The sequence below is a fragment of the Methanothermobacter wolfeii genome (assembly GCF_025397995.1).
GTDB lineage: Archaea > Methanobacteriota > Methanobacteria > Methanobacteriales > Methanothermobacteraceae > Methanothermobacter > Methanothermobacter wolfei.
Genome location: NZ_CP104550.1, coordinates 57672 through 280000, shown reverse-complemented (window position 1 = coordinate 280000; position 222329 = coordinate 57672). Strand labels below are relative to the sequence as shown.

At 48.8% G+C, this 222329-nt stretch carries 231 protein-coding genes, 5 tRNA genes and 5 pseudogenes (2 of these 241 cut by a window edge); 111 read left to right on the top strand and 130 right to left on the bottom strand.

From position 1 onward, the window contains the following. Both N5910_RS01520 and N5910_RS01515 read left to right on the top strand, forming a co-directional pair. Positions 1-1037: the 3' portion of an archaeosine biosynthesis radical SAM protein RaSEA gene (locus N5910_RS01520; RefSeq protein ID WP_074358436.1), read on the top strand. The gene continues 31 nt to the left of window position 1, outside the view; the window shows 1037 of its 1068 coding nt (coding positions 32-1068); its start codon lies beyond the left edge, outside the window; its stop codon occupies positions 1035-1037. Positions 1038-1064: 27 nt separating this feature from the next. After that, on the top strand, positions 1065-2348 hold the full coding sequence (locus tag N5910_RS01515; protein ID WP_191216352.1) for an adenylyltransferase/cytidyltransferase family protein: 1284 nt from the start codon (positions 1065-1067) through the stop codon (positions 2346-2348). A gap of 52 nt (positions 2349-2400) precedes the next feature. Here N5910_RS01515 and N5910_RS01510 read toward each other — a convergent pair whose 3' ends face one another. The 8 genes from N5910_RS01510 to N5910_RS01475 all read right to left on the bottom strand — a co-directional run bounded on the left by N5910_RS01510 (position 2401) and on the right by N5910_RS01475 (position 8388). Continuing rightward, a complete protein-coding gene (locus N5910_RS01510) occupies positions 2401-2592 on the bottom strand; it encodes a hypothetical protein (RefSeq protein WP_074358434.1) in 192 nt (63 codons plus the stop codon). 145 nt (positions 2593-2737) lie between these two features. Further along, a complete protein-coding gene (locus N5910_RS01505; protein WP_074358433.1) occupies positions 2738-3547 on the bottom strand; it encodes an NAD(P)-dependent oxidoreductase in 810 nt (269 codons plus the stop codon). A gap of 50 nt (positions 3548-3597) precedes the next feature. Next, the gene (locus N5910_RS01500; protein ID WP_191216351.1) at positions 3598-4191 is read right to left on the bottom strand and encodes a cytochrome c biogenesis CcdA family protein; all 594 of its coding nucleotides are present in this window, start codon (positions 4189-4191) and stop codon (positions 3598-3600) included. 9 nt (positions 4192-4200) lie between these two features. Then, on the bottom strand, positions 4201-4635 hold the full coding sequence (locus tag N5910_RS01495; RefSeq protein WP_074358431.1) for a thioredoxin family protein: 435 nt from the start codon (positions 4633-4635) through the stop codon (positions 4201-4203). Positions 4636-4644: 9 nt separating this feature from the next. Beyond that, a complete protein-coding gene (locus N5910_RS01490) occupies positions 4645-5505 on the bottom strand; it encodes a damage-control phosphatase ARMT1 family protein (RefSeq protein WP_074359695.1) in 861 nt (286 codons plus the stop codon). Positions 5506-5521: 16 nt separating this feature from the next. Further along, entirely contained in the window at positions 5522-5722 is a 201-nt protein-coding gene (locus N5910_RS01485) for a MoaD/ThiS family protein (RefSeq protein ID WP_074358430.1), read from the bottom strand. 35 nt (positions 5723-5757) lie between these two features. Continuing rightward, positions 5758-6678, bottom strand: a complete 921-nt coding sequence (locus N5910_RS01480; RefSeq protein ID WP_074358429.1) for a TIGR00269 family protein — start codon at positions 6676-6678, stop codon at positions 5758-5760. 138 nt (positions 6679-6816) lie between these two features. Next, positions 6817-8388 (bottom strand): dihydropteroate synthase-like protein, encoded by a 1572-nt coding sequence (locus N5910_RS01475; RefSeq protein ID WP_261599680.1) that lies wholly within the window; start codon positions 8386-8388, stop codon positions 6817-6819. Between the two features lie 86 nt (positions 8389-8474). Here N5910_RS01475 and porC point away from each other — a divergent pair, with 86 nt between their 5' ends. Genes porC through N5910_RS01440 form a run of 7 tightly spaced genes read left to right on the top strand, consistent with a single transcriptional unit; the run spans position 8475 to position 13101 of the window. Beyond that, on the top strand, positions 8475-9008 hold the full coding sequence (porC, locus tag N5910_RS01470; RefSeq protein WP_074358427.1) for a pyruvate synthase subunit PorC: 534 nt from the start codon (positions 8475-8477) through the stop codon (positions 9006-9008). 5 nt (positions 9009-9013) lie between these two features. Further along, positions 9014-9259, top strand: a complete 246-nt coding sequence (gene porD / locus N5910_RS01465; protein WP_074359694.1) for a pyruvate synthase subunit PorD — start codon at positions 9014-9016, stop codon at positions 9257-9259. Between the two features lie 12 nt (positions 9260-9271). After that, positions 9272-10423, top strand: coding sequence for a pyruvate synthase subunit PorA (gene porA, locus N5910_RS01460; protein ID WP_261599679.1), 1152 nt, complete (start codon positions 9272-9274; stop codon positions 10421-10423). Next, on the top strand, positions 10420-11286 hold the full coding sequence (gene porB, locus N5910_RS01455; protein ID WP_074358425.1) for a pyruvate synthase subunit PorB: 867 nt from the start codon (positions 10420-10422) through the stop codon (positions 11284-11286). The genes porA and porB overlap by 4 nt, the downstream gene beginning before the upstream one ends. 12 nt (positions 11287-11298) lie before the next feature. Then, the gene (locus N5910_RS01450) at positions 11299-11787 is read left to right on the top strand and encodes a 4Fe-4S dicluster domain-containing protein (RefSeq protein WP_074358424.1); all 489 of its coding nucleotides are present in this window, start codon (positions 11299-11301) and stop codon (positions 11785-11787) included. An 11-nt stretch (positions 11788-11798) separates the two neighbouring features. Next, on the top strand, positions 11799-12230 hold the full coding sequence (locus N5910_RS01445) for a 4Fe-4S dicluster domain-containing protein (RefSeq protein WP_074358423.1): 432 nt from the start codon (positions 11799-11801) through the stop codon (positions 12228-12230). Positions 12231-12258: 28 nt separating this feature from the next. Then, positions 12259-13101 carry a fumarate hydratase gene (locus tag N5910_RS01440; protein ID WP_074358422.1) on the top strand — a complete coding sequence of 281 codons (843 nt, stop codon included), beginning with the start codon at positions 12259-12261 and terminating at the stop codon, positions 13099-13101. A gap of 250 nt (positions 13102-13351) precedes the next feature. Here N5910_RS01440 and phoU read toward each other — a convergent pair whose 3' ends face one another. From phoU to N5910_RS01400, 8 genes are all read right to left on the bottom strand, one after another. Beyond that, entirely contained in the window at positions 13352-14011 is a 660-nt protein-coding gene (gene phoU / locus N5910_RS01435; protein ID WP_261599678.1) for a phosphate signaling complex protein PhoU, read from the bottom strand. Between the two features lie 11 nt (positions 14012-14022). Then, positions 14023-14457 carry a DUF2226 domain-containing protein gene (locus N5910_RS01430; protein WP_261599677.1) on the bottom strand — a complete coding sequence of 145 codons (435 nt, stop codon included), beginning with the start codon at positions 14455-14457 and terminating at the stop codon, positions 14023-14025. Positions 14458-14495: 38 nt separating this feature from the next. Then, the gene (locus tag N5910_RS01425) at positions 14496-15143 is read right to left on the bottom strand and encodes a phosphate signaling complex PhoU family protein (RefSeq protein ID WP_261599870.1); all 648 of its coding nucleotides are present in this window, start codon (positions 15141-15143) and stop codon (positions 14496-14498) included. Between the two features lie 23 nt (positions 15144-15166). After that, entirely contained in the window at positions 15167-15919 is a 753-nt protein-coding gene (pstB, locus tag N5910_RS01420) for a phosphate ABC transporter ATP-binding protein PstB (RefSeq protein WP_261599676.1), read from the bottom strand. A gap of 10 nt (positions 15920-15929) precedes the next feature. Further along, positions 15930-16781 carry a phosphate ABC transporter permease PstA gene (gene pstA / locus N5910_RS01415; protein ID WP_074358417.1) on the bottom strand — a complete coding sequence of 284 codons (852 nt, stop codon included), beginning with the start codon at positions 16779-16781 and terminating at the stop codon, positions 15930-15932. Between the two features lie 10 nt (positions 16782-16791). Further along, the gene (gene pstC, locus N5910_RS01410; protein WP_261599675.1) at positions 16792-17667 is read right to left on the bottom strand and encodes a phosphate ABC transporter permease subunit PstC; all 876 of its coding nucleotides are present in this window, start codon (positions 17665-17667) and stop codon (positions 16792-16794) included. An 11-nt stretch (positions 17668-17678) separates the two neighbouring features. After that, positions 17679-18506, bottom strand: a complete 828-nt coding sequence (locus N5910_RS01405; RefSeq protein WP_261599674.1) for a phosphate ABC transporter substrate-binding protein — start codon at positions 18504-18506, stop codon at positions 17679-17681. A gap of 112 nt (positions 18507-18618) precedes the next feature. Then, a complete protein-coding gene (locus tag N5910_RS01400; protein WP_191216349.1) occupies positions 18619-19434 on the bottom strand; it encodes a phosphate ABC transporter substrate-binding protein in 816 nt (271 codons plus the stop codon). A gap of 177 nt (positions 19435-19611) precedes the next feature. Here N5910_RS01400 and N5910_RS01395 point away from each other — a divergent pair, with 177 nt between their 5' ends. After that, entirely contained in the window at positions 19612-20487 is an 876-nt protein-coding gene (locus tag N5910_RS01395; protein WP_261599673.1) for a citryl-CoA lyase, read from the top strand. Next, positions 20451-20720 (top strand): 2TM domain-containing protein, encoded by a 270-nt coding sequence (locus N5910_RS01390; protein WP_261599672.1) that lies wholly within the window; start codon positions 20451-20453, stop codon positions 20718-20720. The genes N5910_RS01395 and N5910_RS01390 overlap by 37 nt, the downstream gene beginning before the upstream one ends. Positions 20721-20751: 31 nt before the next feature. Here the strand turns inward: N5910_RS01390 and N5910_RS01385 are convergent, their stop codons facing one another. The 5 genes from N5910_RS01385 to N5910_RS01365 form a co-directional block, all read right to left on the bottom strand. Then, entirely contained in the window at positions 20752-21669 is a 918-nt protein-coding gene (locus N5910_RS01385) for a phosphate signaling complex PhoU family protein (protein ID WP_261599671.1), read from the bottom strand. Then, a complete protein-coding gene (locus N5910_RS01380; RefSeq protein WP_261599670.1) occupies positions 21659-22282 on the bottom strand; it encodes a hypothetical protein in 624 nt (207 codons plus the stop codon). Before N5910_RS01380 ends, N5910_RS01385 begins: the two co-directional genes overlap by 11 nt. A gap of 149 nt (positions 22283-22431) precedes the next feature. Continuing rightward, positions 22432-23220, bottom strand: coding sequence for a metallophosphoesterase family protein (locus tag N5910_RS01375; protein ID WP_261599669.1), 789 nt, complete (start codon positions 23218-23220; stop codon positions 22432-22434). Between the two features lie 24 nt (positions 23221-23244). After that, positions 23245-23317 (bottom strand) — tRNA-Thr (locus N5910_RS01370). 35 nt (positions 23318-23352) lie between these two features. Next, positions 23353-23435, bottom strand: a tRNA-Leu gene (locus N5910_RS01365). Positions 23436-23536: 101 nt separating this feature from the next. On the opposite strand from N5910_RS01365, the gene N5910_RS01360 reads away from it, so the two are divergent. The 4 genes from N5910_RS01360 to N5910_RS01345 all read left to right on the top strand — a co-directional run bounded on the left by N5910_RS01360 (position 23537) and on the right by N5910_RS01345 (position 28758). After that, positions 23537-23689, top strand: a complete 153-nt coding sequence (locus N5910_RS01360) for a 4Fe-4S binding protein (RefSeq protein ID WP_202879477.1) — start codon at positions 23537-23539, stop codon at positions 23687-23689. Positions 23690-23691: 2 nt separating this feature from the next. Further along, complete coding sequence (locus N5910_RS01355; protein WP_074359692.1) at positions 23692-24849, top strand: geranylgeranyl reductase family protein; 1158 nt, start codon at positions 23692-23694, stop codon at positions 24847-24849. 168 nt (positions 24850-25017) lie between these two features. Next, the gene (locus N5910_RS01350) at positions 25018-27390 is read left to right on the top strand and encodes a prenyltransferase/squalene oxidase repeat-containing protein (protein ID WP_261599668.1); all 2373 of its coding nucleotides are present in this window, start codon (positions 25018-25020) and stop codon (positions 27388-27390) included. Between the two features lie 51 nt (positions 27391-27441). Next, positions 27442-28758, top strand: coding sequence for a HEAT repeat domain-containing protein (locus N5910_RS01345; RefSeq protein WP_238337942.1), 1317 nt, complete (start codon positions 27442-27444; stop codon positions 28756-28758). Between the two features lie 53 nt (positions 28759-28811). Here N5910_RS01345 and N5910_RS01340 read toward each other — a convergent pair whose 3' ends face one another. The 7 genes from N5910_RS01340 to cdhA are packed head-to-tail and all read right to left on the bottom strand — an operon-like array spanning position 28812 to position 36876. Continuing rightward, positions 28812-29270: a 4Fe-4S dicluster domain-containing protein gene (locus N5910_RS01340; RefSeq protein ID WP_202879483.1), complete on the bottom strand. Its 459-nt coding sequence runs from the start codon at positions 29268-29270 to the stop codon at positions 28812-28814. A 17-nt stretch (positions 29271-29287) separates the two neighbouring features. Then, complete coding sequence (gene acsC / locus N5910_RS01335; RefSeq protein WP_074358405.1) at positions 29288-30667, bottom strand: acetyl-CoA decarbonylase/synthase complex subunit gamma; 1380 nt, start codon at positions 30665-30667, stop codon at positions 29288-29290. A gap of 12 nt (positions 30668-30679) precedes the next feature. Further along, positions 30680-31834 carry a CO dehydrogenase/acetyl-CoA synthase subunit delta gene (gene cdhD, locus N5910_RS01330; protein ID WP_074358404.1) on the bottom strand — a complete coding sequence of 385 codons (1155 nt, stop codon included), beginning with the start codon at positions 31832-31834 and terminating at the stop codon, positions 30680-30682. A 10-nt stretch (positions 31835-31844) separates the two neighbouring features. Continuing rightward, entirely contained in the window at positions 31845-32600 is a 756-nt protein-coding gene (locus tag N5910_RS01325) for an ATP-binding protein (RefSeq protein WP_074358403.1), read from the bottom strand. Positions 32601-32615: 15 nt separating this feature from the next. Next, positions 32616-33998, bottom strand: a complete 1383-nt coding sequence (gene cdhC, locus N5910_RS01320; RefSeq protein ID WP_261599667.1) for a CO dehydrogenase/CO-methylating acetyl-CoA synthase complex subunit beta — start codon at positions 33996-33998, stop codon at positions 32616-32618. Between the two features lie 12 nt (positions 33999-34010). Beyond that, positions 34011-34523, bottom strand: a complete 513-nt coding sequence (gene cdhB / locus N5910_RS01315) for a CO dehydrogenase/acetyl-CoA synthase complex subunit epsilon (protein WP_074358401.1) — start codon at positions 34521-34523, stop codon at positions 34011-34013. Positions 34524-34527: 4 nt separating this feature from the next. Beyond that, positions 34528-36876, bottom strand: a complete 2349-nt coding sequence (gene cdhA, locus N5910_RS01310; RefSeq protein ID WP_390893147.1) for a CO dehydrogenase/acetyl-CoA synthase complex subunit alpha — start codon at positions 36874-36876, stop codon at positions 34528-34530. A 335-nt stretch (positions 36877-37211) separates the two neighbouring features. On the opposite strand from cdhA, the gene cbiM reads away from it, so the two are divergent. The 4 genes and pseudogenes from cbiM (at position 37212) to N5910_RS09475 (ending at position 39994) form a co-directional block, all read left to right on the top strand. Beyond that, the gene (gene cbiM / locus N5910_RS01305) at positions 37212-37862 is read left to right on the top strand and encodes a cobalt transporter CbiM (protein ID WP_074358399.1); all 651 of its coding nucleotides are present in this window, start codon (positions 37212-37214) and stop codon (positions 37860-37862) included. Further along, positions 37859-38179 (top strand): PDGLE domain-containing protein, encoded by a 321-nt coding sequence (locus tag N5910_RS01300; RefSeq protein ID WP_074358398.1) that lies wholly within the window; start codon positions 37859-37861, stop codon positions 38177-38179. The genes cbiM and N5910_RS01300 overlap by 4 nt, the downstream gene beginning before the upstream one ends. Positions 38180-38212: 33 nt before the next feature. Then, positions 38213-38998 (top strand): cobalt ECF transporter T component CbiQ, encoded by a 786-nt coding sequence (gene cbiQ / locus N5910_RS01295; RefSeq protein WP_074358397.1) that lies wholly within the window; start codon positions 38213-38215, stop codon positions 38996-38998. Between the two features lie 62 nt (positions 38999-39060). Continuing rightward, positions 39061-39994: pseudogene (locus N5910_RS09475) on the top strand (energy-coupling factor ABC transporter ATP-binding protein). Positions 39995-40026: 32 nt separating this feature from the next. Here N5910_RS09475 and N5910_RS01280 read toward each other — a convergent pair. After that, entirely contained in the window at positions 40027-41133 is a 1107-nt protein-coding gene (locus N5910_RS01280) for a type II secretion system F family protein (RefSeq protein ID WP_191216347.1), read from the bottom strand. A gap of 12 nt (positions 41134-41145) precedes the next feature. Continuing rightward, entirely contained in the window at positions 41146-42717 is a 1572-nt protein-coding gene (locus N5910_RS01275; RefSeq protein ID WP_084531111.1) for an ATPase, T2SS/T4P/T4SS family, read from the bottom strand. A gap of 41 nt (positions 42718-42758) precedes the next feature. On the opposite strand from N5910_RS01275, the gene N5910_RS01270 reads away from it, so the two are divergent. Beyond that, positions 42759-43706, top strand: coding sequence for a hypothetical protein (locus tag N5910_RS01270; protein WP_238337939.1), 948 nt, complete (start codon positions 42759-42761; stop codon positions 43704-43706). A gap of 68 nt (positions 43707-43774) precedes the next feature. Here N5910_RS01270 and N5910_RS01265 read toward each other — a convergent pair. The 5 genes and pseudogenes from N5910_RS01265 to pth2 form a co-directional block, all read right to left on the bottom strand. Further along, a pseudogene (locus N5910_RS01265) lies at positions 43775-45012 on the bottom strand (tripartite tricarboxylate transporter permease). Between the two features lie 18 nt (positions 45013-45030). Next, positions 45031-45300, bottom strand: a complete 270-nt coding sequence (locus tag N5910_RS01260; protein ID WP_074358395.1) for an elongation factor 1-beta — start codon at positions 45298-45300, stop codon at positions 45031-45033. Positions 45301-45348: 48 nt separating this feature from the next. After that, a complete protein-coding gene (locus N5910_RS01255) occupies positions 45349-45510 on the bottom strand; it encodes a zinc finger domain-containing protein (protein WP_074358394.1) in 162 nt (53 codons plus the stop codon). Then, on the bottom strand, positions 45511-46161 hold the full coding sequence (locus tag N5910_RS01250) for an amino acid kinase family protein (RefSeq protein WP_074358393.1): 651 nt from the start codon (positions 46159-46161) through the stop codon (positions 45511-45513). Positions 46162-46173: 12 nt separating this feature from the next. After that, positions 46174-46512, bottom strand: a complete 339-nt coding sequence (gene pth2 / locus N5910_RS01245) for an aminoacyl-tRNA hydrolase (RefSeq protein WP_074358392.1) — start codon at positions 46510-46512, stop codon at positions 46174-46176. A 30-nt stretch (positions 46513-46542) separates the two neighbouring features. Here pth2 and N5910_RS01240 point away from each other — a divergent pair, with 30 nt between their 5' ends. The 3 genes from N5910_RS01240 to N5910_RS01230 all read left to right on the top strand — a co-directional run bounded on the left by N5910_RS01240 (position 46543) and on the right by N5910_RS01230 (position 48872). After that, positions 46543-46764: a hypothetical protein gene (locus N5910_RS01240; protein WP_145924504.1), complete on the top strand. Its 222-nt coding sequence runs from the start codon at positions 46543-46545 to the stop codon at positions 46762-46764. Positions 46765-46768: 4 nt separating this feature from the next. Beyond that, positions 46769-46975, top strand: coding sequence for a histone family protein (locus tag N5910_RS01235; RefSeq protein WP_074358390.1), 207 nt, complete (start codon positions 46769-46771; stop codon positions 46973-46975). 121 nt (positions 46976-47096) lie between these two features. After that, on the top strand, positions 47097-48872 hold the full coding sequence (locus N5910_RS01230; protein WP_074358389.1) for a ribosome biogenesis/translation initiation ATPase RLI: 1776 nt from the start codon (positions 47097-47099) through the stop codon (positions 48870-48872). 95 nt (positions 48873-48967) lie between these two features. Here the strand turns inward: N5910_RS01230 and N5910_RS01225 are convergent, their stop codons facing one another. The 3 genes from N5910_RS01225 to N5910_RS01215 form a co-directional block, all read right to left on the bottom strand. Further along, positions 48968-50128, bottom strand: a complete 1161-nt coding sequence (locus N5910_RS01225) for a pyridoxal phosphate-dependent aminotransferase (protein WP_074358388.1) — start codon at positions 50126-50128, stop codon at positions 48968-48970. Positions 50129-50313: 185 nt separating this feature from the next. Beyond that, entirely contained in the window at positions 50314-51018 is a 705-nt protein-coding gene (radB, locus tag N5910_RS01220) for a DNA repair and recombination protein RadB (RefSeq protein ID WP_074359690.1), read from the bottom strand. An 81-nt stretch (positions 51019-51099) separates the two neighbouring features. Further along, on the bottom strand, positions 51100-51717 hold the full coding sequence (locus N5910_RS01215; RefSeq protein ID WP_074358387.1) for an L-threonylcarbamoyladenylate synthase: 618 nt from the start codon (positions 51715-51717) through the stop codon (positions 51100-51102). 142 nt (positions 51718-51859) lie between these two features. On the opposite strand from N5910_RS01215, the gene pgsA reads away from it, so the two are divergent. From pgsA to N5910_RS01195, 4 genes are read left to right on the top strand one after another with little or no spacing between them, the layout of a single operon-like run. Next, complete coding sequence (gene pgsA, locus N5910_RS01210; protein WP_074358386.1) at positions 51860-52429, top strand: archaetidylinositol phosphate synthase; 570 nt, start codon at positions 51860-51862, stop codon at positions 52427-52429. Positions 52430-52456: 27 nt separating this feature from the next. Then, positions 52457-52690: a DUF357 domain-containing protein gene (locus tag N5910_RS01205; protein WP_074358385.1), complete on the top strand. Its 234-nt coding sequence runs from the start codon at positions 52457-52459 to the stop codon at positions 52688-52690. A 9-nt stretch (positions 52691-52699) separates the two neighbouring features. Continuing rightward, positions 52700-53353: a TIGR00153 family protein gene (locus tag N5910_RS01200; protein ID WP_084531108.1), complete on the top strand. Its 654-nt coding sequence runs from the start codon at positions 52700-52702 to the stop codon at positions 53351-53353. Continuing rightward, complete coding sequence (locus N5910_RS01195; RefSeq protein ID WP_074358383.1) at positions 53354-53983, top strand: DUF434 domain-containing protein; 630 nt, start codon at positions 53354-53356, stop codon at positions 53981-53983. Positions 53984-54023: 40 nt separating this feature from the next. Here N5910_RS01195 and fbp read toward each other — a convergent pair whose 3' ends face one another. The 12 genes from fbp to N5910_RS01135 all read right to left on the bottom strand — a co-directional run bounded on the left by fbp (position 54024) and on the right by N5910_RS01135 (position 65886). Then, entirely contained in the window at positions 54024-55121 is a 1098-nt protein-coding gene (gene fbp, locus N5910_RS01190; RefSeq protein ID WP_074358382.1) for a fructose-1,6-bisphosphate aldolase/phosphatase, read from the bottom strand. Positions 55122-55228: 107 nt separating this feature from the next. Beyond that, positions 55229-56329 (bottom strand): tRNA uracil 4-sulfurtransferase ThiI, encoded by a 1101-nt coding sequence (gene thiI, locus N5910_RS01185; protein WP_238337935.1) that lies wholly within the window; start codon positions 56327-56329, stop codon positions 55229-55231. Positions 56330-56486: 157 nt separating this feature from the next. After that, positions 56487-57728, bottom strand: a complete 1242-nt coding sequence (locus N5910_RS01180) for a methanogenesis marker 16 metalloprotein (protein WP_191216340.1) — start codon at positions 57726-57728, stop codon at positions 56487-56489. A gap of 1 nt (position 57729) precedes the next feature. Then, positions 57730-60429 carry an alanine--tRNA ligase gene (gene alaS, locus N5910_RS01175; protein WP_074358379.1) on the bottom strand — a complete coding sequence of 900 codons (2700 nt, stop codon included), beginning with the start codon at positions 60427-60429 and terminating at the stop codon, positions 57730-57732. A 90-nt stretch (positions 60430-60519) separates the two neighbouring features. Further along, positions 60520-60828 carry a 50S ribosomal protein P1 gene (gene rpl12p / locus N5910_RS01170; protein ID WP_074358378.1) on the bottom strand — a complete coding sequence of 103 codons (309 nt, stop codon included), beginning with the start codon at positions 60826-60828 and terminating at the stop codon, positions 60520-60522. A 49-nt stretch (positions 60829-60877) separates the two neighbouring features. After that, positions 60878-61885: a 50S ribosomal protein L10 gene (locus N5910_RS01165; RefSeq protein ID WP_074358377.1), complete on the bottom strand. Its 1008-nt coding sequence runs from the start codon at positions 61883-61885 to the stop codon at positions 60878-60880. Next, entirely contained in the window at positions 61886-62524 is a 639-nt protein-coding gene (locus tag N5910_RS01160) for a 50S ribosomal protein L1 (RefSeq protein ID WP_074358376.1), read from the bottom strand. A 78-nt stretch (positions 62525-62602) separates the two neighbouring features. Beyond that, positions 62603-63085 (bottom strand): 50S ribosomal protein L11, encoded by a 483-nt coding sequence (locus tag N5910_RS01155; RefSeq protein ID WP_074358375.1) that lies wholly within the window; start codon positions 63083-63085, stop codon positions 62603-62605. Further along, positions 63085-63564 (bottom strand): transcription elongation factor Spt5, encoded by a 480-nt coding sequence (locus tag N5910_RS01150; protein ID WP_074358374.1) that lies wholly within the window; start codon positions 63562-63564, stop codon positions 63085-63087. Before N5910_RS01150 ends, N5910_RS01155 begins: the two co-directional genes overlap by 1 nt. A gap of 48 nt (positions 63565-63612) precedes the next feature. Next, positions 63613-63792 carry a protein translocase SEC61 complex subunit gamma gene (locus N5910_RS01145; RefSeq protein ID WP_074358373.1) on the bottom strand — a complete coding sequence of 60 codons (180 nt, stop codon included), beginning with the start codon at positions 63790-63792 and terminating at the stop codon, positions 63613-63615. A gap of 120 nt (positions 63793-63912) precedes the next feature. Next, complete coding sequence (ftsZ, locus tag N5910_RS01140; RefSeq protein ID WP_191216337.1) at positions 63913-65058, bottom strand: cell division protein FtsZ; 1146 nt, start codon at positions 65056-65058, stop codon at positions 63913-63915. A gap of 267 nt (positions 65059-65325) precedes the next feature. Then, positions 65326-65886: a pyruvate kinase alpha/beta domain-containing protein gene (locus N5910_RS01135; RefSeq protein ID WP_191216336.1), complete on the bottom strand. Its 561-nt coding sequence runs from the start codon at positions 65884-65886 to the stop codon at positions 65326-65328. Between the two features lie 222 nt (positions 65887-66108). On the opposite strand from N5910_RS01135, the gene comA reads away from it, so the two are divergent. From comA to N5910_RS01075, 12 genes are all read left to right on the top strand, one after another. Continuing rightward, entirely contained in the window at positions 66109-66885 is a 777-nt protein-coding gene (gene comA / locus N5910_RS01130) for a phosphosulfolactate synthase (RefSeq protein ID WP_074358371.1), read from the top strand. Beyond that, a complete protein-coding gene (locus N5910_RS01125; protein ID WP_074358370.1) occupies positions 66885-67664 on the top strand; it encodes an ATP-binding cassette domain-containing protein in 780 nt (259 codons plus the stop codon). The genes comA and N5910_RS01125 overlap by 1 nt, the downstream gene beginning before the upstream one ends. Positions 67665-67708: 44 nt before the next feature. Next, entirely contained in the window at positions 67709-68410 is a 702-nt protein-coding gene (locus N5910_RS01120) for a GTP-binding protein (protein WP_074358369.1), read from the top strand. Positions 68411-68426: 16 nt separating this feature from the next. After that, positions 68427-69104: a (Fe-S)-binding protein gene (locus N5910_RS01115; protein WP_191216335.1), complete on the top strand. Its 678-nt coding sequence runs from the start codon at positions 68427-68429 to the stop codon at positions 69102-69104. Between the two features lies 1 nt (position 69105). Then, complete coding sequence (locus N5910_RS01110) at positions 69106-69945, top strand: coenzyme F420-0:L-glutamate ligase (RefSeq protein WP_084531105.1); 840 nt, start codon at positions 69106-69108, stop codon at positions 69943-69945. 109 nt (positions 69946-70054) lie between these two features. Beyond that, positions 70055-70573 (top strand): transcription factor E, encoded by a 519-nt coding sequence (gene tfe, locus N5910_RS01105; RefSeq protein WP_315901950.1) that lies wholly within the window; start codon positions 70055-70057, stop codon positions 70571-70573. 23 nt (positions 70574-70596) lie between these two features. Continuing rightward, positions 70597-71073 (top strand): TIGR00295 family protein, encoded by a 477-nt coding sequence (locus N5910_RS01100; RefSeq protein WP_074358366.1) that lies wholly within the window; start codon positions 70597-70599, stop codon positions 71071-71073. A gap of 218 nt (positions 71074-71291) precedes the next feature. After that, positions 71292-72737 carry a glutamate synthase-related protein gene (locus N5910_RS01095; RefSeq protein ID WP_074358365.1) on the top strand — a complete coding sequence of 482 codons (1446 nt, stop codon included), beginning with the start codon at positions 71292-71294 and terminating at the stop codon, positions 72735-72737. 14 nt (positions 72738-72751) lie between these two features. Continuing rightward, a complete protein-coding gene (locus tag N5910_RS01090) occupies positions 72752-73666 on the top strand; it encodes a DUF5591 domain-containing protein (RefSeq protein ID WP_074358364.1) in 915 nt (304 codons plus the stop codon). Positions 73667-73777: 111 nt separating this feature from the next. Beyond that, positions 73778-74071 carry a metal-sulfur cluster assembly factor gene (locus N5910_RS01085; RefSeq protein ID WP_261599663.1) on the top strand — a complete coding sequence of 98 codons (294 nt, stop codon included), beginning with the start codon at positions 73778-73780 and terminating at the stop codon, positions 74069-74071. Positions 74072-74076: 5 nt separating this feature from the next. Next, positions 74077-74634, top strand: a complete 558-nt coding sequence (locus tag N5910_RS01080) for an adenylate kinase (protein ID WP_074358362.1) — start codon at positions 74077-74079, stop codon at positions 74632-74634. 86 nt (positions 74635-74720) lie between these two features. Further along, positions 74721-74794 (top strand) — tRNA-Ile (locus N5910_RS01075). 63 nt (positions 74795-74857) lie between these two features. Here N5910_RS01075 and trpD read toward each other — a convergent pair. The 7 genes from trpD to trpE form a co-directional block, all read right to left on the bottom strand. Next, positions 74858-75943, bottom strand: a complete 1086-nt coding sequence (gene trpD / locus N5910_RS01070) for an anthranilate phosphoribosyltransferase (protein WP_261599662.1) — start codon at positions 75941-75943, stop codon at positions 74858-74860. 14 nt (positions 75944-75957) lie between these two features. Continuing rightward, the gene (gene trpA / locus N5910_RS01065; RefSeq protein ID WP_074358361.1) at positions 75958-76749 is read right to left on the bottom strand and encodes a tryptophan synthase subunit alpha; all 792 of its coding nucleotides are present in this window, start codon (positions 76747-76749) and stop codon (positions 75958-75960) included. Between the two features lie 37 nt (positions 76750-76786). After that, entirely contained in the window at positions 76787-77965 is a 1179-nt protein-coding gene (gene trpB / locus N5910_RS01060; RefSeq protein WP_261599661.1) for a tryptophan synthase subunit beta, read from the bottom strand. A gap of 71 nt (positions 77966-78036) precedes the next feature. Beyond that, positions 78037-78714, bottom strand: a complete 678-nt coding sequence (locus N5910_RS01055) for a phosphoribosylanthranilate isomerase (RefSeq protein ID WP_084531319.1) — start codon at positions 78712-78714, stop codon at positions 78037-78039. A gap of 76 nt (positions 78715-78790) precedes the next feature. Continuing rightward, a complete protein-coding gene (locus N5910_RS01050; RefSeq protein ID WP_238337933.1) occupies positions 78791-79621 on the bottom strand; it encodes an indole-3-glycerol phosphate synthase TrpC in 831 nt (276 codons plus the stop codon). A gap of 4 nt (positions 79622-79625) precedes the next feature. Continuing rightward, complete coding sequence (locus N5910_RS01045; protein WP_074358358.1) at positions 79626-80204, bottom strand: anthranilate synthase component II; 579 nt, start codon at positions 80202-80204, stop codon at positions 79626-79628. Beyond that, positions 80201-81565 carry an anthranilate synthase component I gene (trpE, locus tag N5910_RS01040; RefSeq protein ID WP_074358357.1) on the bottom strand — a complete coding sequence of 455 codons (1365 nt, stop codon included), beginning with the start codon at positions 81563-81565 and terminating at the stop codon, positions 80201-80203. Before trpE ends, N5910_RS01045 begins: the two co-directional genes overlap by 4 nt. 105 nt (positions 81566-81670) lie before the next feature. Here trpE and N5910_RS01035 point away from each other — a divergent pair, with 105 nt between their 5' ends. After that, on the top strand, positions 81671-82174 hold the full coding sequence (locus N5910_RS01035; RefSeq protein WP_261599660.1) for an amino acid-binding protein: 504 nt from the start codon (positions 81671-81673) through the stop codon (positions 82172-82174). A gap of 104 nt (positions 82175-82278) precedes the next feature. Here the strand turns inward: N5910_RS01035 and N5910_RS01030 are convergent, their stop codons facing one another. Beyond that, positions 82279-82527: a HypC/HybG/HupF family hydrogenase formation chaperone gene (locus tag N5910_RS01030; protein ID WP_074358355.1), complete on the bottom strand. Its 249-nt coding sequence runs from the start codon at positions 82525-82527 to the stop codon at positions 82279-82281. 123 nt (positions 82528-82650) lie between these two features. Here N5910_RS01030 and N5910_RS01025 point away from each other — a divergent pair, with 123 nt between their 5' ends. Further along, positions 82651-83934: an FAD-dependent oxidoreductase gene (locus tag N5910_RS01025; protein ID WP_074358354.1), complete on the top strand. Its 1284-nt coding sequence runs from the start codon at positions 82651-82653 to the stop codon at positions 83932-83934. A 54-nt stretch (positions 83935-83988) separates the two neighbouring features. On the opposite strand, the gene N5910_RS01020 is transcribed toward N5910_RS01025, so the two are convergent. After that, positions 83989-85044 (bottom strand): glycosyltransferase, encoded by a 1056-nt coding sequence (locus N5910_RS01020; RefSeq protein WP_261599659.1) that lies wholly within the window; start codon positions 85042-85044, stop codon positions 83989-83991. A 113-nt stretch (positions 85045-85157) separates the two neighbouring features. On the opposite strand from N5910_RS01020, the gene N5910_RS01015 reads away from it, so the two are divergent. Further along, positions 85158-86834 (top strand): ABC1 kinase family protein, encoded by a 1677-nt coding sequence (locus tag N5910_RS01015; protein ID WP_074358352.1) that lies wholly within the window; start codon positions 85158-85160, stop codon positions 86832-86834. Positions 86835-86847: 13 nt separating this feature from the next. On the opposite strand, the gene N5910_RS01010 is transcribed toward N5910_RS01015, so the two are convergent. From N5910_RS01010 to N5910_RS01000, 3 genes are all read right to left on the bottom strand, one after another. After that, complete coding sequence (locus N5910_RS01010) at positions 86848-87702, bottom strand: hypothetical protein (protein WP_191216562.1); 855 nt, start codon at positions 87700-87702, stop codon at positions 86848-86850. A 160-nt stretch (positions 87703-87862) separates the two neighbouring features. Beyond that, a complete protein-coding gene (locus tag N5910_RS01005) occupies positions 87863-89020 on the bottom strand; it encodes a radical SAM protein (RefSeq protein WP_074358350.1) in 1158 nt (385 codons plus the stop codon). A 17-nt stretch (positions 89021-89037) separates the two neighbouring features. Further along, positions 89038-90099 (bottom strand): mRNA surveillance protein pelota, encoded by a 1062-nt coding sequence (locus N5910_RS01000; protein ID WP_074358349.1) that lies wholly within the window; start codon positions 90097-90099, stop codon positions 89038-89040. A gap of 90 nt (positions 90100-90189) precedes the next feature. On the opposite strand from N5910_RS01000, the gene N5910_RS00995 reads away from it, so the two are divergent. From N5910_RS00995 to N5910_RS00970, 6 genes are all read left to right on the top strand, one after another. Continuing rightward, entirely contained in the window at positions 90190-90546 is a 357-nt protein-coding gene (locus N5910_RS00995; RefSeq protein ID WP_074358348.1) for a hypothetical protein, read from the top strand. A 30-nt stretch (positions 90547-90576) separates the two neighbouring features. Further along, positions 90577-91881, top strand: coding sequence for a prephenate dehydrogenase (locus N5910_RS00990; protein ID WP_084531317.1), 1305 nt, complete (start codon positions 90577-90579; stop codon positions 91879-91881). Positions 91882-92175: 294 nt separating this feature from the next. After that, on the top strand, positions 92176-94365 hold the full coding sequence (locus tag N5910_RS00985) for a CDC48 family AAA ATPase (protein WP_191216331.1): 2190 nt from the start codon (positions 92176-92178) through the stop codon (positions 94363-94365). 277 nt (positions 94366-94642) lie between these two features. After that, complete coding sequence (ahcY, locus tag N5910_RS00980; RefSeq protein ID WP_191216330.1) at positions 94643-95896, top strand: adenosylhomocysteinase; 1254 nt, start codon at positions 94643-94645, stop codon at positions 95894-95896. Positions 95897-95906: 10 nt separating this feature from the next. Then, on the top strand, positions 95907-96527 hold the full coding sequence (locus tag N5910_RS00975) for a DUF2119 domain-containing protein (protein WP_191216329.1): 621 nt from the start codon (positions 95907-95909) through the stop codon (positions 96525-96527). A gap of 74 nt (positions 96528-96601) precedes the next feature. Continuing rightward, a complete protein-coding gene (locus N5910_RS00970; protein ID WP_261599658.1) occupies positions 96602-98593 on the top strand; it encodes an IGHMBP2 family helicase in 1992 nt (663 codons plus the stop codon). A 90-nt stretch (positions 98594-98683) separates the two neighbouring features. Here N5910_RS00970 and fen read toward each other — a convergent pair whose 3' ends face one another. The 6 genes from fen to N5910_RS00940 all read right to left on the bottom strand — a co-directional run bounded on the left by fen (position 98684) and on the right by N5910_RS00940 (position 103724). Further along, positions 98684-99670 (bottom strand): flap endonuclease-1, encoded by a 987-nt coding sequence (fen, locus tag N5910_RS00965; protein ID WP_074358343.1) that lies wholly within the window; start codon positions 99668-99670, stop codon positions 98684-98686. A 49-nt stretch (positions 99671-99719) separates the two neighbouring features. After that, positions 99720-100259 (bottom strand): chorismate--pyruvate lyase family protein, encoded by a 540-nt coding sequence (locus N5910_RS00960; RefSeq protein WP_261599657.1) that lies wholly within the window; start codon positions 100257-100259, stop codon positions 99720-99722. A gap of 10 nt (positions 100260-100269) precedes the next feature. After that, positions 100270-101526 (bottom strand): homoaconitase large subunit, encoded by a 1257-nt coding sequence (hacA, locus tag N5910_RS00955; protein ID WP_191216327.1) that lies wholly within the window; start codon positions 101524-101526, stop codon positions 100270-100272. Positions 101527-101534: 8 nt separating this feature from the next. Continuing rightward, entirely contained in the window at positions 101535-102710 is a 1176-nt protein-coding gene (locus N5910_RS00950; protein WP_074358340.1) for a homocitrate synthase family protein, read from the bottom strand. Between the two features lie 106 nt (positions 102711-102816). Further along, complete coding sequence (gene cyaB / locus N5910_RS00945) at positions 102817-103347, bottom strand: class IV adenylate cyclase (RefSeq protein ID WP_191216326.1); 531 nt, start codon at positions 103345-103347, stop codon at positions 102817-102819. Between the two features lie 62 nt (positions 103348-103409). Further along, the gene (locus tag N5910_RS00940; RefSeq protein ID WP_191216325.1) at positions 103410-103724 is read right to left on the bottom strand and encodes a hypothetical protein; all 315 of its coding nucleotides are present in this window, start codon (positions 103722-103724) and stop codon (positions 103410-103412) included. Positions 103725-103981: 257 nt separating this feature from the next. Here N5910_RS00940 and N5910_RS00935 point away from each other — a divergent pair, with 257 nt between their 5' ends. The 5 genes from N5910_RS00935 (at position 103982) to N5910_RS00915 (ending at position 110988) form a co-directional block, all read left to right on the top strand. Next, positions 103982-104527 carry a TATA-box-binding protein gene (locus tag N5910_RS00935; RefSeq protein WP_074358337.1) on the top strand — a complete coding sequence of 182 codons (546 nt, stop codon included), beginning with the start codon at positions 103982-103984 and terminating at the stop codon, positions 104525-104527. An 11-nt stretch (positions 104528-104538) separates the two neighbouring features. After that, the gene (gene serB, locus N5910_RS00930; protein ID WP_074358336.1) at positions 104539-106014 is read left to right on the top strand and encodes a phosphoserine phosphatase SerB; all 1476 of its coding nucleotides are present in this window, start codon (positions 104539-104541) and stop codon (positions 106012-106014) included. Between the two features lie 9 nt (positions 106015-106023). Next, a complete protein-coding gene (locus N5910_RS00925) occupies positions 106024-106209 on the top strand; it encodes a hypothetical protein (protein ID WP_074358335.1) in 186 nt (61 codons plus the stop codon). A gap of 18 nt (positions 106210-106227) precedes the next feature. Further along, positions 106228-108366, top strand: a complete 2139-nt coding sequence (gene topA, locus N5910_RS00920; protein ID WP_074358334.1) for a DNA topoisomerase I — start codon at positions 106228-106230, stop codon at positions 108364-108366. An 84-nt stretch (positions 108367-108450) separates the two neighbouring features. Further along, positions 108451-110988, top strand: a complete 2538-nt coding sequence (locus tag N5910_RS00915; RefSeq protein WP_074358333.1) for a dolichyl-diphosphooligosaccharide--protein glycosyltransferase subunit STT3 — start codon at positions 108451-108453, stop codon at positions 110986-110988. Positions 110989-111181: 193 nt separating this feature from the next. On the opposite strand, the gene N5910_RS00910 is transcribed toward N5910_RS00915, so the two are convergent. Further along, positions 111182-111559 carry a CBS domain-containing protein gene (locus tag N5910_RS00910; RefSeq protein ID WP_074358332.1) on the bottom strand — a complete coding sequence of 126 codons (378 nt, stop codon included), beginning with the start codon at positions 111557-111559 and terminating at the stop codon, positions 111182-111184. 131 nt (positions 111560-111690) lie between these two features. On the opposite strand from N5910_RS00910, the gene N5910_RS00905 reads away from it, so the two are divergent. The 15 genes from N5910_RS00905 to N5910_RS00835 all read left to right on the top strand — a co-directional run bounded on the left by N5910_RS00905 (position 111691) and on the right by N5910_RS00835 (position 120569). Next, positions 111691-112785, top strand: coding sequence for an OBG GTPase family GTP-binding protein (locus N5910_RS00905; protein WP_261599656.1), 1095 nt, complete (start codon positions 111691-111693; stop codon positions 112783-112785). A 128-nt stretch (positions 112786-112913) separates the two neighbouring features. Continuing rightward, positions 112914-113690 (top strand): sulfide-dependent adenosine diphosphate thiazole synthase, encoded by a 777-nt coding sequence (locus tag N5910_RS00900; protein ID WP_074359684.1) that lies wholly within the window; start codon positions 112914-112916, stop codon positions 113688-113690. Then, entirely contained in the window at positions 113690-114214 is a 525-nt protein-coding gene (locus N5910_RS00895) for an adenylate kinase family protein (protein ID WP_074358330.1), read from the top strand. Before N5910_RS00900 ends, N5910_RS00895 begins: the two co-directional genes overlap by 1 nt. Positions 114215-114335: 121 nt before the next feature. Further along, positions 114336-114767 (top strand): ribonuclease P protein component 4, encoded by a 432-nt coding sequence (rnp4, locus tag N5910_RS00890; protein ID WP_261599655.1) that lies wholly within the window; start codon positions 114336-114338, stop codon positions 114765-114767. Then, entirely contained in the window at positions 114700-114933 is a 234-nt protein-coding gene (locus N5910_RS00885; protein WP_074358329.1) for a YhbY family RNA-binding protein, read from the top strand. The genes rnp4 and N5910_RS00885 overlap by 68 nt, the downstream gene beginning before the upstream one ends. Positions 114934-114943: 10 nt before the next feature. Beyond that, a complete protein-coding gene (locus N5910_RS00880) occupies positions 114944-115381 on the top strand; it encodes a 30S ribosomal protein S19e (RefSeq protein ID WP_191216324.1) in 438 nt (145 codons plus the stop codon). Positions 115382-115410: 29 nt separating this feature from the next. After that, on the top strand, positions 115411-115746 hold the full coding sequence (locus N5910_RS00875; RefSeq protein WP_074358327.1) for a DNA-binding protein: 336 nt from the start codon (positions 115411-115413) through the stop codon (positions 115744-115746). Between the two features lie 9 nt (positions 115747-115755). Further along, positions 115756-116358 (top strand): DUF7411 family protein, encoded by a 603-nt coding sequence (locus N5910_RS00870; RefSeq protein WP_074358326.1) that lies wholly within the window; start codon positions 115756-115758, stop codon positions 116356-116358. Beyond that, positions 116359-116514: a 50S ribosomal protein L39e gene (locus tag N5910_RS00865; RefSeq protein ID WP_074358325.1), complete on the top strand. Its 156-nt coding sequence runs from the start codon at positions 116359-116361 to the stop codon at positions 116512-116514. A gap of 11 nt (positions 116515-116525) precedes the next feature. Continuing rightward, the gene (locus N5910_RS00860; protein ID WP_191216323.1) at positions 116526-116771 is read left to right on the top strand and encodes a 50S ribosomal protein L31e; all 246 of its coding nucleotides are present in this window, start codon (positions 116526-116528) and stop codon (positions 116769-116771) included. A gap of 15 nt (positions 116772-116786) precedes the next feature. Next, positions 116787-117455 (top strand): translation initiation factor IF-6, encoded by a 669-nt coding sequence (locus N5910_RS00855; RefSeq protein WP_074358323.1) that lies wholly within the window; start codon positions 116787-116789, stop codon positions 117453-117455. Positions 117456-117457: 2 nt separating this feature from the next. Continuing rightward, complete coding sequence (gene rpl18a / locus N5910_RS00850; protein WP_074358322.1) at positions 117458-117688, top strand: 50S ribosomal protein L18Ae; 231 nt, start codon at positions 117458-117460, stop codon at positions 117686-117688. Positions 117689-117692: 4 nt separating this feature from the next. Then, positions 117693-118118: a prefoldin subunit alpha gene (pfdA, locus tag N5910_RS00845; protein ID WP_074358321.1), complete on the top strand. Its 426-nt coding sequence runs from the start codon at positions 117693-117695 to the stop codon at positions 118116-118118. Beyond that, positions 118119-119219, top strand: a complete 1101-nt coding sequence (gene ftsY / locus N5910_RS00840; RefSeq protein ID WP_191216322.1) for a signal recognition particle-docking protein FtsY — start codon at positions 118119-118121, stop codon at positions 119217-119219. 87 nt (positions 119220-119306) lie between these two features. After that, positions 119307-120569, top strand: coding sequence for a GAF domain-containing protein (locus N5910_RS00835; RefSeq protein ID WP_074358319.1), 1263 nt, complete (start codon positions 119307-119309; stop codon positions 120567-120569). A 97-nt stretch (positions 120570-120666) separates the two neighbouring features. Here the strand turns inward: N5910_RS00835 and dmpI are convergent, their stop codons facing one another. Then, a complete protein-coding gene (gene dmpI, locus N5910_RS00830; protein ID WP_074358318.1) occupies positions 120667-120855 on the bottom strand; it encodes a 4-oxalocrotonate tautomerase DmpI in 189 nt (62 codons plus the stop codon). 94 nt (positions 120856-120949) lie between these two features. On the opposite strand from dmpI, the gene N5910_RS00825 reads away from it, so the two are divergent. Continuing rightward, entirely contained in the window at positions 120950-121402 is a 453-nt protein-coding gene (locus N5910_RS00825) for a dCTP deaminase domain-containing protein (protein WP_074359682.1), read from the top strand. A gap of 235 nt (positions 121403-121637) precedes the next feature. Here the strand turns inward: N5910_RS00825 and N5910_RS09520 are convergent, their stop codons facing one another. Together N5910_RS09520 and N5910_RS00820 are read right to left on the bottom strand one after the other, a co-directional pair. Next, positions 121638-122162 carry an AMP-binding enzyme gene (locus N5910_RS09520; protein WP_238337929.1) on the bottom strand — a complete coding sequence of 175 codons (525 nt, stop codon included), beginning with the start codon at positions 122160-122162 and terminating at the stop codon, positions 121638-121640. Beyond that, positions 122078-123499, bottom strand: a complete 1422-nt coding sequence (locus N5910_RS00820; protein WP_315901940.1) for an acetate--CoA ligase — start codon at positions 123497-123499, stop codon at positions 122078-122080. Before N5910_RS00820 ends, N5910_RS09520 begins: the two co-directional genes overlap by 85 nt. Before the next feature lie 183 nt (positions 123500-123682). Between N5910_RS00820 and N5910_RS00815 the strand changes: the two genes are divergently transcribed. Next, positions 123683-125260 (top strand): thiamine pyrophosphate-binding protein, encoded by a 1578-nt coding sequence (locus N5910_RS00815; protein ID WP_074358317.1) that lies wholly within the window; start codon positions 123683-123685, stop codon positions 125258-125260. A gap of 199 nt (positions 125261-125459) precedes the next feature. On the opposite strand, the gene N5910_RS00810 is transcribed toward N5910_RS00815, so the two are convergent. Beyond that, positions 125460-126617: a pyridoxal-phosphate-dependent aminotransferase family protein gene (locus N5910_RS00810; protein WP_074358316.1), complete on the bottom strand. Its 1158-nt coding sequence runs from the start codon at positions 126615-126617 to the stop codon at positions 125460-125462. 140 nt (positions 126618-126757) lie between these two features. Between N5910_RS00810 and N5910_RS00805 the strand changes: the two genes are divergently transcribed. Together N5910_RS00805 and N5910_RS00800 are read left to right on the top strand one after the other, a co-directional pair. Beyond that, positions 126758-127456, top strand: coding sequence for a 6-hydroxymethylpterin diphosphokinase MptE-like protein (locus N5910_RS00805; RefSeq protein ID WP_074358315.1), 699 nt, complete (start codon positions 126758-126760; stop codon positions 127454-127456). Between the two features lie 32 nt (positions 127457-127488). Beyond that, on the top strand, positions 127489-128637 hold the full coding sequence (locus N5910_RS00800) for an ORC1-type DNA replication protein (RefSeq protein ID WP_074358314.1): 1149 nt from the start codon (positions 127489-127491) through the stop codon (positions 128635-128637). On the opposite strand, the gene N5910_RS00795 is transcribed toward N5910_RS00800, so the two are convergent. Further along, positions 128632-128799 (bottom strand): hypothetical protein, encoded by a 168-nt coding sequence (locus N5910_RS00795; RefSeq protein ID WP_191216320.1) that lies wholly within the window; start codon positions 128797-128799, stop codon positions 128632-128634. The two genes, N5910_RS00800 and N5910_RS00795, sit on opposite strands and share 6 nt — an antisense overlap. A 102-nt stretch (positions 128800-128901) precedes the next feature. Between N5910_RS00795 and N5910_RS00790 the strand changes: the two genes are divergently transcribed. From N5910_RS00790 to N5910_RS00725, 14 genes are all read left to right on the top strand, one after another. After that, on the top strand, positions 128902-129324 hold the full coding sequence (locus N5910_RS00790; RefSeq protein WP_074358313.1) for an archease: 423 nt from the start codon (positions 128902-128904) through the stop codon (positions 129322-129324). 32 nt (positions 129325-129356) lie between these two features. Beyond that, complete coding sequence (locus tag N5910_RS00785; protein WP_074358312.1) at positions 129357-130805, top strand: RtcB family protein; 1449 nt, start codon at positions 129357-129359, stop codon at positions 130803-130805. Between the two features lie 23 nt (positions 130806-130828). Beyond that, a complete protein-coding gene (gene mtnP / locus N5910_RS00780) occupies positions 130829-131599 on the top strand; it encodes an S-methyl-5'-thioadenosine phosphorylase (RefSeq protein ID WP_074358311.1) in 771 nt (256 codons plus the stop codon). Between the two features lie 12 nt (positions 131600-131611). After that, positions 131612-132178 (top strand): flavodoxin family protein, encoded by a 567-nt coding sequence (locus tag N5910_RS00775; RefSeq protein WP_074358310.1) that lies wholly within the window; start codon positions 131612-131614, stop codon positions 132176-132178. Between the two features lie 10 nt (positions 132179-132188). Next, positions 132189-132515, top strand: coding sequence for a NifB/NifX family molybdenum-iron cluster-binding protein (locus N5910_RS00770; RefSeq protein ID WP_191216319.1), 327 nt, complete (start codon positions 132189-132191; stop codon positions 132513-132515). Positions 132516-132800: 285 nt separating this feature from the next. Continuing rightward, positions 132801-133388, top strand: a complete 588-nt coding sequence (locus N5910_RS00765) for a 30S ribosomal protein S3ae (protein WP_074358309.1) — start codon at positions 132801-132803, stop codon at positions 133386-133388. 20 nt (positions 133389-133408) lie between these two features. Further along, positions 133409-134092, top strand: coding sequence for a TIGR00297 family protein (locus N5910_RS00760; RefSeq protein WP_074358308.1), 684 nt, complete (start codon positions 133409-133411; stop codon positions 134090-134092). A gap of 28 nt (positions 134093-134120) precedes the next feature. Next, complete coding sequence (locus N5910_RS00755) at positions 134121-135353, top strand: 2,3-bisphosphoglycerate-independent phosphoglycerate mutase (protein WP_074358307.1); 1233 nt, start codon at positions 134121-134123, stop codon at positions 135351-135353. A 1-nt stretch (position 135354) separates the two neighbouring features. Continuing rightward, positions 135355-136704: a phosphoglucosamine mutase gene (gene glmM, locus N5910_RS00750; RefSeq protein WP_261599654.1), complete on the top strand. Its 1350-nt coding sequence runs from the start codon at positions 135355-135357 to the stop codon at positions 136702-136704. Positions 136705-136708: 4 nt separating this feature from the next. Further along, positions 136709-137974 (top strand): bifunctional sugar-1-phosphate nucleotidylyltransferase/acetyltransferase, encoded by a 1266-nt coding sequence (glmU, locus tag N5910_RS00745; protein WP_074358305.1) that lies wholly within the window; start codon positions 136709-136711, stop codon positions 137972-137974. Positions 137975-137990: 16 nt separating this feature from the next. Beyond that, positions 137991-138446, top strand: a complete 456-nt coding sequence (locus N5910_RS00740) for a gamma carbonic anhydrase family protein (protein WP_074358304.1) — start codon at positions 137991-137993, stop codon at positions 138444-138446. Between the two features lie 84 nt (positions 138447-138530). Then, positions 138531-139631, top strand: coding sequence for a histidinol-phosphate transaminase (gene hisC, locus N5910_RS00735; protein ID WP_074358303.1), 1101 nt, complete (start codon positions 138531-138533; stop codon positions 139629-139631). A gap of 5 nt (positions 139632-139636) precedes the next feature. Further along, complete coding sequence (locus N5910_RS00730; protein ID WP_074358302.1) at positions 139637-140329, top strand: anaerobic ribonucleoside-triphosphate reductase activating protein; 693 nt, start codon at positions 139637-139639, stop codon at positions 140327-140329. A 33-nt stretch (positions 140330-140362) separates the two neighbouring features. After that, positions 140363-141496 carry a tetratricopeptide repeat protein gene (locus tag N5910_RS00725; protein WP_261599653.1) on the top strand — a complete coding sequence of 378 codons (1134 nt, stop codon included), beginning with the start codon at positions 140363-140365 and terminating at the stop codon, positions 141494-141496. Positions 141497-141517: 21 nt separating this feature from the next. Here the strand turns inward: N5910_RS00725 and glmM (N5910_RS00720) are convergent, their stop codons facing one another. From glmM (N5910_RS00720) to thiC (N5910_RS00685), 8 genes are all read right to left on the bottom strand, one after another. Beyond that, entirely contained in the window at positions 141518-142909 is a 1392-nt protein-coding gene (gene glmM / locus N5910_RS00720) for a phosphoglucosamine mutase (protein WP_370518352.1), read from the bottom strand. Positions 142910-142937: 28 nt separating this feature from the next. After that, complete coding sequence (locus N5910_RS00715) at positions 142938-144119, bottom strand: glycosyltransferase family protein (protein WP_261599652.1); 1182 nt, start codon at positions 144117-144119, stop codon at positions 142938-142940. A 662-nt stretch (positions 144120-144781) separates the two neighbouring features. Further along, positions 144782-145183, bottom strand: a complete 402-nt coding sequence (locus tag N5910_RS00710; RefSeq protein WP_074358301.1) for an exodeoxyribonuclease VII large subunit — start codon at positions 145181-145183, stop codon at positions 144782-144784. 169 nt (positions 145184-145352) lie between these two features. Next, positions 145353-147014, bottom strand: a complete 1662-nt coding sequence (locus tag N5910_RS00705; protein WP_074358300.1) for an ATP-dependent DNA ligase — start codon at positions 147012-147014, stop codon at positions 145353-145355. After that, positions 147015-147767: a helix-turn-helix transcriptional regulator gene (locus N5910_RS00700; RefSeq protein WP_074358299.1), complete on the bottom strand. Its 753-nt coding sequence runs from the start codon at positions 147765-147767 to the stop codon at positions 147015-147017. A gap of 16 nt (positions 147768-147783) precedes the next feature. Continuing rightward, positions 147784-148239, bottom strand: a complete 456-nt coding sequence (locus tag N5910_RS00695; protein WP_074358298.1) for a ferredoxin-thioredoxin reductase catalytic domain-containing protein — start codon at positions 148237-148239, stop codon at positions 147784-147786. A gap of 9 nt (positions 148240-148248) precedes the next feature. Next, positions 148249-148527 (bottom strand): glutaredoxin family protein, encoded by a 279-nt coding sequence (locus N5910_RS00690; RefSeq protein WP_074358297.1) that lies wholly within the window; start codon positions 148525-148527, stop codon positions 148249-148251. Between the two features lie 205 nt (positions 148528-148732). Beyond that, the gene (gene thiC / locus N5910_RS00685; protein ID WP_261599651.1) at positions 148733-150010 is read right to left on the bottom strand and encodes a phosphomethylpyrimidine synthase; all 1278 of its coding nucleotides are present in this window, start codon (positions 150008-150010) and stop codon (positions 148733-148735) included. Between the two features lie 45 nt (positions 150011-150055). Between thiC (N5910_RS00685) and N5910_RS00680 the strand changes: the two genes are divergently transcribed. Beyond that, complete coding sequence (locus N5910_RS00680; RefSeq protein ID WP_074359678.1) at positions 150056-150433, top strand: CBS domain-containing protein; 378 nt, start codon at positions 150056-150058, stop codon at positions 150431-150433. Here the strand turns inward: N5910_RS00680 and N5910_RS00675 are convergent. Next, positions 150430-151254 (bottom strand): methanogenesis marker 8 protein, encoded by an 825-nt coding sequence (locus tag N5910_RS00675; protein ID WP_074358295.1) that lies wholly within the window; start codon positions 151252-151254, stop codon positions 150430-150432. The genes N5910_RS00680 and N5910_RS00675 overlap by 4 nt on opposite strands. 17 nt (positions 151255-151271) lie before the next feature. Continuing rightward, a complete protein-coding gene (locus N5910_RS00670; RefSeq protein WP_074358294.1) occupies positions 151272-152264 on the bottom strand; it encodes a hypothetical protein in 993 nt (330 codons plus the stop codon). 115 nt (positions 152265-152379) lie between these two features. Here N5910_RS00670 and N5910_RS00665 point away from each other — a divergent pair. The 5 genes from N5910_RS00665 to N5910_RS00645 all read left to right on the top strand — a co-directional run bounded on the left by N5910_RS00665 (position 152380) and on the right by N5910_RS00645 (position 157057). Then, positions 152380-152488, top strand: a tRNA-Met gene (locus N5910_RS00665). Positions 152489-152622: 134 nt separating this feature from the next. Then, positions 152623-153393 (top strand): HesA/MoeB/ThiF family protein, encoded by a 771-nt coding sequence (locus tag N5910_RS00660; RefSeq protein ID WP_074358293.1) that lies wholly within the window; start codon positions 152623-152625, stop codon positions 153391-153393. Positions 153394-153455: 62 nt separating this feature from the next. Continuing rightward, entirely contained in the window at positions 153456-154784 is a 1329-nt protein-coding gene (gene glnA / locus N5910_RS00655; protein WP_261599650.1) for a type I glutamate--ammonia ligase, read from the top strand. 64 nt (positions 154785-154848) lie between these two features. Next, complete coding sequence (locus N5910_RS00650) at positions 154849-156531, top strand: DUF128 domain-containing protein (protein WP_261599649.1); 1683 nt, start codon at positions 154849-154851, stop codon at positions 156529-156531. A 241-nt stretch (positions 156532-156772) separates the two neighbouring features. Next, complete coding sequence (locus tag N5910_RS00645; RefSeq protein ID WP_238337927.1) at positions 156773-157057, top strand: DUF2097 domain-containing protein; 285 nt, start codon at positions 156773-156775, stop codon at positions 157055-157057. Between the two features lie 134 nt (positions 157058-157191). On the opposite strand, the gene N5910_RS00640 is transcribed toward N5910_RS00645, so the two are convergent. The 20 genes and pseudogenes from N5910_RS00640 to N5910_RS09470 all read right to left on the bottom strand — a co-directional run bounded on the left by N5910_RS00640 (position 157192) and on the right by N5910_RS09470 (position 175610). After that, positions 157192-158913, bottom strand: coding sequence for a molybdopterin-dependent oxidoreductase (locus N5910_RS00640; protein ID WP_261599869.1), 1722 nt, complete (start codon positions 158911-158913; stop codon positions 157192-157194). 70 nt (positions 158914-158983) lie between these two features. Beyond that, entirely contained in the window at positions 158984-159133 is a 150-nt protein-coding gene (locus N5910_RS00635) for a hypothetical protein (RefSeq protein ID WP_261599648.1), read from the bottom strand. After that, positions 159133-159261 (bottom strand): hypothetical protein, encoded by a 129-nt coding sequence (locus N5910_RS00630; protein WP_255477820.1) that lies wholly within the window; start codon positions 159259-159261, stop codon positions 159133-159135. The genes N5910_RS00635 and N5910_RS00630 overlap by 1 nt, the downstream gene beginning before the upstream one ends. Before the next feature lie 61 nt (positions 159262-159322). Further along, positions 159323-159457 (bottom strand): NifB/NifX family molybdenum-iron cluster-binding protein, encoded by a 135-nt coding sequence (locus tag N5910_RS00625; RefSeq protein WP_191216315.1) that lies wholly within the window; start codon positions 159455-159457, stop codon positions 159323-159325. Between the two features lie 75 nt (positions 159458-159532). Then, the gene (locus N5910_RS00620) at positions 159533-160849 is read right to left on the bottom strand and encodes a nitrogenase component 1 (RefSeq protein WP_261599647.1); all 1317 of its coding nucleotides are present in this window, start codon (positions 160847-160849) and stop codon (positions 159533-159535) included. A gap of 4 nt (positions 160850-160853) precedes the next feature. Then, positions 160854-162215, bottom strand: coding sequence for a nitrogenase iron-molybdenum cofactor biosynthesis protein NifE (gene nifE, locus N5910_RS00615; protein ID WP_261599646.1), 1362 nt, complete (start codon positions 162213-162215; stop codon positions 160854-160856). A gap of 21 nt (positions 162216-162236) precedes the next feature. After that, positions 162237-163616 (bottom strand): nitrogenase component 1, encoded by a 1380-nt coding sequence (locus N5910_RS00610; protein WP_074358289.1) that lies wholly within the window; start codon positions 163614-163616, stop codon positions 162237-162239. Beyond that, on the bottom strand, positions 163616-165025 hold the full coding sequence (locus N5910_RS00605) for a nitrogenase subunit alpha (RefSeq protein WP_261599645.1): 1410 nt from the start codon (positions 165023-165025) through the stop codon (positions 163616-163618). The genes N5910_RS00610 and N5910_RS00605 overlap by 1 nt, the downstream gene beginning before the upstream one ends. Before the next feature lie 38 nt (positions 165026-165063). Continuing rightward, positions 165064-165429 (bottom strand): P-II family nitrogen regulator, encoded by a 366-nt coding sequence (locus tag N5910_RS00600; RefSeq protein ID WP_074358288.1) that lies wholly within the window; start codon positions 165427-165429, stop codon positions 165064-165066. A gap of 8 nt (positions 165430-165437) precedes the next feature. Next, positions 165438-165755 carry a P-II family nitrogen regulator gene (locus tag N5910_RS00595; protein ID WP_074359677.1) on the bottom strand — a complete coding sequence of 106 codons (318 nt, stop codon included), beginning with the start codon at positions 165753-165755 and terminating at the stop codon, positions 165438-165440. A gap of 11 nt (positions 165756-165766) precedes the next feature. Further along, positions 165767-166593: pseudogene (nifH, locus tag N5910_RS00590) on the bottom strand (nitrogenase iron protein). A gap of 164 nt (positions 166594-166757) precedes the next feature. Next, positions 166758-168059 carry a formylmethanofuran dehydrogenase subunit B gene (locus N5910_RS00585; protein ID WP_261599868.1) on the bottom strand — a complete coding sequence of 434 codons (1302 nt, stop codon included), beginning with the start codon at positions 168057-168059 and terminating at the stop codon, positions 166758-166760. Positions 168060-168077: 18 nt separating this feature from the next. Next, positions 168078-168890 carry a tungsten-dependent formylmethanofuran dehydrogenase subunit FwdC gene (fwdC, locus tag N5910_RS00580; protein WP_261599644.1) on the bottom strand — a complete coding sequence of 271 codons (813 nt, stop codon included), beginning with the start codon at positions 168888-168890 and terminating at the stop codon, positions 168078-168080. Continuing rightward, complete coding sequence (gene fwdA / locus N5910_RS00575) at positions 168887-170596, bottom strand: tungsten-dependent formylmethanofuran dehydrogenase subunit FwdA (protein WP_191216311.1); 1710 nt, start codon at positions 170594-170596, stop codon at positions 168887-168889. The genes fwdC and fwdA overlap by 4 nt, the downstream gene beginning before the upstream one ends. Before the next feature lie 25 nt (positions 170597-170621). After that, complete coding sequence (gene fwdD / locus N5910_RS00570) at positions 170622-171014, bottom strand: tungsten-dependent formylmethanofuran dehydrogenase subunit FwdD (RefSeq protein ID WP_261599643.1); 393 nt, start codon at positions 171012-171014, stop codon at positions 170622-170624. Beyond that, positions 171011-171259 (bottom strand): 4Fe-4S binding protein, encoded by a 249-nt coding sequence (locus N5910_RS00565; RefSeq protein WP_010877164.1) that lies wholly within the window; start codon positions 171257-171259, stop codon positions 171011-171013. The genes fwdD and N5910_RS00565 overlap by 4 nt, the downstream gene beginning before the upstream one ends. A 14-nt stretch (positions 171260-171273) precedes the next feature. Next, entirely contained in the window at positions 171274-172323 is a 1050-nt protein-coding gene (fwdF, locus tag N5910_RS00560; RefSeq protein WP_261599642.1) for a tungsten-dependent formylmethanofuran dehydrogenase subunit FwdF, read from the bottom strand. Beyond that, on the bottom strand, positions 172301-172777 hold the full coding sequence (locus tag N5910_RS00555) for a helix-turn-helix domain-containing protein (RefSeq protein ID WP_074358281.1): 477 nt from the start codon (positions 172775-172777) through the stop codon (positions 172301-172303). The genes fwdF and N5910_RS00555 overlap by 23 nt, the downstream gene beginning before the upstream one ends. A 170-nt stretch (positions 172778-172947) precedes the next feature. Next, entirely contained in the window at positions 172948-175137 is a 2190-nt protein-coding gene (gene fdhF / locus N5910_RS00550) for a formate dehydrogenase subunit alpha (protein WP_261599641.1), read from the bottom strand. A gap of 41 nt (positions 175138-175178) precedes the next feature. Continuing rightward, complete coding sequence (locus N5910_RS09470) at positions 175179-175610, bottom strand: 2Fe-2S iron-sulfur cluster-binding protein (protein WP_261599640.1); 432 nt, start codon at positions 175608-175610, stop codon at positions 175179-175181. 98 nt (positions 175611-175708) lie between these two features. Between N5910_RS09470 and mobB the strand changes: the two genes are divergently transcribed. Together mobB and moaA are read left to right on the top strand one after the other, a co-directional pair. Next, positions 175709-176398, top strand: coding sequence for a molybdopterin-guanine dinucleotide biosynthesis protein B (mobB, locus tag N5910_RS00540; protein WP_074358280.1), 690 nt, complete (start codon positions 175709-175711; stop codon positions 176396-176398). 5 nt (positions 176399-176403) lie between these two features. Further along, on the top strand, positions 176404-177324 hold the full coding sequence (gene moaA, locus N5910_RS00535) for a GTP 3',8-cyclase MoaA (RefSeq protein WP_074358279.1): 921 nt from the start codon (positions 176404-176406) through the stop codon (positions 177322-177324). Between the two features lie 23 nt (positions 177325-177347). Here the strand turns inward: moaA and N5910_RS00530 are convergent, their stop codons facing one another. The 4 genes and pseudogenes from N5910_RS00530 to nuoE all read right to left on the bottom strand — a co-directional run bounded on the left by N5910_RS00530 (position 177348) and on the right by nuoE (position 179727). Continuing rightward, on the bottom strand, positions 177348-177842 hold the full coding sequence (locus N5910_RS00530; RefSeq protein ID WP_261599639.1) for an NADH-ubiquinone oxidoreductase-F iron-sulfur binding region domain-containing protein: 495 nt from the start codon (positions 177840-177842) through the stop codon (positions 177348-177350). Between the two features lie 51 nt (positions 177843-177893). Then, a complete protein-coding gene (locus N5910_RS00525) occupies positions 177894-178223 on the bottom strand; it encodes an SLBB domain-containing protein (RefSeq protein WP_261599867.1) in 330 nt (109 codons plus the stop codon). A 66-nt stretch (positions 178224-178289) separates the two neighbouring features. Next, a pseudogene (locus N5910_RS00520) lies at positions 178290-178771 on the bottom strand (NADH-quinone oxidoreductase subunit F); the annotation flags it as partial. Positions 178772-179280: 509 nt separating this feature from the next. Continuing rightward, entirely contained in the window at positions 179281-179727 is a 447-nt protein-coding gene (gene nuoE, locus N5910_RS00515; RefSeq protein ID WP_074358278.1) for an NADH-quinone oxidoreductase subunit NuoE, read from the bottom strand. 142 nt (positions 179728-179869) lie between these two features. Between nuoE and fdhD the strand changes: the two genes are divergently transcribed. Continuing rightward, positions 179870-180619 (top strand): formate dehydrogenase accessory sulfurtransferase FdhD, encoded by a 750-nt coding sequence (gene fdhD / locus N5910_RS00510; RefSeq protein WP_074359675.1) that lies wholly within the window; start codon positions 179870-179872, stop codon positions 180617-180619. A 199-nt stretch (positions 180620-180818) separates the two neighbouring features. On the opposite strand, the gene hxlB is transcribed toward fdhD, so the two are convergent. After that, complete coding sequence (gene hxlB / locus N5910_RS00505; RefSeq protein WP_074358277.1) at positions 180819-181403, bottom strand: 6-phospho-3-hexuloisomerase; 585 nt, start codon at positions 181401-181403, stop codon at positions 180819-180821. Between the two features lie 128 nt (positions 181404-181531). On the opposite strand from hxlB, the gene N5910_RS00500 reads away from it, so the two are divergent. The 6 genes from N5910_RS00500 to N5910_RS00475 all read left to right on the top strand — a co-directional run bounded on the left by N5910_RS00500 (position 181532) and on the right by N5910_RS00475 (position 188433). Further along, positions 181532-182380 carry a LysR family transcriptional regulator gene (locus N5910_RS00500; RefSeq protein WP_074358276.1) on the top strand — a complete coding sequence of 283 codons (849 nt, stop codon included), beginning with the start codon at positions 181532-181534 and terminating at the stop codon, positions 182378-182380. Between the two features lie 183 nt (positions 182381-182563). Continuing rightward, a complete protein-coding gene (locus N5910_RS00495; protein ID WP_074358275.1) occupies positions 182564-183493 on the top strand; it encodes a carbohydrate kinase family protein in 930 nt (309 codons plus the stop codon). Between the two features lie 271 nt (positions 183494-183764). After that, on the top strand, positions 183765-185066 hold the full coding sequence (gene thiC, locus N5910_RS00490; protein WP_074359674.1) for a phosphomethylpyrimidine synthase: 1302 nt from the start codon (positions 183765-183767) through the stop codon (positions 185064-185066). A gap of 93 nt (positions 185067-185159) precedes the next feature. Beyond that, the gene (gene lysS / locus N5910_RS00485; RefSeq protein WP_074358274.1) at positions 185160-186734 is read left to right on the top strand and encodes a lysine--tRNA ligase; all 1575 of its coding nucleotides are present in this window, start codon (positions 185160-185162) and stop codon (positions 186732-186734) included. A gap of 80 nt (positions 186735-186814) precedes the next feature. After that, the gene (locus N5910_RS00480) at positions 186815-187324 is read left to right on the top strand and encodes a UGSC family (seleno)protein (protein WP_074358273.1); all 510 of its coding nucleotides are present in this window, start codon (positions 186815-186817) and stop codon (positions 187322-187324) included. 5 nt (positions 187325-187329) lie between these two features. Continuing rightward, on the top strand, positions 187330-188433 hold the full coding sequence (locus N5910_RS00475) for a hypothetical protein (RefSeq protein ID WP_191216305.1): 1104 nt from the start codon (positions 187330-187332) through the stop codon (positions 188431-188433). Between the two features lie 162 nt (positions 188434-188595). On the opposite strand, the gene nrdD is transcribed toward N5910_RS00475, so the two are convergent. From nrdD to N5910_RS00455, 4 genes are all read right to left on the bottom strand, one after another. After that, on the bottom strand, positions 188596-190911 hold the full coding sequence (gene nrdD / locus N5910_RS00470) for an anaerobic ribonucleoside-triphosphate reductase (RefSeq protein WP_370518324.1): 2316 nt from the start codon (positions 190909-190911) through the stop codon (positions 188596-188598). 230 nt (positions 190912-191141) lie between these two features. After that, a complete protein-coding gene (locus N5910_RS00465; RefSeq protein WP_191216304.1) occupies positions 191142-192044 on the bottom strand; it encodes a hypothetical protein in 903 nt (300 codons plus the stop codon). Positions 192045-192140: 96 nt separating this feature from the next. Continuing rightward, positions 192141-193511 (bottom strand): adenylosuccinate lyase, encoded by a 1371-nt coding sequence (purB, locus tag N5910_RS00460; protein WP_074358271.1) that lies wholly within the window; start codon positions 193509-193511, stop codon positions 192141-192143. Between the two features lie 14 nt (positions 193512-193525). Next, on the bottom strand, positions 193526-193684 hold the full coding sequence (locus N5910_RS00455; RefSeq protein WP_013294958.1) for a preprotein translocase subunit Sec61beta: 159 nt from the start codon (positions 193682-193684) through the stop codon (positions 193526-193528). A gap of 178 nt (positions 193685-193862) precedes the next feature. Here N5910_RS00455 and polC point away from each other — a divergent pair, with 178 nt between their 5' ends. After that, the gene (polC, locus tag N5910_RS00450; RefSeq protein ID WP_261599866.1) at positions 193863-197138 is read left to right on the top strand and encodes a DNA polymerase II large subunit; all 3276 of its coding nucleotides are present in this window, start codon (positions 193863-193865) and stop codon (positions 197136-197138) included. On the opposite strand, the gene N5910_RS00445 is transcribed toward polC, so the two are convergent. Next, positions 197118-199529 (bottom strand): heavy metal translocating P-type ATPase, encoded by a 2412-nt coding sequence (locus tag N5910_RS00445; protein WP_315901939.1) that lies wholly within the window; start codon positions 199527-199529, stop codon positions 197118-197120. The two genes, polC and N5910_RS00445, sit on opposite strands and share 21 nt — an antisense overlap. Further along, the gene (locus tag N5910_RS00440) at positions 199519-200739 is read right to left on the bottom strand and encodes a metal-dependent hydrolase family protein (RefSeq protein WP_261599638.1); all 1221 of its coding nucleotides are present in this window, start codon (positions 200737-200739) and stop codon (positions 199519-199521) included. The genes N5910_RS00445 and N5910_RS00440 overlap by 11 nt, the downstream gene beginning before the upstream one ends. 68 nt (positions 200740-200807) lie before the next feature. On the opposite strand from N5910_RS00440, the gene N5910_RS00435 reads away from it, so the two are divergent. Continuing rightward, a complete protein-coding gene (locus tag N5910_RS00435; protein WP_315901938.1) occupies positions 200808-201041 on the top strand; it encodes a class III signal peptide-containing protein in 234 nt (77 codons plus the stop codon). A gap of 42 nt (positions 201042-201083) precedes the next feature. Here N5910_RS00435 and N5910_RS00430 read toward each other — a convergent pair whose 3' ends face one another. Beyond that, a complete protein-coding gene (locus N5910_RS00430) occupies positions 201084-201647 on the bottom strand; it encodes a hypothetical protein (protein ID WP_074358270.1) in 564 nt (187 codons plus the stop codon). A gap of 140 nt (positions 201648-201787) precedes the next feature. On the opposite strand from N5910_RS00430, the gene N5910_RS00425 reads away from it, so the two are divergent. Further along, positions 201788-202168 (top strand): DUF5518 domain-containing protein, encoded by a 381-nt coding sequence (locus tag N5910_RS00425; protein ID WP_261599637.1) that lies wholly within the window; start codon positions 201788-201790, stop codon positions 202166-202168. On the opposite strand, the gene N5910_RS00420 is transcribed toward N5910_RS00425, so the two are convergent. From N5910_RS00420 to cfbD, 9 genes are all read right to left on the bottom strand, one after another. Then, the gene (locus N5910_RS00420) at positions 202163-202579 is read right to left on the bottom strand and encodes a DUF126 domain-containing protein (protein ID WP_074359666.1); all 417 of its coding nucleotides are present in this window, start codon (positions 202577-202579) and stop codon (positions 202163-202165) included. The two genes, N5910_RS00425 and N5910_RS00420, sit on opposite strands and share 6 nt — an antisense overlap. Positions 202580-202589: 10 nt before the next feature. Beyond that, a complete protein-coding gene (truD, locus tag N5910_RS00415) occupies positions 202590-203837 on the bottom strand; it encodes a tRNA pseudouridine(13) synthase TruD (protein ID WP_074358269.1) in 1248 nt (415 codons plus the stop codon). Between the two features lie 74 nt (positions 203838-203911). Then, entirely contained in the window at positions 203912-205261 is a 1350-nt protein-coding gene (ftsA, locus tag N5910_RS00410) for a coenzyme F390 synthetase (RefSeq protein WP_074358268.1), read from the bottom strand. A gap of 167 nt (positions 205262-205428) precedes the next feature. Further along, positions 205429-205500: transfer RNA gene (locus tag N5910_RS00405), tRNA-Arg, on the bottom strand. An 86-nt stretch (positions 205501-205586) separates the two neighbouring features. After that, complete coding sequence (locus tag N5910_RS00400) at positions 205587-205970, bottom strand: hypothetical protein (protein WP_074358267.1); 384 nt, start codon at positions 205968-205970, stop codon at positions 205587-205589. A 35-nt stretch (positions 205971-206005) separates the two neighbouring features. Next, on the bottom strand, positions 206006-207364 hold the full coding sequence (locus N5910_RS00395; RefSeq protein WP_074358266.1) for an AIR synthase-related protein: 1359 nt from the start codon (positions 207362-207364) through the stop codon (positions 206006-206008). Positions 207365-207375: 11 nt separating this feature from the next. Further along, a complete protein-coding gene (gene hisH / locus N5910_RS00390; RefSeq protein WP_074358265.1) occupies positions 207376-207972 on the bottom strand; it encodes an imidazole glycerol phosphate synthase subunit HisH in 597 nt (198 codons plus the stop codon). A gap of 58 nt (positions 207973-208030) precedes the next feature. Then, positions 208031-209035: a sugar phosphate nucleotidyltransferase gene (locus tag N5910_RS00385; RefSeq protein WP_074358264.1), complete on the bottom strand. Its 1005-nt coding sequence runs from the start codon at positions 209033-209035 to the stop codon at positions 208031-208033. 5 nt (positions 209036-209040) lie between these two features. Further along, a complete protein-coding gene (cfbD, locus tag N5910_RS00380) occupies positions 209041-210114 on the bottom strand; it encodes a Ni-sirohydrochlorin a,c-diamide reductive cyclase catalytic subunit (protein ID WP_074358263.1) in 1074 nt (357 codons plus the stop codon). Positions 210115-210292: 178 nt separating this feature from the next. Here cfbD and sfsA point away from each other — a divergent pair, with 178 nt between their 5' ends. Further along, positions 210293-210997: a DNA/RNA nuclease SfsA gene (sfsA, locus tag N5910_RS00375; protein ID WP_074358262.1), complete on the top strand. Its 705-nt coding sequence runs from the start codon at positions 210293-210295 to the stop codon at positions 210995-210997. Positions 210998-211052: 55 nt separating this feature from the next. Here the strand turns inward: sfsA and N5910_RS00370 are convergent, their stop codons facing one another. From N5910_RS00370 to N5910_RS00360, 3 genes are all read right to left on the bottom strand, one after another. Beyond that, positions 211053-212063, bottom strand: a complete 1011-nt coding sequence (locus N5910_RS00370) for a potassium channel family protein (RefSeq protein ID WP_261599636.1) — start codon at positions 212061-212063, stop codon at positions 211053-211055. A 426-nt stretch (positions 212064-212489) separates the two neighbouring features. Next, a complete protein-coding gene (locus N5910_RS00365; RefSeq protein WP_315901949.1) occupies positions 212490-215222 on the bottom strand; it encodes a cation-translocating P-type ATPase in 2733 nt (910 codons plus the stop codon). Between the two features lie 224 nt (positions 215223-215446). After that, on the bottom strand, positions 215447-216637 hold the full coding sequence (locus N5910_RS00360; RefSeq protein WP_074359663.1) for a redox-regulated ATPase YchF: 1191 nt from the start codon (positions 216635-216637) through the stop codon (positions 215447-215449). Positions 216638-216768: 131 nt separating this feature from the next. Here N5910_RS00360 and N5910_RS00355 point away from each other — a divergent pair, with 131 nt between their 5' ends. The 6 genes and pseudogenes from N5910_RS00355 to N5910_RS00330 all read left to right on the top strand — a co-directional run bounded on the left by N5910_RS00355 (position 216769) and on the right by N5910_RS00330 (position 220722). Beyond that, a complete protein-coding gene (locus N5910_RS00355; RefSeq protein WP_261599635.1) occupies positions 216769-217392 on the top strand; it encodes a cobalt-precorrin-7 (C(5))-methyltransferase in 624 nt (207 codons plus the stop codon). A 354-nt stretch (positions 217393-217746) separates the two neighbouring features. Continuing rightward, positions 217747-217950 (top strand): SBBP repeat-containing protein, encoded by a 204-nt coding sequence (locus N5910_RS00350; protein ID WP_238337921.1) that lies wholly within the window; start codon positions 217747-217749, stop codon positions 217948-217950. A gap of 21 nt (positions 217951-217971) precedes the next feature. Next, positions 217972-218718 (top strand): annotated as a pseudogene (locus N5910_RS00345) (SBBP repeat-containing protein); the annotation flags it as partial. A 173-nt stretch (positions 218719-218891) separates the two neighbouring features. Continuing rightward, positions 218892-219008: a hypothetical protein gene (locus N5910_RS00340; protein WP_261599634.1), complete on the top strand. Its 117-nt coding sequence runs from the start codon at positions 218892-218894 to the stop codon at positions 219006-219008. After that, on the top strand, positions 218965-219738 hold the full coding sequence (locus N5910_RS00335) for a CARDB domain-containing protein (RefSeq protein ID WP_261599633.1): 774 nt from the start codon (positions 218965-218967) through the stop codon (positions 219736-219738). Before N5910_RS00340 ends, N5910_RS00335 begins: the two co-directional genes overlap by 44 nt. Before the next feature lie 24 nt (positions 219739-219762). Next, positions 219763-220722, top strand: a complete 960-nt coding sequence (locus N5910_RS00330) for a hypothetical protein (RefSeq protein WP_261599632.1) — start codon at positions 219763-219765, stop codon at positions 220720-220722. 118 nt (positions 220723-220840) lie between these two features. Here the strand turns inward: N5910_RS00330 and N5910_RS00325 are convergent, their stop codons facing one another. Both N5910_RS00325 and N5910_RS00320 read right to left on the bottom strand, forming a co-directional pair. Then, positions 220841-221866, bottom strand: a complete 1026-nt coding sequence (locus N5910_RS00325; RefSeq protein WP_261599631.1) for a H(2)-dependent methylenetetrahydromethanopterin dehydrogenase-related protein — start codon at positions 221864-221866, stop codon at positions 220841-220843. Positions 221867-222119: 253 nt separating this feature from the next. Then, positions 222120-222329 carry the 3' end of a TRC40/GET3/ArsA family transport-energizing ATPase gene (locus N5910_RS00320; protein ID WP_074358256.1) on the bottom strand. The gene runs 765 nt beyond the window's last position, so only the last 210 of its 975 coding nucleotides appear in the window; its start codon lies off the right edge, out of view — the gene reads right to left on this strand; its stop codon occupies positions 222120-222122.

Sequence of the window (222329 nt, the reverse complement as noted above, 5' to 3'; positions counted from 1 at the left end):
AAAGGGCCATTAAAAGGATGAAGAAGAGGAGCCCTGAAGAACTGGCAACAGCCTGGATGCAGAATGACCTGCTCTATTCTGGGCCTGGAAAGGCAATATTCATGATACTCCCAACCATCGGGTGCTCATGGGCCCTCTCCGAGAGTGGCGGCTGCACAATGTGCAGTTACATATCAGATTCACACCTTGAACCTGTAGGATCAGATAAAATCATTGAAATCTTCGAGAAACTCATCTCAAGGTACGATATACAGGAAAAGACCGCTGTGAAGATATTCACATCAGGAAGCTTCCTGAACCCCGCCGAATTCCCTGAAGATGCAAGAAACCACATACTGGACCACCTTAACACAGTTGATGGTGTTGAGGAGATAATATTCGAATCAAGGCCAGAGTATGTTAAAGAAGAGATACTCAGGGAATGCTGTGCCAGGGCCCCTGATAAAATCCTTGAGGTCAGTATGGGTCTTGAAACACTGGATGAGCGGACAAGACTCATTAAGATAAACAAGGGCTTCAGTAACAGGGACTTTGAAGATGCTGTTAAGATTATAAACAGATTAAAGGATGGATTCATGGTAAAATCAAAGGTTTACATCCTTGTAAAACCCATACTCACCTCAGAGAAGAATGCTATAAAAGAGGCCGTTGATACGGCAGTCTACGCTGAAAAGATTGGTGTTGACAGGGTTTCATTCTGTCCTGTGACCATACACCGGGGAACTTTGCTTGAGGATCTCTGGCGGAGGGGTGCCTACAGACCGCCATGGATATGGAGCCTTGTTGAAATAATAAACAGGACACGTGAATCAGTTTCAATACCATCAATAATGGATACATCGGGTTTTGGAACTTCAAGGGGGCCTTTCAACTGTAAAAAATGTAACAGAGACCTTAAAAAGCTTATAATACGGTCCAACCTTGAACAGGTCCCTGTTCCTGAATATGAATGTGAATGCAGGGCCAGGTGGAGTGCTGAAAGGGAATTTTCAGAGCTCACGGGTTCAGTTGAAATAAGGTACAGTGAAGACACCTGAAACCCTATAGATCATTCGAGGATTCATATGATAGGTATAAGTGCTGATTTTGACCCGGTCCATCTTGGACATGTCCGGCTGATAGAGAAGGGACGGGAAATAGCTGATGAAACAGGAGACGAAGTGGTTATATACCTTAACAAGGATTTCAGTGCAAACCACGCCCCATTCTTTGTCCCCTACCATGCCCGTAAGGAAATGGCCCTTGCTGCAGGCGCTGACAGGGTTGTGCCCATAGAAGGCCTTCATTACAGGCTCACACTGGCCTACACCGTCCCCATACGGATAGCCATGATGATAGAGGATGGAGTGGTTGACTATGTTGATGCTGCCAACGTATCCCCTGACCTGATAATCCGGAAGGCCAGGGATTTCGCATCAAGGGGCATATTCAGCGGCATACCCCGTGAACTGCCAAACAGGAACGTTATAAGATGGTTTGCGGTTAATGAATTCCTTTACGGTAAATACGGCAGAAAGATGAGATTCCATATAATCCCCGAGCTCACGGTTAATGGTTCAAAGATTTCAGGGAGAGAGATAAGGCAGCGCATAATTGAAAATGATATGGAAATACCTGAAGATGTGCAGAAACTCCTACCAGAGACCACGGTGAAGATCCTTGAAAGGGAAATAGATAGGGGAACCGTACCAGGCAGGAGGGACCTTGAAGCCATAACCGGCAGGATGAACAACCTCTCCCAGGCGGATCTCATGAAAATCGCCTACCTGAATGCTGATGCCGTTAACTCCATCATAAAAAACAGGAGATACTACCGGGAGAATCAGATATGGGCTGCCTTCAGGAGGGCAGGTTACGGTCCGGTCCTGACCAGACTTGCCATGAGTTCCCTTGAGATGAACGTTGAAAGGTCTGAGGTGAAGGACCTCATTGACCATTATACAGTAAAGGGGTGGATCCCTCCCGAGCAGAGCACTGAAAGTGTGATGAAAAGGGCATGGTTTGTTTCAGAGAAGGTAAGGGAAGGTATGGATTCCCGTGAAGCCAACAGGATATTTATGGAGAAGCGCCCTGATGTTACCCCCATCAGGTCCTTTGAGGCTGGCTTAAATCTCAGAAAACATGAGGTTAAAGTCCTGAGGGATGGTATGGATGCGGGGATCTACGTGGACCGGCAGGGTGTTCTATCATGTCAGATAAGGGATGGTGTTAAGATAAGGAGCCCCCTTCACCTCAGGGCTCAGCTTGCAACCTACCTGAGATTCATAATCGACTCACATATAATACCATTCCATGGGAAGGTTTTAAGGAAGAAGGAAGGTTTCAGGATTCTTATAGATATCGGTTAAATTCAAGTATTCCCTTTTTTCAGCAGCTCCCGGCCTGATTTGTCAATTATCATCATTTATTCCTTTTTTCAACAACAGGACATTTCCAGTCCCTGCAGAAAGTCATAACCATCTTACCGGAATCTGTGATGATATAAATCCGCCAGCACTCATCGTCATACACCTTAAACCTGACATCAACCACCTTTCTGCCAACGAGCTCCATAAGATTTTCAGCACATTCCCTCTCAAAGCTGGATGTCATCTAGTCACCATAGGGTTATATGTGTCTCCTAATTTATATCAGTGTCTATAATTACATGACCAGCCCATGGCGGCCCCCAAGGAACTGATAAATGGATAATCACCCGCCTACTCCTTCATCTCAGCAGATGCCATTAGATTCCTAATCACCTTACTGCTTCAAGTATGTCCCTGTAATCTTCACTTTCATGGGGTAATTCCATACTTGAGATTCTCTTAAAGACCTTCATGATACAGCCGGTCATGACAGGGTCCATCACGGTTGATAGCATTTTTTCAATTTCATGAATTTCCTCGTAACGTCTTTCTGCGTGTCCTGCTGAACTCTTAATCCTTGAAATGGATGATTTCCTGAAATCATCCCCTTCAGTATATTCAAGGACCTCCAGAACGTCCTCTTCCAGACCCATCCGGTATGCTGCAAGGAGTGTCTCCCATAGGAGTGCTGAAACACCCTTGGTGTAGCTGCTACGGAGCATTTTAAGGGCCGATGCATCCCCCACCCTGGAACCCCTCAACTCAATATTGAGGCCGTAGTCGTTGAGTGCCATGAAATCCCCTGCATGTTCACCGGAGGCTATTATCCTCACATCCGCCCCTTTTCTCCTTACACTGCCCATTATGGCTGCATCCACAACCCTCCCATTTTCTATGTATGAAAGGGCCCTTTTAACTGTCAGGGGTGCGATATTATTTACATCAACATATGTTCCCCTCACATGGGCTCCTGCCATCCTTGCAGCATCAACTGCAGAGGCCGGTGTTACAGCGGATATTATTATATCTGCAGAATAGACCTCCTCTGGTTCTGAGTCAGTTACACCAAGTTCCCGTGCTCTCCTCATGGTCCCCGGGCTTCTGCCCTCCAGGGATGTGAATACCTCGGCCCCCTCCTGGATCAGACGAGCAGCCAGTGTGTGGGCGACCTCACCGAAGCCTATGAATCCAACCCTCAAAGATATCACCTCTTCCTATGATCCTATTGAATCATCATTAATTAAATACATCACCGGATGATGAGCTGGTAGAGCATGTAGACCCCTGCAGTTATTATCAGGGCACCTGAGAACTTCCTGATGTATTCAGTCCCTGCCATGACCCTTCTTATGGTGATATCTGCTGCCAGGTAGACCATGAATAGGGCTGACCAGAATCCTGCTGTGTAAAGGCCCATGTTAACTGCGCTGAAGATTACAGCTTCTCCTGCAGCAGAGTATGCCATGAGACCAAGGAGGTAGGGACTGTAACATGGCGTCCATGCAAGGGAAGTTAACAGTCCCTTCAGGAATGGATTTTCTGTTAAAGGGACTCTGAAGGACACTCCTGGAGTCCATTCAGTTAAAAGTAAGTAACCCATCAGAATCAGAAGAGAGGAGCTTACAATCCTTGCATAGAGGAGATAGTGGGTGACTGCTGCTGTGAATATGGCTGTGAGTGTGATTATGAAGATAAATATGGTCATGAAACCAGCGAAGAAGATTATCGTGTCCTTCCCCCCGCCCCTTACCGCCTCTGAAATAAGGACCGGTACGAGGGGTATTATGCATGGTGACAGGACCGAAAGGACGCCTGCCATGAATGAAAGGATGTATGTCTGCATTTGGACTCCTCAGAGGAAGGACATGAGCTCCTGGGGGCTCATATAGCCCTCAGATCTCCTTATCTGGTTTCCAGATGAGTCGAGTATTATTATGGTTGGAACACCGTATATCCTGTACTCTGATGATAATTCAGGGTTTGAGTCTACATCGATTCTGACACCGATATAGTTCTCTGAAATCCTTTTCATTACCTCATCATTCTGAAGGGTGTCCTCCTCCATCTGCCGGCACGCAGGACACCACGAAGCGGAGAATATAACCAGAACATCCTTACCGGTCACTGATGCCTTCTCAAGGGCCTTATCAAGGCTTGTGTGCCATTCAAATCCATCTTCCTTCACTGCAGGGTCAGGGCTGCTGTGGGGCTGTGAAAAGTAAATTATAAGCACAGCAAGGACTCCCATCAGAAGACCTGCCATGACCCATTTTTTTAACTCATCCATAAATGACTCCTAAATTTTTACTGCGACATTATCTCCCCTTTCAACTCCCATGTCCCTTGCAATTGCATGGCACTTGGCATTGAGGAGGCAGAATGTTTTCCTTGAGACCTCAGGCATCTCAGTGAGGCCCTCGTAGTTGCCCATGCCCTTTGCAATTACAAGTTCTGCTTCCTCAAGGGTTTTCCTGAATTCATCTGAGATTTCACTGTAGACAACACCGACCGAGTCCGTGCCTGTTGTAATGATGTCAGCCAACTCATCTATACCCGCCTCAAGGGCATCCTCCATGCATGCATCATTGAGTATGGGTCTGCCCTTAACAGCAACCTTCACGCTGACATCATAGTCGAGTAGTTTTTCGATGAGAACCCTGTCAAAGAGTATCTCACCGGTATTGTCCACCAGGTAGAGGACCTCACCGGCATCATCCAGCATCTCCTCAAGGAGGGGGACATGGTTTATCCTGAGGGGTGATCTGAAGGATTCCTCTATACCTGTATGGTGGTCGAAGTCCATGCCGAGGGCTCCGAAGTCTATTATGTTTCCTGTTATAGCAACCCTGACGTGGCTTTCAAGGTCCCGGTGTTTCCTGAGGTACTTCTCTGCCACGGGAATGAATTTCCCTGCAATATCAGTGGATCTCCTCTTGAGGGGGAGGTAAGGATCCTTTATACCCGTCATTTCCTTTATTAATCTGTGGACTGCGGTTCCAATTTCATTTGAGACCATCCCATCAGTGAACCTTTCATTTAAGAGTTCAAGGATCTTCTCCATGACCCTGAGTTTGAGTTCTTCATCATCGGTTGCAAGGTCCAGGGCCTCCCTTGCCTGCCTCATGAAGCATGGTGCGCATTCATAGTAGACCTTCATCCTGATAACCCCCGGTTCATCCACCGTATATTACCCTTATAACCTCAATGATGTCTCCATCACTGATTTCATCTTCCTCGATTATCAGTTCACCGTTCTTCCTGATAACAACAGTTTCGATGGGAATTTCAAGTTCATCCAGAACATCCTTAACTGTTTTGTTCTCTTCTGATTCCATTATCCTCTTTTCATCATCGATTATGACCGTGAATTTCATGCTTACACCACCTTTTTGCTCATATCAGGGTGCCTTCAGTCCTCACCCTTCAGTTCTGAGAGGAAAGTGCATGCCTTGCACAGGTCTCCTGCTGAGGGTTCACCGCATTCCATACAGGTCCCTGATTTCTGTGTGGATGAGAACTCTGCCCTGATGACGTCCCTTATCCTATCAAATCCCCTGAGGGTGGAGTACATTATTGTTGGTCTCTTGACGGATATCTGTTTCAGGAAGTCCCCAATCTCCCTTCTGAAGGATCCTGATGCATAGGGACATCCTGCCAGGTGAGCTTCAAGTCCCCTGGCAAGGACATAGAGGCCCACCTCCCTTTCCGGGATCTCCCTGAGGGGTTTTATCTTCGGTATAAATTTTCCGCCGGCGGATGACGTTATGGGACCTATCCTTGTGAGGTTCTCGATGTTTCCTTCAAGGTAGTTCATGACTATGGCCTGGGTTTCATCGTCCAGGTTATGGCCTGTGGCTATCTTTGTTGCCCCTATCTTTTTAGCCTCCCTGTTGAGTATCCACCTCCTGAAGACACCGCAGTAGGTGCAGGCCCCCCTTGAGGGGTTCTGCATGATCTCATCAAGGGTTATGCCGAGGTATTCCCTGAAGCTCACAGTCCTGTGGGGTATCTCCCTCTCAGTGCAGAACCTTTCAGCTATCCTCACACCGTCCTCACGGTAGCCTCCTATGCCCTCGTCTATGGTTACCGCTTCCAGTTCTATCATGTTTCTCTGCCGGAGCTCGTCAAGTATATCCGTGACCATGATACTGTCCTTTCCTCCGGACAATCCCACAAGTACCCTGTCACCGCGTTCTATGAGTCCCTGTCTCCTTATATCCCTCATAACCTTCTTTCTGGTGGTCTCTATGAAGCACTGGCTGCAGAGTACCTGTCCTGAATATTTCCTATTTATTATAACCTTTTCAGAGCCACATCTCGTGCACTGCATCAGTTAAACTCTCCCTGTAAAACCTTTATCCAAACCACATCCCGTAAATGCAACGGTTGAACTCTCCCTGTGAAAGCCTTATCCAAACCACATCCCGTACAATACATCAGTGAACTCTCCCTGTGAAAATGAGTGCATTTACATGGGAAAGAGTTTTCTGAAGAGTTCAAAGTCCTGTACGTAACCTTTACCTGTCTTCAGGGCGATTTCAGCCTTCTGTAGTTCTGCCCCAAGGTATGCTGCATGTTCCATTCTGCTTACAAGATTTCTATTGATGATTTCCTCATATATTTTTTTAGCACTGTCTGATGTGATGGTCACCACAGGCTCCATTTTATCGTATAGAACCGCCCTTATCATCCCATCCTCCACCGTAATCTTGAAGCTGCCCTTCCTGTCCCTTACGAATTTCATACCCCCCTCGGCCATGATTACAGGTACATTGATGTCCTCCTTTATCCCCCGAATCGGTCTTTTGTCCTTGAAGAGTACAAGGTTTATTCCAAGGTCCTTGGGCACGGATCCCCTGTTCTCTGCAAGGAACATCATCTTGGATGCCACAGAGAGTTCATAGACGCTTCCCCTTGTCTTGCCGCTCTCTTCGGGTGTGAAAAGTACGCTGACACCAAGTTCCATTCCAATACTTGCAAGGAGTGCGTTGACACCTGTTGAGTCTGTATCAAGGAGTTCTGTGACGTTCCCGATTCCAAAGAATACAGGTTCAGGGTTTCTTTCAGCATAATTCCTGCAGGCGATGATGGATTCCACTATGCTTCTGCTGTTAACCGGGTCAAGGACAGGGTCTGCAATAACATCCAGTCCATGGCATTTTCTCCGGAGCTCCTCAAGGGATCCAACCCTCTCCTCAGGTGTCTCAGGGACCCACCCCTCACTGTAATCTGTTGGGAGGATCACCGCCGGCACACTGTTCTTTTTAAGGACACCCATGACCTCCCTGTAGTTTCCATGGTCAAGGCTGAGGATCATGTCAGCACCGCATTCTGCCGCGACTTCAATTTCAGAGGGGTTGAGGCTGTCAATGCTGACCGGTGTGTTGCCTGCAGCCGAACGTGCAGTTTCAATTATCTCCGGGATCATGTCTGAATTGTCCTCTCCTGCTATCATTCCAAGGTCGATCATGTCTGCGCCGCTTCTTATGAAATACTCTATCCTTGCCTTCAGTTTTTCCTCAGACAGGAAGGGTGCGTTTGCAACCTCTGCAAGGACCCTCATTGGAAAGTCCCTTCCAACAGGCAGTCCGCCGACAAGTATGTTTTCATCCCTTTCAAGGAGCCTCTTCCTCCTTTCAACATCCTTTTCAAAGTCTTCTATGAACTTCAGGGCTCTTTTTCTCTGCTCCTCCTCTATTAATTTATCTGCAGGTTTCTTTGTTGATAGTTTAAGTTTTTCAAGGAGGTCCAGGACTATGGGGAGGTCAGCTGCATCTGTAGGGCCCTTATAGGCAGGTATCCCTGTTTCGTCCTTTATTATTCCGGCATCCTTCGGTATGAGTCCTGGTATGATTATGATGTCTGGTTCATCTGATGCCGAAAAGTTCATCTTACTGATCTCAGATATTATCCTTCGTGGTGTTAAAAAGGCCGCGATCGGGATTTCAACGACGTGAACATGAACCTCATGGTCTGAAACAGATGATGCCTGCCTCACGGTGCTTTCTGCGAGTTTTCCTGTGATTATAAGGACCTTCATTTCATTACCCCTATTAATTTTAATGGACCAACATGTATATATATTAAAAATTTATAATGATTAACAATGAGAAATGGAGGTAAACTATGATCGAAATTCGCTTTCATGGACGCGGTGGGCAGGGCGCTGTTACAGCGGCAGAGATTCTAGCCAAAGCTGCCTTCGAAGATGGTAAATATTCACAGGCATTCCCCTTCTTCGGTGTTGAACGTAGAGGCGCTCCCGTTATGGCATTCACAAGAATTGATGATAAGCCAATAAGAAGGCGTTATCAAGTTTATAATCCTGATTATGTACTTGTACTTGACGAAGGACTTCTTAATGTTGTTGATGTATTCTCAGGTATAAAGGATGGGGGTGTGGTCTTACTGAACACCGCAGGGACTTTCAGTTCAGAGAAGGCCGAGGTGTACACAATCGATGCCACAGGAATAGCCCTTGAGAAACTTGGAAGACCCATCGTAAACACGGTGATGCTTGGTGCCTTTGCAGGGGCAACAGGTATCGTTGGTATTGACTCCCTTATAAAGATCATAAAGGAAACCTTCCCCGGCGCCATAGGGGAAAAGAACTCAGAGGCTGCTGAGGTCGCCTATGAAAAAATGAAGGGTTCAAGGTGAAGATGATGGAATCACTTGGAGCAACTGTCAGGGAACCAGGAAGCACACGTAAAAATAAGACGGGCAGCTGGAGGACATTTAAACCTGTTCTCGATAAGGATAAATGTATAGACTGTGATAACTGCATCCTTTTCTGCCCCGAAGGCTGCATAAATAAGGAACATGACATTGACTATGATTACTGTAAGGGCTGCGGGATATGTGCAGAGGAATGCCCCGTTAAAGCAATCAAAATGGAGAGAGAAAAGTAGGAGAGACTTTAAATGGTTCTTAAAGTTATATCCGCAAATCAGGCCGTTGCAGAGGCTGTTAAACTTGCAAAGCCAGAAGTCATCCCGGTCTACCCCATAACCCCCCAGACATCCATATCAGAGTACCTTGCAAAGTTTGTAGCCGACGGCGAACTCAGAGCAGAATACATAAGGGTTGAATCAGAGCACAGCGCCATGAGCGCATGTGTGGGTGCTTCAGGCGCCGGTGCCCGTGTATTTACAGCCACATCATCCCAGGGGCTGGCACTCATGCATGAGATAATCTATGTGGCAGCAGGGCTCAGGAACCCTATTGTAATGGCAAATGCAAACCGTGCCCTCTCAGCCCCGCTTAGCATATGGAACGACCAGCAGGACTCAATAGCTGAAAGGGACTCTGGATGGATGCAGATATACGTGGAGAACGGGCAGGAAGCCCTTGACTCAGTACTCCTATCCTACAGGGTCTCGGAGGACAGCGACGTGCTCCTGCCAAGCATGGTCTGCTTGGATGGATTCATACTGACCCATACAGTTGAACCCGTAGATATACCCTCCGAGGATGATGTCGCGTCATTCCTGCCCGAATTCCAGCCACAGGCTGTCCTTGACCCTGAAACACCCATGTCACTGGGGACCTTCACGGACCCTGAATATTACATGGAGGCACGATACGAGATTGAAATGGCCATGGAGAATTCCAGAAAGGTCATTGAAAGGGCTAACAGGGAGTTCATGGAAATATTTGGCAGGGAATACGGTTTTGTTGAGGAATACAGGTGTGAAGATGCAAGCATAGTGCTTGTGGCCATGGGATCAGTCTGCAGCACCATAAGGGAGGTTGTTGATGACCTCAGGGACAGGGGAGTTAATGCCGGACTCCTCAAGGTGAGGATACATAGACCATTCCCTGTCAAGGAGATTGAGAAGGCTGTTAGGAATGCTGATAAAATCGCGGTGCTTGATAAAAACATAACCTTCAGTGTTGGAGGAGCCCTCTACACAGAGATCAGGGCAGCCCTTCCTGATAAAGAAGTTTATGGCTTCATAGTGGGTCTCGGTGGACGGGACATCACACCGGCACATATTGAGGAGATTGTTGAAAAAACAGAGAATCCTGAAAGGAATGTTACATGGATTGGCCTCAAGGAGGAATCACGATGAAAATACCTGAAGAAGAATTTCTGGCCCCCGGACACCGCGGATGCGCTGGTTGCGGTGCAACAGTTGGAGTCAGACTTGCGCTAAAGGTTCTGGGTAAGAACACGGTCGCGGTTTCAGCCACAGGATGCCTGGAGGTTATAACAACCCCCTATCCTGAAACTGCATGGGAAATACCCTGGATACATGTGGCATTTGAAAACGCTGCTGCGGTGGCATCAGGGGTTGAGAGAGCCCTAAGGGCAAAGGGAAAGGACGATGTTAATGTTGTGGCCTTTGCAGGTGATGGTGGAACAGCAGACATCGGACTGCAGGCACTCTCAGGTGCAATGGAGAGGGGCCATAACATAATCTACATCTGCTATGATAACGAGGCCTATATGAACACGGGTATACAGAGGAGCGGTTCAACACCCTACGGTGCCTCAACAACAACATCACCCCATGGAAAGGAAAGCTTCGGTGAGGACAAGCCAAAGAAAAACATGCCCCTTATAATGGCGGCCCACGGGGTGCCCTACGTTGCAACAGCATCCATATCCTACCCTGAGGACTTCATGGAGAAGGTTAAAAAGGCAGCTGAAACAGATGGCCCCGCATACATACACCTCCATCAGCCATGCACAACAGGGTGGGGCTTTGATCCGTCAAAGACCATCGAGCTTGGAAGGCTTGCAGTTGAGACAGGATCCTGGATACTGTATGAGATAGATGATGGGGAGTTCAGGGTCACCTACAGGCCCGTCCAGAGAAAACCAGTTGAGGAATACCTGGACGCCCAGAAGAGGTTCAGGCACCTTACAGAGGAAGAGAAGGCGAAGATCCAGGAGTATGTTGACAGGGTCTGCGCGGATCTCAGGATATGAGGGGGATGTGGTTTGCAGAAAATCGTTATTCAGCCAGAACTCTGTGATGGCTGCAGGGACTGTGAGGAGGCCTGTGAAAAACTTTATGGCGCCTCAAGGATAATGATCCGGGAGGTTGAAGGAGTATACTATCCAATAATATGCCAGCAGTGCGAAGACGCCCCCTGCAGAACAATATGTCCCACCGAGGCCATTGATGATGACGTTAACCCTGAAAGGTGCATCGGATGCGGGCTCTGCATGCTGGTATGCCCCTTCGGTGCCGTGGTTATGGAGGGCCGCAAGGCCCAGAAATGCAACCAGTGCCCTGACCTTGATACACCTGCATGTGTAAAGGCATGTTCAAAGAGGGCCCTCAGCAAGATAGACACTGAGAAACTCAAACTTGAAAAACAGAACAGGTTCATATCAAAAATGTCAGGTGTAAGTAAGGGTCAGAGGAGATCCGACGTCCTGGACATCCTCACAGCCAAGAGGAAGGCCCGGCAGAAACTTGAATAGGAGGATAAACAATGAAAGAACTGGTTTCAAGCCCGGAACTCTGTGACGAGTGCATGCGCTGTGAAAGGATCTGCCCCAGAAACGCCATAAGGGTCATAGATGGTGTTCCTGTTTTCTGCATGCACTGTGCCCCTGAGAGAGCCCCCTGCCTTAACATATGCCCTGAGGATGCCATAACTGAAATCGATGGGGCCATAGTCATCCTCCAGGAGAAGTGTATTGGTTGCGGACTCTGCCGGGACGCATGCCCCATAGGCGCAATAACCATCAACGAGAGGGGCTGTGCAGTGAAATGCGACCTCTGCGTGGACAGGGAGAAACCCCTCTGCGTTGCTGTATGCCCGAAGAACGCCCTCAGTGAAAGTTCGGAGGACATGATGGCAGCGAAGAGGGAGAAGATAGCGGAGGAGCTCAGCCGCCTCAAAAAGATAATGAAATACTAGACTTTTTTTAGATTTATATGGTGATTCCATGATAGGTCAGGAAAGAATCCAGGAGACAGTGTGCCGTTTATTTAAGGAGGCCGTTACCAGTATACCAGAAGACGTTACCCTTGCACTTAAAAAGGCCTATCTCAGGGAGGAAGATGAGCTGGCCCTCCTTAACCTGAAGGCAATCCTTGATAACATCGAAATGGCCCGAAAGGAGGAGGTTCCTGTGTGTCAGGACACGGGACTCCCCATAGTATTTGTAAGGCTCGGTGACGTGAAGGTTGAAAACCTCTATGAAGCCGTGGCTGAGGGTGTTAGAATGGCCACCATGGAGGTGCCCCTCCGACCGAACGTTGTGGATCCCCTTAGCAGGGAGAATACAGGGACAAACACCGGCCACCTCATACCCCAGATTGATGTGGAACTCGCTGACACCGACAGCCTCGAGATAACGGTGCTGCCCAAGGGCTTTGGTTCTGAAAACAACAACGCCCTCATGATGGGTCTTCCTGGAGATGGAATTGATGGTGTTAAGGACTTTGTGGTCAGGACCGTGCTTGCTGCCGGTGGAAAGCCCTGCCCCCCCGTGATTGTTGGCGTTGGTATCGGGGGATCATCAGACCTTGCAATGAAACTCGCCAAGAAGGCCCTTCTTGGACGCGTGGGTGAAAGAAACCCTGATGAAACCCTCGCAGCCCTTGAAGAGGATATACTGAGATCAATAAATGACTCAGGGATAGGACCCATGGGTATGGGTGGGAGGACAACCGCCCTGGATGTTAAAATAAAAACAGCCCATACGCACACTGCGGGTCTCCCTGTGGGTGTCTGCATACAGTGCTGGGCGGCAAGAAGGTCAACCACAATCCTCAAGGATGAATAATCAGTATGCGAGTGCTGATTCAGTTCTTAATTTTTCCAATCCACCAAGTTAAATCATTATTTTTTAAGTGAATAACAGAATCTGATGTGTGGGTTTAGAAATATATTATTTTAAGTGAATAACAGGATTTATCTGATTTAGAAGGCTAAATCATTATCTGGTACTGAAAAAAAGCCATCAGTGAAGAGCAGAAAGCACCTTAACTGAATAAAAAACATATGAGGAAAAATAAAAGGTGTGAGTGTCAGGTTTATGGTTTTTCACAGGTTATCATGAAGATTGTCCTGTCGGCTATGCTGACTGCCCTGTCCCCGACCCTCTCAAGGAATCTTGCTATGAATAGGAGGTTAACCAGGTAGGATATTGCCTCCTTATCCCTGAACATGCTTGCTGTTACATGTTCAAGGGTCTGGTCGAAGAGATCATCAACCTTGTCATCGTCGTGTCTGAGTTCCCTTGCCATGTCCATGTTCTGGTCAAGGAAGGCGTAGATACCCTTTGAGAGCATCATCTGGACAAAGTCAGACATGTGCTTCAGGTCCTCAAGGGGTTTTTTCGGTATCTCCTCATCCTTCAGCTTCTCAGCGGCCTCTGCTATGTTGGCTGCCAGATAACCTATCCTTTTAAGATGGCTTCCAACCTTGATACATGCCTCTATGAATCTCAGGTCACCTGCAACTGGCTGTTCAGCTGCAATAAGGCTTATTGATTTTCTTTCAAGGTCGAATACCATTTCATCGATGAGCTTGCTGTTTCTGATGACCTTTTCCTTCTTTTCATCATCATACTCCATGAGGAGGTCAACAGCGAGTTTATGAGTCTTCAGAGTTTTCTGTGAAACCTCCTCCATGTCCTTTCTGAGATCCTTAAGTCTTTTGCGGAACAATATCCGCGGGTATTTCTTTTCCATTAAAAACCCTCCTATGATTTATAATCGTTGATAAGTCTTTCAATGGCCTCGTCACCTGGGACCTGTATCCTGTACTTTTTAAGGAGTTCCTCCCTGGAGGATACATCAGGAAACATCTCATTGAGTATAATTTCTGCCTCAATGGGTATTGAAAGTTTTGATTCATCGTTCAGTTCAATGAGTGTCCTGAAAAGATCCTCATCGGCTTCATACACCTCAATGAGTGAATCCTGGTTTATTTCAATTTTTTCCATGGCAGTATGGCCATTGTTCTCCTCAAGGGTGTTGAGGTCAAGGTGCCATGCCCCCACTATCCTTTCATTCTCAAGGAATACTATGGACTCGGTGTCACCGTTAAGTACCCTTATATATGCAAATTCAGGGAGTGATGACCTTTTAAGGACGCTGTAATCCATCTTCTTTGGGTTGTCAAAGGGTAACCACATTTAATCCCCCCAATACTTGCAGTAGAACACCATTAGACCTACTTCATGAGCACACTGTAGAAGACCTTATGATGTATCACCCCTTTACCCACTATCATGTATGCTATCCTGTCATCCATACCCAGTACATGGTGGCCCATACTGAGAAGGTTCCTTGCAACAAGAAGGAGGTTGCCTGATGATTCGATGAAATCCTTCTGGGATTCATAGAGCTGATTATAGAACTCCTGAAGCTGAAGATAATTCTTTGTGGAACGTTTAAGGAGCTGGATGTCCCTGTTCATAAGGGCACCCAGACCATCCTTTATCATCTCCTGTACCGTCTGGGACATGAACTCGATGTGGGGGGGTATTACAGAATCCTGGCTGTCAATGGCATACCTTGCAATATACGCTGACAGTATGTTTATCCTTTCAAGTTCTATGGCTGTTCTAAGTATGCTTGACGCCATCCTGAGGTCCTTTGCAACCGGCTGGTGCAGTCCGAGTATTTTAAGGCATTCATCCTCTATCCTGTAGCTCCTCTCATTAACACCGGATGTTGTCTCTATTAGTTTCCTTGCAGCCTTCACATCCTTTTTAATATAAACTGATACGGATCTCCCCACCCTGTCTGAGGTTTCCGCACCATACACCACAGCCTCATTAGCCACCTTTAAAAGCTTGTTCTCAAGGATAACACCCATCAATTAGTTCACCATTAAAATTTTTAGCCGAATCTGCCGGTTATATAATCCTCAGTCCTTTTATCCTTGGGCTCTATGAATATCTTCTCTGTAAGGCCGCTTTCAACGATTTCACCGTGCAGGAAGAAGGCCGTGTACTTTGAAACCCTCGTTGCCTGCTGCATGTTGTGGGTTACGATGATTATGGTGTAGTCCCTTTTCAGTTTATGTATAAGGTCCTCTATCTTGGTGGTTGATATCGGATCAAGGGCTGAGCATGGTTCGTCCATCAGTATAACCTCAGGTTCAATGGCTATGGTCCTTGCAATGCAGAGCCTCTGCTGCTGACCCCCTGAGAGTCCGAGGGCTGATTTATCAAGTTTGTCCTTGACCTCATCCCAGAGGGCGGCTGCCCTGAGGCTCTCCTCCACCCTTTCCTCTATGAAGTCCCGGTCGGTGTGACCGTGGACCCTGAGACCGTATGCAACGTTCTCAAATATGGACTTGGGGAAGGGGTTGGGTTTCTGGAATACCATCCCCACCTTCTTACGTAGCTCAACAACGTCCATGTCAGGGTCGTAGATGTCCTTTCCATCAAGGTAAACCTTTCCCTCATGTCTGAAACCGGGGATTACATCATTCATCCTGTTAAGGGTCCTTACGAAGGTGGATTTGCCGCACCCTGATGGTCCTATAAGGGCTGTGACCGTGTTAGTTGGAATCTTCAGATTTATGTCCTTCAGTATATGGGCCTCGTCAAAGTAAACATTGAGGTCTTCAACTTCGATTCTGTACATTTTATCACCTCTATCTTCCCATCATCTTCTGCCTGTACCTGTCAACGAGGGTATTGGTCAGTACCGTGATTGCAAGGACGATTATCACCAGGACCGCCGCGGTTCCATAGGCATTCTGAAGTGAAAGTCCCTCCGTGGCAAGGATGTACAGGTGAAGCGGCAGGGGCCTTCCAGGGTCGAATATCGAGACAGGCATTGCAAGGGCTGATCCCACAACGAACATCACCGCCGCTGCCTCTGATATTGCCCTCGCCATCCCCAGGATGACACCCGTTGTTATACCTGGCAGGGCTGCCGGTACAACGACACGGTAAATTGTCTCCCATTTTGTTGCCCCCAGTGCAAGGCTCCCCTCCCTGTATGACTGGGGAACTGTCTCAACCGATACCTGTGCAACCTGGAATATTGTGGGGAGGGCCATGAGGGCCAGTACAAGGCCCCCTGAGAGGATGGTCCATCCAAGACCCAGGAAAACCACGAAGAATGATAGGCCGAAGAGCCCGAAGACTATGGATGGGATGGATGCCAGTGTCTCCGCGCCGAACTTTATGAGTTTCACTATCCGTTCTTCTGTGGCGTATTCTGTCATGTATATTGCCGCACCCACTCCCATTGGTGTTGCGATTATACCTGCAATGAGGGTTACGTAGATGCTCGATACTATCATGGGGGCGATTCCGCCGGCCCTTCCAGAGTCAACCGGTTCTGATAGGATGAACTCTGGGGTCAGTGCCGGGAACCCCTTTAAAATTATGTAACCGATTATAACGAGGAGTATGAGTACCGTTACAAGCCCTGAAGCCCAGAATACTGCGTTCATGATTTTCTGGCTCGTCTTTGGTGATATTATCCTGAATGACATGGTTATCCTCCTAGAGGTATCCTCCACCCACCACTATCTTCTTCTTGTAGTGGAAGTAGTTTGCAATGACAAGAAGGACCATTATCATCACAAAGAGGATTATGGCTGTCCCGAAGAGGGCGCTGTAGTGCAGTCCTGTTGCGTATCCCATTTCAAGGGCTATGTTTGATGTCAGGGCCCTTACAGGGTCTAGTATGGATGATGGGATCTGGGTAACGTTTCCTGCGACCATTATAACGGCGAGGGTCTCCCCGATTGCCCGGCCCATCCCGAGGATTATGGATGTGATTATGCCTGGTATGGCTGCCGGGAATATGACTCGCCTTATGGTCTGCCACTGGGTTGCTCCCAGGGCTAGGGATGCCTCCTTGTATTCAAGGGGCACCGATCTTATGGCGTCCTCGGATACGCTTATTATCGTTGGCATTATCATGACTGTGAGTATCAGTGATGCTGTGAGCATCCCGAAGCCTGTGCCGCCAATGTTTTCCCTCACAAAGGGGACCAGTATTATCAGGCCAAAGAAGCCGTAGACAACTGAGGGTATTGCGGCAAGGGTCTCTATAACAGGTTTCAGGATTTTGCGCATCAGTTGAGGCGCCACCTCAGCCATGAATATTGCGCATAGAATTGATAATGGAACTGCTATTGCAAGGGAGAGGAGGGTGATGCAGAGGGATCCTACAATCATGGTGAAAACACCATATTTACCATCAGATGGCGCCCAGTCCAGTCCAAATATGAACTGAAGGACCCCATATTCCTGCAATACCGGGAATCCTTCCCTGAAGATGAAGATTATGATGAGAAGGATCGTGATGATGGAAAAGATTGCGACTATAAAAAGACCCCTCTCAATCAACATTTCCCTTGTTCTGCTAATCATTCCTATACCTCCTATGTGTCATCTGAAACATTTGCTATTGCAGGAACAACCTTCTGGCTCCTGACGATTGCCTGACCCTCAGGTGAAAATACCCAGTCTATGAAGTCCTTAACAGCACCTTCCGGTTCTCCCTTTGTAAGGAACTCGAAGGGTACAACAAGGGGGTAAGAACCATCTGCCACCGTGGTCTCTGAGGGTGTGACATCATTCACCTCAAGGGCCTTTACATCAGGGCTCATGTGGGCCATTGAAACAAATCCTATGGCATACGGATCACTCTTTACTGCCTGCTTTACAGACTCGGTGGATCCCTGTACGATTGCATCGGATCTTATCTTCGTATTCTTCATCACAAGACTCACGAATGAACTCCGTGTTCCTGATCCTTCCTCACGGACTATGACATGTATCTCGGCATCAGGACCGCCAACTTCCTTCCAGTTCCTGATCTTGCCGCTGAATATGTCCCTGAGCTGTTCATCTGTAAGATCATCAACGGGGTTTCTGTGGTTTACCGCTATTATTATGCCATCCTTTCCTATTACGTACTCCCTGAGATCATCCTTTTCTTCAGGTTTAAGGGCCTTTGAACTTGTTCCTATATCAACCACTCCCTGCTGAGCCGTCCTTATACCCATACCTGAACCGCCGCCCTGAACATTTATCCTTACGTTTGGGTGTTTCTTCATGTATTCAGCGGCAAGTTTCTCTGCCACCGGCTGAACAGAGGTTGAGCCTGCAATTTCGATTCTCTCATAGTTGGCTCCTGGCTTTATCATGAAGTAAGCAAGGGCTATGATAATGATGATTATGATAAGGTTCCTGATCTTTACATCCATCTCCATCACCTTCACTTTATGATTTCACCTATTGCCTAATAAAGTTCACCGGAGTGGAGGTGACGGGATGAAAAATAAATAATGTACCGGGCCCCTGAGGGCCGCTTTAAGATCATGCCTTTGCAGGTACAACCTTTTCTGATTTGACTATTTCCTGACCTTCGGGGCTGAGTACCCAGTCAATGAAGTCCTTGACTGCTCCCTGGGCACTTCCCTTAACCAGGAAGAGGAATGGCCTCTGTATCTTGTAGGATCCATCTGCCACTGTCTGCTCAGATGGTGCTACTCCACCAATCTTCAGGGCCTTTACTGTTTCATCGAGGTTTGCAAGGGATATGAAGCCTATGGCATTAGGGTCCTGTTTCACTGCCTGTTTAACAGCCTCTGTTGAGCTTTCGACGATTGCGTCCTTCTTGATCTTGGTTTCCTTGCCCATGACTATTTCTTCAAAGGCCTTCCTGGTTCCTGAACCATCCTCACGGGTGACAACTGTTATCTTTGCATCTGCTCCGCCGACTTCTTTCCAGTTGGTTATCTTACCACTGAATATGTCCTTCACCTGGTCGGCTGTAAGGTCTTCCACGCTGTTCTTGCTGTTTACGATGATTGCTATTCCGTCCTTTCCTATGAGGTACTCTGTAAGACCCTTTTTCTCATCATCCTTGAGTTCCTTTGAACTTGTTCCAATGTCTGCTGTGCCATCCTGGGCACTCTTTATACCTACACTGGAACCCCCACCCTGAACGTTTATTTTAACGTTCGGGTGTTTCTTCATGTATTCAGCGGCAAGTTTCTCTGCCACCGGCTGAACAGAAGTTGAACCAACGATATCTATCTTTTCCTGCTGTCCGCCACCTCCAAGTGCCAGTACAGCTCCTGCAATTATTACAATTGCAACGACTACTCCTATGATCAATCTGGTGTCCATTTTATCACCTCACACTTTACCTTGTCACGACCCTATTTAAAATTTACTATTTTAGTGTACTTGATTACCTATTTTGTGAACTAAATTTCTGACAGGGATAATTTGGTTCACAATAAGTGAAAACTGATACACCAAATGTACCAAAATATAAATACGGGTAGATATTATAGGAGATCCATGATAACTGAAGGAATGATAAACGATATACTGAGAACCCGAAACCCAAAGTGGAGGACTTCTATTACTCGTGTTGAGCCTAATCGTATTGTTACCAAGGGTTATTCTCAGGAGGAGCTTATTGGTGGTGTTTCTTTTTCTGAGATGGTGTATCTTCTGATCAGGGGTGAGCTTCCCTCTGAGAATGTGGCCAGGATGCTGGAGGCTGTTCTGGTTTCCTTCTGTGATCATGGTGTTACTCCTCCCAGTATTCAGGCTGCGCGTATGATTGCTTCTGCCGGTTCTCCGGTGCATGCCTGTATCGCCGGGGGGCTCCTGGCCTTTGGTAAGAACCATGCAGGGGCCATTGAGCGTTCCATGAAGCTCTTCCAGGACACCATCTCAAAATGCAGCTGTGAGGATGATATACCCTCTGCTGCCAGGGAACTGGTTGACGACCACCTCAGGAGGAACCGGAGGATTCCTGGTTTCGGTCACAGGTACCATAACGCCGATCCCCGCGCCATCAGGCTCCTTGACCTGGCCGAGGAGTACAGCTGCATAGGACCCCACACCCGCCTGGCTATGGAGGTCCAGGAGATACTTGTTGAGGAGAAGGGCGTCCGGATGAACGTTGACGGCGCCAACGCAGGAATACTCTCGGACATGGGATTCGACTGGAGGACAGGAGCAGGATTATTCATGATAGGACGCCTGCCAGGACTCATATCCCACGTATACGAGGAGAAGGTCAGGGAACCCGCCTTCAGGAAATTCTTCGACATCGAAGAAATACACTACGACGGAGAAGAAGAAAGAATAATAGGAAGTTCAGAGAAAACACTTTATGGTGTTGAAAAATGCAGGACCCATACGAGAGAGCCCGGAAAAGAGTGAAGGAACTTAAGGAATTCTACATGCACCTATCTGTTTTTGCAGCCGTCAACCTCACCCTTTTCCTCATAAATCTTGTTTCAACCCCCGGACGCTGGTGGTTCTACTGGGTGACGGTATTCTGGGGTATAGGACTGATATGGCACGCCTTCGGCGTATTCATAGAGGATAGATTATTCGGGAAGGAATGGGAGGAGAAAAAGATAAGGGAGTACATGGAGAAGAACAAAAAATAATTTTTTTCTAAACCCCCAGATTTCTAAAGGCTTATTCAAAATCAAACTCTTTCTCCCGTCTTCTGAAGCGTTCAGGTGTTGTGGTCCTTGGAATGTTTCTGTAGTACTCGCCTGCCGTGTCAAATATCTCTATGGATATATCCGCAATCCTCTCAAGGGTTTTAACGATCCTTGAAAGGGAAATATAATAGGTTGAACGCTCCTTATCCTCAAAGGGTGTCTCCGCCATCTGAGTCGCCACACAGTTAAGGGCGCTCTTCTGGACCCTGTGTATCTCATCTTCAAGGGACATGAGGCGGCCCTTGAGTTCAAGCTTCTCATTCAGAAATGCTTCCATTGCGGTTTCCAGCATTTCAATGGCGATGGAAAACATTTTCCTGAGGTAATCCATCATTGCAGGGTCAACCTCATAGGCCTCCTTTATAACAAAGTTCGGCATTATTGCAGAGTGGTCACCTATCCTTTCAAGGTCATAGGCTATCTCGGTGAAGTTCATGGTCTTGCTGAACTCTGAGTATGGGTTCATTGATATGGCGGTATCAACAGACGCCCTGACCTTCTCATGCATCGTGTTTGTTATGTAATCCATCTTAAGGGCATCATTTGCAAGTTCCTCATCGTATTCCTCAAGGGATTTAAAGGAAGCCCTGAGCTGTTTGCAGACATGACTGGCCATGTCCCTCAGCATCTCCTTTATGAAGAAGCTTCCAGCATATTCCCTTGAGGTTATCTCCTCATCAAAAAGATCAGGGAACTCCTCTAATCTCTTGATGTCCACTATATACGCCCTTCTCACCAGGCCCTCCTTTATGAGTGGCTGGAGGAGCTTGGTAACGTACCTTCTTGTTATCCCAAGGCGTTCCGCGATTTCATCCTGGGTTGATGGATTCTCATAGAGTATAACATCTATTATGGATTTGAGTGTTGCATTCTTTGTCTTATTTTTCATTCTCTTCAGACACCTCTTCTTCCCTTACGATAACAACTGAATCCTTCAGTATTGATATGACCATGTAACTCAGGACCAGGATCACTGCTAAAGCAATCAGGATATCAAATTCATAGAAAACCGTCCTGTAAATTGTCACAATGGGTGACTGCACATCCACAAGGCCCCTCAGGAGAATGATAAATCCCATGATGATGAGGATGTGTCCATAGGACTTCTTTATGGTCTCAGGCTGCAGAAGCGGATATATCCCCATCACCATAAGCCCGACCCCCACCGACCTGAAGAGGTTCCATGCTGTTGCCTCCTCAAGCAGGTAGAATATCTGCTGGGGCTTCCAGTAGAAATTGCCGAGGAGGTATATGGCTTCAATTACTACTATTATCATGAGGGGAATTGCAAATACAACTCTGCTCTCAACCCTTTCAGTTTTAACATTCTTGAGGGGCTCCCTGAAGTAGTATGAAAGGAGCTGATATAGCATTGACCCTATAACGGCACCTATAACTGTTCCTCCGACTCCTATCTTTGAGGTTGTGAATGCGACTATTCCTGATATGATCCCCGCCATGATTATGTCAAAGGCCCTGGTCAATGCAACCACCCTCTTCATATTTTGAGTATTTAGTTTCTCTATTAGAGAACATTAGGTCATGGTTATATTAATCCTTTGCCATGATATGCCCAGATATTGGTGATGAAAAAACATGAGCCAATTTCTTCAGCTGCATGTGCATGCTGAACACATCTAGGAGAACATCATCATACTGAATGTCTGTAGGAGCATATCCGGTACTCATCATTCTCCACACTGACAGAATAATTTGCGATCTCCCTCTTTGAACCATTCTCAGTATTTATAAGGTCCACTGCAATCATTTCATCGTTTATTCTGAGCTGGTTATGGGATGGGAATGTTTCACCCCTCAGTTTCCTTGTTGTCGCTGTTCCCGAGTTGAATGTCACCATACCCTCAATCATCCAGACATTTGGGACATGTTTGTGGCCGTTAAGGACAAAGTCAACGCCGTATTCATTAAGAAGCCTTAGAAGATCCCCTGAATCAAGGAGTATGTTCCTTTCACGACCGGTGTTGGGTATGGGAAGGAGGTGGTGGTGGAAGGTGACTATCTTACAGAGATGATCAGGGACTCTATCCAGCTCCCTTCGAAGCCACTCGAGCTGATCCATACCTATCTGGCCATCATTTATATCGGGTTCCGATGAATCCAGGCCTATAACTGCAAAGTCTGAGTCATGGTGGACAAACTTCCTGTTGCCTATGAGCTTCTCGAAGTGTACAAGTCCAACATTCCTAGCATCATGGTTGCCCGGGATTATGTAGGTTGATGTTATCTCCCTCAGCGCATCTGCAAAGGCAGCTGCAAGTTCATATTCATGGGCATAGCCCTCTGTTGTCAGGTCACCTGAAACAACTATGAGGTCCGGGTTTTCATCCTCAAGCTGCCTGATAAGGTTATCCTTGAGGGTGTCTGAGAAATTCTTTTCACCGAAGTGTATATCAGAAATCTGTGAAATCTTTTTATCCATTAAAACACCTTAAAATCAATGAAAAGCCTTAGGCGGGATTCGAACCCGCGACCTATGCCTTACCAAGGCATCGCTCTACCACCTGAGCCACTAAGGCACTGTATTTTAAATAATAAGGGTTGAAATTCATAGTGCAGGGGAAGGGATTCGAACCCTCGAAGGCCTGCGCCAGAGGATCTTAAGTCCTCCCCCTTTGGCCGCTCGGGCACCCCTGCATAGTAATTGATAGTAGTAAAAAGTGATATATTAATTTAACGGTCATAATAAACTGACCGTATAATAAATATGATCATCATATCTACTCATGGTGATCTCCTTGAAGCATGAAAGGTCAAGGTGTATGCTCTGCGGTGCGTGCGAAAACGTCTGTCCATATGACATAATCGAAGCCGGAGCGAAGCCTAAAGATGAATGCAGAGGCTGCGGACGCTGCGCAGCAGTCTGTCCCGTGGATGCTATTGGGTGTTGATGATGAACTACGATGTGGTTGTTGCCGGTGGACGGGTGGCTGGATCCATATTCGCATATCATGCTGCAAAGAAAGGGCTGAGGGTGATTGTGGCTGAAAAGAACCCTGAAATAGGAGTCCCTGTCCAGTGTGCAGGAGGAGTCAGCGACAGTTTCTTCAGGTCCATGGACATCAAACCCCTCCCTGAATTCACCTACACAAGGATAAGGGCCGCGGCCATCAACTCCCCATCCGGTGCAAGGATAATAACAGAAAACCCCATCATAAGGGGATATACAATTGAAAGGAAGGTCTTCGACAGGTACCTTGCATTGAGGGCTGCTGAAGCCGGGGCCGACATAACCGTAAATACAAGGGTGGAGGGCCTACTCCTCGATGAAGGCTCCGTCACCGGTGTGAATCTCAGGGGGCCAGATGGCAGCAGGGATGTGAGATGCAGGATGGTCATTGCAGCGGATGGCATCAGCTCCAGGGTTGCCAGGATGGCCGGACTGGACACTCGATTCAGGCCAGAGGACATCTGCTCCTGTGCCCAGTACGAGATGGTGGGTGTTGATGTTGAGGATGATATGATGGAATTCTACTTCGGTAGCCAGGTGGCGCCCTCAGGTTACCTCTGGGTGTTTCCCCGGGGCGATGGGAAGGCCAATATAGGACTGGGTATGCGGAGAAGGAGCTGCTCAGAAAGGGGGCCCCTCCATTACCTGAAAAGATTCACGGAAGGAATGGGATATCAGAGGACAGAGTTTGTTGCTGGTGCAGTTCCTGTTGGAGGTCCTGTGGAGAAAACATACACAGATGGCATCCTTGTTGTGGGTGATGCTGCAGGACAGGTAGACCCCCTTACAGGTGGAGGCATACACATCGCAGCAGAATGTGCAAAAATAGCGGCAGATGTGTCTGCAGATGCAATAGAAAGTGACAGGACAGATAGCGAGTTCCTTTCAGAGTATCAGAGAAGATGGTATGATAAAATCGGGCGCAACCTTAAAAGATCACTTAAATATAGGAGGGTCCTTGATGATCTTGGTGACGATGAACTTGATCAACTCATAGGATCCTTAGAAGGAAAAGACTTAAGTTCAATCTCAAAGATATCTCTTCTGAAAGCCCTCAGGGAATATCCTTCAATAATTAAAATACTGAAGGAGATGCTCTGAAACTAATAATTCTAAAACATATATCATTACAGGTGATTCTGTGTTCAAAGCTGGAAGGGAAAGGCTGTACCTTGCAATTATACTGTTAGCTTCATTCATAGTGCGACTTATACAAGCAGAAACCTCTCATTTGCAGGTAATGATGCCTATGTACACCATGATATCGTGATGAGAATCGTTACAGAGGGTCCCGGAATAGTTTCACATGACATCCCGTCACTTATGGGCCTCAAAGCATATGCATACCCCCCATTATTCCATCTGATAGCCTCCGCACTATACACGGTATCAAGATCAGACGCCGTATTCTTTCTCCTTCCTGCATTTTTCGGAACGGCAGCCGTCCTTGTAATCTACATGATCTCCCTTGAGATCTCGAGTAACCATGAGCAATCACTCCTATCAGCCCTTCTTTTCTCCATGACCCCATCCTTTGTTACAAGGACCTCCACATTCATGCCTGAATCCCTCGGTATTCTGCTATTCACCGGGATCCTGTGGATGATTGTAAGATACATTAAAACCGTGCCGGGGTACCCGGATATCAATAACTTTGAGCTTGGAGGGTTTCTGAACCTCTTCAAGGGTAATGCGAGGTACCTCCTTGGAGCTTCAGTTATATTCATAATGTACCCCTTCACCCACAGGGGGTGGATTTTCCTTGCAATCGCGGTCCTGATCCTTATTGCCACATTCCTGACACCCTCATTCAGGAAAAGGCCCCTTGAATTTGGCTTGATATTTGCAGCCATGGTAGTCTTCCTCGTTGAGTTCATAGCATTCGCTGCAAGATTTCAGGCCGTGCCTGTTACAATACTTGGATTCCCAAAGTGGATGGGAGTACTGCAGCTTGTAGTTGGACTCTACGGCGCCCTTATTCTTTTAAAATCCCGGAATCCTGTTCATCGATTCCTGATAATCTGGGCGGCGGTCTTCATGATAATAGGAACCTACTCATTCAGGTTCCGAGACCCCTACGCGGCAATACCCCTCACACTGATTGCCGGTTACGGACTCATGTCAGTAATCATGAAAATAAGGGATTCTGAAGTCCTAAAAAGGTATCCTCTCCTTAAATGGGACATCGGGCCTTCGCTGAAGAGTGGGGCGATTCTGCTCCTGATACTGGTACCCGTAAGTCAGGGCGCCGCCATGGCATACTCAAACGTAATCACACCGAGCCCTGAACAGATCTCTGCATTCAGCTGGATAGAGAAAAACACGCCTCAGGATGCTGTTTTCATGGCAAGAATCAATGAATCTTATCTTTTAATTGGGAACACCCATCGAAGAGACGTTCTTCTCTGGAATACGGTCTACAGGGGTTTCATGGGGGATGCTCCATCCGTAAAGGAGAACCGGATGATCCAGAAGGAGGTCTCAACAATCTTTGATTCCTCGATACCCCCAGAGGCCTATTACCTCATTGAAAAAAACAATATAAGCTACCTGTACCTTACAAGGAATGATCATAAAAGCGGTATAGGTCTCTACGCCCCCTACGACCCCCACTTTAAAACTGTCTTCGTGTCGGGGGATGTCTCGGTTTACCGCTACATCAGAAATCCGGAGCTTGAATCAAATACATCAGAAATAAGGCCCCAGAATAACAGATACGGTGAAATTATAGGCTTTATCGAAAAATTCTGGAATGGCTACTCATATTCAGAGGCTGGTGGTAATGGATACAACGACCCTGCAAGGGACCTCGAGTTCGGCAGCCTCTTTAAGGGTTCATATGAAAGTAACGCCATGATAGCAGCTCTCTATCTCCAAATGGGGGATGAAACAGGGGATGCAAGCCTCACAGAGAGGGGGAACTATCTCATTAAATGGCTGTCTTACAGGCAGATGGATAACGGTTCATTCCCCGCTGGCATGCCCCCTGCAGAATATACACTCACGACAATGCAAACCATTCACCCATTAATGGCTTTGAAATCAACTGAAAGCAATGAGATTGTCAGCAAAGGTCTAAGGTTCGTTGAATCCCAGACTGAAAAGGATGAAATCAGTATAGCGCCCGGCAAAACCTCTTCCACAATCCTTGGACCGGATTATCTCAAACTCAAAACAGAATCCCAGGTATCCGGCATGAACCCCGAAGGTAAAGGGGAAGTTGTGAACTCCATTATCCGGGAACAGGGCTTTGATGGTGCCTGGAGTTCCAGGGAATACGAGAACATCGGAATACTGAAGGGACTGGCACTTTACTACATCTCCACAAAGGATGAACAGGTACTTGAATCAGTTCAGAAGGGTGCGGAATGGCTCAGGAACCACCAGAACACTGACGGATCATTCCAGGGTGATGGGGAGGAGGATGTATACTGTTTAAGCCATTACTCCGATGCAGCCCTGATCTACAGCGTTGCCGGGGACAGCGCATCCCTTGAGAGAACACTCAACCATATCACTAAAAGGGGCGTTAAAAACGACCCGACACCCCTCAGATCCTTCATGACCCTCATATGGGATATGAAGCTGATATATGGTGATGACAGGGCCCTTGAGATTGCAGGTAAAACTCTCCACGACTGAAACACAAAATTTATTTTTCATATCCTCCAATTTATTATGGGGGATAATTCATTGGGATCTTCTATAAACACTGAGGTGCTCCTCAGGAGGGGGGATGTTTACGGCCTCATGGAGGCCCTGGAAGATGATGACTTTACCGTCAGGAGGGATGCTGCCGAGGCCCTGGAAACTCTGGCAGATGAAAGGGCCCTTGAAGCCCTTATCAGATCCCTGAGATATGAGGAATGGCAGGAAGAATATCCTGTGCTTACAGGGGTGAGGGCGGCTTCAGCGAGGGCCCTTGGAAGGATAGGAAACCCTAAAGCCGTTGATCACCTCATAATGGCCCTTGATGACACCGACATCGACGTTAAAATAGCGGCCATCAGGTCCCTTTCAGGGTTCCCTGAGGAAAGGGTCTTCGAAGCCATAAGGAGATTTATAGACCATCCCGACGAGAACGTCAGGAAAAATGCTGTTTGGGCCCTCATAAAACTGAACCCTGAAAGGGGGCTCAGGTATGCCTCCATGGCCCTTTACGATGAATCATGGGTTGTTAGGAAGACTGCTGCCAGGTCAATGATAGGAGTGGCAGACGAGGGCTACCTGGACATCCTCATTGATAAACTTGGCGACCCTGATTCCGATGTCAGGAGACAGGCTCTTCTTGCAGTTGTGAATATAGGGGAGGCAGCTGTTAAGCCACTCATCCAGAAGCTTGAAGATCCCTCCTGGCAGACAAGGGCCATGGTTGCGGAGGCTCTTGGTGAGATAGGATCAAAGAAAGATGTTAAACCGCTTAAAGGGATGCTTTCCGGGCGTAAAAGGGATGAAAACCGTTATGTCCGCGGTAAGGTAGCCGAGGCCCTTGGACTCATAGGCGACCCTGAAGCCGTCGAGGCCCTCCAGAGGGCCGCGAAAGACCCCTACCCCTTTGTAAGGAGGAAGGCCCGTGCAGCCCTTGATATTATTGATGCCAAACCTGACCTTGAGGTATTTGATAACGGGGAGCTGAGGTTCAGGTACCCCCGCTTCTGGGATCTCAGTGAGGCCAGTGAGGATGAAAGGCTGGTTGAAGGATCATGGGACGACAACCTTGAATTCGTTATAAAGCGAAAGGAAGTTCCTGAAATCACTGCAGAAGAGTTTTCAGAAGTCCTATTTGATGTACTGGTTAGGAAAGGATTTTTTAATCTTTCAAGGGATATAATAAGAATTGATAATGAACACGGGTATATAATGACGGGTGAAACAAAGGAAAAAAGGGTTATTGTATTTGTTTTTAAAAAGAAAATGAACATATACTACATCTACTTCAGGGGGCCCCTTGAGAGAATCAGGGACTCATACCGGTATATCAGGGTGTTTATCAACACCCTCCATGCTTAACCATGGCTTCTCCTCCAGAGACTCCTCATCCACTATTGTCCCTGACCCATCCACTAACTTTTCCTGTAAAACTTCATGGCCTCCTCAAGGATGTCGCTGAACTCCAACCGGTCATTCAGTTCCGCAAGGTCGTCCACTGAAATAAGCTTGAGGACGTTCTCCTTGCAGGCGTCAACGCACGCCGGGATGATGCAGTCGGCGTCCATGCAGAGGGTGCATTTCTCTGCAGATCTCTTTTCAGGGTCCATGACTATCATGCCAACGGGACATGCCACCATGCAGAGCTTGCAGAGTATGCATGCGTCTTCATCGATTACAAGGGCCCCGTCAACCTCCCTTATGGCGCCAACAGGGCATATGCGTGCGCATGGTGCCTTTTCAGGGTGGCACTGGAGACAGAACACCGGCATCTTATTTCCCTTCTTTGCCCTTGCAGTTCCATGGGTGTTCCTGCATGCATTGATACAGTCATCGCAGCCACTGCACCTTGCCGGATCAAGAACCATCAGCATCTTCACAGGTACACCACCTACTCTGATGCGAGTTTCTCAAGGAAATCAGGTATCCCTGATGAGTCCCTTGGTCCTACAAGCACCCGCCATCCGGTATCATCCTCTATCTCACCACTTGCCGGTGCTACAAGGCCCGGTATGATGAGGACCTTGTTTTTAACCCTTTCCTCTATCCCGGTATCCTTTATGAGGTCAGCCACTGCAGGACCGTTGAGCTGGCCCCCTGCCAGGGAAACATCCACAGCCCTTCCCTCTGTGTCAAGGACAAGGAGGTAGGCTGTAACATCCCCTGACTTGAGGTCCCCCTCCACTGTATAGTATGTGAGGGAGAAGTTAGTTGTCAGTATAACAGGTGAATCCTCATCCACCTCTCCGAACTCATATACGCCAGGGTCGACGGTCTGCGGCTTCCTTGGATCAGTGTAGAGTCCCTGTCTGAGTGTTAAAAGGGGCATTAACTCCCATATCTCCGTGCCCCCCAGGATGAGGATGTCCGCGTACCTGTTCATGAGGGTTGCTGCCACCGTAGCCTCCCTTATGTTTTCCTCCACAGCATCCCCTTCTCCTGAGAGCCTTGAAAGTGCAGGTACCCCCAGGATCGGGAACCTGAAGTCTGCATCACGCTCCTCAACTGCAAGCCGCCTTATCATTACGAAGTTGTCAATTGTATCCCCTATTCCCTCACCCGTAAATGTGCCAGGGTCAAGGATAATGTCAGCAACGCCCATTGAACGAAGCTTCCAGGAGAGTCTCTTCATCCCTTCAAGGTCGCCCGGCGCAAAGAGGACGACGGGGCATTCATATTTAAGTGCGAGTTCTGCCATTTCATCCAGGTTCTCCTCTGTTGCAGCATAAATGATGGGTCTCTGGTCACCCACCACCCTGAGGGCTGCCTCCATTGCCTCAGGGTTGAAGCTGCACAGTAGGAGGGGATATCCCATTCCTCCAAGTCTTTCTGCCGCTTCAGCAAATTTTTCAGGGCTTCCTGACTTATTTCTCAGGGCTATTCCGTCAAGTGTCAGTGTTTCCCCTGTTCGTTCGAAGCTCAGTGTCTGGATATCCTCGGCCCTCCCCATGAATTCATCCTCTGGGAGATCATCCGGTAAGTCTATCACGAGGGCTGTGGGGTTGTAGTATGTGAGTTCATACCTATAGAGGACCTGATCCCCTCCTATAGTAACCTTCCTGTTTTCAGGGCCGAAGCTGATCTCTTTAACGGCCGGTGCAAGCAGCTCTTCAAGTTCCTGTCTTTCATCCCCGCTCAGCTGGGGGCAGTCATCGAGGGTTAGCTCCTTTTCAATGAGTTTTGTGGCAAATGCCATGCATGAAGCCTCATTACATTTACCACAGTTGCTCTTTGGCAGTAAACGATACACATCCATAGCAGTGACCTGCAATTTTAAAACCTCCTAATAATCCAGTTCTGTTATCCATTCCCTCAGGTCAGGTGTCTCTGCAGTCATGTATTCCCTTGTGAAGGTCTCCCCTATTTCCCTTAGAAGCTTCACGGATGTTGGGTGAAGCATCATGAATATGTCCACACCTGACAGCATCATAGTAAGTCCGGTTACAATCTCCCACAGCGGACCCCTGTAGTCGGTGGGTCCCCATTCATCCTTCTTCATCCATGCCTCCCTTGAACCCCAGGCATTGGTTGTCCCTGAGGACATTGGCATCTGCAGATCGGCGTCTCCCTTGAGGGCTGCAAGCCTCGTCCTTGTTATTACGTCTATGGAGAACTCTATACCGTAACCAAGTGCACATGTGGTGGGGTCCATGACAATGTCCTCCCTTGTAAGGCCCTCCTTCATGAGGTACCTGTTGAGGGTCTTCTGCATGTTAACGTCGGTGATGGCCCATGACAGGACGGCATGGTTGTAATCAATGGCCGCCCTTGCAACCTTCCTGTAATCAAGGTCAAGGTTCGCTGATGCCAGGAGGCACCTCTCACCCTCGGCGGCCTCCGCGGCCTTTTCAAGTACAAGGGGGTCCTTTTCAGGGTCTCCTGATCCTCCAATTACAAGGGGGACATCCACGGCCTGGAGGACCTCCTCAATGTCCCTTGCAGCGTCCCTTGGTGATTTGTCCATGACCTTTGGCCCTGTACCTATCAGGTGTATTGTGACCATGTTGGCACCGTACTCCTTCACAGCCTTCCTTGCCCAGTCACCCGGGTCCTCCATCACGTCACTGAAGTGTTCCCTTATCGGCCTTGGAAGTCCCGGCATTGGTATGTCAAATACATCGAAGGTTACGACTGGAGGGTTTGGCTGGGGCTCCTCAAACCTGTAAAGGGCCTTCTGACCTCCAAGGTAGACAGACTTTCTTGTTCCATCCCCCAGCTTTACCTGGGCAACTTCGCCTGGATAGGATCTTACTGGCGGGTTGAATTCTTCTTCAGGGAGTGCTTCAACCTTCTCCCTTACTTCAACCGTCTTCTGGATGGCCTGCTGGACTGCAGGCATCATGTAGAGTTCAAGTTCATCAACGTCCATCCTGAACTCCTTTATTTCAATGGATTTTGTGTTCTGAAGCAGCTTCAGAAGCTCCGTTAATTTATCCATAAACACACCTCTATAGATTTAGTATCCTTTCAGCCACCTTCTTTATGGCCCTGAATGATGCGGAATCTTCAGGTAATTCATAGAGTGGTTTTCCCTCCATATCATACTCTGATACCAGAGGGTCCTCGGGTATGACGCCTATAACCTCAATACCCTCCCTCTCCACGCCCTCTTTCAGTCTTTCAAGGTCCTCATCCCTTACCCTGTTGAGGACAAGGAATATCTCCCTGAAGCGTATTTCAAGCTGTTCTGAGAGTTCAAGTATTCTCCTTGCAGTCAGCACCCCCCTCTTTGAGGGGTCGGTTACAACTATCATGACGTCAACGTTCTGTGTTGTCCTCCTGCTGAGGTGTTCCAGACCTGCTTCCGTGTCAATTACGATGTAGTCGTAGTTACTGGCTATGTTCTCAATTATCTTTCTCAGCATTGTGTTAACAGCGCAGTAGCAGCCGCTTCCCTCGGGTCTGCCCATTACAAGGACGTCAAAGTCCTCTGTTTCAACTATTGATTCCATCACACGATAGTCAAGCATGTCCCATTTATTTGCTGATGGGGGTATCCTGCCCTCTGCGGTGTCCCTCTTAAGCTGTTCCCTGACATCACCCACCGTCCGGTCAACGGACACACCCAGGGCCTCTGGAAGATTTGAATCGGGGTCAGCATCTATTGCAAGGACATCTGCCCCTGTTGATGCAAGTATCCTTATAAGGGAAGCTGAAAACATTGTTTTTCCGGTTCCGCCCTTTCCACTGACTGCTATTATCACAGGATCACTCTTGACCTATTCACGTTTTATTATCACGCTTTCAGCGTAGATCTTGGCATTTTTGAGGATTATTCTGAATCCACCGGCAACTGGGACGCTCATTTCAGGGGATGAAACTACGGGTACTGTTGAGGGGGCCTCTTCCATGGTTATCTCTTCTGCCTCCTCCTCCTCTTCAGCCTCGGGTTCAGGTTCTGCAGCCGCCCTTTCAAGGACAGGGTGGCCCTTCTCCCTTAGGAACCTCCTGATCTCCTTTATGGATGTTGCATCCTCCTCGGTTGCTATCTTATCCCTGAGGTCCTCTGGAATGAATTCTATTAATGAATCCTTGAGTTCCTTTGGCATCCACACTATCCTTGAGTATCCTCCATCTGCCTGGAGGAATTTCGGTGACCTCATATATTCCAGGCTGAGGCCTGAGAATCCTTCAACCTGTTTTCCGCCGGAGCACTGGCCTGCCATCGCCGAGAATGGTATTCCCAGAGGTGTTTCTCCCCTGAAGTCCCTGTTCACTATACCTATACCGTCCAGTTCGGGTATGTAGAATGCCACTGCCTCGAAACATCCGCAGGATGTGTGGGGGTATCCGAATATGCTGTGAAGGTAGACCCTCTCTGTTGTTCCCTGTGAATGTTCTGCAACTGCAGCGTTAATGCCTTCATATTCTCCCTTCTCTGCGTCAAGCACTTCTCCCTTTTCAATCTCAAATATTGGTCCCTCAGGATCCATCTTGTATGCTGCCCTGCAGTCGAACCAGTTTATTGCTCCGCACAGGGCTGTTCTGTCTGGTGTCACTGCACATACATGGGTGGGTGCAAAGGACTGGCACATCAGACAGCCGTAAAAGACATCAACATCCTCGTCTGAGAGTTCCCTTGCCCTGGAGTCCCTTAAATCATATTTTTCCCTTGCGGTTTCAAGGAAGGATTCAACCTCCTTTTCATCTGTGATTATGGTCACGGATATTGACTCTATTATGGGGAATTCCTCCCTGAAGAGAACCGAGAGTGCCCTTGCAAGGTGTTCAAGTCTGAATCCTGCATCCCTGGCCTCTGTGCTTACACGGCACCATATCTGGTCCCTCTGGTTGAGGTGCATGAATCCCTTGACATAGTTGCAGAGCTCGTGGACCCTTCTTTCAATAACACCCTCAAGTTCCTCCTCAAGTTCCCCCCCACCTATCTCTATGCTTATGGCAAAGGGGTAGATCTGGCCCTGTTCCATTTCAGGGATGTCCGGCCCTATAACCTCTATCTTTCCATCCTCGACACTGTCCTTTACCTGAACCAGCTCGGCTCCTATTGATTTGGGGCCTGCCAGTTCAACGAACATGTTTGCTGATCTTATCCTTTCCCCCTCATGCATTGGACTTACATCAACGGGTATGTCTTCAAACATTGAATTCCTCCATCAATCTTCATGCATCTTTTCAAGGTATCTGAACCATTCCTCATCATCCATGTTAGGGAATGATGCATCTGCGTTTGAATGGAATGTTTTGCATATTGTGAGTGTCTTTATATGTGGTGCGAAGTGTTTCAGGGTTGACAGGCCCTGGGATGCGATGTAGTATATGCATCCTATGAATATCACGAGGTCATGCTGACCCTCACCCCTGACACCCCTCCATTCAGGGTCCTTCAGGAGGTTGGTTATCTCAACTATGCCGTAGGGCTCTGTTTCAACACCCCTCTCATTGAACACCCTGAAGGTGTCTGCAGTTGTTACAACAGGCAGATCCCACCTTTCCATTATCTTCAGTGTGTGGTCAAGTACTGGCTGGCGTTTTGCAAGGGGACCCACCACCATGAGGGGCCTCTTGGCCTTTTTGATCATCATTACGGCTGTTTCAGGGGTTACGAGCATTGCCTGCTTTGGCCCTGCTATAACCGTTGGCTGCCATGGTATTATACGGTCATTCATGGGATCACCCCTTCTCCATTTCCATAAGGGATGGTTCCTTTGGAACCTTCCTTGGCTTCCAGTTTTTCTCTTCAAGTATCTTCATCACGTCCTTCTTGTAGACTATCGGGATGTCCTTCTCTGTCCTTATGAACTTGTCGATGTCGTCAGGTATCGTGCCGAAGTACTTCCTGTGGAGGTCTATGTAGTTACTGAGTTTCATCTGGCGTCCCTTTGGGGTGTCCGTTGGCCTTATGCAGAGCTTTGCTATCATGACCGTGACCTCCTCCCTGTTTTCTGCGGCGTAGAGGAGGTGTTCGGGGGCGGGTTCGCCGTCGATAACCTCTCCGGTTCTTAGATCGTTGAGTTTCCATTTTTCTTCATCATCGGCCCTTCCAAGGAATAATCTGCGGTATTTTGATCCGTGGGGTCCGAGTACTACAGGTATCCCCCACCTGTTGACACCTGTTGCTATTGCAGCCGCCTTCTGGGAGTATGCGCCCCATGCAACTCCACATGCACCGACACGGTTGAGTATGTAGTCTGCTATCTCCTCAAAGTTTCCCTCAAGGGGTTTCTGTGCGAATATGTTTGCTATCTTTATTGCGGCACCTGAAATGTGGGCATTTGAAACGCAGGACCCCATATTCACGAGTCCCTTTGCATCAAATTCTCCACCATATTTCTCATAGAGGGTCTGTCCGTCTTCATCCCGGTATTCGCCTATGGACATTGCACCGCAACCGGTTGTTACCACTATGTAGTTTCTCTCAAGGAACTCCTTTGCCATGAGGGCAACATCCTTTCCGCCCGCAGGGTAATTTGAGCACCCTACGAAGGCCACCACGCCAGGGATGTCGCCCAGTACTATGGGTGCCCCTACACGTCTTATTTCAACGTCCTGGGCAGGGCCCCTTCCTGCCCTTATTTTGTATTTCTCGTCCTTGACCCTTCTCTCACCGGCCTTTGTGACCATGGAGACTATGGGTATTCCCCTTTCGCATTCCTGTTCGCATCTTCCGCAGGTGTAGCAGAGCTCCTCAACCGCCATTTCCTCGAGCTGGCTGAGGTCTCCCTCTGCAGCCTTCTTCACAGCATCCATAACAGGCAGGCTGTTGGGGCATGCACGCTGGCACCAGCCGCAGTCGGTGCACTCTGATGCCAGTTCAATTATTTCCTCCACATCTGGAAGCTTCTTAAGGGGTTTTCTTTCCGGGGCGAGTTTAATTGCTGTTTTAACAGCCACTTCACCCACCTTTTCAGGGTCAAGGATGAGTGCACCCTTTATGTTTCCCTCGATGAGGTCCCTGACGATCCTATCAGGGTCCTCGTCTGTCATGTCCGGGAGGCCAAGGCACATCTTATCGGTTGTTGCAATCACCGCGGACCTGTTCTTGAGGGCCTCTTCAAGTACGTCCGTCCTTACGCACTGTTCGTCAACAACCACCACGTCTGCAACGCCGCTTCTTATGAACCGCAGCTGCTTTGACAGAGGTCCCACAACCTTGGCTGCATCGTTGTACCTTGTTATGTCGATGGCTGCGCAGCATATCCCGCAGACCTCCACATCCTCTTCAAGTCCCTTTTCATCAAGGTAGTCCACTATATCCGCACCAGGGAGTACATTGTGTCCTATGCAGAGGACAACCGGTTTTTCTGTGTCTATTGTCCCGAATCCGAGTTCAATGAGGGGTGCGTCCTCATCACCCTTTGGAAGGTCCAGGGCAACTATCTGGGCTAGATCCGCAGCCTCCCTTGCAAGGTCATCCATGAGGCCTGCATGGAATGCCTTTGATTCGAAGTCCTTGCTGTCACCCTCCTGTCCTGTGTGGCATGCTGATAGGAGGTGTGACATCTGCTCTTCAACGTAATCCATGACCTCCCTGAGGTCCCCCAGGGTCCGGGGTCTTTTACCCATGACTGTCCTTGTTATAGGGGCCTCTATATCCACATTCATGCCCAGGTCTATCTCATGGTCTTCCCCGAGTTTTTCTATGAGGTGTTCTAGGAGGTGCCTTGCGTGTCCTGCATGTGCTGCTGTCCCTATCAGGCATGCCAGGAGCACCGTTCTTGCCTGCTGGGTGGCTGCGTCTATACCGCAGGCTCCCTTCTTCCCCAGCAGTTCGCACTTACCATAGGTACACAGACAGCACATATCACAGAAGGGTGCATAGAAGGGTTCGTATCTTTCAAGGAGTTTCATGTCCCATGATCTAAGGTCAGTCACATGGGGCATGGGTTTAGGCCCCCTGACTTCCTCAGGGGGCTCCTCCTCTGTTATTACTTTTCCTATGGATATCTGGATGTTCTTAGCATCCCAGAAATCCCCTTTCAGGTCTTTGGCTTTTTTTGATTCAGGTGCCACATCTATCACCAGTATTACTAAATCCCGATTGGCAATTATTAATGATTTATAATGATGTTTTTCATTTTATGGAAAAGGTATATAAATTTTGTGTATTATGAGCAATAACATAAAATCCTCCTGATTTTTAATAATCCATCCCATCATCTCCTTAAGGTCTGTTTCCCCCTATAGATTTCAGAATACCTGCAGGGAGGGTCCCTTCACCTTCCTGCCCTCAGACTGATTATTACTGTAATATAAATTAAAAGAAAAAATAGTAATACTCATAATAAGCTTTATATTATATAAATCATGATATAGGTCATGGAAATCATAATAATAATTTAAAGGAGGCGAATATTTTGCATATCCCCGATGGTTTCATACCATTCCCCCAGTATCTCGTATACTGGATAATAGCCATTGTAGCCCTCTACTTCAGTCTGCAGTGGGCTAATAGAGATCTTAAAGAAAGACAGATTCCGCTATTTGCAGTTCTTGCAGCGGGAATCTTTGCAATACAGGCCATGAACATACCGATACCATGGGGTACCAGTGGCCATATGGTCGGAGCTGCCCTTGTTGCAATAGTCTTTGCAAGCCCATGGGCTGCCGTGCTCCTTCTATCGATAGTACTCATACTTCAGGGACTCATATTCGGTGACGGTGGAGTCACAGCCCTGGGTGCCAACATCTTTAACATGGGCATCATCGGTGGTTTCACAGGTTACTACCTATTCAGGGCAACTAAATCCATTGGAGAAGTTCCTGCAGTTTTGATAGCATCATGGGCATCCATATTCCTTGCTGCAATCGCCTGTGCAGTGGAAATGTGGATTGCAGGGACATTCCCGCTGAATGAAGGCCTTGCATTCATGGGACTGTACCATGCAGTCATAGGCCTCATTGAAGCCGCGATAACGGTCATCGTTGTCCTTGCAATAGAAAACGCCCGCCCGGATCTCTTCTCATTCAAGAGCTGGGGAAAACCAAAAGAGGTGGCTGCAGAATGAAAGCCAGAGACAAAAAGTTCCTGATTGGCGGCCTCATAATCGCCCTGGTGATAGCTGTCCTTGCACCATTCCTTGCCTCTTCAAACCCTGACGGACTTGAGAGCACTGCTGAAAAGCTTATGCCAAACCCTGAAACCGAGCCCGTTCTTGAGTCACCCCTCCCTGATTACACATTACCTGCGCTGGGTGACAGTCCCCTTGGAGGGGTTATATCACTCGTCCTGGGCACAGTCCTCGTCCTTGGAGTTGCATATGGAATAGGTGCCATATTCAAGGGTGATGCAGGCGAAGAGGGAAATGAGAGTTCGGAGGATTAAAATCCTCCATTTTTTTTCTACAGGGGAAGTTGAATGGAAGACCTTGTAAACATTGAAAGGGAAACACTCAAGGAAAGCCCCGTCCATGGACTTGATGGACGGGTGAAGCTCATCATAACATTCATGATAATAGTCTATGCTGTTGGAACCAGCAATATCCTTATTCTTGCCATCATGGAAGTTTACCTTCTCACATTGATATTCATCTCAAATGTATCCCTTTCCTATGCTATTAAACGTCTTATCCTCATACTGCCCTTCGGGGGCTTCATAGCCCTATTCCAGCCCTTCATAAGGCCCGGTGATGTTATATGGGCAGGTCCCCTAGGACTCCAAATCACCATGCAGGGACTCAATTTTGGATTGCTTCTACTCTCCAAGATCACCGTGAGTGTAACAGCGGTGATACTCCTATCCTCAACAACATCCATGCAGGAACTTGTTGGTTCGGCCAGGAGGATAGGGGTACCCGCGGATCTCGCCATGCTCCTCAACCTCACCGTAAGGTACCTGTTCTTCTTCTACGATGAACTGGAACGTATAAGGAACGCCCAGAAAACAAGATGCTTCGACATATGGAATGAAAGAACACCCTACAGGTGGAGGCTGCGGAAGGTCGGTGAAACCATCGCCATGATGTTCCTTAGGGCATATGAACAGGGCGAAAAGGTTTACCTCGGCATGCTGAGCCGGGGTTACAGCCCTGAAAGCAGGATGTACACCATACACTCCAGGATCAGCAGGGGTGATGTGATATTCATAGCAGTGAACATTTTCCTCCTTGCAGCCCTCTACCTGATCCAGCCGGCCGCCGGATAACAGAGAGTGAACATTCCCCGGCACCGATCCAGGCAAAAAATGAAACTTCCAGTGATGCCAGTATGATAGAAATAAAGGACCTCAGCTACAGTTACCCTGACGGCATCCCTGCCTTAAAGACATAAACCTCAGGATAAAGAAGGGGGAGCGAGTTGCTGTGATAGGACCCAACGGTGCCGGTAAATCAACGCTCCTTCTGCACCTCAACGGTATACTGAAACCCAAAGAGGGCAGCATCCTTATTGATGGGGCTGAAATTGACTACAGCAAGGATGGACTGATGAAACTCCGTCAGAGGGTGGGTATAGTATTCCAGAACCCTGATGACCAGCTATTTTCACCCACCGTGTTTGAAGACATGGCATTCGGACCGGTGAACCTTGGACTTGACGATGATGAAGTTGAGAGACGGGTCAGGGGATCCCTTGAAGGGTTGGTATGGGTGGATATGGGGACCGGCCCCCACACCACCTCAGTGGCGGTGAGAAGAAGAAGATTGCAATTGCAGGTATCCTTGCAATGAAGCCTGAAATAATGGTTCTTGATGAGCCAACCGCCGGACTTGACCCCCAAGCAGCCGATGACATCATCGACACACTCCTTGAGCTTGGCAGGGATGGGATAACCGTTATCATCTCCTCCCATGATGTTGAAATAATAAGCCAGTTTGCAGAACGAATAATCGTACTGAACGATGGTCGGCTAATTGCCGATGGGGGGTCTGAAGAGATATTCAGCCGCCCTGAAATCATCAGAAGAGCGAATCTCAAGCTTCCAAAGACTGCCGACCTCATGAACCGCCTCAGGAATGCTGGATTCAGGGTTGATGTTAAATTAACAGTTGAGGATGCATACCACGAACTCCTCCATACCCTTGGAGAAAAGAAGTACCATGAACTCCTCCATGTCCTAGGGGAGGAGAGGCAGCATGAACTCATCCACCTGCTTGGAGAAGAGAAATACCATGAACTTCTACATGCACTGAAAAAAGATTAAATTTTGAACTTCAGTCACATCATCTAAAAAGACTAAAGCTTCGGCTCCAGTCTCTTTATCATGAATGCCATGAAGCCCACCAGGAGCGGGAAGAGGAAGAGGTATATGAGTATGATGGCCATGGGTGGTAGAACCGGTCCCATAACCGTTGATGCTGCAAGGAGCATGACAAGGAATATAACAGGGCCCAGGATGGCCAGGAACATGTAGATCATTGTAAAGGAGTTCAGTTTCTGGGAGTAATCCTTGAGCTTCATCCTCATTTCATATGCTATATCATCTGCAATTACATTGAGGGTCTTTGAAAGGTCACCACCACTGTTAAGTGTCCTTGTAATCTGGTAAACAGCCCTCTTAAGACCATCCGATTCTATCCGGTTACTCATCTCAATAAGGGCGTTCTCGGTTGTCTCACCGTATTTGATTTCCTCCAGTGTCCTTGCAAACTCCTCAGAAAGAGCCCCGTAACCTGACATTGCAACCGACCTCATGCTGTCATGCAGCCCCAGCCCTGACTTGAGTTCAGTTGCCATCTGACGGAGGGCGAAGGGGAGCTCCCTTGATGCTTCAGTGGAACGTTTTCCCTTCCGAAGGTTGGGGAGAAATATCATGATCATGGCCATGAAAAGGACCGCCATCATCACCGCAAGTCCTATTTCTATTCCAAAACCAAGGATGACCATCACGACCAGTAGAATGGCGCCGGAACACCCTCCAAGTATCATGATGAGTTTGGGGTCCAGCTGTTCCTTCTCCTCCTCCCTGAGAAGTTCCTCAAGGGAAGCCCTCTGATATGTCTCCCGGGTAACAGAATCCTCCCTTTCCTCGAGTCGTTTATCGGCCTCTATAAGCCCCTTGAATACTTCTATCTCCTCAGGAGTCATTTTCATTCGACTTATAGGCCTTAAAGATCCCCTTTTACCCAGGAACCCCTTTTTTGGGGAAAATTTTCCTTTGAAAAGTCCTCCTCCTGATCCAGATCCTCTCCCGAATACTCTTCCCGGTTTTCCTACCGGAGGTTTGGGGGGCTTTATCTCACTGATCTTCTGGACTGGTTTCTGAACACCCTCCCCAACCTTCTTTGAGGATTTAAGGGTCAGTCCGCCCAGTTTATCAAATAAGTCCTTGATGGATGCCATGATATCATCGCTCTAGAGAATGCTGTCCAGGACACCGTCAGGGTCCCTGTAGTACTCGTTTATGTAATGCCCCACCTCATCGATTGACCTTATGTTCTCATCAGCCATGTATTCAAGAACAAGTCTTCTCCTCTCGATCTCCTCTTCAATCTCGTTTATGCTGATGGCCCTGAGTTCAGCTATCTCCCTGAGGGTCTGGCTTGCTATTCCAACATATTCAACCTTGTCTGTTACACTGTTCCACTCGAAGACCCTGTTGAGCTGGACGTTGCCCTCCTCCATACCCACAACCTCGGCAACCTCAGTTATCCTCCTTATGGAGCCTCCCTCAGGCCTGTACATCCTGTTCTGCATTATAATGAAGTCCAGGGCAGGTATCATTATCCTCGGCACATTCATCGGAGGGTTTATGAGACGGGTTATGGTCTCCCTCGCCGTGTTGGCGTGGAGCGTTCCGAATCCACTGTGCCCTGTGTTAAGGGCTGTGAAGAGGGTTATGGCTTCACTGCCCCTGACCTCACCGACAATCACCCTGTCGGGCCTCTGACGGAGGGAGTTCTTAACCAGGGTGTCCATGTCAAGTTCACCCTTACCCTCAATGTTGGGTGGTCTTGTCTCCATCCTTAGGACATGGGTGTGAGGGAGCTGAAGTTCAAGGGTGTCCTCAATTGTTATGATTCGCTCGGTTGGGGGTACGAATGCTGATACCGTGTTGAGGGTGGTTGTTTTACCTGAACCGGTACCCCCTGCGACTATTGCGTTGCAGGGTTTGACACCAAGTCCATCTGTGCACACCCAGAGGAATGCCGCCAGATGAGAGGACATTGTCTTGAAGTTTATAAGGTCAACAACCGTGAAGGGGTCCTTCCTGAACTTTCGGATGGTGAGTGTGGAGCCATCAGGAGAAACCGGGGGAATTGTTGCATTGATCCTTGAACCATCAGGTAGCCTTGCATCAAGTATCGGTGTCTGCTGGTCAATACGTCTGTTTACCTGCCTTGCAATGAGGTCTATGATGGCCCTTATATCATCGTCCTCCTTGAAGACGACGTTTGTCAGCATCATCCCCATTTTACGGTGGTAGACAAATACTGGCTTGTTGACACCGATTACCATGATCTCCTCAAGGTCATCGTCCTTGATGAGGGGGTCAAGTTCACCGTATCCAAGCATCTCCTGGGAGATCTGCTTGGCAAGTTTATCAACATTGCGAACCCCCTTCATTTTAAGGAATTCCTTAACCTCCCCCATGAAGGTGGATTCATCGATCCTGAAGTCCTCCCCCTTGGATACGGCAACTTCAACGAGTTTTTCACGTATCTCATTGAGGAGTTCCCTTTCCTTCTCAGAGAACTTTGGAAGTGAGACCTTATATTTTGGTATGAGATCCCCCTCTATGATCTCAACATCCTTTATAGCTGGACCTCGTGGTACGGGCTTCGGTGATGGTTTTTCAAGCACCTTTTCAACCTTAAATGATGATTCATCTTCCTTTGAAGGTTTTTCTTCCTTATGAGATGTCTCATCATCTGCTGCAAATTCTCCAAGAATCTCCCTGAGAATTTCCTTCCTTTTATCCCTCATGTTATCTAAAGATTAATATGTGTAGAATAATATTTAAGGATATGTCAGTTTACTGCCCTGTCTGTGGTGAGGTCCTTGATGGCTGTGATGCAATCATAAGAAAAATCGAAGGATTATATGATCCATGCCCGCTATGCACTCCCCCTGGACTGAGCAGGTTCAGGTCCCTTATGGACCAGGTGCAGGGTTCAGGGGAAGTCTGCGGGTGTGGAAGGAGGCACCTTGACTCTGTCATGGCGGATGTCTGCAGTATAATGATATCCTCTGGACTTATTGGCCCTGATTCCAGTCTCAGGGATGCTGGCGTGCCCCTCATAACACCTGCATTTCCACTCGGTTCGCCGCCGTTTCTTCCTGAAAAATCTCTTGTTCTCCTATCACCAAAGGTTGACCGTGAAACGGCCAGAGAAATACTGAAGGAAGTTCCTGAGGTGAAGGGTGTTATGAGGGGTGACCCTGGGAAAACTCCGGGGATCTTCAACTCCAGGGCAACCCCCCATGTCTATGAACTCCTTGCTGGCTGTGATATGAGATGTGACTTCATGAAGACTCCCTCTGGAGGTTTATGCATATACCGGAGGCAGAGCAGACTCCATATTGAGTTCCCATCCCATGAAAATCCAAAGATAAATGCTGTTGCCAGGGAACTGGAATCCAGCACGCCAGAAAGTGTTGTTGATGCAACCTGCGGTCCCGGCACCCTTGGAATATTCTCACTGCTCTCAGGGGTTGGAAGGGTTGTTTTTAATGATCTATGGGGCGATGCATGTGATATGACACGCCTGAACCTTGAGGTCAATGGATTCAGTTCTGCCAGGAAGACAGGAGGAAGATCCTTCAGCATATACAATATGGACATAAGGGACCTCCCCGATGTCCTTGATGAAAGGTTCGACCTCTGCATCATCGACCCCTTCCCTGGTGCTGACCTCAAAGAATTCGCAGAAGCCGCCAGAAAACTTGCAGAAAGGATTCTGATAATACAGTGAATAAAGCCAGCTTCAACCGTTTCAAATTAAAGCTGAAGGTACCCCCCAATGGACTGCCTGTCACCCCTTTAAATCCCTGTATAGATGATGATGGCCGGTATGATGAGTACACCCATGAGGTGTGATTTGCTCACCCCCACAGAGTGTGGAAGAAGACCGAAGGCTGTTGATGCTATGAGGGTGGCTGCAATGAATGGGATGCTTGCACCCTCCTTTAAGGTGAAGAAGAGGATGGATCCCACCATGAATATCATGACATAAACCGATATCCTCCCATAATCCACCACCCCCTCACCCGGCAGATATAATCCCCTGCCCTGAGTGCTATGATTGATGCTGCTGAAACAGCCAGGAGTGAAGCTGATATGAAGAGCATCAGATGGGCGGTGTCCACCCCCTGAATTATCTGGGAGATGTAGACCGCGATTCCGCTTCTGGGATTACCTATAAGGTAGAGTGTAAGTAGCGAGAATAGTGCGTCCGATGTGTTAAGACCGCTCAGTGCAACAATGAATGTTTCAGGAGAATCTTCTCTTGCCCCTGCAAGTGACTGTGCCAGTATTCCGCCCTGTGCCGGTCCGAAACCAGGGAGAAATCCAAGTAGTGTTGATGCAAGTCCACCTGCAGCCACCGCCCTTAAAATTTTTCCATCAACAGTTACTCCCTCGAATTTTCCCTGTTCCGGTATGGATGGTTTCGAACCCAGACTGTAAAGGATTGTGCTGAGGCCGGAAAACCCTGTGAAGAGTGTCATGAGCCCAAGACCAGGGGATAATGGTGTGCTGAACACCTGAAGCCCCATCAGACCTGAAAACATAAAAAGAATCACTGCCCAGAGCATGGATTCATAGTTCCTGCTGAGGGTTATCAGCATGTAAAGTGAAACAAGAACAAGTAAAATCCACATGTAAGGTTTTATAAGTCCATAGAGTGGTGGGAGTACAATGAAAAGTGGGTGTAACATGATTAAGGTCAGTATAATGCCGCCGGCAGCGCCGATGGTTGCAAGCCTCACGGCCTCCATGGCCCTTCCCTCAAGGACCATACGGTGGCCCGGTAGAACCGAAAGTGCGGTCCCCTCATCAGGCACTCCCAGAAGCAGGGAGGGTATGAACTCAAGGAGTGCGTGTGTCACAGAGAGAGATAATAAAAAAACAGCAAGAAATTCTGGTGAAAATAAGCCAAGGATGTATGATGCTGATGAAAAAGCAAAGGCTCCCACGGTGTTGACATGGACCCCAGGGATAAGGCCTGTTAGTACTCCCACCAGAATTCCAAGAAAACAGGCAAGAAGGATATCGAGTATCCCCATCACCATAAAGGTCTACATTAACCTTCTAACATCAGTTACTTCTATGTTGCTTATTCCTTCAATGCCTGCAAGGTTCTCCTCTGCGGCCTCTGTTCCTCCCTCAGCGTCATCAACAACGACCATCACATTGAGGGCCACAAGACCGAATGCTATGGGCTCCTCATCTATCCTGTGAAGCTCTGTGCCCTCGGGTATCCTTGCCCTGACCTCCTTCTTGAGGGCTTCAAGGTCAACTTCAGGGCTTTCTGGCATTAACTTTATTGTTGCTACTACCTCTCCCATGAAATACCTCCAGAATTTAGTATTAATTTAATACATATTTATATCTTATTATGGCCCTTCGAAGCCACACTTGCACCTGTAGGTGTGTCCGAAGGTCCTGCACTTCTGGCACCTGTAGATCATCTCACCGCACATTGGACATTCAAATTTCACGTATGTCTCAACCAGAGGTATCTCCTGTTTACAGGATGTGCATTCCATCTTGGACATCTAATCACCTCTTATAACTGTACATATTCCGGCTGAAGCACCTGCCCTTAAAATGGATAGCACCCTGGACGGATATTTCCCATTCACAACGTAACAATCAGATTTGAATTTAATTAGAAGTTCAGGTAGTGCTTCATCCACTGATGTCTCACCAAAAGATAGTAAGTCTTTAGCACTTATATCATTTATAAGTTTAGCATCACTGGCAGGTGGTCTTTCAGTATATATACCATCTACATCAGTTGCTATTAAAAGTTTCGCTCCAAGCATGTGGGCCACTGCAAGTGAAAGGGAATCAGAAGTAACCCTCCATGAATGTTCAGCAGGATCCGTGTAGCGTAGAAGCTGGGAGGGTAAAAGAACTGGAGTAAAACCATCATCTATAGCATTTCTGCATTCCTGGAGGGTTCTAACGGTCCTGGAAGAATCCACAAGGTCTGATAGAAGCCTTCCTGTAATATCCATGCACAGAATAGCCGCTTCATGAGTAGCGGATGCAGAGAATCCCTTCCTTTCATCATGGTGTCTCACCATATCAGCAAAGTCTCCGCCGCCACAGATCACCACAGATTCCTCCCCCCTCAGTTTTTCAAGTAGAACCGCTGCATGATCCGGGAAGAGGCTGCCGCCTATCTTCACAACCCATTCCATGGAATCACCTGCTCATAGCAGCTTAAGCTCCCCTGTTATCCTGTCTATTCTCTCATCAGTGTCAGGCCCTATGCCCAGACATGTTACTGTTCCTGCAGGTATCTGGGTATGGCCTGCATCACGCACAAGGTAGTGTGAAATGTCCGTCCTCCGGACAGCCTCATATATCTCCATCAGTTCTTCAAGGCCGGGTACCGAGAGTACAACCTTTTTTGAGCCTTCCATCTCCCATTCTCTTATTTTATCAGGGTCTGTTTTTTTGTATGATCCTATAGAAGCGTGACATGCCTGAGCAGCGATTTTACCTCTGCCCATTCCAAGATCTGACCTTACTATTATGACCTGTTTCATTTTCACACCTGTGGCGGTTTTATATTGATCATGACTAATAACGATTTCCACCATCCACCCCATCTGGAAGTTGATGACCTTCATATGACCCGTGCGGTGCCGGTGCTAACCCATGAGAAAGAGCCGGTCTGTATCATGGTTACAGTGAAGTTCATGGTACCGGTGGAGCAGAGAATCGGGAGGGGAATGGAAAATAATGCTGAAAAAACGATAAATTTAAATACTATGGATTTAAATATAAAACTGAGGTGATATTATGGCCGAATTACCTATAACACCAGTTGGGAGAATAATAAAAAATGCCGGTGCCCAGAGAATAAGTGATGATGCAAGAGAAGAACTTGCAAGGGCCCTTGAAGAAGAGGGCATGAAAATTGCAAGAGAAGCAGTTAAACTTGCAAAACACGCCGGCAGAAAAACCGTGAAGAAATCAGACATCGAACTGGCCGTTAAAAAAGTATAAATGGCCAGATTTTTCTTATTTTATTCTTATTTTCCATTAACCCTACACAGCCATAGGCAATTTTTATTAAGCACCACCACCATAATCAGTTCACTGATTCTAACTTCTCACGGTGATAAAATTGACCAGGATTTCAATACTTGACCATGACAGGTGTCAGCCAAAGAAATGTAATTACGTGTGCATAGACTACTGCCCTGGAGTGAGGATGGGTGAGGACACGATAACGGTGGATGAAAAAACAAAGAAACCATTGATATCAGAGGAACTCTGCTCGGGGTGCGGTATATGTACCAAGAGATGCCCCTTCAACGCGGTTAGTGTAATAAATCTTCCGGAAGCCCTTGAAAACCCCGTGCACCGTTACGGTCAGAACCTCTTTGAACTCTTTGGACTGCCCTCTGTAAGCGAGGGTGACGTTGTGGGACTCATGGGCCCCAACGGTATAGGTAAATCAACCATAATAAGGATACTCTCGGGTGAACTTAAGCCCAATCTTGGTAACTTCCAGGACCCGCCGGAATGGGACGAGATAATAAGCTATTTCAGGGGCTCGGAGCTCCAGAACTACTTCAGGAACCTCAGTGAAGGTAACGTGAAGGTGGTTCATAAACCACAGATGGTTGACAGGATCCCCCGTTACGTTAAGGGGCGTGTTGAGGACCTGCTGCTGAGCATAGGATCAGAACGGACAGACGAGGTCATAGAAGCCCTCGAGATCGGGGGTATAATGAAACGTGACATTTCAAACCTGAGTGGAGGAGAACTTCAGAGCGTGGCGATTGCCGCCGCAGCCCTTCGTGAAGCAGACTTCTACTACTTTGATGAACCAACATCCTGGCTTGACGTCCGTCAGAGGCTGAATGCAGTCAGGGTTATAAGGTCCCTTGCAGATGCTGGTAAAGCCGTGATGGTAATAGAGCATGACATGGCCGCCCTGGATGCAATGTCAGACTATGTGCATATACTCTACGGTAAACCCGGAGGATATGGGGTTGTATCAAACAGGAGGGGCGTCCGTGTTGGTATAAACACATACATAAAGGGTTTTCTGAGGGAAGAAAACGTGAGGTTCAGGAGAGAGGCTATTGAATTCAAGGTCAAGCCCCCAAGGGTCAGTGATGAGGGAGATGTCCTTGCAGAGTACTCCTCAATGAAGAAGTCATACCCTGAATTCAGCCTTGAGGTTGATGAGGGGACAATATACTTCAACGAGATCATAACAGCCTTCGGCCCCAACGGTATCGGTAAAACAACCTTTGCAAAGATCCTTGCAGGGGTTGAGAAGCCGGACACAGGGAAGGTTAAGAAGAATATAAAGATATCCTACAAGCCCCAGTATCTCTCCTCAGACTACCCGGGTACGGTGGATGAGTTACTCTATGAAAAGGCTCCGGGATACGGTTCAAACATATTCAAGAGCGAAATAATGAAGCCATTCAACCTTGAGGAAATCCTTGATAAGAAAGTTGAGGAGCTGAGCGGGGGTGAACTCCAGAGGCTTGCCGTTGCAGTCACACTGTCACAGGAGGCTGATCTTTATGTCCTCGACGAACCAACAGCATTCCTTGATGTTGAACAGCGCCTGATGGCTGCAAAGGCCATAAGGAGGATAGTAGAGGGACGGAATTCATCTGCAATGGTCATAGATCATGATATAATATTCATCGACTATGTCTCTGACAGGGCCATGGTATTCAGCGGTAAACCCGGTTTTAATGGTCATGCAGGAAGCCCGACAGAGCTGAGGGAAGCCATGAACCGTTTCCTGATGGAGGTGGGGATAACCTTCAGAAGGGACAAGGAGACCAGAAGGCCCAGGGTTAATAAGATCAACAGTTTCCTCGACAGAAAGCAGAAGGAGCTCGGGGAGTATTATTACCTCAAGGCCGAATAACTAATTTCTATTTTCAGGGTGAGAAATGTTCAATATGGGAAGCTTTCCTGCTAGATTTAATAAAAAAAGGAATGGTCTGAAGAAAATCAGGAACCCTAATTTGAAGGCCTCAGGAATTCCATGACATCCACAAAGTTCTCTGCGAATATCTCAACCTGTTCCCTGGGTATTGAGAAACTGAGGCGTATGTACCTGTCCCCGAAGGCCCTGCTTGTGTAGGCGCCCTGCCTTACAAATATCTTCCTTTTAAGGAGGTAATCTGCAAGGTCAAGGGGGTCAACACCTGTTTTGTGGATGTCTATTGCCATCATGTTCCCGCTTGATGGGTAAACAGGGATGAATGCACCGTCAACCTCATCAACGGCGTCCTTTATTATCTTCTGGTTCCTGAAGGTTGTATTTCTTATCCTGTCAACCCACCTGTTCTTTGATCTGAGGGCTGCGATTGCCCCTGCCTGTGAAATGACATTTGTGCCCAGATCATTTATAACGATACTCTTTATGGATTCGATGAGGTCTGATGTTGCCACAATAGCCCCTATCCTCAGACCTGCCATGCCATATATCTTTGAGAAGCTGTAAACGGTTACCGTTTTCTCAGGGGCATAGTCTGCTGCAAGGTGATGGTCCATTGCAAAGTCCCTGTAGGTTATATCATGGAGGAGGTAGATGTCATGGTCATTGGCTATATCTGCAAAGGCCTTTATCTCATCCTTTGTGTATGATGATCCCAGGGGGTTCAGGGGATCGATGAGTGATACCATATGGGTGTTCCTATCCATGTTCTCAAGTACAAGTTCGGGTGTTAATTTGTAGCCACACTCCCTGCTGTAGATTGGAATCGAGATGACGCTGCATGCGAATCTGCTTGCGAAGTTGTCAATTATGAGGTAGCCAGGATCACATGTTATGGCGTTATCTTCAGGTTCAAGTATATCATTCATGCAGAGATAAAGGGACTCGGTACCGCCGGCGGTTATAAGGGCCTCGAAGCCATCCCCAAGGCCAAGGTCCCTTACAACAAGCTCCTTGAGTTCAGGGAACCCCTCCGGCGGAGGATACTTGCAGTAGTTACCCTCATTTATACAGTCAATCATGGCTTCCGCTATTTCAGAATGATCATGGAGATGGTTGGTGTTCTGACCCATCCATATCATTTCTTCATCCTTAAAAACATAGTTGAAAAACTCATTTGTTGTTTTAAAGCCATTAGGCGATACCTTAGCGGCCTTAGCATATTTTTTAGGAGAAATCATTTTATCACATCAGCACCAGAGCATATACCATGAAAGAGAAGCAGGCTTCTCTTATTACTCAGAGGCTGAACCTCAAATCATAAGCTTCATTATTCCAGTGTCTTATATCATATTAAACAAACCACTTAATAAACTTTGTTCAGAAAACAGGGGGCTGTAATAAAATGTATCCTTTAAATACTACATCATATGATGCCATCGGCCACGATCCTGAACCCTGTTCTCAGGCCCTCCGGCCTGTTCCTGTGCCTCCTGAGTATGGCCAGCCTCTCCCCTGGTGAATCCCCCATCTCAAGTTCAACTATAACCTTGGACCAGTAACGCAGGACCGTTCCACCAACAGGGTTAACCCGGTCCTTTCCATCATTCCCTGTAATTGAATATATCTGGTTTGTTATGACGGCCGCAAGGTCGAACCTCCTTGCCATCTGAAGGAGGAGGAACATCTGTCTTCCAAGATCAACATTTAAATTTGAGGTTTTACCCTCCTTAAGCCTGTAAAGGGCGACGGCAGAATCAAGGACCACCAGTTCAGTTGATTCGCCATGTGTCTTAAGTAGGGATGATATCCTTGAGAGGATTTCTCCCTGTTCTGTGAAACTTGATGGTTCGAATACGATTATATTCTCTGCAACGGTATCAAAGAACTCTCCTGAAACCTGTCTTATCCTCTCAACTGAGATTCCACCCTCAGTATCAATGAAAAATGCCTTTTTACCCTTCCTTGCAGTTTCAACAGCAAGCTTAATTGCTATATTCGTCTTACCTGAACCTGGAGGTCCGTAGAACTGGGTTATGCCCTTCTTTTCCACTCCTCCACCCAGTATTTTATCAATTGAAGATTCAGTCGGTATCTTCCGGTTCTCACCAATCTCACCTAATGTCTTCATCTGCCCCATCACCCTGAATCCGGAAATCATCTCTCCCTGTATGTCCTAAATTCATTGATCTTTCCATGCACCACCAACACATCAATCCATAATATCCTTGAGGAACTCCGTGCCGCCCCTCCCCATTCTCACTATCCTTGGTGGATGAACCGTAAGGTCAATTACAGTTGACGGCTCCATACTGGCCGGAGCCCCTCCATCAATGGCCATGTCAGCGTCAGGGATATCCCTGATTATCTCATCAAGTGACGCCCCCTGGGGTTTGCCTGAGATGTTTGCACTTGTACTTGTAACAGGAAATTCAGCTGACAGAAGAGTGCATACCTTCTCATCCGGGACCCTCAGGCCAACCTTCATTGAACCCGCAGTCAGGATATCGGGGATTCTATCATTCTTCTCCAGTACAACCGTATAGGGACCAGGGAGTATCCTCTCAATTATCTCCATTGCCCGGGGGGATGGCCTCGAAAATTCAGGTATCTCCCTGACATCAGCGAGACAGATCGAAACCGGCTTATCCGGGTCCCTCCCCTTGATTCTGAAGAGCCTTTTTACCGCCCTATCATCAAGCGCATTAACACCAAGCCCATAAATCGTGTCTGTAGGGTATATTACAACCCCGCCATCCCTCATGATGCCTATGGCCTCATCAATCACGGTCCTTGATGGTCTATCCCTCTTAATTTTTCTGATAATCATACCAACACTCAGAGTCCATTTATTGCACATTCAGATGATTGAAGAGTTCAGCGACCCTCAGATTCATGTGGGTTATATCTGGAACATGCTTTGGTGGTTTAATAATTCAAGTTATATATCTGCATTTATTATAAATGAAAGTATGTTAAACCAGTTCAGACCGATAATCAGAAAGTTCATTGATCCAGTTGCAGAGAGAATCGCGATTCCAGCAGATTACATAACCCTTTTAGGATTCCTTGTTGCATGCGCATCCGCAACCATGTATGCCTCTGGAAGCCTCCTTAATGGTGGTCTGCTACTTGCCCTGAGCGGATTCATCGACGTCCTCGATGGTGCCGTTGCCAGGAGCCGGTACACTCCAACCAGATTTGGAGGCTTCCTTGACTCAACACTTGACAGGTTTTCGGATGGGATAATAATTATCGGTATCACAGCAGGGGGGTTCACTGGGGCCCTCACGGGTATGCTGGCCCTCCACTCGGCCCTTATGGTGAGCTATGTTAGGGCCCGTGCAGAATCTGAGGGTATAGGCTGCAGTGTGGGTATTGCTGAGAGGGCTGAACGCCTAATAATCCTCCTTGCAGGATCCATCACTGGATACATCTATGGTCCATGGTACATGTCAGCCGCCATAATAGTCCTCATATTGCTCGGATACTTCACGGTGCTCCAGAGGATTATTTATGGCTGGAAAAAAATGAAGACCTGATCTCAGAGGCGATTTTGGGGTGAGTTTATGGAATACGCTGAGCGAATAAAAAAGGACCTTGAGCTCCTTGAGAAAAATTTAATGGAAATGAAATCCATAGAATTCAGCAGGGATGAAGAGGCTGTGATTGAGAGGGCCCTCAATTACAGGGATGACTCCATCTACTACCTTGAAAAGAAGGACTACCTCACATCCTTTGGATGCATAACCTATGCACATGGCCTTCTTGACAGCCTCAGGATGCTGCACAAGCTCATATAATGGGATATAATGAAATTCTTCCTCAGAGAGAGTAAAGTTGAGAAGTATGGGCGGGAGCACCTTTTAAAGGTCAGTGAATGTTACCTGAAACTCGAAGAACTCATGGAAGCATTCTACCAGGGAAACTTTAAAAGGGTTTCTGAACTGACAAAGGAAATAGCAATAACCGAACACGAAGCCGATGAGATAAGAAGGGAGATGGAGATCGAATTCTACGAGGGTGCCTTCCTGCCCTTTGACAGGGAAGACCGTATAATGCTTGTTGAGAGCATAGACAAGGTTGCGGATGTTATTGAGTCAACGGCCTTCACGGTATCCCTGGGACAGGTATCGCTCCCCCCCGAGTTCAGGGATGATTTCAGGAGGATGATGGAAACCATCAAAGGCACCATGGAGGCCCTCATAGACTGCGTTGAACTCCTTGAGAAGGACCTCGGTGAGGCCATGAAGAAGGCCCATGAGATTGAAAGGCTTGAGGACAGGGCAGATATCATTGAGCGGGAAATCATAAAAAGACTTTACAGTGCCTACAGGGAAAATCAGATCGGTGTTGTTAAGTTCCTTGACCTTAAGGAGATAATAAGAAAACTTGCAAATATAGCTGACAGGGCCGAGGATGCCTCAGACCGTGCCCTCATAATGGCGGCGAAGAGAAGGGGATAAATGAAGCTTAAAATGGCTGCAGAGGACCTCAAATACCTGCTTAACAGGGGTTACCGTAAGAGTGTTGCGCTCAAGTTTGTTGCAAACCATTACCTCCTCGGGAGGGATGAAAGAAATTACCTTGCAAGGTACGTTTTTCCTGACGACCTGATAAAAGTCAGAAAGTCCAGGATGGTTGGTCCCGACTCCCTCAGTGGTTCTTCTGTTTTTATTGATGGATACAATGTCCTCATAGGCACCGAGAGCGTCCTATCGGGTTCAGGTTTTTTCATTGCCCAGGATGGTTATTTAAGGGACGTCAGGGGGGTCTTTGGAAATTACAGGATAACTGAAGGCACATTCAGGGCCCTTAGACTCATAATTGACTTCCTCGAAGACTCCGATGTGGAGAGGGCTGTTTTCTATTTCGATAAAAACGTGAGTCACAGTGGAAAGCTCAGGGGCATGGTGGAAAGTATTATGGAGTCCAGGGGACTTGATGGTGTTGCCGTGCTCTCCCCTTGTGTGGACAGGAAACTGAAGGGCCATGAGGATGGTGTTGTTGCAACAAGTGACGGGGCTGTGATTGACAGCGTCCGGCGGGTGGTTGACATACCACAGGAAATACTTAAGAAGAGAAAAATCAGGTGACTGCCTGCAGAAACCCAAGAAAAAAAGGATTTAAGAGGGGTTATTCAATATCCTCGAACCTGTCCCCGAGTTTTTCAAGGACACCTGGTAGTGATGTGTACTCCATTTCATCTGATGGGAGTCTGTGTGGCTCAAAGGGTCCGTGTCTCCTCATGTACTCTGCGACTTCAGAGGCGAGTGCCCTTGATCTGTCGAATGCAGGGTCATCAAACATGTCGACAGGTCCCACGAGTTTGCAGTCTGCAACCTGGAATCCGAGACCGATAACCCTTGGGGGTCCATCGAATCTCACCGGAGTCGCATCCCTCTGGGCGACCGGCATTAGCGGACCGTTGTGTGATCCCCTCATCCATCCACCGACAAGGTGGGGGAATGCGAATGGTTCGACGACTTCACCTGCAGCAGGGAAGCCTGACTGGGCCCTTACAATTGCAACAGGGTCGTCCTTACCGATGTATTTACCTGCCATGAGGTTGAGTCTCTCTGTACTTACAGATGCTGCGATTTCACCATCATCCCTTCTGTGTATCTTCTTTATCACATAGCGGCTGATTGAACCCAGAAGGGCCAGGAGATCATACATCTCATCAGGACAGGACATCTTAACCTTCCTGTGTTCCACGACATCAAAGACCTCGAATTCGTATCCGTTGTGGAGTGAGGGGTCAATTACAAGGCCTGCAGTGTTGAATGGGTCTGCGAACATCCTGAAGAGTGGCAGGTTAAAGGCTCCTGGTTCTGTTTTGTCACAGCAGAATATTATCACAGGGTCGCTTGGTCTTTCCTTAAACTCCATCTCCGCACATCCAGGCCCCATACCCTTTATGTTACCTGAGAATGTGTCTGAGAGCAGATCCTGACCTGCACCATACAGTTTAAGGCTTCTTGCTACATCTGTAGCCTCCCTGAATGCGTTCCATGCTGTCTGGTGGACTTCCTCGTTTTCTTCACCGTTGCGGTGTGTCATTATAAGGTCAATGTCATCACCGCAGTTGGTGATATAATAATCTTCAAGGATTCCTGTCTCCTTTGCCTCTGCAAGGATCTGGGAGCATTTATCCTTAAGGGCCTCATGTGCAACAGCATGGCCTGCTACGCTTCCAACGTCTGCTTTAATTACACTAATGGTTGTTTTCATGTATTACACCTCCAGAAAATAGTGAGTGAGTTAAACATGTACCTATATAAAGATGGCATCTGATTACTTAAAAAGTTATCCACATAGATCCATGATGGTGATTGAAGCTACATTATCCTTTCAGATCCGGATTCAAGGACCCTTATGATTTCATTCTTGAGATCAATATCCCGGGCTGCATCCAGAACCCTTTGCGGGTCTGCTGCGGTTGACGGGTGTGCCGGGACCGCGCTGCATCCTCCGTCAGGGATTATTGATATATCGTAGGTTCCTATCTTCCTTGCAAGGTCTTCTATTTCAACCTTGTCCATTCCTATGAGGGGGCTGAGGACTGGCATTTCAACGTTCATCCTGGTTGCAAGGAGGTTCGGGAGCGTCTGGGACGCCACCTGTCCAAGGCTGCTTCCATCCACTATTGCAAGGGCTCCCTCTTCACGGGCAACCATCTCAGCCAGGGTGTACATTCCCAGCTTACAGAGGACGCATGTCATCCTTTCAGGACCGCTTTCACGACACTTCTCAAGGTATTCCCCGTAACTGAACGTTCTGAATTTGAATTCAACTCCTGCAGAGTATTCAGCAAGTTTTTCGGCTATCTTTTCTGTCTTGTCCCGGGCCTCGGGGCTGGTGAAGGGTGTGTTGTCCATGTGAAGAGCTATGACCTGGCATCCCCTCCTCATCATGAGGTAAGCTGCAACCGGTGAATCAATACCCCCCGAGAGAAGTGCAACCACCTTTCCCTGGGTGCCTGCAGGAAGACCCCCGGGTCCGGGTATTACCCTGTGGTATATGTAGGTTTCCTGGTCCCTTACCTCAATGTGGATCTCCATGTCAGGGTTTCCAAGGTCAACCGAGGCCCCTGTGTTCTTTAAAATAACCGATCCTGCGAACGCCGCCATCTCCTGGCTCGTGAATTCATGCTGACCCGTCCTCCGGCACCTTACCGCGAAGGTGGTTCTGGTGTTTATAAGACCCTCCGATCTGAGTTCATCAGTGTACCTGCGTAGCGTGTCTTCTATACTCTCAAATTCTGTCTCTGTTGTTACTGCTGGTGAAAAGGATACGAGACCAAAGATCTTTGAGAGCCCCTCAAGGGCCTCCTCCATATTATCAGGGTAGATGAATATCCTCCCATTCCTGACGGTAGCCCTGCAGTCCAGAGCAGATCTTATATTGTGAACAAGTTTTTTCTCAAATCTTCTCCTCACTGAAGGGCTTTTAAGTCCAACCTCACCGTACCGGGCCAGTATAACATCGTATGCTAAAATATCTCACACCCCCTGCTGAAAGTTCCAAGCTTTAATCTTCTCCTCATGACCTGAAAGAACCTGCAGAAATGCAATCCTGGGATTCGTGACTATGGCATCAGAAACCCCTTAAAAGGAATTCGCCGGCCTCAATCATTTCCTTCAGTCTAACTGAAAGTTCATTTGCCCTCACCCTGTCTGACTGTCGGCATATAACAGGGACCCTCCTTTCTGCTATCACAACATCCCCTGTTTCCATCTCATAGGCGCCGTGGGGACAGGATGATGCGCACATGCCGCAGCCAAAGCATTTCTCAGCATCAACGCCTTCCGGGCTTATTGCGTGTGTGGGGCAGCTCATGGCAACGGTGCACCTTAAACAGTCCCCACACCTTTCAGGACTGTATGATGGCCTCTCATCACCCACCCATACATCCCCGTAGGTTATCTCTCCAAGGATCCTTGAACGATCCCTTATATCTGCAACAGGTAATTTTATATCCGAATTCATTACAAGGAGGTTTTCAAGGACTCTTTCACCCGTCACTGGTATCGGAACCGCCACCGTGTTGAACACCTCCGGGCCTGCCGCTGTCCTGAAGCCGCCGATGTACTTGGGGCTCATCTCCTTAAGGTCCCCGCTGAGCATGAGGTTTGGTTTCATGGGGCTGCTCCTTGTACCCTCACCGAGCACGAGCCCCGCAGCGCCGTTAAGAAGGACTGCCGTGCCTGGCTTTATCGTCTCCATGGAGGGGTCGTTTTCAAGGGGGTTTATGTCCCCGCACCCTGAAAAGGAGAGACCTCCCCAGCCTCCTGGCATTTCCACCGCATTGAATATTGACTTCACCGGCTTTCCGGATGGGTTTACAAGGGCGGTGTAGTTCCTGAAGGCCATCCTTGTGCCTATGATTCTTGCTGTTTCAAGTTCATCTACACTTATCTCTGACTCAATGAGATCTCCATCACTGGATCTCAGGGTGACCTTGACCGCAGCCCCCCTGAGTATGTCCCCCAGGAGGAATCCACCACCATAGTCAGGGTCATGGATGCTGTGGCCGGTGCCATAGAGGAAAAGGTCAACCGAACCCAGGTTCTCATTGGGACATGGTCCAGGATAGGCAGGGACTCCGTTAAGGTGTACTGAAGCGGCCTTTCTGAATGAACCAGGTTCCGAGACACGGAAGTGCATTACAGCGGCAGTCCCTGACATTACTCCGCAGGTCCCGGTCGTGACCACATCAACATCCTCATGGGATGGGACATCCCCTTCAAGAACCATCTCCTTAAGCTCAGCTGCCGTTAATACCACTGCCTCTCCATCAAGTATCCTTTCATTTATGCTGGAGATGGTTTTGTCCAAGTTATCCCTCTTTGAACTCTTCTATAATTTTCCTGGCCTCTTCAAGGGCCCCTTCAACCCTGTCCTTCTCTGGTCCGGCTCCCTGTGCAAGTCCAGGTCTTCCTCCGCCTCCGCCGCCAAGGACCCTTGCAGCCCCTGATATAACCTCATTTATCTTCATCCCCCTCTTTACGGCGTCGTCTGATGCTGCTCCAACCAGTTTACCGTCCCTGTTTGCCAGGACCGCTGCATCAGCTTCATCTACAAGTTCAAGGGCCATTTTCTGCATTTCGTCCATGTCGGCGTCGACGGTGGCTATTATTACCCTGAACCCGTTTATTTCCTCTAAAGTCTCCTTTATTTCAAGGATCTTCAGTGCTGCAAGTTCCTCCTTGAGCCTTGACAGCTGGTTCCTGAGGGACTTCCATTCTGTGAAGAATCTTTCACAGGTACCTGGAAGCTGTGATGGTGTTACCTTGAATACATCCGCACCTGCCCTGAGGATGTCCCTTTCCCTCTGAATCAGTTCAACCGCTGCCTCGCCTGCAGAGAACTCTATCCTTTCAACACCGTCCTGTATACGTTCCGTCCTGTTGATCCTTATGAGGCCTATGTCACCGGTGCGCTTCACATGGGTCCCTGCACATGCCTGGACATCGATATCATCAATCTTAACAACCCTTATCCTTGAGCCAGGCACAACCCCTCCCTGGTAGAGTATGAAGCCATACCTCTTCTCTGCAAGGTCCCTTTCCATCCATTCCACTGAAACAGGGATGTTCCTCATGACGTATTCATTGGCAAGCCTCTCTATTTCATCAAGTTCATCCTTCGTGATCCTCCTGTAGTGTGAAAGATCTATCCTTGATCTTTTAAGGCCCTTCTGAGCCCCTGCCTGCCATATATGATCCCCAAGGACCTTTCTTGCCGATGATACTATGAGGTGGGTTGCTGTATGGTTCCGTGTGAGGGCTGCTCTCCTTCCAGCGTTGATACGGCCCCTTACACGTGTTCCTGGTTCAAGGTCAGCCTCCTGCTCTGTCCAGTGCACCACAACGTTGCCTATCTTCTCGGCGTGTTTTATGCTGAATTTCTCATCCCCCGCCTCTATGAATCCCGTGTCTGATGGCTGTCCGCCCCCTTCAGGGTAGAAGAGGGTCCTGTCAAGTATTATGCCTCCCTCATGGATTCCTATAATCTCCGCCTCGAATTCAATGGCTTCGGGTTCCTCATAGAAAAGGAGTTCCGTTGGGGGGTAATCAAGGTCTGTTTCCACAGCAGGGAGGTCCTTCTCTGTTTCATTCATCTCCGCAACCAGTGTGTAGAAGTTGTCTGGAATGTTAACCCTGAATCCCTTCTCCTCGGCTATTTCCTTTATGGTCTCGGGAGGTATCCCGTGGGAGTCATAGAGTTTTATGAGGATTTCAAGGGGCATCTCGGTCTTTTTATCCCTTTTAAGGTAATTAACAGTCTTTTCAACTATCCTTCTACCCCTTTTAACGGTCCTTGCGTAGCGGCGCTCCTCAAGGTCTATTATGTTCAGTATGTGTTCATGGTGGCTCCTTATCTCCGGGTACTTCCCTTCAAGGAAGTCTATCTGGATGTTCATAAGGTCCCTGAGGGACTCCTGCATCTCCAGCTCCTTCATGAGTCTGATGGTCCTTCTGATGAGTAGCCTTGCAAGGTAGCCCTCCTTCACGTTTGATGGTATCACGCCATCTGCAAGCATGAATGCCAGGCACCTTGTATGGTCAGCTATGGCGTATATGGATTCCATTGGCCCTATTGCCTGTTCAAGTTCGTCCACATCCATTCCAAGTTTATCGGCCACCCTTTTTCTGAGTTCTCTGAGATCTGCATAGGTCTCTATATCCATCATGCCGGCTACCTGTGCATTCTCTGCAAGTATCTTCTCATCAACACCCACACCTGTGAGTTCAACAAGTCTCTGTATCACAGGACCAAAGGATGCGTCGTAGGCTGTTGGTGTTCCCTGGGATATCCATGCGAACCTTTCAAGGCCATAACCAGTATCCACTATCTTCAGGGGGATCTCCTCCCTGCCCCCATCAGGGAGGTTCCTGTACTGTATGAATACGAGGGTTGCGAGTTCAACTCCACGGACACATACCTCATAGCATGGACCTGAGTTTCCTCCTCCCTCCCACCATGACTCGATAAAGGTTATTTCCTGAGGGTCAATACCGATGTGGGTTAAGAATTCATGACAGTAGGCTATCGTCTCATCCTCCCAGTATATTCTTTCATTCTGGGAGTTGAACGCGTGGTGACCCCCCATTGTAAAACAGGTCATGTGCCTTCCGGTTCTGCCCACATTGTCAACATCGTTAAGGCGTATGGAGGGCTGTGCAACAACAAGGGGGTTTGCAGGGGGCTTAACAAGCCCTGAGGTTACCCATGGCTGAAAATTGTATATGGATGCTCCAACAAGAAAAACATCATCCCGCCAGCGCTTTGCAAGTACAGGGTACCTCCTTATGGGTTCATGGCCCCTTTCAGCAAAGAAATCTATGAATTCCTCCTGTATCTTGTAGAGGTCATAGCTCCTGCTGGTCGCAGGGTTACCTATGAATTCATATTCATCGCAGGGCGCGTCTCCACATGTTCTGCGCTCTTTCATTGACCAGAATGTGTTCCCGCAGGATTCACATTTATACCTTTCATATCCTAGTTCCTGGAGCTGGCGAGACATGGTAATCATTGAGAACAGTTATTTAATGATAAAAATTAGTGTGAGAAAAATAAATATTTTTTGCCATTCATTCAAATGGCAGTATCATAAAAGGAGAAGTTAGCCGAAGAGAGCGCCAAGACCGGCTGCTGCTTCTTCTTCAGCTTCCTCTTCTTCCTCTTCTTCTTCCTCTTCAACTTCTTCAGCTTCTTCAGCTGCTGCTGGTGCTGCGGCTGCTGCTGGTGCTGCGGCTACAGCTGTTGTTTCCATTGCTTCTTCAATGTCAACATCTTCAAGGGCTGCTATAAGAGCCTTGACCCTTGCATCGTCCACTTCAGCACCTGCTGCTTCAAGGACGCTTTTAACGTTTTCTTCATTGATCTCTTTACCGGTTGTGTGCAATAACATTGCTGCGTATATGTATTCCATATGATCACCTCAAATATTATTTTTTTAGTTATTTATGCCAGTAAATGTTCTATCCGAAGAGGGCCCCCAGACCTGCTGCGGCATCCTCTTCCTCCTCTTCTTCTTCCTCTTCTTCCTCTTCCTCTTCAGGTTCTTCTTCTGCAGGGGCTGGCGTTGAAGCCCTTGCAGATAACTTATCCCTCAGTTCATCATCAACTGCATCCCCATTGACCTCTGCAGCTGCTGCTGCAAGTGCAAGCATCTGGGCATATGCCTTCGCCAGGAGAAGGTCTGCAGTCTTTGATGTGAGGATTGATGCATTGTATGCGAGGTTGAAGGATTTTGAAGCTGCATTCTGAATGATTGCAGGCATGGTCTCCCTGGTGTATATAACCGCATTAACTGAGAGATTGAATGCCTGTGAGAAAGCCCTCTGGATATCAGAAAGGGTCTTCTCTTCATCAATTGTCAGTATGTCTGCTGTGTAAACAGTCTGGTTTTCATATGCTGCCCTGAGGTCTATACCAACCTCAAGTGGCTGTATATCCAGTCTTGTAAGGATTCCAGCCACCTTTGGTGGTATCTCCTCCCCTTCCTTCACAACGGTATGGTCATTTGAGACCACTATTTTACCCTTATCAATCTTGGCAGGGATACCTATCTGCTGCAGTTCCCCGAGTATTGGACCCGGTGCGAATCCGGTGTCCCCCTTGGGGACAACTATATCTGCAGGGGCTATCGCGCCCGGTTTTGCAGGGGCAGGAGTTTTACTATCCTCAAGGATCTTGAAGAGTTTGAATGGATTCATATCCGTGAATATGAGTGCTGACTGGCCTTCCATATGCTCTGATAGTGACTCTATATTCTCCATCTCTTTGCCAGCGTTCTCCAGGGCAAGGCTGATCAGGGTCTTCTTGGACATTCTTATAAGTGCACTGTCACGGAGTGTCTGGCGCATCTTCTGAAGCTGCCTTGCAGGTATATCTGCAAGGTTAGCTATACCAACCACTTCATGACTTTTAATAAGGTCCTGGAGCTCCTGAACCTCTTTCTTCTTCCATTCAGCCACGTGAGCCATCTAAATCACCCTCACTACCGGGCCCATGGTTGTCTTAACGTACATGGACTTTAACTGGTTCCTGCCCTTTTCAAGTTTGCGGTCGATTGTCTGGAGGACCGCCTCTATGTTCTCGGCAAGTTTTTCATCGTCCATGTCCTCAGTACCCACCACCGTGTGAACCACAGGCTGATCCTTTATCCTCACCTTAACGGTGTCTCTGAGTTTTTTCAGGATGGGCTCCGGATTTATTGTTGCTGGCACTGGTTTAGGCATCTTCTTTCGAGGACCGAGAACAGGCCCCAGGAATCGCCCCACCAGAGGCATCATATCTGCCTGAGCCACGAAGAATTCATACTCGTTGGCAAGTTTCTTTGCCTTTTTCCTGTCCTTACCAAGTTCTTCGAGCTCTTCCTTGGTTATTACAAGGTCGGCTCCTGCATTCTTGGCCTGAAGGGCCAGTTCACCGTCAGCGATCACGGCGATCTTAACATCCTTGCCGCGCCCGTTGGGTAGAGAAACTTCCTCGTCAAACCGGTTCTCTGGTTTATTGACATCCAAGTCCTTGATGTTCATGATAACATCCATGGACTGTGTGAAGTTTCTCGGCCTTGACAGTTCCTTGGCCTTCTTCACCGCTTCCATTATCTCTTGTTTCATTATAAAATCCTCCATGAACTCAAAAAAATAAGTTCATATGGTAGGTTTAGTTATGTGATTCTCAAGATTTATAAATTTTTATGATGTTAGGAGATCATCGTAGGCTCCCTGGTCAACCTCCTTCTGGACTTCCCTGGGGTCCTTACCCTCAACGGTTATGCCCATGCTCACGCAGGTACCCATAATCTCCTTAACTGCCTGTTTGTATTCATTGGATAGCAGTGCATCGAATTTCATCCTTGCAATCTTAAGTATCTGCTCCATTGAGATGTCCGCTATCTTGTCCATTCCAGGGTCCTGTGACCCCTTCTCTAATTTGAGTTCATCCATGATCAGTGCAGTTGTTGGTGGTGTTCCCACTTCAACTTCGAACTCCTTTGTGTCGCTGTCCACGATGATCTTGACAGGAACCTTCATCCCTTCAAAGTCTGCGGTTTTCCTGTTTATCTCTTCAACAACCTGCATCATGTTAATTCCAAGCGGACCAATCGCAGGACCTAGAGGTGGTCCTGGAGTGGCTTTTCCACCATCAATAAGAATTTCAACGGTTTCTTTAGCCATTAATCAGCCTCCTTTTGTATTATTCTGATCTGATCACCTTTAACAGTTACAGGTATCGGGACCGCGGCCTCTATGAGTTCAAGGACAACCTCCTCCCTTGACTCATCTATACGTATAACCTTGGCCCTCTCACCCTTAAATGGACCTGATATCAGTTCAACGATACTGCCCTTCTTAATGGAGGATATTATTGGTTCTGGTTTAAGGAATCTCTTAACCTCTTCAAATTCTATCTCGGCTTCGCCCTCTGTTTTACCTTCCACAACACCCCTGAGGTGGGGAACCCTTATCGCAGGGTTTCTCATGTCAATTTTTGATGAGGACTCCACCAGAATATATCCTCTGAGTGATTCCGGGACGAGAATAGCGTTTATCTCAATACCGCTGTCCCTGACCTTCCTGGCCAGCATTCTGGCCACGTTTTTTTCCTGACCCACAGAGGTCTTAAGGGCGTATATGGAATTTTTACTATCTTCCATTAAGAACACAACCTTATATATATAATTCACTGTAATATGAGCATGCAGTCAGCGCCCGAGAAGCTGGGCAATGATACTGATTATGAAACCAACAACTCCTATTATTATTATACCTATACCCGTTACCTTTGACACGTTGATATATTCTTCCCTTGTGGGTTTTTTGGAAACCTTCAATACTCTTTTTGACTGTTTTATAAAATTCAGAATAGACTCCTTGTATTTCATGATTTATCCCCGCTAACGTAATATTATAAAAACAAGGATCGGGTCGGGATGAGTGATAGAGTACTCTATCACTCAAGATTTATAAATGTTTTCATTAAGTGGGGGTGGCTGGAAGAGATATCAGAATACTCCGTCTATAAATTCTTCCAGTACAGATTCATCAACTGAATCCTTACCGCGCTGTTTTTCCTCAATGAATTCCTTCTCTGCAGAAGCATGGGAACCATATATGTAGGGTGATCTCACACCCGCCACCACTATGGTTGTCCTTATGACATTCTGCAGTTCATCCTGGATCTGGGCACCCCATATTATGTTTGCATCAGGGTCCAGTTCCTCTGCAACAACCTCAACTATCCTTTCTGCCTCCTGGAGTGTGAGGTCGGAGCTTCCAGAGATGTTTATAAGGGCCCCCTTAGCATTGGATATGTCAAGGTCAAGCAGTGGACTGTTAAGGGCCTCATAGACAGATTCAAGGGCCCTGTCCCCGGATTCCGCTTCACCCATGCCTATCATTGCCATGCCTGAACCCTTCATTATGCTCCTCACATCAGCAAAGTCCAGGCTTACAAGTCCCGGTTTTGTTATCAGTTCTGTTATGCCCTTAACCGCCCTTCCAAGGATTTCATCAGCAACCATGAATGCCTTGTTAAGGGGCAGGTTGGGTGCCACCTCCAGGAGCTTGTCATTGGGTATGACGATGACGGTGTCCGCAGCGCTCTGGAGCTTCTCAAGGCCCTTCTCAGCGTTCTCCCTTCTTTTAAGACCTTCAGCGCTGAAGGGCATTGTTGCAACGGCTATGGTAAGTGCACCTGCCTTTTTGGCAAGCTTCGATATTACGGGTGCAGAACCTGTTCCTGTACCTCCTCCAAGGCCACAGGTAACGAAAACCATGTCTGCCCCTTCAAGTTCCCTGCGAATATCATCCTCGCTTTCCTCTGCGCACTCCTCTCCAACTTCAGGGATGCCTCCGGCCCCAAGACCTCCGCAGACATTCCTGCCGATGAGCAGTTTCCTGTCAGATACCGTGTAGAAGAGGTCCTGTGCATCTGTATTGATGGCTATTGTTTCAGCACCCTCAACACCAATCTCACTGAGCCTTGTCACGGTATTGTTACCCGCGCCACCTGTCCCAACAACATATATCCTTGCCCTGCTGTTTTCAATTATTTCCCTAAGTTCACTGTCGATGTCTGAATTCATTGAGCTGGAAGGTGGTTTTTCCCTTTTTTCAGATTCCTTTATGGCATCGTTAATGAATTTCAATTGCTACCCCCACAGTTATCTATAAGATATGTTATCGTAATAAGATATATTTAAAAGCAACGGTTATTCTGCCACTGATGGAGCCATCGCTCCTATTTCAAAATAAAAATCGGGTTCTGTGACCTATGAAAATACCGCCTCAAGGTTGGGGCCAGAAATGAATTTACTGTGGGGCCATGGGCACCGGAAGACGGTGGATTCACGACCCCTGTGATAAAAAGAATTTCTCACCAGAGGCAGTTATCAGCCCCCAGTACACCTTAAAGATCATGGACGGGGCATTGCAATGATCTCATGTATCCTTAGATCAAATACGCTGTTCATATGGGCCGGTGTTAGAACAACTGCTGTATCAGCACCCCATGCAGTGCCCCCGATGGCTATGACCTCCTCATCCACAGGTATTAGGCCTGCATCTGCAGCCATGATGGATATTTCAGCGCATACCTTGAATCCCTGTGAAACCATCCTGAGGGTCTCTGCCATTACTTCGACAGGGGTTACACCGCCAAATTTATTTGAAATACCCCTCCCCACTCCGCTGAGGGCATGTGAACCTGCATAGACCTTGACTCCCCTGCTGGTGAGCTTTTCCTCCATCTCAGGTTCGAGTTCAAGTTTTCCCTTCTCCCTGAAGCCTGCATGGTGCGTTATAGATACAATATTTCCCTCAACACTCTCAGATAATTTAAGGGCTGTTTCACCTGAGACAGATGCAACCACAAAGTTCCTGATCCCCAGCTCAGCTGCCCTTTCCTTCACAAGTTCAATAACCTTCTCGGTGTTTTCCTTTCCCGGACTTTCAAAGTAGCATATCTTACCCATCATAGGTACCAGCCTCATTCATTCAGGTAGCATGCTCTCCACAAGATGCCACCTGACAGTTTATATATGCAGCATTAATTATATCAGTTATCAGAATAAATTTTTTATAAGGATAGTAAAAAGAGAATTCTGATAATATGTCCCTTATAAAAGTTTTTATAAAGCAGGGAACATAGCAACTACCAAGTAAATGGTTTCTTCCAACCCACGCATGAAGGTGATAAGATGAACGCCTTTAATTTTCTAACACCCCCACGGGGTGGAAAACCCCGGAAAGCCGGGATAACCATGGTCCTTGATAAGGGAATGGGCCTCCAGGCAGCCCGGGACCTCATGGAAATATCATCAGATTACGTTGACTTCATTAAATTCGGGTGGGGAACCCTTCCCCTCCACAGACGCGATATTGTAATGGAAAAGGTGGAGATGTATCGTTCATTCAATGTTGAAGCCTACCCCGGCGGTACTCTCTTTGAAATCGCATACATCAATGGTATGGTTCCCGAGTACCTTGAAGAGGCCGGTGAAATTGGCTTTAAAACACTTGAAATATCCAACGGGACCGTTAACATTTCAAACGATGAAAAATGCCGTTTCATTGAGATGGCCGTGGACACTGGCTTCAATGTCATATCAGAAGTTGGTAAAAAGGACCCTGCACTTGACAGCCAGCTTGACCCTGAAGAACGTGTGGAACTCGTCTCTGAAGACCTCAATGCAGGGGCATCAATGGTGCTGATGGAAGCCAGGGAGAGCGGGCAGAACATAGGTATATATGACAGTAATGGAAACGTTAAAGAGGATGAAGTTAATTATCTAATTGAAAAACTCCCCTCAGATAGGATAATATGGGAAGCTCCCCAGAAAAATCAGCAGGTTTATTTCATTTTAAAAATTGGTCCAGATGTGAACCTTGGAAACATACCCCCCGAAGAGATAACAGCCCTTGAAACCATACGAAGAGGCCTTAGGGGAGACACTCTCGGAAAGGTGAATCTTTAATGATAGAGAAAATCATGGTAATTGGCGGCTACGACAAATACGGCGAAAAAGAGCCTGTGGAAAAGGTTGAAATAAAAAAAGGAGAAATATTTGGTGTTGTCGGTCCCACCGGCAGTGGTAAGAGTTCGCTCATAGGGGACATAGAGCAGCTGGCCCAGGAGGACACCTTCTCAAAGAGAAAGATCCTTGTGAATGATGAAGAACCGACCTACGAGGACCGTACAAATCCAAGGAAGAAGATGGTTGCCCAGCTATCCCAGAATATGAACTTTCTTGCGGATATGACCGTGGGCGACTTCCTAAGCCTCCACGCCAAGTGCCGGGGGGCCAGTGAAAAGTGTGTTGACAGGGTTATAGAACTTGCAAATACACTGACAGGCGAGCCGATAAAAAAGGAGAATGACCTCACCATCCTGAGCGGGGGGCAGTCAAGGGCCCTCATGGTTGCAGATGTGGCCATAATCAGCGACTCCCCAATCGTACTAATTGATGAAATCGAGAATGCCGGTATAAGAAAACATGACGCCCTCAATGTGCTTGCAGGTCACGGTAAAATAGTCCTAGTTGTAACCCACGACCCTGTCCTTGCCCTAATGACGGATAAGAGGATAGTCATGAAGCATGGGGGTATGCAGAAGATAGTTGAAACAACCCCCGCAGAGAAGAAGATATCCAAGGAACTCAACAAGATTGATGAGCTCATGCTGAGCCTCCGTGAAAAGGTGAGGAGAGGCGAACTCGTGGAGAGCATAGACCTCACGGACATAATAAAAACATAAGAGCAGAACCCAATCCACCACAAACCTTATGAGAAGTGAATCCTATGAGAATGGTAATTGTTGCTGGAACACCGGGATCCGGGAAGACCTCGGTGCTCATACACGCACTTAAGAGCCTCAAGTCAAGGGGACTGAAGTCATCCGTCGTCAAGATAGACTGCCTGTACACAGATGATGACAGGAAATTTGAAAGGATAGGTGTGCCGACCCTTGTTGGTCTATCAATGGACATGTGCCCGGACCACTACGCCATATACAACATAGATGACATGATAAAATGGGCTGATGCCAATGAATCTGATTTTCTCATAATTGAAACCGCAGGGCTCTGTCACCGATGCGCACCCTACACAAAGAACTGTCTTGGAGTATGCGTAATCGATGCAACAAGCGGTCCCAACACACCCCTCAAGGTGGGGCCCTTCCTCTCAACAGCAGACATTGCAGTTGTAACAAAGGGGGATATGATATCCCAGGCCGAGAGGGAAATATTCAGGGAACGTATACTTGAAGTTAATCCATCAGCCAAGATAATCGAGGCCAACGGTCTGAGCGGACAGGGATGCGTTGAACTTGCAGATGAAATGATAGAAAGCCATGAGGTGTCTCTGGAGAATGAGGAACTGAGACACTCAGCACCCCTGGCTGTCTGCACCCTCTGTGTGGGTGAGACAAGGGTGAACAAAAGGCACCACCGGGGAATACTCCGGAGGATAGATGGTTTCCAGAGCTATGAAGGAGAATAAGGAGAGGATCTTTTAAATGCCAGGAGATAAATCCCTTAGAGATACCATCACGGATCTGCTTCCAGGTTACAACTGCGGTATATGTGGTTATGCTCGCTGCGATGAATACGCCGCAGCCCTCCTCAAGGGCCGGACTGAGGTCGACCGATGCCACTTCATGTACCAGGAGTTATTCTCAGAGAACCTTAAAAGGCTCCAGGAGATTCTTAGAAAGGAGAACGTGATCCCTGAAGAGAAAAAAATAATAGGCGTCCTCGACGGCTACGAGGCAGACTTCATACTGAAACCCCTCCCTGAAGAAAACTCCTGCAGGGAGGTTCTCTTCCCCTTCACGCGCATGGAACTCAAAAAGGGGGATGTGATACGTTACAGGCCCCTGGGGTGTCCGATAACCCACTTCGCAGAGATAATAGATGAGAACCATGGACTGATAACGGTGCACATCGTGGGTCCCTGCCACCGCCTGGGCAGGGAGGACTTTGAATTCAAGGATGTTGGTGTCTGCATGGTGGGGGGCTTCGAGGGCATCATAGAGGGTGAAATCCCCAATATAGGTGAAACGGTCCGTTTTCTCCCGGCCCACTGTATGATGCAGAAGGTCCACTCAGGAGTGGTGGTGCAGATTGAAGGTAAAAGGGCCATAATAGAGGGTATCGACCTCAAGGTATGGGCCCCTCCAGTAAAGGCCAGATAGGATGCCTTCAATGAAATACTCTGCAATACCCGTAAAGACAGGCTACATCAGGCCCGGTGAGGGTATCTCAATGATCGTGGAGAGGGCCGGTGAACTGGTACTTGACGGCGATTTTCTTGTCATATCCGAAACCCCCGTCTCGGTTGCCCAGGGAGACCTTGTTGATGAGTCAGAGTTCGAACCATCCCTCCTTGCAATCTTTCTTGCCGATATCTGGTCAAAGTACATCTGGGGGTATCTCCTCGGACCACTCCTTGGAATTAAAGAAAGAACCATAAGAAACCTGAGGAGACTGCCTCCAGAGGCAAGGTCCCATAAGGAGGTTGTCCTCAGATACTACGGCCTTAAACACGCCCTTAAACCTGCATCAGAGGCTGGAATAGACCTGAGCAATGTCCCCGGGACCCTTGTATCTCTTTTACCTGAGAATCCAGCCGAAGCTGCCCGGAGGGTCGCTGATAAATTGATGGATGACTTCGACAGGGAAGTTACCGTGGTCATAGCCGATACCGATGCAACCTACAGGCTCCTGGGCCGGTACTTCACAGCCCTCCCTGTGGCCGCACCCGGAATAATACATGATACCGGAATTCTTGGCTACCTTGCAGGAAGGTTCTCATCAGGGTCATGGCCCACACCACTGGCATCATCAAGGCGCCTTGATGTTGAAACCCTCCTTGAAGTGGTATCTGTTGCTGAATCCTATCAGATGAGTCATGGTCCAAGGAGCACTGTTTATGAAATGGCTGAGGAACTGGAGGAAAGCCCCGGGAGGATCACTGCTGAGATGCTTGAATCCGTTGAACATACACCTGCCATCATAGTGAGGCCGGAATTATAAAATTTAAATAGGATTACCTACATAAATGGATGTGCGCCAGAAGATTTTAGCACAATCAGTGCAGTTACTTTTCAATGCTGGAGGATTTCAATTGGTTGATGAACAGGCAGTGCAAGAGTTGATCCATGAAATTATCACCGAAGATGAAGAAGAAGAGGCAGTGCCGGTCCTGAAGTGTCTCATGGAGGGAACCGTTACAGACGAGGAGATATCAGAGAAGACCCAGCTCAAGCTCAACATAGTTCGAAGGGTGCTCTACAAACTCTATGATGCCGGTGTTGCAAGCTACCGGCGGAGCAAGGACCCCGAGACACAGTGGTACACCTACACATGGAAGTTTGAACCAGGGAAGGTCACTGAAATGATAAAGAAGAAGCACAGTGAGATCGTGGAAAAGCTCAGGGAGGCCCTTGCATTCGAGGAGAACAACATGTTCTTTGTCTGTGTAAACGGCCACTACAGGTTCACCTTTGATGAGGCCGCTGAGGAGAACTTCACCTGCCCCGAGTGCGGCTCTGAAATGGAATTCATGGACAACTCTGAAATAATACAGCAGATAAAACACGAGCTCAGCCTCTATGAGAACAACGGTTTTGATGGAGGCCCCGACCCCGGGATGAATTCATAGAAAGATTCATTGCAGGTGTCCTGTTGAGCATCCAGCTACTTAGAAGTGTGGGCTGTCCCGACTGGGTCATAGAACACTCCCTTGCAGTTAAAAAAAAGGCCATGGAGCTTTCTGAGAACCTGCCCGTTGACAGGGAGCTTGTTAAAACCGGGGCCCTGCTGCATGATATCGGTCGTTCGGTGAGCAGCGGAGTTGACCATGCAGTTGAAGGCGCCCGCATACTCAGGGACCTTGGTTATCCACCGGAGGTTGTGCGGATAGTTGAAAGGCATGTTGGAGCCGGCATACCCCCTGATGAAGCCGAAACCCTTGGACTCCCCCCTGGGGATTACATGCCCGAGACCCTTGAGGAGAAGATTGTTGCCCATGCAGACAACCTCCTGAATGGTTCAGAAGAGGTTGATATTGATTTTGTGATAGAAAAGTGGAGCAGACGCCTCGGCAAGGACCATCCATCAATAGAAAGGCTTAAAAAACTCCACGCCGAGCTTCTGGGCTAATCCTAGAATGACTTTTCTGAGTCCACTGCAGAACCCAGAGCATTATTAAAACACGGACTCGGTGCAAAGAAAAACCTTTAAATGTTGCCAGCTCAAAGAACAACATTTCAGACCGATAAAGACTTCCCAATAAATTCCCTGAAAGACCGCTGCATATACTACAAATATTATGATGCCAAAAAAAGAATCATATAAGATCATTCTAGTGGGGGTTAATAATGAAGGATGAGAAGAAGGAGTGTCTGTGTCCGCGATGTCCCAGTTACCCTGATCATGGAGATGGGGAGGTCCTCTTCTGTGCCCGGGGAAGTAGCAGGTACGAGGTTAATGAGATGGGATGTCTATGCGCATCCTGCGAGATATACAGGGAATACGACCTTAAAGAACTCTATTTCTGCAACACAGAACCCTATGATGGTATAAGAATGCGCAGGAGACGATCATCCGAGGACCCTGCGGATTACAGGAAGATAATCCATATAAAAAAGGCTGCAGAGAGCGGTGAAAGCGTCGTTGAATCCATGGGATCTGAAAAAAGACTTCCTGTTGGCCTTGATGACCTCCACTTTATACCGGCTCAGGTTTCAGAGATCCCCCTTAACCCTGACGAAAATGTTAACACCGGAATAATTATCGGTAAGGATTCCAGAAGGCCCCTGAAGCTCAGTTCACCTGTAATGATAAGTGGAATGAGTTACGGTGCTGTCTCCAGGAAAACAAGGCAGGCCATTGCATCTGCTGCCAGGGATCTCGGGATAGGCTTCAACTCAGGGGAGGGCGGTGTCCTTGAATATGAACTCAATGAGGCTGGCAGGCAGCTCATAGTCCAGTACTCAACAGGGAGGTTCGGGATCACCGAGGATATACTCAGAAAGGCTGCTGCCATAGAGATAAGATTCGGTCAGGGGGCCTACCCTGGTAAGGGGAGTTATCTTCCACCAGAGAAGATCAGCAGGGACGTTGCAAGGGTCAGGGGTCTTGAAGAGGGTGAGGGATCCTATTCACCGGCCCATCACCCTGACATCAGGGACCCTGAGGAGCTTGCAGAAAAGGTTTCATGGCTCAGGAGCCTGAATCGTGGAGCCCCTGTGGGTGCAAAAATAGGGTGTGGGAATGTTGAAGATGATGTCAGGACCCTGATTGAAGCAGGTGTTGATTTCATAAGCCTGGATGGCTTCGGCGGAGGTACCGGTGCAGTTAACCCCCATATAAGGGACAATACAGGGATCCCCCTGGTTGCAGCCATACCCCGGGCCGTTAAAACAATTATCAATGAGGGCTCTGGAGACAGGGTGTCCCTGATTGCCGGCGGCGGCCTGAGGACAGGTGCAGATATTGCCAAATGCCTTGCACTTGGTGCCGATGCTGCTTATATAGGCACAGCCGCCCTGATAGCCATTAACTGTCAGCAGCACAGGCTCTGCCACACAGGTAAATGCCCTACAGGTATAACAACACATGATCCCAGCCTGCTGCGGCACATGAACCCTGAGGAGGCTGCTGAGAGATTGAAGAACTATATAAAGGTGCTGAACCATGAAATTGCAGACTTTGCAAGGATCGTGGGGAAGGATGATGTTAAAAAACTCAACCATGAAGACCTTGTGGCCCTCACCAGGGAGACCGCTGAGCTCACAGGCACAAGATGGTTGAACGGTAACTGAAGGTGACATGAAAAATGAAGGTCCTCTGTTCAATTGAAGAATCACTACACCGGCCTGAGGCTGTAAGGTGGCGGGAGCGGATGAGGCTCCTTGAACCCCTGGGTGATGTTATCGTGATACTCCCATGCAGCATGAAGAAGCCCTACTCCACCTCAAAATCCCACAGAACATTCATGAAGGTTACAAGGGGTTTTCAGGAGCTTATACTCACATCACCCTTTGGAATATGCCCCAGGGAGATGGAAAACACATACCCCATATCATCCTATGATGTTTCAACCACCGGTGAATGGTCATATGAAGAGAAAAGGGTTGTTGGTGAGGTCCTCAGGGAATATGTTGGTGATGCCAGCGTCATAGCCCATGTTGATGGTGGATACCTGGAGGTATGCATGGAATACCTTGACGATTTCACACCAACCGCCATGGATGCAAGGCCCACCTCACCCGGGGCCCTGGCTAAACTTAAGGATGCCCTCTCAGGTTATGACAGGAACAGGCCATGGGAACGGATGCTCCACATGCTGCGCTCGGTTGCAGTCTACCAGTTCGGAAGGGGAGGCGAAAAACTCATACCTGAAGACTGCAGGGTCACCGGGAGGTATCATAAGAAGGTCCTGAATTCTGACGGGACTGAAATCTGCACACTGATGATGGACCGTGGTCTGTTCTCCCTTGCCCTTGAAGGTGGCCGCATTTTGGGTGATCTGAACCTTAAATGGGTTGAAATAGACTTCAAGCTCGAGACAGGGACACTGTTTGCCCCTGGAGTCAGTGACGCCGACCCTGACATTATACCCGGGGATGAAGTTGTTATAATGTACAGTGGCGATGCTGTGGGTGTCGGCAGGGCCGTTCTCAGTGGGGAGGAGATGCTGAGGGCCGGAAGGGGTGTTGCCGTAAGGGTGAGGCGAAGAAAGAAAACATGAATGCTCACCCTGATTACATGGGCGCATCCAATAATAAACACTTTTAAATATTCATTTTGATAATAGAAAATCACTGCAGTGATTATCAAAATACCATCTGAGGTAATAATGATGTCAGAAGAACTCTTGGAAAAGGTTAAGGAAGCTCTTAAAAAGGTAGCCGACCCCCACGTGGGTATAAGCATAGTGGAGATGGGTCTTGTTGAAAACATTGAGATTGATGAGAAGGATGAGACCATTGCAAAGATAACCATAAGGCCAACAAACCCTGGCTGTATGAGCGCCGCCAGGATGGCCATGGATGCTAGGAACGTTGCGGAACAGGTTGAGGGTATAGACAGGGCCGAGATAACCGTGGAAGGACACATGATGGCCGATGCCATAAGTGAAATGGTCAATAAATAAATTTCATGTCATGTTTCCCTGAAACCATTGCAGTTGTCGGTGTGCCGGGTGCCGGTAAGACCACCGTCTGCAGGATACTCTCAGGGAGGATCCGGCACAGGTACATTAATTACGGGGACCTGATGCTTAAGATCGCCACTGAGAGGTCCATGGCAGGGACCCGGGAGGAGCTCTTTTCACTCCCCCTTGAGGACCAGCACGGCATCTGGCTTGAAGCCGCCAGCAGGATACAGGGGACCGGGTGTGTTCTCGTTGATCTCCACGGCCTTGACCAGTCCCCGCAGGGGTACATAGTATCCCTTCCTGTGGAGTTTATAGATCCGGATCTCATCATAATCCTTGAATCGGACCCCCTGACTGTGCTTGAAAGGAGGATGGCCGATACAAGGAAGCGGATAATCGAAACTCCCGAAAGCCTTAGGGAGCATATGGAGATGCTGAGGCTATCCATGGCTGTATGTGCAGCCCTCAAGGGCTCCGCCCTCAGCATAGTAAGCCACAGGGACCCTGAAACAACCGCAAAAAAGATCATCGGGATCATAGAATCTCTGGGTGATCGCTGAAAGACTAACTGTACAGGATGATAGAAAAGCATATATATGATGAACTTCAAAAGTTGGAATCACCCCTATTTCTTAAGAGTTGATATGGGCCCGTGGCTCAGGTGGTTAGAGCGCACGGCTGATAACCGTGAGGCCCTGGGTTCGAATCCCAGCGGGCCCATCCATAACAGTTTCTATGCCAATAGAGACATCCAAAACCCATATCCAATTAAACCAAAACCCATCACACTCGCATCTTCTGTGTGAAATCTGCAAATTTTTTGAGTAACCTCACCGCGGCACCTGACTTTACTGTTTCCCGTGCTATTCCAGTTCCACCTGGGAGGGTTTCGGCCATCCCTGCAAGGTAGAGTATGGCACCGGCATTTACAAGGGCCGCGTCAAGCCGTGACTTCTGTTCTGCAGTGGTCTCAGTTCCCTGAATTACATCCATGAATATCCTGAGGTTCTCCTCCAGATCTTCACCAGCCCCTAGATGTTCAAGAACACCCCTTTCAACACCAAAATCTTCAGGTTCCAGTCTTTCAATTCTTATTTTCCCGTCTTCAAGGAATGCTACAAGTGTGGGTCCTGCAGTTGATATTTCATCCATTGCAGGCTCTAGGCAGCTGTCAAATCCATGGACAACCATTGCACGTTCTGCCCCGAGATTTCTAAGGACCTCAGCCACCGGTCCGACAAGATAGGGGTCAAAGACACCCAGGAGCTGTATGCCTGCAGATGCAGGGGAGGTCAGGGGTCCAAGTATGTTAAAGACCGTCCTGATACCCAGACTTTCCCTCACCCCCCTAACCTTTGCAGTTGCCCTGTGGAAGGCCGGTGCAAACATGAAGCCAATGCCAAGTTCCCTGATGGACCTTTCAACCCCTCCTGGTTCAAGTTCAATCCTCACGCCTGCAGCTTCCAGTATATCCGCACCTCCACATGTCCCTGTAACTGCCCTGTTACCGTGCTTTGCAACCTTCACCCCTGCAGCCGCGGCTATTACTGCAGCCGCGGTGCTTATGTTAAAGGACCTGAATCTGTCACCCCCTGTCCCGCAGGTATCCACAACCTTCATGGAGCCGGGGATGTGAACATGGAGGGAAGCATCCCTCATGGCCCTTGCAAAACCCGTTATCTCCTCAACGGTTTCGCCCTTCATTGCAAGGGCTGTGAGGATGGCTGCCACCTGGACATCATCCAGTTCACCCTCCATTATCATCTCCATGAGTCCATAGGCCTCATCCTCACTGAGATTGCTGAAGTCCATGACCCCCTCAAGGAGTTCTTTAAAGCTCCTTTTCCTGTTTTCAGCCATTTCAATCATTAAAATCCCCCTGATCAATCTTCAGTTGCCTTTTTCATCAGTTTAACCATTTCATGTATCCTCTGAAGCATCCTGTCCCTGTCATCAAGGTTTTCGGATATAATGTCTATTATCGCGCTTCCAACTATGACACCATCCGCACCTGCTTCCTTTATCTTCTTAACGTGCTCTGGCCTTGAAACACCGAATCCTACCATCACAGGGAGTCTGCTTTCCCTCCTCACCCTCTCTATAAGGTTGATGGTGCTCTCCTCAACCCTTGACCTTGCACCGGTAACTCCCATCACCGATACAAGATAGTGGAACCCTGAGGAGTTCTCTGAAATCCTTCTGAGGCGTTCATTATCAGTTGTGGGGGCCACTATGAATATCTGGTCCAGGCCATATTTTTCAGCGGCCCTGATCGCATCTGAAGCCTCTTCAGGCGGGAGGTCCGCTGCGAGTATCCCTGTTACCCCTGCCTCCGCGGCCCTCCTGTAGAATTCATCAACACCCATATGGTAGATGAGGTTATAGTAAACAAGGAGGCCTACCGGTACTGAGGTGAACTCCCTGACCTTCTCTATGATCCTGAAGCACTTCTCCGTCGTCATGCCTGCCTTCAGTGCCCTTATATCTGCCTCTTGGACACTTGTACCGTCTGCTATCGGGTCTGAAAAGGGGAAGCCGATTTCAAGGGCATCGGCCCCTGCATCCACCATTGTCCTTATTATCTCAATGGATGTTTCAGGGTCAGGGTCGCCTGCAACGGTGAAGGGGACGAATGCGCATCCCTTCAGACTCCGGAACATTTCATCATAATTCATGGTATCACCTCAATGGGGCGGGGGAGAGCTGCATGAATCATAGAGCCACCCCCATCAGGCCTGCCACAATGGACATGTCCTTGTCACCTCTCCCTGAAAGGTTAACAATAACCGTTTTACCCTTATTCTCAGGTTTAGCCGCATACTTTTCAAGGCATGCGATTGCATGTGCACTTTCAAGTGCCGGTATTATCCCCTCATACTTTGATAAAAGTTTAAAGCCCCTCAGAGCTTCATCGTCCAGAATGGGTTCATACCTTGCCCTCCCTGTCTCCATCAGGTGAGAGTGTTCGGGTCCGACGCCAGGGTAGTCAAGGCCGGCCGAGACCGAATGGGCCTCGCTTATCTGTCCATCGCCATCCTGGAGTACATATGATAGCGAACCGTGAAGTATGCCCTCAGAACCGGCAGATAGGGTTGCTCCATGGTTTCCTGATTCAATTCCGTGCCCTCCTCCCTCTGCACCGATGAGTTCCACATCATCATCAATGAACGCCGAGAATATCCCCATAGCATTACTTCCACCCCCAACACAAGCTATTACGGTGTCGGGGAGTTCTCCCTCAAGTTCAAGTATCTGTTCCCTGGCCTCCCTTCCTATTACGCTCTGGAAGTGTTTAACCATGGTGGGGTAGGGGTGCGGGCCCATGGTTGACCCTATAAGGTAGTGGGTGTTCTCCACTGTACTTATCCAGTCCCTCATTGCCTGGTTTATGGCGTCCTTGAGGGTCCTTGATCCTGAATCAACAGGGATGACCCTTGCACCTGAGACCTCCATTCTGAGGACGTTGAGTTTCTGTCTCTCAACATCCTCCGTGCCCATGTAAACATCCACTTCCATCCCCAAGAGGGCCCCTGCAGCAGCCGTTGCTATACCATGCTGGCCGGCGCCTGTCTCGGCTATCAGGCGTTCCTTGCCCATGTAGCCTGCAAGGAGGGCCTGGCCTATGGTGTTGTTTATTTTATGGGCCCCTGTGTGGAGCATGTCCTCCCTTTTAAGGTAAACCCTGCATCCAAGTTTCTCTGAGAGGTTGCGTGCATGGTAGAGGCCCGTGGGTCTTCCTGCATACACCTTCAAGTAATATTCAAGGTCCGATACGAATCCCCTGTCGTCCCTGTAACGGAGGAAAGCTGACTCCAGTTCCTCAAGGGCGGGGATCAGGAGTTCGGGGACGAATATTCCTCCAAATTTTCCAAATTTTCCATCCATTATCATGATAAACACCTCATTAGGTCAGATAGCGCATAAGTTCCTGTTCATTCAACCTTCTGATCAGAGATCAGGATTCATTCATTCCCTACGGGATCTGTCCGAACATTCCGGATTACATCCATGAGCTGGATCATCCTTCCATGGTCCTTTATACCCGGCGCCCTCTCAATGCCTGAGTTGAAGTCAAGGCAGTCGAACCTTGATACGTAGGCCATCCTGTTCTTTACGAATTCCGGTGTAAGGCCCCCTGCAAGGGTCACCCTCACTGCCGGGTTCCTCCTCCGGATCTCATCAAGGAGCTTGAGGGCTGCGGATTCCCTTAGCCTTCTGCCTGTGCCCCCTGTCCTGCCCTTAATGGCAGAATCAAGGAGTATCCCTGAGGATTTCCTTGTGAGTTCCAGTATATCCTTAAATGAATCCCTTTCAGGTGACACAGCCACGGTTATCTCCGCCATGATACCCTCATCATGGAGGATTCCCTTTATCCTGTTAAGATCGGAGGCGCTTACCGAGTGTAACTGTATCCTTGTAATCCCTGTTTTCTCCACCGCAGCCGGAACATCCTGGGGGTCTGATGGTTCAAGGACAAGGACCGCCTTCTCTCCGGCTTCATCTGAAAGTTTCCTTATCTTCCTGAGCTCAAGATTTCTGGGGGACCTTTCAATGTTTATGAAGCCAAGGAGGTCTGCTCCAATCCTTTGCCCCATGAGGAGGTCCTCCCTCCTTGTGATGCCGCATATCTTTATCTTCATGGCTGGGGGTTCATGCAAACTGTTCAAAGAATTCACCGGAACATCTACTCGAGAAGGCCCATAACTTGATCCGGTTTTATGCGAACTGTTCAAAGAATTCATCCCCGCCGTACCTCTTTCTTCCAGGCTTGCATAATGCTGCGACTTCAGCTATCTCCTCAAGGAGCTCGCGCGGCTCAGGTGACGACATTACAGCCGTCCCGATAAGGAGTGCGTCAGCACCATAATTCAGGAGTATCTCGGCATCCTCAGGGCCCATGACTCCGCTCTCTGAGACAAGTATAACCTCATCCGGGACTAGGGGTGCCAGTGCCCTTGTGCGTTCAAGGTCCACCGTGAAGTCTTCAAGGTTCCTGTTATTCACACCTATGACTTCTGCACCGGCCTCAATCGCCCGGTAGATATCGATTGCGCTCCTGCATTCAACCAGAGGCTCCATTGAGAGTTCCCTGCAGGTCTCGATTCCGGCTTCAAGGTCAGGGTATACTTCAGGGATCAGGAGGACTGAAGCGGCTCCTGCAGCCCTTGCCTGGTAAATCTGGTACTCGTGGACCAGGAAATCCTTCATCATGACAGGAATTTCATATTCGGATGCCTCCCTGAGGTACTCGATACCGCCATTGAAGTGGCTCCTCTCGGTTAGAACCGAAACTGCATCTGCAAATTCCATGAAGAGCTCCATCATCTCAGAAAGGCTCTTTAATGAAATTTCACTGGCTGAAGGAGACGCCCTTTTATACTCATATATTAGGGCTGCCCTGTTCCCTTCAAGGGCCCTCAGAAAACTGGGGGGCTCCTTAAGGTCCTTTATCTCCCTTTTGAGTTCCCTGAGTGGTTTTTTCATTATCGTCTCATTAATTTCTGTCTTCCTCATGCTGACGATATCTTCAATGGTTACCCTGGACACTTGATCACATCCTCAGGAAATTTTCAAGTATCTTCCTTCCACTGGGTGTCCCTATGGATTCTGGGTGGAACTGTAACCCGTAAATAGGGTGTTTTACGTGCTTAACCGCCATTATAATCCCGTCATCTGTTCTTGCCGTTACCCTGAGATCAGGGGGGATGTTAATGTCGCTGCAGGTGATGGAATGATACCTTGTTGCCCTGAAGGGGCTGGGGACTCCCCTGAATATCTCCGAACCGTCATGGGTTATCAGTGCTATCTTTCCATGGACAGGTTCCCCGTAGTCTATTCTCCCCCCGAAGGATGAAAATATCCCCTGATGTCCAAGGCAGACCCCCAGTATGGGTCTATCATGGAATATTCTAATTACATCCCTGCATATCCCGAAATCATCCCTTCTTTCAGGGGTGCCTGGGCCCGGGGATATGATTATCTTTGCCGGATCCAGTTTCTCCACATCTGAGATTTCAAGTTCATCGTTCCTGAAGACCTGGATTTCCTCATCACCTGTTTCCAAGATTTCACCCACCATCTGGTAGAGGTTGTGGGTGAATGAGTCATAGTTATCTATTATGAGTATCATGACCCCTCACCTGCCAGTTCAAGTGAATTTATAAGGGCCCTTGCCTTGTTCTGACACTCAAGGTATTCATTCTCAGGCACGGAGTCATGTACTATCCCTGCTCCTGCCTGTATTCTCCCTGTTTTTCCACTGCATACCATTGACCTTATGGTTATTGCAAAGTCTGCATTGCCGTTGAGTGAAAGGTACCCCAGGGCTCCTGCGTAGGCATTTCTCGGAACACCCTCCAGGGATTCTATTATCTCCATTGCCCTTATCTTTGGTGCTCCGCTTACGGTCCCTGCAGGGAAAAGTGCCCTGACTGCATCCAGTGCATCCATGTTCCTCCTTAGGCGTCCGGTTACATGGGAGAGTATGTGCTGTACATGGGAGAACCTTCTTATCTCCATGTACTCGGGTACCTTCACCGATCCGAACTCTGACACCCTTCCGATATCATTCCTTGCAAGGTCAACCAGCATGAGGTGTTCTGCAAGTTCCTTCTCATCAGATAGAAGTTCAGATGCAATCCTCCTGTCCTTATCTGGTGTTCTGCCCCGGGGCCTTGTACCTGCAATCGGAAATGTTTCAACCTTCCTGTTCTCAACCCTCACAAGCATTTCCGGACTTGAACCTATTATCTCCCTTTCTCCAAGTTTCAGGTGGTACATGTAGGGTGATGGGTTTGTCCGCCTGAGTGCCTGGTAGAATGCCAGCCTGTCACCCCTTAACCGGTAATCTGTGGCGTTTGAGAGCACTGCCTGGAAGATTTCACCCCTTCTGATTTTCTCCTTGGCCTCGAGGACCATGTTCTCATATCTTTTCCTTGAGAAGAGTGTCCCTTCCTCTGAATATCTGAGTCTGCCTGTGGGAACCGCATCCCCCATGACTTTCCTGATCTCATCAAGGCGGTTTTCCCCGAGGGTTATGTAGGTGCAGTTTCCGGTCAGGTGGTTGTATATTATTCCATCCAGAAAGAGTCCGAATTCGAAGTCAGGGAAGTCCCCTGGGCTCAAACAGATCTTATCAAATAATCTGGCTGCCTGGTATGATATGTAACCTACCAGGCCTCCGGAGAATCCCCTGGAGTTTTCGGTCATTCCTGAGATGTTCCTTAGGATTTCAAAGGGGTTTTCTGTGTCAATGAACTCCGAAGACCCGTCCCTTTCAACCTCCACCGTGGTTGATTCTGCCCTTATGATCATCCGGGGGTCGAAGCCAAGGAAGGAGTACCTTGCAAGTCCGGTGTCGCTTTCCATTGATTCCAGAAGAAAACATGAATCAAAGTTCCGGTACACATTCCTGAAGAGTTCAAAGGGGTCCCCGAGTTCTAATCTTTCTCTTCGGGGTTTCCTTAAGTTTATGCTGCCAAAAACATTCACTCCTGTACATGGTTATCAACCTTCACTAATCCACAAAGTACTTATACATGGAAGTACTATTTAAATCTTGTCTGTATAATAATGTACATTGATGTGGTGGTGTGTATGTGGAAGCAGATAAAACATAGATTCGAAAGGTACCCTGCCCGTATGAACGTGGCAAGGAAGATCATAGAACTTGGCTTCAAGATAGACAGTAACGGCAAGGTCTACTGTGATGATGTTGAGATAAGTGACGTTGCCCTTGCAAGGGCTGCTGGGGTTGACAGGCGCACCATCCGGGCAACGGCGGAGATCATACTCAGGGACGAAAAACTATCAGGCATATTCCAGAACATAATGCCTGCAGGCTCCCTCCTGAGGAACGTGGCGGATGACCTGGAACTGGGGGTTGTTGAGATAGAGGCCAACGCCAGGAACCCTGGTATACTTGCAGCCGCAGCAAGGCTCATCTCAGAGAAAGGTATAAGCATAAGGCAGGCCCATGCAGGGGACCCTGAACTTGATGAAAACCCGAAACTCACCATAATAACCGATAAACCCATTCCCGGTTTTCTGCTGAAGGAGTTCCTGAAAATTAAAGGTGTGAAAAGAGTCTCAATCTACTGAATAGGACCATAAAAATTAAAAATATGAAAAGAGTGTGGTGAAAAAATGTGCCCTGGGCCCGGAAGCCCATCAATAAATCTATTTTCGCGTGAACACCTGAAGCATCATAACTCCAGGTTATCCTCTTCTTCAAGGGCCTTTAAAAGTTCATCCCAGGCTTCAAGTGATTCCCTGGCTGCCTCATCAGACATCACCTCAATTGCATAGCCTGAGTGAACAAGGACGTACTTGCCCTCCTCAACATCATCCACAAGATCAAGTTTAACCTGTTGCCTCACACCACCAAAATCAACGGTGGCAACATTATCCTCACTGTCAATTTCAATAATCTGAGCAGGTGCTGCAATACACATTCAATAACCCTCTCCAACTTATAGGATAACAGTCAAAAATACACACTAGTAAATAGATAAAGACTGGTGGCATATAAAGATTTGTGGGAAACCACATCGAAAAATTAATACCGGGTGTTTCAGATGCGCTGTGCTGTTATAGGGGGAGGTCCAGCTGGAAGGGCCGCTGCAATGGAACTGGCTGCCCTCGAAAATGAGGTTACACTTATTGAAAAAAATAGTATTGGTGGAACATGCCTCAATGAAGGCTGCATGGTTGTATGTGGCCTGAATGATGTTGCAAGGCTCCTTAATGATGCAGGACGCCTGCGTGACCTTGGGGTGCTTGACATTGACTTCACCCCTGACTATCCCAGGATTGCAGGGGGTGTGAAGGATGTCCTGAACAAAATCAGGCACGTCACAGAAGGGGAAACCAGGGAGGCCGGTGTTGAAATAATATACGCCGAGGCCATGGTGGAGGATGGTCGTGTGATTGCCGGTGACGATGAAATCCAGTATGACCGCCTCATAATTGCAAGCGGCGCAGGCCCGATGATACCACCATTAGATGGTGCTGAGAATGCAATAACCTACAGAGACATCCTCAACATCCCTGAACTTCCAGAGAAACTTGTTATAATTGGTGGGGGAGTTATAGCCGCAGAATTTGCCTTCATATTCTCATCATTCGGATCGGAGGTCACGGTGGTCTCAAGGAGCGGATTCCTGCATGACCTCGACCCTGTAATAAGGGTCTATGTCACCGATAAACTCCTTGATGATGTTAATATCCTTGAGGACACACCCACCCTTCGTATGGATGAATTCGGTGCTGAAACCTCCAGGGGTTACATTGAGGGACTGCCACTTCTTGCAACGGGTCTTAAACCAAACTCAGAGTTTCTTGAAGGATTCGTTGAACTTGGAAGGGGGGGTGCTGTCCTTGTGAATGACCGGATGGAAACATCAAGAAAAAACGTTTATGCCGCAGGTGAGGTTACAGGAGGACCCGGCACAACCCCCATTGCAAGGCTCCAGGGCAGTGTGGCGGGGCTTAATGCAGCGGGGATTGAAAGGAGGATAGACTACAGGCACATACCACGCTCCATCTCCCTCGGCTATGATGTGGGCTTCATCGATAACCGTGATATTGATGGAGTGGAAGCAACAATACCAGGACTTGCAGGACCCGGATCATTCTGGGGCGTCCCTGAGGGTAAGACAGGGCTCACCAGGGTTAAACTGGCGGAGGACGGCGGCGAAGCCAGTGTGTACTCCGTTGCACCGGGGGCGAGGATAGGTATCGCCTACCTATCACTCCTCATGAGGCTTGGAATATCCCTGTATGATTTCGACAGGTTCATTGAAACCCACCCCTCAACGGATGCCGTCTACAAGATCATGAGGTTCCTCTCAAGGTACTGATGGAGATGAAAGTAAAGAATAGGTGAAGGAAGATTGATCACCCCTATGAGCCCATCAGCCATCCTTGGAGCGCCTGGATGCCTCCTCTGCTATGATGCCTGCTATCCTGTCTGCAGCGGCAAGAACATCATCACTGTACTTCCTTGCCGCCGCCTTAATATTCTCGGAATCACTGAGGGCCCTTGATATGGCATCAACAACATCATCATTGCCTGCCCCGATAACCGCGCTTGGAAATACCGATGCCATGTTATGGTACCTTCCATATTTAACACCCCTCAGGGCCACGACCGGGACCTGTAATGCTATGGCCTCATGGACCATGACACCATCATCTGATAGCACGGCAAGGTCTGCCAGGCTGTAGAGGTCACTGATCCAGTCAATGTATCCAAGGTTGATTATCCCCTCATGATCGATGATCCTCATGTACTCCTCCCTCAGGGGGTGGCCGACAGTGACTATGTTTGCATCAATACCGGATTCGGCTGTTTTAACTGCCGCCTCAGCCATCAGCCTGAAGAGTGATGATCCCGATGAAAAAACAATGGTCGGTTTCTCCGGATCAAAGTCAGTGGGCATCCTTTCAACCGCCCTTTCAGGTTCTCCACGGGTTATTTCAGGGTTTATTGGTGAATAAATGCTCTCAACACCCCTGTAATTTTTTCCAAAGAGACTGGATTCAGGGAGTGCTATGTTCCTGTTAAGGCGGGTGCAGACCCTTGCATCCAGTGGTGTTATAAGTATACCCACAGCAGGCACCCTGGCAATCCTTGCAGAGAGGCAGCCGACAATCGCACCGCCACCTATGACACCAACAACAACATCGGGTTCTGTTCGTCTTATAAGCTTCAGGGTTTCGTAAACGGCCCTAAGAGTGCTTAAAGCCGCCTTAATGGTGTTTTTTAATGTTGCTGCATGGCCGCCTGCCTGTGGTATCCTTACCCTGTGCCACTCAATACCCCTCTTCCTGAAAAGGATTCCCGGGGCGCTGTGGTCAAGGGCGAACTCACATTCAAATCCTCTTTTTTCAAGTGCTCTGGCTATGTTAAGCGCTGTTATGGCGTCGCCTCCCATTCCACGACCTGTTACAGTGAATAGTGCCTTCATATAATCACCATGACCCTCTGATTGATTGAATTGACTGTACGGTAACAGCCTCGTTCTATGAGAACATTCTTCTGAATACCTTTAAATACTGATACATTAAATAAGTGCTTAATATGAAGGTGCCCCCCTATAATACCCGCCCGGATATGGGACGCCTCAGGGAGATCATAGGGGTTATGGGAAAATACCAGTTTGGAAACATCCTTGAGGCTGTCGGACTGAAAAACAGATTCTTTGAGACCCTCAAACTCTATATAAGACATCCGGATGAAGTCCATGAGCCCGCTGCTGTCAGGTTGAGGCTTGTTCTTGAGGAACTCGGCACCACCTTCATTAAACTGGGACAGGTCCTCAGTACCCGCGCTGATCTCGTTGGAAAGGAGCTGGCAGATGAACTCTCAAAGCTCCAGGATGAAGCCCCCCCATTCCCCTTTAGGGACGTGAAAGCCGTCATTGAATCAGAACTTGGGGAACCCCTGGAGGACGTATTCGCTGAGTTTGATGAGGAACCCCTCGCATCAGCGTCAATAGGTCAGGTCCACAGGGCACGCTTAAGGTCGGGTGATGTTGTTGCCGTGAAGGTGCAGCGGCCGGGTATAACAGGAACCATCAAAAGCGATATAATAATCATGAAGTACCTTGCAAAGCTTGCGGATGATCGTATTCCTAGTTTAAGGTACTATAATCTGCCAGGGATAGTCTCTGAGTTTGAGAGAGCTATCAGGAAGGAGCTTGACTATCACCAGGAGGCTAACAACGCAGAAAGGTTCCGTTCACTGTTCAGGGATGATGATACCGTCTATGCGCCCTACGTGTACAGGGAGTACTCCACTGGTAAGGTGCTTACAATGGAATATGTGGAGGGTGTTAAACTCACGGACATCCTCGACTCTGACATTAAGTTCAATGCGCGGACCATCGCCGAGAGGGGTGCCAGGTGCTATTTCAGGCAGATATTCATCCATGGATTCTTCCATGCAGACCCCCACCCGGGGAACATCCTTGTGCAGAGGGGTAACGTGCTCTGTTTCCTTGACTTCGGGATGATGGGACACCTTGATGCTTCTTTCAGGAAGAACCTTGCTGAACTCTTCATCCTCCTAATGAACTATGATGTTAACGGTATAGTGAACCAGCTGAGGTACATGAACATCCTCACCGAGGAAACCGATCCCGATGAAATCAGGTATGATATCATGGACCTCCTTGACCGTTACTATGGTGCCGATATAAGGAAGGTGGGGGAACTGCTCACAGAATTCACAATGCCTGAGATGATCATGAAGCATGGGATAAGGATCCCCCGGGACTTCGTTCTCCTTGCAAGGGTTATGAGCATGGCCGAGGATCTGGGTGAACGCCTCGATCCACGGTTCAATGGCCTGGAAGTCGCATGGGAGATGACCCATGAGCTTATAAGGCAGCGCCTGAACCCCATGAGGGTCCTTGACAGCGCCCCAACCACCCTCATTGAAATGGATCATATCATCAACGACCTTCCACAGAGCATAATAAGGACCGTTCAGAGGCTCGAGGAGGGTAAAATCAGGATGGAACTTGAACATAAAAACCTTGATGAAATCTCAAAGAGAATTGAAAGGTCAACCAACAGGATATCACTTGCCCTGCTTGTTTCAGCCCTTATAATCGGTTCATCACTGGTGGTTCTCCCCAATGAAGCCCTGATACTCCAGAAGTTTCCCTACCTTGGACTTTTTGGATTTGCAGTGAGTTTCCTCATCGCCCTTGCCCTTATAGTTTCGATAATAAAGGCCAGGAGGATAAACTGATACAAGGGCCCCTTCAGCCAGCGAATGGATTGTAGAGGAGTCTTCTGAATCCAAGGGCAATGAGGAACCTGTTATCAACGCTGAAACTCCTATTTCTGAGTATTATTTTTCTCGCAAGGTCCCCGAGGCCCCCTCCTGTCAGCACATCCATGTAGAGGTCCCCGGGTGTGGGGTTCTCGATTCCAAGTTTTTCCTCAAGGAATGAGGAGAGTTTCTCACCCCTCACAGCTGCAATAACAAGGGGACTTATGATGAAGAATGAGAGAAGTGTAAGCGGGCCCCCTGCAAGGTAAAATGAAATTCCAAGGGCAACTGCAAGGCTGTGGTTTCCAACCTCACCCATCATTATCCTTCCAGCATAGTCCATGGGTGAGTAGGCTGCGCAGACGGTTAAAACAAGTAAAGGCATGTAGGGGTCCGATCCCGTTATGATTGATACCATTATCGCCAGGAGGGAGAGTATCATGGTGGAGGTGCATGCGGCGCCTGGCTGCATATCTGCAATGTTGAGTGGCTGTACCATCATGGCCACAAGGAAGCCTGAAGGACCCATGACAGGATAGGTGAGGGCTGTGACGGCTATAATCCCCGCCCCCCTTGAAACCTGCCCCCATTCAAGAGGAAGGCTACCTATACGTCTCCTGCCGCTCAGGTCATCAATAAATGCAAGGACCCCCATAATGGCCAGGGGGATGTTGAAGGGTGCCGGTGTAAAGAGGGTGAGGGCTGTGAACGGTGCAAGGCCCGCTCCCCTGGGAGTTCCACCCCTCACATCCGTGTAGAGGTTTGATTCCCTGAATATGGAAATTATTCTGGCTGTTAATGGCGTTAAAATTAGTGTTATGGCTCCTGCAACCACTAAATTCATCCAGTTGAGTGTCATGATACATGCTCCTATATGGTTAAGGTGGTTTTGGGTCATTCCATGCTGCTGGGATCATGATGTCCCCTATTCCTTCATCACATGAAGGGGGCCTCATCGTCTCATGACCTTCATTGAATGCATCACCCCCCCTGAAACAGGGTTATCAGGGTCCCATGAAACCGTGTTCTGTCTGTGCCAGTACCACTTCAAGTCCTTCATCCTCCATGACCCCCTTTACATGAAGCATTTCCTTAACCGATGGTCTTTCAATGTCCATGCACCTGAATTCGGACCTGTAGTCAAGTACCGTGACCTGTATTTTTCTGCTGATTGATCCTATCAGGGCCGCCATCCCCCTAATTTCATCGACAGATATGAGTTTGCTGTTATAGGGCACTCCCACTCCAAGGAATACCTCCCTGTGTCCTGTTGCGATGTAACGGATGGCATCCCATGAGTTTTCAAGGTAGGCCTCCGAGGTTTTCCTGTCCTCCATGCCAGTTATCCTCATGAAGGTCTCAGGGCGCAGTCCCTTCAGGTCTATCCCGATCCTTCTCATCCCTGCAAGTACCAGTTCATCAATGTAGTCCCTGGTGAGTATGGTTCCATTGGTATCAACGTGTATGTTCAGGGACCCGTCCCTTTTTCTGACCTCTTCAATGGATTTTATGAGCCAGGCCCTGTTGAGGGTGCATTCTCCCCCTGAAAAGGTCACCGTACCTGTCCTGTAGACCGATTCCACCCCAAGGAGGAGGTTGGCGGTTTCCTCTGGGTCCAGGAGGTTCAGGCCGCCTGTGAATGCCGCCTGACTCTTCTGACACTGGGGGCATCTGAGGTTGCATCCATGGGCAAAGCAGACCACCTCCACCGCCAGCCCCGTCTTTTCATGGTGCGGTGTGCCCACACCTCCTGCTGTGTGGGGTCCGAATCTGCTCACATACCTCAGGGCTGGTTCATCCATGGTCTCTATCACCATCCCCCCTTGAGGGGGTGTTATGCATGCCTGTGCTGGTCTGCCGTTAACAGATACACTGCAGGCCCAGCAGCCACCTGAACCGCAGGGGGCGAATAAATCTCCCTCATCCGGCAGAGAACTTACCCTGAATCCTGCCGCTTCAAGGGCATTTTTAACCGTGCCCCTGGCCCTCACCCTCACCCCATTCACCGTTACAGTGCACAGGGTTTCATCCTGTTCTCCGGGTATCAGTGCCCCGGAAGGGCATGCCAGCTGACAGGTACCGCAGGAAGAGCAGGGCTCTGAACATTGAATTGTCCGGCAGTTGCCGCAGCCTGTACATCTCTCAGGGATGATCCGGAACATTTAACACCCCAAAAAAATCATGAAAGTTTGAACCTTAAAATTCCTGCAAGTCCCCCGAGGGCCTCCAGCTGCCTGCCGCCCTCATGTTCACTGCTTATAAGGATCACGGTGCCCCCCATGCTCTCAACAATGTCAAGGTAGCCTTCAATGTCCTCCCGGCTAACCACCCTGTCAAGGACCAGGAGCTTCTCAACCGCGCCCATGTTTATGGCGTTTATAACCTCATCCCGTCCGTAGACGACTGAGTCAGGGTCCCTTGCCAGTCTTTCAAGTAAAGTGTTCACGTTTCTTATCTCGGATGCTATCCTGTTCTCCGATGAAACCTTCTCCACCGTCCCCTTCCTCAGAACCTCATAGATCCCTGACCTTCCACCGGTACCGGTGTTCTCAATCACGGCCTTTCTGCCGATCTCAGGGTGCATGTCCATGAGGTATTCATGGAAGTCTGACTTGTAGAAACCGGGACCTGCGATTATGAGGGTTTCAAGGTCGCCGTACTTGCTTATGGCCTCGGTGATTTTCCTGTAGAATTCCTGCTTTAGTTTACCCCTGTCCCTCTGCTGCATCCTCTTCCCTGGGATGTTGCCTGTTATGGGTCCCTGGTACTCAACACCGTACTGTCTTATTATGCCCAGGTCAGCCACATCATCCTCAATGACCAGGATTATGGCCCTGATCTCCTTTGATGCTTTAACCGCCTCCTGGAGCCTTCGGAGTGTCCATCTGCTCCATGAATCCTTTTTAATCCGGAGGGGTGTGTTCAGTTTAACCTCCAGTGTGTGGTGTGACCCCAGGGGCACCAGGTCCTCGGGTCCCCTTTCTATTATGCCTGTTGCCCTCAGCCTCCCTGTGTAGACATGGAAGTTGACGTTCTCAACCCTTATTCCAAGGTAGAATGTCTTCTTAACACCCCTGTCGCTCCTTATCTTCTCTCCGCTCGTATCCTGTATCCTCCTTGTTGTCCTTGCTGATAGAAGGTCTCCCTCTTCAATGATGTGGGAGAGGTGCCAGAGGTCGTCAAGGGTTTCGGGCACCAGTTCAATGACTCCGTTTTTCTCATCCTCTTCAAGTATCCTCATCTGTCTACACCCTGAATCCCTAGTCAGCTGGGTCAATGATAATATATATGAAAGGTGTTATAAAATTAGAGTCAGATGGGAGTGTACTCTATGGGTGACTATGAATCTGGAAGCGCAATTTTCATCAGCATCATAGCAGGCTTTGTGATGCTATTCTTCATCGATGGACTCTTTGTTTATGCATTCACGGGCTTCCTTGCAGCATACCTTACCCGTCCCGAGCAGAGGGGTTCGGGGACCGGTGGTGTGGCTGCCCTGGTACTTGCAATTCTGAGCTTCATCTCAGGGATGATATTCGGACCTGAGATGCCTGGCAGAATAGCCTCGGTTCTTGGACCCGATTTCTTCAGCTTCTCTGTGGGTTTTCTTGTAATATGTGCCCTGAGCTTTATACTTGGAAGTCTCGGGGGTTACGTTGCTGTTAAGGCATCAGGGGATGATCAGTGATTTTTTTCCTTTGCTGGAATGGTTGATAATATGAAAGTGAGTGTTATAGGCGGCACCAGGGGGCTTGGTTACTGGATAGCCCGGTTTCTGAAGGATGAAGGCTTCAGCGTCATCATAACCGGGCGTGACCGGGAGGCGGGTCTTGCCGCTGCAGAGCGGATAGGTGCAGATTACTGCCCTGACAATACCAGGGCTGCTTCAGCTTCTGATGTGGTTATAGTCTCTGTACCCATTGATGTGACCCCTAATGTCCTCAGGGAGGTGGCCCCCAATGTCAGGGAGGGGTGTCTTCTCATGGATGTCACATCAGTTAAGGAGGAACCCGCCAGGATAATGGCTGAACTTATCCCTGATGGAGCATACTTTATACCCGCACACCCCATGTTCGGGCCCCGCGTAACCTCCCTTGAGGGTCAGGTGGTGGTCCTGACACCCACTGAGGATAACCCGTGGCTTGAGCCCCTGAAGGAGTTCCTTGAGGAGCGGAAGGCCCGGGTGATAGTCACGGATCCCGAGAAACATGATCTGATGATGGCTGTTGTGCAGGTCCTCACGCACTTTGCATATATCAGTATAGCGGCCACCCTTGAATCTGCAGGTGTGGATATAAGGGAGTCAAGGAAATTTGCAAGCCCCATATACAACCTCATGATTGATACTATTGCAAGGATAGTGGCCCAGAACCCCTACCTTGCATACTCCATCCAGACCCACAACAGGCATGCCCGCAGGATGCGTGACCTTTTCCTTGAAACCGCCGGTGAGCTGAGGGACCTCCTGGATTCAGGGGCCATGGATGAATTTGTGAGGAGGATGAGCCTTGCAGCCAAGAACATAGATGACATTGAATCATCCCTTGGACGTTCCGATAAGGCTATAGAGGCCCTTAACCATGAGCTGAGCCTTCTTAAGGATTCTGTTGGTGGTGAAGTTGGCCTGAAACACATATATTCAGGTAAAGTCCATGTTGGCATCCTGGAATCAGTTACACCGGACTATGCCATTCTAAGGTCTGGTAAAAGGACTCTGAAGTTTAAAATCTCAAATATAAGGGTCCTCTCAGGGGATGAGCTCTTGAGGTGGAAGGCCGATAATCTTGATTCTGCTGTCTATGATATATCTGCTGTTTTCCCGGATGGCGTGAGGCCCGAGGTCATTGAGGAACTTTTAGGTCGTCTTGATGGTGTTGTTGAGGCCAGGGTTACCGACAGATACAGGGGCCCGCAGATACCTGACGGTTTTATCAGCCTGACCGTCAGGATACGTGTATTTGAACGTGAATCCTATGAAAGGGTTAAGAAGGTAATTGAGGGTATGGGTGCCTCCATAAGGTAACCCTGATGTTTGACTGAAGTTCATCCCATACTATTTCTTCAGCTTTATCTGGGAATAATCCGGGGCATTCAGATCCCTGAGGGACTTTGGGGTTATCCTGAACAACATCCCCCGTATCTAATACTTAATTTCGTTTTTATATTAATTATCGGTGCCCCTATATAAATATACCGAAAGCTTTATATATTATAACATATACCCTCTATTATAGTAACCAAAGTTTACTAAAATATTCTGTTAAATTATAAATCTTACCAGAATCATAACAATATAAGAAAAGAGGTGGGTTGTATTATGACCGAAAAGGAACTTAAATTAAAAGTTGCGGAGGCCCTTGCCCAGCAGGACGTGGGGAGAGGAATAGCCAGGGTGGACCCGGCATGCATGGAAAAACTGGGTCTTAACGACGGCGACATCATAGAGATCGAGGGCAAAAAGGTAACCGCTGCAACGGTTGTATCATCACAGTCCGACATAGGACTTGGCATAATAAGGATAGACGGATACCTCCGTAAGAATGCCGGGGCATCCATAGGTGAAGAGGTAACAGTCAGAAGGACTGATGTAAAGGACGCCCAGAAGGTGGTCCTTGCACCGGTGGACCAGGAAATCATCATAAGAGGAGACATAAGATCAGCGTTCCTCAACAGGGTCCTTGTAAAGGGCGACATAATAGTATCAGGAATAAGACAGCAGATATCAGGTGGAGGGCTCTTCGATGAATTCTTCAGGGACTTCATGGACCTCTCACCCCTCGGTGAAATCAAACTGGCAGTTGTATCAACAAGCCCCGCTGGAGTTGTGAAGGTAACCCCATCAACCCAGGTGGAGATGCAGTCAAAGCCGGTTGACGTCAGCAAACTGGAGGGAGTCAAGAACCTTGTGGACGTAACCTACGAGGACATCGGAGGACTCAAGGAGGAAGTTAAAAAGGTCAGGGAAATGATAGAAATACCCTTGAAGAGACCCGAACTCTTTGAAAGGCTCGGCATAACCCCCCCAAAGGGTGTTCTCATGCACGGTCCGCCAGGTACAGGTAAGACACTCCTTGCAAAAGCTGTCGTCAACGAGAGCGACGCGCACTTCATAGCCATCAACGGACCGGAGATCATGAGCAAATACGTTGGTGGATCAGAGGAAAGACTCAGGGAATTCTTCCAGGAAGCAGAGGAAAATGCTCCTTCAATAATATTCATAGATGAAATAGATGCAATAGCCCCGAAGAGGGAAGAGGTCAGTGGTGAAGTTGAAAGGAGAATCGTTGCCCAGCTCCTCACCCTCATGGACGGGCTTAAAACAAGGGGACAGGTTGTTGTAATAGGTGCAACAAACCGGCCAGACGCCCTTGACCCTGCCCTCAGAAGACCTGGCAGGTTTGACCGTGAAATTGAAATAGGAGTCCCTGACAGGGATGAGAGGAAGGAGATCCTCCAGATCCACACGCGTGGAATGCCCCTCGCAGATGACGTTGACCTGGATGAACTCGCAGAGATAACCCACGGATTCGTCGGTGCCGACCTCGAATCACTCTGCAAGGAGGCCGCCATGAGGGTCCTCAGGAGGGTGCTTCCTGAAATAAAGGCCGATGAGGAGATACCCAAGGAGGTCCTCAAGAAGATGATAGTCACAAAGGCCGACTTCAAGGACGCCCTCAAGGAGATACAGCCCTCAGCCCTGAGGGAGGTCCTGGTGCAGGTCCCGAACATATCATGGGATGACATCGGAGGACTTGAAGATGCCAAACAGGAACTGCAGGAAGCGGTTGAATGGCCCCTTAAGTACCCTGAAAAGTTCAAGAAATTCGGAATCAAACCACCGAAGGGTGTGCTGCTCCATGGTTCACCGGGTACCGGTAAGACACTCCTTGCAAAGGCAGTGGCAAATGAAAGCCAGGCCAACTTCATAGCAGTCAAGGGGCCAGAGCTTCTCTCAAAATGGGTCGGTGAATCAGAGAAGGGTGTTCGTGAGGTCTTCAGAAAGGCCAGACAGACAGCACCAACAGTAATATTCTTTGATGAGATCGACTCAATCGCATCAACAAGGAGCGGTATGAGCGCAGACTCAGGTGTGACCCAGAGGGTTGTTAACCAGCTCCTGACAGAGATTGATGGCCTTGAAGAACTCCAGGACGTTGCAGTCATAGCAGCAACCAACAGACCAGACATCCTTGACCCGGCCCTCCTGAGGCCCGGAAGATTCGACAGACACGTCAAGGTTGAAGACCCTGACAAGGAGGCAAGGCTAGCCATATTCAGGGTCCACACAAAGGACATGCCACTTGCAGATGACGTTGACCTTGAAAAACTCGCAGAGATGACAGAAGGCTACGTTGGTGCAGACATTGAGGCTGTCTGCAGAGAGGCAGCCATGCTGACACTCCGTGAAAACATGGAGGCCGATGAGATCTCAATGAAGTACTTCAAGGAAGCCATGAACAAGATAAAACCAAGGGGTGGTACTGAAGAACAGGTCCAGTACCACTAAAACCCTTTTTAAATCCAGATCTCTTCTTTTTGTTCGATTAAACTTCAAATCCCAGATCATTCCTTTTGTGCGAGTTTCAGACTAATTTTAAAGCCACGCCCTGCCCGTGGCGAGAAGTCATTACTGCTGCCAGGGCTCTATTATTCATCTTAAATGGCAGGTAGAGCCTTAACTATAAATTCAGGGAATCAGGGCTCTCCCTCATTCCCCACCAACTATTTTTAAAGGATGGATCACTATTTATGTATCATGATGTTTAACTTGCTCAGGTGATAGAATGCCATATAAGGTTAAAGACATTTCACTGGCCCCGCAGGGTGAGAAAAAGATCCGCTGGGTTCAGGAACACATGCCTGTACTTGAAAGGATAAAGAAAGAATTCATTGAGGAAAAACCCTTCAGGGGGATCACAGTAGCCTCCTGCCTCCACCTTGAACCAAAGACCATTAACCTTGGACTGACCCTCATGGCGGGTGGTGCCGAGGTTGCTATGACAGGATGCAACCCCCTCTCCACCCAGGACGATGCAACGGCTGCCGGTGCAGAGATGGGCCTGAACATGTACGGGTGGCGCGGGGAGAACAATGAAGAGTACTATGAAAACATACACAGGGTCCTTGACCATGAACCCGACATCCTCATAGATGATGGTGCCGACATGATATTCCTTGTCCACAGGGAACGTCGTGAGCTGCTTGAAAATATCAGGGGGGCTTGTGAGGAGACAACAACCGGTATACACCGCCTGAAGGCCATGGCAGCAGACGGTGCCCTTGAGTTTCCGGTGATGGCAGTCAACGATGCCTACACCAAGTACCTCTTTGACAACCGTTACGGTACCGGTCAGTCCACCTTTGACTCCATAATGGGCACCACCAACATGCTGATAGCCGGTAAGACCGTGGTGGTGTGCGGTTATGGATGGTGCGGCCGCGGAATAGCCATGAGGGCTGATGGACTGGGAGCGAACGTCATAGTGACAGAGGTGGACCCTATAAGGGCTCTTGAAGCCCGCATGGATGGTTTCAGGGTCATGAAGGTCTCAGAGGCCGTTAAACACGCAGACATCCTGATAACTGCAACAGGAAACACTGACGTTGTTGCAGCAGATGAGTTCAGGGAGATGAAGGACGGCTGTATAATGGCAAACTCAGGGCACTTCAACGTGGAAATAAACCGTCAGGACCTTGAAAGACTATCAAAGGATGTTAAGAAGGTTAAAGAGGATATTGAAGCCTTCATAATGCCTGATGGTCGTAAAATTTATCTTCTGGCAGAGGGGAGGCTCGTCAACCTTGCCTCGGAGCGAGGCCAGGGCCACCCTGCAGAGATAATGGACATGAGCTTTGCGATGCAGGCATTATCCGCCAGGCACCTCCTTGAGGAGAAGATGGACCCAGGCGTCTACAGGGCACATGATGAGATAGACATGACGGTAGCCAGGATGAAACTTGATGCCATGGGTATAGAAATCGATGAACTGACGGATAAACAGATCAGATACCTTGAAAACTGGGAAGAGGGGACATAGGAGGAAGAAGTTGGGCTTTTTCAGACTCATAAACAGGGGTCCTGGCCCTGTAAGATTATTCATTGGAGGTGTCCATGGAAGGGAGGGCCTCACAACCATAAGGGCCCTTAAAAGGCTCCGTTTCAGCGACATTGAAACCGGTAAACTGGTAATATACAACTGCAACACAAGTAACTACCTGAGCACCCTTGACCCCTCCTACTACGAAAGCAGACAGGGCCGTGAGATAATGGGGCTCATAAAGGAATACAGGCCATCAACCTACCTTGAAGCCCACTGCTACCGGGATGAAAGCTACCATGACCTCACGGATCCATCAAGAAAACTTAAAAGGGGTGTTCCACCCCTCATAGAACTTGAGAGGGGTGTTCTGATAGGATCGGTGTCACCCCACATAAGGAAGAAGCTCTTCAGAAGGGAGGATATCTGCCTCACGGTTGAGATTCCATGCTTCAGGGACTCTGAGGAATGGTACAGGCAGTTAGAGGTTTATGTTGAATTCATGAGGATCGTTGCATCATCCAGAGACCGTGACGAGCTTGAGAATCGACTTGGAAGGAAATACCCCCACCAGGTTGAAACCGCCAGGAGGTATGCAAGGGAATTCTTCGGGGAATACCCTCCCTTCTAACCCTGGATCATCCATCTGGATTTAAAAAATGATGAAAAAAATCTTCAATGAATGGAATGAACTCATTACTGAAAATGCAGGGGACTGATAGGATCATGGTGAAATCATACATCAGAAAACTCATCAGGCTAGTTGAAATGGAGAGGGAAGCCGAGATAAACGCCATGATGAATGAGATCCGGAGGCTCTCCCCCAGGAAGCGCGAAAGGATAGGCAGGGCTATAAATGGCCTGAACGGTAAGATAACTGGGCGTGAACTTGGATTTCACCTTGTGAAGTATGGTAGGAGGGACCCCATAGAGACAAGGATAGGTGTGGGTGACCTTGTTCTGATAAGCCGGGGAGACCCCCTCAAAAGCGACCTCACAGGTACCGTTGCAGGGAAGGGTAAACGGTTCATTGTGGTGGCCCTTGAGAATGTGCCCAGGTGGGCCCTCAGGAACGTGCGCATCGACCTCTACGCCAATGACATAACATTCCAGAGGATGATCGATAACCTCAAGGGTGTTAATAAGAACATCCTGAAGGTACTGGGCCTCATCCTTGATAAGGATAAACCTGCCCCCACCAGGAGGGTTGACTTCGAGGCCATTGACTGTGAACTTAACAGTTCCCAGAAGGAAGCCATCAGCAGAGCCCTTGGTTCAGATGACTTCTTCCTCATCCACGGGCCCTTCGGAACGGGTAAAACCAGGACCCTCCATGAACTCATAAGGCAGGAAGTCAGAAGGGGCTCAAGGGTCCTTGTTACGGCCGAGAGCAACGCTGCAGTGGACAACCTCCTGGATGGAATCGCGGAGGATGTTGAGTGCGTGCGCCTCGGACACCCCCAGAGGGTCTCTGAGAGGAACATAAGGGAGACCCTTGCCTATAAACTCGAAAATCATCCGGACTACAGGATGGTCATTGAAAAACAGGAGCGAATAGATAAACTGGTGGAGGAGCGTGAAAAACATCACAAACCAACACCACAGCTCAGGAGGGGCCTCAGTGACACCCAGATACTCCTTAACGCAACCAAGAGGAGGGGTGCCAGGGGCATCTCACCAAACGTTATGATCTCAATGGCAAGGTGGATAGAGGTCAACCAGAAGATAGACAGGCTTCACAGGGAACTTGAAGAGCTTGAAACAGAGATTGCCAACCGGATAATCAGGGAAAGTCAGGTTGTCCTATCAACCAATTCATCTGCAGCCCTTGAATACATTGATAATGTCAGTTTTGACCTTGCCGTTGTTGATGAGGCATCCCAGGCCACCATACCGAGCATACTCATACCCCTGGGACGTGCGCCTAGATTCATACTTGCAGGTGACCATAAACAGCTCCCTCCGACGATACTGAACCAGGAAGCATCAGAACTGGAAAGTACCCTCTTTGAGGAACTGATCACCAGGTACCCTGATAAATCATGGATGCTTAACTGCCAGTACCGGATGCACCCTGATATAATGGAGTTTCCCAGCAGGGAGTTCTATTCAGGCAACATAAGGGCCCATCCATCCCTTGAAGGATTATCTGTGACCGACATCCTCAGGAGTGGGGGGGAAGAGGGGGAGCTCCAGGGGATGCTTGCGGATCCTCACCGGCCGGTCCTCTTCATTGACACATCCAGACTCGAAGCCCCTGAAGAGAGGCTGAAGGGTTCGACATCCATAAGGAACCCTGTTGAGGCTGACCTTGCGGTTATAATTGCAGGGGCATTCATGGGGATGGGCGCCGGGTCATCGGATATCGGTATAATCACCCCCTACGATGACCAGGTGGAACTCATATCATCCATGACCCCTGTGGAGGTGAACACCGTTGACGGGTTCCAGGGAAGGGAAAAGGAGATAATCATAATTTCGATGGTCAGGAGTAACAGTAGGGGGTCCATAGGTTTCCTCAGAGATCTTAGAAGGCTTAATGTTTCACTTACACGTGTAAGGAGGAAACTGCTGATAATAGGTGACACTGAAACCCTCTGCACCCATCCATCCTACAGGAGGCTTGTTGAGTTCTGCAGGAGAAGGGGCTTCCTTGAAAAGCCAGGGCCCGGCGATGTGAGGAACTGGAGTCCCTGAGAGTTCAGATACCTCTGGAATCATCTGCAATTCCTGATAAAACCAGGAACACCATCAACCATCTGCAAGAATCATGAAACGATAAAAAAATCAGAACCACTCCTCAAGGCTTTTCTGTGTGAAAGAAGCCTTTTCAATCTTTTTAAGTGCTGAAAGCACCCTTTCCTCCGAGAAACCGTGTTCGGAGCAGAGGAACTCCAGGACCCCCTCCCTGTCGGGTTTCCTCCATTTAAGTTCATAATCCCCTGTTACATCGGGTTCAAGGAAGATCCTTCGAAGGACAAGGGGGTCGCCGCCGGGGTCCCCGTCAACCTCCTCAAGGACACCGAATATGTCCCCCCTCTCCCTTATAAGTTTAAGACCCTTCTTTGGACCTATACCCTTAATTCCAGGGTTAAAATCTGTTCCAACAAGTATTGCCAGGTCAACGAGCTGTTCCCTTGTCAATGAAAGTTTTTTAAGTGCGGCTTCAAGTTCAATTATCTCGGGTTCCTGGAGTTTTCCGCTGAGGGTCAGGTTCCTGACGACCCTCGGGGCGCCGAAGAGGAGGCAATCATAGTCCTGGGACGCCACAGCCCATGCATCACCTTTCCTGACCATGAATGATGCCTGGGCCTCGCCCTCACTCGGTGCCTGGACATAGGGCACCCCCATGAGTTCAAGCAACCTTTTTGAACCCTCAACTATATCATCCGACATCCTTGATGACCTGACAGCGTATTTCCTTGCCCTTTCAATGTCTCCCTCCTCAAGGGCCCTCTTCCACTCCACCTCAGACTTCTTCCTTGCCTCAACCCTCTTACTTATGGTGGAGCCCTTGAGGTGATGTGATCTGCCATCAAAGACATAGAATACCTTTATCTCCCTCTCCATCACCGCAGCTGTCCTGTAGAGTATGCCACTGAGGTGCGATGTCACGCGCCCCTCCCGGTCCATGAGTGGCGTGCCATCCCTCTGCCTTATACTGGATAGAAACTGGTATATGCTGTTTGCAGCGTCCACTGCAACTATGCGGCCCCTGAGGTCATCGAAACCTATCTTCCGGGGTGAAACTATATCCTTAAGTTTAACTCCCATAAAAGCACCCCCACAATTCTTAAAGGTCCTTCAAGAAGCCGGTATGATCCTAAAACTCCTCCCTGAACCACTCAAAGGGAAACGTCTCCTTTATCCTTATGAGGACCTCATCATCATGGATGATGTTATAGGTCCTTGTGAGCATTGGGGAATCCGTTCCAAATATCTTAACAAGCTGGGGGGCGGGGTTTTCAACGTCTATAACCTCAATCTCCCTCCTCGACTCGATCCTGTGCTTCTTGAGTATCCTTCCAATGGGTATGTCGGCCCTTATAAGGTCCTCCCTGAATTCATCATCAAGCCTTGATAGGGGTATGTATGACACCGCATGTATAAGGGGTTCCCTGTTCCCTATAACAACCACCCTGTGGTTAACTGTGTCCCCAGGATTTATACTGAGTTTGGATGCGATTTCATGACTGCATGGCTCGAATTCCTGCTTGAGTGTCCTTATGGTTACCGTGCCCTTCAGCACATCCAGTATTGTTGTAACCGACCCGTCGGTTGAGAGGAGGATCTTCTGGGTGTTTGAGAGTTTTCCCATGATCCTCTCAATGCGTTCAATCTCCTCCATGACATTCACATTCATATGGAGCCTCCTATTGGGGGGAGCTGATCACCCCGTTAACCGCGGACTCTGCAACAACAGCAGGATTTGCAAGGTAAACACTTGATGATGGGTCGCCCATCCTCCCCCTGAAGTTGCGGTTGGTTGTTGCTATGCTGACCTCTCCGGGGGCCAGCACCCCCATGTGGGCACCCAGGCATGGGCCGCAGCCAGGGTTGCATACTATGGCGCCTGCCCTCAGGAGGGTCTCTATGATACCATCCCCCAGGGCCCTGAGGTATATCTCCCGTGAAGCGGGTGAAACAATGAAACGGACATCCTCATGGACCTTCCTGTCACCTATCACATCTGCAGCCATTTTAAGGTCCTCATAGCGGCCATTGGTGCATGAGCCAAGGAAGGCCTCATCAATATGTGTCCCTTCAACCATTTCAACCGGTTTAACATTGTCAACATCATGGGGGCACGCCACCTGGGGCTGGAGGTCGGAGACGTCAAATTCATGTTCCTCCACGTATTCACTGTCATCATCTGAGGTGTAGACCCTGAATTTACCTCCCGTCCTTGAGGCCACATAATCAAGGATCTTCCTGTTTGGCTCCATTATACCGTTCTTGGCACCCATTTCAACCGCCATGTTGCAGATGGTCATCCTCCCTGCAACACCCATCCCCTCTATGGTGTCGCCGCCAAACTCCACTGACCTGTAGGTTGCACCGTCAGCACCCAGCTCCCCTATTATCCTGAGTATAACATCCTTGGCTGTTGTGTTATCCTGCAGTCTGCCGGTAACATCAACCCTAATGGCTTCGGGTACCATGAACCATGTTTTTCCGGTTGCAAATACCATGGCCATGTCGGTTGCCCCCATGCCGGTTGAAAAGGCCCCGAAGGCCCCGTAGGTGCAGGTGTGGGAGTCTGCGCCTACAATGACCATGCCGGGTTTCACGAATCCTTTCTCAGGGAGTACCTGGTGACAGATACCTGCAGCGTTCTGGTAGATGTTCCTTATGCCCTGTTCATGGGCGAATTCCCTTGCAACTCTCTGGAACTCAGCTGCACCGATGGTGTTGGCGGGGACGTTGTGGTCAAAGACCATCACTATCCTCTCGGGGTCCCAGACCCTTTCAGGCCCTCCCTTCTCCATCAGCTCCCTGAAGATTCTGATGGTCGGGGGGGATGTGCCGTCATGGGTCATGGCAAGGTCAATCCCTGCCTCTATTATCTCCCCGGGGGTAACCTCCCTTAAACCTGCCGCCTCCGCAAGTATCTTCTCGGTCATGTTCATGGTATCACCTAGAAATCAACGGGTCCCCTGACAGATCTCACAATCTCAGCGAAGAGTTCATCGTTGATGTACTTTCCCTTTTCACGGTTCTTCTTGACCTCTTCAACTATCCTGCAGAGCTCCTCCCTGGTGACATCTATACCGTACTCTTCAAGCTTTGCCTTAACAGCACGGCACCCTGAGTGTTTCCCCAGGACTATCCTGCGATGATGTCCGATCATCTCAGGGAGGAAGGGCTCATAGGTCAGCGGTTCCTCTATAACCGCATCCACATGGATCCCCGATTCATGCCTGAATACGTTCTTTCCGACTATTGGTTTGTTCTCAGGGACCTTCATGAGGGTGTGCTTCTCAACAAGCCTTGAGAGCTCGTATAGGACGCTTATGTTGAAGCCAAGGTCAACACCGTAGATTATGAGGAGGGTCATTATGAGCTCCTCAAGGGACGTGTTACCTGCCCTTTCACCTATCCCGTTAACGGTCGTTGAAACCGCGCTTCCACCTGCAACAAGGCCTGCTATTGAATTGCAGAGGGCCATCCCAAAATCGTTATGGCAGTGGAGGGCTATGTCTGCATTTATTTCCTTTTTTAGTTCCCGTACGAGGTAGGCCATTCCCTGGGGGCTTATGGCACCCACGGTATCCGCAATATGGACCCTGTCGGCCCCGTAATCCTCTGCCTTCCTGTAGATCTGCTTCAGGAATTCCAGGTCCGTCCTTGTGGCGTCCTCTGCAGAAAATGCCAGGAAGAGTCCATGGTCCTTTGCGTATTCTATTGAGTTCATGCAGACGTTTAGGGCCTCCTCCCTTGTCAGCCTGAGTTTGTGTTTAAGGTGGAGGTCAGAGGTTGCCATGAAGGTTATGACGCCATCAACGCCGCAGTCAATGGCAACGTCGATATCCTCCTTCTTGGTCCTGCAGAGTGCAAGTATCTCTGCATTGAGACCCTCATCGGCTATCGCCTTCACTGAAATCTTTTCCTGTTTTGAAACAACAGGGAACCCGCTTTCTATCTGGTGTATGCCCAGTTCATCAAGTTTTCTTGCTATCTCCAATTTTTCATCTGTCCCGAGACATACACCTGGTGTCTGCTCCCCGTCACGGAGTGTTGTATCGTAAATTGTGATCTTTTCAGGAAACTTTAACTCAGCTTCTTTATTGAAGGGGCTAACAAAGTATTTCAAGGGATTACCACCTTAACCATTATTTACTTAAAATGAATGTTTTGAGGCATTTATTTAAAATTAGATATTTAAGTATAAAAGGTTTGAGAGGGCATGCATCTTCCGGTCACCGGAGTTCCTCGAGGAGTTCAAGGTAGGATCTTCTCTCGAATCCCTCCTCAATCCCCAGTTTTCTGTAGAGACCGAAGATCTCATTGAGTGCTCCTTCATAATCCCTGCCCTCCGGGAGTTCTGCCTCTATTTCAAGGTAGGTTCCAAGGCCCTTCACGGTGTCGATGGACGCCCTGAAATCCCCCAGGCGGTAGGTTTCACGGACCTTGATCACCTCGCGTGCCCTGAAGAATCCCAGGGCCTCAAGTATTCCTGCCGCGGTTTCAGGGTCATCAACCTCCATTTCAAGTTCCTTTCTTGTCTTGCTCCTCTCATCGATCTTAGGGCCCTTGTAGGTTATGAAGGCTCTGCCCCCTGTTTTCCTTATTCTGAGGGCCTCATCTGTCCTGGCAAAATCCCTGTGGGGTGAATTGAAGTATGTGTCCCTCTGTTCATCCCTCCGGGTCATCTCAGCCCCCAGTGACCTCAGTTTCTCCACCAGTTCATCCCTGTCCCTGACCCTTGCCTTAACCTCAACTTCTATCAAGACTAACACCCATTATTATGATTCCCGGCATATTCTCTTAGGAAGATAAGGACGTTCTCCAGCTAGTCAATGAAGCCATCAATGAGCCTATCAATACCCTCGTAGGGTGATAGAACCCTGTCCCTTTCATCCATAATCAACCTCCTCCTCTTCCTGTCTCCCCTGATGCCTTCTTCAACCAGTCTTTCGAGATATTCCTTCCTTATGATCCTCATATCCCCATGAAGGTTGTACCTTATCTTATTAAGGTTACTGATATGGTCCTCGATCTCCCTGATAAGCTTAACCGCCTCCCCCCTTGAAGACGGTTCTATCTCAAGGTCCTCAAGTCCAAGCTCCTCAAGCTGTTCCATGTAGATCTTTGGGTTGATAACCAATTAATCCCCTCCTTTATAGTTATGATCAAAAACATATTTAATTTACTTACATGAAAGGAACAGGCCCCTGAAAAGTGAAATCCACACACAGTTAAACCCATCACATGAACAGCCCCTACAACGAAAAATGAAACCCATGCCTCTGGAGAACTGATATTAAGTATGTTATTATTCATAATAACTACTTTTTTACATCAATATTAATATAGGTGCATTTAAATTTATATGTAGGTTTAACTTCACCGGGAGGTATCTAGTTGACAGATGTGGATATCAAGATAGAAAATATCGTGGCTTCTGCGACTCTTGGAAAATCTATCGATCTTCAAACAGTTGCTGAAGCTCTTGAAAATGTTGATTTTAACAGAGAACAGTTCCCAGGACTGGTATATAAATTAAAGGAGCCTAAAACTGCTGCATTAATATTTGGATCAGGGAAACTCGTGTGCACGGGCGCGAAGTCAATTGAGGACTCAAAGAAGGCCATAAAACTCACCGTGGACATGATGAGGACCATGGACCCTGACATCCCTGAGGAATTTGAGATAAAGATCCAGAACATTGTTGCATCAGCAAATCTGGGCAAACCACTGAATCTTGAAGCCGTTGCCCTTGGACTTGAAAACACAGAATACGAACCTGAACAGTTCCCGGGGCTTGTATACCGCCTTGACGAACCAAAGGTTGTACTCCTCCTATTCGGTTCAGGTAAAGTTGTGTGTACAGGAGCTAAGAGTGCTGAAGACGCTAAACTTGGAGTGGAAAAGACCAGGGAAAGGCTCGCTGAGTTAGATCTGATTTAATGGTGATATTTTTGATTAAACTTGTAGTTTTTGATCTTGACAATGTCATTATTGATGCCGAAGCCATAGATGAGATAGGTAAACTTGCTGGTGTCGAAGAGGAAGTAATGGAAATCACCGAAAAGGCAATGCAGGGTGATATAGACTTTGAAACCTCCATAAAGGAGAGGGTCCAGCTCCTCAAGGGCACATCAGTTGAAGAGATAAAGTCAGTTGCAGAGAAACTACCACTTATGGAGGGGGCTGAGGAGACCATAAAGGCCCTTAAAGAAAAGGGATATCGTGTCGCGGTTATAAGCGGAAGCTTTGACCTTGTGGCAGAACCCCTGAAGGATAAACTGGGCCTCGACTACCTCTTCTGTAACAGGCTCCATGAAGAAGACGGTGTCCTCACCGGTGAAGTGAGCGGACCCCTGGTGGAAAACTCAAAGTATGACGTCCTCTGCAGTATCCTTGAGGAGGAGGGCATAACCCATAAAGAGTGCGTTGCCGTGGGCGACGGTGCCAACGACATATCCATGATAGAGGCTGTGAGGCTGGGAATAGCATTCAATGCAAAGCCCGCCCTCAAGAAGAAGGCTGATGCCGTTGTTGAGAAAAAGGATCTTAGAGAAATACTGCCAATTATTGAAAAAGCTGTAGAGTCTGATGACAAATTGAAGGAACTTAGCTATGATGAAGTGATGGACCTCAAAAACGAGTATGAAGAAAAATTATCATCCATAGCCTCTGAAAGGGATGAACTCAACGAGAAAGCCCGTGAGATGAAGGAGCGCAGGGATGAACTCAACAGCAAGCTCCGAGAAACCCTGAACATGGCCGTTGAATTAAGGGATAAACGTAATGAAATCAATGCCCAGGTTGAAGAAAATAAGAAACTCAGGGACCAGATAAATCAGGAAATAAGGAAACTTGAATGGTCATCAGGGGGCCGTGACAGGATAAAAATTGAGAACGAGATCAAGAGGATAGACAAGATCATTGAAACACGGGTCCTTGACATAAACAAGGAAAACGAGCTTGTTAAAACAGCCAATGAACTTCGTAAAAAGCTCATGAAGATACAGGAAGACCAGGAAGTCCGCGAAAAAGCCATGGAGCTCAAGAAGAAATCCGAGGAGTACCATGAGAAGGTTGTTTCCCTCTCAGAGGAGGCCCAGGAATACCATGAAAAGATGCTGGAGTACTTCAAGAAAACCGATGAGATCCGTAAGGAAGCCGATGAAGCCCATGAAAAATTCCTGGAATTCCGCAGGATGGCCTCAGAGAAGCATGAAGAATTCAAATCAACCCTGGGTGAGATAAAACAGATAAATGAAAGGATCAACGCCCTCAGGTCCAGGTCACGGAATGTTAAAAGAAGGGCTGACAGGGAAAAGAACCTTGAGGAAAAGGAGAAGGCTAAGGAGATATACGAAAAATTCAAAGAGGGTAAAAAACTCTCAAAGGAGGAACTTCTTCTTCTCCAGAAGCACAGGATCGTTTAGGGGTCTCCGATGTCATGCGATAATTCCTCAGATAAAGAAGGAAAGGACAGCGGGTCTTCATCTGATGAGAAAATAGAAGAGTGCTTCATATGCCATAAAAAATTCAACATAAACGCCGATGATTCAAGCCACTACCACTATGGAAAGTATCCCATGTGCAGCTACTGCAGTGACTTCTATGGATTCTACCGGTGAAGGTGTCTGAGTGGTACGATGCACGAAGTCATAATATGTGAGAAGCCGAAATCATCTGAAAAAATCGCCAGGGCTCTTTTTCCGGATGCTGAACGCAAAAAACATGGAAAGGTATCCTACTGGGAATATGAGGGTGATGGTAAAAGGGTGACGGTGGTGTCTGCGGTGGGACACCTTTACTCCCTTAAACCTGAAAACCCCCGTGCTGAACATTTTTTTGACCTTGAATGGGTGCCCATCCATGAGATTGATAAAAAGAAGGCCTACGTCAGGGACTACCTTAACGTAATCAAAAAATTCGCTTCTGACGCTGACCGCTACATCCATGCCTGCGATTACGATATAGAAGGGACCCTTATCGGTTTCAACGCCCTTAAATATGGATGTGGTGATGAAGCCCTTGAAAGGGCCAGGAGGATGAAGTTCTCAACCCTCACCAGGGACGAGATAAGGGAGGCCTATGAGAACCCCATTGAAATCGACTACAGACAGGTTGACAGCGGTGCTGCCAGGCACATACTTGACTTCATCTTTGGGGTGAACATATCAAGGTCCCTTATGAAGTCAGTTAAGGAGGCCACCGATAGATTCATAAAGCTCTCGGCAGGGAGGGTGCAGACACCGACCCTTGCAATACTCGTTGAAAGGGAAAAGGAGATAAGGGAGTTTGAACCCGTCCCCTACTGGATTATAAAGGCCCTCCTTGAGCCTGACCTGGTTGCGGAAAGCAGCAGGGGCAGGATATTCCAGAAGGAAACCGTCAAAGAGATCCTTGAAAAGTGCAGGGGCGCCGATGCATCGGTAAAAAGTGTGAGGATAAAGGAGACCATCAGGAAGCCCCCGGTTCCATTCGACCTTGGTACACTGCAGTCTGAGGCCTACCGTGCATTTGGTTTCAGCCCCAAGAAGACCCAGACCATAGCCCAGAACCTCTACACCGAGGGTTACACGTCCTATCCGCGAACATCCTCCCAGAAACTCCCTGAAAGTATAGGTTACGATAAAATACTCGGTGAACTCTCAAAGAACTCTGAATTCAAGAAACATATTGATAAACTTAAAAGACCCCTCAAACCCCATGAGGGTAAAAAGGAGGATGAAGCACACCCTGCAATTCACCCCACAGGAGTCATCCCCACCAAACTCTCAAAGGATGATAAGAGGATATATGACCTCATTGTCCACCGTTTCATAAGTGTATTTGGAGATGACGCCATCCTCGAGACCATGAAGACCGAACTTGAAATTGAAGATGAAAAATTCACCTTTTCAAGGAGGAGGGTCAGCAGACGGGGCTGGATGAGCAGTTACCCCTACACAAAAATAGAGGACGACGTCTTCCCCGACTTGAAGGAGGGCGACATCATAAATGTCAGGGAGATTGTTGCAGAGGAGAAGAAGACAAAACCTCCTGCCAGGTACAATGAGGCTTCACTGATAAGGGAACTTGAGAAGAGGGGTCTCGGTACAAAGTCAACCCGTGCAGATATAATAGCCAAGCTCTATGATCGTAAGTACATTGAGGGTCGCAAGATACATGTAAGCCCCCTCGGTGAGAACCTCATAGACACCCTAACAAAGTACTGTGAAAAGATCACGAACGAGGAACTGACAAGGCAGTTTGAAAGGGAACTTGAGGAGATCATGAGGGGGGGTGTGACCCGTGACAGGGTCATTGAGGAGGCTATTGAAGAGGTTAAATCCATACTCAAGGATATAGACCGTAACATGAAGGAAATTGGAAGGGACCTCTACAGGGCCTACCAGGACAGCCGCGTTGTGGGTGAATGCCCTGAATGCAGTAAGAACCTTGTTATAAAATATTCCCCGAAAAACAAGAGCACCTTTGTGGGGTGTTCAGGCTACCCCGACTGCAGGGTCGTATATTCACTCCCCAGGGGTGCAAGTATACTTAAAACTCCATGCGAGAAATGTGGCCTGCCGATGATATCCTTCGGGAAGCCGCGGCAGAGGGCCTGTCTGAATCCTAAATGCGGTAAAAAGGAAATTAAAGGCGAAGAAATCGTTGGAAAGTGCCCTGAATGCGGATCCGACCTCATAAAACGCTCGGGTCGTTACGGAGAATTTGTGGGTTGTAAGGGATTTCCAAAGTGCCGCTTCACCTGCTCGGTTGATGACTGCCCTGACACTGACTAAAGGTCAAAGTTTATATGCTCCCATCCTTGAAATATACTACACCTTAAATGAGTAAAATTTATTACCATACGAGAGGCGGTGAAATTGGATATCAGAAATGTGCTTGAAAAACTGAAGCCGGTCCTGATCATCATTGCCCTCTTTGCCCTTGCATTCTATATAAGGGCTGAGGCGGTTAACCTCGGGGGAGTCCCCTCTGATGGCAAGGACTTCTACACCGGTCCTGATGGTCTGCCCTACTTCAGTGAGATGGACTCCTACTACAACTACAGGCTCACCATGAATTATATTAACAGGGGAATACTCGGGGACACACTTGTAAACGGTAGGGCTTATGACCTGCACTCATATTATCCTCCCGGAAGACCCGTTGACTATCCCCCCCTCATAGTCTACACCACCGCAGCAGCATACCGGCTGCTTAACCTCTTTGGGGATTTCAGCCTCAGGGAGGTGGCCTTCTGGATAGGGGCATTTATAGGGTCCCTCTGTGTTATTCCAGCCTACCTCTTTGTGAGGAGGGTGACCAATGATTACGGTGGAATCGCTGCAGGGATAATTGTGGGTTTAATCCCCACCTACGTTGCACACACCTATGCAGGTTTCTTTGACACCGACATGTTCAACATCGTTCTGCCACTGCTGGTATTCTGGTTCTTCACCGAGAGCATCCTGGCCACTGACATCAAGAAGAAGACAGCCTATGCCATTGCATCGGCCCTCACCATACTGGTATTCTCAGCTGCATGGGTGGGTTACATATTCTACCTTGCTGTGCTGGTTGCCTTCGTTGCAATCTATCTCCTGATCTCAAGGTACATCCTTAGGGAAAAACCGGTTGAGGGTTACACTGGAAAACTTGAATGGCTGACACATCAGAGGGAACTCTTCCCGCTCGTAGTCCTCTTACTGACTGGAGGAATCCTCATCGGAGTGTTTGGAGGGTTTTCAAACCTTGCAGGTGCCATCACAGGTCTTTTCAGCGCCACCCAGATACAGGCAACCGCCCAGACAACCGCATACCCCAATGTATACGTGTCTGTATCAGAGCTCCAGGTGCCCCAGTTCATAGCAGGTGGTAAGAGCGGCCTCATGCCAGGGCAGGGCACGGTTGTCGGTGGTGTTGGTGGAATCATGGTATTCATTGCAGGCCTCCTGGGTGTGGCCTCCCTCCTCTGGAAGTACAGGAGCCCCGAAAGGGTACCTGAAAAGACCGGAGGCAGCGGGCTGAAGGCAGGTAAGAAAAGCAAATTCATGAAACCCCTGAAAAACCAGGGGGTGTCAGATGAAGAGAAAAGGCACAGATACCTCCTTTACGCAGTCCTTATGGCTGTCTGGCTTATAATGTCAGGTTATGCCGTTACCAAGGGTTCAAGGTTCATACCCACCTTTGCTGTGCCCCTTGGCCTTTCAGCAGGGATATTCACTGGCTTCCTTGTTGAATACCTCAGGGACAGTGTGAAGACAACCACATCGGTTGCCCTTGTGGCATTCATAGCCGCAGTTGTCATTGCACTTCCCTTCAGTGTTTCTGTGGCGATTAAACTCCTTGCAGGGGTCATCGGGGTTGGCCTTGTCTACTCCCTCAGGAAGCCAGAGATAAGGGCCCCCATCATGATGATCCTTGTAACCCTTGCTGTTGTTGCTCCAACAGTGAGCGGTGCCCATTCAATGACATCCTCAGTGGTCCCGGGTACAGACGACGGGATGTGGAACTCAATGCAATGGATCAAAAAGAACACCAGCAGTGAAACTGTTGTAATGTCATGGTGGGACTTCGGACACCTCTTTGCCGTCGCTGCAGACCGACCCGTGACCTTTGACGGAGGATCGCAGAACACTCCCAGGGCATACTGGATAGGTAAGGCCCTTACAACGAGCAATGAAACCCTTTCACTGGGCATACTCAGGATGCTATCATCAAGTGGCGACCTTGCCTATGAGACCCTTGATAACTACACCAATGACAGTGGAAAAACCGCAGAGATCCTGACAGCCACCCTTGGAGTCCCACGGGATGAGGCGAAGAACGTTATGGTTTCACGCTATGGCCTCACAGAGGCCCAGGCAGAAAAGGTGCTTGAGTACTCCCACCCATCAAAGCCAAAACCCTTTGTGCTGGTATTAAGTTCAGATATGCTCGGGAAGGCCCCATGGTGGACCTACTTTGGAACATGGGACTTTGAGAAGAAAACAGGGTCAAGGTACGGATACTATCCCTCACTGGGAAGTTCAAAGCCTGAGGTGGTGAACAATACAACGGTCATACAGACAGTTAACACCGCAGTTGATGACGCCCTTGTAGGTACCATAATAGAGAAAAGGGACAACACAACCAATGCAACGATAGCAATAGGCAACAACAGGACAGTCCAGAGGATCAAACCGCACAAGCTGGTTATAATTGAGGGTAACCTCCTTGTCAGGGATGAGGTGGTTGACAGCAATGCACAGTTAAGCCTGATAGTCCTTGGAAGCAACAACCAGTACACGACCGTGATAATGAACCGGGAACTGGAAGACTCCATCTTCACAAAGCTGTTCCTTCTTGGTGGGTTCAACCAGACATCCTTCAGGTTCCTGCACCAGGAGCCTGGTGTGCTGCTATGGACAGCAGCATAAACCCTATTTTTTTATTAAGGGAATCTGATCTAACAGGTCACAAAACAAACAAGATTCTTATCCTGTTCTAACAACTGACTCAAATAAAAGCCCATCTAACTCTATTACAAAAAATAGTAAACCATCAACTGCCAGAATGATTAATGAAGTAGTTCATCTGCTGAAGGTGGTCCGTTAAAGTGGGTTAATGGTTTCAGTAGCGCCTGGCCATCTTTGCCTTCAGTATGTCTGTTGCGCTGATCACCCCTGTGATTTCATCATCCTCTTCAACAAGGAGTCGCCAGACAACATTCTTAACCATCTTTTCAGCGGCTTCCTTTATGGTTGCCCTAGGGGAGATCGTCACAAGATCCCTCTCCATGACCTCCCATACCTTAACCTCTGCAAGATCATCACCCTCAGCAATGGCCTCAAGCACATCCCATGTGGTCACAATACCAACCCTGGCGCCGTCCTTAACAACAACCGAGCTGCCCTTCCCGTTCTCAACATAGTTCCTTAGAACATCCTCCAGGCTAGCATTTATATCCAGAGTATCAACATCTGTAACCATAACATCCTCAACCCTCATAAAATCACCTTGATATATTATGAAGTTTATTCTATAAAAATGTCGGGGAAAAATATTTAACAGGGACAGTAGAAAACACTAAATGATTATGCTGATTCTTCTCTCACTTCAACAATGTTCATGTGAGTCCTATGGATATCGAAGAGAAAATTAAAAAAATAGAAGAGGAAATACAGAAAACACCGTACAACAAGGCCACCGCACACCATATAGGTAAGTTGAAGGCGAAAATTTCGCGTTTAAGGGAGGAGGCCCTTCAGAGGAGGACTTCATCTGGAAAGGGGAGGGGTTTCCACATTAAAAAGTCAGGGGACTCCACGGTCGTTCTTATAGGTTTCCCCTCAGTAGGTAAATCCACCCTCCTCAATGAACTCACAAATGCAGAGTCAAAGGTCGGTGAGTATCAGTTCACAACCCTTGAAATAGTGCCCGGCGTCATGGAATACAGGGGTGCCCAGATACAGATATTTGACATACCCGGGATAATAACCGGGGCCTCCCGTGGAAGGGGCAGGGGCCGTGAAATTTTATCAGTCGCCAGGAGCGCCGACCTCATAGTCATCGTACTTGATGTCTTCAACACAGAGCACATGGACATAATAATGAGGGAACTGCGGGATGTTGGTATAAGGCCCGATGAAACCCCGCCCGATGTGACCGTGAAAAGAAGGAAGCTGGGAGGGATGAAACTATCCTCCACAGTGGAACTCACACACCTTGATGAAAGGATCATAAGATCCGTCCTCAATGAGTACGGTATACATAACGCCGATGTCCTCATCAGGGAGGACATAACGGTTGATCAGTTCATAGATGTGCTGGAGGCAAACAGGGTCTATATACCCACCCTGAAGGTCATAAACAAGATTGACCTTGTGGATGAATCCTACCTTGAGGAGATAAGGAAAAGGTTCCCCAATGCCCTGTTCATATCTGCAGACAAGCACCTTAACATTGATAAACTGAAGGATGAAATATTCGACAGACTTGGACTGATAAGGATATACATGAAACCCCAGGGAGAGAAGGCTGATTATGATGAACCCCTGATTGTGAAGGAGGGCTCCACCGTTGCCGATGTGTGTCAGAAGCTCCACCGGGACTTCCTGCGCAAGTTCAGACATGCCCGGGTCTGGGGTAGTTCGGTCAAGTTTGACGGTCAGAAGGTTGGACTCGACCATGTCCTCAGGGATGAGGATGTGCTGAGAATCATAATAAAAAAATAGTGGCCTGAGACTTGTGAAGAAATAATGAGTCCTAAATTCAGAAAAAATGTTATCACTGATAAAAATAATAAAGATTGCAAACCCGATTGCTGAAAGATCATGGAATACTTGAAGATAACGGTGTTAAAATGAAGCTGGATGATATAAAAATTTCAAGAGCCATTGTGGAAGGATACATGGAGGAACTCCTCGACTACCTTGATATGGATGTTGCCATCGGCGGTGGGGGTCCATCAGGGCTAACCGCAGGTTACTACCTTGCAGAGGCAGGGCTGAAGGTTGCGCTCTTCGAAAGGAAGCTCTCCATCGGCGGGGGGATGTGGGGCGGCGGTATGATGTTCAACAAGATCGTTGTCCAGGATGATGGTAAGGAGATCCTTGATGAATTCGGTGTCAGAACAGAACCCTACGATGAGGGATACCATGTTGCCGACTCCGTGGAGGCAACCGCAACCCTCTGCTCAAGGGCATGCAAGGCAGGCCTCAAAATATTCAATCTCATGAGCATAGAGGATGTCATGATCCGCGATGAGGGTATAACAGGCCTCGTCCTTAACTGGAGCTCGGTTGAAATGGCAGGCCTCCATGTTGACCCCCTCACAGTGAGGGCGAATGCCGTGATAGATGCAACCGGCCATGACTGTGAAATAGTCAGGGTTGTTGAACGAAAGATCGGGCCCCAGCTCAACACCCCCGATGGGAGGATACAGGGAGAGAGGTCAATGTGGGCCGATGCCGGTGAAGCAGCCCTCATAGAGAACACCAGGGAAGTTTACCCCAACCTCTATGTTGCAGGGATGGCCAGTAACGCTGTCTACGGTGCTCCGAGGATGGGGCCCATCTTCGGGGGCATGCTTGTCTCAGGTAAAAGGGTTGCGGATATGATAATTGAAAGGCTCAAATAATGTCACTTATCTGCATCACAGGCACTCCCGGGGTGGGTAAAACCACCATTAGCGGACTCCTCAGGGAAAGGGGATTCAGTGTAGTATCAGTTAATGAAATCGCAGAAAGGGAGGGGCTGTTCCTTGGACGTGACCCCCTGAGGGGCTACCTTGAAGTGGACATTGAGGGTCTCTGCCGGTCTGTTGAAAGGTATCTGACAGGAAAGGCTGTGCTGGAAGGTCACCTCTCCCATTTCTGCAGGAAATGCGATGCAGTGATTGTACTGAGGCTTGACCCTGAGGTCCTCAGGGAGAGGCTTCTCATGAGGGGTTACCCTGAGGATAAGGTGCAGGAGAACCTTGAGGCCGAAGCACTGGATGTGTGTACCGTTGAAGCCCATGAAATTCACGGTGAAAGAGTAAGGGAAGTTGATACGACTGGTAAAACACCTGAAGAGGTTGCGGACATCATCATGGACATCCTTGATGGTGATGAAGGCTACGCCCCGGGTGATGTTGATTTTTCAGACTGGCTTATGGGTTGATGGAAAAGCTTTTTAAAGATGGAAACACAAACCAGTTATAATATTCTTCTTGTGCTTAAGTTAGTGGCTCAACCTTAATGTGCAAGATATGGATGTTCTATTCCGTTATGAGGGACTGACCTTGAGAAGGGGAAAAAGACCAGGATGGATGCTGAAGATAGGTAAAGAGAGAATAGACATCCTCTTCAGGATGGCCGAGGATGAATTCCAGGCCAACCCTCAAAGGTCACATCGTTACACTGAAATCGCAAGGAACATATCAAAGAAGTACAGGATAAGGATGCCCCGGAAGTGGAGGAGGAGGTTCTGTAAGAAGTGTTACAGGTTCCTCAGGCCAGGGGCCAACTGCACTGTGCGTGTTACAGGGGGAAGGGTTATTTTTAGGTGCCTCGAGTGCGGCCATATAATGAGGTTCCCCTATACAGAGGAAAAAAAGGAGAAAAGGAGAAATAAAATTGAGTCTTACACCAACAAAAAAGGAACTGATGAACAGATCCCTGTCAGCACTCACAATAAATGTGGGGAAAGCAGGGGTGAGCGAAAGCCTTATTGAAGAGATTAGAAGACAGCTGAAGGCTAAAGAACTGATAAAGGTAAGATTTGCCAGGACGGTTGCCTCTGAAAAAGAAAGTTATATTACCGAGATTGTTGAAAAAACAAATTCTAAGCTCATAGATTTAAGAGGAAATGTGGCAATAATTTTCAAAAAAAGATCTTAGGAGGATAAATATGACTACAGTTTATGATGTGCCAGCAGATCTGCTTATAAACCAGGTTGCAGAGGACCTGAAAAAGGAAGGTAAGGTTAAGTCCCCTGAATGGGTTAACTTTGTTAAAACAGGTGTTCACAAGGAAAGAAGACCTGAAAACCCAGACTGGTGGTATGTAAGGGCAGCCGCCCTCCTCAGAAGAGTTTACATTGATGGTCCTGTGGGTGTTAACAGTCTCAGGACACATTATGGTGGTAAGAAGGACAGGGGTTCACGTCCTGAGAAATTCAGAAGGGGAAGCGGTGCAATAATAAGAAGAGCCCTTCAGCAGCTTGAGGAATCAGGCTTCATAAAAAAGGAAGATGGTGGAAGAGTTATAACCCCTGAAGGTCAGTCATTCCTTGACAGGGCTGCTGAAAAGGTTAAGAAAGAAGTTGAAGGACTTGAGAAATACTGATAGAAACTGTGGGCCTGGGAGGTTTTTAATTGACAGACCTCGAAGAGATACGTCGTAAAAAGATGCTGGAACTCCAGCAGAGGGCTCAGCAGCAGAATATGGAGGCTGAAGCTCAGAGAGAGATGCGTCAGCAGTTTGAAATGCAGAAGAAGCAGATACTGATGCAGATACTCACACCTGAAGCCCGCAGCCGCCTGGCCAACCTCAGACTTACAAGGCCCGAATTCGTTGAACAGATAGAACTCCAGCTGATACAGCTGGCCCAGATGGGGCGTGTGAGGTCAAAGATTACCGATGAACAGCTGAAGGAGCTGCTGAAGAAAGTCACCGGCAAAAAGAGGGAAATAAAGATCAGCAGAGTATGATCTGATAAAATGAATGCCTGCGTACTCTACAGTGGAGGTAAAGACAGTTCCCTGATGGCTGTGATGCTTCAAAGGATGGGTATCCGCCCCGAACTCGTAACAGCAAACTTTGGAGTTCATGAATCATGGAAACCCGCCCTGAAATCTGCAGAATCCCTTGGATTTCCCCACCGCGTCCTGAGACTCGACGGTGAAGTCCTTGAAGATGCAGCCAAGACAGTGATCCATGATGGATTCCCCAATAACGGCATAAACATGATACACCGCGCGGTGATTGAAGCTGTGGCGGATGAGTATGATATAGTTGCTGACGGCACACGACGTGACGATAGAACCCCCAAGCTCAGCAGGGATGAAATAAGAAGTCTTGAAGACCGTAAAGGTGTTGAATACATAAACCTTAATGGTCTGGGTTATAAAACCATCAACAGACTCTCATCCATGCTCTTTACTCTGAAAAAGGAGGAGAGCAGCATTGATAACAGCTCCGATTACGAGGTTGAGATCAGATGCCTCATGGATGAGATGGGCTATGAATCAGGATCATTCTTCCCAGTTCACTTCCAGACCCGGGTAACCGGGTGGAGACAATCACAATCAGGAGGATGCTGAATGAGTAGAAATAAACATGTTGCTAGGAAACTTAGAATGGCGAAGGCTAACAGGCAGAACCGGAGGGTGCCTGCCTGGGTGATGGTTAAAACCAACTACAAGGTTAGAAGCCATCCAAAGATGAGACACTGGAGAAGGACAAAACTGAAAGTTTAGGAGGACTTTTCATGGAAAGAATCTACACTATACCGCTCAGAAAGGCAAAGAATGTTCCAAGGACAATCAGGGCACCCAAGGCAGTTAAGATTGTCCGTGAATTCCTCATGAAGCATATGAAGGCAGAGACCGTCAGGCTTGACGCTTCAATCAACGAGAAGTTATGGGAGAGGGGAATCCAGAAGATTCCTCCAAAGATAAAGGTAAAGGCCGTTAAGGATGAAGACGGTGTCGTTGAAGCCACACTCGAAGAATAAAAATGATGGTGGATTATGATTAGAAGGATCAACCTCAGCGGAAATCCTAATCTGGGAGTTTACATATCTGTAACCGATAGCGTTGCCCTGGTACCTCAGAATACCCCTGAAAAATTCGAGGATGCCCTCAGGGAAGCCCTTGATGTCGAGGTTCTCAGGGCATCCATCAGCGGAAGCAGCCTCAACGGTGCCCTTTCAGTGGGAAATTCAAATGGATTCATAGTCTCAAATCAGACCATGGACAGGGAAATCGAAGCCCTTGCAGGTGCCGGGCTTGAAGTTATGAGGATTCCTGACAGGTTCACTGCCGTCGGGAACCTTGTACTGGCCAATGACAACGGTGCAGTTGTAAGTCCGCTCCTCTCAGAGGATTCAGTTGACGTCATAAGGAAGGTGCTGGAGGTTGATGTTGAAGTATCCACAGTCGCAGGCCTCAATATCATAGGATCAGTTGGGGCTGCCACAAACCGTGGCGCGCTGCTCCATCCCCATGTTTCCAAGGAGGAGATGGAGATCATAGAGGGTGCTCTTGACGTTTCTGCAGATGTAGGCACCGTTAACCATGGAGTTACACTTGTGGGTGCATGTTCAGCGGCGAATTCAAACGGAGTCCTTGTGGGTGAAGAAACCACAGGACCTGAACTTGCAAGAATAGAAGAAGCTTTAGGTTTTCTTGAGGGATGAAAATGAAGACAAAGATATTTAGAGTTAAAGGAAAGTTTCTGATGGGTGAAAAGCTACAGCCCTTCACAAAGGAACTCAAGGCCATAAAGGAAGAGGAAATCTATGAAAAACTCTACTCAGAGTTCGGAAGCAAGCACAGAGTTCCAAGAAGCAAGGTTAAAATTGAGAAGATAGAGGAAATATCCCCTGAAGACGTCCAGGATCCCGTTGTCAAGGCGCTGGTCCAGAGGTGATCCCATGGAAGACCAGCAGAAGCTTGAGGAGATAGTGAACCAGCTCAACATATACCAGAGCCAGGCGGAGCTCATCCAGCAGCAGATGGAGACCGTCAGGGCGACCATAAGCGAACTGGAGATCCTTGAGAAGACCATCAATGATATCCAGGGAAAGGATGGCTCTGAGACTCTTGTTCCGGTCGGGGCCGGTTCATTCATCAGCGCTGAATTAAAGGACACCCAGAACATAGTTATGAGCGTTGGTGCAGGGGTTGCCATAAAGAAAAGTGTTGATGAGGCCTTGAAGACAGTTGAAAATGAAAAAAAGGAACTTGAGGCAACCCTTCAGAAGATGGGTGAGAATCTGCGCAAGATAACAGAAATCATGATGAAGCTATCTCCTCAGGCCGAGGAACTCCTTAAAAAGGTAAGGGGAAGTGAAGGGTAAGTGTTTGAATCTCTGAAGGAAAAATTCAGCAAAACCGTTGGCAAGATCACTGAAAAGGTCTCATCAAAGGATAAACCTGAAGAGGTTGCTGAAACAGGAAAGACTGTAGATGAAGCCGAGACCATAACCTCTGAGGAAAAGTCTGAAACTCCTGAAGCTGAGACCAAGGCTCCTGAAAAAACAGAAGCCCCTACTGAACCCGTAGAAGAGGAATCTGCTTCTGAAGAAGAGGGTGGTTCAGGCATATTTTCATTTTTCAGGGAAAAGAAGATATCCGAGAAGGATATTGAAGATGTTCTCTGGGAACTTGAGATGGCGCTCCTTGAAAGTGATGTTGCCCTTGATGTGGCTGAAAAGATCACCTCAGACCTCCGGGAGGAGCTAGTTGGTAAAAAGGTGAAAAGGAGCACCGAGATATCCGAGTACACCCTTGAAGCACTTAAAGGTGCCGTGTCCGATGTCCTCAGTGTCGAAGGTAAGGACCTTGATGAGTTAATTGAAACCAGAAAACCCCTTGTTATAATGTTTGTGGGGATAAATGGAACCGGTAAAACAACCACCATTGCAAAGGTTGCTAATTATTTCCTTAAAAGGGGACTTACACCTGTAATAGCAGCCGCCGATACCTTCCGTGCAGGCGCCATAGAACAGATATCCCACCACGCAGATAAACTGGGTATCAGGATAATAAGCCATCAGAAGGGTGCTGATCCGGCTGCAGTCGCCTTTGATGCCGTTTCACATGCAAAGGCACAGGGAAAGGATGTTGTCCTTATAGACACTGCAGGGCGGATGCAGACCAACATTAACCTCATGGATGAAATGGCCAAGATAAAGAGGGTTGTCAAACCGGACCTCATAGTATTCGTGGGTGATGCCCTCACAGGTAACGATGCTGTTGAGCAGGCCATGAAGTTCAATGAAGCTGTCGGTATAGATGCCGTGATACTTACAAAGGCCGATGCCGATGCCCGTGGAGGCGCGGCCCTCTCCATAGGATACATGATCGAGAAACCAATAATATTCCTAGGGACAGGTCAGGGATATGATGACCTCATGGAATTCAGACCTGAATGGATGGTTAACCAGTTATTCACGTAACCAGCTAAGACATGCACATGCCCTGCAATTTCATGAAAAGATTTTTATAAGCCTTTATTCTTACCTTCATCCATAGCGGGTTGATGAATGTCTGCCAAGATACTCCTTGTTGAAGACGAGGCAATAACAGCAATGGACCTCCAGAGAAAACTCGAGTTCTGGGGTTACACTGTTGTTGGAACTGCACATGACGGTCCCTCCGCCATTGAACTTGCAAGGGAACATGAACCGGACCTTATCCTAATGGACATAGTCCTCAAGGGGGACATTGACGGTGTTGAAGTTGCAGAGAGGATAAGAGACCTTGAAGTGCCGGTAGTCTTCATCTCAGCCCATTCAGAGGAGACCACCATGAGGAGGGCCGGGAATACATCGCCCTACGGTTATCTGATAAAACCCTTCGATGAGAAGGAACTCGTTTTTACCATTGAAATGGCCATCCACAGACACAGAAGTGACCGACAGGTTAAAAAGCTCAACCGGGCCCTTAGAATGCTCAGTGACTGCAACCAGGCAATAGTCAGGATAAAGGATGCTGATGAACTTTTAAATGAGATATGCAGGATCATTGTTGAGGTTGGCGGCTACAGGATGGCCTGGATAGGTCTGGCGGAGCATGATGAAGAAAAATCAGTGCATCCCATTGCAGAATACGGATTCCATGAGGGCTACCTGGACTCAATAAGGGTCAGCTGGGGTGATGATGAGTACGGTGCCGGTCCGGTAGGCGGATCCATTAGAAGATCAGAACCAGTCATCATTAGGAACACTGAGGATGATCCCAGGTTCAATCCCTGGAGGGATAAAGCTGTTGAGATGGGTTTCCTCTCAGTTATCGGTCTTCCACTCACCGTCAGCGGTGAAACCATTGCATCACTGGCAGTGTACTCCAGGGAAAGGGATGCCTTCGATGAGGAGGAAGTTGAGCTCCTGATGGAACTAGCTGGAGACATCTCATTCTACCTTGAATCAAAGAAGGAGATGGAAAGACTGGAAAATATCAGGGAATACTCTCCGGTAGGCATTTTAACCCTAAAGATGGATGAGGAACCCGTCATCATGGACATCAACATGGAAGCACGCCGGATGCTCCTGGATGAGGAACCCGTAGGAAAGAAACTGAGGGATGTAACCCATTTCATGAAAAAGGAGGTTTCAGAGATTTGCAACCTGGAGGATGGTACAGTGCATGATATGGACTGCGTTGAATATTCTGATGGAAAATCAACCAGATTCCTGAGCATCCGGGCTGTGCGGAGCGGTGATACCGTTTCAGTCTTTTTAAATGATATCACTGAATGCATCATGACCCGTAAGAGGCTTGAGGAATGTGAAGGTAGACTGAATTAGCCTTAAAAGATCTAATCCCCATCCTCAGATCACTGGAAGGAAGAAGCTGTGTTATATAACTCCTGTTGCATCAGTTTCATGAAAAAAGAAGAAGTTTTTACTGATCCCTGTCACAGAGAAGAACTCCACCTACACCCACATCTTCAGGGGGCATCTCCCTTATCAGTACCGTTATGGTTGACTCGGGAAGTTCCAGAACCTCACCTGAAACCCTGGTTATTCTCTTAACAAGTTCTCTCTTCTTTTCCTCCGTGATCTCGTTGCAGTATATCTGGATAACAGGCATTTCATCACCAAGATTATATTCTCTCCCTGTTTATATAAATCATTGAGTTATGTCTGAACCTTCAAGGATAGAAGTGAGTGAGGCGATGATCATGATGATCGGTGAAGATGGATTGAAGAAACTTTTCCCGGATTTCAGGGAACTTGTGCAGCCAGCAGGGATCGACCTGAGGGTTGATGAAGTTTACAGGCAGGCAGGGCCAGGGTCACTGATTGATGATAATAAGGAACTTCCTGAACTTGAAAGGCTTGAACCGCCAGTCTACCGGTTACAGCCAGGCACAGCCTACCTTGTAAGTGTCGACAGGAGGATAGAGATACCACGGGGGTATGCGATGCTCTACCTTCCAAGATCAACCCTTCTTCGATCCTTTGTATCCGTGCACACGGCCCTGGGGGATCCGGGTTTCAGGGGCACCCTCAGGTTCCTTGTCCATAACTATGGGAGCTATGAGTACACCCTCAAGAGGGGTGAAAGGATAGCCCAGGCGGTCGTATTCAGGGTTGATGGTTCGGGTGAGTACTCGGGAAGCTACCAGGAGGATTAGGCGGATAAGCCCCTGATAGTCGGCAGAGTGATGGTAGTCGGGCAGCTGCCATGGGGACCATGGCCTCAGAAACCCTGAAGGCCAGAAAAGTAATGGGGGTATCAGAGATGATCCATGGTGGTCTGATGGACGCTGCACTGGCTCACCAGACCCTTCCCTGAAGAATCAGTTGATGGGAGCTACCTGTGCCCCCTGCGATTCTTCCTACGAGGCAACCCCCTGAAGATTCCCTCTCTTAAAGGGGGTTTTCAAGCATGTCAACCGATTCAGGATTTGAAAGTGTGCTGGTATCCCCGGGGTCCTCACCCCTAACCTTCGCCTTTATAACCCTCCTCATTATCTTTCCGGACCTTGTCTTTGGAAGGTCATCAACAAATCCTATGTAGCTTGGACTTGCAATGGGGCCTATCTCCCTTCTTACATGCTCACGGAGTATCCCCTTAAGCCTGGGTGATGGTTCAGCATTATCCATCAGAACGACGAAGGCCGCTATCTCCTCACCCTTCAGGATGTCTGGTTTTCCCACAACCGCGGCCTCGGCAACCTTTGGGTGGCTTACAAGGGCTGATTCAACCTCCGCGGTGCTTATCCTGTGGCCGGCCACGTTAAGGACATCATCCTCCCTTCCCTGTATCCAGAAGTATCCGTCCTCATCGATCCTTGCAACATCACCGCTCAGGTATATTCCCGGGAATGTGCTCCAGTATGCCTCAAGGTACCTATCAGGGTCCTGAAGAGCGTCCTGAACATTGCAGGCCATGGAGTCCTTATCACCAGGTGCCCTCCCCTGCCCCTGATGCTTTCACCATCATCATCAACCACATCAGCAACAACCGTCGGGAAGGGCTTCCCTGCAGACCCTGGTTTAAGGGGTGTTACAGGGAGGGGCGTTATCATGTGCATCCCTGTCTCTGTCTGCCACCAGGTATCCATTATCGGGCACCTGCTGCCCCCTATGGTCCGATAGTACCACATCCATGCCTCGGGGTTTATCGGTTCCCCCACGGATCCAAGTATGCGGAGGGTGCTGAGATCGTACTTCTCAGGCCACTTCTCCCCGTACTTCATGAAAAGGCGGATGGTTGTGGGGGCCGTGTAGAAGAGTGTCACACCGTACCTTTCAATCATACTCCATATCCTTCCAGGGTCAGGGTAATCCGGGGCTCCCTCATAGATTATGGATGTTGCTCCCGCCATGAGTGGGGCGTATACGATGTAGCTGTGTCCGGTTATCCAGCCAATATCTGCAGCACACCACCATATATCCTCATCCTTCACATCAAAAACAAACCTGTAGGTGGCATTAACACCCACTGCATAGCCCCCATGGGTGTGGAGGACTCCCTTTGGCTTTCCTGTTGTGCCTGAAGTGTAGAGTATGAAGAGGGGATCCTCTGAGTCAAGTTCCTCACAGGCAAGTTCATAATCCATTCCTTCAAGGGCATCATCCCAGTAGATGTCCCTGCCCTCCTTCATGTTCACTTCCTCACCCAGGTGATCCACAACTATAACCTTCTCGATGGATGGGATATCGTCAACCACCATGTCCAGGGTTTCCTTGAGTTTGATGATCTTTCCGCGTCTGTAGAATGCGTCTGCAGTAATTGCAACCCTGGCCTCAGCATCCATGGCCCTTTCCTTGAAGGCCTTTGCCCAGAATCCGCTGAAGACGACGCTGTGGACGGCGCCTATGCGGGCGCAGGCAAGCATCGCCACCGGGAGCTCCGGTATCATCGGGAGGTATATGCTGACCCTGTCCCCCTTCTCAACACCCATGGCCCTCAGGGCCCCTGCAAGCCTGTTAACTTCCCTGTAAAGGTCATAGTAGGTGAGTTTCCTTATCCTTCCATCCTCCCCTTCCCATATGTAGGCCAGCCTGTTTTTAACCGGCCCCCTAACATGTCTGTCAAGTGCATTGAAGGTTATGTTGAATTTTCCATCCAGGAACCACCCTGCATGTGGAGGGTCCCATTCAAGGACCTTCCTGTATGGCTGGAACCATTCAAGTTCAGAGGCCATCTCATCCCAGAACCATTCAGGGTTGGCCTCTGCTCTTCTGAGGAGTTCATCATAGTCTTCAATACCCCTCTCATCCATTCATAGTTTAATGTTGCTTTTCTCTGCAAGTTCCCTGTCTGGATTGAAAATTCTTTCCTCCCTTAGAAGAGAATCCAGCTGTCCCGTCATAATAAACCCCCGCTCTGTTTTAATATTTATATTTCATGATTTAAATAGGTGGGAGTAGAACTATCATTATTGAAAGGTCCCGCAGATGATCGTATGAAAAGCTGTGCAGAGAAGATTGTTAGGATCCTTGAAGAGGCCGGTTTCAGACATGTTTTCGGACACCCGGGTGAACAGATACTGCCCATTTATGATGCTCTCAGGAAATCAGACATCCAGCACGTTCTGATGAGGCATGAGCAGGGTGCGGTTCATGCAGCTGATGGCTATGCCAGGGCATCCGGAGGACCGGGACTCTGTGTGGCCACGGGTGGTCCGGGAGCCCTCAACCTTGTAATGGGTGCTGCGGCTGCAAACATCGACTCGGTCCCGCTCCTGATGATAACAGGAGACCTCCCTGAATCAGGATCAGACCATGGAAGGTTTCAGGAGGTGGATACCTCTGGTGTCTTCGGGCCGGTTACCATGAAGACGACCACGCTATCAGGGGGGGATGAAGCACTATCAGCTGTAATGGATGCCATTGAAACCCTCAAAGGTCGTGGTGGTGTGATCCACATCAACATTCCAAGGGATGTCCTTGAATCAGATGCAGGGAGGGTCAGGAGGCAGCCCATTAAATCCCGCGGGTTCCCTGACCTCAAGGCTGCCCTGAGGCTTCTTAAATCTGCAGAGAGGCCCCTCATCCTCGCGGGGGGAGGGGTTGTCTGGGCCGGGGCATCAGAGGAACTCAGGGCCTTTGCAGGGAAACTCGGAATCCCCGTTGTAACCACCTACAGTGCACGGGGTGTCATCCCTGAGGACCATCCGCTCTGCCTCGGGATGGCGGGGACAAGGGGGACGCCGGCAGGTAACTATGCTGCGGGAAAATGTGATGTTCTCCTTGTGCTCGGTGCGAGGCTATCTGACAGAACCCTTGCAGCCATTGGAAACCCCAGGATAATCCATGTTAACCTGGACAGGGACGTCCTGAGGGGTGATGTCATGCTGGAGATGGATGTCAGGGATTTCCTGAAACAGGACATCCGGCGGACCCCTCCAGTGGAGTGGCTGAGGGAGCTTGAAGCCTGCAGGAATGCCCGGCCGGCCCCATACGAGGAGGAATTCATGGTAGAAGGGGAATTCAGGACCTCCCTTGCTGTAAGGGGAATCCTTGAAGCAGCCCCCGATGCCATAATAGTTAATGATGCTGGCAGCCACACAACCTGGGTGACCCTCTACAGGAAGGTCCTCAGGGAGCGCTCACTTATATTCTCAGGTGGATTCGGACCCATGGGTTATGGTCTTCCTGCTGCAGTGGGGGCGAGCCTTGCCGAGCCCCATGAGGATGTGGTCCTCATAGCAGGTGATGGCGGGTTCCAGATGACCATGCAGGAACTCGGTACCGTGGCTGAACTTGGACTTTCTGTTACAATGTGCATCCTGAACAACAGCCGGCTGGATGTCATAAGGCAGTGGCAGGAGATGAAGTACGGTGAAAGTTACGGTGTTGAACTGAAGAACCCTGACTTCGTGAAACTTGCAGGAGCCTATGGTATAGGTGCCGTGGGTGTTGAAAGCTATGATGACCTCTCAGATTCCCTGGAAATGGCCCTTGCATCCAGAGAACCATTCCTTCTGGATATCAAGGTTGTTGAAGAGGATATACCCCTACCCCACCCCCGGACTCCATGAAGATACAGGGATATAAGCCTCTGCTCCAAGGATTTATAAAGCCGCTTTTATTGAGAAAAAGGGTTATCAGGGAATTCTACTGACATGGAACTAAAAATACACCTGAGAAAAAGTATCAGGAAAAATCCCGCTGCTGACGGAACTAAAATAATACCTCCAGTTAGATTACTGCAATATAAAAAGTAAATGGGGGTGTGGTTCAGAGATTCTCAGGAAGGTAGGTGTCTGCAACTGCAGCCACGGCCTCACCCATCTCAACCTCGAATCCAAGTTCCCTCAGGGTCATCTCCAGACCTGAAATGGTGGTTATCAGTTCCCTGTGGGTTATGTTACCCATATGCCCTATCCTGAAGATCTTGCCCTTCAGATGGTCCTGTCCACCTGCAAGCTCAACATGGTACTTGTTCCTCATTGTACCCCTGAGCTCCCCGTCCGTAACCCCTTCAGGGAGTCTTACCGCGGTCACCGTGGTTGATGAAACAGACTCATCAGGGAAGAGTTCAAGGCCAAGTGCCTTTATAGCATTCCTTGTTGCCTCTGCAGCAAGTTTATGCCTCTTTATCCTGTTGTTAAGGCCCTCCTCCATTATAACCTTAAGGGCCTCGTGCATTGCGTAGATGAGTGAAACCGCAGGGGTGTATGGTGTTTCAGGGGGTTCAGCGTCGCCGCTCTTCCTGTACTTTTTAAGGTTCAGGTAATATGTCCTCGGGTTGCTGACTCCTTCAACGGCGCTCCATGCATCGTCACTCAGGGTTATGGCCGCCATACCCGGTGGTGCTGCAAGGCACTTCTGGGAGCCGGTTACACATATGTCTATACCATAACCATCAACGTCAACCTCATCCCCGCCCAGGGATGAAACAGTATCAACAACGTAGAGGGCGTCATAATCTGACATTATCTTCCCTATCTCCTTTATAGGGTTTGCAACACCGGTGGATGTTTCATTGTGGACGACTGTAACTGCCTTTATATCATCGTTCTCTTCGAGTGCGTAGCCGATTTCATCCGGGTTAACGGCTTTACCCCATTCAACATCGATCCTTATGGACTCGCCGCCGAAGGCCTCAACGATCTGGCTGAACCTCTGACCGAACTTGCCCCCAACTACATTGAGGACCTTATCACCCGGTTCAATTATATTTGCGATTGCAGCTTCCATTGCGGCTGTCCCCGAGCCTGTTAAAAGGTAAGACTTATTGTTTGTCCTGAAGACATCGGACATCATCTCACTGGTTTCAGAGAGGATCTTACCAAATAATGCGCTCCTGTGGTTAACAATGTTCTCTGACATTGCCTTAAGGACTCTCTGGGCCACCCTTGTAGGGCCAGGTATCATGAGCAGTGTTTCATCCATTCCAAAAAACCTCCAGATTAAAGTGCGTTTTAGAGCTGTTACTATTATTTAATCTGTACCTTTAAAAATATTTACACCCACCAGAAGGGCGTCCCTCTGGAACAAAAGCATGATATATTAAGGGCCTACAAATTTATCACATGGAACTTGAAGTGTGGTTAAGGTGGTATGCAGGGATACTTGAAGACTTTGGATTTGACAGGGCCGCCGATGAGGAGGCTGCAGAGTACCTGAGAGGGTTCCTTGAAGAACACGGGAGCATCGACCTCCATGGACTGGAACTCCCCTCAAGGAACTTCATAGTCTTCGGAGCAGGACCATCCCTGAAGGAGCATGCTGAGAGGTTCAGGGGACTGGATGAGAACCTTACCGTGGTATCTGCAGATGGAGCCACAACAGCGCTCCTTGAGGAGGGGATAGTGCCCCATATAATTGTAACGGACCTTGATGGCAGGGTGGAGGATATACTTGAGGCCAGCAGACTCGGGTCGACGATTGTGGTTCATGCCCATGGAAACAACCTTGAGAAACTCAGAAGGTACCTGCCCCTTCTAAAGAACCTGGCAGGGACAACCCAGAGCATCCCCTCCAGGCCCCTGTACAACTTTGGGGGTTTCACAGATGGTGACAGGGCTGTCTTCCTTGCAGTGGCCCTGGGTGCTGAGAGAATAATACTTGCAGGCATGGATTTCGGCGATACAGTTACAAGGTATTCCAGGCCAGGGATAAAGGGGGAAACCGCAAGGGCCGACCCTGTCAAGAAACTTAAACTTGAATATGCACGCAAATTGATAGAATGGATAAGGACAAACCGGGATGTTGAGATAGAAACCTGGTGAAGGTTAATCAATATACCGAACAGCTGATCAGTATGAAGGATCGTGGCGCGGAAAAAAGGAGTGTAAGGGACATTCTGCTTCATGATGAAACAGTATTCAGGGACATAAATGTCTTTGACCCTGACTATGTCCCTGAGAATTACAGGTACCGTGAATCACAGATGGAGGCCCTGGCAGTGTGCATAAGGCCCGCCCTCAGAAATGGCAGGCCTGTTAACGCCGTTGTACTGGGTTCCTGTGCAACCGGGAAAACAACCGCCATAAAGAAGATCTTCGAGATGGTTGAATCAACTTCTGAAAATGTCATATGCTGCTATATAAACTGCCAGTTACACACGACACGGTTCGGGATCTTTTCACAGATATACAGCAGGATATTCGGACATCAGCCCCCCGAAACAGGCGTCCCCTTCTCAAGGATATACCAGAGTATAATGCAGTACCTTGCGAAGGAGAATAAGGCCCTTGTTGTTGCACTGGATGATGTTAACTACCTCTTCTACAGTAAAAACGCCAACAAGGTCCTTTATGATATACTCAGGGCCCATGAAGTTTTTGATGGTGTCAGGACAGGAGTTTTTGCCATACTATCCGATATTGAATTCAGGTATGTCCTTGATAAGAACGTCAACTCGGTATTCATACCCCAGGAGATAGTGTTCCCCCCATATACACGTGAAGAGATATTCAACATCCTCAGGGACAGGGTGAGGGTCGGGTTCTATCCAGGGGTTATACCGGATGAACTCATTGAGAGGATAACTGACCATACAGTTAACACCGGCGACCTTCGATATGGTATAGACCTCCTGAGGGTCTGCGGCAACCTGGCTGAAGCCGATGCCTCGCCTGAGATAACCAGGAGGCACCTTGAAATGGCCGTTAAAAAAACAGGGCCAGTGACCCTAATGCATACAGTTAAAACCCTCAATGAACAGGAGAAGGAGTTCCTAAGGAGTGTCATGGACGCTGGTGACGGTGATATAACTGCAGGGGCGCTTTATAAGATCTTCCAGGGGAGGACAGGGGCAAGCTATTCCTCCTTCAACAGGACCATGGAGAAACTGGAATTCCTGAGGCTAATAGACACAAGGTTAACCGGTAAGGGTGTCCGTGGTAAATCAAGAATCGTGATCCTCCGTTTCAGTCTCCATGAACTTGAAAGGTGCCTTAACTCATAGCCCTGCAGGATAATTTGAGTTAGGCCCCGCAGCAACAGTTAAAATCCCCCATAGGAGAAGAAGCATTACCAGGAAGATCAGGACGCATGACTTGAGGTCAACGTACATTAAGAGCTCCAGGAAACGCCTCCTCATGCTGTGTGATTTCTTCAGACTGTACATATCATCATCTCCATAACATGCTTCATCATAAATCTATTTAAAAAAAGAGATAGAGAGCATCTGAAAAGTAATAAAGGAAAGGTTAAACTGAGGGATTAAAGGATGAAGAGGTTTGAATTCTTTGAAGTCACCGCGGATGCCGGTTACTGGGCATACGGACATACCCTTGAAGAGGTATTCGAAAACGCTGCCCTTGCAATGTTCGAAATAATGACGGACACCTCACTTGTGGCCAGGGAGGAGATAAGGAAAATTGAAGTCCGGTCTGAGGATGAAGTCTCACTGCTCTATGACTGGCTCGATGAACTGCTCTTCCTCCATGACACTGAATTTATTTTATTCAGTAAGTTCAATGTTAAAATAGATGAAACAGCTGATGGTTTTAAACTGCGGGGAACCGCAGCCGGCGAGAGGATAAAGGAAAAACATGAAAAAAGAGATGAGGTCAAGGCCGTCACATTCCACCTCATGGAAATAACATCTGAAGACGGTCTTATGAAGGCAAGGGTGATTCTTGACCTTTAAATAAATTATAAAACCATAAGGAGCGGTTTATCATGGAAGTAAGGGAAGAACTTGTTAAGGTTAGAGATTCTGTATGGGAAGTTCCAACATCATACAAGAAGGGAATGAGGGTTCCTGGAAGGATTTTCCTGAAGGAAGAGGCCCTGAAGGACCTTGAAAGGGGTGCTGTTGACCAGGTTGCCAACGTGGCCTGCCTCCCCAGCATCCAGAAATTCTCGATAGGACTGCCGGATATACACTTCGGATACGGATTCAGCATCGGGGGCGTGGCAGCCTTCAGCAGCCGTACAGGAGTTATAAGTCCCGGGGGAGTGGGTTTTGACATAAACTGTGGTGTCAGGATGGTCAGGACAAACCTTGACCATTCTGAGGTCCGTGCAAAGATAAAGGAGCTTGTAAACACACTCTTCAGGAACGTTCCCTCAGGGGTTGGCAGCAAGGGCAAGATAAGATTAAGGCCCGGTGAAATCGACGAGGTCCTTGAAAATGGTGCTGAATGGGCTGTTGAAAACGGATATGGCTGGGAACAGGACCTTAAATTCCTTGAAGAAAACGGTAAAATGGATGAGGCAGACCCTGATAAGGTCAGTGATAAGGCAAAGAAGAGGGGGATACCCCAGCTCGGATCCCTCGGGTCAGGGAACCACTTCCTTGAGGTCCAGATGGTGGATGAAATATATGATGAGGGGGTTGCAGAGGCCTTCGGCATAACCCCCGGAAAGGTAGCCGTGATGATACATTCAGGTTCCCGTGGATGCGGCCATCAGGTGTGTTCAGATTACCTCAGGGTAATGGACAAGGCCTACAGGCGGTACAAGATAAACCTTCCCGACAGGCAGCTTGCATGCGCCCCTGTGGATTCAGATGAGGCCAGGGACTACTTCCAGGCAATGGCCGCTGCAGCAAACTATGCATGGGCGAACCGTCAGATGATAGTCCACTGGGTCAGGGAGTCCTTTGAAAGCATCTTCGGTATGAGTGCAGAGGACATGGAGATGGAGATAGTCTATGACGTCGCCCATAACATAGCCAAAAAGGAGGTTCACACAATAAAAGGGCGTGAAACAGAGGTCTTCGTCCACCGGAAGGGCGCTACAAGGGCCTTCGGACCCGGAAGGAAGGAGCTGCCATCAGAGTACAGGAGCACGGGTCAGCCCGTGATAATCCCCGGCACCATGGGCACATCATCCTATCTCCTTCACGGTACAGAGGTTGCCATGGAGGAAACCTTCGGTTCAACAGCCCACGGGGCCGGAAGGAAGATGAGCCGTGCCGGTGCAAAAAAGACCTACCGTGGAGAGGCCGTCCAGAAGAACCTTGAAAGTCAGGGGATATATGTGAAGGCCACATCCATGCCCGTGGTGGCAGAGGAAGCCCCTGGAGCATACAAGGACGTTGATATTGTGGTTAAAACAGCTCATGAGACAGGAATATCCCGTATGGTGGCCAGGATGGTCCCGCTTGGTGTTGCAAAGGGATAAAATCCCTTCATGGCGGTGAATGGATGATAGGAATCATCGGAGGTACAGGGGTATACGAGATAGTACACCACGGCAGGATAAAGAGCCGGAAGACCATCAGGACACCCTACGGTGAAAGCCCTGAAATATCACTCTTCAGGCTCCACGACAGGGAGGTCGCCTTCATACCGAGGCACTCCCCGGGACATGACAGCCCACCGCACATGGTCAACTACCGCGCAAACATCTGGGCCCTTAAAGAACTGGGTGTCAGGCAGATAATAGCAACCAACGCCGTCGGCTCACTGGACAGAAACATAAAACCCGGGGACCTGGTCGTCCCCCATGACTTCATCGACTTCACATATTCCCGTCCATCAACATTCTATGATGAACGGACCGTGCACGTGGATATGACGGAACCCTACTGCAGCGACATCCGATCCGCACTGACCGCTTCATCAGCCGCCATTGATGGTGGAGTGTATGTATGTACAGAGGGGCCGAGGTTTGAAACCCCGGCAGAGATAAAGATGTTCCAGGTCCTTGGAGGCACCCTCGTCGGCATGACGGGTATCCCGGAGGCCGTGCTTGCAAGGGAGCTTGAGATGTGCTATGCAAGCATATGCCTTGTATCAAACTATGCCGCTTCAATATCACCCACTAGGCTAACCATCAAGGAGGTCTTTGAGGTGATGGAGAAAAGGAAGGAGGACCTTGTGGGGGTCATTGAGGATGCTGTTAAGCGACTGGACCATGACCCCTCATGTCCCTGCCAGAACGCCCTGGAGGGTGCTGATGTCGATGAAGTGTGAGGAGGAGTTTAGATGAAGGTTTTAATGATATGTGCAAGTCCCAGGAAGAAGAGCAACACCATGATGGTCCTTGAAAGGTGTGCTCGGGCAATAGAGGAGAGGGGTGTTGAAACAGAGATGGTATCCCTGCGGAAGATGAATATAGAATCCTGCAGGGCATGTCTGAGCTGTGCAAAAGAACACAGGTGCAAGATAGATGACGGTCTCAATGAAATAATCGAGAAGATAAAGGAATCAGAGGGTTTCATAGTTGCAAGCCCTGTCTATTTCGGCACGGCCAGGGGAGATATCATGTCAGCCCTCCAGAGGATCGGAATGGTTTCAAGGGTCTCGGATAACTTCCTCAGCTGGAAGGTCGGCGGCCCCATCGCCGTTGCAAGGAGGGGTGGGCATACAGCCACAATACAGGAGATGCTAATGTTCTACTTTATAAATGACATGATAGTTCCAGGTTCAACCTACTGGAACATGGTGTTTGGCTGGGCCCCGGGTGAAGTTGAGGATGACACCGAGGGTATGGAAACCGTTGAACGCTTCGGTGAAAACGTTGCCGAACTCATAAAGAGGATACATGATTAGAGTGTACCCCATGAGAATCGCTGTGGCATCCTCCAACGGCAGGGAGGTTGACCTGCACTTTGGCATGGCATCAAGGTTCCTCATATATGAGTACAGGGGTGGTGAACTGACACTCCTTGAGGAGAGAACCATTGACATAGATGAGGATAAGAGGCACCAGTGGAGAAAGGTCCTTGATGCTTTAAAGGACTGTGATACAGTAATAGCAGTTCAGGCAGGATTAAAGGCCCGTGTGGGGATTGAAGAGGCTGGTTTAAAATTTGTTGCCGGTGAGGGACCCGTTGAAGAGGTGATTGGGGGATACATCAGGCACCTTGAATTCATGGGTTCCCTCTGATCCCTTTAAACCGGATCAACCCTATCAGGGGCCTGAATACATGCCTCCCGGTTCAAAGCTCTCGGCCAAAGCCTTTATGTGTGTTGTGGTCACCATTAGCATGGCCACTTAAGGGTCCAGAACTATCAGAAGTCAAGGTTTAAATACTCCATCAGCATAATTATAGAGTATTCATAACCGGCGGTGTAGATAACTGCAGATCAATGGTTAACCAGTTAATATGAATTTTCTGAATTTATATTAAATCCATCTGTTTTTAGGGTGTATTAAATTTAAGGTGATATAATGGCAAAAGCGCGAAGAAGGAGAGTACGTGATACCTGGAAGGAAAAGAAATGGTACGTCATAAAAAGTCCTAAAATGTTCGGAGAAAACGAGATAGGAACAACCCCATCAAGGGATCCTGATTTCCTCCTCAAGAGGAGGGTTGAAGCCACCATGAGGGAACTTACAGGTGACTTCTCAAAACAGTACGTGAAACTCAAATTCCAGATAGACAACGTTGCTGGCAGTGAAGCCACAACCAAATTCATAGGTCACCAGGTGACAACCGACTACGTCAGGAGCATGATAAGGAGGGGTACAAGCAGAATCGACGCCCCTGTAATTGTTGAAACAAAGGATGGTTACAGGATGAAAATCCATCCCCTTGCAATAACAATAAGGAAGGCGAAGTCCTCACAGCAGAAATACATGCGCCAGAGCATAGAGGAGCATGTGAAGGAAATCGCCTCTGAAAAGACCTTCGAGGAACTGGTTGAGGGTATAGTCACAGGAAAGATTGCATCCGAGATTTACCACCAGGCAAAGAAGATATACCCCCTTAAGAGGGTTGAGATAATAAAGACAAAGGTTCTTGAGGAACCAGCCTGAAAACCTAGACGGGACTCCCCATGACAGACCTCAACATTGGATACGTGCTTCTGTGCGTATTCATCGGATTTTTAACCTACCAGAGAGGCGCGCTTGATGTCTGGGGTTCCCTCTTCATGGTCCTTATGGGCCTCCTCATAATACTATCAGCCGGCTTCAACTGGCTGATACTCATATTTATTTTTCTGATCCTTGGCCTCGTATCAACAAAGTACAGGCATGAATATAAGAAGTCAATTGGCGTCTTTGAGGGGACAAGGACCGCGAAGAACGTCATATCCAACGGGATAGTCCCCTTCATAATGGCTGCCTTCGGATACTATGATGGTTTCCTTGGAGGATTCATAGGTTCGGTTGCAACGGCAACAGCAGATACCATGGCCAGTGAAATCGGAGTGGTGCAGACTCCAAGACTCATAACAACACTCAGAAAGGTGGAGCCCGGTACCGATGGTGGGGTTTCACTTATAGGGACAGCCGCGGGAATAGCCGGTGCAGGAATAATTGGTTTTTCAGCCTTCCTGCTTGGAGTGTGCCCTGATCCCCTTAAATCCATGAAGATAGCCATAATAGCGGGTACTGTTGGGTGTTTCATGGATAGTTTCCTTGGAGCCGTCCTTGAGAGGAGGAAGTATCTCACCAATGAACATGTCAACCTCCTTGCAACGGTTACAGGGGCAGTTATAGGAATTATTTTAGTCTGATTGATCCAATAATCTAACAGGTGGAATCATGAAAGGGGTAATAATGATAATAGATGGGATGGCTGACCGCCCCCATGAAAAACTCTCAGGAAAAACACCTCTGGAGGCCGCTGAAACTCCTAACATGGACAGAATAGCTGAATCAGGTGTTAATGGAATAATGGACCCTATAAAGCCAGGTGTAAGGGCTGGTAGTGACACATCACACCTATCAATCCTCGGCTATGATCCATACAGCGTTTACACTGGGAGGGGTCCCTTTGAGGCTGCAGGTGTTGGAGTTGATGTGAAACCAGGAGACATAGCATTCAGGTGCAACTTTGCAACAGCAGATGAGAACCTTGTTATAACCGATAGAAGGGCGGGCCGTATAAGATCAGGGACCTCAGAAATAGCCAGAACCATTAATTCGATGGAAATCGAAGGATTTGAGGATGTTGAAATAATCTTCAGGGAATCAACGGGTCACAGAGCCGTCCTGGTCCTCAGGGGTCCTGACCTTGCAGACAGCGTTTCGGACGCTGACCCCAAGAGTGAAGGGAAACCACCGAAGAAGGTTAAATCAACTGATGGTTCACCTGAATCCATGAGGACTGCTGAAATACTTAACATGATTGTTGAAAGGTCCTATGAAGTCCTTAAGGATCACCCCGTGAACCTCAAGAGAATCAGTGAAGGTGAGGCCCCTGCAAACATAATACTCCCCAGGGGTGCCGGTGCGGTGCCTGACGTTGAAAAATTCCAGACACGCTACGGTATCAGGGCCGCCTGCATTGCAGAGACAGGCCTTATAAAGGGCATAGGGAACCTTACAGGTATGGATGTAATAGATGTTGAGGGGGCCACAGGGGGCATCGACACGGACCTTGACGGTATCAGGGAGGCCATAATCAGCACACTGAATGATGATTATGACTTCCTCCTCATCAACATAGACGGCGCCGATGAAGCAGGACACGATGGGGACCTTGAGGGGAAACTGGAATTCATAGAGAAGGTGGATGCCATGCTGGGTGATATGCCTGAAATGGATGATGTGTGCTTCATATTAACAGCGGACCATTCAACACCCGTATCGGTCATGGACCACACAGGGGACCCCGTGCCAATCGTAATCACAGGTCCTGGGGTCAGGGTTGACGGGGTTAAAAGCTTCGGTGAGAGGGCTGCTGCTGCAGGTGGCCTCTGCCGTATAAGGGGATCCGATATCATGGACATCCTCCTTGACCTTATGAACAAAAAAGACAAATTCGGGGCATGATATGAAGGAAAATCCACCAAGATTATTCGGGACTTCAGGCATAAGGGGCCGCTTCGGTGAAGTGGTGACCCTGGAACTTGCAGCGGATACCGGAAGGGCCCTTGCAACGGTACTTGGAGGAAGGGGAAGGGTGGCTGTGGGTTACGATACAAGGACATCCAGCCAGTTACTTGAAAACGCCCTAATCGCGGGTTTGCTTGAATGCGGCTGCGATGTTATAAGGCTGGGCATGGTTCCCACACCCCTCGTTGGATACGCCACCTCAAGGCTCGGTGCCGATGCCGGTGTCATGATAACGGCATCCCACAATCCCGCACCCTACAATGGTATTAAACTCTGGAATCCGGACGGAATGGCCTACAGGCCATCACAGGAACGTGAAATAGAATCAGTGATCCATGAGGGAAGTTTCCTGATAAGGGAATGGGACGGTCTCGGGTCAATAAGGGAGATGGACATAACATCCAGATACATGGATGAGGTTCTCTCCATGGTGAAAATGGAGAGGGAACTGAAGGTGGTTATTGACTGCGGGTGCGGAGCCGCCTCACACATATCACCCCTGATTTTCAGGAGGTCAGGCTGCAGTGTTATAACCCTTAACTCCCACCCTGACGGGTTCTTCCCAGGTCGTGACCCTGAACCGGTCCCTGAGAACCTCTCTGAGCTCATGGAGACTGTTAAATCCACAGGGGCAGATCTTGGAATCGCCCATGATGGTGACGCTGATCGGATGGTTGCAATTGATGATAAAGGAAGGTTTGCAAGTTTCGATAAGCTTCTGGCCCTCATGGCCCGTGAGATTGGTGGAAAGATAATCACCACAGTCGACGCGTCCCTCTGTGTGGATGAATGTCTCGGTGACTGTGGAGAGGTCATAAGGACCCGTGTGGGTGATGTCCATGTTGCAAATTCCATTGCAGAGGAGAATGCAGACTTCGGCGGTGAACCCTCAGGTACCTGGCTCCACCCTGACTTCTGCATGTGCCCTGACGGCATACTATCAGCCCTCCGTGTTGCCGAACTTGTATCAAAGAAGGGATCCCTTTCCAGTCTACTTGATGAGGTGCCCTCATACCCAAACATAAGGGATAAGATCCCCTGCCCTGATGAAAGGAAGAAGGATGTCATGGAGAGGGTTGCCTCAGAACTTGCAGGGCAATTCAGGGACCCTGCAGGTGTTGAGAGCATAGACGGGGTCCGTATATCCATGAGGGACGGTAGCTGGGTCCTTGTAAGACCATCAGGCACTGAACCATACATCCGGGTTACCCTTGAGGGTAAAACAGATGAAGAGGCAAGGGAAATACATGAAATAACGCTTTCATACCTTGAAAAGATTATAGGGTGATTGAATGCAGGCTGTTATTCTGACTGCAGGTGAAGGTACAAGGATGCGTCCGCTTACACTGACAAGGCCCAAGACCATGCTGCCTGTTGCAGGTAAACCCATACTGCAGCACACCCTCGAGGCCCTGACTGATAACGGTGTCTGTGAAATCGTCATGATCACCGGCTACCATGAGGAGGCAGTCAGGGACCACTTCGGGGATGGCTCAGACTTCGGTGCTGAAATCAGTTATATAAGGCAGGAGGAACGCCTTGGAACAGCCCATGCCATAGGCCATGCATCCGAAGTTATAGAGGATGACTTCATAGCCCTTAACGGCGACATAATCATAGACCCCCTTCTCATAGACGACCTGATCTCAGAGTACCTGAAGAGAAGCCCCGAGACACTCATGGTCCTCAGGGAGGTCGATAACCCCGGACCCTTCGGTGCCGTTAAACTTGACGGCGACCGTGTCACCGAGATCATTGAAAAACCAGGGCCGGGAACGGACGCAGGAAACCTTATAAACACAGGCATCTATGTCTTCAGCCCGGCCATCTTCGACTACATAGAGAGGACACCCCTCTCAGGGAGGGGTGAATATGAGATAACCGATTCCATAATGATGCAGGTAAGTGATGATCTTCCGGTGACCGGACTCGTATCGGGAAGGGACTGGATAGACGTTGGAAGGCCCTGGGAGCTCCTTGATGCCGGTGAAAAACTCATGAAGGACCTTGAAAGTTCATTTGAAGGGGAAGTGGAGGATGGTGTGACCATCCATGGCCCCGTGGTTATTGGTCCAGGAACCATAATAAGGTCAGGCACCTACATCCAGGGGCCTGTATACATTGGCAGGGACTGCGATATCGGTCCGAACAGTTACCTGAGGGCCTACACATGTATAGGTAACGGGGTGAGTGTGGGGAACGCCGTTGAAATAAAGAATTCAATCATAATGGACGGCACCAACGTGAACCACCTCAGCTATGTCGGTGACTCTGTTATAGGCATGAACTGTAATATCGGTGCCGGGACAAACATAGCCAACCTCCAGTTTAATGATGGACCCGTGAAGATGAAGGTCAAGGAGGAATCTGTGAATACCGGTCGAAGGAAGCTGGGTGCTGTATTCGGGGACGGGGTTAAAACAGGGGTTAATTCAAGTTTCAACCCCGGCGTTAAGATCGGGAAGAACTCATGCATAGGTCCGGGCTGCGTCATATACGAGGACGTGCCCTCTGATAAACTCCTGATCCTGAAACAGGAGTACATAAGCAGAGAATGAATGGGGGCTGGTTTCAATGTCATACAGGGTGTTTGATGGTGCAAGAATAGTGGGTGATGTAAGGATCGGGGAGGGATCCTCTGTATGGTACAATGCTGTTCTGAGGGGGGATATTGAACCCATAACCGTTGGGAAATGCTCAAATATCCAGGACAACTGCGTGGTGCACTCAACCAGGGGGTTCCCTGTTGAAATAGGGGACCTGGTCTCTGTTGGGCATGCCGCAGTGCTCCACGGCTGCAGGGTGATGGATAACGTCCTCATAGGGATGAATTCAACCGTCCTCAACGGTGCGGTTATAGGTGAAAATTCAATTGTTGGGGCCGGTGCCGTTGTAACTGAGGGAAAGGAATTCCCCGGGGGCAGCCTTATCCTTGGGGTACCTGCAAGGGCTGTCAGGACGCTGGATGAGGATGAAATAGGATCAATAAGGGAAAATGCCATAAGATACTCCAGGCTGGCACGGATATAGTTCACCCATAGAATTACTGGACCTGTGCCCTGAGCCGTCAGGGATAACCTATCATTAATGAAACATGATTAAAGAGTGGTTTTCATGGTTAAGGTCAGAAAAAAGGTTAATGAAATGGAGCCCTACGTTCCCGGGAAATCAATAAAGGAAATAGCAGAGAAGTACGGGCTCAGAGAAGAAGACATAGTTAAGCTCGGGTCAAACGAAAACCCCCTGGGACCGTCCCCCGCCGCTGTAAGGGCCATGGAGGAGGAGCTGGAGTCCGTGAACAGGTACCCTGAATCAGGACTCCAGGACCTCAGGGAAACCGTGGCAGACTACTCCGGTGTTGATGCCGAGCAGGTGATAATAGGTGGTGATGGAGCCGATGAGATCATAGAGGTCCTGGGGAAGACCTTCATGGACCCTGGATGTGAATTCGTGGTTCCCATGCCATCCTACATGTACTATGAGTACACCCTCCAGAGCCATGATGCAAGGCCCGCCTATGCCGTCTGGAACGTTGAGGAAAACCGGCTGGAACTTGATTCTGTACTTGAATCCCTCAGTGACTCCACCCGCCTTGTATTCCTGTGCACCCCCAACAACCCCACCGGTGGACTGATAGATAAGGAGGATATAAGAGCTGTTCTTGAATCCACAGATGCCCTTGTGGTTGTTGATGAAGCCTACTTCGAATTCGCAGGTGTGAACAATGTGGACCTCCTACCTGAATACGAAAACCTGTTTATAATGAGGACCTTCTCAAAGGTCATGGGACTTGCAGGTATGAGGATAGGTTACGGTCTTGGATCCCCTGCGCTTATAGAGTACATGCACCGGGTGAAACCCGTCTTCAGCCTGACAAGGCTATCCCATGCAGCCGCCCTTGCAACCCTCAATGACAGGGAATACATCCGGAGATCGGCCGAGTACTCCATAAAGAGCAGGGAGTTCCTCTACAGGGAACTGAAGAAATTTGATAATATAAGGGTCTTCAGGTCATATGCAAACTACCTCCTCCTTGACATACGGGATACTGGTAAGAGGGCCTCTGAGCTTGCAGAGGAACTCCTTAAAAGGGGTGTTATTGTAAGGGACTGCACATCCTTTAAGGGCCTGGATGAATACTGGATACGTGTAAGTGTGGGGACCCTCAGAGAGGACCGTAAATTCCTGGAGGTCCTCGCTGAGATTGTAGGGTGAACCCCATGAAAATAGGGTCCATGACCGTTTCAACCCTTGATTACCCTGGAAGGGTTTCCCTTGTTATATTCACGGGGGGCTGCAATTTCAGGTGCCCCTACTGCCACAACCCTGAACTCATTGATGGCGGTGAGGACGTGGATGTTGATGAGGTCATCTCAAAGATCAGCGAGTACTCTGAATTTGTTGATGCCCTTGTAATAAGCGGTGGGGAGCCACTGCTCCAGGCCGATGAAGTTGAAGCTGTGCTTGGACATGCAAGGGGTCTTGGACTTAAAACAAAGCTTGATACAAATGGTTCCTATCCCGGAAAGCTCATGAGACTGATACCCCTCCTTGACTATGTTGCGGTTGATGTCAAGGCTCCCCCCGGTATCTACAGGAGACTTGCCGGTGCAGGCCCTGATGGTGTCATGGAGAGCCTCAGGATCCTGAGGGACTCGGGTGTCATGGTTGAATGCAGGACGACCTTCGTACCGGGGCTCCTTGAACCGGATGACATCCTTGATATTGCAAGGTCCATAGAATGTGACGTGTACGTCCTGCAGCAGTTCAGTAACAGGACCGTTCTGGATGAAAGACTCAGGGAGGTCGACCCCCCATCCCCTGGTGAGCTCAGGGAAATCGCACTGAAGGTCAGGGAGTACTTCAGGAAGGTCATGATACGCACCAGGGAATTTGGGGATGAAGAAATCTGATATCCTGATGATAAACCAGGAGGTATGTAGGAATTGCCCATACTCTCATTCAGCAGCAGAGACATCGATCTTATAACCGGAAAACGTACCATGACCATAAGGAAGCGCTGGAAGAGGCCCCTTAAGGTGGGGGATCGTCTTCACTGTTACTGGAACCCTGTCTCAAAGGATAAGGAGAAGATATTCGAAGCTGTTGTTACCGAGGTTGAAACCGTTAAGTTCGGCCAGCTCAGGGAAAACAATGAACTGGCGCGGGAGGATGGTTTCAGGGATGCCAGGGAACTGGAGGAAGAGTTCAGGAAGATGTACCCTGGTCAGCTTGAGGATGACACGGAATTCCAGATTATAAGGTTCAGGAAGCTCCCTGTGGAAGAATGGGAGGGTAAAAAAATCGATGAGAAGAGGATGATAACCCAGAGGGCGGATATACTCTTTGAGTCCGGAAAGTTCAATAAATCAGAACTCTGCTACACCGCAGCCCTTAAAATTGACCCCGAGGACGTTTACATCCTTAACCGCCTGGGAGACAACCTCACAAGACTTGGACGTTTCGATGAAGCCCTCGAACACTACAGGAAGGCCCTCATGATCGAACCAGAGAATCCATACATATGGAACAACATGGCGATAACACTCCTCAATGCAGAGAGAACCGAAGAGGCCCTTGAAGCAAGTGAGAGGACTGTTAAGATAAACCCCGAGGATCCCGTACTGCTTTACTGGAGGGGGGTGATCCTCGAGGTTGCTGAGATGCCACTTAAGGCCCTTGAATGCTATGAGAAGGCCCTTGAGGTGGATCCGAGGAATCCTGAGCTGTGGAATGCCCGCGGGAATCTTCTCTCTGAACTTGGAAGGATGGATGATGCCATTGAATCCTACAACAGGGCCCTTGAATTTGCACTTGAAGACGAAAGGGGAGCCCATGTATGGAACCGTAAGGGTAACGCCTTCCTGGAACTTGGGAGATTTGATGAGGCCCTTGAATGCTATGAGAAGGCCGTTGAGATGGAACCATCCAGTGACGTCTACTGGACCAACCTCGGTGTCGCCCTCCTGGAACTTGAACGCTTTGAGGATGCCCTTGAGGCATTTAACAGGGCCCTCCAGTTAAACCCTGAAAATGAGGATGCCGAGATACTGAGGGAGGAATGCCTGGAAAACCTCTGAAAAAATAAATAAATTTTCTGATCACTCAAGTCTTTTAATAGCCTCCTCCACAAGGGATATGCCCCATTCTGCCATTTCAGATGCCCTCTCCTGGGTATCTGATTCAGCAAAGCATCTGAATATGGGTTCGGTGCCTGATGGCCTTATTATAACCCATCCATCGTCCCGGAATATTTTAACACCATCCGTTGTGTCCATACCCTTAACGCCTGATTCCTGGGACACCATATCCTTAATGAGGTTCATCACATCCTCTTTGATCTCATCGGGACATCTTATCTTCTTCTTTTCAGAGTAGTACCTTGGCAGTTCTGATACAAGTTCAGAGAGTGGCCTGCCTTCGTGTGCCATGATTTCAAGTATCTTTGCAGCTGTCAGGGCAGCGTCCCTTCCATATACAAAGTCGGGGAATATGAGGCCGCCGTTCTCCTCGCCTCCAAAGAGGCCGCCTGTTTCCCTTAGTTTCCTTGCCACCAGAAGGTCCCCTACGGCCGTGGTGATGACCTCACCATTGTTCAGGGAGGCCACGTCGTATATTGCAGATGATGTTGCGACTGTTGTGACGATTATTCCTCCACCCTTCTCCTGAAGCATCCTCTTCTCAACGAGGGCGAAGGTTTTATCTCCAAGAACGAAGTCTCCATTTTCATCTATGCAGATTGTCCTGTCAGCGTCGCCGTCATGGGCGATTCCAAGATCTGCCCCTGTGGATTTAACAGTCTCCATGAGCTCAGAGAGGTTCTCAGGGACCGGTTCAGGGTCACGACCTGGGAAGAACCCGTCAGGCTGGGAGTTAAGGGTTATGATACTGCAGCCAAGTTTTCTGAGGATGTATGGCATGGTGTATGACGCGGCCCCGCATCCGCAGTCAACAACCACCCTGAATTTTCTTTTCCTTATTGCCTCTGCATCAACCCTTTTTATGACCTCCTCCTGGTATTCATCCACTACACCCTGATTTGAGGTGACTTCACCAATCCTGTTCCATGCAACCCTCTTGAAGCCTTCAGTGAAGAAGATGTCCTCTATCTTCTCCTCCATGTTTTCAGGGATTCCTATGCCATCGGCGTCAACAAATTTTATCCCGTTGTATTCAGGTGGATTGTGGGATGCTGTTACAATAACTCCGCCGTCATAGTAATTCCTGACCGCATACTGGACTGCCGGTGTCGGGAGTATTCCAAGGTCCACCACGTCACAGCCAGTGGACAGAAGTCCTGAGATAACCGCGTTTTTTATCATAACCGTGGATGTCCTTGTATCCCCCCCAACAGCAATCTGTCCATCGACAAGTGAACCATAGGCAGCTGCAAGTTTTGATGCAAATTCCGGTGTGAGAACCTCATTTGCAAGTCTTCTAACTCCAAATGTGCCGAAGAGTCTCTTCATCTTTATCAACCTCATCTGCGTAATCCTGACCTTTTTAGGATTTAAATGAGAATCATGTACCTGAGATCAATACACGGTAAACCACAAAATCCCTGTTCCTGTACACCATCCGTGAGTAGGGTGGCGTTCGGGTGTCATGGGCAAGGATTATGTATCCAACCCTGTCCCTCTTTATATCTTCCCCTGTGTAATTAAATGTGCCGATGTACTTGTTCACATTTATAGTTCTCCCCGATCCTGGGGCGTATCCTCCTGCAGATACTGGTTGACGTGAAACTGCAACTATGGCCGGCTGTATATGGTAATCGGAGGCAACGACGGTGACATGATCCCCATTGTATTTGAACCATCTGGAAACATCCAGTTCAGTTTCAGAAACCATTGGTTTTGCTGAAGCAGCGACTTTATATCCGCCGGATAAAAAGAAAAATGTGAGTAGGAAGACCATCAGATAAACAAGCCACCTCTTATTCCTTATTTTCATTGAATTGAAGACTGTACCCGCCATGGTGGCTACAGGGAACAGTGCAAAGTACAGTATCCTGTTTGAAAGAACCTTCAGACCCAGCAGATATCCGAAGCTCAGAAGAAGTACAAATAGGGCCCATACCAGCATTATGATATCCCTCTTATCCCTTCTTGTAATGGCAAATGCAAATCCAGTTGCCGCAAGGACCGTGAGCAGTGAACCGAAATACGCTGGATAATCCTTAAGGTTAAGGGGGACTGAGTCTGGTGATCTGAATATAAATCCATATTTGATTATAAGGGGCAGATACCATGCTGCAGAGAGAAGGAATCCGGTTCCCATGATAATAATTACGTTTCTGCCATTTATTCCGCGCCCAGAAACCCATAGCACTCCTGTTGAGATCAGAATAACCGCAAGAGTGATGCTTGCAGATAATGGATGTGTGAGCATCATAAGACCGAGGAAAAATCCTGTTATGATGGGGAAAGCGCCTGAATCAGGGTCCATGGATCTACAGTACCCGTATACTGTGAGGGGTAAGATTATAACGGCAAGTGATTCAGGAATGGGGTAGAGCATCCTTAAAAAGAAGAGGCTTGAAATTGAAAACACTCCTGTTAAGAATCCTGTCAGGCCCCCATAAAGCCTTTCCGCGACATATGAAAAGGATAGTATTATCATGAAGGCCATCACGGGCTGTATGAACCTTGAAACTGTAAATAAACTGATCCCTGTTATCTTAACAATGAGGAGGAGCAGCATGTGGAATAATGGAGGGTAATAGATTGGCCTCCATGGGGGGCGCAGGTAATTGGATCCCAGAATACAGTGCCATGGTCCATGTAAATCATTGCATTGTGAATATGGTAATAAATGTCCCATGGTAATGGGATACTGTATTTCAGTGAGGGTACGAGTGCAAAAAGAAATGCGAATACCGCCGGTAGAACCACTAAAAGCCTTTCATAATTCCTTTCCATGATGGATCCTATCCCTTTTATCTTCAAGAGGTCCATGAACTCAGCACCTTCACTAATTGGTCAGGATTAACTCCCTCGGGCAGCAATAATATTTTTACAGATTGCAAAGGTTAGTTAAGTTTTATTTTTTATCAGTATAAATTTACACCGCATGGTTTTCTGAAATAATGGATATCCTTCAAAGTTAAGTTAGGGATTCTTAAAAAAGGTAAGATGGATTCAGAACCATTCCAGGCTATCAGATAGTTGCCTGTATGAGCTGATGGTCTTTCCTGAGGAATAATACAGGTGAGGTTTATGGATAATTTCCAGAATCCAGAACATTTCACCTCCAGATGCTGATACAAATCCCTGAAAAGTGAAGGATTCCGTGAAGGAGATAATTATGCTCTGCTGACAGCGGACATTCCTGAAGGATGGTCAAGGACTATAAACCAGCTATTCTCATGCAGGATTCTGCAGAACCTTTATCCCTGAAGGTTCATCAATCACTATTTCAGGAGCCCCCCGGTAATATGTCACCCTACCCGTAATCCTCACCCTGTTTCCCACAAGTATGGAGAGGTTCAGACCATTTTTTCTGATCTCATTTGCTGCTGACTCAAATATAACCGCGTTTATGGTCCCGGTTCCATCGCTTATCTTTAAAAAAAATGTTTCCGAGTTCTCTGATCTCCTGACCTCAAGGAGAATCCCATCCAGAGTAACCTCCCTGTCCATCATGCCACGGTCTATCATGGATACCTTAACCTTAGATGGCATCACCGTCCCTGCAGAGATTATCATCCCTGTGAAACCTGCAAGTCCCATGATGAGTGATAGTATCATGAGCTTCCGGTCATCCATTAAAACCACATGATAATTATATCACCAAAACCATTTAAATATTACTATCTGGTTTGAAAGTACTACCACGTTATGGTGGGTTCCCTGTCCTCCGAGAAGGTGGAATACTCATTCAGACAGAGATGGCACTAAAAATAACTACCCCTCCAGCAGATAGAAGATGAAATACTCATTCAGACTCCCCAAAAATTGACCTGATACGGGAGACCGTATCAACGTCCTCAGGGCTCAGATCATCCCTTATACGCTTCACTACAGGGAACCTCAGTGAATATCCGCTCTCATATTCAGGGCTCTTTACGATCTCACTGTAGGCAACCTCCAGTACTATCTCCGGTTTAACCCACAGCTTCCGGCCCTTCCTCTCAATTATCAGCTCCTCCATCCTGTCTGAAAGCTCCTGAAGGGTCTGATCATCAAGGCCGGTTGCAACATGTGCCACGGTCATTAGCTCCCCGGTATCCTCATCCCTTGCTGCCAGGAGATACGAACCCACAAGGTGAGCCCTTTTACCGCGCCCATAGGTGCCTCCAACCACAACAAGGTCCAGGGTCTCGGGTTCCGCCTTAAATTTCAGCATTTTTTTGCCGCGTATACCCGGTATGTAGGGTGCCATAACGTCCTTTATCATTATACCCTCATGGCCCTCCCTTATTGACTCATTGAAGAGATTAACCGCGTCTTCAACATTATCAGGCCCCACATCAACCATGTGGCTTGCCTCAACCTTTCCGGGGATTTCAGAGATAACAGACTCCAGTATACTCCTCCTCTTTATCAGGGGCTCATCGATGAGGGGTCTTTCATGGTATAGGACGTCAAATACGTACAGTGAGAGTGGAACCTCAACCTTCAGCCTGTCTATATCATACTTACGGCGGACCCTCTGAAGTATGTACTGGAAGGATGCAGGTCTGCCGTCAATTTTCACTATTATCTCACCCTCAAAGATGTAATCAGTGTCTGGCAGTGCCTCCTCAACCATCTCAACAATGTCAGGGACCGCCAGGGTGATATTCTCAAGTCTCCTTGTGAATATAAGTATTTCGCCTGATTTTCTGTGTATCTGTACCCTCACACCATCATATTTTGTTTCACAGAAGGCCCTTCCAAGTTCCTGGACCGCTGATTCAATGCTATCTGCAAGCTGTGCAAGCATGGGTTTAACAGGTCTCCCTGGCTCCAGGTTAAGTTTCTTAAGGCCCTCCTCTCCTTCATCCCTTGCAACCAGGGCAACCATTCCAAGGTCATTGGTGAGCATATGGGCCCTTTCCACCAGGGCAGGGTCAACACCGAAAGCCCCTGATATGGCATCCCTTATTATTCCCTCTGCAACTCCAACCCTCAGTTCCTCAAGAACAGTCCTTGTAATGTACTTTGCCTCAAGGGGCTTTGCCTGTGAGAGTATCTCAAGGAGTATGTCTATCTTCCTTGACTGCGCCCTCTCACCGGATATGGATGCGAGGGCCCTCAGTTTACTGTAGACCAGTTCAACCGTTAGTGGCTTTGAAAAAAATGTTGTCTGGGCCTTTCTTGAAAAGAGTTTTTCACTTGCAAGGCCTATGTCTCCCTGTTCCCTTATTTCATCCTCGATCTCCTCAACTGAAACACCCACAACAGTGGAGATTGCCTTCATGAGGAGCTTTATGCCTACACCGAGCTCTTCAGAGCTCCATGTCGGGAAAACCCTCCCCAGCATGAGGATGGTTACTGCAGGTAAAAGTTCTCCTTCAACACTCCTGAAGAGTTCCGCGAGGATCTCTGTCTTCTCAAGGCGCTTTGTTGTTGATTCCAGGGCTTTATAAACCCTTGCAAGGTCCATGTAGAGCATTTATTCATCTCCTGTTCCTGTGAAGTGTTTGAACAGCCTCCATGCCCAGTCGATGGCATCCTCATCCTCTGAGAAGATGAACCTTCCATGGTCATAGAGGCCGTCTGACATGAAGAGGCCCAGGGCCATGGAATCATCCGTTATTATGAGGCTGAAATTTAAGTCCCTGCTGATGGCTCTGATTTTCACCGAATCAGACGCATCAGATTCCACCGAGTCAGCTATGTCCTCTGATAGTATTATTTCAGCCGGTATTCCCATCTTTATGATGTCCTCATAGAAGGGGTAGCATACACCCGAGAGTATCCATACCCTTTCTGAATTCAGAACCTTCTCCCTAATCCTGTCATATGGTGCTGTGAGGTCTTCAAGCCTTGCCTTAAGCAGTGAAGCTCCGTGGATGGAGTCAATATTCCCCAGGAGGGAGTCGGGTATTGAGTGGATGTCATGATCAAGGAAGAACTCGGAGAATCTGCTGATAACAGATAACGTCCTTATAACCCCGAGTATCTTCAGTGAAACTATCCTTCCTGTTGATGATAGCTCATAGCTCCTGTTAATCCTTGATACAAGGTTTTTCTCCTCAAGCTGGTATATGGCGTGAAGTATTGTTGATGAACTTGACTTTATGATTGATCTGAGCTCTGATAACTCCATCGGTCCATTGATAAGGGCCAGTAACACCTTAAGCCTTACATCGGAGCCGAAGAGGAACTTAATGTACGTCCTGAACTCATTGTACTCATCCAGCAACCGGATACCCCTCTACCTATTTCATGAAAACCTCAAATTTTCCTCCAACACCACAGATGGGGCACTCTTCAGGTGGCAGGGCCCTTGCACACAGGTAACCGCAGACCCTGCACCTTAGAACCGGCAGACCCAGACCCTCATTCCTTATTCTGCCCCTTCTTCCCGGTTTTCTCCTCTCAGGGATGGGGTGGAATTCTTCATTTTCATCCCTGACGTAGAGTCCGCAGTAGCATGTTCCATGTTCATTGATGTCATCATCACGATAATCGCATGGACACACTATGTCCCTGTCCTCCTCAGGGTCCCCTGATGCCAGCCTGCAGGGGCAGGAGTCGTATCCATATCTTTCACGGTTAACAAGCATTCCCTCAAGGAGATCAAAAACAAATTCCCTGTCAGGATTGATCTTATAGCCCGACTTTTCTGCGGACTCTTTTATCTCCCTGTATAGCCTTTCAATATCCTCTTTCATTGTATTTCCTCATTTAAGGGCTGTTTTTATTGAAAGGGAATCGAAGCCGACCACAACATCCTTATCATCTATTACAAGTGTGGGGAATGAAAGGGATGGGTTCCACCTTTTGAGTTCATCAAGGGCCTCTGTCCTTTCATCACCCTCAAGGAGATCCACGTATATATAATCATATGCGATTCCAAGTTCTTCGAGGAGCTTCCGTGTCTTTTTACACCAGCCACATGTGCTGAGTGCAAAGAGTTTTACCGATGCCCTCCTTTCACCATCAACATGCTGGAATTCCATTTAATCACCGTATAATTATATGGAGATGGGGGCTATTAATGGTTTCACAGGAAACATTCAAGATCCTCCGCTAAGATATAAAGTAGAGGATATTAATGTTTCCCCGGGAACACTGGAACAGTCGCGGCTAAGACAGCTGGGAGTCCATGAGAAGGGTCTGTTAATAGTTTAACCGGATCAGAAACATTATGACTCCTTTTCTGTATCATTCATCACTGTCCCTCAGGATGCGGAGGGCGCAGTATTCACCGCACATTGAACACATGTCCCGGTCCTCAACAGGACACTGCATCCTGTAATCGGCAGGTTTCCTGTGGTCAAATGCCAGGCTGAACTGTTTATCCCAGTCAAAGGATTTTCTGGCGTTTGCCATTTTAATTTCAGATTTCCATGCTCCAGGGATTTTCTTTGCAGCGTCAGCTGCCTGTGCAGCTATCCTTGATGCCACAACCCCCTCGATGACATCCTCAACAGATGGGATTGAGAGGTGCTCCGCTGGTGTGACATAGCAGAGGAAGTCCGCCCCGTTCATGGCGGCCACAGCCCCTCCGATGGCTGAACTTATATGGTCATAGCCAGGGGCCATGTCCGTAACTATGGGGCCCAGGACATAGAAGGGCGCTCCCCTGCAGACGGATTTCTGTATCTTCATGTTGGCTGCTATCTGATCCAGCGGCATGTGCCCCGGACCCTCAACCATGCACTGGACATCCATTTCCCTTGCCCTCTCCACAAGCTCCGCCAGTGTCAGGAGCTCCTGTAGCTGGGGTATGTCAGATGCGTCTGCAAGGCAACCGGGCCTTAAACCATCGCCCAGGCTGAGGGTGACATCGTATTCATAGGCTATCTCCAGAAGGTATTCGTAGTTGCTGTGGAGGGGGTTTTCCTGCTGGTTGTGCATCATCCACGAGGCCAGGAACGCTCCTCCCCTGCTGACTATCCCCATGATCCTCCCTGACTTCCTGACCTTTTCAATGACATCAAGGGTTATTCCCGAGTGGATGGTCATGAAGTCAACGCCTTCCCTTGCCTGTTTCTCTATGGCCCTGAACATGTCATCCTCATCCATGTCCACAACTGAACCTGTGGATGCGAAGGATCCTACCCCTGCCTCATATATGGGTACGGTGCCCACTGGGACGTCAACTGCCCTGAGGATTTCCTTCCTGACTTCGGCAAGGAGTGGACCTGTGCTCAGATCCATAACCGCATCTGCACCGTACTTAACAGCAGCCATTGCCTTCTCAACTTCCTGTTCTATGTCCTCCATCCTTGATGATGAACCCACATTCGCGTTTATCTTTGTTGAAAGGTTCTCACCGATACCGCATGGGGATGATTTTCTGTTAACGTTGGATGGTATCACAATTCTCCCATCTGCAACGCACCTTATGAGCATCTGAATATCCACATTTTCCCTGCGGGCAATCTCCTCCATTTCAGGGGTTATATTGCCCTTTCTTGCTTCTTCCATCTGAGTCACTTTGATCCCTCAACTTAATATATGAACAGCCATACAAATAATTTCATGATCGGAAAACTCCGTGCAAGGGACATAATGCTCCGCGATGTCATTGTTGCGGAACCAGATGACCTGGTCGCGGCAGCCAACCTTAAAATGGTCCGTGCAAATGTTGGTGGGGTCCCTGTAGTGGAGGGTGAAAGGCTTGTTGGACTCATAACCCACCGGGACATACTCCTTGCCGGTGGAGAGGCCCTGAAGCTCCGTGTAAGGGACATTATGAGCAAGGAGCTTGTTGTTGTTGATGAGGATACCCCTATAGGAAGGATCAGCAGGATAATGGCTGATACTGGTTATCAGAGGATACCCGTTGTTGAGGATGGGAAGCTTGTGGGGCTCATAACCCAGAGCTGCATCATAAAGGCCCTTGCTGACCACATCTAAATTAGGGGTCTGGGTGATGTTTTCTCCTTTTCCCCTGCTTTATCCAGGGTCCTGCCTGTTCTATTCATTCTGAGTTCAATGAACCCTTTACCCTTCTTTGTGCATGCGTATATAGGTATCGCCGAGCCCACCTTAAGGAGCGCCCTCCTGTCCGCTATCCTCCTTATGTACCTTGATGCGCAGGAGGTTACAACATCTGAAGTGTTGATTATCTTCTCAGCCCCCCTGTAGTCCAGCCCTGTCAGGTGCACAGCAAAGATGTAAATCTCGCCATCAAGTTCCCTTAATCGTTCCGCATCCTCAGGGTCGGTAACGGTAACAGCAACTCTATTGTAACCCATCTTAATTGCCTTCTGAACCCCTTCAACCTGATTTATGGTTGCCTTTTCAGGTTCAAGGACATTTTCGGGTCCAATTGATTCTATGACCCTTTCTTCAGGCGAGGTGCTTAGGAACCCTGATATCCTTCCCCCTATCCCCTGGGCAAGTTCTGGTTCGGTGACTATGACCGTCCCTGCACCGTCACATACCATGACCGCGGCGTCAACCTCACCCTCCTCAAGGAGTGTTGAGATTATCTCCGAGATGCCAAATGATAGAAAATCCCTCATTCTTAATTCACGATCCCCGGTGCACATGCCAAAATCTTTAATGCGAAATTCAATATTCTCACGAACAGCCTCGGATGTGATTTTTTCAATGCCTCGATACTTATGGAACAGTGGACAGTACTCGATTAGTGGCTGGGAAACCTCAACCACCCTTCCATCCCTGACCCTGACACGGGTCTTTCCCAGGGCCTCCATCACATGTTCACCCAAACAGAACACCTCAACACCTATGGGTACGGGAACCCCTCAGCAGGACCTGGCTTTAAAATGAGGGAAGCATCGGACCTGAGGAATGCGTTCACCGTTGCACTCAATGAGCATAGCGTCCCTATGCCACATGCAACCCTATCATCACCAGATATGATATCAACAGTTATATAATCTTCCATCCTCACGGTCTCCCTGACACCTGCACGCCCCATCCTCTCCAGTATCCTGTTTCCAAGTGCACCCATTGGCTTCTCAAGCCAGAAGTGTTTCAGGGGGCACATGTCACAGTAATTCCTGAAAAGAATGTTCCATTTCCTGCTTCCAAAACCTGCATCAATCTCTGCCCTGACAGTCGCATATGCTATGCAGCAGCCCCAGTTCCTGCCGATTACGGCCCCATCCTCAATGAGTTCTGCATGAATCCTCCTCCGCTTCCAGGACACCCTGTTTATAATCCCCCTCTCATACTTCTCCATCCCCGTGTTCCTGGATCTGCTACTGGAAATCCTCTTCCGGATTGCTGGGACCCTTGAGGCTGCTATGTTAATGGCGCATACAGGACAGAACCCTGATGCCGCCGATACAATCTTATCACCCTTATCCGAGTAGAAAACAACCTTTATCCCCGGACCTTGCCTTAAAATCTCAATGAAGCCCCCCTCTGACCACAGATGTGTGATAACGGCGGAGGCTGTGTTAACCACCCTCCCGTAGCCTGACATCTCTGCAACCTTTCTCCGGTCGGTTCCTGAAGTGAGGAAGGGTCTGAGTTTATCTGCAGTATCATCATCCATAAGGCCGGCGTCAATCTGGGCGTCCAGGATCGCCGGAGCCCATGTTATATCCATACCCTCACCCATGGTCCTGCCGGACCTGTCAGATATCAGCGCCCTCACCCCTTCAGGGCACTCCATGGTTTTGGCTTCAAGGCCTGTTTCTGTGAGTTCCTTGAGGACAGCATGACATATTCCACAGGCACCCTCCGAGAAGTCCGGACCCCTGATCTTCATAAACTCACCGGATAATTATATGTTGCATCTCAATTAATAAGGTGCGCACAGGACCATGGATTTATATACAACAGAAAAGTTTAAATTTGATGAAAACTGACTTTCTATAAGTCAGGCCGGGGTGGCTCAGCTGGTTAGAGCGCACGGCTCATAGGGTATTAAGCAGTGCTCTGACTTTTTCCTGGGATACCGTGAGGCCGCGGGTTCGAATCCCGCCCCCGGCATCTTAAATCTGCTTTTAATGGAGTTTATTCTATTCAGAACTCTTTCTGATAATTTATCTTATTCTAATGCCAAGCCAGCACAGATATAAATCCGGCGCTACATAACCCCTATAAAATGATTGAAGAGGGTTTAGATGCCAAGAAGATATGAGGGTATGGCCTACTGGGAGATGGTAAGCAGACACATGGGTCTGCTTTCAAAGGTTGATCAAGTGAAACTCAGGGATTCAACCGTCACGGTTATCGGCTGCGGGGGTATAGGCGGTGCGGTTATAGAGATGCTGGCACGTATGGGTATAGGCGGCCTCAGAATAGTTGATGGCGACGTCTTCGACATATCCAACATTAACCGACAGATTATGAGCAGTTTTCATGACCTCAAACTGCCCAAATCCGAGGTGACAGCAGAAAGGATCCGTAAAATCAACCCCTTTGTTGAAGTGGAGGTTTTCAATGAAATCTTCACCTGGGATAACGCCGACGGCATAATCGGGGAATCCGACCTTGTTGTTGATGCCCTTGACAACATAACGGGGAGGGTGATTGCATCAAGAAAGTCACGTGAAAGGGGAATACCCTTCATACACGGTGCGGTCCACGGGTCCCGGGGCCAGGTAACGGTCTTCACAGTTAATTCCCCATCCTATGAGGAGATGTTCAGGCTGCCATCCGCCGGATGCAAACTTACAGATGAAGTAATCAGGAAGCTGGATGGACTTTCTTCGGACACACCCCCTGTACTTGGACCTTTACCCAATTTAACAGGATGTATACAGTCATTTGAGGCCCTTAAAATACTTACAGAGAGGGGAAGGGTGATAGAGGCCCCCAGGATGCTGAATTTTGACCTCATGGGTGAAGAACCATTCAGGGTCATCGAGGTCCCCGTGGCAAAAACTATATAAACCAGTAGAAGGAAAGTTATTTCCGGTGATAGTTTAGTTTCATGCCACTGGAGGCATAACCCATGTCAGATAAGATTGGAAGAATAATAGCTAAAATGGATGAATGCGGAGTAAAATTCGTCCGCCTGCAGTTTGTAGATATACATGGAAAACCAAAGAATATGGCAATACCCCTGGTGAGGCCGGACCAGATAGAGGACATAATAAAGGACGGCCTCCTCTTTGATGGGTCATCAATTGAGGGATTCGTTGACATAAACGAAAGTGACCTTGTTCTCAAACCCGACCCAGACACCTTCTCAACACTGCCATGGAGGCCGGAAGAGAAGGGCGTGTGCAGATTCATCTGTGACGTCTACTGGCCAGAAGGAAAACCATTCGAAGGAGACCCAAGGTACGTTCTTAAAAGAGCCCTTGAAAAGTACGAGCACCTTGGCTACGAGTACAACGTCGGGCCAGAACCAGAATTCTTCATCCTTGACCAGGACGAGGAAGGAAACATAATACCCCACGACTGCGGCGCATACTTTGATGTTGAACCCGTGGACCAGGGAACCGACTTCAGGAGAAAGCTCGTCATGGACCTTGAAGCCCTCAAGTTCGACGTGGAGGTCAGCCACCACGAGGTTGCGCCGGGTCAGCACGAGATAGACTTCAAATTTGATAAGGCCCTTAAAACAGCCGATGCAGTTATAACCTTCAAGCAGGCCATAAAGGCCATAGTAGACAAGATGGGCTACATGGTAACCTTCATGCCGAAACCATTCTTCGGTGAAAACGGTAGCGGTATGCACTGCCACCAGTCCCTCTTCAAGGACGGTGAAAACGTATTCTATGACCCTGACACAGAAACACAGCTCTCAGATGAGGCCATGTACTTCATCGGAGGGCTCCTGAAGCATTCACCCGCACTGTCAGCTGTGTGCGCACCAACAGTCAACTCATACAAGAGGCTGGTCCCTGGATACGAGGCTCCTGTATACATTGCCTACGGCCTCCAGAACAGGTCAACACTGATCCGAATCCCTGCATCCCGGGGTAAGGGTACCCGTGTGGAGTTAAGGATGCCTGACCCATCATGTAACCCCTACCTTGCCTTCGCAGCCATGCTGGAGGCCGGTATGGACGGTATACAGAACAAGATAGATCCGGGTGAACCAACAGAGATTGACGTGTTTGATAAATCCATGAAGGAACTACAGGAGATGGGAATCAAAACCCTTCCATCAAGCCTCTGGGAGGCATACCACGCCCTTGAAGAGGACGAGGTCGTTAAGGGCGCCCTTGGCGACCATGTCTATGAGAACTTTATGGAAATCAAACACAAGGAATGGGATGACTACCGTGTGAGGGTCTTCAAGTACGAACTTGAAAGGTACCTTGACATCTGATTCCCCCAACTATTTTTTAAAAGTTTAAATAACCCCCCCTCCTATTTTTATATGGTGTTTGCTGATGGCTGAAGAGACCAACCAGAAGATGATGGAGATTTTAAGGATTCTTGCAGAGCACGACGACGTTCTTGGAGCCAAGATCATAGCCTCAGAGCTTAAAAAGAAGGGGTACAATCTCGGTGAGAGGGCCGTCAGATACCATATGCGCATACTGGATGAGAAGGGGCTGACCGAAAGGGTTGGCTACGCCGGCAGAAGGATAACAGAGAAGGGCCTTCAGGAGATAAACAAGGGACTTGTCTATGACCAGGTTAATTTCATCTTCTCAAAGTTTGAGAGCATGATCTACAGGACCAGCTTCAACCCAGACACCCTTGAGGGGAAGGTAGTTGTCAACACCTCCCTGATATCCCCTGATTCCATCGAAACACTAAAATCCATTATGAGAAATGGTTTCTGCCTCAGCCCTTACGTCAGAATTGAAGAAAACGACGATAAATATATCATAAAGACCATCTGCGGCACAACGGTGGATGGCATACTCCTTAAAAACGGGATACCCGTCATACCCCAGTTCGGGGGGATAGTCCAGTTCGACGACCACCAGGCAACGGCCTTCACAGACCTTATAGCCTACCGGAAAACATCCATGACCCCCCTCGAGGCCTTCACATCAAAGAACATGACCTCAATCCTCGATGTCATCAGGGAAGGTTCAGGGTCCGTGCCCGCCGACTTCCGCCTGATACCAGAGAGTGCCCGGGATGATGCCATCAGGATATTCAGGAAACTTGAAAGGGCGGGTATATCAGGGTTGCTTGGTGTTGGCCGTGGCGGTGAGGACGTCTTGGGTGTGCCTGTTGATGATGGTATGGTAGGCGTGGCGATAATAGGGGGTATAACACCACTCTGCGCCATCCAGGAGGCGGGTTATGATGCTGAAATTAAACTTGCAGAGAACCTCATAGACTTCAGGGATCTGAGTCCCCTTGTAAAGCCAGAAAAGAGGCTTGTAAGTTCATCTTCAACCGGAGGTATCAGGGTCCGTTTCCTCCTCTCAAAGGCATGGAACCTCATAAATGATGTTGACTTCAACCCCGCGGATGGTTCAGGTAAGGTTATAGCAAACATCTCCTTCCTCAGGAAGGATGACCTTGATGATGCCCTTGAGATCATCGGACATGTCCTTGCAGAGAGGCCGGAGTTCTCAACACTCCCCATGATAAGGGTAATGGATGCCGGGAAGATGGCCGGTATTGCAACGGTCTGCAGCCTCACGGTGGACGGTATACTGATAAAAAATGGTGTCATGTCCACCCCCCGCTATGGAGGGCTCCTTGAAACAGGATCCAGGGAAATGCGATTTGTTGAACTAACAGCCTACAGTGGATCCTCCCTTGACCCCCATGAGATTTACGTGTCAAAGAACATGACGGCTGTCCTTGATGCGGTTCAGGGACAGGGCAGGGTACTTGCAAGTCTCCGCGAGGTCCCCTACCTTGCAAGGGGACATGCCCTTGAAGTCATGGAGAACCTCCAGGAGACGGGTTTCCAGATACTTGGCACCGGTAAGCCAGGTGAGATACTCTACAATGCACGCGTAGAGAAATACAGGGCAGGGATCGTCAACCCCGGCGGACTTAACCCCCTTGCAGCGGTGAGCGAGGCAGGTATAGAAATAGAAATGAAGGCCGTTGAAAGCCTTATGGACCTTGAAGGGTTCCTATGGGCTGATGAACTCTGAGATGATGTGCATCCATCCATGAACATTAACTAGCCCCTGCCTCGTTTGGTCGATGAACTCTAAGATGATGTGCATCCTGGACCCCAAGATTAGACTATTCATGGGCCGGTGAACGTGGGAGGAACTGTATCCCTAACCTATGAATCTTCAACTTGGTTGGAGACGCTGGCATGGCATTGGCTACCCCCATGATCTGAAGTTTTTATAAACATGAAGGACCAATTAATAATCAAAGTAGAAGGTGATTTCTTTGAAGAAAGAAAACAGATGTGCAACTTGTGAGGAACTCTGCAGGTACATCAAAGAAGAAGTTAAACCAGGGGATACCGTCAGATTATCCCTTGGCCGTGTGTACATACCTGGGAAGGTTGTCACAAATAACTCAGGGGTTATTCAGATAAAAATTGACAGTGACCTTATAAAGGGTCTTACAACCATTGATGTTGAAAAACTAAAAGACTACCTCATTGAACTCGAACATGAATGTGAAGGTGGAGTATGTATAATAGAGGCCGTTGATGAATGAGGTGATATGATTGAACCCAGCACTGCAGATTGTTTCACTCATAGTGGCGGGCTTCATAGTTGTGAGTCTGATGAGCCATTTCCTCAACAGAAGCAGCCCCCAGTAGATACATGATTTTTTTTAAACTTTCATCTTTAGTGTGCAGAATGATCAGATCCCCCCGAACCTCTGATTTTCCTTAATCCTACTGCAGTCTCATTATAAGGTGTTCCATGACCTGGATAACTCTCCATGTCCTCAATAACAGCGTTTATACAGTTTCCCTTCGATAACCATCCTCCTCTGTAGGTGAAAGCGCAGTCTCTGCGAACATCATCACATGGCTTCAGGATCGCGCAGATTGTCCCGGTTTTTGATTCTACTACAGCCACTTCACCATCCTCAAATCCCATTTCTGAAATTGTTGAAGGGTTCATGTAAATCCTTAAAAGGCCCTCCATTGATTTAGGTTCCCCTGACCCTATAAATTCTGGTGGCATGACCGTCAGGAGTCGCATTGAAGTTTCAGGTGCTTCAGGGGTTATCTCTTCAGGTAACGTGAACCTCCCTGTGGGAGTGGGGAACTCCATGTTACTGAAGGGGACCTCAGGTACCGGGTTTCTGTAGGGTTTTCTCAGGAGCTCATCAATCTCTATCCCATAATAATCCAGGAGGCCCGATGCTATTAGCTCAAGCCATTCCTTCTCTGATCCATTCATTTCCTGAATCCCCATAGTAATTGAGAGTTTCTGAAAAATCCAGAACTCTGACCTTGAATTTCCAAGTGGTTTAACTGCCCTGTTAACGGGGGAGACATAGCTGTGCCCGTAGCTACCCGCGAGATCCGTTTCCTCCAGAAAGGTTGTTGCAGGCAGGAAAAGATCCGATGCATAGGATGTGTCGTTTAAAAAGTGATCAACCATAACAACAAATGGCACCCTTCGAAGGGCCTCAAGGGTCCTCATTGAATTTGGACCGATGGTGACAGGGTTACCTGCGGTTATGAAAACTAATCTAACAGGTGGTGACTCAAGAGTATCAAGTTCCCTCCCTAAGAGGGGCATGGAAATTTTTCTGGTCTCCTTCTCAAGGGTTACTCCCATATCAAATGCCCCGTACTCATCAAAGCCGCTGCTCACACCGCCCCCGGGTATACCTATATTCCCTGAGACGGCTGCAAGGGCATCTATAAATCTCAGCGCCATATGGGAATCCCTGTACCTCTGGAGGCCCCAGCCGGTGATCATGCTTGCTGGTCCATCGGAACAGAGGCCTGCAAGTTCCATCATCATGGATTCAGGGACATCAGTGATTGATGAGAGGCGCTGCAGACTGAATCCCTCGATTAATTCAAGGTATGCTTCAAAGTTATCCACATGCCTTTTTATGAATTCAGTGTCATGGAGGCCCTCTTCTATGATGATCTTTGATAGTGCAAGTGCAAGGTACTGGTCAGTGCCGGGCCTTATCTGACAGTGTATATCTGAACGCTTCGCTGTCAGGGTTCTTATGGGGTCTACAGTGACAAGAGTCGAACCCTGCCTCACAGCCCTCCTTATTATCCTCCACAGGTTCCCATCAGTAACGGAGGGGTTCCTGCCCCAGAGGAAGATGCATCTGCTGTTTAAATGGTCATGGGGGTCATGGGAGATCCTGACTCCGAAATCAAGCTCCTGCCCTGCCTGTCCTGTCCCGCCACATAGAGTGCCCCTGAGTGTTGTTACACCACCAAGAAGATTAAAGAATCTCCTGTTAATCAGTCTGAGGGCTGTTCTTACTCCAAAGCCCTGATAGTAGACTATTGATTCCGATCCGTACTCATCAACACATTCAAGAAGTTTTTCTGATAGTATATCCAGGGCTGTGTCCCATGATATTCTTTTCCAGGTGCCATCATCTGATTTTATAAGGGGATCAAGTATCCTTGAACCTGAATAAAGCCTTCTCCTATGAAAGTGAAGCCTTGCTGCATGAAAAACCCCTGCTGTATGGATGTAACCTGCTGCCGGTTATTGATTTCACCCTACCGTTAACAACATACACATTTAAACCGCAGGCCCCTGGACAGTCCCGTGTACATGTCGTGAAAACCTTCATTAAAAGTCCTCATCTGATGCTCCCTGCAGAGCCCTGACTATGGCGGGGCCCACCCTCTCCCCTGACCTGAACACCTTCATGTTCCTCCCTCTGGCCTCCCTCAGGGTGCATCGCCGATTTCCCTGCATATAAATATCTCACAGTCATCCAGAAGATCAAATGCTGTTAACCAGCAATCTGAATGCCTATTTATCCTTGTTTCTTTCTTCTTATCTCCAGGAACTTTATTTCAGATCCCTCTGTTTCAAATATGAGGAATACCCCCGAATCCCCGAAGTGTCTGTTAACATGGACTCCGTCATCTGATGAAACCGCTATTCTCATTTTAATCCCTCCTCTCATAACCATCCTGGTCATAGTAAAACTGGAGTATGATGTTTGTCAGGGAGTCAACAAAGTTTATGCCCCCCTGTAACCTGCCAGGACTATTCTCTGGGCTCCTACCCTATCATAAACCGGGAATCCCATCCTGAAGAGGGGTATCCCGAATTTATGGGCTACCCTGCTGCAGTAGGAGTTCCCTATCAGCAGGTCGGCCGGTCTTTTTCTCAGATGAAGTTCAAGGTCAAAGATGTCTGCCTTATCCTTCACGGTAGCCTTAAAACCATAACGCTCCTGGAGGAGGGCCATGATCCTATGAAGATCTGGACTGCTTGCTCCTGTAAAGACTGCCGATGGTACCATCCCCATCTCCAGTACCATCCGCAGATCCAGTGATGGGAGTTTCTCGTTCCAGTCTGCCGATGGTACCATCCCCATCTCCAGTACCGCCGAGGCCATTGAAAGGGCATAAGCCGGGTCTGCGAATATTGCAACCCTTCTTCCATATGTGTACTGATGAGAGTCAATCATGGCATCAATAAGCCTCCCCCTCTCCCTCATCAGAGTGGGTGGTGCTTCAAGCCCTGAAATCTCAGAGATTCTATCAAGGAGTCTGTCTGTACGTTCAAGGCCAACCGGAAGGCCCGTGACAGTATCATTAACACCATACCTCCTTTCAAGGAATTTCCCGGCATCATTCTCTGAAAAGCTGATTGTGGCCATTGACCCGGCCGCATTCCTTATCTCATTAATATCTGTCCCGTTTTCAGTTATGAAGAACGTTTCTCCGGTGAAGGGTTCATCCAGTGACTCTGAATTGTCTGTAATCATCAGAGGCATGGCTCCCATCTCCTCAAAGATCCTCCGGATCTCAAATGTATCTGCAGGGCTCAGTATTCCGGGTATAACGTTGATACTTCCCCCGGGTTCACCCACTTCGGTTAGATCCCTCAGAATGGAATAAACTGCTGTGTCATAACCTTCAATGTGCGTCCCCTTAAATCCTGGTGTCTGTACCGTCACAATCTCTGATGACACCCTTTCCCTATATTTTTTGACTATAAGTTCCAGGTCATCCCCTATTGTCTCTGTAAGACACCCGGATAGCACTCCAATTACATCAGGACCGTACTGATCCTCAACGGTATTCAGGGCCTTTAAAAGATTTTCTTCGCCCCCATAGACAACTGTGGATTCGTTTAAGGAACTTGAAGCAATGTTAACCGGCTCCCTGAAGTGCCTTGTTAGCTGGAACCTCATGTATGTGCTGCAGCCCTGAGACCCGTGTACCAGTGGCATGGATCCCTTTATACCCAGGAAAGCCATCACGGCACCGAATGGTGGGCACATGTTTCCCGGGTTTATAACAGCATGTTTTTCATGTTTCAAATCCAATTTATCAGCCTCCTGAACCTAAATTCCACACCGGACTGTTCAGGGCCTTCTCAACCTCCTCTGCAAAGTTCAGGAATCCCCCGAATCCAGAGAAGGGATTTAATCTATCATGGTTGAATTCACAGAAGGGTATTCCAAGTTTGTATGAAAGGTATTTCTCCTTTGCACCGGATACCACCAGATCCGGTTTATATTTTTTGAGGAGCCTTGAGAGTTCAACCGGGTTGGCGTCATCGAATACGATGGTCCTCTTCCCCGAGGCCATCCTTATTTTAAGGTAGTCCTCAGGGATGCCATTCTGGGTTCCTGTCATGATCACCTCCATCCCCAAGTCCTCAAAGGCCTTTATGAGGGACCATGCCTTGTTACCACCAACATATATCCCTACTGTTTTGCCCTTGAGCCTTTCCCTGTATCTCTCCACTCTGGAGGTTGTTTGATGGATTTTCCTTGCGAGCCACTCGTTAAACTGGTCCATGTCCAGGTGGAAGAATTCTGCGATTTTCCTGAGGGACCCAGCAGTCTTTTCTATTCCAAAGAAGTTTACCTCAATATAGGGGATTCCGTAGATCCTCTCCATCTCCCTTGCGACGTATTTAGATGACTTGCTGCACTGAACAAGGTTAAGGCTGGCTGTATGGGCCCTTGATATCTCATCTACGGTTGAATCACCTGTTATAGAGGCCACAACCCCTATGTTGAGCTCCTCCAGGAGCGACCTTATCCCCCACATATCACCTGCAACATTGAATTCACCCACAAGATTTACTGACATCGGCACCTGTTCTCCCGGGACTGTGCCAATAAGGTATTCTACAAGCACCTGGCATGCCAGCTGATGACCCAGGGACTTGTTGAAGCTTCTGAATCCCTCTGACTGGACAGGTATAATCCTGTTACCTGTGATTTCTCCGGCTTTTCTGCAAACAGCCTTTATATCATCTCCTATCACTCCAGCCACGCATGTGGAATAAACGAATATTGCTGATGGTGAGTAGATCTCGTTGAGTTCTATTATGCAGTCAAGGAGTTTCTTTTCACCTCCGAATACGATCTCTTTTTCTTCAAGGCCCGTTGAGAATCCTGTTTTATAAAGCTGTGATCCTGAACTCTTACTTCCCCTTATGTCCCATGTGCATGCTGCGCAGCCCACCGGTCCATGGACAAGGTGTATGGCATCTGTTATGGGCATCAGGATTACCCTTGCACCGCCATACACGCAGGACCTCTGAGTGACCATGCCGGGGAGAGACGCCTCATTGCATCTTGGTGTTCTTCCCTCACAGTTCCTGATGAAATGTTCCTTCCTGGCTTCCAGAGTTTCTATTATTTCTTCAGGGATATCTTCAACCTTTATTTCCTTCAATTCATCACCAAAAAAATAAAGTTATTGCTGGAGTTTCCAGTGCTCTGGCTCATAGTATTCTCTGAGTACCGTGTTTGTTATCCTGTTAAGAAGGTTCAGACCACCCCTGTAGCCTACAATGGGAATTCTGTGGTAACCTGCCCTGTCGTATACAGGGTATCCAACCCTCACAATGGGTATGTTAAGGTCCCTTGCAATTAGCCTTCCATCGGAGTTTCCTATTAGAATATCAACCGGTTCCTCCATGAGCTCCCTTTCAAGTGCTCTCAGGTCTGAGTCTGGCATTAAATTCACATGTTCCATTGACTCAGATGCAACGGTTTTCATTGCATCCCTGAAGGCAGGGTGATCCGTTCCCGTACATACATACCTTGGAACCATGCCAAGTTCACAGAGGAACCTTGATATCCCTGCCACCATATCTGGGTCTCCATATACGGCTGCTGTTCTCCCGAAAAGGTATCTGGAGCTGAGGTCTGCCATTGAATCTATCAGGAGGCCCCTTTCATCCAGAACCTCATCCTTGACATCTGCATCTGCGAGCCTCATGATGGTTCGGAGGAATTCATCTGTATTCTTAACACCCAGTGGCATGCAGTGTTCTGAAGGTACATCGAAACGTTTCTGGAGGGAATCTGCTGCATCAGCCCCGTACATGGTCATTGAAATTGTTCCAAGACTGTTTGATGAGTCCTCTATCTCGGAAACCCCTGTGCCGCCCTTAGGATAGAAGGGCATCCTTGCTGTGGCTGATGGTCTCAGGGGGGAGTCAAAAGGATCCGATGTGTCTGTCAGTATTATTGAATCAAGTCCCATCAGTTTGATGATGTGCTTTATTTCTCTTATGTCCCCGGGGTTTACTATGCCGGGGATTATGTTCAGTTTCCCGTTTTGATCCGTTTTTTCATCTGCCAGCCCATCTACAAATGCCCTTATAGCATTGCCATACCCCCTGAAGTGATTTTCCACGAAGCTGGGTGTTGATATGTATATTATTCTTGTCTCGAAGTTTTCTCCAAGTTCCTCCCTGAGCTCTGATTCGGCGACACCCATGAATCCCTCAACGTCGTCACCTATTATTTCACTTGAACATGTTGTTACGATGCCCACGAGATCCGGTTTAAACCTTTTCACAAGGTTTTTAACACCGTTTATCAGGTTGCTTCTTCCTCCAAAGACCGCGGCATCCTCATGCAGTGAGGTGACTGCAATCTCTGCTGGTTCCCTGAAGTGCCTGTTAAGGGAGTACCTGACAAATGTGCTGCAGCCCTGGGATCCGTGAACTATGGGCAGTGCCCTGTTTATTCCAAGGGTTGCGAACATGGCCCCAAAGGGTTGGCAGGTTACAAGGGGGTTGACTATGAGCTCCCTGCCCCTCTCTTTTACTTTGATTTCAGACATCAGACCACCTTCTCAAACTCAATCATGTCCCATACCGGGTTGTAGATGGATGCATGGATATCCCTTGCAAGGTTCAGGAAGCCCTCAAAGCCTATATATGGTCCGTTTTCGTATGAATGGATCAGTATACAGGGGAACCCCAGTTTATGAGCCAGATACTTCTCCTTGATACCCGAAAGGATTATGTCTGGTTTGTAGTTCTCAATTATCTCCTCCATCTCCAGGGAGTTGGGATCATCCACTATTACCGTTTCCTCCCTTACCCTCTTCTTGATCTTTTCATATCCGTCTTCATGTTCAAACATTGTTGAAACCGCCATAACCTCCATTCCAAGTTCTTCTTCCAGTGGCTCTGGGAGATGCCAGTTTTTAGGGCCTCCAGAGAACACCCAGACCTTTTTACCCCTTAATTTTTCCTTGAGGTATTCAAGTTCTGGCTCTATTTTTTCAAGGCGATCATTTATCACCTTCTCAGCCCTTTCAGGGATGCCGAAGTAGTCCCCTATGGCCATGAGGTTTTCCCTACAGTATCTTATCCCAAAGAAGTCAACCTTCATGTAGGGAACATTGTACTTCTCCTCCAGAAGCCTTGCGATGTACGTGGCTGATCTCTGACATCTTACAAGACTCAGCCTGGCCCTGTGCATCCATTTTATTTCATCATGGCAGCAGTCCCCAGTAAATGTGCTCAGAACATTTATTCCCATTTCCTCGAAGTATTTTTTAAGTACCCATAGGTCTCCATCAATGTTGTATTCACCTATAAGGTTCACGTCGTACCCTGTTGTTTTGGGGGGCTCCGCTGTCCCGACGAGGGTTTCGAAGAGGGTGTGGTTGGCAACCTGGTGTCCCTTGGACTGTGTTGGTCCTGCGAATCCCGGCGCATTTATTGAGACTACGTCCTTGCCTATCTCATTTGAAACCTCCCTTGCAACGGCATCCATATCATCCCCTATCAAACCCGTAGTGCATGTTGCGTATATGTAAACCGCGTTTGCTTCAGGGAATTCCTTTACCGCCTCAATGATGCATCTTTTGAGTTTATCCATGCCCCCGAATACAACATCGGATTCCTTAAGATCCGTACCTGTTATGTACTTGAGGTTGAAGTTTTCAATGGGGAACCTGCTGCCATCGGGCATGTCCTGTGATGTTGGATATCTCTTGGTACCGTAGCCATAGGCTGTGCAGCCTACCGGTGAGTGTATCACATGAAGGGCATCCTTAATGGCCCCTGTTATCACCCCCTTTGCTCCTGCAAATGCGCATCCCCTCTCTGTCATGCATCCTGGGATTGTTTTTGTATTGCAGAGCGGTATATCCCCTTCAGGGTCGCTGGATGACTTTATGTATATGTGTTTCTCTCTATCAGGGATCTCCCTGTCCACCTCGAAAAGTTTAAATGGCATTCTCAACCACTTCTCTTTTTATGTTTATTGCATGGATTTCAGATGGCATCCTTTCCCCTTTCAGAAGTTCTTATTCTCATGGCGTCATCCACTGGAGAGACAAATATTTTACCATCACCGATGTTCCCTGTGTGATTTATTTTCATTATTGCCTCAACAACCAGGGATACGTCTTCATCGTTCACCACAATGCTCATGAGCCTTTTGGGAACGTATCTCATTGTCCCCTTACTGTTATCCTTGTCTTCAATTGAAATGCATGTTTTAAGTTCTTCCACGATGGCCTTCTGTTTTCCTCTTCCCAGAACCCTGCAGGCTGTCATGGATGGAAATCCAAGGGCTTCCAGGACGTCTTTTGTGGCTTTCATCTTATTTGGCCTTAATATAGCCATTATTTCCTTCATTGGAACACCTAAAGCCCTTTCTCACGTGTTCTTACTGTATAGGCGCTTTCAACGGGGCTTATGAAAATTTTACCGTCGCCGAAGTTTCCTGTGAAGGCCTTCTCATTTATTATGTCAACCAGTTTCTCTGTGCTCTCTTCTTCTGTCACTATGAGGAGCATTGTCTTGGGTATTTCATCATAGTAGATGTCATCGAACTGTAGCCCCTTCTGTTTCCCGCGGCCTATCACATCAATTTTAGTAAGTGCAGGGAATCCTGCTTCAGATAATGCGTCGACTACCTCTTCAGCCTTTTCAGGTCTTACTATTGCCCTTATCATTTTCATTTTCAAGCCCCCTACTCCAGGACCCCGTATTTGACAACCAGTTCCTCCATTTCATCCATGGTCATGGGTTTAGGTATGACGAAGTTTTCGTTTTCAATTATCTTTCTTGCCAGTTCCCTGTATTCCTGTGACTGGTTGCATTCCGGGTCAAATTCGATTACGGTCTTCTTGTTGAACTCCGCCTTCTGAACTATGTTGTCCCTTGGTATGAAGTGGATCATCTGAGTCCCTATCTTTTCACAGAACTCTTCAAGAAGCTCTTTCTCACCGTCCACGTTCCTGCTGTTACATATTATGCCTCCAAGTCTAACACCGCTCTGATTCGCATATTTAATCATACCCTTACAGATGTTGTTGGCGGCATAGAGGGCCATCATCTCGCCTGATGCCACGATGTATATCTCCTCAGCTTTCCCGTCCCTTACAGGCATGGCGAATCCACCGCATACAACATCCCCGAGGACATCAAAGAATACAAAGTCAAGGTCTTCTTCATAGACTCCGTGTCGTTCCATGAGGGTTATTGTGGTTATAACACCCTTCCTGCGCATCCAACACCGGGTTCTGGTCCTCCTGATTCAACACATTTTATGCCACCAAATCCTGTTTCCACCACCTTTTCAGGGGTGCATTCTCCCTCACCGAGTTCCCTGAGGGTGTCCATCATGGTTTTCTGCATTTTTCCACCGAGTATAAGACGGGTGCTGTCTGCCTTCGGGTCACATCCATGGATCATGACATTTTTGTCATGGAAATAACTCATTGCTGCTGCAGTATTCTGCTGTGTTGTAGATTTTCCAATTCCACCTTTCCCGTATATTGCAATTTTCCTTACCATTACAAACCACCTATCGGAAGAAGGAAGCATAGTTCCTACAGACATAGTTGGATTATAATATTATTTAAAGTTTTCGGTGATGATGGTTAAACTGATCAGGAAAAACAGGAATTTATGAACAGTTATGTACAGAAGTGGTTAAAATAAAAAAAATTAATAAGGGCCTACTTTGAGGCCTTGTATTCCCTCACCTTCTCAAGGAGTCTCTCAAGGATCTCCCTGTCTGAGAGGAGGTCTGAATCAACGACCTTCTTCATCCTTATTGGAACACCCTCCATACGGTAGGCTGTGCCCTCCGCCTCCATACCAACAATGGCAGGCGGGATTATGATGTCAGCCATCTCGGTTGTGGGTGTCCTGTGGGGTTCAATGGCAATGACAGGGATCTCAGCCATCCTCTCAAGCGCCCTCTGGGGGAAGTGGGCGCCGGGGTCAGAGGCTATGACCATCATTGCATCGGCTTCCCTGTTCTGGAGGAGGTCGTTTGCACCGGTTTCACCGGGGTTGTACCTTGGCTCCCCTCCTGAGAAGTCAACACAGTAGGGGTATCCGCTTTCCCATGTGCATACCTGGTTGAACCCTGTAACGTTGTAGTGACCCCTCATGGGTATAAGGGTCCACTTGGCATAGTCGTTGAGGTCCTGGACCATCATAATGGCTGTGTCAATGTTCCTGTGCTTACCGCGGCTGTGGGTTATACCCATACCGAAGAAGAGTATACCGAACTGTGCATTCTTGAGGACCTCAACGGCTTCCTCGATCTGTTCCCTTGGAACACCTGCAACCTCATCGTAGAGTATTTCATGTCCAAGGAGGCATGCCCTCATTGCATCCAGGAGTTCATAGTCGCGGTCGAAGTCAAGCTGAAGGTGGATGTCTGCAAGTTTTGCGCTGTCCGTCTTCCTTGGATCCACCACTATGAGTGTCCTGTCTGATCTTCCTCTCTCCCTGAAGAATCCCCTTGCAAAGACGTTCCTGGACATGTGCCTTGGGTGGGCGTGCATAGGGTTGCATCCCCAGTAGACCACAACATCCGCCCTGTTCTTGACCTCACCGAAGGTACATATGGGGTATCCTACGTCCTGGAGTGCCAGTACTGATGGACCGTGACAGACTGAAGCCGTGTTGTCGATGACGGCCCCTGCCTCCTCTGCCAGTTCAACACCAACAGCCTGGGCCTCACATTCAGTACAGCTCCATCCATACATTAATGGCCTTTTTGATTCTGCAAGGATCTTTGCTGCCTTGTCTATGGCTTCATCGTAGCTTACCTCTACGAATTCGCCGTTCTTCCTTATGAGTGGTTTCTTATACCTCATCGCACCCTCTGCGTGCACAAATTTACTGTGACCTATTCTGCATGCGTTGATGGTTCCAACGATCTCGTTACCCTCAACCTTACAGATTATATCATCACAAAGAGTTCCGCAGAAGGGACAGACCACATTCTTTACGTATTCCATGATAATTACCTCCAGAAAAGTTTAGGGGGCTATGTGGCCGTTGCATCCCACAGCCGCATATACGATCCCCTTAGCTCCTTTAATCGCGTGATCTCCTTCGAACTTGTAGAACGCTCCGGGGAGTTCTTCACCATCAACCTCTATGTCCTTTTCAACACCAAGGTATTTGAAGCCGGCCAGGAACTCCTGCATCATTCCCTTGACAACTATTGTTCCTCCTGCCATTTCACCGCCGGCCCTTGCAACAACGTTGCCCTCTATGATTATGAGGCCGTTGTTCATGTGTATGCCCGGCATTATGTTCACATCACCCTTGATGATGATTTTGCCGCCGTTCATGTATTCCCCTATCTCGTTATCGGCGTTTCCATGGACAGTTATTGTGCCTCCGCTCATACCTCTCCAGTCACCACGGTAGGATGAGCCGACGTAGTCTCCTGCGTCGCCAAGGATTTCGATTTCACCGCCCCTCATGTCCTGTCCTGCCCATGATCCGGCGTTGCCTTCGACGGTTATCTTACCGCCCTTCATGCCTGCGCCGACGTACATGTTCACGTTGCCCCTGACTATGATTTCACCGGCGGTCATCTCCTGGCCTATCCTTTTTGTGTTGTAAACATCGCCGTCGATGATTATTTTGATGTCTTCCGGGGCATCTGCTGGTTCACCGCTAACCTCGAAGAAGTCTCCGAGCTTAACTACCTCGTTACCATGCATTATCTGTATGTTCTTAATTTCCTCTATTGATTTACCCGCAAAGACGTCCGGTTTGATGTTTGGTGCTTCAAGAGGCACTTCAGGCTGTTCCTTTGGAGTTAATATTATTTCACTCATAACATCACCCCTTTAACTGGAGCGGATTTTGGCAGGTAGTCGTCCTGCACAGGGTAGTTTGCAAAGTTGACTGAGTAGTACTGTTTGAATTTACTCTCCACGTTGGCGAGGACCTCACTGTAGATGGACTCATCCACCTGGGTGTCAACCCAGTAGGTTCGGCCGTGCGGTGAGGCCACGACTTCTCCGTCTTTAACAACAATTTCCCCATCCTTGAGGACGCATGCTGCCCTGGAGAATGCTTCTTCGATGGCCATGTACTCTGCTGATGGGTCGACTGTTTCAGGGTTGATGTCGTAGACTGCTATGTCTGCATCTGCACCGACGCCGAGGTGTCCCTTGGTGTCGCTCAGACCGAGGACCTTTGCTGATGTTGCCCTTGTGATCTGTGCTATCTCTGAGAAGGTGTATTCCCTGTCGATTGTTGCGACCGTACTCTTCCTCTGGGCCCATTTGTGGAGTTCTCCCTCGATGAGGTTCATCCTGTACTTGTTGCTCATGAGCCATGCTATGACACGCGGGTACCTTGTGAATGGACCTGCATTTGGACTGTCCGTTGTGAGGCAGACCTTTTCAGGGTTGTCTATGAGCAGGAATAGCTCCATTCCGATTGCCCACTGGACCGCAGGGACCGGTGCCCTTGCAGAGTAGATGAACGGAACGACTCCTGAACCTGTCTCAAGTTCCACGTCACAGTTGGCCCATTTGAGGCCGTTGAGTGAGTGGAGGTCGTACTCCATTGGACCGTCGGCTGTCATGGTTGTTGTCTCATCCAGGGTTATCTGTCCCACGTCGATGACTATGTGGTCGTTTTTGTTAACGTAGTCTGCAATCTTCGGTGCCTCTGATACGAAGTCCCTCCATGTTGTTCCTCCATAGCTGTGGAACTGTACGTGGGTTGCGTAGAGTACAGTGTCCCTGCTCCCGGTTGCCGGGTTTGGTTTTATGTTCTTTGGCACGTCGAAGGATGCCAGGGTTGTCTCGTAGTTTCCAGGGTGTCCCAGGTCGTTACAGTGGAGGTGTATTGAGTGGGGTAGCTGGAGTTTCTCGTTGACCTCTGCAAGTCCCTTTATGATCTCGGCCGGGGTTATGTCAAAGTAGGGTGCAGGGTCATAGATTCCGTGGACGTTTCCACCCCATCCCCAGGCCTCTGTACCTGCAGGGTTAACTATCTTTATGGTATAACCCTTTGTGGCCCTGAGGAGCCATGAGGCGTATGCTGCGCATGCATCAACGTCCCCCTCCTTGAGGTACTCCATGACGAACCAGTTGTTACCGAAGAGGGGGTATGCTGCATGGTCTATTATGGGTGTGTCATGGAACTCCTCATGGGTGTGCCTTGCAAGGAGTGGTGGCATGGCCGCTTCCATTGCAGTGGTGTAACCCATCTGGGCGTACCTGTAACCTGTCATGAAGGTTGATGGTACTGAGAAACCGCTTCCAGCCCTTCCTCCTTTGAATTTTTCAGCGTCCCTTTTACTGTCTTCTGGCCTGTACATTCTTCCCACGTTGACCTTTGCACCTGCTATGTGGGAGTGTGGATCAACACCACCGGGCATTACAATTTTCCCGGATGCATCAATGACCTTGGCACTGTCACTGACGCTTTCAACTATTTTACCGTCCTTGACGCAGATGTCCATTTTTTCTCCATCTACACCGTTGAGGGGACAGTAAACAAATCCGTTTTTGATTATGTATTCCATTTGAATCGAATCCTCCTGGCGAATTTTAGATCTGACCTACCTTCCCATAGACCTTCATGAGGGTTGGCATGTCAAGAACTTCTTCATCAGTTGGTATGATCTCCACGGGGATGTTTTTGAAGCTTGGAGTTGCTGTTGAGTCTGTGTATGGCCTTATAACCCTGTTGGCCCATGGACCCATGGGTATGTAGACCATTCCTTCAGGGAGGGGTTCTTTTGCCTCCACTGCCTTTACAACCACGTCACCGTACTCTGAAATGACCTTTACGTTGTCTCCTTCAGCGATTCCCAGCTGCTTCATCATTTCAGGGTTCATCTGAATTATTGCAGCTGCATCAACATACATCTTCAGGTCCTTGCCTGATTCTATGGCCTGGCCCTGCCAGATCGTCCTTCCTGTGTTGAGTATAACCCTCATTCTAATTCCTCCAGTCTGATTGCATCTACGGGGCAGCTTTCAACACATGTACCGCATTTTCCGCATAGATCAGGGTTTTTTATGTTAACGACTCCGTCCTCAACTATCATGATGATTTCCACGTCATCTGTTGGTCCCTTTCCACCGGCAACCTCCGGGCTTCTGAGGGCGTTTACTGGACATGCAATCACACAGTTTCCACATCCATGGCAGAGTTCAGGATATGCTTTAAGTCCAATTGCCATCTGATTACCTCCATTTATTTGAGTAGTGAGTCAAAAGCGTTTTTCCATGCCTTTGATCTGATTGGTGTTGTGTTTATCCTGTTCCTCTTGACGGTTATTGCAGTTACAGGGCAGGATCTTTCACATGCACCGCAGTATATGCAGAATCTTTCATCCTTGTGGAGTTTGGTTGTTTTCTCACCGGGTTTTTCTGGTTTTGGGAATGACAGTACGTTGCAGGGGCAGACCATCACGCAGGTTTCACATGCCTGGCATGTGTCCTGGTCGATTATGAGTTCACCTTCGAAGGGCTTTGTTACTGTTGCGGCGTCGACAGGGCAGATCTCCTGGCACCATCCACAGTTGACACAGAGTTCCGGGTCGATGTAGGATGTTCCTGTGACCTCGGGGGTCTTGATCTCGTATTCACCGTATGGGCAGATCCTGCAGACCTGCATTATGGCGTCAACCGGACAGATTCTCTTACATATGCCGCAGTGTACACATTTGTCCTCGTCAACGCGTATATCGGTTGCAACCACCGGGCTTGCAGAGCTTGGTGTCTGGTGGTCTATTTCAATTGCATCAACAGGGCACATCTCCTCACACATTCCACAGTATATGCAGGTGTCCTTGTCTATCTCGATTTCCCCTGTTACGAGATCCTTCCTTTCAGGGAGTTCCCTTGTGATGGTTATGGCGTCCTGTGGACATGCTGTTTCACAGGCCTTGCACTGTATACATGTTTCATCGTCTATTTCAGCTGATTTTATGATCTTTGGATACTCTGCAAGTTCTTTTATTGATGTTCCATCAATCTGAAGATCAAGGGCCTGGAAGGGGCAGATTGAACTGCACATACCGCAGAGAACGCATTTATTCTCATCTATAGCTATCTTGGATTTTTCCTGTTCTGTTCTTACCATTGCACCTGTTGGATTGACTTCGATTGCACTGACAGGACATATTTCACCGCATAATCCGCATACAGCGCAGAGACAGTCCTGGAAGATCAACCTTCTGTTCTCTTCACCGGTCCGCTCAACGGTAATGTTCTTACCTTCAATTACTTCGGTTGTTTCCATCAAATTCTACCTCCTTTATTTCTATAGAGTTAGTTGGACACATCTCAACACATATAAGGCAGCCGCAGCACATTTCAGATTCTATATGTGCCTTGAGGTCTCTTAAAGTTATGGCCTTCATGAGGCATGTGTCCACACATAGACCGCACCCAATACACGAGTTCCTGATAGTAGCCCTGAATTTCTTTTTCTGACAGGTTCTGATGATTGTCCTTGTAATCTCCGTGTTCTGTGTAAGGGAGTGTGTTAGAAGAAGAAAGTCCCTTGGACACATCTCTGTTATTATCTTTGCAACCTCTATTGACTTCCATGAAAGGTTTCTTCCATTGAGGTAGTGAGAAACAGTTGATCTGTTCATGTCTAGAGCTTCAGCTATCTCTTTCTGGGAATAGCCCTGTTTTGTCAAGTTTACCGCTGCTATGTATTTGAGTCCAGAAACTAGATGTTTCGGCATAGGGTCACCATGTGTGTTAATCACACCTTTGATCCCTATCCATATAATAATTTTCTAGAAAAATCAAATAGAAAGATATATAAGTGAGTGTGTGGTGGACACACATCCTTGCCTGGTTCTGTTAAAATGGTTTCAGACATCCTCAAAGAAGCCCTCTGGAATCATGAACCTTATTTACAGGGCTTTATATTAACAGGAGTGGCCTTCAGACCCGGCATTCCTGAAACAGGATCCCTGACAGGGGATGTAAGGCTGTTTGCAGGGCTTTCAGCAAAGTGGAATGTCATGAAGACCGTTCCCTTCATAACCCTTTCTGTGACCCTGACCCCCACGGTGATGGAACCCCTCACTGAGGTTACCCTGACCTCATCACCATCAAGGACACCGAGGGATTCGGCGTCCTCCGGGTTCATTAGGAGTTCCTCAGTCCCTAAGAACCTTTCAAGTCCCCTGACCCTGGCTGTCATGGAGCGGGTATGGTACTGGTAAAGGTTCCTTCCTGTTAAAAGGATCATTGGATACTCATCTGATGGTCCTTCAGGTAACTGGTAGCCCGGTACAATGAAGGATGCCCTTCCACCCGGTTTCGGGAACTCATCGGCATGGAGATAGGGGGTTCCCTCATCCTCCTGAGACCTGCAGGGCCACTGAATACCTCCAGACTCCAGCCGGTCATATGACAGACCCGCATAGGAGGGGACAAGCCCCCTTATCTCATCAAAGATTTCCTCAGATGTTTCATAACTGAACTCCCCGGATCCCATGGCCTCGGCGATCCTTGATATTATCCACCAGTCTGGTTTAGCATCCCCTGGAGGGTCAATGGCCTTTCTTATGAGCTGAACCCTTCGTTCAGTGTTTGTAAAGGTTCCATCCTTTTCAGCGAATGATGCTGCTGGTAATACAACATCCGCAAGTTCAGAGGTCTCTGTGAGGAATATGTCCTGTACTATAAGTAATTCAAGTTTTTCAAAGGCCTCCCTGACCTTCCCTATGTCGGGTTCGCTGAGGAGGGGGTTTTCACCCATTATGTACATGGCCTTTATCCTTCCACCTGCAGCATCCTCAAAGATCTCGGGTAAGATTTTACCATAATCCGGTATCTCCGAATCCCAGGCCCTGCTGAATTTCTCCAGGGCTTCAGGATCATCGAGGCCCTGATAGCCAGGTAAAAGATCTGGCAGGGCCCCCATGTCACAGGAGCCCTGCACATTATTCTGACCCCTGAGGGGGTTGATGCCTGCCGAGGGCATCCCAATGTTACCAGTGAGAAGGGCGAGGTTGCTGAGGGCAAGGACGTTCCCTGTTCCATTAACATGCTGCGTGACCCCCATTGAATAAATTATGGACGCCGGTGAGTTTGAAGCATATATCCTGGCCGCTCTCCTTATATCCTCAAGTGGAACACCCGTGATTTCCTGGACCTCATCAAGATCCAGTTTAAACAGTTCCTCCCTGAATTCATCAAATCCATCTGTTCTTGATCCAATGAAATCCGTGTCCTGGAGCTCCTCCTCAATTATGAACCTTGACATGGCCATTATCAGGTAAAGGTCAGTCCCTGGCCGGTTCCTCAGATGAATATCAGCAGCCTCAGAGAGCCTTGTTATTCTTGGATCTATCACCAGAAGCCTTGACCCTCCCCGGACGGCCTCAAGGACCCTGTATCCGGTTATGGGGTGGGTCTCTGTTGCATTGGTCCCGACAGCAAGGATGCACGCAGCATCCCTCAGCTCATCAATGGAGTTTGTCATGGCCCCGCTTCCAAGGCTCATTTTAAGTCCTGCAACGGATGGTGCGTGGCATAGCCTTGCACAGTGGTCAATGTTCCCTGACCCCATAACGGCCCTTGTAAACTTCTGCAGAAGATAATTCTCCTCATTTGTGCACTTTGCAGATGCTACTGCAGCAAATTCGCTTCCACCATACTCCGATAGTCTTTCCGCAATGAATTTTATTGCCTCATCCCATTCAACCTCAACGAACCTTCCATCAACCTTCATGAGGGGTTTTTTAAGCCTTTCAGGACTGTTAACAAATTTTAATCCGAAACGCCCCTTCACACAGAGGTTGCCCCTGTTAACAGGACTCTCACGGACCCCCCTTGCAGACACAACCCTGCCGCCCCTCACACCCAGGTGTATCTCGCATCCAGCACCGCAGTAGGGGCAGACGGTCTTAACCTCACTGGATGGTTTCTCTGTCCTTGGGGAAAGGGCTCCCACCGGGCATGCCTCAACGCATTCACCGCAGGATACGCATGGGGAATCCATGATATCCCTGTCAAGGAATGCTGCTATTTTTGTGTCATGGCCCCTGTAGGCGAAGTCAATGGCCTCTGCACCCACATATTCACACACCCTGACGCATATTCCGCACAGCACGCATTTATCATGATCCCTTATGAAAAGGGGTTTGAGTCATCTGGTGGAACATCCTTCAGGTCCATCCTCAGCCTTTCAAGGTCATCCTCAGAGACGTCCAGATAGGATGCGACCTCCTGGAGTTTGCAGTCCCCTGATTTACGGCATGTGAGACAGTCCCTGCTGTGGTTTGTTATTATAAGCGACACTGTATTCCTGCGGATCCTGTTTATCCTCCCGGACTCGGATACTATATTCATCCCTTCCTCAGCAGGGTTTTCGCATGCTGTTACAAGCCTCCCCTCACTTTCAACCAGGCAGAGCTTGCAGCCACCGAAGGGTTCGGTAACATCACTGAAACATAAGTGAGGTATGTAGATGCCGTTTGCAAGGGCTGCCTCAAGGATTGTCATCCCGGGTGATGCTTCAACCCATTCTCCGTCAATTTTAAATTTTATGGTTCCCGTCATGGTATCCTGAGCTGATTTTTTTTATTGATGAAAGTTTATCTTCATTGGAAATAAACCTTATGAACATGGGATTATGATCAAAAGTGGAGGTTCCATTAATGAAGATTGTGGGAGTTACAGGTACAAAGGACAGCGGCAAGACTGTCCTTGTGGAGAAACTGGTTGAGGGACTTGCCGGTGAGGGCTACAGGACCGCCACCCTCAAGCACAGCCATGTAGGATTCGATTTCCCGGGCAGAGACACCGACAGGCACCGTAAAGCAGGTGCAGAGATCGTTGTGGGTGCCGGGAGGGAAACATTCTTTCTGCTGGAGAGGGAACTGGACCTTGAGGAGATAGTGGCCGTCATCGATGTCCTTGATGGTGTGGATTTCCTTATCGTGGAGGGCTTCAAGTCAATGGAGTATGCCAACTTCTCCACATCAACACCCAATGAGTTCACCCTGAAGGTGGTTGATCCCTTCAAGCTTGAGGATGTGGATGAACTCATTGACCTCATCAAAAGGAGAAGTTACGGTCTGCTGCAGGGCCTTGACTGTGGAAAGTGCGGTTTTAAGTCCTGCAGTGAATTTGCAGCCTCCAAGGTCAGGGGCTATGCTGATGAAGTGGACTGCAGGAGTCAGCCTGAAAAGGCCCTCCTCAGAATAAACGGACGGCCGGTGCCCATGAACCCCTTCGTCCAGGAGTTCATATCAAAGACAGTCCTCGGTATGGTTGACGCCCTGGATACAGAAAACCTTAAAATTGAGAAGGTTGATCTCATCATAAAGGTTCAGAGGAACAGATGATCTGAATGCATATCCAGGATAATTACAGGAGGCCCCTCCTATCCCTGAGGATATCCCTCACCAGTCGCTGTAATGTGAACTGTTTCTACTGTCACAGGGATGGGATTGTTCCATCTTCAGGGGAGATATCGGCAGATGATGTGAAAAACATATGCAGTGTTGCAGCGGATCTCGGTGTGAAGAAGATACGCCTCTCAGGTGGTGAGCCCCTGATCCGCAGCGACATAGTTGAGATAGTTGAGGGGATAAATGATGTGGGGTTCAGGGACATATCCATAACCACCAATGGAACCCTCCTTGAAGAATACAGCGGCCCCCTGAAGGATGCCGGACTTGACAGGGTCAACGTCAGTTTTGACACCCTCAACCCCGAAACGTACAGGTTCATAACAAAAAGGGATTATCTTGAAAGGGTTAAATCCGGTATAAAAAGCGCTGTGGATGCGGGTCTCTACCCTGTCAAGATAAACATGGTGGTTCTCAGGGGTGTGAATCATCATGAAATATGGGACATGTTCGATTTCTGCCGGGAAAATGGGGCTGTTCTTCAGCTTATAGAACTCCTGAAGACCGATAACTGTCCCGATGGCATGGACAGGTATCACTGTGACATGAACCGCATTGAAGAGAAGCTCTCAAGGATGGCTGATGAGATCAGGACCAGGAAGTTCATGCAGGACCGTAAAAAATACTATATAGGTGATGGTGAAGTCGAGGTTGTGAGGCCCATGGACAACACAAGGTTCTGTGCGAACTGCACTAGGCTCAGGGTTACCCCTGACGGCAAACTCAAACCCTGCCTCCTCAGAAACGATAACCTTGTTGACACCGGTGAGGCCCTCAGGAATAATGATACTGAAATGCTGCGCCGGCTCTTCCTTGAAGCCATAGGCAGAAGATCACCCTACTACCATCAGGACGGCTAGTTGATGGTGCTGGGTACAGCCCATCACCCATATGCGCCGGGAATCCTTAAAACAGCCTTCATTTTACAGATATCAAGACAAGAACCGCACTTAAGGCACCTTTCCTGGTTTATGACGTGTGCTTCATCCTTTGATCCTTTAATTGCATCTCCCGGGCAGACCTTAAGGCATGCCATGCACCCGTCGCATGCCTCAGGGTCAATCAGGTAGTGCATGAGTTTACTGCAGGCTGCTGCAGTGCACTTACCCTCCCGGAGGTGGTCCAGATACTCATTCTCAAAGTACCTCATTGTTGTTATAACGGGGTTTGGTGATGTCTGTCCGAGGCCGCAGAGTGAAGCTGCCTTCACGGTCTCTGCTATGTCCATGAGAATCCCTGTGTCCTCCTCTCTGCCCCTTCCCTCAACGATATCCTTCAGTATCATGAGCATCTGCCGTGTACCTATCCTGCAGGGGACGCATTTACCGCATGATTCCTTCTGTGTGAATTCAAGGAAGTACCTTGCAAGTTCAACCATGCATGTCCTCTCAGAGAGGACTGCACGGACGGGTTTTGTCCGCGTGGAGCATCAGAGTTCAACCATGCATGTCCTCTCAGAGAGGACCGCCAGTCCGCCTGAACCCATTATGGCCCCTGCAGAGGTCAGGGAGTCATAGTCAATCCTGGTGTCTGCAAGTTCTGCAGGAAGACATCCCCCTGATGGCCCGCCAATCTGCACAGCCTTGAGCTCACCGCCCCTCACACCTCCACCGATGTCAAATATCACCTCCCTGAGGCTTGTCCCCAGGGGCACCTCTATGAGGCCCGTCCTTCTGACATCACCCACAAGTGAAAATGTCTTGGTTCCCCTGCTCTCCTCTGTCCCTGTGGAACTGAAGTATTCAGGGCCCTGCTGCATTATCAGTGAAACGGCTGCAAGGGTCTCCACGTTGTTTATAACCGTGGGTTTGCCCCATAGACCCCTTGTGGTCGGGAATGGTGGCCTTGTACGTGGCATCCCCCTCCTTCCCTCAATGGATGCTATGAGTGCTGTTTCCTCACCGCAGACGAATGCGCCGGCTCCCTCCTTGATCCTTATATCGAGGCCGAATCCTGACCCGAGGATGTCCTCACCCAGGAGGCCTAGGCTCCTGAGTTCATCTATAGCTCCCCTGAGCCTTTCAAGCGCCAGGGGGTACTCTGCCCTGCAGTAGATGTATGCTTCGGAGGCTCCTAGGTGTATGATGCAATGATTATACCCTCAAGGAGTGCGTGGGGGTCGCCCTCTATAACGGACCTGTTCATGAAGGCCCCTGGATCTCCTTCATCGGCGTTGCATATGAGGTACCTTACCTCGGATTCCTCCTGGCGACAGAGGTTCCACTTGAGCCATGTGGGAAACCCTGCGCCTCCACGCCCCCTGAGCCCTGCCCTGCGTATATCCTCAATTATCTCCTCTGGTTCCATGTTCAGGGCCCTTATAAGACCCCTGTAGCCTCCTGTTGCCAGGTAGTGCTTTATATTCTCAGGGTCTATGAGGCCGCACCTTCTCAGTATCCTCCTTGACTGTCCCTCCATAAATTCAAGGTCATACTCGGGGCTGAATATACCGTCCCTGAAGCCTATATCCACGGTTCCAAGGGCGTCCCCGGTTTCCTGGCCCTCCACTACGTGTTCATCAACTATTCTCCTTGCAAGTTTCCCTGTGACCGGGCCATACACAAAGCCCCTGGTATCCCCGTTGAAGACCGTGACCATTGGTTCGGCGTAGCAGAGGCCCATGCATCCCGTGTGTATGATCCTGGCGTTCCCTGAGGCGTCCCTGATCCTCTTCTTCATTATATCTTCAATTTTAGATGCTCCTGCAGATCTTCCACAGGTGGCTGAGCCCAGGAGGATTACAGGATCCCCCATGAATAGTTCCATGTATTCACTTATAGAATCCTCTAAAAACTTTTCAAACATCTAAGACACTCTTATGATTTTTTAGGGAAGATTTTACTGACCCTGGATGGTTTTATACGGGACACCACGTCCTGGTTAACCATCGCACACGGGGCAAGGGAACAGCACCCTATACATCCCACCGACTCCAGGGAGTACTCCATGTCATCTGTGACATCACCCTCCTGAATGCCAAGGTGCCTCTCAATTGCATCCATGACCTGATCGGCACCCTTCACATGACATGCTGTACCCGTGCATACCATTATATGCTTCTTACCCCTTGGTTTAAATCTGAACTGGGCATAGAAGGTTGCGACTCCATATACATGGGTCCTGCTTAGTCCCGTGAACCTCGCGATTGCCTCCATTGCCTCCTCAGGTAGGTAGCCGTAAAGGTCCTGAACCTCCTGAAGAAGAGGTATGAGGTCTGATTCAGACCCGCTGTACCTTGAAAGTATTTCATCAAGTCTAGCCATTCAAAACCTCCAGAATGATAAGATAAGAGTCCCCTCTGTATTTTTCTGTTTATGTGAATAGAACTGAACATCTACTTAATTGTTGAAGTACAAGGTAGATATATGTTTTTAGAGTTTGATGTGGATGAAGTGGGGTGTTGACATGGCAATGTACAGAGAAGTTGATGCAATACGCGTGGATACCGAAAAGAGGAAGGTTGCTGAAAGGGTAGTTAATGATATGGAGGTTCACCTTAAAATAAATGAAACAGTTTCACAGCGTTTCACCACGAGCCCCGATGCCCTGAGGGAATTTGCAACCGGTTACCTACTGGGGGAGGGTCTTGTTGAATCTGTTGATGATATAATCTCGGTGGAAATCCGTGAAAACATGGTTGATGTCAGGATAGACCTTGAAGACTTTGATATACGTAGCGAACTTGTAATGGGTTCTGACTGTTTCGGAGGCTGGAGGCACCGTGTTGAAATGGTTGAGCCTGTGGAATCAGATTTCCAGGTCCATAAGGATGACATATTCAGTGCCTTCCAGAGGATGGTTAAGTCTGCTGTGGTCTGGAGGACCACCGGAGGTACTCATGTGGCCGCCCTTGTAACTGAAGATGATTTCATGATATTTGAGGATGTGAGCAGACATGTTGCCGTTGACAAGGCTATAGGGTCCGGTGCAATCAATGGGGTGGACTTCTCAGAGAGTTTCATTGTTTACAGCGGGAGGATGCCCGCTGACATGCTCATAAAGGTTGCGCGTGTCGGTGTCCCAATCATAGCATCAAACGCAGCCCCCACATCCTCTGGTTACGAAGCCGCCGCCGAGACCGGCCTCACAATGCTTGGATTTGTCCGCGGGAAAAGATTCAACATCTACAGCCATCCAGAAAGGATCATAATATAGTAGGGGTCCCTGGTAGATAAAGTCCCTGTCACTCCCTTAACCTTTCTTTCTCTTTAACAAGCCCTCAAGATGATAAAGTCCCTGATGAGTGCCGCCAGGAAATATAATGATGAATCAGATGTCCTCATGCAAAGAAAAAAACCTCTATAAACCTTCGGAAAACAAAATTAGAGGACGATATATGCAAATGGATAGTTCATCATTCAAAGACGCTGTGTCTCCTGTTAAGGTCCTCCTCCCTTTTATCAAGACGATCCATGAGTTCCGCTATGAGTCCATCAAGAAACACCAGTGCCGATATCTCAAAGAGCGTCCCCAGAGGTGTTCTTGAGTGATGGTTACCCCTTATCTGCCTTGTCATGTAGTCCTTCTCACCATCAATCTTGGTCCTTCCCCTTATGGTTACCGTGAGGTTCGAAACCTTCCCGAGATCAGAGTCAGGGTATGATGTTATCGCCACCACCCTGGCACCCCTCTCTCGGGCTATACCCGCTGCATTGACGATGTAACTGGTCCTGCCCGACCCTGATATTGCGATCAGTACATCACCCTCATTTATTGCAGGGGTTATGGTTTCCCCTACAACAAAGACGTTTATCTCAAGGTGCATGAGCCTCATGGCAAAGGCCTTTGCAACCAGTCCGGACCGCCCGAAGCCCAGTACAAAGACGTTGCTGGCTGATGTCAGGGTTTCAATCAGCCTGTTAACAGTTTCCTCATCAATACTGTTCTCCATATCCCTAAGATTATTTATTATATCATTGATGGCCTCTTTTATTATCATCCGAAACACCTGAACTCACTTTAACATTAATTTGATTATTACCATCCAGACACCTGAACTCAGTTTAATATTGAAGATAAAATTAATTAATAGATGATTTGACCTCACATCTGATAAAGGTGTTCCCCATGGATATAAGGCCCCTCCCTGGTATGGAAGTAGACGGTCATGAATTTGATCACAGATTATTTGAAACCCTTAAGGCGATATCCGAGACCTTCTCCCAGAGGAGGGCGTCGAGGATGCTTGGTGTAACCCCCCAGGTCCTTAACAGGAGGGTGCTGCGAGCCGAGTCCCTCCTTAACATGAAACTCGTAAGGAGGAGCGGCGCTGGTTCGGAGCTTACACCTGAAGGCTCTGAACTGCTCAGGTTATATGAGCGTCAGATGAACCTCCTGGAACCATCAGACAGGATAATGGTCGCTGCAGGGTACACGTCATCCGTTCTTGCAGAGCTGGTCCTTGAAGCATCAGGGACAGAAGGATCACTTTTCTCATCCTCTGCCACCGACTCCTTCCATCTTGCAGGAAAGAGCCGCCTAGACATGATCTTCCTTGACGACCCCATCCATGCATACCGCAGGGATCTTGATTTCGTGCCTGTGGCCTACGACCACCTTGTACTTGTCGGGATGGATGCCGGGGACGTCACCGAACTTGATGGAGCATCCTTTGTTGAGGTTGCTGACTCACCCCAGAGGCTTGCCTGGGAGGTTCTCTCTGACACCGGGATCGACTTCAGAATCGTTAAGACCGTGAGGTCCCCGCTGCAGGCATACAGGCTTGTTGAGAGAACCCCCGGGCTTCTAACATTCCTCAGCGGAAGCCAGTTTGAGGGGTCCGGCGTACTCAGTGATGAAACAAGGCACGTTATAAGTCTTGTAAGGTGCGATGATAGGGCTGATTCCCTTGTTGATTTCATACTTGGTGATGGTCAGGAAACCGTTGCTGAAGCCGGTTTTGAGCCGCTCCAGTGAGCATGTGTTTAACGAACAATCAACGATATAAGATCCTCCTCCAGAATATAATTCCATGGCCCCGTCGTCATGATTAATAACCGACGAGCCTTAACACCATATGGTGGTCTGGAAATCCCTGATTCTCGGTTCCATGATTTCCAGTTATATTAATTCGCAATTTGCAGTTCCCGGGTGATTTCATTGAATGAGATAGACCTTCTTGCCGTTGGACATACCGCCTTTGACTATATAATACAGCTGGATGAATTTCCAGAACCAAATTCATCGACAGCCATAAAACGTATGAAGAACTTTCATGGGGGTGCCGCTGCAAACGTGGCGGTTGTCGGGTCAAAGCTTGGCCTCAGAACATCACTGGTATCTGCAGTTGGCGGTGACTTCCCGGAGTCAGAATACAGGAGATTCCTTGATTCCATGGATGTGGAAACCGGTTCAATGATCACCGTGCCCGGGGAGAGGACCCCGACAGCATTTGTCATGACAGACTCCCATCACAATCAGATCAGCTACTTCTACTGGGGCGCTGCAAGGTACTTCAGGGAATCCAAGGTTCCTGAAGGTGCCATTAGAGCTGCACGTGCAGTTCACCTTGCAACAGGCGACCCATCATTTAACTGCAGGTGCGGTGCCCTTGCAAGGAGCCTTGGAAAGGTGATCTCCTTTGACCCGGGCCAGGACCTGCACATGTACTCCAGGGACCAGCTGGAGGATGCTGTGAGGACCTGTAACATACTCTTCGGGAACCACCATGAGATCGACAGGATCACAGGTAAACTTTCCATGAAAGTTGACGAACTCAGGGAAATCGGACCCGAAATCATTGTGAAGACCTACGGTAAAAGGGGAAGTAGGATCTATGCAGATGAAACCATAAAGGTTGATGCCATCCCCAGGGACGCCGTTGATCCCACAGGGGCCGGTGACTCCTATCGTGCAGGGTTCATGAGGGCCTACCTCTCAGGGGCTGACCTTGAAACCTGTGGAAGGTTTGCATCTGCAGTTGCATCCTTCATAGTTGAGGCTGAGGGCACCCAGACAAACATACCCGACTATGATGCTGTCCTCAGGCGCTTCACTGAACACTGGGGCTACGACCCCATGCTGGAGTAGGATGCTGGGGCAGGGAATTATTAACCCGGACGGGAACCCTCAGGCTCGTCTATGCTCCCGTCGAGGTCTATGTGGCAGGGAATTATTAACCCGGACGGGAACACATAGTTTTTATAAATGTAGCCATTAATATATGATCCTATGATCCACAAGATACCGAGGGCCAGGGGCCTACTGTAAACTGATTCCCATGATACCCGGGACCATGAAAGGGCCGGATGTGGACCCCACAGCACCCGGGATATGGGCTGATCCAGAGAACGGTGATGATATGACTCAGATGGATGAAGCTAAAAAAGGTGTTATAACAGATGAAATGAAAGCGGTGGCAGAGGCAGAGAATGTCACCCCCGAATTTGTCAGGAGAGGGGTTGCCAGTGGTAAAATAGCCATCCCAAGCAACCTGAACAGGGAAGACGTTAAACCCGTGGGTATAGGTGAAGGTTTAAGGACCAAGGTTAACGCAACCATCGGGACCTCAACAGACATCGTGGACTTTGAAATGGAAGAAAAGAAGGCCATGGTTGCAGTTGAAAACCAGGCCGACACCCTCATGGAACTCTCAGTTGGCGGAGACCTTGATGAAATAAGGAGGCGTATACTGGACCTTTCACCAATACCTGTTGGAAGCGTACCGGTCTATCAGGCAGCCGTTGAAACTATACGGAAGGAGGGCGCCTCCATCTACATGGACGAGGATGTCATGTTCAAGGCAATTGAGAAGCAGGCAAAGGACGGTATAGACTTCATGGCAATCCACTGCAGTGTTAACAGGGAAACCCTCAGGAGGCTCAAGAGACAGGGACGTGAAGGTGGACTTGTCAGCAGGGGCGGTGCCTTTGTATCAGCCTGGATGGTTGAAAACGGACTTGAAAACCCCCTATACGAGAACTTTGATTACATCCTGGAGATTGCCAAGGAACACGACTTTGTAATGTCAATGGCCAATGCAATGCGTGCAGGTGCCATTGCAGACTCAACCGACAGGGCGCAGGTCCAGGAGCTCATAGTCCTTGGGGAACTAATAGACCGTGCAAGAGAGGCTGGAGTCCAGACAATAGTTGAGGGACCCGGACACATACCCCTGAATGAGATAAAGGCCAACGTGATACTCCAGAAGAAGCTCTGCCGCGGAGCACCATTCTACATGCTCGGACCGATAGTCACGGACATAGGCGCCGGTTATGACCATATAGTCTCATCAATAGGGGCAGCGGCATCTGCAGCCGCAGGAGCCGACTTCATATGCTATGTTACACCTGCAGAACACCTTGCACTCCCATACCCTGATGATGTGAAGGAGGGTGTCATCGCAACAAGGATAGGTGCATATGTGGGCGACATGGTCAAGGGGATCCACAGCGGTGAAAGGGACCTTGAAATGGCCAACGCCCGTAAAAAACTGGACTGGTCCGCCCAGTTCGACGCTGCCATGTGCCCCGCCGATGCCATGCGTATAAGGGATGAGAGGCCACCTGAGGATCCTGACACCTGCACCATGTGCGGTAACTACTGTGCAGTCAAAATCGTGAATGAATGGCTTGACAGTGCAGATGACAGGATATTCGACTGAAAAAACTCTCATTTTCCACAAACATAATATATTTTAATATTTAAATTTTATATCAGATTACGCTGATTCTATTCATTTTTACAGGTGATCTGCTTGAAACACTGGATTGAAAGGATAGCTGATGAACTCAAGGAAAGGGATGTTGATGAGCACGTTGTCGCAAGCGGCACATCCATCTCAGGATCAATACATATAGGGAACTCATGCGACGTTTTCATTGCAAGTTCAATCGCCAAGACACTTCAACATGACGGATTCCGATCAAGGACTGTCTGGGTGGCTGATGACCATGACCCCCTCCGTAAGGTGCCATATCCCCTCCCTGAAGACTATGAGAAGTACCTGGGGATGCCCTACTCCATGATACCATGCCCTGATGACTGCTGTGAGGGCTTTGTGGAACACTTCCAGAGGCCCTTCCTGGAGGCCCTTGAAAGGTTCAATATAAGTGTTGAGCACTACTCAGGGGCCAGGATGTACATGGACGGCCTCTACAACGACTACATAAGAACCTCCCTTGAAAGGGCTCATGAGATAAGGGAGATATTCAACAGGTACCGTGAAAGGCCCCTGAAGGAGGACTGGCTACCTTACAATCCCATCTGCGAGAAATGCGGAAGGGTCAACACCACCGAGGCATATGATTTCAGTGGCGACACCGTCCACTACCGCTGCAGCTGCGGATTCCAGGGTGAGATGGATATAAAGTCAGGGCGGGGTAAGCTAACCTGGAGGGTTGAGTGGGCTGCAAGGTGGAAGATCCTTGGTGTTACCTGCGAGCCCTTCGGAAAGGATCATGCAGCAAGTGGAGGATCCTATGACGTGAGCAGCGTGATATCAGAGGAGATATTCGGTTACCCCGCCCCCTACCCTGTGCCCTACGAGTGGATAACCCTCAGGGGGGAGGCCATGTCCAAGTCCCGCGGCGTATTCTTCACACCAAGCCAGTGGCTTGAAATAGCCCCCCCTGAAAGCCTCAACTATTTCATATTCAGGAGCAAGCCCATGAAACACAAGGACTTCAACCCTGAAATGCCCTTCCTTGACCTCATGGACCAGTTCGACCGTGCTGAGAGAATCTACTATGGCCTGGAGGAAGCCGCGTCAGAGAAGGAGGAGAAAAAACTGAAGATTATCTACAGGGTGTCCATGATAGAGGAATCTGATCTGCCCCTGAGGCCATCCTACAAGTTCATGACGGTTGCCTGCCAGATTGCAGACAGTGACCTTGAAAGGCTCTATGATATACTCAGGAGGAACTCCCAGCTCCCTGGAGAGTTCATGGATATGGAACCCGGGGACCTCAGTGAAGGCCAGGTCAGGCAGCTGAAGGAGAGGATCGAGAACGTGAAAAACTGGCTGGAACTCTACGCCCCTGAATTCCTGAAATTCGAGGTTCAGAAGGAGCTGCCTGATGTTCAGCTTTCAGACGCCCAGAGAAGCTTCCTATCTGAACTCGCAGATATCCTTGAGGACTGGGAGATGGGCCCCGAGGAGCTCCATGACAGAATGTACGACCTTCTCAGGGAACACGGCCTGAAGCCCCAGAAGGCATTCCAGGCCATCTACAGGGTGCTTATAGGTAAAAAGATGGGGCCAAGGGCGGCATCCTTCCTCCTCTCCCTGCAGAGAGACTTTGTGGTGAGAAGACTGAGGTTAGAGGCATAGGAAGACTGCGAGAACGGGTTTTGTCCGTGTGGAGCATCAGATGAGAAGACTGAGGTTAGAGGCATAGGAAGTGGACGCCTATGAAGGTCAGGATTGTTGAAAGGGATGTTATGGATCCCCTTGCAGATACAGCCATGGAAGAAACCCCCGTGAACCCCATCAGGGATGTTGGGAAGGTTTCCCTCCTGGACAATACCAAACCTGGAGCCGATATTATACTAAGAACCGTCGAGGAAAGCCTTTCAGGGTTCAGTACAGTCTGGGCTGAGAAACCGGCAGGTGCGCCTGCAGAGGAGGATCAGATCGGGGTGGCTGCCGGGGCCGATCTCTGCATCCTTGCCCTTGGGGACTGCGGTTCATGCACAACCTGGGTGATACTTGATGCCATACGCCTGGAGGGGATGGGTGTCCCCACAATCTCCATCTGCTCTGACAGGTTCCGGGAATACGCCAAGAGACTCGCTGCAGCACACGGAATGCCCGGGCTGAGGATTGTTGAGATAGGCCACCCGATAGCTGGCATTGAACCTGAAGCTGTCCGAAAAAAGGCTGATGGAATCATTGGAGACATAATGGAGTATCTGGGGTGAATCCTGTGAAGATTGATAAATCATGCGGATGCCTTATAGACGACCTCCTTGATGACAATCGGCTTTGCGGTTCATCACCGGAGGACATGAAGGTCATGGTTGACCCTGATCCGGAGAGGATAAGCCTTGACTTCTACCAGAAGAAATTCACAGATGGACTCCCCGTGATACCCCCAACACAGGCCAGGGTGAAGAAGTTCTACCATTACAGCAGCAGGGAACCTGATGATGTGATAGCCGTGCTGCCGCCAAGGATGGGTAAGGCCACCGTTGAGAAGGTTGCCGTGAACGCGGTCATGGCCGGATGCCTGCCCGGGATGATGCCCCTCCTTGAGGCATGCATTGAGGGGATGTCAAGGGAAGAGTTCAACCTTGCAGGGATAAACGCCACAACCCACCCGGTTGCCGTTGGAGTTATTGTTAATGGACCCGCAAGGGATGAACTTGGTTTCAACTCTGCCGATGGCTGCCTGGGTCCAGGGAACCTTGCCAATGCAACCCTGGGTCGTGCCATCAGGCTCTGCCTCATTAACATTGCGGGTGCCATCCCAGGAGTGGGTGACCATGCAACCATGGGCTCCCCTGCAAAATACGCCTTCTGTCTAGCTGAAAACGAGTCCATGAGTCCATGGGAACCCCTTCATGTTGAAAGGGGTTTTGATGCCTGTGAGAGTACCGTGACGGTCCTTGGTATGGAGGCCCCACACAACGTGAATGATCACCGGAGCAGGACCCCCGAGGACCTCCTTGATACCGTGGTGCACACAGCCTCAACCGCCGGGTGCAACAACAGCCACGTCCCTGGTGAACTCCTGGTCATCATGAGCCCTGAACACGCAGAGACCGTCGCATCACATGGATGGAGCCGGGAGGACGTCAGGAACTATATACATGAAAGGGCGCTGGTACCGGCACCCCTGGGGGACCGTGGCGGCAGGAAACTTGATTACAGCCTCGTGGTGGATGATATGGTCCCAGTAACAGGAAGCCCGGATGATGTTGTCCTTGTGGTTGCAGGTGGAGCTGGAAGGCATACAATGATAGCCCATGGATTCGGGGGTTCATCAGAGTCCCAGACAGTCCCTGTGGAACTCAAAAAAATGGATTAATCCTCCACCTAACCGAATTTAATTTTATGGACCTGATTTCAGATACGGCTGATTTTAAAATTAAAGAAAGTTCAAGTCTTCTCTCTTAAGATTGAAGCAATGGGAGCAAATATTAATCCTTCTATTAAAATAAAAAGGAGTTCAGGCGGATGTGAGGTGAAATTACAGGTTTATCCTTCTCCGGTCCAGCAGCTCCTGCTGTTTACCCCTGTTCCATCCCCCGCTTGAGGACTTGGCCCTTCCAACCTGCTGAACGTATCCTGTTATACGGTCGTACCATTCAACATCATCCCTCTCACCGCATGCAGCGCAGGAATCCTGAAGACCCCTCATAAGGGTTTTGCACCGGAGGCAGAAGCTCAGGGCGTTGCTGTAGGCCCAGAATCCAATGTCACTGTTCCTGCATATCTTCCTTGTGAGGCCTTCAAGGGCTTCAGGGTCTGGTCTGGCCTCGCCGAGCCAGGCGTTGAATATGTGGCCTCCGGGTGTGAGTGGATGGTACTTCTCCTCAATCCTTATCTTCTCAATTATATCAACCTCTGCATCCACAGGGGTGTGGCTTGAGTTGGTGTAATAGTAGGCTCCCCGGGTTCCCTGCAGCACCGCCTCCTCAGGGTAATGTTCATGGTCAAGCATTGCAAATCGGTGGGCTGTGGATTCGGCCGGTGTCTGGAGCACGCTCCACCTCCACCCGGTCTCGGCTTTAAGTTCCGCTGCACGTTCGTTTATGTGCTCTATCACCCTGAGGCCCAGCCTGTTTGAATTCGGGTCCTGTATACCGCTTCCGGTATGGTACTGGAGCATCTCGTTAAGGCCTGTGAAGCCGAAGCTCATTGTTGCATTCTCAACCCTGTAGTAGCGTTCACCGTCGATTTCCTGGGAGAGGAATGGCAGGAGGTGGTAGTCGTTGAGGCAGCGAAGACCCTGCTCTCTCCTTATCCTCAGAACTTCCACAGCCATGTCAATGTACTCATCGAGGTACTCGAAGAGTTCATCATCATCCCCTGACTGGTAGGCTATCCTGGGGAGGTTCAGGGTTACATATGCAAGGTTACCTGTCCTCAGACAGTCTCGGTCCCAGTCCCCGGTCCAGTTATCAGCGAGGCTCGTCCTGCACCCCATGTAGTTGGCCATGTCTCCGCGGTAATCGGCAAGCATGTTTATGAAGTAGGCTGTCCCGTACTTGGAGGCGAGTTCATGGACCAGGCGGAGTTCCTCATCGAACTCCCCGCTGAGGGTCTCCCTCCTTATTGAGTAGATGGTGTTCGGGAAGAGGTGGGGTTTTCCATCGGCGTCGCCCTCAAGGAGGACCTCGGTGAATGCCCTTGTAAGGAGTCTTGCCTCATCAGCAAAGTCCCCGTAGACCCCTGCACGTTCACCCCTGGGGCCGTAGGCCGGTTCATCCTCAAGGAACTCCGGGACCCCGAATTCAAGGTTTATGCTGGTGAAGGGGACCTGGCTGCCCCTTGCAGCGTAGGCCATGTTGAGGTTAAATATGAACATCTGGACTGCCTGTTTGATCTTCTCATAGGGGAGTCCCGCTGCAAATGGGGCGACGAAAACGTTCCATAGGCTCATTGCCTGACCACCTGACATGTTCTGCTGGGATGCCAGCATTATCTCCCCTGCATGGTTCATGAGCGTCTCAAGGTGCTTTGGGGGTCCAGCTACTGATGTGTGGTCACCGGTTCCGTCAACTCTCAGGCCGTGCCTTATGAAAAGGCGGAGGTCATGCTGGAGGCAGTTAAGGGGCCTTGCAGCGAAGAATTCAAGGTCGTGTATGTGTATGTCGCCTGACATGTGGGCGTCTGCAAGTCCTGATGGGAGTATGTGGAGAAGAGTGTACTGTTTCAGGGCCTCATCAGCCACGTATTTGTGTACCGTTTCCGGGTTGTGGATCATGTTGGCGTTGTCCCTTGAACCGTTCTCGATGAGGTTCGCGATGTTGTATACAGGGATACCGAGACGCGTGTACCTTTTCCTGAGGGTTTCAAGGCCATGCTCTATGAGTTTGGTGTTCACAACCTCCCTTATCATTGGGGCTGTGAGGTACTCGACGTTCAGTTTCTTGAGTTCCTTCCACACCTCTGATGCTATCTCCTCTGCAACCTCCGGGGAGGCTCCCGCCTCCCTTATAAGGTTCTCCTCAATCTTTTTCTGGTCAAAGGTCTCTATTTTATCCCTTGAAGTCCTGACCCTCAGTCTGTTGGCTGCAAGGTACCTGTCTGCAAGGTCCTCATCCACCTTCCTGAGGGAGTCGTATACAAGGATCTTTATCTCCTTGGTTGTTATCCCGTTGTAAACGGACCTTGCAACCTCTGAGGCCACGTTTTCAGATGTCCAGAGGCTGGCTCCAAGGTTAAGGAGGGATTTTACCAGTTTCTCATGGCTGAACTTTTCCCTTATGCCGTTGTTCTTAAGTACACATGTCTCTGCCTTTGTAGGTATGGCAGCTAAAAGTCGTGAATCATCAATCACCCAATCACCACAAACTCCTTCTCAAAAAACTTGATATGTTATATGTTCCTCACCATATAAAAAATAAACTATGAACACTTTGGAAGACCCTTTGAGGATATAACCAGTTAATAACCCCTTTATAAATCATTCGGTAAATATTATTATATATTTTTATTAATAAAGGATTTATACTATGAAACTGTTCGTATAAAAGAATTAAGTAGAATTATATTCCACCAATCAGGGCACTATTCTAGCCTTATCTGGACGGCGCCTATCCTTGGTGCGAGGACATTGTAGAAGAGGGCTGTAACCGCATACACTATGAAGGAGTAGATGAAGAGCGCCACCGTCAGAACAACCAGTGCAATTAGCCCTGCAGTGAAGTCCCCTCCAATTGCTGAGAAGATGAGTATCACTATTCCCACTATTAAACCTATGAATGCTGCTATTGACCCTGTTATGAGTCCCAGGGGTATGGCCTCGATCCTGTCTATGCTCACAAGGCCGTCACTGATCTCCGTGAGCTTCACCTTTATGGTTGTGATCTTTGACGCGAGGAAGTTGTATAGCAGGATAACCACAGCGATCACTATGAAGGATGCTATGAACGTCATTATTGGTGCTAATATTATGTTCAGGATGGTTCCAAGTGCCGTTGCAGAGCCAAGGGCTGCCATGCTTGACATGGCTGATGGGTCAAGGGTATTTGCTATGTTAACGATTGCGTTGAGGAATACCCACTGCAGGGGGGCTACCAGAAGCTGGTATATGAATGAGAGGAGCGCTGCCACCGCAGAGAGTATCAGTGATGTGCTCACAACGTCAAACGATTCAACCTGCTCCATGTCGATGAGGCTGAGCTTGATGCCTCCAAGGCGTGGTGTAAGTCCATTGTAGATGAAAGCCCTCAGAAAGGACTCCACTATGCTCACCAGGAACACCCCGACGGGTAACACGACAAGCCCGGCAACTGATATCCCTGTAATTATCCCCTTAAGAGCCCCCAGTTCGGCTGGAAGTACCGATGATATGCCTCCTGCGAATATGAGGAACAGGATGGCGGCTATGAATCCCCATATCGCCCCTATGGAGGAGTTCATTATGGTGTAAGGAACAACCCTTACAGATTTTATCTCCTTTAACTGCATTTTTTATCACCATATTTATGTATGGAATAAAAATGCATATAACTTTTATGAAAAATTTTACTGTAAAAAATTTTACTGTAATTTATTAATGATCCATCAGGTTCCTCCATAACCCTCCTGTAACCATTTCTCTGATTCCTCAAGAACCCTGCCAACGATCCTTAAAGCTGAGCCAATGTAGGTGGCTGGATTCATGATCTCATCAAGCTCGCCGGCTTCAAGGTACTCCATTATTTCAGGCCTCTCAAGGACGGCTTCCTTCAGGGTTTTACCTGTCCTGTTGGCCTCAATGGCACATTCACGTACCCTTGCATAGGCTGTCTGGCGCCCCATACCCCTCCTTGTGAGTTCAGCCATCAATCTCTCAGCCATTATAAGGCCCCCTGTAAGGTTAAGGTTCCTCTCAATGTTTTCAGGATAGAACACAAGGTTCTCAAGGACATCAAGGGTCAGTTTAAGAATATAATCCGTCAGTATGCATGCCTCAGGTAGTATGATCCTCTCCGATGATGAATTTGTGAGGTCCCTTTCATGCCAGAGTGGATTGTTCTCAAGGGCAGCCACGACGTAGGACCTTATAACACGTGCAACGCCACATATCCTCTCCGCAGTTATCGGGTTCATCTTATGGGGCATTGTACTGCTTCCAACCTGCTTTTCAGGGTCAAATTTCTCCCCTATTTCCATTATCTCTGTCCTCTGAAGGTTCCTTATTTCAAGGGCTATCTTGTCAAGGGTTGTGGCTATATTGGCCAGCACCATGATGAACTCTGCATGGTTATCCCTCTGGACAACCTGGTTTGATATGAGGACGGGTTCAAGTCCCAGTATCTCCGATACCCTCTCATGTACCTTAAGGCCATCCTCTCCTAGGGCCGCTGTTGTCCCGACGGCACCCGTCATCATACCCACACACACCCTCCCCCTGGCTGCGTCAAGGCGCTCGATATGCCTTCGGATCTCATCTGCCCAGAGGGCGAACTTCATACCATAGGTTGTGGGGAGCGCATGCTGCCCGTGGGTCCTGCCAATACAGACGTTCTCCTTGTTCTCACGGGCCAGTCCAAGGAGAACCTTCATGACCCTCACCAGTTTATCCCTGAGGACCTCTATTGATTCCCTGATGAGGAGGGAGTTTGATGTGTCAACGATGTCATTGGAGGTTGCACCGAAGTGTACATACTCTCCGGCTTCACCCCCACACTGCTCTGCAAGGGCCTTCACGATGGAGGCTATGTCATGACGGGTCTCCCTCTCAATCTCATTGACGCGTTCAAGTTTCACGAAATCCGTGCTTGCCCTGCTGACTATCTCAGCCGCAGCGTCCTCCGGTATAATTCCAAGTTCACCCTCTGCCCTTGCAAGGGCTGCCTCCACGTCAAGCATCTTCTGGAGTTTATTCTCTGCTTCCCATATGCTCTTCATTTCAGGGGTTCCGTACCTGAACTCAATGGGGTGTATGGCCATCTTAACACTCCTGTTTAACCTGAGAATCTAAGTACAAGACAGAAAACTGCCAGTATTATGCTCATAACCACTACCTGTTCAGGGGTGAGTTTCGGTCCCTTGGTTTCCTCTTCAAAGTACCTTACAAGACCTGCTCCGCTTGGTGGAAGTGTCTTCTTATCCTTCTTAGCCATGAAAAATCACCATTATAATATGATAAAAATCTTATTATATCTCTGGCAACACCATATAATATAAGTTTCACCCGGATGCAGGTAAAATTAAACTCCTTAATTTACCGGATTAGAGCTGCGGTGCCATACCCCCCTAAGAGGAGGGTTAAGAGAAACCGTTTATGTGTGATGGATCATGATGGAATACTTCCAGGAACTTGAAAGGGAAACAGAACGCCTCTATGAAATTGCACGGAGGGCAAGGTCAAAGGGTCTTGATGTGAGCACCAGTCCAGAAATACCCCTTGCAAAGGACCTTGCAGAACGTGTGGAGGGTCTTGTTGGTCCAGAGGGGATAGCTGAAAGAATAAAGGAACTTGAAAATGATAAGAGCCGTGAAGAGGTCGCATTCCAGATAGCTGCCGAGATAGCATCCCAGCCCGTGGCCGATGATGATATCGGTGAAAGGGAGAGGCTGGCTGACCAGGCAATCAGAACAGCCCTAGCAATCCTGACGGAGAGTGTTGTCGCAGCCCCCCTTGAAGGTATAGCAAGGGTCAGGATAAAGGAGAACTTTGACAGGACAAGATACCTTGCAGTCTACTTCGCAGGGCCCATAAGAAGTGCAGGGGGTACGGCCGCTGCACTATCAGTTCTCGTAGCTGACTACATACGCCTTGCAATCAAACTTGACCGTTACAAACCCATCGAAAGGGAAATAGAACGCTACGTTGAGGAGGTTGAACTCTATGAATCCGAGGTCACGAACCTCCAGTACTCACCAAAACCAGACGAGGTAAGGCTTGCAGCAGGGCACATACCCGTGGAGGTGACGGGTGAACCAACAGATAAGGTTGAGGTGTCACACCGGGACCTTGAAAGGGTTGAAACAAACAACATCCGCGGCGGAGCCCTCCTTGCCATGGTTGAAGGCGTCATACAGAAAGCACCCAAAGTCCTCAAGTACGCCAAACAGCTGAAACTTGAAGGCTGGGACTGGCTTGAAAAGTTCTCAAAGGCCCCCAGGAAGGATGAAAGTGAGGATAAGGTTGTTGTGAAGGCTGACAGTAAGTACATTGAGGATATAATCGGGGGTAGACCCGTCCTTGCATACCCCTCAGAGAAGGGTGCCTTCAGGTTGAGGTACGGGCGTTCAAGGAACACCGGCCTTGCAGCCATGGGCGTTCACCCCGCAACCATGGAGCTGCTCCAGTTCCTTGCAGTGGGGACCCAGATGAAAATTGAAAGACCTGGTAAGGGGAACTGTGTCGTTCCGGTTGACACCATCGATGGCCCCATTGTCAAACTGAAAAACGGTGACGTTTTAAGGGTTGAGGATACTGAAACCGCCAGGAAGATCCGTTCAGATGTCCAGGAGATCCTCTTCCTGGGTGATATGCTGGTGGCCTTCGGGGAGTTCCTCAGGAACAACCACGTCCTGATGCCTGCTGGCTGGTGCGAGGAGTGGTGGATACAGACGATAATGTCCTCAGAGACATACCCTGATGACGACCCCCTCAACCTCTCCTATTACAGTCATAACTGGATGGAATTCATCCCTAATGCTCCGGAGGCCTTCAAGATCTCAAGGGAGTATGATGTTCCCCTACACCCCCGTTACACATACTTCTACCATGATGTCACCGTTGAAGAACTGAACATCCTCAGGAAATGGCTTAAAACAGCCGAACTCGGAGATGAACTTGCCCTCAGCCTCGGGCCCGAGAAGAGGATACTTGAGGTCCTGGGAGTACCCCACAGGCAGAAGGGATCCAGGGTTATCATCGGATACGATGATGCATATGCACTCATAAACACCCTGGCGGGGCCCCTTGAAAAATCAGATGACAGTGTTGATGCCATCAACAGGGTTTCCCCTGTGAGGATAATGAAGAAGGCCCCCACCTACATAGGTAGCCGTGTCGGCAGGCCAGAGAAGACCAAGGAACGTAAAATGAGGCCCGCCCCCCATGTACTGTTCCCCATAGGCAAGTATGGGGGCAGCAGACGTAACATACCCGACGCCGCAAAGAAAGAATCCATCACGGTGGAGATTGGAAGAGCAACGTGCCCGTCATGCCGGGTGAGCTCGATGCAGTCAAAATGTCCCAGCTGCGGCTCAAGAACCGTGATAGGTGAGCCCGGGAAGAGGACAATCAACCTTGCAGCCCTCCTTAAAAGGGCCTCTGAAAACGTATCCGTCCGTAAACTGGATGAAGTAAAGGGGGTTGAGGGGATGATATCCAGTGACAAATTCCCTGAACCCCTTGAAAAGGGCATACTCCGTGCTAAAAACGAGGTTTACACCTTCAAGGACGCCACCATACGCCATGACTCCACGGATCTTCCCCTCACACACTTCACACCCGCGGAGGTGGGGGTTGATGTTGAAAGGCTCAGGGAGCTGGGCTATACAGAGGACTGCTACGGCCGTGAACTTGAAAGCAGTGACCAGATACTTGAACTGAAGGTCCAGGATGTTGTCATATCAGAAAACTGCGCTGACTACCTTGTTAGGGTTGCTAACTTCGTTGACGACCTCCTTGAAAGGTTCTATGGCCTTGAAAGGTTCTACAATGTTAAAAGGAGGGATGACCTTGTGGGTCACCTTATAGCAGGTCTTGCCCCTCACACATCAGCCGCTGTCCTTGGAAGGATAATAGGCTTCACAGAGGCCTCAGCATGCTACGCCCACCCATATTTCCACTCAGCCAAGAGGAGGAACTGTGACAGTGACGAGGACTCGGTGATGCTCCTGCTTGACGCCCTCCTGAACTTCTCAAAGTCCTACCTTCCAAGCACTAGGGGCGGGAGCATGGACGCCCCCCTGGTTCTCTCAACAAGGATAGACCCCGAGGAGATTGATGATGAATCACACAACATAGACACGATGGACATGATCCCCCTTGATGTCTATGAAAGGAGCTTTGAACATGCAAAACCCACAGAAGTCCTTGATAAGATAGACAACGTTGAAAAGCGCCTTGGAACACCGGAACAGTATCAGGGTCTCATGTTCTCACATAACACATCCAGCATACACGCCGGTCCCAGGGTATGCCTCTACAAGCTGATCCCGAGCATGAAGGAAAAGGTGGAGTCCCAGATAACCCTTGCAGAGATGATAAGGGCCGTGGACCAGAAGGGGGTTGTTGAGGGTGTCCTGATGTCCCACTTCCTCCCGGACATGATGGGGAACATAAGGGCCTTCTCCAGGCAGAAGGTCCGCTGTACAAGGTGCAATAAAAAGTACCGGCGGATACCCCTGACAGGGGAGTGTAAATGTGGGGGTAATCTTGTACTCACGGTCTCCAAGGGCTCAGTTATAAAGTACCTTGAAATATCAAAGGACCTTGCATCCAGATACCCCATAGACCCCTACCTCATGCAGAGGATTGAGATACTTGAATACGGGGTTAACTCCCTCTTTGAGAGTGACAGGTCAAGGCAGAGCTCACTTGATGTCTTCCTCTAACTCCAGCTTCAGCATCCGTGCATGGGGTGTGTACCTGCGCAGCATGAGGGAGAGTGACACCACGGTGACTGAACTCAGTGCCATTGCAAGGCCTGCATATTCAGGCCTGAAGACCAGGCCCAGTGGGTGGAGCAGACCCGCCGCCAGCGGGATGAGCATGGTGTTGTAGGCGAAGGCCCAGAAAAGGTTCTGTTTTATCCGTGACATGACCCTTGATGCGAGCTGAAGGGCTGCTGCGGCGTCCAGTGGATCATCACCCACAAGTACAACTTCCCCGGCCTCCCTTGCAACATCAGTGCCGCTTCCGATGGCCAGGCCCAGGTCTGCAGCTGCAAGGGCCGGAGCATCATTTATACCATCGCCAACAAAGGCCACCCCCTCCCCCTTCCTCCTGAATTCTGAAACAATATCGGCCTTATCCCCTGGAAGGACCTCCGAGATTACATTGTGGATTCCTATTTCCCCTGCAACGGCTTCGGCGGTTTTACGGTTGTCACCCGTAACCATAACAGTATCAACACCCATCCTTCCCAGTTCACGGACAGCCAGATATGAACCTGGCTTTATAGTGTCAGATACAGCTATAAGTCCCCTAAGGGCTCCGTCGGCGGCGACCATCACCACCGTCCTTCCCCCTGACTCCAGTTCATCAATTTTATCCATGAGGGGGTCCAGGGGTACGTTGAAATCCCTCATGAGGGCCCTGTTACCTGCAAGTACCAGGCATGACCCTGTCCCATCCGGTCCCGTGGATCTGACTTTACCTGTAAGGCCCATGCCTGGGATGCTCCTGAATTCCTCCACTTCAGGGACTTCCAGGCCCTCAAGGGAAGCCATCCTGGTTATGGCCTCTGCTATGGGGTGCCTTGACTTCCTTTCAAGGGCTGCGGCCAGTACAAGTGAATCCTCACCTATAATCTCAGTGACCTCTGGTTTTCCCTCTGTGAGTGTCCCTGTTTTATCAAAAAGCACCACCGATACTCTTTCGGAGACTTCAAGTGCCTCACCCTTCTTTATGAGTATGCCGAGTTCGGCTCCTCTCCCTATACCTGCGGTGACCGCCGTTGGTGTTGCAAGGCCAAGGGCGCATGGACAGGCGACCACGAGGACCGAGACAAGCACGGTCACCGAGAAGAGCAGGCCCGCGTCCATGATGAAGTACCAGAAGATTGAGGCTGATGCTGCAACCAGGAGCACTGCAGGGATGAAATATGAGACCGCCCTGTCAGCTATCCTCTGGATCTCTGGCTTTGATGCCTGGGCCTCATCAACAAGCCTTATTATCCCTGCAAGGAAGGTTTCTGAACCTGTGCGTTCAACCCTGAATTTAAGAACACCATCTGTGTTGATGGTGCCTGCTATGACCTCGGAGTCCCTCTCCTTGAGGACGGGGAGTGTTTCTCCGGTTATCATTGATTCATCAACGTATGATGTTCCCTCAAGGACCCTGCCATCTGCGGGTATCCTGTCCCCGGGTCTTACAATTACAAGATCACCTGTATTTATCTCATCGGCCCTGACCTCAACCTCCTCCCCATCCCTTATAAGGGTGGCGGTGTCTGGCTGTAACTCCATAAGCCTCCTTACAGCCTCTGATGTCTTACCCTTGGCCCTTGCCTCAAGGTATCTTCCAAGGGTGAGGAAGGATGCCAGCATCAGGGCTGTCTCATAGAACATGAACTCTGATGGGAGTATGCCTGCTGTTCCAAGGAGGCTGGATAGGAAGGCAACACCTATACCCATGGAGTACATTACATCCATGTCAAGGGTCCCTGCCCTCAGAGACCTCATGGCCCCCCTGAATATTGGTTCAGAGACATAGATGAATGGGGCCAGAGAAACAAGTAGCATGAAAATGTCCTCAGGGACCGGCAGGGGGATGTGGAGGTACATGATGGCCATCAGGGGTATTGAGACTCCGAACCCTGCTATTATCCTCCTCTTCCTTGGTGAGAGGTCCTCCTCGAGTTTGTCCTCATCAGAGTCGAGGACATGGTAACCGAGTCCCTCAATGACCTCCCTGAACCTCCCAGGGGATGTCAGGGATGGGTTGTAGCTTATGTAGGCCCTTTCAGCTGCAAGGTTAACGGTCGCGCTGCTTATCCCCTCGATCCCTTTAAGTTCTGATTCTATCTTCCGGGCGCACATGGCGCAGCTCATGCCACCGATCCTCAGGGTGATCCTGTCATTGAGGACCCTGTACCCTGCATCCTCAACTGCGGCCTCTATTTCTTTAAGTTTCACCTTTTCCGGGTCGTATTCAACCGAGACCTTCCCCTCCACAAGGTTCACCGCTGCCCCATGGACGCCCTCAATTCTCCTCAGGGCTTCCTCGATCTTTGCAGCGCATGCGGCGCAGCCCATTCCCCCGATTCTGATACTAATCTTCATCATCATCCCCCTGAGACCTGTACACCCTTCCATCCTTCACTACCCATAGTATGCTTTCACGGTCTGCAAGGCCCCCTATTTCCTCGAGGGGGTTGACGTCTGTTATGACAAGGTCAGCATATTTTCCTGCTTCTATGCTCCCTATCCTGTCATCCCATCCCATGCACTCGGCTGCTCTGATTGTACCTGCCCTTAGGGCTTCAAGGGGGTCCATCCCTATATCCACAAGGTATTCAAGTTCCCTGAGGTTTTCTCCATGTCCAATTACCCCTGAATCCGTCCCCATAACCATTTTAACACCCTCTGCGTGGGCTGTTTCCATGTTTTCCCTGTGGACCCTGGCAACCTCTATGGCGTCCCTGCGGCTGTACTCTGGCAGCTCATCCCTTTGGGCCCTCCTGCAGTTGACCCTGGTTACAAGGAATGTGGGTACAAGGTAGGTTCCCATTTCAGCCATGTGGCGGGCTGTTTTTTTATCAATGTATGTTCCATGTTCCACCGAGTGGACCCCTGCCTTGAGGGAGTTTTTTATACCCTCGAGGCCATGGGCGTGTACCATGACCCTCCTGTTCCTGAAGGATGCCTCTTCAACTATCGCTGCAAGTTCCTGGACCGTGAACTGTGTATCTGATGGGCTGTCTGTGCTGCTCATAACGCCCCCTGTTGCCATGACCTTCACCACCTCCGCACCATCCCTCAGGACCTCCCTTGTCTTCTTCCTGGCAGAGGATACTCCGTCACAGATCCCTGATGGAAGTCCAGGGTAGGTTCTTTCAAGGTTGAGTCCTGAGGGGGTGTGGAAGTCAAAGTGTCCCCCTGTAATTGAAAGGGGAGTTACGCTTATCTGGATACGGGGTGATGGGATTATACCAGCTTCCGCTGCCATTTTAACACCCCTGTCTGCCAGTCCAGCGTCCCTCATCGTTGTAACCCCTGCCTCGATTGTTGACCTCATGTTAAGGGTTGCCCTGTAGAAATAGAGGGATAGGGGGTCATCAAGTTTGCTTTCAACCCTGAAGCCGTCCTCCATCAGGTGCACGTGCAGATCCACAAAGCCCGGGAGGATGAATTTATCTGAAGCATCAATGATGTTCTTCCCATTTATATGTCTCTTCACGGCCTTTATCCTGTTATTCTCTACTAGGATGGATCTCCTGTTGTGTTCGCCTGTTTCAAGATTCAGGACTTCCCCCCTGATTATCATTTCCATGAGAACACCCTTATTACATCAATCCTTAAATATCTCTGTGAGGCATATTAATTATTTGGGTGATCTTAATGATGACCATCCTTGATGATGATTGCGGGCAGGGCTCATCGGAGTACATACTGCTTTTCGGGGCGATAATAGTTGTTGCAATACTTGCCCTTGTGATTTACAGGTCCTATTTCCAGAAAAGCAGCCTTAATTCAGCACAGGACATGGAGAAGGTCCGTTCAAATACCGAAGACAGTGGTGATTCTCCTTCAGCTCCTCCTGTTAACAACACCACACCACCATCACTCCCATGATATCAAACTGATATGAATAATGATGGATAGGACCATTAACCATCAAGGTCCGCTAGTCCCCTCATCTGCGGACTCTCTGGCGCCATGTTTCTTGTTCAGTGCTAGGATTATCACTGAAAGGGTGGCTGATCCTGCTATGTTCATGGCAAGGTCCCTCATTGTATCCGAGTAGAGGGCCGCGGTTGGTTCATAGTAAAGGAGGTAGCCGATTAGCTCATATAAAAGGCAGATAACGATGGCGAGGCATGACAGAAAAAGGAACCTTTCATTCAAGTTTAATTTTTTAAGGGTCCCCCATGAGGCCACCGATATCACCGAGGCCACAGCAGCCCCTGCAAGGAAGTGTTCAGCAATATTAACCGCTAATGGATCAATAAACCCGATGGAAGCCCTTAGCAGAACTTCAATGACAGGATAGGTTACGGCTGTAATGTTAAATGCCTTCAGGTTTACCTCATCAGAGCACCTCTCGAGGCCCAGAATGTGAATCAGGATTATTACCAGGAACCCTGCTGAAAACTTGATTTTCAGGTTATCTGCAGGTGATGAAATAATAAAACCTGAAAACCATACCATCAGGAAGATCAGGAAAGTTTTTTTATCCATTAAAAACCCCGTATCCATTATCTGCCGGGTAGATGGACCATGATACTCCACATCATCAAGATGATGTTAAAGGTGCAGGGACCATCCTAACCCATATATCCTGAAAAGATATATATGATATTAAATATTACTGTTTCAATATGATTAACATGGAGATTGGATTCAGCTGGAAGGCCGTTGCATCCGGCGTGATACTTACAGGAGCCCTTGAACCAGTATTTAGATTTATTACTCCTGAAATTTCAGGTTTGATGTCAATAGTCGTTGCATCAATTGCCGGAGGGTATATAGCGGATGGTCATTACCTTAAAGGGGTATTTAATGGTGCTCTAATCGGAGCATCCGTGGGCATGATCAATATACTCCTTGTTTATATAAGAACATGGCAGATGAACACTTTCATAATCATGATACTCATCTATGCCCTTGCAGGTGATATAAGCCTCGGAATACTTGGGGGGACCGCTGGCAGCCTCCTGAGAACCCTTAACCCGCGGCTGAATATGGGGCGCCCCTCATGAAAACCTTATTATCCCCTTTTCTGCGTCAACCTCAACCTCCATGGATTCATGGAGGACCTCCATTATATCCTCCTCAGGCCTGTCAACCATGGGTATTCCCGCCATTATGGCGCCCGTTGCAATTATTGGCTCTGCATTCAGGCATATTATGGCTGCTGGGGCGGTTTCATTCTTTGCCATCTGGAATATCACATAGGACCCCACCGTGGACCCCCTGCCTCCTGGTATTACAAGGACCCGTCCCTTCATGCTCCTCCCGTGGAGCGGGTGTTTTGGGTCGGATACCCTGCCTGTTTCAGGGTCCACGCCTCCAAGGAAGCTTATGGGTTCATCTGATATCATCACATGGCCCCTTCCTGTTCCCCTTGAAATAATCCTGCATTTAACCTCCACGAAATCATCTCCATACATCTTCATGGTGCTATGCAGCGTCCACCTTCATTATCTCCCTGAGTACAGAGGTTGCATAGCACCCCTTAGGTATTGAAAATTCCACAGTGATCCCATCAGGGCCCTCTGATGCAGAGGCATCCCAAAGTCTGAAGCGTATGGCCCTCCTCATTCCATGGCTTCCAAGGCCCCTCATCCTCCTGCATTCAAAGTCCCCGGCTGAAACACCTTCCTCCTCAAGTATCCGGCGTTCAATTTCACCGGGTCTGCCGGATGCAAGGGGTACCTTGCTGCCATAGAGGGGGGCTGTTGGATGGGCCTCGAAGTTGAGGATCATCTCCTCGAGTTCCCCGGGATCCGCATCATGTATTATGTGCTGTTCATTATCAATAACGATATCCCCTGGCACGTACCGGTTTATCCCGAGGGGAAGCCTTTCACTCACGGCCCTGTTAAAGAGGTAGGACTGGTATGCATGTACGAATATCCTCTTAAGGGGCTTGGGGAGGACCTGTATGGCCTTTATATATGATTCCTCTGTAATACCATCCCTCCTGAGGTCCCTTAAGATTGGCTGCAGCATCATCCGCTCATACCTCATTGATGGGGGCATCGCTTCAAGGGCGGCCTCAATATCACCCTCATCATAGAGCTTCCTTGCCCTGAAGACACCTTCAGGTTCCCCCTCAATGGGATTGCCTATATATGCATCGACAGCCCCCTTCACGTCATCATTGACAAGGGCCCTTCCAACAAGGTGCGTCGTTGTCCTTGGGCTTCCGAACCTCTGCCATCCATAATAGTTTGGAACTCCCTTCTCAGAGAGTTCCTCAAGGACCCTGATGGTTGACTCAAGGGGGTCATCGGTTTCAGGGTCCCTTATCAGTATCCTGAACCTGTTACCTAGAAGCTGGCCCATCCGGAGTTTCTTTTCGTTCCTGGTAACCCTGATGAACCTCACGTTTCTTATCCTGTCCTCTATCCTCCTTACATCTTCGGGTTCTGTGTTGCTGACACATATCCACTGCCTTGTAACCGCCCTCTTATCCTTCATCCCTGCAAATCCCATCCTCCTCCTGTCAAGGTGAAGCTCCCTTGCAATGTCCAGTAGCACATCGAGGGTTGTCCTGCCCTCCTTCTCTATCCATATCCATGTGTTTGGTCCGCTTCCAGTTGGCTCCTGTAGGGGTATCTCCTCGACATAAAAGTCCCTGTTATGGACCCGTATTCTTCCACCTGTTCCTTTCACTGATGTGAGGTAAGTCTCTGCATTAAGCATTATATTTCCCCTGAATAGATTATCGGGGCCTTGTTCATGAACTGGCCCCTCAGATCAGTGCCCTGATCATGCATTCATCTTCTATCAACAATACGTTTCGGTCTTCCCTTTATCCTGTAGAATTCCAGTTCACCGGGACCTGTGAAGTTGAATATTATCTCAAAGAGGCCATCATTGTAGGCCTCCAATAGTTCCTTCTTATATTTGAAGAAGGCTCCTATAAAGTTCTCCCTTACAGTTTCACGGGCACAATTTTCAGGGTCCTCGCATTCAAGCGACACCCTCATTGTAACCTTTCCTTCGTCCTCATCACCGTAGAGGAACGCCTCATATTCACCTGTAAGGTAATCCATGTTCTCCCTCTGGAAGACAGCCGCCTCCACATCAACCCTGTTAAAGGGGTGTCCGGCCACCCAGAAGGTCTCCGCCTCCCTTTCAGGGTTCATTATCCTCATGTGGGTCCTGCCGCATCTGCACTTCTCCCTTGAGAGTACAACCGTGGTGTCCTCTGTATCATAATTCAGGAGCAGTGTGCCGGTCTTTTCACCGACAGGGAGGAGCGTTGTGAGTACTATCCTTCCGCATTCACCATCATCAACAAAGTCCCTCATTGTGGGGTCATAGACATCCAGATGCACCAGGTCCTCAGGGACATGGAGGCCCTCCCTGAAGCTGCACTCCCCGCACATGGTGCCCTCGGTGCTTCCATAGGTATTGTAGACCTCAACACCCCATACCTCCTCGGTGTATGATCTTGACTCCGGTGCAAAGCTCTCACCACCCACAACGAGCCTCTCTATGCTTGACTCCTGCGGGTCAAGTCCCCGTTCCTTCATCCTCCTTGCAAGCCTTAAAAGTTTGAATATGCTTGCAACTATCCCTGTGGGCCTGTAGCTCTCTATTATCCTCACAGGGAACGTGCATTTGCCTTCGGGTATTATTGTCATCCCGATTTTATGGGCTGCCAGCGTCATGGTGTTGGCACCCACATTCATGCCATAGGATGCGCAGACAACGACCCTGTCACCCTCACCGAAGCCCTGTGACACGAATGACCTTGCATACTTCTCAGCATACCTGTTCCAGTCATCCCATGTCAGGAAGAAGGCCTTGGGCCTCCCGCTGGTGCCGCTTGTCTCATGGATAGTGAATATATCCTCCCATGGTAAGCATTTAAATTCAAAGTCCCTGGTCTCGGGTGGCTGGTTCTCCCTGATGGTTTCGCCGGTTATTATCGGGAGCTCACGGAGGTCATCATGGGTTCTTATATCAGAAGGTTTTATCCCCCTTCTACCGAACCATTTCCTGTAGAATGGAGAGTTCTCATAGGCATATTTAACCGTGTACCTTATCCTCTCCTCCACAAGGGCGTCAAGGTCCTCCCTCTCCATTGTCTCAATATCCTCATTGAAGTATCTCCCCATTACAATCACCCCATCAAATCTTGTATTTAATGATATGTCCGTCGAGGATAAAGTAGGTTACCGGTATCATGTTATGCTTTATTTTTCTCAAAAATTTGCAGTGCACCGAGAGTTGAGACTCAGGACGGAGCGATATCTGACAAGCAAAATGGTTCTTATAAATAGAGTGCCCTGACCGGGACTTGAACCCGGGTAATAGGATCCGCAGTCCTACGTGATATCCGCTACACTATCAGGGCAAGAATGAGTTCATGGACGGTTATGGTTCACATCTTAAATGTTTTTCCATTCCAGTATTTAAATTTTTAGAGAGACTCCCTGCGGTCTAGCTCCTCCACACATAGAGCCTAAAGGTCAGGTCCCCCCTGTTTCTTACCGCAACATCAAGGTCATCCTCACCCCCCATTTCATCATTGGAGGCCACAGTCACCTCACCCGAGCCGTTGTCCATGGTTAAATTGTACTTCATTCCAGTGAGGGTCTCATTTAGAAACTCTGATGCCGCCCCAGGGTCACCTGACTCTGCGAGTTCATCGAGAATGCTGCGGTCCTCTGGATAGGTTGCCACGGTGTCAAGGACATCCCCGGCCCCATGGTTTATCCCCTGGATGGGTGTGGGGGCTGTGCCCATGAAGGAAGCCGCCATGAGAAAAACCACCGTAAGGGCGAGTACAGCGTCAAGGGTTGATATGTAGCCATGCTCATCCATACCTATCCCCCATGAGTTTCTGTTTGCAGCAAAGTCTATCTGTCCCTTATCATCTGAACAACCATATCCTTCTTCTCTATGGCCCTCCTTGCTGCCTCCTCAACCATCCTCTTCATCTCATCAAAGTCCTCAGGGGTTTTATCCCCCACCATCTTCTTTATCTGTGTGTAGGCCGCCTCCCTGAATAGGGGTCTTAGCTCCTCGGCTGAACCGTCCCTGTTAAGCAGGGGGATGCCTGAATCCGTGACCACCCCTATCTCAGCCACGTCAACACCAGCCCCCCTTACAGCAGCCATTGCCTTATCTGCAATATCTTCAGGGGCTATTATCATCAGCGAGTCGATTGAAACACCCAGGGGGTCTATTTCAAGGTCCTCAAGCATCTCAAGGACCCTTGGGTTTATCATGGACCGTATTGCCTCGGCATCGAATTTAAGGCCCATCCCTGTGGTTGATGAGATCTCATGGGCATCACCCCTGAGTCCCCCGTTTGTTACATCGGTCATTGCATGGATATCCCCCAGGATACCCGCATCCATTATGGCCTCAGATGCCCTTATGAAGTTAACATCAAGGGTCTCCCATACAACATCGAAGAGGCCGTGGTAGATTGCCGTTGTTGTTATGGTGCCGCCGCCTGATCCCTCGGTGAGGAGTATGACGTCACCTGCCTCGGCCCTCTTCCTTGCAGTGGGCGGTGTCTCTGAGAAGCCTATGGCACCAACCGCACTGACCAGCCTGTCGCCGAGGACCATGTCACCTCCAACCCTCAGTGTGCTCCCGGCAACCACCGGCACCCCCACGAGTTCGGAGACCGCTGAGACTCCGGCCGTGAAGTCAAAGAGTTTCCCCACGTCACCATCATCTGCAAGGTGGAGGTCGCTTAGAAGGGCGAGGGGCCGGGAGCCCATGACACACACATCCCTGAGGGCCGCCCTGGTGACGTGGAACCCTCCTAGGAAGGGGTACTCGCTGAGCCTGGAGTGTATCCCGTCCACCGCCGTTGTTATGTAGACCTCACTGCTTCCTGCGGATGTTTTAACAACACCACCATCATCCTGGGCGGAGGGGTTTATGAAGGCCGATGTCCCTGTGCTTGACACTATTTCGGCGATTTTCCTGTGGACAAAGAAGTCTCCCTCACCCCTGGATCCCACACCCATCTCTCCCATGGCAACCCCTGCAGATGGGTAGGATACTATTTCCCTGAGTGTTTCATCGACCCCTTCAAGTTCAAGCGTCTTTTTAACCTCATAAACAACTGCTTCGGCCATTTTCATGGAGGTTTCAATGTCAATATCCTTCAACTCCATTATCCTCTCTGACAGGACCCTTTTAACCGATTCCTCATCCATTGACTCAATGTTGCGCCTTACAAATCCTTCTATATCCATTCAATCCCCTTTTAAGCCTTTATTATCCCTGTAAAGTTTCTCAGGATATCCAGTCCCGCCTCTCCACTCTTCTCAGGGTGGAACTGTGTGGCGTGGATGTTGTCCTTCTCGATGACCGCGGTCATTTCAATACCATAATCCGTTGTTGCGGAAACCACATCCCCCTCTGGTTCTGCATGGTAGGAGTGGACAAAGTAGAAGTACTCATCATCCACCCCATCAAGGAGTTGAGAGTCCCTCTTTATTATAAGCTGGTTCCAGCCCATATGGGGCACCTTGTTCCCTGGGGGTATCCTTAAAACCCTGCCTGGTACAAGGCCGAGGCCCCTGACACCGGGTGATTCCTGACTCTCATCAAGGAGGACCTGGAGGCCAAGGCAGATCCCAAGGAATGGTTTGCCCTCACCTATATTTTCAAGTATGGTTTCCCTTGACTCCTCAAGTTTTTCCATTGCACTTCCAAAGGCCCCTACACCTGGAAGGACGATTGCATCTGCTTCATCCATGGTTTTGCTGCTGGATGTTACCAGTGCATCGGCACCTATGCGTCTGAATGCGTTGCTTATGCTCCTTAGATTTCCGCTCCCGTAGTCTATGATGGCTATCAATGCATTCACCCTTCTTTCATGTGATTAACTTTATGAACTCCCCCATCATTCCAGGAACTCACCTTGTATAGTAATCCGTGACCCTCACAGTGTCATCCGGGTGGGGTGTTGAGACCTCATGGAGCACCGTGTTCTCCATTGCAACGATGGAGTGCCTTTCACCCGGTTCAATCCTGACAGTGTCGTTCTTGCTGAAGTACTCCTTCCTGTCCTCAAATTCTATGTAACCTGAACCTGATATTATGTACATTGTCTCATCCTTCTCCTCATGATAATGAAAGGATGTACGGTACCCCTCCCTTATGAAGAGCTCCTTTGTAAGGTACTTCTCGGTGTTTATAAGTATCTTCTCATAGCCCCATGGCTTGTCTTCCCTGTTATGGTATTCCTTCCTTATCTCCTCAAGCTCCTTTGATGTGTCGATGGCCATCCAGAAGAGTCCGTCCTCCTTATAGTAGCCGAGCTTGTTCTCCTTGGCCATCAGCGGGAAGAGTGTTTTTTCAATGTCACCTGATTCAAAGTCCCCGAAGTCAAGGCTGCCCTTTGAGAAGTAGACCCCTGCGTTGATGTAATAGTCGAGAACGGGCTTCTCCCGGAAGTTAACTATCTTATCACCGCTGACCTCCACTATACCGTAGGGTGACTGCATCCTTGTTATGAACATTGTGAGGAGGTAGTCGGAGATTTCGCCAAGGTGTATCATCTTCTTTATGTTCAGGTCGGCCACAACGTCCCCGTTCCTTATCACGCACTGCTTATCACCATCAATGACCTCCATCCCCATCCTTATGGCGTTCAGGGTGCCCAGGGGTTTCTCCTCCCTCACATATTCTATCTGAAGCCCCTTGTACTCATCACCATACCTTTCCTCTATTTTTTCCCCCAGGAACCCTGTAAGGAGGTAAACCCTATTTATCCCGGCATTTTTAAGGTCAAATAACTGTTTATCCAGTATGGTGTAGCCCTCCTTGATTTCGATGAGGGGCTTTGGTATCTTCTCGGTCAGAGGCCTCAGCCTCTTACCGAAGCCTCCACACAGTATCATTCCAACAGTTTCAGCCAATGATATCACCTTTCCATTTTTCTTCTAAGTGCATCTCCAAAGTCAGATTCAACAATTGAGTCCTGTCCAAGGGTCCTTGAGTGGGCGTCCAGTTCAGCGACCACGAAGGTGTAGCCGAGCCTCCTGAGGGGCTCCACCAGGCGGGGTCCATCCGTAACCGCTACAGAGGTGAGTTCAAGTTCCTCAACAGGGAGGGCGTGTGGAACACCAGATACGACCGCAAATTCTACTGCCTCCTCACTCAGGATTTCAGCAGCCCTCCCCCCGGTTACAGGATACTCATCAAGACCACCTGTTACATGGTCCACCCTGTTACCGGCCGCCTCTATCTCTGAGAGGATGTTCTCTGCGTGTCTGCGTATCCTTGGAAGACCCGTCTTTACGTCAAGGTTTGCGATTATAAGCGGTGGATTATCCGGGTTCACTGCCCTAAAGGGCAGCCTCAGTAAATCAGCAAAGAGATAGGATGTCTCCTTCTTTGCATTGAGGACAAGGGCAACCCTCTTACCATCCCTTAGGGCATCAATGAGTTCAGCTGCCACCATGTCCTTATCATCACCGTAGGATGGCCTTATATATTCTCCCTGGGCCATCCCCCTTGTCTTCTCAATCTCGGTGGCGAGTTTAAGCATTCTTATCTGCCTCTCAGCCTCCTCCCCTGAGATTATACCCTGCTCTGCAGCGGCTTCAAGGACTATTATGGCCCCCTCGGTGTTATCCCCTTCACCAAATCCTCCATGGGACTCAACCGTGAGGACCCTTGAGGGTATATCTGCCCTCTGGACAGCCTCCCTGAGATCCTCCCCTATTATCATGCTTGCGCAGGTACCCACCACCCCAACAAGGTCCGGTGAGAACATCTCATAGGCCTTCTTAAGGGTCTCTGTTAGTTTATCTGTTGCTCCGAAGATGAAATCCTGTTCAGACATGGCGGTTGTTAGTACCCTGACCCCATCGGTTTCAAGGAGTCGGCCTGTCCTGAAACAGCAACCGTGGGGGCCGTGAAGGATTATGACATCAGCATCAAGGTCTCTGAGGGTGTACAGTGATGCTGCTATTGGACTGGGTCTTGGATGCAAGTTCTCTCACCTCATCATTAATATCCATGGAATTACCGTCCCATAGAGACACGGATGTCCTTGATTTAATCATGTACCACATGATGATGGCTCCTATCCACTCATCACAGGCAATGGTTCATATCCATGGAATGATTAATATTCCTTTAGATATTCACATTATATAAGGGTGGCTGCAGTGAAGATTGATAACATCATATGCGGGGTGTACATTGACAGGCCAAACAGGTTCACCATGGTGGTGGATGTTGATGGAGAGAAGAAACTGGCACACCTCAGGGATCCTGGCAGGTTGAAGGAACTCCTCATCCCTGGAAGGGAAGTATTGCTCAAGAAGGCCGATGGTGGGGGTCGGAAGACTGAATTTGATGTTATAGCAGTTAGAAGGTGTCATGGGTGGGTCCTTATAAACTCGGGTTTTCACAGCGACCTTGCCGCTGAAATAATAAACTCCGGACTTGTGGAGGAACTCGAGGGTTTCCGGATAGAGAGGAGGGAGTTCAGTTTCGGTGAAAGCCGCCTTGATTTTCTCCTATCCAACGGAAAGCCCATGCTCCTTGAGGTGAAGGGCTGCACCCTCGTGGTTGATGGCCTTGCACTCTTTCCTGATGCACCCACAGAGAGGGGCCGGAGGCATGTCATGGAACTGGCGGATGCCCTTGATGATGGGTACATGGGTGCCGTCCTCTTCCTTGTCTTTGGTGAAGATGCACGTGTATTCTCACCCAACGTTGATATGGATCCTGATTTTGCATCCGCACTGCGAGAGGCATATGAGAGGGGTGTTATGGTCATGGCCTACAGTTTCAGGACAATCTATGATGGATCCGTGAGGGTGGAGCCCCTTGGAAGGATAAGGGTGGAAATCCCAAAAATTCAATAGCCATCCATACATACTCTGAACTTCCCTATTTCAAAGGAAACCCAAACCCCACAAATCATCCCCCCATATAATCTCTGAACTTCTCTATTTCATCCTCCTTTCCCGCGGCAAGGATCACGTCCCCTGCTTTGAATCTGTAATCCCTTGGAGGGTCTATTATGAGTTCATCTCCATGTCCAACACCCAGGACTATGACCCCTGTTCTTTCATGGATATCTGAATCAAGTACCGAAAGGCCCTGGAGACTGCTGCCCTCCCTGACAGGAAGCTCAACCATGCGCCTTGTTGATCCCTCTGCAAGCACATCCTGTACAAACATGGCCTCATATCCATCATCTATACTCCTTGACATGAGGCGTCCAGAGATCACAAAGGGAGATATTACCTGGTCAGCTCCAGCCATCCTTATCTGCTCAATGTTCTCATACCTTTCAGCCTCTGCAATGACCCTTACTTTCCTGTCAATTTTCCTTATTCCCAGTATGCAGTGGATTGTCTCTGAATCCGACTCCATGTCAACTATAACTGCCCTGGCACCCCGTACATTGGCCTTCTCAAGATCAGAAATCCTTGTTGGGTCTCCATGGACAAAGTTTGCCCCATTCTTAAGTACCGTCTTTCTCACAGCCTCATCCTCTGCAATAACAAACACTTCGCCTCCGCTCAGTTCACGGAGACACTCCAGTGTACTTTCACTCCAGCCACATATAACCACATGTTTAGATTTAACCACGTCTATCAGCCCCATTAAACGCATCTGCTGCCTCTTTATAATGAATTCGAGTAATGTTTCAACTGCAAGGGCAAAGGTGCCTATGCCGAGAACTATCAGGGTTACGGTGAAGTACATACCTGCTGCAGTTGATGGGCTGTAGTCACCGTATCCAACAGTCCCTATTGTAACAAGGGTCCAGTAAAAGGAAACCGTCCATGACTGTCCCTCTATAAAATGGAATCCGACCGTGCCGTAGGTTATAACCGCAAGAACCAGGACAAAAACCCTTGTTGCGGGAAGCTTTACGACCTGAGGCAGATGTTTTCTGATTATCTCAAATATAAGCGCCATACCATAACCCATTTAATCTTTTTTTCTTCTGAGGATGCAAAAGAGGATCATGACCGCCGCGGCCGCAGTCACTGCAGCCACGTCCGGCCAATCATCCATTCATCATCAAAGCCATGTAAACTCAATGATGATCCCCCTTAAGACGCCTCCCGAACCCCTGAACTTTGAGTTCCACCCAGATGTGGGGCCATGCATGGTTCACAGAACACCGGTCCGGTTAAACCAGTTAAGATCGGTTGGATATTCAAAATCATCATGATGCACCTCCATCAATTATACATGGACCTCTGGAGAATTTAAAGGAATCATCCACCGTTAAAGGCGGCCTCGGTTCCCTATATGATCAGCATTAAACATCGCCTCCGGCTCAAGTGTGGACTCATAGTTACCTGCAGTGGGTGTGGATTCCAGGAGACTGATCCCCCCTCAATTATGATCCGCCCATACACCCATAACCACCTTTCTCAGTTCATCGGTGAGGAAGACCACCGGGGCGAAGAGTATCAGCAATAGCCATTCAGCCGGTCCGAGGGGGAGGGTCCCGAATATCCCCTGCAGGAGCGGTATGTATATTATCGAAAGCATCACGGTCAGGGCGAACACCATCCCCCATATTATCCAACGGTTCCTGAATAACCCCATCCTGATTGCAGGTGAACGCATGGTCTGTGATGAAAGGAGATTCCCCACCTGTGAGAGGACAATACCTGCAAATACCACGGTTGTCGCCCTCATATAGAGTGGATCTGTGAAGGAGAGATGCTGTCCCTGAGTCCAGCCCCCGCTCCAGAGGACCATGAAGTAGGCTGCCATCACAAGGGCCGCCTCAATTGATCCCGTGAAAAGGTAGCCCCTCAGGATAACCCCACGGTTCAGGAGCCTCTCTGATGGAGGCCTCGGGGGCCTCTTCATCACATCCTCCTCTGGAGGGGATCTTCCAAGGGCCAGGGCAGGGAGGGTGTCTGTCCCAAGATCTATTGCAAGTATCTGCATCACGGTAATGGGGAGCGGTATTCCAAAGAGCACCATCAGGATGAAGGGGACTATCTCAGCTGTTTCATGTGAGAAGATGTAGGTTATGAACTTCCTTATGTTCTCATAAACCGTCCTCCCCTCCCTTATGGCGGTAACTATACTTGCAAAGTTGTCATCAGCCAGGACTATATCGGCTGCCTCCTTTGCAACATCGGTGCCGCTCCCCATGGCAACGCCTATATCTGCCTTTCTGAGTGCAGGGGCATCGTTAACACCGTCCCCTGTCATTGCAACGATTTCATCCTCGTCCTCAAGTACAGATGCTATTCTCATCTTATGTTCAGGGACTGCCCTTGCAAATATCAGGTTCCTGTCGGTTGCGAGGATCTCCTTAAGTTCCCTGTCACTGAGTTCTTCAAGGTCACTGCCCCTGATTATGGTGCACTCCCCCTCAACTATCCCCAGTTCCCTAGCTATTGCCTCTGCAGTTAACCCATAGTCCCCTGTGATCATGATAATCCTTATACCGGCCATTTTACATTGGATGACCGCCTCCCCGACACCGTCTCTTGGAGGATCATACATTGCAGCCATCCCCACAAGTACAAGGTCCCTCTCCACCTCCTCAGGGGTGTAGGATTCAAGGTCCTCTGGAAGTTCACGGTAGGCGAATGCAAGTACCCTCAATCCCCTGGAGGCCACCTCATCATGTATCCTGTTTATCCTCTCCCTTTCAGCATCATCCAGTGCTCTGACCTTTCCATCAACTGATATCCATTTTGAGAGGCGTATTATCTTCCTGGGCGCTCCCTTAACATAGGCCACCCTTCCATCTCCTGCTTCATGTATGGAGCTCATCGACTTCCTGGTGGAATCAAAGGGTAGTTCCGTTATCCTCGGCATCCTTTTAAGTTCAGCCTCCCTGTCAAACCCTATCTTCTCTGCTGCGACAAGGAGGGCGCCCTCTGTTGGGTCCCCGGTAACCCTCCATCCCTCATGGTCATGGACGAGTTCTGAATCATTGCAGAATGAAGCTGCTCTGAAAAGAAGTTTTATCTCCCTTATATCCCTGTGGCTGACGGGTTTTCCCCTGTGGAGGAATTCGCCCTCAGGCGTGTAACCTGACCCTGTTACTTCAACTGTCTTATATGGAACCCATATCTTTCTGACGGTCATCTCGCCCCTTGTAAGTGTCCCCGTTTTATCCGTGCAGATTATTGTTGTTGAACCAAGGGTTTCAACACTTGATAGCCTCTTTACAAGGGCGTTCTGCCGGGCCATCTTCCTTGCAGATGCTGCAAGGGCCAGTGTCACGCTGGGGAGAAGTCCTTCGGGTACATTTGCAACCATGAGTCCAATGGCAAATATCAGGGCCATGTAGATTGGAAGTTTAACAATGTAGATGTTGACTGCGAGAAGTGTTAACCCAAGGAGAACCGCTATTATGCTTATTATCCTTGCAGCGTGGGATATCTGCATCTGAAGCGGGCTGGGTTCCTCCTTCAGCTCCTGCGTCATGGAAGCTATCCTGCTGAACTCTGTTTTCCCGGCTGTTGCAAAAACAATTGCCCTTCCCGTGCCTGAAGTCACCTGTGTACCTGCAAAGACTATATTATCTGCTTCGATATAGTTCCTGACTTTCCTTATCCTATGTGAAACCTTTCTTACCGGCTTTGATTCCCCTGTGAGTGTGGATGCATCCACCTTGAGTTCATGGGCCTCCACGATCCTTGCATCGGCGGGTACGATGTCCCCCTCCTTAAGGAGGATCAGGTCCCCGGGGACCAGTTCATGGGCAGGGATTTCAGTTTCAGAGCCGTCCCTTATAACCGTCGCCATCACAGGGAGTATCCTTTTAAGGGCCTCTGTTGCCTTTTCAGCCTCATACTCCTGCCAGAAACTGAAGATGGCATTTATGAGTATCACAGAGATTATGGCCGCTCCCAGCTGATAACTGCCTATGAGAAATGAAAGTGCACCAGCAATCCAGAGGAGAACTGCGAGTACATTGTAGAGATTTTCTGCGAAAAGGAGAATTAATGGTTTCCTCTTTATCTCCTGGATTCTGTTAGGTCCGTATTTATCAAGCCGTGCCTCGGCCTCGGCTACTGTGAGTCCTGAATCCAATGTTCCAAGTCTCCTGAATACCTCCCCTTCATCAAGTTCATGAATATCCATCATCATATCCAAAGGAACCCCTGCAGGCTGGGAAGCTCCTGCATCAGATATCCATTACATCCATAGACCATCACGGGAGTCGCCGGCAGAAGTCCCAGATCAGATATCCATCATCAAAGCCATGGCCCTCAAGTATCATGAAATTCATGAATATCCAGTCACCGGCAAGGATCACTGCCCAGTGATTTACACTTGAAATCCACCACTCACTGTATTAATTTTATGTAATATCATCTGCTGCATATTATGCTTATGATGTCCCCGTCCTCAAGTTCATGGTCAGATGCAACCCTCATACCCTTCCTTGCATCAACCGCATGCATGAAGGAGTCACCTATCTCCGTGTGTATGATGTATGCAAGGTCCCTTGGCTTTGATCCGCGGGGTACGAGTATGGCGTCAGGGAGGACGTTGCCCTTCTGATCGGTGAACTTGTGTTCATCCTCAACCGGGTAAACCACTATCATGTCAAGGAGGTCGAATACCGCTCTGTTAATGGTCTCCTGTATTCCCGTACTCCCATAGACCCTGAGGACATTTTCACGTATGTATTCAAGGGCTGAAAGCTGTTTATCAGTGAGTTTGCCCTCATCCAGGATCTCAAAGTCCCCCTCCCCGGGCGTGTACCTGATTAAACCTGCCTCAGCAGCCCTTCTGAGGGCGAGCTCCGCCTCTGCAGATGCAGGCACCACATGGGGGTAGGCTTCCCTTAAACGTTCTATATTCCCTGCTGCCGATGGAAGGTCCGCCTTGTTTGCAACTATCAGCATCGGCTTTGCTATTTTAAGGAGTTCATCGAGGAAGCTGATGAGCTCATCCTTCTTCCAGGAATATATGTCTGTTCTGATCATCCTTGAGGCCTCTATAATGTCCTCAAGGCCTATGCCTGTGCCTGAAAGCTGTTCATATATTATCCTGTTCATGTCAAGCTTCTCTGATGCGGCCTTCCTGAGGAGCCTCTCCCAGTTCCTTTCAAGGATGCCGTAAAGCCACATTGTTATCTCATGTTCAAGGAAGCTTACATCCTCCAAGGGGTCATGTGTTCCTGGTTCAACCGGGCGTCCCTCCTCATCTGTTGAACCCGATGCGTCTATAACATGGAGGAAGACCCTTGCCTGGCGGAGATCATCAAGGAACTTGTTTCCAAGTCCCCGGCCCTCATGGGCACCCGGGACCAGGCCGGCCACATCGATGAGTTCAACCGGGATTAGTCTTCTGCCATCAAGGCACCTTGAATTCCGGGGGCTGCATTCAACTCCAAGTTCCCTGCATGGGCAGCTGCATGATGCATAGGCAACTGCGTGATTGGCGTCTATGGTTGTGAATGGATAAGAAGCCACCTCAGCCTCCGAAAGAGTGGCTGCATTGAAGAATGATGATTTTCCAACGTTTGGTTTTCCTGTGACTGCAATCTGGATCATTTTATCACATATAATAAATAGGAGGGTCAATCCTAAAATATATATTGATCAGAAGCCGGGCATCATGGTTGTTGAGTGTGTGAAACACCCTCTAAAATATTGATCAGCTAGTGATGTGGGAGGTAATTATTATGGTTCTCTACATAGTCGGAACAGGACCTGGATCCCCTGATTATATAACACCTGCTGCAAGGAATGCTGTGTCATCCTCCAGTACAGTTTTTGGGAGTAGAAGGGCCCTTGAACTCTTCCCTGAAGCATCCGATCCCAGGGTCCTTGAGGCCGGTGACATGAATGAAAAGCTTACACTGGCAGCGAAGCTTGCTGTCTCAAGGGATGTTTCTGTCCTCTCAACCGGGGACCCCGGGTTTTCAGGGGTGCTGAAGCCCCTGAAGCGAATAATTTCCTCGCTCCACCTGGACGTTAAAATCAGGGTTATCCCGGCCGTCAGTTCGGTTCAGGTCTGCGCTGCAAGGCTTCTTATACCCTGGGATGATGCAGATATTGTAACATTCCATGGCCGTGAAGAAGGGGATATCATTGAAATCATGGATAACGGGAGGCCCACCATAATTCTCCCGTCACGGAACCCATCCGAGACTGCCGGGTTCCTTATAAAGAACGGTGCTGATCCAGGGAGGAGGGTTGCCGTCTGTGAAAGGCTCACCTATCCCGATGAGAGGATTGTTGAATCAACCCTGGGAAAGGTCCGTGATGGCAGATTCGGCTATATGTGTGTCCTTGTGATTTTCTAATTTTACAATCCCCCATGAACCTCCTTAACCCGGGCCATCATCCCTTTTTCTGCCCATGAACAAAGCCTCGTCGATTAGGAACCATGAACACCTAATTCCATTATAATACTGTTTAATATTATTTTAAGAAAAAATCCGGTCTAAAACTTGATTTTGTGGCTGAAAAAGGAAGAATTAGAGTATTAAACCAAAATTAGGGTCATTTAATCAGTATTCTAATTCTAATATTAAAATAGTAAATGTTATACATTAAATGATTGATATATAATTCTATTCTTTGGGAAATGATAAAACGAATTTGTATAAAAGGTTTTCTGTTTTACTAGTGTCTAACTGTGATCCTCATGATTCAGAGTGCAACTGCAGCCGAATCAAACTACACTAGACTACTCAACCTACATTGGAGATAACAACCTGGACAAAGTAAAGGACATCCACATAGACTACACCGGCTCAGCCTACATAACAGGATCTTCACTAAACGGATCAAGAAACGTTCTCCTTGCAAAATTCGACCCGCAAAACAAGTTAGTATACTCAAAAACCTACAACCTCTGAGGAAACGATTACGGACAAAAAATAACAAGGGGAACCAGTGAAAGAGACACATACATCTACATAGTAGGTGAAACAGATAAAGAAACAGGCAGAGACGCCTTCATACTTCAAATAGACCCTGAAAGCGGAGACCTGATAAACAGTAAAATATTCGGCGGCTCAAGCTACGACCATACCAGGGGGGTTGTAACGGATCCCTACGGGAACATACACATAACCGGATACACATTATCCAGGGACCTTCCGGTAACAGACGACGCATACCAGAAAACCAGCAAAGGAGGCTACGAAGCCTTCCTGGCGATAATGGACAGCACACTAACCATAAAATACCTTACATACATGGGAGGGTCCAGTGACGACTACGTAAAGGGCATAGCCCTCGACGACAACAGTAACATCTACATAACAGGATACACCTACTCAACCGACTTCCCAGTAACATGGAACGCCCTCCAGGACAACAAAAGGGGCCAAGCAGACATATTCCTCGCCAGATTCACCCCTGAACCCTCTCTCAGCTACTCAACCTACATAGGAGGATCCGGAAAAGACCAGTGCCACTCAATAACAAGCAAAGATGGGAACATCTACCTCGCAGGAAAAACAGACTCAAATGACTTCCCCGTGACCAGCAACGCATACCAGAAAACCATCAAAGGAGGCTGCGATGGATTCATAACCATAATCAACGGCAACGGACTCATAACCTACTCAACATACCTTGAAGGCGTTAACAACGATGAAATACAGTCCATAAAGGTGGACGCTCTCGGGAACATCTACGTAACAGGGACAACCAACTCAACAAACTTCCCCCTCACAAACAACGCATACGACAGGAACATGAACACAACAGAAGCCTTCATAACAAAAATAAGGACTGAAGCATACACTACAGCACCTACCTCGGGGGAAGCAGCCTTGACGAAGGATACACAGTGGCGGTGGACAGATTCCAGAACATATACGCAGGAGGAACAACAAGATCCCCTGACTTCCCTGTAAGCCCCGATGCCCATAAAAAACCAGGGAAGGACTTACAGACGGCTTCATAACCAGATTCACACATTCCCCATAACCGACGTCAGCATAACACCCACCAATGGAACAGGTCTCCTGACCATAAACATAACCGGAAACCTCACAAACTTCGCAGACACAGACGGACAGTACTGGATCGAAATCTACATAAACAGTTTAAAGGTGGCTGGAGAGTGGAAATACGCTCCAAAGGGTCAGAAAAACACCCTTCCAGTTCCAGTACACTCTCATCACACCCAGGTCATACCAGGTCAACATCAACAACCTACCGGCACCACCGTCAAGGTACTGAGGGGGCCTGAATTCCTCCTGGACAACCTTAACGTAACACCCCAAAGCGGCTGGGAACCCCTCACCATCAACATAAGCGCAGAAATATCCAACCGTGGTGACACAGCCGCAGAATACACCGCAACACTCTACATAAACGGGGTGGCTGCCCAGACAAAAACCGTGACGGTTGCCGCCGGTAAAACAGTAACCGTAACCTTCAACCATGAGCTCACAAGCACCGGAAGCTACACCTTTGGAATCGGCTCACTCACCCCCAAAACCGCCACCGTAATGAATGAACCCATCATTTCAGACATTACGGTTACACCAGGACAGGGAGCCGCACCACTCTACATCACAGTAACCGCAAGGATAAGCACCATGGAATCAGGGGCAGGTGATTACACCACAATCCTCTACGTGGATGGAGTGGCTGTTCAGACAAGGACTGTCAGGGTTACGGGTCCCTGAACAACAGTGGTGACATTCAACACCATGATAAACGAGCCAGGGACCCACACCGTGAGGATCAACAACCACCCTGATGTGACCGTAAGGGCCCTGCGCCCGGCCAGCTTCGAGCTGAATGACATTCAGGTAACACCAGTCGAGGGAATAATACCCCTGAACATAGAGGTTTCAGCAAGAATAACAAACACAGGGGAACTATCAGGAACCTACACCGCCAGACTCTACATAGACGGAGCCCTGGTAGAAACAAAATCATTCAGCGTACTCGCCGGAAGCCAGGCAACCGTAACATTCAGGAAAACAATAACAGAAAGAGGAATCCACAACGTATGGATTGACACCATTCCACCAGTAAGCGTCAACGCCACCAGACCCGCCACACTCAACATAAAGGACTTCGCGGTAACACCCATCACAGGCACAGCCCCCGTAACAGCAACAATCACAGCAACACTGGAAAACACAGGAGACTACCCAGGCACATTCAACATCAACATCCTCCAGAACGGAGCAACCATACACCAGCAAACAATAACCCTCAACCCACAGGAAACAAGAACCATAATCCTCCAGACACAACTAACAACACCAGGAACATACAACTACAGCATCAACAACGCAGATTACAGAACAGTATACGTTAACCCACAGGAGGACCTACAAGTTCACGCTGAAGAACACCGGAAGGTACACCACCACAGTAACCTACTATGCAACAATCTACTCATCAACAGGTGCAAGGCTCGGTACAGGACATTCAAGTTCACCCTTAAACCAGGGGCAAGCTACTCAAGGACCATAGGCTACTACCCCTCAGATGCGAGGATAGTGACAACAAGGAAACTATACAACCCCAGTAGATACTCAAGGACCATCAGAATATCAGAAACCTTCAGGGCAGACTCCATAACAGCCACTGACCTACAGCCCAACGATAAGAAGATACGGCTATGCAACCATAACGAGGACATTCAGAGTGGTTAATATGAGGATCATGACCACCTGAACCCTCCAGTTTTATTTTTCTTTTTCTGAATCCTCTAAAATTAAAAAAGAGATTTTTAAGGGTATACGTCTTCCCATTAAAAAGGACACGAGGAGTTTATTCGAACATCTTCCTCATGCAGCGCCTTATTGTACCCTCGGCGGCCTTACCACCCATAAGGTTCTTGAGTTCCTTTGCAAGGGCCTGTGCTGCCACCAGGTCCGTGTGCCTTATCTCACCCTTCTCTATCCACTTCATAACCTCATCATCAAGGTCAGAGAGGGTGTTGAGTGCTGCATCAAGTTCCTCCTGCTCTTCGAGGAGGTGCATTGATTTTGCGCTCCTTACAAGGAGTTCAGGGTTCATGGCCTTGAGCATTCCATTCACACCTGATGTTTCAACCAGGGAGGCAATGGTCTGGAGTGTCATGAGTATCTGCTTTTCAACCATCTCCCTTGGAGCCTTTATGATCTGTGTACCCACATAGTAGTAGTCAAGGACTCCTGAGAGTGTAACCGCTGTTACAAGTGACCCCATATCTGCAACTGCACTGGAAACGTCTGCAGGCACCACATATGCTGCTTTACCACAGCTTTCTACAAGTTTAACGCATCTGGCTATCTGTTCATCGGTTGCTATGTCCAGTTCACTGCTTGAGTGACCGCCGATGACATAGTGTCCATGCTGGGGTGTCCCAGGGACAGCTGCAGGGTGCAGAGATGCTATTCCAAGGTCCTTACGATCCCTTCGAAGCTCCCTTTCAAGGACATAGTAGAGTACCACGGGGGATACTGTACAGGTGTTTGCTATGACCGCACCCTCAGGTAGATGCTGGGTTATGTTCTTTGCAATTTCAAAGGTCTTTTTACCGAAGGGTGTGAATAGGACAGCCACCTCTGCCTCACTGGCAGCCTCTGCATCATCAGCGGTTACTGTTACACCTGCATCTTCAACCACCTTCCAGTGGTCATCCTCGAGCATCTCCCTGGCTGGCTCTGCAAGTACAACATCATGACCTGCCTCTGCAAATTCAATTGCCATTCTGCTTCCACCGTAGGGTGCCTCCCCACCGTATTTCTCCGGCAAGTTCAGCTGGTTCACATAAAGATTCTGATTACCCGCACCATAAACTGCAACTTTCATACTGCTCACCTAACATTAGTATATTGTTAAATAATTTGAATTCATATTATAAATTTTGGCATTTGATTCTCTGACTAAAATGGATCCTCAGAATCCTCAGATACAAATTTGGATCTATAAAATAGCTTTTAAGTGGCTTAAGTAAGTTATATGAATCCTGATTACGTTTTAAAAAAATAGATGATCTTTAATCAGATGAGTATTGGTGGGTTTGAGAACAAATTTAGGGTGGTGGTGTACCATCGGCAGATGATTATTCCGCTGATGGCTCACCGTACAGCTGCTCAGCTATCCTCTCAAGAGTGTCGATACCCTTTGCCTCCTTCTTGAGGAGGGGCACCTCTGCAACCACCTGGTCACTGAACCTTTCACGTATCTGTTTGAGCCTCTCCTGCTGGAGTTTCCTCCTTGCATTGCAGAACTCGCAGTCGCTTTCCTCTGGAAGGACCTGGTTAACGATAAC

Coding starts and splice junctions, on each gene's coding strand:
- N5910_RS01515 (WP_191216352.1), top strand. CDS start 1,065: ATGATAGGTATAAGTGCTGATTTTGACCCGGTCCATCTTGGACATGTC.
- N5910_RS01510 (WP_074358434.1), bottom strand. CDS start 2,592: ATGACATCCAGCTTTGAGAGGGAATGTGCTGAAAATCTTATGGAGCTC.
- N5910_RS01500 (WP_191216351.1), bottom strand. CDS start 4,191: ATGCAGACATACATCCTTTCATTCATGGCAGGCGTCCTTTCGGTCCTG.
- N5910_RS01495 (WP_074358431.1), bottom strand. CDS start 4,635: ATGGATGAGTTAAAAAAATGGGTCATGGCAGGTCTTCTGATGGGAGTC.
- N5910_RS01490 (WP_074359695.1), bottom strand. CDS start 5,505: ATGAAGGTCTACTATGAATGCGCACCATGCTTCATGAGGCAGGCAAGG.
- N5910_RS01485 (WP_074358430.1), bottom strand. CDS start 5,722: ATGAAATTCACGGTCATAATCGATGATGAAAAGAGGATAATGGAATCA.
- N5910_RS01480 (WP_074358429.1), bottom strand. CDS start 6,678: ATGCAGTGCACGAGATGTGGCTCTGAAAAGGTTATAATAAATAGGAAA.
- N5910_RS01475 (WP_261599680.1), bottom strand. CDS start 8,388: ATGAAGGTCCTTATAATCACAGGAAAACTCGCAGAAAGCACCGTGAGG.
- porC (WP_074358427.1), top strand. CDS start 8,475: ATGATCGAAATTCGCTTTCATGGACGCGGTGGGCAGGGCGCTGTTACA.
- porD (WP_074359694.1), top strand. CDS start 9,014: ATGGAATCACTTGGAGCAACTGTCAGGGAACCAGGAAGCACACGTAAA.
- porA (WP_261599679.1), top strand. CDS start 9,272: ATGGTTCTTAAAGTTATATCCGCAAATCAGGCCGTTGCAGAGGCTGTT.
- porB (WP_074358425.1), top strand. CDS start 10,420: ATGAAAATACCTGAAGAAGAATTTCTGGCCCCCGGACACCGCGGATGC.
- N5910_RS01445 (WP_074358423.1), top strand. CDS start 11,799: ATGAAAGAACTGGTTTCAAGCCCGGAACTCTGTGACGAGTGCATGCGC.
- N5910_RS01440 (WP_074358422.1), top strand. CDS start 12,259: ATGATAGGTCAGGAAAGAATCCAGGAGACAGTGTGCCGTTTATTTAAG.
- phoU (WP_261599678.1), bottom strand. CDS start 14,011: ATGGAAAAGAAATACCCGCGGATATTGTTCCGCAAAAGACTTAAGGAT.
- N5910_RS01430 (WP_261599677.1), bottom strand. CDS start 14,457: ATGTGGTTACCCTTTGACAACCCAAAGAAGATGGATTACAGCGTCCTT.
- N5910_RS01425 (WP_261599870.1), bottom strand. CDS start 15,143: ATGGGTGTTATCCTTGAGAACAAGCTTTTAAAGGTGGCTAATGAGGCT.
- pstB (WP_261599676.1), bottom strand. CDS start 15,919: ATGTACAGAATCGAAGTTGAAGACCTCAATGTTTACTTTGACGAGGCC.
- pstA (WP_074358417.1), bottom strand. CDS start 16,781: ATGTCATTCAGGATAATATCACCAAAGACGAGCCAGAAAATCATGAAC.
- pstC (WP_261599675.1), bottom strand. CDS start 17,667: ATGATTAGCAGAACAAGGGAAATGTTGATTGAGAGGGGTCTTTTTATA.
- N5910_RS01405 (WP_261599674.1), bottom strand. CDS start 18,506: ATGGATGTAAAGATCAGGAACCTTATCATAATCATCATTATCATAGCC.
- N5910_RS01400 (WP_191216349.1), bottom strand. CDS start 19,434: ATGGACACCAGATTGATCATAGGAGTAGTCGTTGCAATTGTAATAATT.
- N5910_RS01395 (WP_261599673.1), top strand. CDS start 19,612: ATGATAACTGAAGGAATGATAAACGATATACTGAGAACCCGAAACCCA.
- N5910_RS01390 (WP_261599672.1), top strand. CDS start 20,451: ATGCAGGACCCATACGAGAGAGCCCGGAAAAGAGTGAAGGAACTTAAG.
- N5910_RS01385 (WP_261599671.1), bottom strand. CDS start 21,669: ATGAAAAATAAGACAAAGAATGCAACACTCAAATCCATAATAGATGTT.
- N5910_RS01380 (WP_261599670.1), bottom strand. CDS start 22,282: ATGAAGAGGGTGGTTGCATTGACCAGGGCCTTTGACATAATCATGGCG.
- N5910_RS01375 (WP_261599669.1), bottom strand. CDS start 23,220: ATGGATAAAAAGATTTCACAGATTTCTGATATACACTTCGGTGAAAAG.
- N5910_RS01355 (WP_074359692.1), top strand. CDS start 23,692: ATGAACTACGATGTGGTTGTTGCCGGTGGACGGGTGGCTGGATCCATA.
- N5910_RS01350 (WP_261599668.1), top strand. CDS start 25,018: ATGAGAATCGTTACAGAGGGTCCCGGAATAGTTTCACATGACATCCCG.
- N5910_RS01340 (WP_202879483.1), bottom strand. CDS start 29,270: ATGCTGATGGTTCTTGATCCGGCAAGGTGCAGTGGCTGCGATGACTGT.
- cdhD (WP_074358404.1), bottom strand. CDS start 31,834: ATGGATAAATTAACGGAGCTTCTGAAGCTGCTTCAGAACACAAAATCC.
- cdhC (WP_261599667.1), bottom strand. CDS start 33,998: ATGTTTGAAGACATACCCGTTGATGTAAGTCCAATGCATGAGGGGGAA.
- cdhB (WP_074358401.1), bottom strand. CDS start 34,523: ATGAATGACCGTATAATACCATGGCAGCCAACGGTTATAGCAGGGCCA.
- N5910_RS01300 (WP_074358398.1), top strand. CDS start 37,859: ATGAAAGCCAGAGACAAAAAGTTCCTGATTGGCGGCCTCATAATCGCC.
- cbiQ (WP_074358397.1), top strand. CDS start 38,213: ATGGAAGACCTTGTAAACATTGAAAGGGAAACACTCAAGGAAAGCCCC.
- N5910_RS01280 (WP_191216347.1), bottom strand. CDS start 41,133: ATGGCATCCATCAAGGACTTATTTGATAAACTGGGCGGACTGACCCTT.
- N5910_RS01275 (WP_084531111.1), bottom strand. CDS start 42,717: ATGAGGGATAAAAGGAAGGAAATTCTCAGGGAGATTCTTGGAGAATTT.
- N5910_RS01270 (WP_238337939.1), top strand. CDS start 42,759: ATGTCAGTTTACTGCCCTGTCTGTGGTGAGGTCCTTGATGGCTGTGAT.
- N5910_RS01260 (WP_074358395.1), bottom strand. CDS start 45,300: ATGGGAGAGGTAGTAGCAACAATAAAGTTAATGCCAGAAAGCCCTGAA.
- N5910_RS01255 (WP_074358394.1), bottom strand. CDS start 45,510: ATGTCCAAGATGGAATGCACATCCTGTAAACAGGAGATACCTCTGGTT.
- N5910_RS01250 (WP_074358393.1), bottom strand. CDS start 46,161: ATGGAATGGGTTGTGAAGATAGGCGGCAGCCTCTTCCCGGATCATGCA.
- pth2 (WP_074358392.1), bottom strand. CDS start 46,512: ATGAAACAGGTCATAATAGTAAGGTCAGATCTTGGAATGGGCAGAGGT.
- N5910_RS01240 (WP_145924504.1), top strand. CDS start 46,543: ATGACTAATAACGATTTCCACCATCCACCCCATCTGGAAGTTGATGAC.
- N5910_RS01235 (WP_074358390.1), top strand. CDS start 46,769: ATGGCCGAATTACCTATAACACCAGTTGGGAGAATAATAAAAAATGCC.
- N5910_RS01225 (WP_074358388.1), bottom strand. CDS start 50,128: ATGATTTCTCCTAAAAAATATGCTAAGGCCGCTAAGGTATCGCCTAAT.
- radB (WP_074359690.1), bottom strand. CDS start 51,018: ATGAAGACATTAGGTGAGATTGGTGAGAACCGGAAGATACCGACTGAA.
- N5910_RS01215 (WP_074358387.1), bottom strand. CDS start 51,717: ATGATTATCAGAAAAATTAAGAGGGATAGACCATCAAGGACCGTGATT.
- pgsA (WP_074358386.1), top strand. CDS start 51,860: ATGTTAAACCAGTTCAGACCGATAATCAGAAAGTTCATTGATCCAGTT.
- N5910_RS01205 (WP_074358385.1), top strand. CDS start 52,457: ATGGAATACGCTGAGCGAATAAAAAAGGACCTTGAGCTCCTTGAGAAA.
- N5910_RS01200 (WP_084531108.1), top strand. CDS start 52,700: ATGAAATTCTTCCTCAGAGAGAGTAAAGTTGAGAAGTATGGGCGGGAG.
- N5910_RS01195 (WP_074358383.1), top strand. CDS start 53,354: ATGAAGCTTAAAATGGCTGCAGAGGACCTCAAATACCTGCTTAACAGG.
- fbp (WP_074358382.1), bottom strand. CDS start 55,121: ATGAAAACAACCATTAGTGTAATTAAAGCAGACGTTGGAAGCGTAGCA.
- alaS (WP_074358379.1), bottom strand. CDS start 60,429: ATGATTACCATGTCTCGCCAGCTCCAGGAACTAGGATATGAAAGGTAT.
- rpl12p (WP_074358378.1), bottom strand. CDS start 60,828: ATGGAATACATATACGCAGCAATGTTATTGCACACAACCGGTAAAGAG.
- N5910_RS01165 (WP_074358377.1), bottom strand. CDS start 61,885: ATGGCTCACGTGGCTGAATGGAAGAAGAAAGAGGTTCAGGAGCTCCAG.
- N5910_RS01160 (WP_074358376.1), bottom strand. CDS start 62,524: ATGAAACAAGAGATAATGGAAGCGGTGAAGAAGGCCAAGGAACTGTCA.
- N5910_RS01155 (WP_074358375.1), bottom strand. CDS start 63,085: ATGGCTAAAGAAACCGTTGAAATTCTTATTGATGGTGGAAAAGCCACT.
- N5910_RS01150 (WP_074358374.1), bottom strand. CDS start 63,564: ATGGAAGATAGTAAAAATTCCATATACGCCCTTAAGACCTCTGTGGGT.
- N5910_RS01145 (WP_074358373.1), bottom strand. CDS start 63,792: ATGAAATACAAGGAGTCTATTCTGAATTTTATAAAACAGTCAAAAAGA.
- N5910_RS01135 (WP_191216336.1), bottom strand. CDS start 65,886: ATGATGGGTAAGATATGCTACTTTGAAAGTCCGGGAAAGGAAAACACC.
- comA (WP_074358371.1), top strand. CDS start 66,109: ATGAACGCCTTTAATTTTCTAACACCCCCACGGGGTGGAAAACCCCGG.
- N5910_RS01125 (WP_074358370.1), top strand. CDS start 66,885: ATGATAGAGAAAATCATGGTAATTGGCGGCTACGACAAATACGGCGAA.
- N5910_RS01120 (WP_074358369.1), top strand. CDS start 67,709: ATGAGAATGGTAATTGTTGCTGGAACACCGGGATCCGGGAAGACCTCG.
- N5910_RS01115 (WP_191216335.1), top strand. CDS start 68,427: ATGCCAGGAGATAAATCCCTTAGAGATACCATCACGGATCTGCTTCCA.
- N5910_RS01110 (WP_084531105.1), top strand. CDS start 69,106: ATGCCTTCAATGAAATACTCTGCAATACCCGTAAAGACAGGCTACATC.
- N5910_RS01095 (WP_074358365.1), top strand. CDS start 71,292: ATGAAGGATGAGAAGAAGGAGTGTCTGTGTCCGCGATGTCCCAGTTAC.
- N5910_RS01090 (WP_074358364.1), top strand. CDS start 72,752: ATGAAGGTCCTCTGTTCAATTGAAGAATCACTACACCGGCCTGAGGCT.
- N5910_RS01085 (WP_261599663.1), top strand. CDS start 73,778: ATGTCAGAAGAACTCTTGGAAAAGGTTAAGGAAGCTCTTAAAAAGGTA.
- N5910_RS01080 (WP_074358362.1), top strand. CDS start 74,077: ATGTCATGTTTCCCTGAAACCATTGCAGTTGTCGGTGTGCCGGGTGCC.
- trpD (WP_261599662.1), bottom strand. CDS start 75,943: ATGATTGAAATGGCTGAAAACAGGAAAAGGAGCTTTAAAGAACTCCTT.
- trpA (WP_074358361.1), bottom strand. CDS start 76,749: ATGAATTATGATGAAATGTTCCGGAGTCTGAAGGGATGCGCATTCGTC.
- trpB (WP_261599661.1), bottom strand. CDS start 77,965: ATGATAATGGATGGAAAATTTGGAAAATTTGGAGGAATATTCGTCCCC.
- N5910_RS01055 (WP_084531319.1), bottom strand. CDS start 78,714: ATGAAGATAAAGATATGCGGCATCACAAGGAGGGAGGACCTCCTCATG.
- N5910_RS01045 (WP_074358358.1), bottom strand. CDS start 80,204: ATGATACTCATAATAGATAACTATGACTCATTCACCCACAACCTCTAC.
- N5910_RS01035 (WP_261599660.1), top strand. CDS start 81,671: ATGTGGAAGCAGATAAAACATAGATTCGAAAGGTACCCTGCCCGTATG.
- N5910_RS01030 (WP_074358355.1), bottom strand. CDS start 82,527: ATGTGTATTGCAGCACCTGCTCAGATTATTGAAATTGACAGTGAGGAT.
- N5910_RS01025 (WP_074358354.1), top strand. CDS start 82,651: ATGCGCTGTGCTGTTATAGGGGGAGGTCCAGCTGGAAGGGCCGCTGCA.
- N5910_RS01020 (WP_261599659.1), bottom strand. CDS start 85,044: ATGAAGGCACTATTCACTGTAACAGGTCGTGGAATGGGAGGCGACGCC.
- N5910_RS01015 (WP_074358352.1), top strand. CDS start 85,158: ATGAAGGTGCCCCCCTATAATACCCGCCCGGATATGGGACGCCTCAGG.
- N5910_RS01010 (WP_191216562.1), bottom strand. CDS start 87,702: ATGAATTTAGTGGTTGCAGGAGCCATAACACTAATTTTAACGCCATTA.
- N5910_RS01005 (WP_074358350.1), bottom strand. CDS start 89,020: ATGTTCCGGATCATCCCTGAGAGATGTACAGGCTGCGGCAACTGCCGG.
- N5910_RS01000 (WP_074358349.1), bottom strand. CDS start 90,099: ATGAGGATACTTGAAGAGGATGAGAAAAACGGAGTCATTGAACTGGTG.
- N5910_RS00995 (WP_074358348.1), top strand. CDS start 90,190: ATGGGTGACTATGAATCTGGAAGCGCAATTTTCATCAGCATCATAGCA.
- N5910_RS00990 (WP_084531317.1), top strand. CDS start 90,577: ATGAAAGTGAGTGTTATAGGCGGCACCAGGGGGCTTGGTTACTGGATA.
- N5910_RS00985 (WP_191216331.1), top strand. CDS start 92,176: ATGACCGAAAAGGAACTTAAATTAAAAGTTGCGGAGGCCCTTGCCCAG.
- ahcY (WP_191216330.1), top strand. CDS start 94,643: ATGCCATATAAGGTTAAAGACATTTCACTGGCCCCGCAGGGTGAGAAA.
- N5910_RS00970 (WP_261599658.1), top strand. CDS start 96,602: ATGCAGGGGACTGATAGGATCATGGTGAAATCATACATCAGAAAACTC.
- fen (WP_074358343.1), bottom strand. CDS start 99,670: ATGGGAGTTAAACTTAAGGATATAGTTTCACCCCGGAAGATAGGTTTC.
- N5910_RS00960 (WP_261599657.1), bottom strand. CDS start 100,259: ATGAATGTGAATGTCATGGAGGAGATTGAACGCATTGAGAGGATCATG.
- hacA (WP_191216327.1), bottom strand. CDS start 101,526: ATGAACATGACCGAGAAGATACTTGCGGAGGCGGCAGGTTTAAGGGAG.
- N5910_RS00925 (WP_074358335.1), top strand. CDS start 106,024: ATGTCATGCGATAATTCCTCAGATAAAGAAGGAAAGGACAGCGGGTCT.
- topA (WP_074358334.1), top strand. CDS start 106,228: ATGCACGAAGTCATAATATGTGAGAAGCCGAAATCATCTGAAAAAATC.
- N5910_RS00910 (WP_074358332.1), bottom strand. CDS start 111,559: ATGAGGGTTGAGGATGTTATGGTTACAGATGTTGATACTCTGGATATA.
- N5910_RS00905 (WP_261599656.1), top strand. CDS start 111,691: ATGGATATCGAAGAGAAAATTAAAAAAATAGAAGAGGAAATACAGAAA.
- N5910_RS00900 (WP_074359684.1), top strand. CDS start 112,914: ATGAAGCTGGATGATATAAAAATTTCAAGAGCCATTGTGGAAGGATAC.
- N5910_RS00895 (WP_074358330.1), top strand. CDS start 113,690: ATGTCACTTATCTGCATCACAGGCACTCCCGGGGTGGGTAAAACCACC.
- N5910_RS00885 (WP_074358329.1), top strand. CDS start 114,700: ATGAACAGATCCCTGTCAGCACTCACAATAAATGTGGGGAAAGCAGGG.
- N5910_RS00880 (WP_191216324.1), top strand. CDS start 114,944: ATGACTACAGTTTATGATGTGCCAGCAGATCTGCTTATAAACCAGGTT.
- N5910_RS00870 (WP_074358326.1), top strand. CDS start 115,756: ATGAATGCCTGCGTACTCTACAGTGGAGGTAAAGACAGTTCCCTGATG.
- N5910_RS00865 (WP_074358325.1), top strand. CDS start 116,359: ATGAGTAGAAATAAACATGTTGCTAGGAAACTTAGAATGGCGAAGGCT.
- N5910_RS00860 (WP_191216323.1), top strand. CDS start 116,526: ATGGAAAGAATCTACACTATACCGCTCAGAAAGGCAAAGAATGTTCCA.
- N5910_RS00855 (WP_074358323.1), top strand. CDS start 116,787: ATGATTAGAAGGATCAACCTCAGCGGAAATCCTAATCTGGGAGTTTAC.
- rpl18a (WP_074358322.1), top strand. CDS start 117,458: ATGAAGACAAAGATATTTAGAGTTAAAGGAAAGTTTCTGATGGGTGAA.
- pfdA (WP_074358321.1), top strand. CDS start 117,693: ATGGAAGACCAGCAGAAGCTTGAGGAGATAGTGAACCAGCTCAACATA.
- N5910_RS00835 (WP_074358319.1), top strand. CDS start 119,307: ATGTCTGCCAAGATACTCCTTGTTGAAGACGAGGCAATAACAGCAATG.
- dmpI (WP_074358318.1), bottom strand. CDS start 120,855: ATGCCTGTTATCCAGATATACTGCAACGAGATCACGGAGGAAAAGAAG.
- N5910_RS00825 (WP_074359682.1), top strand. CDS start 120,950: ATGATCGGTGAAGATGGATTGAAGAAACTTTTCCCGGATTTCAGGGAA.
- N5910_RS09520 (WP_238337929.1), bottom strand. CDS start 122,162: ATGGCCTGCAATGTTCAGGACGCTCTTCAGGACCCTGATAGGTACCTT.
- N5910_RS00820 (WP_315901940.1), bottom strand. CDS start 123,499: ATGGATGAGAGGGGTATTGAAGACTATGATGAACTCCTCAGAAGAGCA.
- N5910_RS00815 (WP_074358317.1), top strand. CDS start 123,683: ATGAAAAGCTGTGCAGAGAAGATTGTTAGGATCCTTGAAGAGGCCGGT.
- N5910_RS00810 (WP_074358316.1), bottom strand. CDS start 126,617: ATGGATGAAACACTGCTCATGATACCTGGCCCTACAAGGGTGGCCCAG.
- N5910_RS00805 (WP_074358315.1), top strand. CDS start 126,758: ATGGAACTTGAAGTGTGGTTAAGGTGGTATGCAGGGATACTTGAAGAC.
- N5910_RS00800 (WP_074358314.1), top strand. CDS start 127,489: ATGAAGGATCGTGGCGCGGAAAAAAGGAGTGTAAGGGACATTCTGCTT.
- N5910_RS00795 (WP_191216320.1), bottom strand. CDS start 128,799: ATGTACAGTCTGAAGAAATCACACAGCATGAGGAGGCGTTTCCTGGAG.
- N5910_RS00790 (WP_074358313.1), top strand. CDS start 128,902: ATGAAGAGGTTTGAATTCTTTGAAGTCACCGCGGATGCCGGTTACTGG.
- N5910_RS00785 (WP_074358312.1), top strand. CDS start 129,357: ATGGAAGTAAGGGAAGAACTTGTTAAGGTTAGAGATTCTGTATGGGAA.
- mtnP (WP_074358311.1), top strand. CDS start 130,829: ATGATAGGAATCATCGGAGGTACAGGGGTATACGAGATAGTACACCAC.
- N5910_RS00775 (WP_074358310.1), top strand. CDS start 131,612: ATGAAGGTTTTAATGATATGTGCAAGTCCCAGGAAGAAGAGCAACACC.
- N5910_RS00770 (WP_191216319.1), top strand. CDS start 132,189: ATGAGAATCGCTGTGGCATCCTCCAACGGCAGGGAGGTTGACCTGCAC.
- N5910_RS00765 (WP_074358309.1), top strand. CDS start 132,801: ATGGCAAAAGCGCGAAGAAGGAGAGTACGTGATACCTGGAAGGAAAAG.
- N5910_RS00760 (WP_074358308.1), top strand. CDS start 133,409: ATGACAGACCTCAACATTGGATACGTGCTTCTGTGCGTATTCATCGGA.
- N5910_RS00755 (WP_074358307.1), top strand. CDS start 134,121: ATGAAAGGGGTAATAATGATAATAGATGGGATGGCTGACCGCCCCCAT.
- glmM (WP_261599654.1), top strand. CDS start 135,355: ATGAAGGAAAATCCACCAAGATTATTCGGGACTTCAGGCATAAGGGGC.
- glmU (WP_074358305.1), top strand. CDS start 136,709: ATGCAGGCTGTTATTCTGACTGCAGGTGAAGGTACAAGGATGCGTCCG.
- N5910_RS00740 (WP_074358304.1), top strand. CDS start 137,991: ATGTCATACAGGGTGTTTGATGGTGCAAGAATAGTGGGTGATGTAAGG.
- hisC (WP_074358303.1), top strand. CDS start 138,531: ATGGTTAAGGTCAGAAAAAAGGTTAATGAAATGGAGCCCTACGTTCCC.
- N5910_RS00730 (WP_074358302.1), top strand. CDS start 139,637: ATGAAAATAGGGTCCATGACCGTTTCAACCCTTGATTACCCTGGAAGG.
- N5910_RS00715 (WP_261599652.1), bottom strand. CDS start 144,119: ATGCTGCTCCTCCTCATTGTTAAGATAACAGGGATCAGTTTATTTACA.
- N5910_RS00710 (WP_074358301.1), bottom strand. CDS start 145,183: ATGGATGACCGGAAGCTCATGATACTATCACTCATCATGGGACTTGCA.
- N5910_RS00705 (WP_074358300.1), bottom strand. CDS start 147,014: ATGCTCTACATGGACCTTGCAAGGGTTTATAAAGCCCTGGAATCAACA.
- N5910_RS00695 (WP_074358298.1), bottom strand. CDS start 148,239: ATGAAAGAGGATATTGAAAGGCTATACAGGGAGATAAAAGAGTCCGCA.
- N5910_RS00690 (WP_074358297.1), bottom strand. CDS start 148,527: ATGGAATTCCAGCATGTTGATGGTGAAAGGAGGGCATCGGTAAAACTC.
- N5910_RS00680 (WP_074359678.1), top strand. CDS start 150,056: ATGATCGGAAAACTCCGTGCAAGGGACATAATGCTCCGCGATGTCATT.
- N5910_RS00670 (WP_074358294.1), bottom strand. CDS start 152,264: ATGAAGATCAGGGGTCCGGACTTCTCGGAGGGTGCCTGTGGAATATGT.
- N5910_RS00660 (WP_074358293.1), top strand. CDS start 152,623: ATGCCAAGAAGATATGAGGGTATGGCCTACTGGGAGATGGTAAGCAGA.
- glnA (WP_261599650.1), top strand. CDS start 153,456: ATGTCAGATAAGATTGGAAGAATAATAGCTAAAATGGATGAATGCGGA.
- N5910_RS00650 (WP_261599649.1), top strand. CDS start 154,849: ATGGCTGAAGAGACCAACCAGAAGATGATGGAGATTTTAAGGATTCTT.
- N5910_RS00635 (WP_261599648.1), bottom strand. CDS start 159,133: ATGAAGGTTTTCACGACATGTACACGGGACTGTCCAGGGGCCTGCGGT.
- N5910_RS00630 (WP_255477820.1), bottom strand. CDS start 159,261: ATGCAGGGAAATCGGCGATGCACCCTGAGGGAGGCCAGAGGGAGGAAC.
- N5910_RS00625 (WP_191216315.1), bottom strand. CDS start 159,457: ATGAGAATAGCGGTTTCATCAGATGACGGAGTCCATGTTAACAGACAC.
- N5910_RS00610 (WP_074358289.1), bottom strand. CDS start 163,616: ATGTCTGAAATCAAAGTAAAAGAGAGGGGCAGGGAGCTCATAGTCAAC.
- N5910_RS00605 (WP_261599645.1), bottom strand. CDS start 165,025: ATGCCATTTAAACTTTTCGAGGTGGACAGGGAGATCCCTGATAGAGAG.
- N5910_RS00600 (WP_074358288.1), bottom strand. CDS start 165,429: ATGAAGGAAATAATGGCTATATTAAGGCCAAATAAGATGAAAGCCACA.
- N5910_RS00595 (WP_074359677.1), bottom strand. CDS start 165,755: ATGAAAATGATAAGGGCAATAGTAAGACCTGAAAAGGCTGAAGAGGTA.
- fwdC (WP_261599644.1), bottom strand. CDS start 168,890: ATGAGTGAAATAATATTAACTCCAAAGGAACAGCCTGAAGTGCCTCTT.
- fwdA (WP_191216311.1), bottom strand. CDS start 170,596: ATGGAATACATAATCAAAAACGGATTTGTTTACTGTCCCCTCAACGGT.
- fwdD (WP_261599643.1), bottom strand. CDS start 171,014: ATGAGGGTTATACTCAACACAGGAAGGACGATCTGGCAGGGCCAGGCC.
- N5910_RS00565 (WP_010877164.1), bottom strand. CDS start 171,259: ATGGCAATTGGACTTAAAGCATATCCTGAACTCTGCCATGGATGTGGA.
- fwdF (WP_261599642.1), bottom strand. CDS start 172,323: ATGGAAACAACCGAAGTAATTGAAGGTAAGAACATTACCGTTGAGCGG.
- N5910_RS00555 (WP_074358281.1), bottom strand. CDS start 172,777: ATGCCGAAACATCTAGTTTCTGGACTCAAATACATAGCAGCGGTAAAC.
- N5910_RS09470 (WP_261599640.1), bottom strand. CDS start 175,610: ATGACGGGAACCATAAAATTTAAAATTGACGGAGAATGGGTTGAAGCA.
- mobB (WP_074358280.1), top strand. CDS start 175,709: ATGAAGATTGTGGGAGTTACAGGTACAAAGGACAGCGGCAAGACTGTC.
- moaA (WP_074358279.1), top strand. CDS start 176,404: ATGCATATCCAGGATAATTACAGGAGGCCCCTCCTATCCCTGAGGATA.
- N5910_RS00530 (WP_261599639.1), bottom strand. CDS start 177,842: ATGGTTGAACTTGCAAGGTACTTCCTTGAATTCACACAGAAGGAATCA.
- N5910_RS00525 (WP_261599867.1), bottom strand. CDS start 178,223: ATGCAGCAGGGCCCTGAATACTTCAGTTCCACAGGGACAGAGGAGAGC.
- nuoE (WP_074358278.1), bottom strand. CDS start 179,727: ATGGCTAGACTTGATGAAATACTTTCAAGGTACAGCGGGTCTGAATCA.
- fdhD (WP_074359675.1), top strand. CDS start 179,870: ATGGCAATGTACAGAGAAGTTGATGCAATACGCGTGGATACCGAAAAG.
- hxlB (WP_074358277.1), bottom strand. CDS start 181,403: ATGATAATAAAAGAGGCCATCAATGATATAATAAATAATCTTAGGGAT.
- N5910_RS00500 (WP_074358276.1), top strand. CDS start 181,532: ATGGATATAAGGCCCCTCCCTGGTATGGAAGTAGACGGTCATGAATTT.
- thiC (WP_074359674.1), top strand. CDS start 183,765: ATGACTCAGATGGATGAAGCTAAAAAAGGTGTTATAACAGATGAAATG.
- N5910_RS00480 (WP_074358273.1), top strand. CDS start 186,815: ATGAAGGTCAGGATTGTTGAAAGGGATGTTATGGATCCCCTTGCAGAT.
- N5910_RS00465 (WP_191216304.1), bottom strand. CDS start 192,044: ATGCAGTTAAAGGAGATAAAATCTGTAAGGGTTGTTCCTTACACCATA.
- purB (WP_074358271.1), bottom strand. CDS start 193,511: ATGGCCATACACCCCATTGAGTTCAGGTACGGAACCCCTGAAATGAAG.
- N5910_RS00455 (WP_013294958.1), bottom strand. CDS start 193,684: ATGGCTAAGAAGGATAAGAAGACACTTCCACCAAGCGGAGCAGGTCTT.
- polC (WP_261599866.1), top strand. CDS start 193,863: ATGGAATACTTCCAGGAACTTGAAAGGGAAACAGAACGCCTCTATGAA.
- N5910_RS00445 (WP_315901939.1), bottom strand. CDS start 199,529: ATGAAGATTAGTATCAGAATCGGGGGAATGGGCTGCGCCGCATGCGCT.
- N5910_RS00440 (WP_261599638.1), bottom strand. CDS start 200,739: ATGGAAATGATAATCAGGGGGGAAGTCCTGAATCTTGAAACAGGCGAA.
- N5910_RS00435 (WP_315901938.1), top strand. CDS start 200,808: ATGATGACCATCCTTGATGATGATTGCGGGCAGGGCTCATCGGAGTAC.
- N5910_RS00430 (WP_074358270.1), bottom strand. CDS start 201,647: ATGGATAAAAAAACTTTCCTGATCTTCCTGATGGTATGGTTTTCAGGT.
- N5910_RS00425 (WP_261599637.1), top strand. CDS start 201,788: ATGATTAACATGGAGATTGGATTCAGCTGGAAGGCCGTTGCATCCGGC.
- N5910_RS00420 (WP_074359666.1), bottom strand. CDS start 202,579: ATGTATGGAGATGATTTCGTGGAGGTTAAATGCAGGATTATTTCAAGG.
- truD (WP_074358269.1), bottom strand. CDS start 203,837: ATGCTTAATGCAGAGACTTACCTCACATCAGTGAAAGGAACAGGTGGA.
- ftsA (WP_074358268.1), bottom strand. CDS start 205,261: ATGGGGAGATACTTCAATGAGGATATTGAGACAATGGAGAGGGAGGAC.
- N5910_RS00400 (WP_074358267.1), bottom strand. CDS start 205,970: ATGGATGAGCATGGCTACATATCAACCCTTGACGCTGTACTCGCCCTT.
- N5910_RS00395 (WP_074358266.1), bottom strand. CDS start 207,364: ATGGATATAGAAGGATTTGTAAGGCGCAACATTGAGTCAATGGATGAG.
- N5910_RS00370 (WP_261599636.1), bottom strand. CDS start 212,063: ATGGCGCTTATATTTGAGATAATCAGAAAACATCTGCCTCAGGTCGTA.
- N5910_RS00365 (WP_315901949.1), bottom strand. CDS start 215,222: ATGATGATGGATATTCATGAACTTGATGAAGGGGAGGTATTCAGGAGA.
- N5910_RS00360 (WP_074359663.1), bottom strand. CDS start 216,637: ATGATCCAGATTGCAGTCACAGGAAAACCAAACGTTGGAAAATCATCA.
- N5910_RS00355 (WP_261599635.1), top strand. CDS start 216,769: ATGGTTCTCTACATAGTCGGAACAGGACCTGGATCCCCTGATTATATA.
- N5910_RS00335 (WP_261599633.1), top strand. CDS start 218,965: ATGCCCATAAAAAACCAGGGAAGGACTTACAGACGGCTTCATAACCAG.
- N5910_RS00330 (WP_261599632.1), top strand. CDS start 219,763: ATGATAAACGAGCCAGGGACCCACACCGTGAGGATCAACAACCACCCT.
- N5910_RS00325 (WP_261599631.1), bottom strand. CDS start 221,866: ATGAAAGTTGCAGTTTATGGTGCGGGTAATCAGAATCTTTATGTGAAC.